The sequence below is a fragment of the Micromonospora sp. WMMC273 genome (assembly GCF_027460285.1).
GTDB classification, from domain to species: Bacteria; Actinomycetota; Actinomycetes; order Mycobacteriales; family Micromonosporaceae; genus Micromonospora; species Micromonospora aurantiaca.
Window position 1 is genome coordinate 1,532,418 of record NZ_JAPZBE010000001.1, and the last position, 226,418, is coordinate 1,758,835.

The 226,418-nt window shown below is 73.2% G+C and carries 207 protein-coding genes, 2 pseudogenes and 1 riboswitch (2 of these 210 cut by a window edge); of the genes and pseudogenes, 95 read left to right on the forward strand and 114 right to left on the reverse strand.

Translation table 11 applies throughout. The features are described 5' to 3' along the window. Positions 1-1,643: the 3' portion of a BTAD domain-containing putative transcriptional regulator gene (locus tag O7611_RS07330; RefSeq protein ID WP_194800804.1), read on the forward strand. 1,495 nt of this gene lie to the left of the window's left edge; only the last 1,643 of its 3,138 coding nucleotides appear in the window; its start codon lies off the left edge, out of view; the stop codon is at positions 1,641-1,643. Here O7611_RS07330 and O7611_RS07335 read toward each other — a convergent pair. Both O7611_RS07335 and O7611_RS07340 read right to left on the reverse strand, forming a co-directional pair. Continuing rightward, positions 1,627-2,373 carry an ABC transporter permease gene (locus tag O7611_RS07335; protein WP_194800805.1) on the reverse strand — a complete coding sequence of 249 codons (747 nt, stop codon included), beginning with the start codon at positions 2,371-2,373 and terminating at the stop codon, positions 1,627-1,629. The genes O7611_RS07330 and O7611_RS07335 overlap by 17 nt on opposite strands. Further along, entirely contained in the window at positions 2,370-3,311 is a 942-nt protein-coding gene (locus tag O7611_RS07340) for an ATP-binding cassette domain-containing protein (protein ID WP_194800806.1), read from the reverse strand. Before O7611_RS07340 ends, O7611_RS07335 begins: the two co-directional genes overlap by 4 nt. A 93-nt stretch (positions 3,312-3,404) precedes the next feature. On the opposite strand from O7611_RS07340, the gene O7611_RS07345 reads away from it, so the two are divergent. From O7611_RS07345 to O7611_RS07355, 3 genes are all read left to right on the forward strand, one after another. Continuing rightward, positions 3,405-3,977: a DUF4240 domain-containing protein gene (locus tag O7611_RS07345; protein WP_269696448.1), complete on the forward strand. Its 573-nt coding sequence runs from the start codon at positions 3,405-3,407 to the stop codon at positions 3,975-3,977. Positions 3,978-4,054: 77 nt separating this feature from the next. Continuing rightward, complete coding sequence (locus O7611_RS07350) at positions 4,055-5,140, forward strand: DUF3800 domain-containing protein (RefSeq protein ID WP_269696449.1); 1,086 nt, start codon at positions 4,055-4,057, stop codon at positions 5,138-5,140. Further along, positions 5,137-6,126, forward strand: a complete 990-nt coding sequence (locus tag O7611_RS07355; protein ID WP_269696450.1) for a BtrH N-terminal domain-containing protein — start codon at positions 5,137-5,139, stop codon at positions 6,124-6,126. The genes O7611_RS07350 and O7611_RS07355 overlap by 4 nt, the downstream gene beginning before the upstream one ends. A 3-nt stretch (positions 6,127-6,129) precedes the next feature. On the opposite strand, the gene O7611_RS07360 is transcribed toward O7611_RS07355, so the two are convergent. Next, positions 6,130-6,555: a VOC family protein gene (locus O7611_RS07360; RefSeq protein ID WP_194801038.1), complete on the reverse strand. Its 426-nt coding sequence runs from the start codon at positions 6,553-6,555 to the stop codon at positions 6,130-6,132. Between the two features lie 45 nt (positions 6,556-6,600). Continuing rightward, positions 6,601-9,873 carry a hypothetical protein gene (locus O7611_RS07365; protein WP_269696451.1) on the reverse strand — a complete coding sequence of 1,091 codons (3,273 nt, stop codon included), beginning with the start codon at positions 9,871-9,873 and terminating at the stop codon, positions 6,601-6,603. 243 nt (positions 9,874-10,116) lie between these two features. On the opposite strand from O7611_RS07365, the gene O7611_RS07370 reads away from it, so the two are divergent. Beyond that, positions 10,117-11,010, forward strand: a complete 894-nt coding sequence (locus O7611_RS07370) for a sulfotransferase domain-containing protein (RefSeq protein WP_121683114.1) — start codon at positions 10,117-10,119, stop codon at positions 11,008-11,010. Between the two features lie 46 nt (positions 11,011-11,056). Here O7611_RS07370 and O7611_RS07375 read toward each other — a convergent pair whose 3' ends face one another. Continuing rightward, positions 11,057-11,521: a VOC family protein gene (locus tag O7611_RS07375; protein WP_121683115.1), complete on the reverse strand. Its 465-nt coding sequence runs from the start codon at positions 11,519-11,521 to the stop codon at positions 11,057-11,059. A gap of 151 nt (positions 11,522-11,672) precedes the next feature. On the opposite strand from O7611_RS07375, the gene O7611_RS07380 reads away from it, so the two are divergent. Continuing rightward, positions 11,673-12,383: a helix-turn-helix domain-containing protein gene (locus O7611_RS07380; protein WP_269696452.1), complete on the forward strand. Its 711-nt coding sequence runs from the start codon at positions 11,673-11,675 to the stop codon at positions 12,381-12,383. Here the strand turns inward: O7611_RS07380 and O7611_RS07385 are convergent. Together O7611_RS07385 and O7611_RS07390 are read right to left on the reverse strand one after the other, a co-directional pair. Beyond that, positions 12,365-12,943 carry a dihydrofolate reductase family protein gene (locus O7611_RS07385; protein ID WP_269696453.1) on the reverse strand — a complete coding sequence of 193 codons (579 nt, stop codon included), beginning with the start codon at positions 12,941-12,943 and terminating at the stop codon, positions 12,365-12,367. The genes O7611_RS07380 and O7611_RS07385 overlap by 19 nt on opposite strands. Positions 12,944-12,997: 54 nt before the next feature. Then, a pseudogene (locus O7611_RS07390) lies at positions 12,998-13,461 on the reverse strand (rhodanese-like domain-containing protein). 62 nt (positions 13,462-13,523) lie between these two features. Between O7611_RS07390 and ftrA the strand changes: the two are divergent. Continuing rightward, positions 13,524-14,516 carry a transcriptional regulator FtrA gene (ftrA, locus tag O7611_RS07395; RefSeq protein ID WP_269696454.1) on the forward strand — a complete coding sequence of 331 codons (993 nt, stop codon included), beginning with the start codon at positions 13,524-13,526 and terminating at the stop codon, positions 14,514-14,516. On the opposite strand, the gene O7611_RS07400 is transcribed toward ftrA, so the two are convergent. The 5 genes from O7611_RS07400 to O7611_RS07420 form a co-directional block, all read right to left on the reverse strand. After that, on the reverse strand, positions 14,489-14,851 hold the full coding sequence (locus O7611_RS07400) for a nuclear transport factor 2 family protein (RefSeq protein ID WP_135239141.1): 363 nt from the start codon (positions 14,849-14,851) through the stop codon (positions 14,489-14,491). The two genes, ftrA and O7611_RS07400, sit on opposite strands and share 28 nt — an antisense overlap. Then, entirely contained in the window at positions 14,829-15,305 is a 477-nt protein-coding gene (locus O7611_RS07405; RefSeq protein ID WP_194800816.1) for an SRPBCC family protein, read from the reverse strand. Before O7611_RS07405 ends, O7611_RS07400 begins: the two co-directional genes overlap by 23 nt. Further along, a complete protein-coding gene (locus O7611_RS07410; protein WP_194800817.1) occupies positions 15,302-15,634 on the reverse strand; it encodes an ArsR/SmtB family transcription factor in 333 nt (110 codons plus the stop codon). The genes O7611_RS07405 and O7611_RS07410 overlap by 4 nt, the downstream gene beginning before the upstream one ends. A 62-nt stretch (positions 15,635-15,696) precedes the next feature. Beyond that, positions 15,697-16,512 (reverse strand): NAD-dependent epimerase/dehydratase family protein, encoded by an 816-nt coding sequence (locus O7611_RS07415; protein WP_269696455.1) that lies wholly within the window; start codon positions 16,510-16,512, stop codon positions 15,697-15,699. Further along, positions 16,509-16,889, reverse strand: coding sequence for a MarR family winged helix-turn-helix transcriptional regulator (locus tag O7611_RS07420; RefSeq protein ID WP_269696456.1), 381 nt, complete (start codon positions 16,887-16,889; stop codon positions 16,509-16,511). Before O7611_RS07420 ends, O7611_RS07415 begins: the two co-directional genes overlap by 4 nt. A 240-nt stretch (positions 16,890-17,129) precedes the next feature. Between O7611_RS07420 and O7611_RS07425 the strand changes: the two genes are divergently transcribed. Further along, complete coding sequence (locus tag O7611_RS07425; protein WP_269696457.1) at positions 17,130-17,882, forward strand: hypothetical protein; 753 nt, start codon at positions 17,130-17,132, stop codon at positions 17,880-17,882. Positions 17,883-17,922: 40 nt separating this feature from the next. On the opposite strand, the gene O7611_RS07430 is transcribed toward O7611_RS07425, so the two are convergent. Then, entirely contained in the window at positions 17,923-18,348 is a 426-nt protein-coding gene (locus O7611_RS07430; RefSeq protein WP_194800820.1) for an iron chaperone, read from the reverse strand. 144 nt (positions 18,349-18,492) lie between these two features. Here O7611_RS07430 and O7611_RS07435 point away from each other — a divergent pair, with 144 nt between their 5' ends. Continuing rightward, positions 18,493-19,230, forward strand: coding sequence for a VOC family protein (locus O7611_RS07435; RefSeq protein ID WP_269696458.1), 738 nt, complete (start codon positions 18,493-18,495; stop codon positions 19,228-19,230). A gap of 44 nt (positions 19,231-19,274) precedes the next feature. Here O7611_RS07435 and O7611_RS07440 read toward each other — a convergent pair whose 3' ends face one another. Further along, positions 19,275-19,637: an ADP-ribosylation/crystallin J1 gene (locus O7611_RS07440; RefSeq protein ID WP_194800822.1), complete on the reverse strand. Its 363-nt coding sequence runs from the start codon at positions 19,635-19,637 to the stop codon at positions 19,275-19,277. 158 nt (positions 19,638-19,795) lie between these two features. Here O7611_RS07440 and O7611_RS07445 point away from each other — a divergent pair, with 158 nt between their 5' ends. Both O7611_RS07445 and O7611_RS07450 read left to right on the forward strand, forming a co-directional pair. Beyond that, on the forward strand, positions 19,796-20,410 hold the full coding sequence (locus O7611_RS07445) for a dihydrofolate reductase family protein (RefSeq protein WP_269696459.1): 615 nt from the start codon (positions 19,796-19,798) through the stop codon (positions 20,408-20,410). 47 nt (positions 20,411-20,457) lie between these two features. Further along, the gene (locus O7611_RS07450; RefSeq protein ID WP_269696460.1) at positions 20,458-21,351 is read left to right on the forward strand and encodes a hypothetical protein; all 894 of its coding nucleotides are present in this window, start codon (positions 20,458-20,460) and stop codon (positions 21,349-21,351) included. A 2-nt stretch (positions 21,352-21,353) separates the two neighbouring features. Here O7611_RS07450 and O7611_RS07455 read toward each other — a convergent pair whose 3' ends face one another. From O7611_RS07455 to O7611_RS07480, 6 genes are read right to left on the reverse strand one after another with little or no spacing between them, the layout of a single operon-like run. Continuing rightward, positions 21,354-21,890 (reverse strand): SUKH-4 family immunity protein, encoded by a 537-nt coding sequence (locus O7611_RS07455; RefSeq protein ID WP_269696461.1) that lies wholly within the window; start codon positions 21,888-21,890, stop codon positions 21,354-21,356. Beyond that, the gene (locus O7611_RS07460) at positions 21,887-22,432 is read right to left on the reverse strand and encodes an SUKH-4 family immunity protein (RefSeq protein ID WP_269696462.1); all 546 of its coding nucleotides are present in this window, start codon (positions 22,430-22,432) and stop codon (positions 21,887-21,889) included. Before O7611_RS07460 ends, O7611_RS07455 begins: the two co-directional genes overlap by 4 nt. Continuing rightward, positions 22,429-22,956 (reverse strand): endonuclease, encoded by a 528-nt coding sequence (locus tag O7611_RS07465; RefSeq protein WP_194800828.1) that lies wholly within the window; start codon positions 22,954-22,956, stop codon positions 22,429-22,431. The genes O7611_RS07460 and O7611_RS07465 overlap by 4 nt, the downstream gene beginning before the upstream one ends. Next, positions 22,949-23,443, reverse strand: coding sequence for a WXG100-like domain-containing protein (locus O7611_RS07470; RefSeq protein ID WP_013285192.1), 495 nt, complete (start codon positions 23,441-23,443; stop codon positions 22,949-22,951). Before O7611_RS07470 ends, O7611_RS07465 begins: the two co-directional genes overlap by 8 nt. Positions 23,444-23,446: 3 nt before the next feature. Continuing rightward, entirely contained in the window at positions 23,447-23,776 is a 330-nt protein-coding gene (locus O7611_RS07475; protein ID WP_269696463.1) for a hypothetical protein, read from the reverse strand. After that, entirely contained in the window at positions 23,773-24,186 is a 414-nt protein-coding gene (locus O7611_RS07480; RefSeq protein WP_194800830.1) for a YbaB/EbfC family nucleoid-associated protein, read from the reverse strand. Before O7611_RS07480 ends, O7611_RS07475 begins: the two co-directional genes overlap by 4 nt. 178 nt (positions 24,187-24,364) lie before the next feature. On the opposite strand from O7611_RS07480, the gene O7611_RS07485 reads away from it, so the two are divergent. From O7611_RS07485 to O7611_RS07500, 4 genes are all read left to right on the forward strand, one after another. Then, on the forward strand, positions 24,365-24,979 hold the full coding sequence (locus O7611_RS07485) for an RNA polymerase sigma factor (protein WP_194800831.1): 615 nt from the start codon (positions 24,365-24,367) through the stop codon (positions 24,977-24,979). Then, positions 24,972-25,883 carry a CU044_5270 family protein gene (locus tag O7611_RS07490; protein ID WP_269696464.1) on the forward strand — a complete coding sequence of 304 codons (912 nt, stop codon included), beginning with the start codon at positions 24,972-24,974 and terminating at the stop codon, positions 25,881-25,883. Before O7611_RS07485 ends, O7611_RS07490 begins: the two co-directional genes overlap by 8 nt. A 71-nt stretch (positions 25,884-25,954) precedes the next feature. Further along, positions 25,955-26,908 (forward strand): FAD-dependent oxidoreductase, encoded by a 954-nt coding sequence (locus tag O7611_RS07495; RefSeq protein WP_332367418.1) that lies wholly within the window; start codon positions 25,955-25,957, stop codon positions 26,906-26,908. Between the two features lie 63 nt (positions 26,909-26,971). Next, a complete protein-coding gene (locus tag O7611_RS07500) occupies positions 26,972-27,454 on the forward strand; it encodes a hypothetical protein (protein WP_269696466.1) in 483 nt (160 codons plus the stop codon). Between the two features lie 9 nt (positions 27,455-27,463). On the opposite strand, the gene O7611_RS07505 is transcribed toward O7611_RS07500, so the two are convergent. Then, positions 27,464-28,168 carry a hypothetical protein gene (locus O7611_RS07505; RefSeq protein WP_269696467.1) on the reverse strand — a complete coding sequence of 235 codons (705 nt, stop codon included), beginning with the start codon at positions 28,166-28,168 and terminating at the stop codon, positions 27,464-27,466. Positions 28,169-28,333: 165 nt separating this feature from the next. On the opposite strand from O7611_RS07505, the gene O7611_RS07510 reads away from it, so the two are divergent. The 3 genes from O7611_RS07510 to surE are packed head-to-tail and all read left to right on the forward strand — an operon-like array spanning position 28,334 to position 30,351. Further along, on the forward strand, positions 28,334-28,546 hold the full coding sequence (locus O7611_RS07510; RefSeq protein WP_194800835.1) for a hypothetical protein: 213 nt from the start codon (positions 28,334-28,336) through the stop codon (positions 28,544-28,546). A 43-nt stretch (positions 28,547-28,589) separates the two neighbouring features. After that, the gene (locus O7611_RS07515; RefSeq protein ID WP_442929331.1) at positions 28,590-29,531 is read left to right on the forward strand and encodes a 1-phosphofructokinase family hexose kinase; all 942 of its coding nucleotides are present in this window, start codon (positions 28,590-28,592) and stop codon (positions 29,529-29,531) included. Beyond that, the gene (gene surE / locus O7611_RS07520) at positions 29,521-30,351 is read left to right on the forward strand and encodes a 5'/3'-nucleotidase SurE (RefSeq protein ID WP_194800836.1); all 831 of its coding nucleotides are present in this window, start codon (positions 29,521-29,523) and stop codon (positions 30,349-30,351) included. The genes O7611_RS07515 and surE overlap by 11 nt, the downstream gene beginning before the upstream one ends. Positions 30,352-30,399: 48 nt before the next feature. Here surE and O7611_RS07525 read toward each other — a convergent pair whose 3' ends face one another. Both O7611_RS07525 and O7611_RS07530 read right to left on the reverse strand, forming a co-directional pair. Continuing rightward, positions 30,400-30,627 carry a hypothetical protein gene (locus tag O7611_RS07525; protein WP_013474689.1) on the reverse strand — a complete coding sequence of 76 codons (228 nt, stop codon included), beginning with the start codon at positions 30,625-30,627 and terminating at the stop codon, positions 30,400-30,402. A 68-nt stretch (positions 30,628-30,695) separates the two neighbouring features. Further along, positions 30,696-31,523 carry an alpha/beta fold hydrolase gene (locus O7611_RS07530; protein WP_269696468.1) on the reverse strand — a complete coding sequence of 276 codons (828 nt, stop codon included), beginning with the start codon at positions 31,521-31,523 and terminating at the stop codon, positions 30,696-30,698. 96 nt (positions 31,524-31,619) lie between these two features. Between O7611_RS07530 and O7611_RS07535 the strand changes: the two genes are divergently transcribed. Next, entirely contained in the window at positions 31,620-32,654 is a 1,035-nt protein-coding gene (locus O7611_RS07535) for a sigma-70 family RNA polymerase sigma factor (protein WP_269696469.1), read from the forward strand. Between the two features lie 30 nt (positions 32,655-32,684). On the opposite strand, the pseudogene O7611_RS07540 reads toward O7611_RS07535, so the two are convergent. Further along, positions 32,685-32,918 (reverse strand): annotated as a pseudogene (locus O7611_RS07540) (hypothetical protein); the annotation flags it as partial. 252 nt (positions 32,919-33,170) lie between these two features. On the opposite strand from O7611_RS07540, the gene O7611_RS07545 reads away from it, so the two are divergent. Then, a complete protein-coding gene (locus O7611_RS07545; RefSeq protein ID WP_194800839.1) occupies positions 33,171-33,662 on the forward strand; it encodes a winged helix-turn-helix domain-containing protein in 492 nt (163 codons plus the stop codon). A gap of 257 nt (positions 33,663-33,919) precedes the next feature. On the opposite strand, the gene O7611_RS07550 is transcribed toward O7611_RS07545, so the two are convergent. Then, positions 33,920-38,317 (reverse strand): S8 family serine peptidase, encoded by a 4,398-nt coding sequence (locus O7611_RS07550; protein ID WP_269696470.1) that lies wholly within the window; start codon positions 38,315-38,317, stop codon positions 33,920-33,922. A 259-nt stretch (positions 38,318-38,576) separates the two neighbouring features. Here O7611_RS07550 and O7611_RS07555 point away from each other — a divergent pair, with 259 nt between their 5' ends. From O7611_RS07555 to O7611_RS07565, 3 genes are all read left to right on the forward strand, one after another. Beyond that, positions 38,577-39,146, forward strand: a complete 570-nt coding sequence (locus tag O7611_RS07555; RefSeq protein ID WP_269696471.1) for a winged helix-turn-helix domain-containing protein — start codon at positions 38,577-38,579, stop codon at positions 39,144-39,146. 21 nt (positions 39,147-39,167) lie between these two features. Beyond that, entirely contained in the window at positions 39,168-40,613 is a 1,446-nt protein-coding gene (locus O7611_RS07560; protein WP_228532070.1) for a cryptochrome/photolyase family protein, read from the forward strand. 239 nt (positions 40,614-40,852) lie between these two features. After that, a complete protein-coding gene (locus tag O7611_RS07565; protein ID WP_269696472.1) occupies positions 40,853-44,083 on the forward strand; it encodes an Ig-like domain-containing protein in 3,231 nt (1,076 codons plus the stop codon). Positions 44,084-44,146: 63 nt separating this feature from the next. Here the strand turns inward: O7611_RS07565 and O7611_RS07570 are convergent, their stop codons facing one another. From O7611_RS07570 to O7611_RS07580, 3 genes are all read right to left on the reverse strand, one after another. Further along, the gene (locus tag O7611_RS07570) at positions 44,147-45,193 is read right to left on the reverse strand and encodes a zinc-dependent alcohol dehydrogenase family protein (protein WP_194800843.1); all 1,047 of its coding nucleotides are present in this window, start codon (positions 45,191-45,193) and stop codon (positions 44,147-44,149) included. Positions 45,194-45,539: 346 nt separating this feature from the next. Continuing rightward, the gene (locus O7611_RS07575; RefSeq protein WP_228532108.1) at positions 45,540-46,259 is read right to left on the reverse strand and encodes a hypothetical protein; all 720 of its coding nucleotides are present in this window, start codon (positions 46,257-46,259) and stop codon (positions 45,540-45,542) included. A 5-nt stretch (positions 46,260-46,264) separates the two neighbouring features. Continuing rightward, on the reverse strand, positions 46,265-46,783 hold the full coding sequence (locus O7611_RS07580; RefSeq protein ID WP_269696473.1) for a SigE family RNA polymerase sigma factor: 519 nt from the start codon (positions 46,781-46,783) through the stop codon (positions 46,265-46,267). Between the two features lie 121 nt (positions 46,784-46,904). Here O7611_RS07580 and O7611_RS07585 point away from each other — a divergent pair, with 121 nt between their 5' ends. After that, entirely contained in the window at positions 46,905-47,699 is a 795-nt protein-coding gene (locus O7611_RS07585; protein ID WP_194800845.1) for a DUF3152 domain-containing protein, read from the forward strand. A gap of 71 nt (positions 47,700-47,770) precedes the next feature. Here O7611_RS07585 and O7611_RS07590 read toward each other — a convergent pair whose 3' ends face one another. From O7611_RS07590 to O7611_RS07610, 5 genes are all read right to left on the reverse strand, one after another. Continuing rightward, a complete protein-coding gene (locus O7611_RS07590; protein WP_228532109.1) occupies positions 47,771-48,598 on the reverse strand; it encodes a DUF72 domain-containing protein in 828 nt (275 codons plus the stop codon). Between the two features lie 29 nt (positions 48,599-48,627). Further along, the gene (locus O7611_RS07595) at positions 48,628-49,257 is read right to left on the reverse strand and encodes a hypothetical protein (RefSeq protein ID WP_194801056.1); all 630 of its coding nucleotides are present in this window, start codon (positions 49,255-49,257) and stop codon (positions 48,628-48,630) included. After that, complete coding sequence (locus O7611_RS07600) at positions 49,254-49,400, reverse strand: hypothetical protein (protein WP_194800846.1); 147 nt, start codon at positions 49,398-49,400, stop codon at positions 49,254-49,256. The genes O7611_RS07595 and O7611_RS07600 overlap by 4 nt, the downstream gene beginning before the upstream one ends. A gap of 95 nt (positions 49,401-49,495) precedes the next feature. Next, a complete protein-coding gene (prfH, locus tag O7611_RS07605) occupies positions 49,496-50,101 on the reverse strand; it encodes a peptide chain release factor H (protein ID WP_194800847.1) in 606 nt (201 codons plus the stop codon). Then, positions 50,098-51,252 carry an RNA ligase RtcB family protein gene (locus O7611_RS07610; RefSeq protein WP_194800848.1) on the reverse strand — a complete coding sequence of 385 codons (1,155 nt, stop codon included), beginning with the start codon at positions 51,250-51,252 and terminating at the stop codon, positions 50,098-50,100. Before O7611_RS07610 ends, prfH begins: the two co-directional genes overlap by 4 nt. 218 nt (positions 51,253-51,470) lie before the next feature. On the opposite strand from O7611_RS07610, the gene O7611_RS07615 reads away from it, so the two are divergent. Together O7611_RS07615 and O7611_RS07620 are read left to right on the forward strand one after the other, a co-directional pair. Continuing rightward, positions 51,471-52,229, forward strand: a complete 759-nt coding sequence (locus O7611_RS07615; protein WP_194800849.1) for a peptidylprolyl isomerase — start codon at positions 51,471-51,473, stop codon at positions 52,227-52,229. Between the two features lie 70 nt (positions 52,230-52,299). Further along, positions 52,300-53,277 carry a DUF2804 domain-containing protein gene (locus tag O7611_RS07620; protein ID WP_194800850.1) on the forward strand — a complete coding sequence of 326 codons (978 nt, stop codon included), beginning with the start codon at positions 52,300-52,302 and terminating at the stop codon, positions 53,275-53,277. Positions 53,278-53,356: 79 nt separating this feature from the next. On the opposite strand, the gene O7611_RS07625 is transcribed toward O7611_RS07620, so the two are convergent. The 9 genes from O7611_RS07625 to O7611_RS07665 form a co-directional block, all read right to left on the reverse strand. Next, complete coding sequence (locus O7611_RS07625) at positions 53,357-55,618, reverse strand: catalase (protein WP_269696474.1); 2,262 nt, start codon at positions 55,616-55,618, stop codon at positions 53,357-53,359. A gap of 92 nt (positions 55,619-55,710) precedes the next feature. Then, positions 55,711-56,373: a 4'-phosphopantetheinyl transferase family protein gene (locus O7611_RS07630; protein WP_194800852.1), complete on the reverse strand. Its 663-nt coding sequence runs from the start codon at positions 56,371-56,373 to the stop codon at positions 55,711-55,713. Next, positions 56,370-57,194, reverse strand: a complete 825-nt coding sequence (locus tag O7611_RS07635; RefSeq protein WP_194800853.1) for a metallophosphoesterase family protein — start codon at positions 57,192-57,194, stop codon at positions 56,370-56,372. Before O7611_RS07635 ends, O7611_RS07630 begins: the two co-directional genes overlap by 4 nt. A gap of 57 nt (positions 57,195-57,251) precedes the next feature. Continuing rightward, positions 57,252-58,202, reverse strand: coding sequence for a prolyl aminopeptidase (pip, locus tag O7611_RS07640; protein ID WP_269696475.1), 951 nt, complete (start codon positions 58,200-58,202; stop codon positions 57,252-57,254). 42 nt (positions 58,203-58,244) lie between these two features. Further along, entirely contained in the window at positions 58,245-58,619 is a 375-nt protein-coding gene (locus O7611_RS07645; protein WP_194800855.1) for a hypothetical protein, read from the reverse strand. 124 nt (positions 58,620-58,743) lie between these two features. Further along, complete coding sequence (locus tag O7611_RS07650; protein WP_269696476.1) at positions 58,744-60,213, reverse strand: hypothetical protein; 1,470 nt, start codon at positions 60,211-60,213, stop codon at positions 58,744-58,746. Positions 60,214-60,349: 136 nt separating this feature from the next. Continuing rightward, a complete protein-coding gene (locus tag O7611_RS07655; RefSeq protein WP_194800857.1) occupies positions 60,350-61,312 on the reverse strand; it encodes an anti-sigma factor RsbA family regulatory protein in 963 nt (320 codons plus the stop codon). Continuing rightward, a complete protein-coding gene (locus O7611_RS07660; protein WP_194800858.1) occupies positions 61,309-62,136 on the reverse strand; it encodes an MEDS domain-containing protein in 828 nt (275 codons plus the stop codon). Before O7611_RS07660 ends, O7611_RS07655 begins: the two co-directional genes overlap by 4 nt. Positions 62,137-62,159: 23 nt before the next feature. Further along, positions 62,160-63,269: a hypothetical protein gene (locus O7611_RS07665; RefSeq protein ID WP_269696477.1), complete on the reverse strand. Its 1,110-nt coding sequence runs from the start codon at positions 63,267-63,269 to the stop codon at positions 62,160-62,162. A 175-nt stretch (positions 63,270-63,444) separates the two neighbouring features. Between O7611_RS07665 and O7611_RS07670 the strand changes: the two genes are divergently transcribed. Further along, a complete protein-coding gene (locus tag O7611_RS07670) occupies positions 63,445-63,918 on the forward strand; it encodes a GNAT family N-acetyltransferase (RefSeq protein ID WP_269696478.1) in 474 nt (157 codons plus the stop codon). Positions 63,919-64,126: 208 nt separating this feature from the next. Here the strand turns inward: O7611_RS07670 and O7611_RS07675 are convergent, their stop codons facing one another. Then, positions 64,127-64,642: a 2'-5' RNA ligase family protein gene (locus O7611_RS07675; RefSeq protein ID WP_145752617.1), complete on the reverse strand. Its 516-nt coding sequence runs from the start codon at positions 64,640-64,642 to the stop codon at positions 64,127-64,129. 99 nt (positions 64,643-64,741) lie between these two features. On the opposite strand from O7611_RS07675, the gene O7611_RS07680 reads away from it, so the two are divergent. Next, entirely contained in the window at positions 64,742-65,248 is a 507-nt protein-coding gene (locus O7611_RS07680) for a mycothiol transferase (RefSeq protein ID WP_269696479.1), read from the forward strand. On the opposite strand, the gene O7611_RS07685 is transcribed toward O7611_RS07680, so the two are convergent. After that, on the reverse strand, positions 65,235-66,212 hold the full coding sequence (locus O7611_RS07685; RefSeq protein WP_269696480.1) for a glycoside hydrolase family 88 protein: 978 nt from the start codon (positions 66,210-66,212) through the stop codon (positions 65,235-65,237). The two genes, O7611_RS07680 and O7611_RS07685, sit on opposite strands and share 14 nt — an antisense overlap. Positions 66,213-66,335: 123 nt before the next feature. Here O7611_RS07685 and O7611_RS07690 point away from each other — a divergent pair, with 123 nt between their 5' ends. Next, positions 66,336-66,713: an SCP2 sterol-binding domain-containing protein gene (locus O7611_RS07690; protein WP_194800863.1), complete on the forward strand. Its 378-nt coding sequence runs from the start codon at positions 66,336-66,338 to the stop codon at positions 66,711-66,713. Next, complete coding sequence (locus O7611_RS07695; protein WP_194800864.1) at positions 66,710-68,788, forward strand: amylo-alpha-1,6-glucosidase; 2,079 nt, start codon at positions 66,710-66,712, stop codon at positions 68,786-68,788. The genes O7611_RS07690 and O7611_RS07695 overlap by 4 nt, the downstream gene beginning before the upstream one ends. Before the next feature lie 13 nt (positions 68,789-68,801). Here the strand turns inward: O7611_RS07695 and O7611_RS07700 are convergent, their stop codons facing one another. Then, positions 68,802-69,539, reverse strand: a complete 738-nt coding sequence (locus tag O7611_RS07700) for a Pr6Pr family membrane protein (RefSeq protein WP_269696481.1) — start codon at positions 69,537-69,539, stop codon at positions 68,802-68,804. 23 nt (positions 69,540-69,562) lie between these two features. Then, positions 69,563-70,255 carry a hypothetical protein gene (locus O7611_RS07705; protein ID WP_269696482.1) on the reverse strand — a complete coding sequence of 231 codons (693 nt, stop codon included), beginning with the start codon at positions 70,253-70,255 and terminating at the stop codon, positions 69,563-69,565. 144 nt (positions 70,256-70,399) lie between these two features. On the opposite strand from O7611_RS07705, the gene O7611_RS07710 reads away from it, so the two are divergent. Together O7611_RS07710 and O7611_RS07715 are read left to right on the forward strand one after the other, a co-directional pair. After that, on the forward strand, positions 70,400-71,290 hold the full coding sequence (locus tag O7611_RS07710; RefSeq protein WP_269696483.1) for a DUF72 domain-containing protein: 891 nt from the start codon (positions 70,400-70,402) through the stop codon (positions 71,288-71,290). Between the two features lie 36 nt (positions 71,291-71,326). Beyond that, positions 71,327-71,533 (forward strand): GTPase activator, encoded by a 207-nt coding sequence (locus O7611_RS07715; RefSeq protein ID WP_194800867.1) that lies wholly within the window; start codon positions 71,327-71,329, stop codon positions 71,531-71,533. A gap of 4 nt (positions 71,534-71,537) precedes the next feature. Here the strand turns inward: O7611_RS07715 and O7611_RS07720 are convergent, their stop codons facing one another. From O7611_RS07720 to O7611_RS07740, 5 genes are all read right to left on the reverse strand, one after another. Further along, positions 71,538-71,921 carry a hypothetical protein gene (locus O7611_RS07720; RefSeq protein ID WP_194800868.1) on the reverse strand — a complete coding sequence of 128 codons (384 nt, stop codon included), beginning with the start codon at positions 71,919-71,921 and terminating at the stop codon, positions 71,538-71,540. A 112-nt stretch (positions 71,922-72,033) separates the two neighbouring features. Then, the gene (locus O7611_RS07725) at positions 72,034-72,663 is read right to left on the reverse strand and encodes a hypothetical protein (RefSeq protein WP_194800869.1); all 630 of its coding nucleotides are present in this window, start codon (positions 72,661-72,663) and stop codon (positions 72,034-72,036) included. A gap of 117 nt (positions 72,664-72,780) precedes the next feature. Then, positions 72,781-73,638: an alpha/beta hydrolase family protein gene (locus O7611_RS07730; protein ID WP_269696484.1), complete on the reverse strand. Its 858-nt coding sequence runs from the start codon at positions 73,636-73,638 to the stop codon at positions 72,781-72,783. Positions 73,639-73,688: 50 nt separating this feature from the next. Beyond that, positions 73,689-74,906, reverse strand: coding sequence for a glycosyltransferase (locus O7611_RS07735; protein ID WP_269698063.1), 1,218 nt, complete (start codon positions 74,904-74,906; stop codon positions 73,689-73,691). A 295-nt stretch (positions 74,907-75,201) separates the two neighbouring features. Next, the gene (locus tag O7611_RS07740; RefSeq protein ID WP_269696485.1) at positions 75,202-76,413 is read right to left on the reverse strand and encodes a globin domain-containing protein; all 1,212 of its coding nucleotides are present in this window, start codon (positions 76,411-76,413) and stop codon (positions 75,202-75,204) included. Between the two features lie 155 nt (positions 76,414-76,568). On the opposite strand from O7611_RS07740, the gene O7611_RS07745 reads away from it, so the two are divergent. Together O7611_RS07745 and O7611_RS07750 are read left to right on the forward strand one after the other, a co-directional pair. After that, positions 76,569-77,006, forward strand: coding sequence for an RrF2 family transcriptional regulator (locus O7611_RS07745; RefSeq protein WP_194800872.1), 438 nt, complete (start codon positions 76,569-76,571; stop codon positions 77,004-77,006). Continuing rightward, on the forward strand, positions 77,006-77,638 hold the full coding sequence (locus O7611_RS07750; RefSeq protein ID WP_194800873.1) for a class I SAM-dependent methyltransferase: 633 nt from the start codon (positions 77,006-77,008) through the stop codon (positions 77,636-77,638). Before O7611_RS07745 ends, O7611_RS07750 begins: the two co-directional genes overlap by 1 nt. Positions 77,639-77,716: 78 nt before the next feature. Here O7611_RS07750 and O7611_RS07755 read toward each other — a convergent pair whose 3' ends face one another. Then, positions 77,717-78,973: a hypothetical protein gene (locus O7611_RS07755; RefSeq protein WP_269696486.1), complete on the reverse strand. Its 1,257-nt coding sequence runs from the start codon at positions 78,971-78,973 to the stop codon at positions 77,717-77,719. A 347-nt stretch (positions 78,974-79,320) separates the two neighbouring features. On the opposite strand from O7611_RS07755, the gene O7611_RS07760 reads away from it, so the two are divergent. Beyond that, positions 79,321-81,378: a DNA gyrase/topoisomerase IV subunit B gene (locus O7611_RS07760; RefSeq protein WP_194800875.1), complete on the forward strand. Its 2,058-nt coding sequence runs from the start codon at positions 79,321-79,323 to the stop codon at positions 81,376-81,378. A 32-nt stretch (positions 81,379-81,410) separates the two neighbouring features. After that, entirely contained in the window at positions 81,411-83,900 is a 2,490-nt protein-coding gene (locus O7611_RS07765) for a DNA gyrase/topoisomerase IV subunit A (RefSeq protein ID WP_194800876.1), read from the forward strand. A gap of 441 nt (positions 83,901-84,341) precedes the next feature. Here the strand turns inward: O7611_RS07765 and O7611_RS07770 are convergent, their stop codons facing one another. From O7611_RS07770 to O7611_RS07780, 3 genes are all read right to left on the reverse strand, one after another. Then, positions 84,342-85,679 (reverse strand): uracil-xanthine permease family protein, encoded by a 1,338-nt coding sequence (locus tag O7611_RS07770; protein ID WP_194800877.1) that lies wholly within the window; start codon positions 85,677-85,679, stop codon positions 84,342-84,344. A gap of 95 nt (positions 85,680-85,774) precedes the next feature. Further along, positions 85,775-86,410: an alpha-ketoglutarate-dependent dioxygenase AlkB gene (locus O7611_RS07775; RefSeq protein ID WP_194800878.1), complete on the reverse strand. Its 636-nt coding sequence runs from the start codon at positions 86,408-86,410 to the stop codon at positions 85,775-85,777. Positions 86,411-86,450: 40 nt separating this feature from the next. Continuing rightward, positions 86,451-87,776, reverse strand: a complete 1,326-nt coding sequence (locus O7611_RS07780) for a polysaccharide pyruvyl transferase family protein (RefSeq protein ID WP_194800879.1) — start codon at positions 87,774-87,776, stop codon at positions 86,451-86,453. A gap of 156 nt (positions 87,777-87,932) precedes the next feature. Between O7611_RS07780 and O7611_RS07785 the strand changes: the two genes are divergently transcribed. From O7611_RS07785 to O7611_RS07805, 5 genes are all read left to right on the forward strand, one after another. After that, the gene (locus tag O7611_RS07785; RefSeq protein ID WP_194800880.1) at positions 87,933-89,150 is read left to right on the forward strand and encodes an acyltransferase family protein; all 1,218 of its coding nucleotides are present in this window, start codon (positions 87,933-87,935) and stop codon (positions 89,148-89,150) included. An 80-nt stretch (positions 89,151-89,230) separates the two neighbouring features. After that, a complete protein-coding gene (locus tag O7611_RS07790) occupies positions 89,231-89,575 on the forward strand; it encodes a hypothetical protein (protein WP_269696487.1) in 345 nt (114 codons plus the stop codon). 132 nt (positions 89,576-89,707) lie between these two features. Further along, positions 89,708-90,472 (forward strand): hypothetical protein, encoded by a 765-nt coding sequence (locus tag O7611_RS07795; protein ID WP_269696488.1) that lies wholly within the window; start codon positions 89,708-89,710, stop codon positions 90,470-90,472. 308 nt (positions 90,473-90,780) lie between these two features. Next, a riboswitch (cyclic di-AMP (ydaO/yuaA leader) is annotated at positions 90,781-90,923 on the forward strand. A 205-nt stretch (positions 90,924-91,128) separates the two neighbouring features. Next, positions 91,129-91,962, forward strand: coding sequence for a C39 family peptidase (locus O7611_RS07800; RefSeq protein WP_269696489.1), 834 nt, complete (start codon positions 91,129-91,131; stop codon positions 91,960-91,962). 252 nt (positions 91,963-92,214) lie between these two features. Beyond that, positions 92,215-92,961, forward strand: coding sequence for an alpha/beta fold hydrolase (locus O7611_RS07805; protein WP_269696490.1), 747 nt, complete (start codon positions 92,215-92,217; stop codon positions 92,959-92,961). A 37-nt stretch (positions 92,962-92,998) separates the two neighbouring features. Here the strand turns inward: O7611_RS07805 and O7611_RS07810 are convergent, their stop codons facing one another. The 4 genes from O7611_RS07810 to O7611_RS07825 form a co-directional block, all read right to left on the reverse strand. Continuing rightward, positions 92,999-94,675, reverse strand: a complete 1,677-nt coding sequence (locus O7611_RS07810; RefSeq protein ID WP_269696491.1) for a CDP-glycerol glycerophosphotransferase family protein — start codon at positions 94,673-94,675, stop codon at positions 92,999-93,001. Between the two features lie 19 nt (positions 94,676-94,694). Beyond that, positions 94,695-96,197 carry a bifunctional cytidylyltransferase/SDR family oxidoreductase gene (locus O7611_RS07815; RefSeq protein ID WP_194800886.1) on the reverse strand — a complete coding sequence of 501 codons (1,503 nt, stop codon included), beginning with the start codon at positions 96,195-96,197 and terminating at the stop codon, positions 94,695-94,697. A gap of 104 nt (positions 96,198-96,301) precedes the next feature. After that, positions 96,302-97,102 (reverse strand): ABC transporter ATP-binding protein, encoded by an 801-nt coding sequence (locus O7611_RS07820; RefSeq protein ID WP_135239213.1) that lies wholly within the window; start codon positions 97,100-97,102, stop codon positions 96,302-96,304. Beyond that, positions 97,095-97,997, reverse strand: coding sequence for an ABC transporter permease (locus O7611_RS07825; protein WP_194800887.1), 903 nt, complete (start codon positions 97,995-97,997; stop codon positions 97,095-97,097). Before O7611_RS07825 ends, O7611_RS07820 begins: the two co-directional genes overlap by 8 nt. A 155-nt stretch (positions 97,998-98,152) precedes the next feature. On the opposite strand from O7611_RS07825, the gene O7611_RS07830 reads away from it, so the two are divergent. The 5 genes from O7611_RS07830 to O7611_RS07850 all read left to right on the forward strand — a co-directional run bounded on the left by O7611_RS07830 (position 98,153) and on the right by O7611_RS07850 (position 104,441). Then, complete coding sequence (locus tag O7611_RS07830) at positions 98,153-98,785, forward strand: TetR/AcrR family transcriptional regulator (RefSeq protein WP_135239215.1); 633 nt, start codon at positions 98,153-98,155, stop codon at positions 98,783-98,785. Positions 98,786-98,936: 151 nt separating this feature from the next. Then, a complete protein-coding gene (locus tag O7611_RS07835) occupies positions 98,937-100,043 on the forward strand; it encodes a DegT/DnrJ/EryC1/StrS family aminotransferase (protein ID WP_194800888.1) in 1,107 nt (368 codons plus the stop codon). Continuing rightward, positions 100,040-101,071: a Gfo/Idh/MocA family protein gene (locus tag O7611_RS07840; protein ID WP_194800889.1), complete on the forward strand. Its 1,032-nt coding sequence runs from the start codon at positions 100,040-100,042 to the stop codon at positions 101,069-101,071. Before O7611_RS07835 ends, O7611_RS07840 begins: the two co-directional genes overlap by 4 nt. Continuing rightward, the gene (locus tag O7611_RS07845; RefSeq protein WP_194800890.1) at positions 101,068-102,750 is read left to right on the forward strand and encodes a glycosyl transferase family 1; all 1,683 of its coding nucleotides are present in this window, start codon (positions 101,068-101,070) and stop codon (positions 102,748-102,750) included. The genes O7611_RS07840 and O7611_RS07845 overlap by 4 nt, the downstream gene beginning before the upstream one ends. Before the next feature lie 98 nt (positions 102,751-102,848). Continuing rightward, entirely contained in the window at positions 102,849-104,441 is a 1,593-nt protein-coding gene (locus tag O7611_RS07850; RefSeq protein WP_269696492.1) for a glycosyltransferase, read from the forward strand. A 61-nt stretch (positions 104,442-104,502) separates the two neighbouring features. Here O7611_RS07850 and O7611_RS07855 read toward each other — a convergent pair whose 3' ends face one another. The 3 genes from O7611_RS07855 to wecB are packed head-to-tail and all read right to left on the reverse strand — an operon-like array spanning position 104,503 to position 109,155. Beyond that, complete coding sequence (locus O7611_RS07855) at positions 104,503-106,626, reverse strand: hypothetical protein (RefSeq protein WP_194800892.1); 2,124 nt, start codon at positions 106,624-106,626, stop codon at positions 104,503-104,505. Further along, positions 106,623-108,035, reverse strand: a complete 1,413-nt coding sequence (locus tag O7611_RS07860; RefSeq protein WP_194800893.1) for a glycosyl transferase — start codon at positions 108,033-108,035, stop codon at positions 106,623-106,625. Before O7611_RS07860 ends, O7611_RS07855 begins: the two co-directional genes overlap by 4 nt. 34 nt (positions 108,036-108,069) lie before the next feature. Next, positions 108,070-109,155 (reverse strand): non-hydrolyzing UDP-N-acetylglucosamine 2-epimerase, encoded by a 1,086-nt coding sequence (wecB, locus tag O7611_RS07865; protein ID WP_194800894.1) that lies wholly within the window; start codon positions 109,153-109,155, stop codon positions 108,070-108,072. 439 nt (positions 109,156-109,594) lie between these two features. Here wecB and O7611_RS07870 point away from each other — a divergent pair, with 439 nt between their 5' ends. Then, a complete protein-coding gene (locus O7611_RS07870; RefSeq protein ID WP_194800895.1) occupies positions 109,595-111,505 on the forward strand; it encodes a hypothetical protein in 1,911 nt (636 codons plus the stop codon). A 3-nt stretch (positions 111,506-111,508) separates the two neighbouring features. Here O7611_RS07870 and O7611_RS07875 read toward each other — a convergent pair whose 3' ends face one another. After that, positions 111,509-112,318, reverse strand: a complete 810-nt coding sequence (locus O7611_RS07875; protein ID WP_269696493.1) for a hypothetical protein — start codon at positions 112,316-112,318, stop codon at positions 111,509-111,511. A 663-nt stretch (positions 112,319-112,981) separates the two neighbouring features. Between O7611_RS07875 and O7611_RS07880 the strand changes: the two genes are divergently transcribed. The 4 genes from O7611_RS07880 to O7611_RS07895 all read left to right on the forward strand — a co-directional run bounded on the left by O7611_RS07880 (position 112,982) and on the right by O7611_RS07895 (position 119,343). Beyond that, positions 112,982-114,550 carry a glycosyltransferase family 4 protein gene (locus tag O7611_RS07880; RefSeq protein WP_194801045.1) on the forward strand — a complete coding sequence of 523 codons (1,569 nt, stop codon included), beginning with the start codon at positions 112,982-112,984 and terminating at the stop codon, positions 114,548-114,550. After that, positions 114,547-116,115, forward strand: a complete 1,569-nt coding sequence (locus O7611_RS07885; protein WP_194800897.1) for a glycosyltransferase family 2 protein — start codon at positions 114,547-114,549, stop codon at positions 116,113-116,115. Before O7611_RS07880 ends, O7611_RS07885 begins: the two co-directional genes overlap by 4 nt. A 3-nt stretch (positions 116,116-116,118) precedes the next feature. Continuing rightward, complete coding sequence (locus O7611_RS07890) at positions 116,119-117,402, forward strand: nucleotide sugar dehydrogenase (RefSeq protein ID WP_135239225.1); 1,284 nt, start codon at positions 116,119-116,121, stop codon at positions 117,400-117,402. Between the two features lie 192 nt (positions 117,403-117,594). Further along, positions 117,595-119,343 (forward strand): CDP-glycerol glycerophosphotransferase family protein, encoded by a 1,749-nt coding sequence (locus O7611_RS07895; RefSeq protein WP_269696494.1) that lies wholly within the window; start codon positions 117,595-117,597, stop codon positions 119,341-119,343. A 55-nt stretch (positions 119,344-119,398) separates the two neighbouring features. Here the strand turns inward: O7611_RS07895 and O7611_RS07900 are convergent, their stop codons facing one another. Together O7611_RS07900 and O7611_RS07905 are read right to left on the reverse strand one after the other, a co-directional pair. Next, positions 119,399-119,941: an acyltransferase gene (locus O7611_RS07900; RefSeq protein ID WP_135239227.1), complete on the reverse strand. Its 543-nt coding sequence runs from the start codon at positions 119,939-119,941 to the stop codon at positions 119,399-119,401. Between the two features lie 67 nt (positions 119,942-120,008). Continuing rightward, positions 120,009-120,347 carry a DUF952 domain-containing protein gene (locus O7611_RS07905; protein WP_194800899.1) on the reverse strand — a complete coding sequence of 113 codons (339 nt, stop codon included), beginning with the start codon at positions 120,345-120,347 and terminating at the stop codon, positions 120,009-120,011. 84 nt (positions 120,348-120,431) lie between these two features. On the opposite strand from O7611_RS07905, the gene O7611_RS07910 reads away from it, so the two are divergent. Beyond that, a complete protein-coding gene (locus O7611_RS07910; RefSeq protein ID WP_013285276.1) occupies positions 120,432-121,088 on the forward strand; it encodes a response regulator transcription factor in 657 nt (218 codons plus the stop codon). Between the two features lie 10 nt (positions 121,089-121,098). Further along, the gene (locus O7611_RS07915) at positions 121,099-122,487 is read left to right on the forward strand and encodes a sensor histidine kinase (RefSeq protein WP_194800900.1); all 1,389 of its coding nucleotides are present in this window, start codon (positions 121,099-121,101) and stop codon (positions 122,485-122,487) included. Positions 122,488-122,493: 6 nt separating this feature from the next. Here the strand turns inward: O7611_RS07915 and O7611_RS07920 are convergent, their stop codons facing one another. The 4 genes from O7611_RS07920 to O7611_RS07935 all read right to left on the reverse strand — a co-directional run bounded on the left by O7611_RS07920 (position 122,494) and on the right by O7611_RS07935 (position 126,699). Then, the gene (locus tag O7611_RS07920) at positions 122,494-123,435 is read right to left on the reverse strand and encodes a TAXI family TRAP transporter solute-binding subunit (RefSeq protein WP_194800901.1); all 942 of its coding nucleotides are present in this window, start codon (positions 123,433-123,435) and stop codon (positions 122,494-122,496) included. A gap of 82 nt (positions 123,436-123,517) precedes the next feature. Next, on the reverse strand, positions 123,518-124,165 hold the full coding sequence (locus O7611_RS07925; RefSeq protein WP_194800902.1) for a hypothetical protein: 648 nt from the start codon (positions 124,163-124,165) through the stop codon (positions 123,518-123,520). 109 nt (positions 124,166-124,274) lie between these two features. Then, complete coding sequence (gene yaaA, locus O7611_RS07930) at positions 124,275-125,078, reverse strand: peroxide stress protein YaaA (RefSeq protein ID WP_269698064.1); 804 nt, start codon at positions 125,076-125,078, stop codon at positions 124,275-124,277. Between the two features lie 16 nt (positions 125,079-125,094). After that, positions 125,095-126,699 (reverse strand): hypothetical protein, encoded by a 1,605-nt coding sequence (locus O7611_RS07935; RefSeq protein WP_194800904.1) that lies wholly within the window; start codon positions 126,697-126,699, stop codon positions 125,095-125,097. Positions 126,700-126,781: 82 nt separating this feature from the next. Here O7611_RS07935 and O7611_RS07940 point away from each other — a divergent pair, with 82 nt between their 5' ends. Next, complete coding sequence (locus tag O7611_RS07940) at positions 126,782-127,858, forward strand: App1 family protein (RefSeq protein ID WP_194800905.1); 1,077 nt, start codon at positions 126,782-126,784, stop codon at positions 127,856-127,858. 104 nt (positions 127,859-127,962) lie between these two features. On the opposite strand, the gene glgB is transcribed toward O7611_RS07940, so the two are convergent. The 8 genes from glgB to glgA all read right to left on the reverse strand — a co-directional run bounded on the left by glgB (position 127,963) and on the right by glgA (position 138,825). After that, a complete protein-coding gene (gene glgB, locus O7611_RS07945; protein WP_269696496.1) occupies positions 127,963-130,065 on the reverse strand; it encodes a 1,4-alpha-glucan branching protein GlgB in 2,103 nt (700 codons plus the stop codon). Beyond that, positions 130,053-132,149, reverse strand: coding sequence for an alpha-1,4-glucan--maltose-1-phosphate maltosyltransferase (locus O7611_RS07950; RefSeq protein ID WP_269696497.1), 2,097 nt, complete (start codon positions 132,147-132,149; stop codon positions 130,053-130,055). The genes glgB and O7611_RS07950 overlap by 13 nt, the downstream gene beginning before the upstream one ends. A 4-nt stretch (positions 132,150-132,153) precedes the next feature. Further along, positions 132,154-133,038, reverse strand: coding sequence for an SDR family oxidoreductase (locus tag O7611_RS07955; protein ID WP_269696498.1), 885 nt, complete (start codon positions 133,036-133,038; stop codon positions 132,154-132,156). Positions 133,039-133,138: 100 nt separating this feature from the next. Further along, positions 133,139-134,854 carry a 3-ketosteroid-delta-1-dehydrogenase gene (locus tag O7611_RS07960; RefSeq protein ID WP_194800909.1) on the reverse strand — a complete coding sequence of 572 codons (1,716 nt, stop codon included), beginning with the start codon at positions 134,852-134,854 and terminating at the stop codon, positions 133,139-133,141. A 14-nt stretch (positions 134,855-134,868) separates the two neighbouring features. Then, complete coding sequence (locus tag O7611_RS07965) at positions 134,869-136,098, reverse strand: NADH:flavin oxidoreductase (protein WP_194800910.1); 1,230 nt, start codon at positions 136,096-136,098, stop codon at positions 134,869-134,871. Beyond that, positions 136,095-136,712, reverse strand: a complete 618-nt coding sequence (locus O7611_RS07970) for a TetR/AcrR family transcriptional regulator (RefSeq protein WP_269696499.1) — start codon at positions 136,710-136,712, stop codon at positions 136,095-136,097. The genes O7611_RS07965 and O7611_RS07970 overlap by 4 nt, the downstream gene beginning before the upstream one ends. Positions 136,713-136,787: 75 nt before the next feature. After that, a complete protein-coding gene (locus O7611_RS07975; RefSeq protein WP_194800912.1) occupies positions 136,788-137,516 on the reverse strand; it encodes a class I SAM-dependent methyltransferase in 729 nt (242 codons plus the stop codon). Between the two features lie 115 nt (positions 137,517-137,631). Then, positions 137,632-138,825: a glycogen synthase gene (glgA, locus tag O7611_RS07980; RefSeq protein ID WP_269696500.1), complete on the reverse strand. Its 1,194-nt coding sequence runs from the start codon at positions 138,823-138,825 to the stop codon at positions 137,632-137,634. 93 nt (positions 138,826-138,918) lie between these two features. Between glgA and glgC the strand changes: the two genes are divergently transcribed. The 4 genes from glgC to O7611_RS08000 all read left to right on the forward strand — a co-directional run bounded on the left by glgC (position 138,919) and on the right by O7611_RS08000 (position 143,916). After that, entirely contained in the window at positions 138,919-140,151 is a 1,233-nt protein-coding gene (glgC, locus tag O7611_RS07985) for a glucose-1-phosphate adenylyltransferase (RefSeq protein WP_194800913.1), read from the forward strand. A gap of 35 nt (positions 140,152-140,186) precedes the next feature. Next, on the forward strand, positions 140,187-141,830 hold the full coding sequence (gene pgm / locus O7611_RS07990) for a phosphoglucomutase (alpha-D-glucose-1,6-bisphosphate-dependent) (protein ID WP_194800914.1): 1,644 nt from the start codon (positions 140,187-140,189) through the stop codon (positions 141,828-141,830). 167 nt (positions 141,831-141,997) lie between these two features. Continuing rightward, positions 141,998-142,786, forward strand: coding sequence for a GNAT family N-acetyltransferase (locus O7611_RS07995; RefSeq protein ID WP_194800915.1), 789 nt, complete (start codon positions 141,998-142,000; stop codon positions 142,784-142,786). Continuing rightward, a complete protein-coding gene (locus tag O7611_RS08000) occupies positions 142,783-143,916 on the forward strand; it encodes a DegT/DnrJ/EryC1/StrS family aminotransferase (RefSeq protein WP_194800916.1) in 1,134 nt (377 codons plus the stop codon). The genes O7611_RS07995 and O7611_RS08000 overlap by 4 nt, the downstream gene beginning before the upstream one ends. Here the strand turns inward: O7611_RS08000 and O7611_RS08005 are convergent. Next, positions 143,807-144,736 (reverse strand): NAD(+)/NADH kinase, encoded by a 930-nt coding sequence (locus O7611_RS08005; protein ID WP_194800917.1) that lies wholly within the window; start codon positions 144,734-144,736, stop codon positions 143,807-143,809. The genes O7611_RS08000 and O7611_RS08005 overlap by 110 nt on opposite strands. 142 nt (positions 144,737-144,878) lie before the next feature. On the opposite strand from O7611_RS08005, the gene O7611_RS08010 reads away from it, so the two are divergent. The 5 genes from O7611_RS08010 to O7611_RS08030 all read left to right on the forward strand — a co-directional run bounded on the left by O7611_RS08010 (position 144,879) and on the right by O7611_RS08030 (position 150,846). Continuing rightward, the gene (locus O7611_RS08010) at positions 144,879-145,616 is read left to right on the forward strand and encodes a sugar phosphate nucleotidyltransferase (RefSeq protein ID WP_194800918.1); all 738 of its coding nucleotides are present in this window, start codon (positions 144,879-144,881) and stop codon (positions 145,614-145,616) included. A 38-nt stretch (positions 145,617-145,654) separates the two neighbouring features. Then, on the forward strand, positions 145,655-146,662 hold the full coding sequence (locus tag O7611_RS08015; RefSeq protein WP_194800919.1) for an SDR family NAD(P)-dependent oxidoreductase: 1,008 nt from the start codon (positions 145,655-145,657) through the stop codon (positions 146,660-146,662). 36 nt (positions 146,663-146,698) lie between these two features. Next, positions 146,699-148,042, forward strand: coding sequence for an O-antigen ligase family protein (locus O7611_RS08020; protein WP_194800920.1), 1,344 nt, complete (start codon positions 146,699-146,701; stop codon positions 148,040-148,042). A 50-nt stretch (positions 148,043-148,092) separates the two neighbouring features. Continuing rightward, positions 148,093-149,367, forward strand: coding sequence for an oligosaccharide flippase family protein (locus O7611_RS08025; RefSeq protein ID WP_194800921.1), 1,275 nt, complete (start codon positions 148,093-148,095; stop codon positions 149,365-149,367). 129 nt (positions 149,368-149,496) lie between these two features. Next, on the forward strand, positions 149,497-150,846 hold the full coding sequence (locus O7611_RS08030) for a glycosyltransferase (protein WP_194800922.1): 1,350 nt from the start codon (positions 149,497-149,499) through the stop codon (positions 150,844-150,846). Positions 150,847-150,892: 46 nt separating this feature from the next. Here O7611_RS08030 and O7611_RS08035 read toward each other — a convergent pair whose 3' ends face one another. Together O7611_RS08035 and O7611_RS08040 are read right to left on the reverse strand one after the other, a co-directional pair. Beyond that, entirely contained in the window at positions 150,893-151,534 is a 642-nt protein-coding gene (locus O7611_RS08035) for a sugar transferase (RefSeq protein WP_194800923.1), read from the reverse strand. After that, positions 151,531-152,751 (reverse strand): glycosyltransferase family 4 protein, encoded by a 1,221-nt coding sequence (locus tag O7611_RS08040; protein WP_228532076.1) that lies wholly within the window; start codon positions 152,749-152,751, stop codon positions 151,531-151,533. The genes O7611_RS08035 and O7611_RS08040 overlap by 4 nt, the downstream gene beginning before the upstream one ends. 356 nt (positions 152,752-153,107) lie before the next feature. On the opposite strand from O7611_RS08040, the gene O7611_RS08045 reads away from it, so the two are divergent. Next, positions 153,108-154,004 (forward strand): NAD-dependent epimerase/dehydratase family protein, encoded by an 897-nt coding sequence (locus O7611_RS08045; protein ID WP_269696501.1) that lies wholly within the window; start codon positions 153,108-153,110, stop codon positions 154,002-154,004. Positions 154,005-154,034: 30 nt separating this feature from the next. On the opposite strand, the gene O7611_RS08050 is transcribed toward O7611_RS08045, so the two are convergent. From O7611_RS08050 to O7611_RS08065, 4 genes are all read right to left on the reverse strand, one after another. Further along, positions 154,035-155,267 carry a glycosyltransferase family 4 protein gene (locus tag O7611_RS08050; RefSeq protein WP_269696502.1) on the reverse strand — a complete coding sequence of 411 codons (1,233 nt, stop codon included), beginning with the start codon at positions 155,265-155,267 and terminating at the stop codon, positions 154,035-154,037. 37 nt (positions 155,268-155,304) lie between these two features. After that, complete coding sequence (locus tag O7611_RS08055) at positions 155,305-156,435, reverse strand: DegT/DnrJ/EryC1/StrS family aminotransferase (RefSeq protein WP_194800925.1); 1,131 nt, start codon at positions 156,433-156,435, stop codon at positions 155,305-155,307. A gap of 166 nt (positions 156,436-156,601) precedes the next feature. After that, entirely contained in the window at positions 156,602-157,684 is a 1,083-nt protein-coding gene (locus tag O7611_RS08060; protein ID WP_194800926.1) for a GNAT family N-acetyltransferase, read from the reverse strand. Between the two features lie 111 nt (positions 157,685-157,795). Continuing rightward, a complete protein-coding gene (locus O7611_RS08065; RefSeq protein WP_194800927.1) occupies positions 157,796-158,227 on the reverse strand; it encodes a hypothetical protein in 432 nt (143 codons plus the stop codon). 147 nt (positions 158,228-158,374) lie between these two features. Here O7611_RS08065 and O7611_RS08070 point away from each other — a divergent pair, with 147 nt between their 5' ends. Then, positions 158,375-159,388 carry a DUF389 domain-containing protein gene (locus O7611_RS08070; RefSeq protein WP_194800928.1) on the forward strand — a complete coding sequence of 338 codons (1,014 nt, stop codon included), beginning with the start codon at positions 158,375-158,377 and terminating at the stop codon, positions 159,386-159,388. A 39-nt stretch (positions 159,389-159,427) separates the two neighbouring features. Here O7611_RS08070 and O7611_RS08075 read toward each other — a convergent pair whose 3' ends face one another. Further along, on the reverse strand, positions 159,428-161,872 hold the full coding sequence (locus tag O7611_RS08075; RefSeq protein ID WP_269696503.1) for a Tex family protein: 2,445 nt from the start codon (positions 161,870-161,872) through the stop codon (positions 159,428-159,430). A 101-nt stretch (positions 161,873-161,973) separates the two neighbouring features. On the opposite strand from O7611_RS08075, the gene O7611_RS08080 reads away from it, so the two are divergent. Continuing rightward, positions 161,974-163,485, forward strand: coding sequence for a deoxyguanosinetriphosphate triphosphohydrolase family protein (locus O7611_RS08080; protein ID WP_194800930.1), 1,512 nt, complete (start codon positions 161,974-161,976; stop codon positions 163,483-163,485). 49 nt (positions 163,486-163,534) lie between these two features. Here O7611_RS08080 and O7611_RS08085 read toward each other — a convergent pair whose 3' ends face one another. The 5 genes from O7611_RS08085 to O7611_RS08105 all read right to left on the reverse strand — a co-directional run bounded on the left by O7611_RS08085 (position 163,535) and on the right by O7611_RS08105 (position 168,796). Further along, complete coding sequence (locus O7611_RS08085) at positions 163,535-164,680, reverse strand: MBL fold metallo-hydrolase (protein ID WP_269696504.1); 1,146 nt, start codon at positions 164,678-164,680, stop codon at positions 163,535-163,537. Between the two features lie 98 nt (positions 164,681-164,778). Beyond that, positions 164,779-165,723, reverse strand: a complete 945-nt coding sequence (locus O7611_RS08090) for an SDR family NAD(P)-dependent oxidoreductase (RefSeq protein ID WP_269696505.1) — start codon at positions 165,721-165,723, stop codon at positions 164,779-164,781. After that, positions 165,720-166,904 carry a zinc-dependent alcohol dehydrogenase gene (locus tag O7611_RS08095; RefSeq protein WP_194800933.1) on the reverse strand — a complete coding sequence of 395 codons (1,185 nt, stop codon included), beginning with the start codon at positions 166,902-166,904 and terminating at the stop codon, positions 165,720-165,722. The genes O7611_RS08090 and O7611_RS08095 overlap by 4 nt, the downstream gene beginning before the upstream one ends. Before the next feature lie 73 nt (positions 166,905-166,977). After that, the gene (locus tag O7611_RS08100) at positions 166,978-167,550 is read right to left on the reverse strand and encodes an isoquinoline 1-oxidoreductase (RefSeq protein ID WP_269696506.1); all 573 of its coding nucleotides are present in this window, start codon (positions 167,548-167,550) and stop codon (positions 166,978-166,980) included. A 22-nt stretch (positions 167,551-167,572) separates the two neighbouring features. Further along, a complete protein-coding gene (locus O7611_RS08105) occupies positions 167,573-168,796 on the reverse strand; it encodes an oxygenase MpaB family protein (protein ID WP_194800935.1) in 1,224 nt (407 codons plus the stop codon). Between the two features lie 155 nt (positions 168,797-168,951). Between O7611_RS08105 and O7611_RS08110 the strand changes: the two genes are divergently transcribed. Continuing rightward, the gene (locus tag O7611_RS08110) at positions 168,952-169,701 is read left to right on the forward strand and encodes an SDR family NAD(P)-dependent oxidoreductase (RefSeq protein WP_228532141.1); all 750 of its coding nucleotides are present in this window, start codon (positions 168,952-168,954) and stop codon (positions 169,699-169,701) included. A gap of 204 nt (positions 169,702-169,905) precedes the next feature. Beyond that, positions 169,906-171,768, forward strand: coding sequence for an AMP-dependent synthetase/ligase (locus O7611_RS08115; RefSeq protein WP_194800937.1), 1,863 nt, complete (start codon positions 169,906-169,908; stop codon positions 171,766-171,768). On the opposite strand, the gene O7611_RS08120 is transcribed toward O7611_RS08115, so the two are convergent. Then, entirely contained in the window at positions 171,676-172,647 is a 972-nt protein-coding gene (locus tag O7611_RS08120; protein WP_194800938.1) for an oxygenase MpaB family protein, read from the reverse strand. The genes O7611_RS08115 and O7611_RS08120 overlap by 93 nt on opposite strands. Before the next feature lie 153 nt (positions 172,648-172,800). Here O7611_RS08120 and O7611_RS08125 point away from each other — a divergent pair, with 153 nt between their 5' ends. Continuing rightward, positions 172,801-174,018, forward strand: a complete 1,218-nt coding sequence (locus O7611_RS08125; protein WP_269696507.1) for an oxygenase MpaB family protein — start codon at positions 172,801-172,803, stop codon at positions 174,016-174,018. A gap of 12 nt (positions 174,019-174,030) precedes the next feature. Here O7611_RS08125 and O7611_RS08130 read toward each other — a convergent pair whose 3' ends face one another. Both O7611_RS08130 and O7611_RS08135 read right to left on the reverse strand, forming a co-directional pair. Further along, a complete protein-coding gene (locus O7611_RS08130; protein WP_269696508.1) occupies positions 174,031-175,224 on the reverse strand; it encodes a TetR/AcrR family transcriptional regulator in 1,194 nt (397 codons plus the stop codon). Between the two features lie 63 nt (positions 175,225-175,287). Then, complete coding sequence (locus tag O7611_RS08135) at positions 175,288-176,490, reverse strand: TetR/AcrR family transcriptional regulator (RefSeq protein WP_194800940.1); 1,203 nt, start codon at positions 176,488-176,490, stop codon at positions 175,288-175,290. 164 nt (positions 176,491-176,654) lie between these two features. Here O7611_RS08135 and O7611_RS08140 point away from each other — a divergent pair, with 164 nt between their 5' ends. Both O7611_RS08140 and O7611_RS08145 read left to right on the forward strand, forming a co-directional pair. Beyond that, complete coding sequence (locus O7611_RS08140) at positions 176,655-177,869, forward strand: acetyl-CoA C-acetyltransferase (protein WP_269696509.1); 1,215 nt, start codon at positions 176,655-176,657, stop codon at positions 177,867-177,869. A 9-nt stretch (positions 177,870-177,878) separates the two neighbouring features. Further along, on the forward strand, positions 177,879-180,026 hold the full coding sequence (locus O7611_RS08145) for a 3-hydroxyacyl-CoA dehydrogenase NAD-binding domain-containing protein (protein WP_269696510.1): 2,148 nt from the start codon (positions 177,879-177,881) through the stop codon (positions 180,024-180,026). A 55-nt stretch (positions 180,027-180,081) separates the two neighbouring features. Here O7611_RS08145 and O7611_RS08150 read toward each other — a convergent pair whose 3' ends face one another. Next, entirely contained in the window at positions 180,082-181,233 is a 1,152-nt protein-coding gene (locus O7611_RS08150) for an acyl-CoA dehydrogenase family protein (RefSeq protein ID WP_269696511.1), read from the reverse strand. A gap of 76 nt (positions 181,234-181,309) precedes the next feature. Between O7611_RS08150 and O7611_RS08155 the strand changes: the two genes are divergently transcribed. Beyond that, positions 181,310-182,800 carry an aldehyde dehydrogenase family protein gene (locus O7611_RS08155; protein WP_194800944.1) on the forward strand — a complete coding sequence of 497 codons (1,491 nt, stop codon included), beginning with the start codon at positions 181,310-181,312 and terminating at the stop codon, positions 182,798-182,800. Between the two features lies 1 nt (position 182,801). Here the strand turns inward: O7611_RS08155 and O7611_RS08160 are convergent, their stop codons facing one another. Continuing rightward, positions 182,802-183,482 carry a GntR family transcriptional regulator gene (locus O7611_RS08160; RefSeq protein WP_194800945.1) on the reverse strand — a complete coding sequence of 227 codons (681 nt, stop codon included), beginning with the start codon at positions 183,480-183,482 and terminating at the stop codon, positions 182,802-182,804. Positions 183,483-183,525: 43 nt separating this feature from the next. Here O7611_RS08160 and O7611_RS08165 point away from each other — a divergent pair, with 43 nt between their 5' ends. From O7611_RS08165 to O7611_RS08180, 4 genes are read left to right on the forward strand one after another with little or no spacing between them, the layout of a single operon-like run. Next, positions 183,526-184,347, forward strand: coding sequence for an enoyl-CoA hydratase-related protein (locus tag O7611_RS08165; RefSeq protein ID WP_269696512.1), 822 nt, complete (start codon positions 183,526-183,528; stop codon positions 184,345-184,347). Next, positions 184,344-185,504, forward strand: a complete 1,161-nt coding sequence (locus O7611_RS08170; protein ID WP_194800947.1) for a CaiB/BaiF CoA transferase family protein — start codon at positions 184,344-184,346, stop codon at positions 185,502-185,504. The genes O7611_RS08165 and O7611_RS08170 overlap by 4 nt, the downstream gene beginning before the upstream one ends. Continuing rightward, on the forward strand, positions 185,504-186,532 hold the full coding sequence (locus O7611_RS08175; protein ID WP_269696513.1) for an LLM class F420-dependent oxidoreductase: 1,029 nt from the start codon (positions 185,504-185,506) through the stop codon (positions 186,530-186,532). The genes O7611_RS08170 and O7611_RS08175 overlap by 1 nt, the downstream gene beginning before the upstream one ends. 22 nt (positions 186,533-186,554) lie before the next feature. Then, positions 186,555-187,688 (forward strand): acyl-CoA dehydrogenase family protein, encoded by a 1,134-nt coding sequence (locus tag O7611_RS08180; protein ID WP_269696514.1) that lies wholly within the window; start codon positions 186,555-186,557, stop codon positions 187,686-187,688. Here O7611_RS08180 and O7611_RS08185 read toward each other — a convergent pair. The 4 genes from O7611_RS08185 to O7611_RS08200 all read right to left on the reverse strand — a co-directional run bounded on the left by O7611_RS08185 (position 187,674) and on the right by O7611_RS08200 (position 191,885). Further along, positions 187,674-188,381, reverse strand: a complete 708-nt coding sequence (locus O7611_RS08185; protein ID WP_194800950.1) for a TetR/AcrR family transcriptional regulator — start codon at positions 188,379-188,381, stop codon at positions 187,674-187,676. The two genes, O7611_RS08180 and O7611_RS08185, sit on opposite strands and share 15 nt — an antisense overlap. A gap of 135 nt (positions 188,382-188,516) precedes the next feature. Continuing rightward, positions 188,517-189,269 (reverse strand): succinate dehydrogenase/fumarate reductase iron-sulfur subunit, encoded by a 753-nt coding sequence (locus O7611_RS08190; RefSeq protein ID WP_013285329.1) that lies wholly within the window; start codon positions 189,267-189,269, stop codon positions 188,517-188,519. Then, positions 189,266-191,200: a fumarate reductase/succinate dehydrogenase flavoprotein subunit gene (locus O7611_RS08195; protein ID WP_194800951.1), complete on the reverse strand. Its 1,935-nt coding sequence runs from the start codon at positions 191,198-191,200 to the stop codon at positions 189,266-189,268. The genes O7611_RS08190 and O7611_RS08195 overlap by 4 nt, the downstream gene beginning before the upstream one ends. 1 nt (position 191,201) lies before the next feature. Beyond that, positions 191,202-191,885, reverse strand: coding sequence for a succinate dehydrogenase cytochrome b subunit (locus O7611_RS08200; RefSeq protein ID WP_269698066.1), 684 nt, complete (start codon positions 191,883-191,885; stop codon positions 191,202-191,204). Positions 191,886-191,968: 83 nt separating this feature from the next. Here O7611_RS08200 and O7611_RS08205 point away from each other — a divergent pair, with 83 nt between their 5' ends. Continuing rightward, entirely contained in the window at positions 191,969-192,898 is a 930-nt protein-coding gene (locus tag O7611_RS08205; protein ID WP_194800953.1) for a LysR family transcriptional regulator, read from the forward strand. A gap of 107 nt (positions 192,899-193,005) precedes the next feature. On the opposite strand, the gene hrpA is transcribed toward O7611_RS08205, so the two are convergent. Both hrpA and O7611_RS08215 read right to left on the reverse strand, forming a co-directional pair. Continuing rightward, positions 193,006-197,001 carry an ATP-dependent RNA helicase HrpA gene (hrpA, locus tag O7611_RS08210; protein ID WP_269696515.1) on the reverse strand — a complete coding sequence of 1,332 codons (3,996 nt, stop codon included), beginning with the start codon at positions 196,999-197,001 and terminating at the stop codon, positions 193,006-193,008. Between the two features lie 44 nt (positions 197,002-197,045). Further along, the gene (locus O7611_RS08215; protein WP_194800955.1) at positions 197,046-198,335 is read right to left on the reverse strand and encodes an MFS transporter; all 1,290 of its coding nucleotides are present in this window, start codon (positions 198,333-198,335) and stop codon (positions 197,046-197,048) included. 60 nt (positions 198,336-198,395) lie between these two features. Between O7611_RS08215 and O7611_RS08220 the strand changes: the two genes are divergently transcribed. Beyond that, entirely contained in the window at positions 198,396-198,953 is a 558-nt protein-coding gene (locus O7611_RS08220) for a CGNR zinc finger domain-containing protein (RefSeq protein WP_194800956.1), read from the forward strand. Between the two features lie 66 nt (positions 198,954-199,019). Continuing rightward, a complete protein-coding gene (locus O7611_RS08225) occupies positions 199,020-199,487 on the forward strand; it encodes a cytidine deaminase family protein (RefSeq protein ID WP_228532080.1) in 468 nt (155 codons plus the stop codon). A 26-nt stretch (positions 199,488-199,513) separates the two neighbouring features. On the opposite strand, the gene O7611_RS08230 is transcribed toward O7611_RS08225, so the two are convergent. Then, positions 199,514-199,873 (reverse strand): YciI family protein, encoded by a 360-nt coding sequence (locus O7611_RS08230; protein ID WP_194800958.1) that lies wholly within the window; start codon positions 199,871-199,873, stop codon positions 199,514-199,516. A gap of 4 nt (positions 199,874-199,877) precedes the next feature. Beyond that, a complete protein-coding gene (locus tag O7611_RS08235) occupies positions 199,878-200,810 on the reverse strand; it encodes a MerR family transcriptional regulator (protein ID WP_194800959.1) in 933 nt (310 codons plus the stop codon). Positions 200,811-200,915: 105 nt separating this feature from the next. Between O7611_RS08235 and O7611_RS08240 the strand changes: the two genes are divergently transcribed. From O7611_RS08240 to O7611_RS08255, 4 genes are all read left to right on the forward strand, one after another. Beyond that, positions 200,916-201,962, forward strand: coding sequence for a FecCD family ABC transporter permease (locus O7611_RS08240; protein ID WP_194800960.1), 1,047 nt, complete (start codon positions 200,916-200,918; stop codon positions 201,960-201,962). A gap of 107 nt (positions 201,963-202,069) precedes the next feature. Further along, complete coding sequence (locus O7611_RS08245; RefSeq protein ID WP_269696516.1) at positions 202,070-203,104, forward strand: FecCD family ABC transporter permease; 1,035 nt, start codon at positions 202,070-202,072, stop codon at positions 203,102-203,104. Further along, a complete protein-coding gene (locus tag O7611_RS08250) occupies positions 203,101-203,973 on the forward strand; it encodes an ABC transporter ATP-binding protein (protein WP_194800961.1) in 873 nt (290 codons plus the stop codon). Before O7611_RS08245 ends, O7611_RS08250 begins: the two co-directional genes overlap by 4 nt. A gap of 32 nt (positions 203,974-204,005) precedes the next feature. Next, the gene (locus tag O7611_RS08255) at positions 204,006-204,950 is read left to right on the forward strand and encodes an ABC transporter substrate-binding protein (RefSeq protein ID WP_135239286.1); all 945 of its coding nucleotides are present in this window, start codon (positions 204,006-204,008) and stop codon (positions 204,948-204,950) included. A gap of 56 nt (positions 204,951-205,006) precedes the next feature. Here O7611_RS08255 and O7611_RS08260 read toward each other — a convergent pair whose 3' ends face one another. The 4 genes from O7611_RS08260 to trmB form a co-directional block, all read right to left on the reverse strand. Further along, on the reverse strand, positions 205,007-206,266 hold the full coding sequence (locus tag O7611_RS08260) for an Nramp family divalent metal transporter (protein ID WP_194800962.1): 1,260 nt from the start codon (positions 206,264-206,266) through the stop codon (positions 205,007-205,009). Positions 206,267-206,573: 307 nt separating this feature from the next. After that, on the reverse strand, positions 206,574-207,221 hold the full coding sequence (locus tag O7611_RS08265) for a hypothetical protein (RefSeq protein ID WP_194800963.1): 648 nt from the start codon (positions 207,219-207,221) through the stop codon (positions 206,574-206,576). A 119-nt stretch (positions 207,222-207,340) separates the two neighbouring features. After that, positions 207,341-209,845 carry a DEAD/DEAH box helicase gene (locus O7611_RS08270; RefSeq protein ID WP_269696517.1) on the reverse strand — a complete coding sequence of 835 codons (2,505 nt, stop codon included), beginning with the start codon at positions 209,843-209,845 and terminating at the stop codon, positions 207,341-207,343. A 61-nt stretch (positions 209,846-209,906) separates the two neighbouring features. Next, positions 209,907-210,533: a tRNA (guanosine(46)-N7)-methyltransferase TrmB gene (gene trmB / locus O7611_RS08275; RefSeq protein WP_228532151.1), complete on the reverse strand. Its 627-nt coding sequence runs from the start codon at positions 210,531-210,533 to the stop codon at positions 209,907-209,909. A 139-nt stretch (positions 210,534-210,672) separates the two neighbouring features. On the opposite strand from trmB, the gene O7611_RS08280 reads away from it, so the two are divergent. Together O7611_RS08280 and O7611_RS08285 are read left to right on the forward strand one after the other, a co-directional pair. After that, a complete protein-coding gene (locus tag O7611_RS08280) occupies positions 210,673-211,239 on the forward strand; it encodes a hypothetical protein (protein WP_194800966.1) in 567 nt (188 codons plus the stop codon). 212 nt (positions 211,240-211,451) lie between these two features. Next, positions 211,452-212,240, forward strand: a complete 789-nt coding sequence (locus O7611_RS08285; protein WP_269696518.1) for a class F sortase — start codon at positions 211,452-211,454, stop codon at positions 212,238-212,240. Positions 212,241-212,526: 286 nt separating this feature from the next. On the opposite strand, the gene O7611_RS08290 is transcribed toward O7611_RS08285, so the two are convergent. Genes O7611_RS08290 through O7611_RS08300 form a run of 3 tightly spaced genes read right to left on the reverse strand, consistent with a single transcriptional unit; the run spans position 212,527 to position 214,622 of the window. Next, complete coding sequence (locus O7611_RS08290) at positions 212,527-212,841, reverse strand: antibiotic biosynthesis monooxygenase family protein (protein WP_194800967.1); 315 nt, start codon at positions 212,839-212,841, stop codon at positions 212,527-212,529. A 25-nt stretch (positions 212,842-212,866) separates the two neighbouring features. Further along, positions 212,867-213,664, reverse strand: coding sequence for an exodeoxyribonuclease III (locus O7611_RS08295; protein ID WP_194800968.1), 798 nt, complete (start codon positions 213,662-213,664; stop codon positions 212,867-212,869). A 37-nt stretch (positions 213,665-213,701) separates the two neighbouring features. Beyond that, positions 213,702-214,622 (reverse strand): proteasome assembly chaperone family protein, encoded by a 921-nt coding sequence (locus O7611_RS08300; RefSeq protein WP_194800969.1) that lies wholly within the window; start codon positions 214,620-214,622, stop codon positions 213,702-213,704. A gap of 393 nt (positions 214,623-215,015) precedes the next feature. On the opposite strand from O7611_RS08300, the gene O7611_RS08305 reads away from it, so the two are divergent. The 3 genes from O7611_RS08305 to O7611_RS08315 all read left to right on the forward strand — a co-directional run bounded on the left by O7611_RS08305 (position 215,016) and on the right by O7611_RS08315 (position 216,885). Next, the gene (locus tag O7611_RS08305; protein ID WP_194800970.1) at positions 215,016-215,861 is read left to right on the forward strand and encodes a peptidase M23; all 846 of its coding nucleotides are present in this window, start codon (positions 215,016-215,018) and stop codon (positions 215,859-215,861) included. A gap of 95 nt (positions 215,862-215,956) precedes the next feature. Beyond that, positions 215,957-216,103, forward strand: coding sequence for a hypothetical protein (locus O7611_RS08310; protein ID WP_166456378.1), 147 nt, complete (start codon positions 215,957-215,959; stop codon positions 216,101-216,103). 38 nt (positions 216,104-216,141) lie between these two features. Then, on the forward strand, positions 216,142-216,885 hold the full coding sequence (locus tag O7611_RS08315; RefSeq protein ID WP_194800971.1) for an EcsC family protein: 744 nt from the start codon (positions 216,142-216,144) through the stop codon (positions 216,883-216,885). Here O7611_RS08315 and O7611_RS08320 read toward each other — a convergent pair. Both O7611_RS08320 and O7611_RS08325 read right to left on the reverse strand, forming a co-directional pair. Further along, entirely contained in the window at positions 216,862-217,716 is an 855-nt protein-coding gene (locus O7611_RS08320) for a GDSL-type esterase/lipase family protein (RefSeq protein ID WP_194800972.1), read from the reverse strand. The genes O7611_RS08315 and O7611_RS08320 overlap by 24 nt on opposite strands. 99 nt (positions 217,717-217,815) lie before the next feature. Then, positions 217,816-218,409, reverse strand: coding sequence for an antibiotic biosynthesis monooxygenase (locus O7611_RS08325; protein WP_269696519.1), 594 nt, complete (start codon positions 218,407-218,409; stop codon positions 217,816-217,818). Positions 218,410-218,571: 162 nt separating this feature from the next. Between O7611_RS08325 and O7611_RS08330 the strand changes: the two genes are divergently transcribed. The 5 genes from O7611_RS08330 to O7611_RS08350 are packed head-to-tail and all read left to right on the forward strand — an operon-like array spanning position 218,572 to position 223,139. Beyond that, on the forward strand, positions 218,572-218,835 hold the full coding sequence (locus O7611_RS08330; RefSeq protein ID WP_013285356.1) for a DUF6343 family protein: 264 nt from the start codon (positions 218,572-218,574) through the stop codon (positions 218,833-218,835). Positions 218,836-218,847: 12 nt separating this feature from the next. Next, the gene (locus tag O7611_RS08335) at positions 218,848-220,260 is read left to right on the forward strand and encodes an NADP-dependent succinic semialdehyde dehydrogenase (RefSeq protein WP_269696520.1); all 1,413 of its coding nucleotides are present in this window, start codon (positions 218,848-218,850) and stop codon (positions 220,258-220,260) included. A 41-nt stretch (positions 220,261-220,301) separates the two neighbouring features. Beyond that, positions 220,302-221,267 (forward strand): TIGR03885 family FMN-dependent LLM class oxidoreductase, encoded by a 966-nt coding sequence (locus tag O7611_RS08340; protein WP_194800975.1) that lies wholly within the window; start codon positions 220,302-220,304, stop codon positions 221,265-221,267. Between the two features lie 37 nt (positions 221,268-221,304). After that, the gene (locus O7611_RS08345; RefSeq protein WP_269696521.1) at positions 221,305-222,885 is read left to right on the forward strand and encodes a Na+/H+ antiporter; all 1,581 of its coding nucleotides are present in this window, start codon (positions 221,305-221,307) and stop codon (positions 222,883-222,885) included. Further along, entirely contained in the window at positions 222,882-223,139 is a 258-nt protein-coding gene (locus tag O7611_RS08350) for a UBP-type zinc finger domain-containing protein (protein WP_269696522.1), read from the forward strand. The genes O7611_RS08345 and O7611_RS08350 overlap by 4 nt, the downstream gene beginning before the upstream one ends. A 1-nt stretch (position 223,140) precedes the next feature. Here O7611_RS08350 and O7611_RS08355 read toward each other — a convergent pair whose 3' ends face one another. Both O7611_RS08355 and O7611_RS08360 read right to left on the reverse strand, forming a co-directional pair. Then, the gene (locus O7611_RS08355; RefSeq protein ID WP_269696523.1) at positions 223,141-223,674 is read right to left on the reverse strand and encodes a GNAT family N-acetyltransferase; all 534 of its coding nucleotides are present in this window, start codon (positions 223,672-223,674) and stop codon (positions 223,141-223,143) included. A gap of 23 nt (positions 223,675-223,697) precedes the next feature. Further along, a complete protein-coding gene (locus O7611_RS08360; RefSeq protein WP_194800979.1) occupies positions 223,698-224,960 on the reverse strand; it encodes an MFS transporter in 1,263 nt (420 codons plus the stop codon). Between the two features lie 196 nt (positions 224,961-225,156). Between O7611_RS08360 and O7611_RS08365 the strand changes: the two genes are divergently transcribed. Both O7611_RS08365 and O7611_RS08370 read left to right on the forward strand, forming a co-directional pair. After that, positions 225,157-225,684, forward strand: coding sequence for a GNAT family N-acetyltransferase (locus O7611_RS08365; protein ID WP_269696524.1), 528 nt, complete (start codon positions 225,157-225,159; stop codon positions 225,682-225,684). 367 nt (positions 225,685-226,051) lie between these two features. After that, on the forward strand, positions 226,052-226,418 hold the 5' portion of the coding sequence (locus O7611_RS08370) for a DinB family protein (protein WP_194800980.1). 176 nt of this gene lie beyond the right edge of the window; 367 of the gene's 543 nt are visible here — the first part of the coding sequence; the start codon lies at positions 226,052-226,054; its stop codon lies beyond the right edge, outside the window.

Genomic DNA, 226,418 nt, shown 5'->3' on the forward strand with positions numbered 1-226,418 from the left:
CCCTGCCCCGGCACCGGACGCTGCGCGCGATGGTCGACTGGAGCTGGGAACTGCTCACCGACGCCGAACGCGCGGTGCTGCGCCGGCTGTCGGTGTTCTCCGGCGGGGCGGGCCTGGACGCGGCCGAGCGGGTCTGCGGCGGCGGCGCCGTCGAGCCGGGCGACGTGCTCGACCTGCTCACCGCGCTGACCGAGAAGTCGCTGCTGGTCGCGGCGGGCGACGTCGCGCCGCGCTACCGCATGCTCGGCACGATCAAGGAGTACGCCGCGCAGCGGCTCGCCGAGGCGGAGGAGGAGGACACCACGCGCCGCGCGCACCTGGCGTACTTCACCGCGCTGGCCGAGGCGGCGCAGCCGCGGCTGCGGCGCGCCGACCAGCTCACCTGGCTCGCCCGGCTCGAAGCCGAGCACGACAACATCACCGCCGCGATGCGCGGGGCGCTCGCCGCCGGTGAGGGGGCCGAGGCGATGCGGCTCGCGGCCGGCGGCGGCTGGTACTGGTGGCTCGGCGGCCACCGCAGCGAGGGCATGGAGCTGATCATCGCGGCCACCGAGGCGCCGGGCGACGTGCCCGACGACATCCGCGCCGTGGTGTACGGACTCGTGGTGCTTTTCCTCACTTCCGGGCCGGGCGACGCGCAGCATGCGTCGGAGTGGATCCACAAGGCGTACCGGCTGGGCGCGGAGGGCCGCGGCACCTACCCGGAGATGGCCCTGGTCGTGCCGCTGGAGCGGATGCTGCGGGAGCCGGACGCGCTGCTGCCCGCCTGGGAGTCGCTGCTCGACCACGAGGACCCGTGGGTATGCGCGCTGGCCCGGCTGCATCTGGGCAAGCTGCGGGTCATCCTCGGCGTCGAGGCGCCGCAGGCGGAGGCGTGCCTGCGGCAGGCGCTCGCCGAGTTCCGGGCGATCGGGGAACGCTTCGGGATCTCGTTCGCGCTCAGCGAGCTGGCCGAGCTGACCGCCGTACGCGGTGACGTCGCCGCCGCCTGCGACTACTACGAGCAGGCCGTCGCGGCGGTGACCGAGGTCGGCGCCGTCGAGGACGTGATCCGGATACGGGCGCGGCTGGCGTGGCTGTACCGGCTGGACGGCGACGAGGCGGCGAGCGCCGCCGCAGTGGCCGAGGCGCAGCGGCTCGCCGCAGGGGTCGCCTGGCCGGGCGCGCTGGCCGAGCTGGCGCTGACGAAGGCGTACCTGGCCCGCCACGACGGCGACGCGGACGAGGCGTACGCACAACTGCGGTCGGTGTCGGCGCTGCTCGGCGACGAGGCGAACCTGGCGGGCGTCCGGGCCGGCATCGAGGATCTGCTGGGCTACCTGACCGACGACGTCGAGCAGTCCCGTACCCATCGGGCGGCGGCGTGCCGGGCGGCGCGCGAGGGTGGCTACGCGCCCCTGACCGCCCAGGTGCTCGTCGGCGTCGCGGACCTGGCGGTGCGGCTCGACCGGCCGGACCAGGCGGCGCGGCTGCTCGGCGCCGCCACCGCGGTACGCGGGCTGCCCGACCGCGCCCACCCCGACGTGCCCCGGATCGAGGCGGCAGCGCGCGACCGCCTCGGCGACGCGGGGTTCGCCGAGGCGGTCGCACAGGGCCGGGAGACCGGCTGGGAGCGGCTGGTCGAGGTCACGCTCGCTTCGTGAACGTGGACCGCGCCCACAGGTAGCCGACCACCGCGATGCCGGCGCACCAGGCGAGCGCGGGGATCAGGTCGCCGGCCGACGGCGCGCCCTCGAGGAGGCCGCGCAGGGTCTCGATGATCGGCGTGAACGGCTGGTACTCGGCGAACTGCCGCAGTCCCGGCCCCATCTTGTCGGCGGGCACGATCGCGCTGCTGAAGAACGGCAGCAGGACCAGCGGCACGGAGGCCATGCCCGCCGACTCCGGCGACTTGGCGAACAGGCCCAGCGCGACGGTGAACCAGCTGACCGCGACGCTGAGCAGCACCACCACGCCGGCCACGCCGAGCCAGTGCAGGGGCTCGGCGGCCGGGCGGAAGCCGAGCAGGAACGCCACGCCGACCAGGGCCGCTACCGCGAGGACGTTCGTCAGCACGGTGGCGACGACGTGGCCGGTCAGCACCGCGCCCCGGGAGACGTGCATGACCTTGAACCGGTTGATGATGCCCCTGGTCATGTCCGAGTTCACCGACGTCGCGGTGCCGCCGAGGCCGTAGCAGACCGCCAGCAGCATCAGGCCCGGCGTCGCGTAGTCGACGTAGTCGACGCCGACGGAGAACGCGTCGCCGAGCATGTACACGAACATCAGCATCACGATGATCGGCATCAGCACGGCGTTGAACACCGAGGTCGGGTTGCGGCGCAGGTGCGTCAGGTTGCGGCGCAGCATGACGACCGAGTGGTTGCGGCTCATTTGGCGGCCACCTCCGGGGTACGGCCCGTCAGGGCCAGGAAGACGTCGTCGAGGTCGGGGGTCTGCACGGACAGGTCGTCGGCGCTGATCGCGTGCGCGTCGAGCCGGTCGAGCAGGGCGCGCAACGAGGCGGTTCCGCCGTCGGTGGGCACGCGCAGCGCCAGCGCCTCCTCGTCGCGTTCCGCCTCGGGCAGCACCAGCGCCGCCGCGTCGAGTTCGGCGCCGGTGCCGAACCGCAACCGCACGTGCGTGCCGGGGATCCGGCGCTTCAGCTCCTCCGGCGTGCCCTGGGCGACCAGCCGGCCCTGGTCGAGCACCGCGATCCGGTCGGCCAGGCGGTCGGCCTCGTCGAGGTACTGGGTGGTGAGGAAGACCGTCACGCCGCCTGCGACCAGCTCCCTGATGATCGACCACATGGTGCGCCGGCTGCGCGGGTCCAGCCCGGTCGTCGGCTCGTCCAGGAAGATGATCCGCGGCTCGCCGACCAGCGTCATCGCCAGGTCCAGCTTGCGGCGCATGCCCCCGGAGTACGTCGACACGAGCTTGTCGGCGGCCTCGACCAGGTCGAACCGTTCCAGCAGCTCGGCGACGACCCGCTTGCCGGGCACCCGGTCGCGCGGGCCGAGGTCGACCATCAGTTGCAGGTTCTCCCGCCCGGTGAGCAGTTCGTCCACCGCCGCGAACTGCCCGGTCACGCCGATCGCCGCGCGGACCGCCTTGGCCTCGGTGGCCACGTCGTGCCCGGCGACCCGCACCGACCCGCCGTCGGCGCGGATCAGGGTGGTCAGGATGTTCACGGTCGTGGTCTTGCCGGCCCCGTTCGGGCCGAGCAGGGAGAAGATCGTCCCGGCGGGGACGTCCAGGTCGATGCCGTCGAGCACCACCCGGTCCTTGTACGCCTTGCGCAGCCCGGAGACCGCTATCGCTGAACTCGTCATGCGACCACCATCCGCGGCCGTACCGCCACCGCCCTGACACGGCGCTGACACGGGCGCTGACAGCTTGTCGGTGGGGCGGCGTACGGTCCCGCCGTGGATCGGGAGACGTTCTGGGACATCGTGGAGCGGGCGCGTCGCGCCGCGGGACGCGAGACGGTCACCGCCGAGGGGGCCGACGTCGTGGCCCGGCACCTGGTGGCGGAGCTGTCGGCGCTGAGTCCGGCGGCGATCGTGGGCTTCGAGCAGGCGTACGACGACGTGACGTCGGAGGGATGGCGCTGGGATCTGTGGGCGGCCGCCTACCTGATGCGCGGCGGCTGCTCGGACGACGGGTTCGACTACTTCCGGGGCTGGCTGGTGGCGCAGGGGCGGACGGTCTGGGAGCGGGCCGTCGCCGACCCCGACTCCCTCGCCGGGGCCGGTGTCGACCCGGACGACGACGCGGTCGAGTGCGAGGCGGTGCTGAGCGCGGCGGGCGACGCGTACGCCGAGGCGACCGGCGCCGGCACCGACGCGTTCTGGGAGGCGCTCGACGCCGCCGACCGCGCTGCTCCCCCCGGCCCGGCGCCGGCCGACCCGGCCGGTGAGGACTTCGACTTCGACGACGACGAGCAGATGCGCGCCCGGCTGCCGCGCCTGACCGCGATCTACCGGCCGGTGGAATGAGGTCCACGACCCGCCGCCCGACCCGATCCGGCTTAACCGCTGGTCCGTCGCGGCCCGGGTGGGCGAGCATGGTCGGCATGGCCGGATCGACGGGTGCGAGGCTGCCGCTGCAGGGCGGGCTGCCACCCGGCGCGGCGCTGACCGGCGCGGTGCGGGAGATCGCCTGCGACGAGTCCGGCTTCTCCGGCACCAACCTGCTCGATCCGGCAACCCCGGTGATCGTCCACGCCGGCGTCGACCTGAGCCGCGACGAGGCCGCCGATCTGATCCGTACGCTGCGGTCCGGGTTCCGGTTCTCGCCCGACGAGGTCAAGTCCCGGCAGTTCCTGCGCCGCCGGGAAGCCGCCGAGGCGGTGGGCTGGTTCCTGTCGGCGCTGCGCGGCCGGGCGCACGTGCACCTGGTCGACAAGGAGTTCTTCCTCGCGACCCGGGTCGTCGACCTGCTGCTGGCCGAGCCGTCGTACGCGGCGGGCACCCGCCTCGCCGGTGACCGGCGTCCGGCCGCGGCGGCGCTGCACCGGGCCGGGCGGGCGGCCGGACCCGGCTGGGCGGTCTTCCTCGCCGCCGTGGTCGAGATGCTGCGGACCAAGCGGCGGGACCGGGCCGACGACCGGAGCGTGGCACGGTTCTTCGCCGCGCGGGACGCGCTGCGGCGCCACGTCGACGACACGCGGGCCGGTGCGGTCCTCGACGCGCTCGACCCGGCCCGGGTGGCAGCCGTGCAGGCCCGATTGTACGGGGGCGACCGGACGATCCCGCCGCCGCTGGAGCCGCTGCTGCCGGCGCTGGCCGAGACCGTCCTGCACTGGAGCGGCGGCGGCCGGTGGCGGGTGCTGGTGATTCACGACGAGCAGAGCGCCCTCACCGAGGACCGGCTGCGCCGCCTCCAGGCGGCACTGGCCGCGGGCGATCCGGCCGGCCCGTCGCCGCTGGCCGGGCTGGTGATGGCCGACTCGCGCGACGACCCGCGCGTCCAGGCCGCCGACCTGCTCGCCGGGGTGGCCCGCCGGATGCCCGGCGTCCCCGGCGACGGGCCGCTGCGCCCGCTGCTGTCCCCGGCCCCCGGCCACGACCCGGGCGCCGTCGTCGCGACGCACGAAGCGGGCGCCGCAGCCGTGGCGCACGACCCGAACGCCGTGACGGCGGAACAGGAGCCGTCGTGATCCTCGACGACGTGACGCCGACCGGCGGGGTGCACTGCGAGACCACCACGCTCGGGGTGCTGACGCGGCACGCCGGCCTGGACCTCTCCGAGCCGATGCTGTTCGGCCTCGGCGAGGGGCTCGGCTTCGTCTACTGGGACGCCAAGGGCATGGACGTGCCGTTCCTCGGCGGGCGTACCAAGCCGCTGTGCGTGACCCGGGCCGCCGCCGGCCACCTCGGCCTGGATCTGCGGATACGGGAGACGACGTCGGCGGCCAGGGCGTGGCGGAACGTCACCGACGCACTGGACGCCGGGCAGCCGGTCGGCCTGCAACTCGACTCGTACCACCTGGACTACTTCACCACCAGGGTCCACTTCGGCGGGCACACGGTCGCGATGTACGGCTACGACGACACCCACGCCCACCTGGTCGACACCGCCCAGCAGGGCGGCGCGGTGACCACCACGCTGGACAGCCTGGCCCGGGCCCGCGCCGCGCGTGGGCCGATGACCGCGCGCCACCTGTCGTACACGCTCACCGCTCCCGGCGGCCCGCCGGACCTGGACGCCGCCGTCCGCGCGGCGGTACGCGCCAACGCCGAGGCGTTCCTCGACCCGCCGATCGCCAACCTCGGCCACCGGGGGATCGCCACCGCCGCCGCCCGGGTGACCCGCTGGCTGGAGCGCGCCGCCGATCCGGCCCGCGACCTGCCGCTCGCCGCGACGCTGATGGAACGCGGGGGCACCGGCGGCGCGCTGTTCCGCGCCCTGTACCGGGACTTCCTCGCCGAGGCCGCCGCCGTCACCGGCGACGCGCGGGTGCGCCGGGCACAGCTCATGTACGCCGACATCGCGCCGCTCTGGACCGCCGTCGCCGACCACATCGCCGCCGCCGGGCGGACCGGCGACGCCGTGCACCTGACCCGCGCGTCGGCGGTCCTGGCCGACCTGGCCGTCCGCGAACGCGAGGCGATGACGGTGCTGGCGGCGGTCGACGCGCGGTAGGCGTCAGCTCAGCTGCTCGGCCAGCGCAACGATGACGCCCGCCGGGCCGCGCAGGTAGCACAGCCGGTAGACGTCGCCGTAGTCCGCCACCTCGCCGATCAGCTCGCCGCCGTGGGCCCGCAGGCGGGCCACCGTGTCGTCGACGTCGTCCACGGCGAACATGACCGACCGCAGGCCGAGCGTGTTCGGCGGCGCGTCCGCCGGGTCGGCGGCGACGAGCGCCGGCGCCCGGAACCGCGTCAGTTCGAGCTTGCCGTGGCCGTCCGGGGTGCGCATCATCGCGATGTCGACCCGCACGCCGTCGATGCCGTTGACCCGGTCCACCCAGGCCCCCTCGACCGGCATCTCGCCCTCCACCTCCATCCCGAGTTCGGTGAAGAAGGCGATCGCGGCCGGCAGGTCGTCCACCACGACGCTGACGTGGTCCATCCGCTGAAGCGTCACGTTCCGAGCATAGGGCGACGCCCGGCCCGGTCAGCTCATGTCGAGCGTGTACGCGCCCTCCCGCACGTCGGCGTCCGGGTGACGGCGCAACCCGGTCAGCAGGTCCCGCCACGGGGTCTTCCAGCCGAACTCCGACCCGTGCGCCACGAGCGTCACCGCGAACAGCCCGCCGGCCAGGTCGCCGCGCCCGGCGAGGTGGGCCACGGTGCCGGCCAGCGCGGCCGGATCGGGCCGCCGCCGCATGGTGAGCAGGCGCGCGCCGACGCGTTGCGCGGTGCGTACCGCTACCACGGGCCGGTCGGCGCAGAGCGCGGCGACCTCGTCCAGGTCGTCGAGGCGGCCGAGGTCGACGAGCAGCCCGGTGGCCGTACCCAGGAAGGTGTCCCGGCCGGCGAGCCACCGCGCCGCCTCGACCAGCCCGGCCCGGTCGGCGCTCGCGGGGCGTTCCTCGGACCACAGGGCCGCGCCTTCCGCGAGCGACTCGACGCGCCGCCGGGCCGGCCGGTCGGTCACCGGGCCGCCCGGGTCGCCGTCGGCCGCGTCCCGCTCCACCAGCCGGGTCAGGGCGGCCCGGAACGCCGCGTCGCCACCGGCCCGCAGCAGGTTCGCCACCCCGATGCCCGGCGTCGTCTCGTCCGGGTCGGTGAGCCGGTCCACGACCAGGTCGGTGACGCCGGTCAGCCACGGCGACCACTCGCCGAGCGCGTCGAACGCGGCGCGGCGGACCTCCCGGTCGTCGGCCCGGCACGCCGTCGCGATCAGGCCCGCGTAGGCGCGGCGGTGGCGCTCCGAGATCCCCGACGGGTACGCGCCGAGCACCGCCCGGCGCTCCTCGCGGCCGGCGTGCACCGCCGCGCGCAGCACGGCCCAGGTCGCCTCGGTGCCCAGCCGCTGCCGGGCGGCGGAGACGATCGCCGCGCGGACGTCGCGGTGCGTGCCCGGATCGGCGTACGCCTCGCCGAGCGCCGCCATCACGTCCACCTGCGCGTAGCGGGCCAGGAGCCGGGCGGCCTCCTTGCGGCTGGTGACCTTCGCGGCACCGGTCAGCACCCCGCCCAGCAACTCGGCCAGCCGGGCCGGCGGGACGTACCGGGCGGCCCGTCCGGCGGCGTACAGCGCGACGCGTGCCCGGTCGCCGTCGGCGTACCGTAGCAGCAGCGGGAACGCCTCGTCCGGCCGGTCGGTCCAGACCAGCGCGCCGAGCGCCGCCTCGGCCACCGGCACCTCGGACGCGTCGACGTGGCGCAGCACCAGCTCGCGTCCGGCCGAACCGGCCCCGGCGGCGGCCCGGATCGCCGCCGCCCGCTGCCACACCCGGTGACCGGAGTCGGCGATGACGCGGGCCTGCAGCGCGACGAAACGGTCCTGGTGGCGGGGGAGCCACCACTGCGCCCGCGGCGCCGGGCCGGGCACCCACCGCTTCCCGTTCTCCACGAACCGGCCGTGCGGCGGCCGGTTCAGCACCCGGTCGAGCAGGTCGGTGCGCGACGTGCAGACGATCGCCCACACCTCGTGGATCGCGATCGCCGACGCGTCGACGTCGAGCACCTCGGCGACGCGCCGCGAGCGGGTACGCGGATCGTCGAGCCAGAGGCCGACCGCGGTACGGGCCACTGTGGGCAGGGAGTCCGGCCCGATCGCCCGGCGCAGCAGGTCCTGCAGCTCCGGCAGCCGCCACGCCCGCCGGCCGAGCGCGTGGGTGAACGCGAACAGCAGCCCGTACCGGCCGCGCGCCATGCCCGCCTCGATCCGGCCGCGCAGCCGGTCGAACACGACCCGCTCCTGGCCGTGCCGCAGCACCGTGTCGAGCCGGCGCAGCACCGGCACGTTCGCGTCACTGCTCGCCGCGTCGATCGTGCGCAGTGCCCACTCGACCAGCTCCGGCACGTCCACGTGAAGCGTGAGGACGTCGACGGCGAGCCGGCTCAACGCCGTGGTGGTGGTCGCCGAGGTGTCCCGCGCGTCGACCGCGTCGGTGGTGAGCCCGGTCAGCCCGCCCGCGCTCGTGGCGGTGAGCAGTGGCGCCACGGTGGCCAGCGCGGTGAGCGCGGCCGCGCGTACCGGGTCCTGCTCGTTACGCAGCCGGCCGAGCCGGACCACCACCTGGGCCACCGTCCGCGGGTCGCGGGAGCGGCGCGCGGCCGCCACCAGCAGCCGCCAGCCGTCCGCGCGTTCCTCCGCGTCGCCCGAGCGCAGCGCCGCGCTCGCCGACGCGGACGCCTCCGGCCACGGCAGGTACGCGCTCCAGAACCGCACCTGCTCCTCGCGCTCGCGCACGGCCGGGAGGGTCAGCACGCGGGTCGCCTCGCGCGCCCGCACCGGGGCCGGCAACACCTCCATCACCGCGGTGCCCGGCAGCAGCGCGGTGGTGTCGGTGTCGGCAAGCGCCCCGTCGTACAGCTCGGCGCGGCGGCTCGGCGCCACGGCGCGCAGCAACGCGGCGAGCGCCCGGTCGTGGTCCCGCAGCCGGGCGGCGAGCGGGATCAGCTCACCCGTGGGCAGCGCGGCGAGGCGGCCCAGCAGCGCCCGGGGCGGCACGATCCGGGCCAGCCAGGCCGCGCGGCCGGGCGACGTCAGCAGGCGTACGACCCGGCGCGCGTCGTGTGCGGCGAGCCGCCCGTACGCGACGAGCGGGCCGGGCAGCGACTCCTCGGGCGCGTATGCGTCGAGCAGGTCCAGCGCCCGCGCCGGATCGCCGCCCAGCACCGCGCCGGCGGCCTCCGCCCAGATCCGCCCGCGTGACTCCGGTGGGGCCACGGCCATCCGTTCACCGGTGCGCGCCAGCACGATGTCGGAGTGCGATCGCATCAGCCGTTCCGGGTGCAGCGCGTGCTCCAGGTCGGGCAGCCACGCCCGTACCGTCTCGGGGCCGCACGCCGGCAGCAACGCGGCGGCCTCGTGGTCACCGAACCGCTCGCGTACCCCGATGATCAGCGCGTCGGCGACGGCCGGCACCGGGTTGCGGCGCAGCGCCGGGTAGACGCGCCGCCGCGCGCCGGCCGGCCGGTCGGTCAGGTCGGCGGGCGTTACGCCGGCCCGCACGGCGGCGGTCAGCGCGGTGGCGGCGATCGAGGGTTCCGGGTCGAACGTCGCGGCCCGGACGGCCGCGGTGTCCCGGGTCGCCAGCGCGGCGAGCAGCGCGAGACGCCGCTCGTAGGGCCCGTGCCGGCGCAGGTCGGCGCAGACCTGCGCCCGGTCGGGCGCGGTGCGTGCCCACGCCACGAGGCGTCGCGTCCGGTCGCGGTGGGGCAGCGGGTCGAGGGCGGCGAGCAGGTCGCGGGTGGCGGTGGGCACGGGGCTCATTGTGCCGGTGCGCGGGTCGCCGCGGGTGCCCGTCGCGCCTATTCCGCAATTCCTATGGAAATTGTAGATTTTCAGCGTTCTCCCAGCCGCCCGGGATTGACATCAATCGGACCGTCGGGGATATTCCTAGCGGCGCGTCGGGGCGCGGGGCGGAGCAGGCGAGGTCTGCGGACTTCACCTGCGTGACGTGCGGAAAGGTGTTCGTGCTGCCCCTGCTCCGCGGGGTCCGGATGAGGTTGGGAAATGATTAATCGGGCCGTCGAATTCGCCAAGCACAATTCGCCGAATTCTCTGCGGGTCAAGGCCCGGCGGGCGCAGATGGAAGCGCGCAACGCCCGTATGCGACTCACCGTTCCGGTGGTGGCCCACAGCGAGTTCGACAACATCTTCCACTGCACCGTCCGCAAGACCGGCAGCCAGTGGATCAAGGCGTTGTTCAGCGACCCGGCCGTCTACCGCCACAGCGGGCTGCTGCCCTACGACCCGCGCTTCTACTCCGGCGGCGCGACCGCGCCGGTGCCGGCCGGCCGCATCGGCCTGGCGATCTTCCTCTCCCACAAGCGGTTCGAGGCGGTGCCCAAGGCCGGCGGCTACCGCGCGTTCTTCGTGATCCGCGACCCGCGCGACGTGGTCGTGTCCAGCTACTTCTCGCTGCGCAACTCGCACGCCCCGATGGGCGACATCCCGCAGGCACGCAAGGCCCTCCAGGAACTGCCGAAGAAGGAGGGCATGCTCTACGTCATCGACCGCCTGCGCGACAAGAAGCAGTTCGGGCAGATGCGGTCCTGGGCGGTCGCGCCGAGCGACGAGACGTTCCGGCTGTTCCGCTACGAGGACCTGACCGGCGAGCGGCAGGCCGACGAGGTCGACCAGCTCCTGCGGCACTGCGGCATCACGCTGCCCCCGGCCGAGCTGGAGGCCCTGCTGGCCCGCTACAGCTTCACCAGGATGAAGAAGTCGAAGGAGACGCCCGGTCGGATCTCCCACTACCGCAAGGGCGCGTCCGGCGACTGGCGCAACCACTTCGACGACGACATCTACGCCGCGTACACGAAGGCGGCCGGTGACCTCGCGGAAATCCTCGGCTACCCCGCCCGGGACGACGAGCGAAACGGGCAGGAATCCGCCGCACGGTAGAGCGGTGACGGCGGTACGGTGTTCGTCCCGCTCGGAATGGGACGCATCACGAGCCTGCCTGCCCGAACCACAGATCGTGGACAGACTGCAAGCCGTCGTGCGTCGAGTCGGTCACTCGGAAGAACTTCCACGCATAGCCGAAGGGGTCCTCGAACTCGACGTACCTCTCTCCCCACGGTGCGTTCGCCGGACCGGCACTGATGACGCAGCCGGCAGCTTCACACCGCAGGGCGGCTTCGTCGATGTCGTCTACCTCGAGCCCGATGACAACGCCGAGCCCGCGCGGGCCGGTCTTCGTCTGACGTTCCCGGGCGCTGTCCGGGAACGGGATGCCAACCAGCGCGTCGACCAGCAACTGCAACGGACCCCGCCGGAGGATTGCCATGGCGAGACCACCATCAGCGCCAGGCACCGTGCCCACCGGGACGAAACCAAAACTCTGATACAACGTCGAGGCCGCCGTTACGTCATTGACCCGCAGCGCGACCCGTACCGGTGGCTCGTCGGTCATCCCGCGACGGTAGCGATTCGGCACACTGCGCGCAACGCTCACCCAACCGGTCCATTCCACCTCCGTATCTCGACGGTCCTTTCCGGAACGCGAAGGATCGTGCGAGGCGGTGAGCGAATGATCCCCACCTGGGCCGCCGTATGCTCCTGCCGTGGAGCTGCGGTTCACCACACGGACGTCCGACTCGGCCTGGATCGACACCGTGTGGACCTGCGTCAGCGATCGGGTCGACGAGATGACCTCGGTGGCGACCCCGTGCTGGGGACTGGTGTTCTGGCAGCGCGACGGGCGCTCCTACGCGGCCGTCTCCGGCCCCGAGACCGCCACCGGCACCGCGCCGGTGCCCGAGGGCGCCACGTTCGTCGGCATCGAGTTCGCGGTGGGCACCTCGCTGCGGCTCGTACCCACGCCCGCGCTGGTGGACGGCGGCGCCGAGCTGCCCGACGTGGGCCGCCGGACGTTCCGCCTCGACGGCGGCCGGTGGCCCACGCCCGGCCCGGACGACGCCGAGGCCCTGGTGGAACGGCTGATCCGTGCCGGCGTGGTGGTCCGCGACCCGCTCGTCACCGAGACGCTGCGTGGCGGCCGTCCACCGGCGTCACCGCGAACCCTCGAACGCCGGTTCCGGGCGGCGACCGGGCTGACCCGGGGCGCGGTACGGCAGATCGACCGCGCGCGCCGCGCCGCCGTGCTGCTGGCCGCGGGCGGCCCGCCCGCCGACGCGGTCACCACCTTCGGGTACGTGGACGAACCGCACCTGGCCCGCGCGCTGCGCCGGTACGTCGGACGGACGGCCGGTGAGCTGCGCGCGGGCGCCGGTGGGGCGATAGCGCTGGACCCGGCTCAGCGGGTCACGTCGTAGATCAGCTTGACGACGCCGTTGGGGTAGGCGGCCGAGTCGCGCAGACGCAGCGTCTGCCGGTCCCGGTCCGCCTGGGTGAACAGGCCCTTGCCGGCGCCGAGCAGCACCGGGAAGACGAGCAGGTGGTACCGCTCGATCAGGTCCGCCTCGGCGAGACGGCGGGCGAGCTCCGCGCTGCCGTGGATGAAGACGTCGCCGCCGTCGCCCTGCTTGAGCGCGGCCACGTCGGCGGTGCTCCGGAGGACCGTCGTCGGCCCCCAGCCGTCGATCAGCGCGTCGTCGGGCAGGGTGGAGGACACCACGTACTTGGGCAGGTCCCGGTAGGCGGCGTGGTCGTCGGAGTCGCGCCAGGTCGGCGCGAACGCCTCGTAGCTGCGCCGGCCGAACATCAGCGCCGTGGTCTGTGCCAGCTCCTCGCCCTTGAGCGAGAACGCCTCGGGCAGGAACTCGATGTCCTTGACGACCCAGCCGCCGCTGCGGTGGTCCTCACCCGGGCCGCCGCCGGGGGAGTCCACGACGCCGTCGAGCGACATGAATCCGGTGTAGACGAGATCACGCATGCGGCAATGCTAGGAACGGCAGCCACCTGCCGTCTTGTACGGAACCGACACGACTCAGCAGCCGCACGACGCGCCGGCCGGGGCGGTGAGGTCGTCGGCGGGGCGCCGGACCAGCCCCGCCTCGGTGCGTACCGGGAAGCCTTCCCGCACCCAGTACTCGTACCCGCCGATCATCTCCTTGACCGGGCGGCCGAGCCGGGCGAACTCCCGCGCCGCGCGGGTGGCGCCGTTGCAGCCCGGCCCCAGCAGTACGTGACCACAGTGGCGTCCGGCGGGATCAGCTCGCCCGCCCGGGCGGCGATCTCCGCGGTGGGCAGGTGCACGGCGCCGGGGATGTGCCCCTGCCGCCACGCCGCGAGGGAGCGCGAGTCGACCACGACCAGGCCGGTCACGCCCGCCTCCAGGTCGGCGTGCACGTCGCTCACGTCGGCCTCGAAGGCGAGCCGGGCCGAGAAGTGGGCGAGGGCGTCGGCGGGGCGGGCGGGAGGAGTGCGCAGGACGTTCGACATGACACCCATCGTGGTGGCCGCCGTCCGGCCGCTCCAGTGGCGTGAGCGACGCCCTTCGCTAAGATCCCGCCATGAGCCCCGCCACCGTGTCGGTGCTGGCGTACGAGGGCATGTCGGTGTTCGAGACCGGCATCGTCACCGAGGTCTTCGGCCTGCCCCGCCCGGAGTTCGACGTCGGCTGGTACGAGCTGACCGTCTGCGCGGAGACCCCCGGCACGGTGCGGCTGGTCGGCGGCGCCACCCTGCACACCGACCACGGCCTCGACGCGTTCGCCGCCGCCGGCACGCTGATCGTGCCGGGCGTCGCCGACGTGCACGCCGACCCGTCACCCGCGCTCACCGACGCGCTCAGCGCGGCCCACCGGCGCGGCGCCCGGATCGTGTCGATCTGCTCGGGCGCGTTCGTCCTGGCCGGCGCGGGACTGCTCGACGGCCGCCGCGCCACCACCCACTGGCGGTACGCCGACCTGCTCGCCCGGCGCCACCCGGCGGTCCGCGTCGACCCGGACGTGCTCTACGTCGACGACGGGGACATCCTCACCAGCGCGGGCAGCGCGGCCGGCCTCGACCTCTGCGTCCACCTGGTACGCCGCGACCACGGCCCGACGATCGCCAACGCGGTCGCCCGCCGGCTGGTCGTACCGCCGCACCGCGAGGGCGGCCAGGCGCAGTTCATCGAGGCGCCGGTGCCGAGCGACCCGGAGGACGACCGGCTCGCGGCGAGCATGGCCTGGGCGCTGGCGAACCTGAACACCCCGATCACCGTCGACCGGCTGGCGCGGCGGGCGCACATGTCGGCGCGTACCTACCTGCGGCACTTCGCGCGGGCCACCGGCACCACCCCGATCCGCTGGCTGATCGACCGGCGCGTCCAGGCCAGCCTGCCGCTGCTGGAGACGACCACCGCGCCGATCGAGGAGGTCGCCGCGGCGGTGGGGTTCGAGACGGCGGTGACGTTCCGGCACCACTTCGCCGCCGCGATGCGGACCTCGCCGTCGGCGTACCGCCGGGCCTTCACCGGGGCGTCAGGCGGTGCTCACGCGCCAGGCAGCGGGACGACGTAGGAGTCGACGCGGGCGATCAGCCCGTCCCGGAACGTGAACAGGTCGTTGAAGGCGAACCGGAACGGCCCGTGCTCGACGCTGACGCCCCGGCCCTCGCCGGTCACCACGACGACCGGCCCGTCCTCGTGCACGCGTTCGACGTCGAGCCGCGGGCTGCCGGTGAACGCCGGGTTCTCGATCTCGCCGTCGAACTCCGCCCGGCCCCGGGTGGTGCGGTGGCCGTGGATGACCCACTCGACGTCGTCGGTGAGCGTGGCGAGGATGCGTTCGTGGTCGCTCGCCCGGAAGCCGTCGAAGTATTCGGCGACCAGGTCACGCTGGGTTGCTCGGGTCACTGGTGTCTCCATCGTCGTGGTGTCGGAGGTGGGCGGCGAGGGCGTCGAGGATCGAGGCGAGCCCGTCGGCCGCCTGGTCGCTGCGCAACTCGGGCGGAAGTCTGCGCTGGTGCACGGTGAGGTCGGTGCCGTACCCGGCGGGCCGCAGCGTGACGGTGGTGCGCAGGCCGGTGACCGGCTCGTCGAACACCAGCTCACGCGGCTCGTCGACGCTCACGTAGACGAACCGCAGGCGCCCGGTCCGGCCGTCCGGGGCGCGCGTGTCCAGCGCGAACCCGCCGCCCGGTCGCAGGTCGACAGTCACCGAGCCAGGCGGCACCGTGGCGTGCGAGCCGCCCCAGAACGCGGCGATGCCGGACGGTGAGGTGAAGGCCTCCCACACCCGGTCCGGCGCGGCGGGCAGGTGGCGCCGCGCGATCAGTTCGTCGCCGTGCCGTTCGGTACGGGCCGTCACCGGGTCGCCTCCGGATCGGAGAGGTGCGTCTCCAGCGCGTCGAGACGGTCGTCCCAGGCGCGCCGCTGCTCGTCGATCCACGTACTCAGCCGGGCGAGCCGGTCGACGCGCAGCCGGCACGGCCGCCGCGTGCCCTCCCGGCGCTGCTCGACCAGGCCGCACCGGCGCAGCACACCGACGTGGTGGGAGATGGCCTGCGGCGTCAGGTCGAACGGCTCACCCAGCTCGCCCACTGTGGCCTCACCCCGGGCGAGGCGGGTCACCAGGGCGCGGCGGACCGGGTCGCCGAGGGCGGCGAAGGCGAGATCGAGGTCCGGATCGGAGCGCATGCCCTCACGCTACCGCAAACACAAGTTTGCGCAAACGATCCTTTGTTGATGCTGGCGCCGGGTCAGAGCGCGCCGCTGCGGACAGCCTCGTAGATGGTGCTGATCGTCGGTGTGAAGCCGAGGCTGCGGGCGAGGCTGATGTCCATCTGCCCCCGCCACGGCTGACTGAGCGGTTCGGCGGAGGAGCCGTAGGAGTAGCCGACGAGCTGGGACATCTCGTAGATGCTCAGGGGTGACTCGTCGGCGATGTTGACGGTGCGGTTGTCGAAGGCGCCCGTGAGGGCCAGTGCGAACGCCGTGGCGATGTCGGCGTGGTGGCAGACGCTCAGTCTCTGTGCCGGGTGCCACCCCATGCCGGCCGCGAGTTCGGGCAACGATTCGAGGTGCCCGTCCCGGTCTCCGTAGATGAAGGGAAGCCGCAGGATGCCCCAGGTGAGCCCGCTGGCACGAAGCAGTTGCTCGGCTTCGATCTTGCTGGCGGGGTAGGCGAGCGTCGGCGCGACGGGGTCGTCCTCACGCCCGGGGTGCGTGCTCCCGGAACCGTAGACGTTGGAGGTGCTGGCCAGCAGGAACCGGGCCTTCGGCGCGTGCTTCTCAACGGCGTCGATGAGATTGCGGGTGCCGTCCCGGTTGACGGCCCAGATCTGATCGTCGTCGCGGGTGCGGAAGACAGCGGCCAGGTGGATGACCGCAGTGACGGCTTCCACGGCTGCCGGCAGGGATTCGGGGCTGAGGACGTCACCCTCGACGCGCCGTACGCCTTCGGGCACTGCTTTTCCGGGACGGGCGAGGGCGCGGCACTCGACACCCGCCGCGGTGAGCCGCCCGAGCAGGCGGGAGCCGACGAGGCCCGTTCCGCCGGTCACGAGAACGGTCATGATCCGTGCTCCTTCCGGTAGTCGATGAGTCGTCTGGTCGCGCCGCTGAGGACCCGGTTCATGGTCTCGATGTCCGCGGGGTCGACTCCGCCGAAGGCGACTTCCGCGATCAACGCCATCGGATCGGGGAGCGAGTGCCACAGGTTCACGCCGGCCGGCGTGATGTGCAGCTGCTTCTGACGCTGGTCGTCCGGGTCGGGCACCTGTTCGATCAGGCCTTTGCGGACGAGCGCTGCGATGACCGCGCTGAGGGTCGCCCGTTCGACCTCGAGTTCGCGGGTGAGGGTGCGCTGGCCGACCGGCCGGCCCTCACTCAGCCGGTACAACACGTACCACTGGGTGTTCCCGAGATCGTAGGGGCGCAGCACGGACTCCATGAGGGCCCGGCTGGCGAGGAAGTACTTCTTCGCCCAGACACCCGGAGCGTCCAGCTCGTAGGCGTTCATATCGTTAGGCACCTGACAACATTGTCAGGCGCCTAACGGTATGTCAAGAGGTGGCCGCGCGCCGGAACGCGGCGGGGTGTCCGGCAGTTGGGTGAGCAGGGGACGGGCGCGCCGTTTCGGGCGGCGTGACATCGGGAACGTCGTCGGGACGGGCACGGGACGGAGGCCGACATGAGGACACCGAGTCGCCGTAGGCGGATGCTTGGCGTACCCCTGCTCGTCACCGCGCTGCTGGCCGGCGCGTGCGGCGACGGCGGTGGGAACGACGGCGGTGGGAACGACGGCGGTGCCGCTGGCACGAGCGCGACCTCGGCGACCACCCCCGCGACGCCGGAGACGTCGCAGTCGTCCGGCGGGCCCGTGACGATCCCGACGTCCGCCTTCGTCGACCTGCCGCCGGAACTGCGCAAGGCCGCCGCCCAGCCGACCGACGCCGCCGACGCGCTGCCCGAGCTGTGCGACAAGGAGTTCCGCAGCGGCGGGCGGTCGGTCACCGCGAGCGCCGCGATGATGAGCACCTACAAACTGCCGAAGGACCCGCCGGAGAACGTCCCCTACGGCACGCTGCACCAGACCGTCTTCGCGTTCGAGGGCACCGGCGCCGCCGACTACCTGCGCCGGGTGCGCGGGGCGGTGGCGGACTGCCGGTCGTTCCAGGCCTCGGGCGGCACCGTCACCGTCGTGTCCCGGCCGATGGCCGGGACCGGGGACGAGGCCCTGCTGGTCACGGTGAGCCGGCCCGCTACCGGCCTGGACGGCAGCCCGGCCCAGGGCCGGAGCACCAGCCAGATCCTCGTGATCCGGGTCGCCGACGCGGTGACTGTCGTGCACGACCAGGGCTGGGAGGGCACCAGCACCGACCCCGGCCTGGCCGACGACATCGCCCGGGCCGCGGTCCGCGGCCTCGACTCCTGGCAGCGCTGACGTCGCCGGCCGCGCCCGCCTGGCCGCGCCGCCGGCACGGTCAGGACACGGCGGCACGCACCAGCTCGGCGAGCTTCTTCTCCACCTCCGGGCTCCACCGCACCAGCGCGAACGACGCCGGCCACATGTCGCCGTCGTCGAGGTTCGCCGCCTCCTGGAAGCCCACTGTCGAGTAGCGGTACTTGAACTTCCCCGCGTCCTGGAAGAACACGACGATCTTGCCGGCGGCGTTCGCGTACGCGGGCATGCCGTACCAGGTCTTCGCCGACAGGTCCGGGGCGGCGGCGGTGATCGTGGCGTGTACGCGCTCGGCCAGCTTCCGGTCCTCCGGCGCCATCTGCGCGATCCGGTCGAGCACCGCCTGGAGGTCGTCGGCCTTCTTCGCGCCCTTCTTGCCCTCGGCGCGCAGCTCGGCCGCGCGCTCCTTCATCGCGGCGCGTTCCTCGGCGCTGAACCCGTCGGACATCTCGATCCCCCCTCGTGACTCGCGGTCCGCGTGGTGCCGACCGCCTGATGACAACGCTATGGCGCGGCGGTGACGGCGCGCTTCTCGATTCCTGATCACCTGCCGGGACCACGGCGACCCGGCGCGGCACCTACCATCGCCGCCATGGCAACCCGGTTCGTACAGATCAACATGAAGGCCCACGACGAGGTGGCGCTCGGCGATTTCTGGGCGAAGGTGCTCGGCTGGGGGATCTCCAGCGAGGCCCCCGGCGTGACGAACCTCGAACCCGAGGACCTCACCTACCCGGACCCCCGCGCCCTCTACATCGATCTCGTCGTCTCCTCCGAACCGAAGACGGCGAAGAACCGCGTCCACGTCGACCTCGCGACCACCTCGGCTGCGCACCACGCGGAGCTGGTCGCGCGCCTGACCGCGCTCGGCGCCACCCCCGCCGACATCGGCCAGGGCGACGTGCCGTGGACGGTCCTGGCGGACCCGGAGGGCAACGAGTTCTGCGTACGGGAGCCGAACCCGCGGCACGCGGACACCGGGCCGATCGCCGAGGTGGTGGTCGACTGCGAGGACCCGCGGGGCATGGCCGGCTTCTGGAGCCGGGCCACCGACTGGACCGTGCACGAGGTGACCGACCGGCAGGCGATGCTGCGCTCCGCGAAGGGCGTCGGGCCGTACCTGCGGTTCGCCCGCACCGCCGACGCGAAGACCGGGTGGAACCGCGTGCACCTCGACGTCCGCCCGTACCCGTCGGACGACCTGGACGCCGAAACCGCCCGCCTGCGGTCCCTCGGCGCCACCGCCGCCGACGTGGGCGGGGCCGACATCCACTGGCGGGTGCTCGTCGACCCGGAGGGCAACGAGTTCTGCGTCCTCACCCCGGGCTGACCGGCCTCGGCGCCGGGCGCGCGGACGCGCCCGCCCGGCGCCGGTCAGGCCGGCCGATTCTCCGCCCGGAACTCGTGGACCACCTCGATCGGCCCGACGATGTGCCGGTTGAAATCGTCCAGTTCCTCGGCCGGCACCCACAGCTCCAGGATGTCCCGGCCACCCACCTGCCGGACCGGGTAGCGGGCGGCGAACGCCCGCTCGACGTGGAAGCGCGTCACGTAGCCGGCGCCCGACGCCGGCACGTTCCAGTCCCGGGCGATCATGACGGCGTACTGCTCGTTGAGCACCGGATAGAAGATCGGCTGGTCCGGCAGCCGCGGCGGCCAGGCCCGCCAGCCGGAGGCGCGGACGAGGTCGAGCTCCCGTGGACCGGTCGGGCGCCACAGCGTCGTCGTCTCCGTCATGACGTGTCCCTTCTGCGACGGTCGTGGCACCGTACCGGCGGCGCGCCGCGACCGGCCATCGGGTTTCGGCAGCAGAATCGACAGCGGGTGCGATGAGTTCGCGAAGCCTCGGCGGTCCACCCGTCGACATCCCAGACAGACAGGTAGGGAGCACCGCGATGGCCACTGTCATCTCCACGCTGTTCATCTCGGCCGACGGTGTCGCCGAGATCGACCCCGACTGGCACTTCCCGTACTTCGACGAGAACATGGGCCGGGCCGTCACCGAGGACTACGACACCTCCGACGTGCTGCTGATCGGCCGGGAGACGTACGACAGCTTCGCCGGCGCCTGGCCGGACCGGGAGGCAGCCGGCGGTGAGGACGCGCCGTTCGCCAAGCAGCTCGGCGACATGCGCAAGGTCGTCGTGTCCCGCCAGCCGCTGGAGTTCTCCTGGCGCAACTCCGAGCTGATCCAGGGTGACCTGGTGGACGCCGTGCGCGCGCTCAAGGCCGACGCCGGCATCAAGGGCATCCTCATCCCCGGGTCGATCTCGGTGGTGCAGCAACTGCTCGCCGCGGGCCTGGTGGACGAACTGCGCCTGCTGGTGCACCCGGTCGCCGCCCGCAAGGGCCGCCGGCTGTTCGACGAGGGCGACGCGCCGTACCACCTGCGGGTGGCCGCGACCGAGGTGTACCCGACCGGCGTGATCCGGGTGATCTACACCCCGGCGCCGGCGCCGGGCGCGGTCGGCTACGACGACGTCAAGGAGCAGGTGCCGGCCGGCAGCTGACGATCACGGGCCGCGGCGGCCTGGTATGTCGTGAAAGGATCTGCCGCGTGCGTCGCGCCCCGCTGCTGCTGATCCTCGCGGCCGTGTCCGCCGTCGCCCACGTCGTCGGCGTCCTGGTGGCCGCCCCGCTCTGGCGCGGCGCCGAGGTGCTGAGCCTGGCGCTGCTGCTCGGCTACGCCGTCGCCGCCGGACTGCCGGCCCCGCGCTGGGCGGTGCCGGTGGCGCTCGTACCGCTGGTCGTGGACGCGGTCCGCACCATGCCGGCCGAGCCGGGCGCCGGGGACGCCGCCTGGTTGGTGTACGGCGGCCCCGGCAGCGGCTTCGACGTCACGGCCGGCTTCGACGCGGCGCTCGCCGGCAGCTGGCCGGCGCTAGTCGCGGTGGCGGTGCTGCTGCTCGCGTACCGGGGCCGCAGCCGGCGCTGGCATCTGATCGCCGCGGCGGTCGCCGCCGCGCCCGTCGTCGGGTACGCGGCCGTCCGGGTCACCGACGTCGGCGCCGCAGTGGCCGCGAGCACCCGGGTCGTGGAGGTCCGCACCGGGACCGCGCTGACCCGGGTGACCGGATCGGGGCAGGACCAGGCCGATGTCGTGCCCGCGCTCGTCCTCGCGGTGCTGCCGCCGCTGGCGCTCGCACTCGCCGCGCTGGCGCTCGCCGCGCTGCTGGCCGGGCGGGGCCGGCGGCTCGCCGCGACCGGGGCGGCACTGCTGGCGGTGCTCGCGCTGCCGCTGCTCGACGCGGCGCTGGCCGCGGTGCCGCATCCGTTGGACGCCGACGGCACCGCGCTGTTCGCCTGGTACGCCATCACACCCACCGCGGCGATGCCGCAGCCGGTGGCGGCGCTGACGGCGGCGGTGGAGCTGGCCGCGTACCTGCTGCTCGTCGCCGGGCTGGCCCGCTCGCACCGTGCGGCGGTGCCCGCACCGGCGGCGGCCGGGTGACGTCAGGCGGTCGACTCCAGCTCGTCGAAGGCCATGTTCCACCACGACTCCGGCTCCGCGAACGCCACCGGGTCGACCGGGCGCAGGTCGTCGCGGATCGCCGCCGCGCGTGCGGCCCGCTCCCGCCCGCCCGGGTCGGTGGCGATGAGCTGTCCGAGCCGGTAGAGGAACTCCACGAACGCGGCGAACGTGCTGTTCACCGTCTCCAGGTTCGGTGTCTCCAGGTCCAGCAGGATCACCGCGCCGGTGCCCGCGTCCAGGCAGAACAGCAGCGCCGGGTCCTCCGGGGAGGCGCCCAGCACGACGTACGGGCGGGGGCCCTGGTCGCCCAGCTCGATCGACAGCGTGGAGAACAGCTCCACGTCGGGGACCGAGACGTCGACGGTGAACAGGATCGGCACCTCGACCGGCAGCGCCCCGTCGGGCGGGAACACCTCCGGCCCGAGCGGCCCGAGGACCGCGTCGAAGCGCTGATCGGGGAAGTAGATGACGCCCCGCTCACCCCAGAGGGCGGTGAGCTGCTCCCGGGTGACGGTCACGGCTGCGCCTCGTCCTCGTCGACCTCGTCCGCCTCGTCGAGCAGGCCCTGCCGGTCGAGGAACGCGTACCACCCGTCGTCGTCGGTGACCAGCTCGGCATAGCCGGGGCCGAGCACGTAGTAGTGCACGAACGAGTCGAGGTCGGGCGCCAGCTCCTCGAACGCGTCGCCCATGAACCACTCGGTGCCGGTCGGCGGGAAGTACCAGACCGCGCCGGTGGCGCGCTCCAGGAAGATCGGCTCGTCGCTGCGGGTGCCCACGACGAGCCAGCCGCCCTTGTCCTGCGGAATGGGGGAGAAGTCGGGCGCGTAGTCGAGGAAGTACTGAATCCCGGCCAGCCGGGCGGTCGAGGCCAGCTCGAGCGCGCCGGCCCGCAGCCCGTCGGCCACGAGCAGGAACTCGCGGACGCCGTCCGGCAGCTCCGGCGGCACGTCACCGGCGTCGGCCGGGTCGCCGATCTGCCCGTACGCGAGACTCGCCGGCTCGTCTGCGGCCAGGTCGGCGCGGAGTTCGTCGAGAAGCTGCGCGAGATCGGAAGTCAATCCACTACCTCTATTCGGATCGGGGTTCCGTCCGGCAGATTCTGGATCTGCCCCCAGATCTGGGAGCCGATGTCCGTGTTGGTTCTACCATGCAGCAGCTTGAGGTTGTCGACGGTGTCCGGCCCGCCGAGCTGCAGTTCCCACACGTGGTCGGGATGGTAGTCGCTGAGCCGTTGACTGAGCCGGTTGGCGAGGTCCTTGTCGTGCGGCCAGTACTTGTCCCAGATCTTCTGCCGGATCCGGTCCTTGTAGCCGTCGGTGATGCTCTTGTCGCGCTGCACCGGGTTGGTGGCCTTGTAGAGCTTGCCGTCGTCGCTGAGCTTCTTCAGCGCGGCCATCTTTCGCCGGAACTGGGCGGTGGCATGGAAGTCGCGGCGCTCCACCCGGACCACCTTGGTGGGCAGGCTCCGGTTCGGTCCGGTGACCCGGACGATCGGCTTCTCCAGCTTCTCGACCGCCTTGCGGACGATCTTGCCGGCGGCCGGTTTCGCGGCGGCGCCCCGGCCGCGCCTCGGGCTAGGCATCGAGCAGTCTCCCGATGACCTGGTCGATGAGCGCGCCGACGATCTCCCGGGTGATGATCTGGAAGATCGGGATCTCGGCCAGCGAGGCGCCGAACGTGACCACGGCGGTGGCGATCGCCTGGGCTACCTGGAACGCGAGGATGGCGAGCTGCACGATCACGGCGATCTTCAGCGCCAGCACGATCGCCGCGCAGATGATCAGCCCGGCGCCGAGCAGCATCGCCGCGGGCATGCTGTCGTGCAGCACGAGCGGCCCGTTCTGCTCGCCGCCCCACCACTTTTGGAACGCCGCGATCGCCGGGCCGACGTTCTGCGTCCACACCTGCGCGGCGGCCGCGTCCGCCTCGCCGGCTGCCGCCCCGATCCGGCCGCCGAACTCGAGCCACGCCTGGCCCATCTCGAAGAGCTTCTCCTCGTCGGCGGCCGGCCAGGTGTAGCCGATCCAGCCGAGCGCGGTGACCAGCTCACCGGGTAGTTGCAGTCCCACGGCTCACCCCAGCCCGCCGGCCAGCGAGCGCATGGTGCCCGCGCCGTCCTCGTCGACCCGCTCGTACGAGTCGGCCATCCCGGTGATGTCGGCGCCCGCGGAGGTGAACTCGTCGGCGGCCATGCCGAGGCAGTCGAAGATGTAGTTCGCCACCTCGGTGTACGCGACGCCGATCAGCGACCCGATGTCGTCGGCGCCCCACGGCTCGCCGTAGCCCTGCATCCGCGCCTCGAACGCCTCCAGCTCGCCGTTGAACCGCTTGGCCACGTCGGTGACGCCACGCCCGGCGGCCCGGATCAGCGGCGGGTGCACCTCGAAGCCGCCGCCGCTCATCGCTGCCCGCCGCGCGCCAGCCGCTCCTGCGCCTCGGTCAGCGCGTCGAGGAACGACCCGAGCCGGGGTACGGCCGTGTCCCGTACCTCCTGCAACTGTTCCCGCAGCTGCGACATGTCCGCGACCTGCGGGGCCGGGCCGGCGCGCAGCCCGTCGATCGCCGCGTTGACGGCGGTGACGACGTGCGCGGTCAGCTCCTCGGAACCGAGCCGCATCAGCCGCGGCTCGACGTGCAGCGACTGGAGCCTGCCGTCGCGCCCCATCTCGGCGCGTACCTGCCCGTCGGCGGCCTCGCCCACCGCCGGCGTCTCCGCCTCGTCCGCCGGCGGCGGACCGACCGTCCGAAGTGCCGCCATCGTCGCGTCGAGCATGCGGGTGAAGTCGCCGCTCATCGAAGGATCCGCACTCATGAGCCCTCCCCAAGGCCAAACGCCACGAGCGTAACCGAGAGGGACAAAGCGATTCCGTCCCGTACGACCGCACGGTCCACGACGGACCGCCCGACCGGCCTACCGTCACGGGCGTGAACCGTCCGGACGCGAGCAGCGGACAACAGGTGACACGTCCCCACTCGCCGAAAGGCCGCGCATGAGAAGACTGAGACGGGCGAAGGATGTCGACGTCGGCGCGCTCACCGACGCCGAGGTCGTCGCCCGGTCCGTGCGGGAGCCGGAGACCTTCGCCGCGATCTTCGACCGGCACGCGCCGCACATCCACCGCTACCTGGCGCGGCGCCTCGGCTCCGCGGCCGCTGACGACCTGGTGGCGGAGACGTTCCTCGCCGCGTTCCGGCGCCGGGAGCGGTTCGACACCGGCTGTCCGAACGCCCGCCCCTGGCTGTACGGGATCGCCACCAACCTGGTCGCCCAGCAGCGGCGGATCGAGGAACGGGAGTACCGGCTGCGGCAGGCGTACCACCCGGCGACGTCCGAGGCGTCCCCCGCCGACCGGGTCGCCGCCGAGGTGACTGCGCGGTCGCTGCGCCGGCACCTGCTGGACGCGCTGGCCGGGCTCGCCGACGGCGACCGCGACGTGCTGCTGCTCGTCGCCTGGGAGGACCTGACGTACGAGGAGGTCGCCGCCGCGCTGGCCATCCCGGTCGGCACCGTGCGGTCCCGGCTGAACCGGGCGCGCCGGCTGCTGCGGGAACGGCTCGGCGGCGAACCGGCCGACACCATCGAGGAGGTACTGAGCAATGGATGAGATGAGACTGCTCCAGCGGCTCGGCGACGAGACCGGGCTGCCGGCGGACGAACGACTCGGCGCCGCGCGTACCCGGTTGGTCGGCGCGCTGACCGCGACGGAGGCCGCGCCGGTTCGGCGGGCGCGACGGCCGGCCTGGCGGCTGGTCCTCGTCGGCGTCGCGACGGCGTCGGTGGCGGCGTCGCTCGCGGCGGTGCTGGTGCTGGCGCCGGACCGGATCGGCGGCAGCGCGCCGGCCGCCCGGGCCGACGCCCGGCAGGTGCTGCGCGACGCGGCGGCGGCGGCGTTGCGGCTGCCGGACGTCGAGCCCCGGCCCGACCAGTTCGTCTACACGCGCTCGCAGGGCGGCGCGGAGCTGCGGGAGAGCTGGGCGTCGGTGGACGGGACCAGGGACGGCCTGGTCGTCGAGTACCCGCCGGGCGGCCGACAGGAATACGTGCTCCCCGGCTGCCGGGACGGCCGTGCGAAGGGGTACAAGGGTCAGCAGCTCATGCCGGGCACCGAGCCGTGCGTGCCGGAGCCCGCCTACGATCCCGCCGTGCCCACCGACGCCACCGCGATGCGCGCCTACCTGGACAAGCACCGCAGCGGCGAGCCCGGTGACGTCAACGCCGCCGCCAAGGACGTGCTGTTTCTGCTCAACGACTCGTACCTGAGGCCACGGTCGCGGGCCGCGCTGTTCGAGGCCGCCGCCGCGACGCCGGGCCTGAAGGTGGTGGAGAAGGCCACCGACGGTGCGGGCCGCTCCGGTGTGGGCGTCAGCTGGTCCTCCCCGGGGAACCCGGCCCTGATGGTGATGGTGTTCGACCCGCGGACGTACGCGTTCCTCGGCGTGGGCGGGGAGGCAGGCACGTCCGCGGTGCTGTCCGTCGCGATCGTGGACCGGGTCGGCCAGAAGGGCTGACGCCCGCCGGGCGGGCCGCCTCCCCGGCGGCCCGTCCGACGCGTACCCGCTCCGATCGGGTCTGCGCCATCATGAGCGTCATGACGAAGGCGGACGTGGTGGTGGTCGGCGGCGGGGTGATCGGGATGACGACAGCGCTCACGCTCCAGCGGCGCGGCGCCCGGGTCACCGTGCTGACCGCCCACGACCCGGCCGACACGGTGTCGACGGTGGCCGCCGCGGTCTGGTACCCGAGCCACACCGAGGAGGATCCCCGGGTGCTGCGCTGGGCCCGGGACACCCACGCCGAGCTGCGCCGCCAGGCGGCCGACGGCGTGCCGGGGGTGGTCGACCGGCCCACCCGGATGTGGCTGCGCCACCGCTACACCGAGCCGCCCTGGTGGGCCGACGCCTGCGGCGACCTGACGGCCGAGCCGGCGGAGCCGCCGTACACCGCGCTGCTGCGGTTCACCGCCCCGTCGGTGGAGATGACCAGCTACCTCGCCTGGCTGCGGCAGCGCCTGGAGGCCGGCGGGGGCCGGGTCGTCAGCCGCGCGCTGGGCACGCTCGCCGAGGCGTACAAGGTCGCGCCGGTCGTGGTGAACGCGACCGGCCTGGCCGCCGGCCGCCTCGCCGCCGACCCGGCCGTGTACCCGGCGCGCGGGCACGTCCTGCTGGTGGCGAATCCCGGCCTGACCGTCTCGGTGCGCGACGAGGACGACCCGGCGGGCATCACGTACGTGCATCCGCGCCGGCACGACGTGGTGCTCGGCGGCACCTACGAGGCCGGGGTGGGACACACCCGCCCCGACCCGGAGGAGGCGGCGGCGATCCGGCGCCGCTGCGTGGCGCTGGTGCCGCAGCTCGCGGACGCGCCGGTGCTGGGGGAGCGGATCGGGCTGCGCCCGGCCCGGCACGGCGGTCCCCGGGTCGAGGTGGACCCGGCGGACGGGCGGCTGGTGCACGCGTACGGGCACGGCGGCGCGGGGGTGACGCTGTCCTGGGGCTGCGCCGCCGAGGTGGCCGATCTCGCGCTGAGCGTCTGACCCTTCCGGCGCGGGCGAGCTGGCGGCCCACCGCCGGAGCGCGCGGGCGGTAACCTCGGCCCGGTGTCCGCCCGCCGCGCCGCACTGTCCGCCCTCGTCGCCCTGATCGCCGTCCACATCGGCTGCACGCTTGTCGCGCTCGCCGCCTACAGCCACCGGATCGGCCTGGTGACCCACGACGGCTCCGGCTTCCTGGTGGAGCTGCTCGACGCCGTGGTGCCCCTGCGTGACCTGCTGCCCGCCGTGCTCTGGCTGCTGCCTGTCATGCTGCTCGTCACGTTCGCGGCCCTCGGCCGGTGGGCCGCCCGGCGGACCGTCCGCCCCGACGACGAGCGGCTACCGGCGACGGCGTGGACCGCCGGCATCGCCGCGGTGCTGCTCAACCCGCTCGCGGCCGTGCGCTACGCGTCGGCCACCGCGAACGGCGGCGAGTACATGCGTACGGTTCAGGTGGAGACCAACCTTCTGGTGCTCGCCGCCGCCGTGGCCACCACGATGAGCGCGCTCGCCGTCGCCGGGTTCGTCCGGCGCTCCGACGCCGCCTGAGCGCTCTGGTCACCGCTCCAGGACGGTGAGCCATTCGGCGGCGCGGGGACGGTATCCGTGCAGCTCGAAGAGCCCGCGCACGATCGCCGGCACATGCCCGGCGCCGTACACGACCGCCACGTCGATGCGTTCCGCCGACCGGGTACGGATCGGCTCGGACAACGCGGCGAGCAGCCGCTCGTCGCGTTCGCCGCCGAGCGCGCGCTCGGTGTGCTCGGTGAACTCGTGGTCGGCGTACCGCTCGTCGGTGGCCGACGGCAGGTCGTTCATCTCGATCTCCGGTGAGAGCAGACACCGGGTGCCGCCGAAGAACTGCATCACCGTCACGAACGGGATCACCAGCCACATCTGGAGGCGGTACCGCAGCGGCATCACCCGCCAGCCCCCGGTGAACTCCTCCGCCGACACGTCCGGGTTGAGCACCTCGACGCCGAGAGACGCGTACGGGATGGGGTCCGTCACCAGGCCGGAGCGCCGGTTTGCCGGCATGGCCCGGTAGGTGAGTGTCAACGCCGAGCCGACCGCCGATCGGCCGCTGACGCCCTCGACGACGAGCAGGTCGCATTCCCGGAGCCGCTTCGTGACCGCCGCGTAGAACGCCGGGCTCGCCACGTGGAGCATCGGGAACACCAGGAACTCCAACCGGCTGCCGGGACGGCGTAGCCGGAGCACGGCGGAGCGGGTGCCGATGACGCTGTGTTCGATGATCTGCATGCCTGCCCCCGTGGCATCGGCTGCTCTTGTCGGCAGGGTAGGGCGGCCGGGCAAGGCGTCCCACGGACCGGTCAGGAATCGAGAAGCCCCGAGCGGGCACCCCGACCTAGCGTTTCCGGCACGGGCCACCCCGCCGGGGAGGCCACCGCCCGGAGGTAGGCATCAATGGATACGCGCATCCGTCAGCTCCACCGCTGGTTCTCCGTCGCCTTCACCGTGACCGTCGTGATCACCTTCGTGGCGCTGGCGCAGAAGGACCCGATCGTGTGGGTCTCCTACGTGCCGCTGCTGCCGCTCGCCCTGCTCCTGATCAGCGGTCTCTACCTGTTCGCGCTGCCGTACCTGCGGCGCCGCCGTGCCGCCGCGCGCCCGCGCTGACCTGGGGGGATTACCGGGGCCGGTCAGCGGGCAACACTGGCGGATGGAGCAGAAGGTGATGGTGTTCGCCCCGGCCCCGCTGCTGACGGTGACGATCGAGCAGCAGGGCGACGTACCCGAGCTGCACCTGCACCCCGGCGGGCAGGGGGTGTGGCAGACCCGGATGATCGCGGCACTCGGCGTACCGGTGACGATGTGCGTGGGTCTCGGCGGCGAGGTGGGCGACGCGGTCCGCAAGTTGCTCGACGACGAGGACGTCACGGTCCGGATGGTGCGGCGGGAGTCCGGCACCGGCTGGTACGTGCACGACCGGCGCGACGGCGAGCGGACCGAGATCGCCGAGCACCCGGGCGCGCCGATGGTGCGGCACGACATCGACGAGCTGTACACGGTGACGCTCACCGAGGGGCTGCGCGCGCCGGTGAGCGTGCTCAGCGGCCCGGCCGACCCGCAGGTGGTGGACCCGGACATCTACCGCCGCCTCGCCGCCGATCTGAGCGCCAACGGCGGCACAGTGGTGGCCGACCTGTCCGGGCCGTACCTGGAGGCGGTGCTCGACGGCGGCGTGAGCGTGCTGAAGGTCAGCCACGAGGAACTGCTCGACGACGGCCTGGCCAAGGACGACAGCGTCGAGGCGCTGCGCGACGCCGGCCGCCGGTGCCAGGAGCGGGGCGCGCGGACGGTGCTGATCAGCCGCGCGGGGGAGCCCGCGCTGGCGCTGCCGGAGGACGGCGAGCCGCTGCTGGTGCACGCCCCGCCGCTGGAGCCGGCTGACCACCGGGGCGCCGGTGACTCGATGACCGCCGGGGTGGCGGCGGTGCTGGCCAGGGGCGGCGACCTGCGGGATGCGCTGCACGTCGGCGCCGCCGCCGGAGCGCTCAACGTGACCCGGCACGGGCTGGGCACCGGCCGGGCCGAGGCGGTACGCGAGCTGGCCGGCCGGGTGCGGCTGACCCCGCTGGACGGCGGCGACGATGACGACTGACCGGCCGCCACGGGTGCTCGTGACGAACGACGACGGTGTGCACGCCCCCGGCATCCGCGCGCTGGCCCGGGCCGCGTACGAACGGGGGATGGACGTGGTGGTCGCGGCGCCGGAGGCCGAGGCGAGCGGGATGAGCGCGGCGCTGTCGGCGGTGACCGACGACGGGCGTCTGGTGTTCCGCGAGACCGAGCTGGACGGCCTGCCGGGTGTGCCCGCGTACGCGGTGGCGGCCTCCCCGGCGTACATCGCGGTGCTGGCCGGCCTGGGTGTGTTCGGGCCGGTGCCGGACCTGCTGCTGTCCGGCATCAACAGGGGCGCCAACGCGGGCCACGCGGTCCTGCACTCCGGCACCGTCGGCGCGGCGCTGACCGCCGGCAACAACGGCATCCGGGCGCTCGCCGTGTCGCTCGACGTGCTCACCGCGGCGGCGGCGAGCGCCGGCAGCGGTGGCGCGGCGATCGCGGTGCTGGACAGCGTGGACGACGAGTCCCGCCACTGGTCGAGCGCCGCCGAGCTGGCCGCGACGCTGCTGCCGTGGCTGGCCGGCGCGGATCCGGGCACGGTGCTGAACCTCAACGTGCCGGACCGGCCGGCCGACCAGGTGGCCGGGCTGCGCCAGGCGACACTGGCCCCGTTCGGTCAGGTGCAGGTGTCCGTCGCCGAGCGCGGTGAGGGATTCGTGCGGACGGCGGTGGAGGCGAGCGCGGTCCGCGCGGTCCCCGGCACCGACATCGCCTGGCTGGCCGACGGGTACGCCGCGGTCACCGCGATCCGGGCGCTCGGGCACCTGCCCGACGTGGAACTGCCGGTCGACGGCTGAGGACGGCTCCGCCCCGCCACCGTCGTACGGATGGCGGGGCGGAGATCGTCACTCGCCGGCCGCGCGCCTGCGGTCGGCCTCGGCGTCGGCGGCGCCCACCGGGGTGCCGTCGCTGTCCCGGTCGGCCCGCGACAGGTCCACGTCGGCGCCGGCCCGGGCGGCGTCGGCAGCCGCGTCGTCGGCGCCGACGACCTCACCACCGTCGGTCTGTCCGTCGTCGGGGACCAGCCGCCCGGCGGCGGCCAGCCCGATCGGTGCGTACCTGGGGTCGGTCATCTCGTCCTCCTCACCGGTGCTCCTGCGCAAGCGGTACCCCGGTACGGGACGCGGCACACGCGCGCGGGTCAGCGGCCGCGGTCGAGGAAGTCCAGGGTGACCGCGGCGAACAGCGGCGACTGGTCGATGTCGTAGTGGGTCAGGCCGGGCAGGATCGCCAGCGCGTGTCCGCCCGCCGGGCGGCCCTCACCCGTCCAGCCGCCGTCGCGCCGGCCGCCGTCGAGCAGCCCGAACACCTCGACGAAGTGGCTCGGCGGGGCCATGTCGGCGTCGGCGGCCACCACGAGCGTCGGCACCCGCAGGGCACGGACCTGCTCGGTGAAGTCGAAGTCCGTCCGCATCGCCTCGCCGATCTTGTCGAGCAGCCGGGGGAAGTCCTCCGGACGCGGCGCGACCCGCTGGTACAGCTCGTACATCGGCGTGTCCTTCATGTACTCGGCCGCCGCGGCGCCGACCTGACCCTGCTGCGCCAGCAGTTCCGGGTAGACGGCGTCGCGGCGGATGTGCGCGGACGCGGCGACCAGCCGGCCGATCCTGTCGGGGTGCCGGAAACCGGTGTGCAGGGCGACGCCGCCGCCGAGAGAGAAGCCGACCACGTCCGGGCGGTCCAGCCCGAGGTGGTCGATCAGCGCGGCCACGTCGTCGGCCATCAGCGCCATGTCGAGCGGCCGGTCCACGTCGGCGGTGCGGCCGTGCCCCTGGAGGTCCATCACGATCACCTGGTGCCGGGCGGCCAGCGTGGGCAGGAGCGGCGCGAACATCTCACCCGAGGTGAGGCCGCCGTGCAGCAGGATCATCGGCCGGCCCTCGCCGTGCGTCTCGTAGTAGAGGTGGACGCCGTTGACGTCGGCGTACCGCCCCGGGGCCTGTGTCTCGTCGCGCTGCGCTGTGGTCATCGGTGCTCCTCGGACGTGGTGACCTGACGGCTGGTGGACCGGCCGGGCGGCACGGACTCATCGGTGCGGGCCCGAACGTGCTCGCATTGACGCAGCATGTGGGCTAGTTTCGGCGGGGTGAGCGAGGTGGCGAGCGTCCCCGTCGAGGCGCAACTCGAGGAGTACCGGTCGGAGCTGACCGGCTACTGCTACCGGATGCTGGGTTCGGCCTTCGAGGCCGAGGACGCGGTACAGGACACATTCGTCCGTGCCTGGCGTAATTTCGACAAGTTCGAGGGGCGGTCCGCGCTGCGGACCTGGCTCTACCGGATCGCGACGAACGTCTGCCTGTCCATGTCCACCAGCGCGCAGCGCCGGGTCCGGCCGATGGACCTCGGTCCGGCCGGCGTCGGCACCGCCACCCACCCCGGCGAGCCCCGCCCGGAGCAGATCTGGCTCGGCCCGGCGCCCGACGACCGGGTGCTGCCGGAGGTCGCCGACCCGGCCGAGGTGGTGGCCGGCCGGGAGTCGGTCCGGCTGGCGTTCGTCGCGGCGTTGCAGCACCTGCCGCCGAAACAGCGGGCCGTGCTGATCCTGCGCGAGGTGCTGGCGTGGTCGGCCCAGGAGGTCGCCGACCTGCTCGACACGTCGCTGGCGAGCGTCAACAGCGCGCTGCAACGGGCGCGCGCCACGCTCGCCTCGGCCGACACCGAGGCCGACGTGCGCCGGCCGCTCGACAGCGAGCAGCAGGCGCTGCTCGCCCGCTACGTGCGGGCCTTCGAGGCGTACGACCTGACGGCGCTCACCGCGCTGCTGCACGAGGACGCGACGCTGTCGATGCCGCCGCTGCCGCTGTGGCTGCGCGGCCCCGAGCACATCGCGGCGTGGATGGCCGGCACCGGCAGCGGCTGCCGCGGCTCCCGCCTGGTGCCGACCGCCGCCAACGGGATGCCGGCGTTCGGGCACTACCGGCGCGACCCCGACGGCTCAGGCCACGTGCCCTGGGCGCTGATCGTGATCGGCGTCTCCGGCGGCCGGATCACGTCGCTCAACAACTTCCTCGACGTCGAGCGCCTGTTCCCGTTGTTCGGACTGCCGGACCGGCTCGAGGAGGGTGCCGGCCAGCCCGAGCAGGCCGGCGAGCTCGCGTAGCTCGTCGCAGGCCCCGCGTACCTCCAGCCGCCAGCCGAACCGCCGCGCGGTCAGCCGCATCCGTGCCAGCACCTCGACCGTGACCAGGTCGGGCGCGCTCACCGCGGACACGTCGCACACCACCACGCCCCGGTCGCGGCCGCGCAGCGCCTCGGCCAGGTCGGCGCAGCGGGCCGCGATGTCCGCGCGGGTCGGCGTCCCGTCGGGCAGGCAGAGCAGGTGGGTGATCACACGCATTGGACCGCCGTACGCCCCGTCTCTCATCGGTACGCGCGTGCCGAACACGGCCCGGCGCACGTTGCCTCGAACACCTTGTTGCACGCAGTTACATCGACGTTAACTGCTATACCAATCATCGGTGCTCAGCTATATGATCCCGGTAGTTCACCCCGAAGCCTCACGAAACCGCAGCTCCCACACCCCTCGGGTCGAACTCCGCAAGCCAGGTGCCTCCGCAACGTCGTGCCTGGCGACCGCCCGGCGTTGTGGTTCGGCCTGCCGGAAAGGTGGGAACGGATGACAGGGCTCCCGTCCTTGGTCATCGGCATCGCGTCCTCGTCGGCCGAGCGCCGGCAGCTCGCCCAACTGCTCGGCGGCACCGAGTCCTTCCTGATCGTGTCCAGCGCCCATCAGGCCCGCCGTTTCCTCGACCTGGTGCGCAGGCCCGCGCTGGCCCCGGCGCCGCAGCCGCCCGCGGCTGACGAGGCGCCGGCCGAGCCACCCCGGCGGGATCTGGCCGTCGACTCCGACCGGCGGGTGCTGCGCTGGCGGGAGCGGGAGATCGGGCTGACGCCCCTGGAGCACGACCTGATCGTCTGCCTGGCCGGCACGCCCGGTCAGGTGTGGACGTACGCCCGGCTGCACCGCGCCGTCTGGGGCAACGACCACTTGGGACGGGGCTCCGACATGCACTCGGTGGTCCGCCGCCTCCGCCGCAAGTTGGGCCGCCTCGACGCTTCCGCCACGATCCACGCCGTCCGAGGCGTAGGTTTCCGCCTCACCCCCTGACAGTCCTGACCCACCCACCCACCCCACCCCTGGCTCGGCGATCTTGCACTTTTGGCCCCCGGCGTGTCCCTTTGGCGCACTTTGCCAGGGCTGCAAGTGCAAGATCGCCGGGGCTTGTGGGGTGGCGTGGGCGGATGCTCGTTCGGGCAGCTGCCGGCCGGGAGCCGGGAGCCGTGGTGGTCTCCACTCACGGACCAACAGGAGTGGGACGACCCGCCCGGTGTGTGCCGGGCGGGCCGTCCTCGTCGGTGCTGAGGTCAGCAGCGGGTGGGGGAGAGGGTGAAGTCCTCCACCGTGGGCGTGCTGCTGTTGATCTTCGTCTGGCGCGTCTGGGGCTTCCAGCCGTCCTTTGCGACGATCAGCGTCAGCGGGTTGTTGCGCCGGTCCATCCAGTAGGCGTACCGGCCCTGGGCGTCGGTGGTGAAGGTGTACGAGTTCGCCCAGGAGTCGACCTGCACTGTCACGCCTGCCAGCGGCGCGGTGGCGCCCTGGCAGCTCTTGCCGAAGACCGTGCCGGACAGCTTGCCCCAGGTGGTCGGCGGCTGCGCGATCATCGTCACCGTCACCGGCTCCACCGTGTACGGGGTGTTCTCCTTGATCACCACTGATGCCGAGTACGTGCCGGGCTGGTCGACGTTCGCGGTCATGCCGACCGTGACGGTCACCTTCTCACCCGGCGCCAGCGTGACCTTCGACTTGTCGACGGTCAGCCAGCTCACGTCGGCAGTGCCCTCGGCGCACTCGCCGAAGCCGGGCAGGACCTCGCTGTCCTTGGTGGCCGTGAAGCCGCCCGACGAACCACCGATCTTGTAGAACCCGCAGGCCGCGCCACCCCGGTAGCGGGGGGCGTTGGCGTTGGGCAGGTTGGCCCACGAGTTGGTCGCCGGGTCGAACGCGAAGCCGGCGTTGGTGATGGCGCCGCCCTGCGACCCGCCGACGACCAGCAGCTTGCCGCCTGCGACGGCGTACGAGGAGGCCCAGCTGTCGGCCGGCGCGTCCGGGATGGCGGTCCAGGCTCCTGCGGCCGGGTCGAAGGCGTAACCGACCTTCTGCGACGTGGTGCCGTCGTTGCCGCCGGTGCAGTAGACGGTGCCGTCGATCCCGCCGCAGGACAGGAACGCCACCGACTTCGGGTACGCCGGCAGCGTCTCCCAGGCGTCGGCGCCCGGGTCGTACCGGACCACCGAGTTGGCCATCGGCGTGCAGCTCGCGGTGGTGCAGCCGCCGATCGCGTACAGCTTGCCGTCCGCGACCGCCTGGCCGGCCGCCGCGCGCGGCGCCGGGTTGTCGGCCTTGCGGGTCCACGTGTTCGCCGCCGGGTCGTACGAGAAGGTGGCGGCGTCCGGACCGGCGGCACCCCAGCCGCCGGTGGCGATGATCTTGCCGTCGATCACGCCGACCGTCATGGCGTTGCGCGCGCCGGGCAGGTCGGCGATCCCCGTCCACGTCTGGGTGATCGGGTCGTACTTGTAGTTCTTGGCGCTCGACGCGGTGCCGTCGCCACCGGCGATGGAGTAGACGGTGCCGTCGACGTTGACGACCCGGTTGTCCATCACGTTCGCCGGGTAGCCCGGGATGGTGGTCCAGGGGTCCGCCTGCGGTGCGGCGGCGGCGATCGCGTTCGACGACTTGCCCGACGAGCGGGCCGCGAACGACGTGGCGGCAGTCAGCCGTTGCGCCGGCGCGCCGGTGGAGCCGAGCAGGGCCTGCTCGGACAGCTGGGAGCCGTCGGCCCGTTGCAGTACGAACCCGCCGTCGCGCTCACTGAACTCGGCGGTGACCGGGGCCCCGCCGGTGTTCGTGACGGTGAACGTCTTGCTGACCTTCCCGCTCGGCATCCGGACCGTGCCGGTGATCGAGGTCGGCTTCACCGACAGCCGGCCGGCGGCGAGCTGGAAGTTGGCCGCGGTGGCCCAGTCCTCCTCGACCGTGACCTGCTTGGTCTGGCTCACGTAGTTGCCCGCGCCGGCGGTGAACGGGTGCGTCCCGGTCAGCGAGGAGAACATCCAGTAGAAGCCGTCGGGCAGCTCGGTGTCGTCGGGCGTGGCGACCGTGGTGGCCTTCTCCGCCGGACGGTCCTTGCTGGTCACCGTGGCGCCGTTGAGGTAGCCGTTGTCGTTCTTGTCGCGGACGTGGCCGAGCACCAGGCCGCCCGTGACCGGCTTGCAGACGAGCTTGCTGCCGATGAGGACGTTGTCGACCTGCCACCACCATTCCCAGCTCGCCTCGTAGTAGTGGAAGCGCACCCGCACCTGCGACTGGCCGGCCGCCTGCGGGATCGGCACCTCGGTCACCCGCGGGCCGCGCACGTCGGCGGCCTGCCGGAGCACGTTGCTCCACGTGGTGCCGCCGTCCAGGCTCAGGTCGACGTCCGCGCGGTCGCTGTTGAGCCAGTTGTAGTCCTGGTTGAAGCGGATCACCGGCGTGGTCACGCCGGTCAGGTCGACCACCGGGCTGACCAGCGACGTGTCCTGCTGCCCGCCGCTGCCGTAGTTGTCGCTGTCGATGATGGCGAAGTTGCCGCTGCCGCCGGTCAGGTTGCCGCGCTCACCGGCGTCGGTGAACTCCCAGACCTGGCCGGTGCCGGCGTTGTCCACCACGCTCCAGCCGTCCGGGACACCGGTGCCGTCGAACGTCTCGTACTCGCCGTCGGAGCTGACTGTGTAGCCGGGGGCGGTGGTGCACGCCTCCGGGTTCGCCTGCACCGCGATGTTGGCGGTCACGTTGCCCGTGCCGACGGTGACCTCCTTCGTGGTGGTCAGGTAGCCGGCGTACTGCGGCTCGACAGTGAGCCGGTAGGTGGCCCCGGACGGCAGCGACAGGCTGTAGCGGCCGGTCGCCGGCGTCGTGTAGTCGGAGATCGGCGTGCCCTCGACGCTCACCTTCGCGTACAGCGGCCAGCCGTGCCCGGACCCGTCGGTGACCTGCCCGCTGACCGTGACGCTGGGTACCGCGGTGAGCGCGACGTCGAGCGTGGTGGTCGTGTTCGCGGTGATCGTCGCGGACAGCGTGCGGGTCGCGTACCCGAAGGCCGAGACGACCACCTGGTAGTCGCCGGCCGGCAGGAGCGAGGAGTACGTCCCGTCCGCGCCGGTGGTCAGCGTGCGGTCCGCCGGGCCGGTCAGGGTGACGGTCGCGCCGGCGATTTCGGCACCGGTGGCGGCGTCGGTGACCTTGCCGGCCAGCGTGCCGTTGTCGCCGATCGGGGCGGCGGCGAGCAGCGCGAGCGCGTCCAGGCGGCCCTCACCGTAGACGTTGTTGTCGTCGGTGGTGCCGCCGCACTGGGTGTCACCCTTGTCGATGGCCGCGTCGTCGAGCAGCGCGCGGGTCGCCGTGACGTCCCCGACCAGGGTGGGCGCCGCCGACCAGAGCAGCGCGATCGCGCCGGCCAGGTGCGGCGCCGCCATCGAGGTGCCGCTGATGCTGGCGTACGAGTCGGTCGGCACACTGGAGCGCACGTTCACACCCGGCGCCGAGATGTTCGGCTTGATCTCGCCGTTCTGCCCGGTGCCCCGGGACGAGAAGCTGGCGATGTTGTTGTTGATGTCGTACGCGCCGGCCGAGTAGTTGCTCGCCAGGCTGCCCGGCGAGCCGCTGGTCTGGCAGGACGGGCCGTTGTTGCCGTTGGACCAGACGCCGAAGATGCCGGAGGCGTTCCACGCGTCGGTGACGTCCTCCATGAACGGCTCGTTCGACGGCGTCCTGGTGCCCCACGAGTTGTTGATGATGTTGGGGCGCTTGCTGGCGTCCGGGTTCTGCCCGTCGAGGTCGGTGGGCTCCAGCATCCACTGCCCGGAGGAGATCAGCGCGGCGTCGGACGGGCAGCAGCCGTTCGCGGCGATCCACTTGACCTCGGGGGCGACACCGATCTGGTTGGCCCCGTCGGCGCCGGCCATGGTGCCCATGGTGTGCGTGCCGTGGCCGTCGGAGTCGCATGGTGCGGTGGCGCACTCGCCGGCAGCGTCGAACCAGTTGTAGTCGTGGTCGAAGGTGCCGTCACCGTTGTTGCCGCGGTAGGCGTTCACCAGCGCCGGGTGGTCGAACTGGACGCCACTGTCGATGCTCGCCACGGTGATCCCGGCGCCCTTGACGCCGTACTGGGACCAGACGTCGTCGGCGTTGATGTTGGCGATGCCCCACTCCAGGGCGTTCGCCGACTTCTCGTCGGTGCCCTTCGTGGTCTCCGGCAGCTTGTACTCCACCGGTGCGTACAGACCGTCCACCTCGGAGTGGGCGGCGAAGTTCTGCGCCATGGTCAGCGACCCGTCGGTGACCTTGATGGCGTTCGTCGCCCAGAAGGTCTGGTACTTCGTGCCCGAGCGGTCCAGCTCGGCCCGGATCTTCGACTGGCTGTCGGCGGCGGTCTTCTTCAACGCCGCCGCGACGGCGGCGCCGCGCTCGTTCCAGTCCTTGATCGCGGCGGCCTTGCTCAGGTCCGCCTTGGCGCCGAAGTGGATCCAGAAGTCGCCCTCGCTCTTGCCCTGGAGCTGCCGGGTGAGTTCGGGGCGGATCTTGTCGCCGGCCGACGCGCCCGCGCCCGTCTCCGCCTGTGCCGCGGTGCCGGTAGCGGCCAGCGCGGTGGCGGCGAGCACCAGGGCGGCGCCCGCGCTCACCAGCCGCCGGGCCGGGCCCCATCTGTGTGGACGTCTCAGCATCGGTGCTGCCTCCTGTTCCGATGACCCGCTGATGATCGAGCCATGGCAGAAGGGCCAGGAGACGTGCTCTCCCGACTACGACACCGGTGTGAAAAGAACCCCCCAGGCCCCCTAGGCGCCGTGCGGGTCTGCGCCGGACGCCTGAGTGGACACTATGATCGACAGTGAGGAACGATCAATGACCGTACGTGAGCAACATGTCACCAACAGGTCCCCGGTTAGAGCGGCCTGTTGACAGTTTTTGTCACGGTGGGGCGCGGTGACGACTGACGGCACGAACGCGGCGGACTCCGGCACCGACCCGTCGGAGCGCCCATTCTCGCTCGTCATCGGGGTGACGTCGTCCCCGGCCGAACGGCTGCGGCTGACCGAGTTGCTGGACGGCGTCGCGCCCCTTCTGATGGTCACCGATCTGGACGAGCTGCGCGAGTTGATCACCGATGCGCCGGCCTCGGCGCACGCGCCCGCACCGGCCGTCGCGCCGGCTGCGCCAGTACCCCGGGACAAGCCCGCGCCGGACGGCGCGCTGGTCATCGACGCGGCCCGGTCGACCGCCCGGTGGGGCAACCGGGAGACCGCCCTGACCCGGCTGGAGCGTGACCTGCTGACCTGCCTGACCGTCGAGCCGGTACGGGTGTGGAGCTACGCCGAACTGCATCACGCGGTCTGGCACGACGCGCCGACGCACGGCCGGGCCGACGTGCAGTCCCTGGTGAAGCGGCTGCGCCGTAAGCTCGACGAGCTGGGCACCGGCGTCACCATCGCGGCGGTACGCGGCGTCGGCCTGCGGCTGACCGACCACCGCCACCCCCGGGTACGGGGCGACTGACCACACGCCCACTGTGAAGGGATGGCATTGGCACCCTGGCGCTGGCTCCTGGCGGATCAGGCCGGACCGCACTTCCTCGACGACGACTCGCAGCGGGTCCTGCTGGTGGAGGCGCGGTCGCTGTTCGCCGCCCGGCCGATGCACAGGCAGAAGGCACACCTGATCCTGTCCACGCTGCGGCACCGCGCCGCCGGACTCGGCGACCGGGCACGGCTGGTACGGGCCGACACGTTCCGCGAGGCGCTCACCGGGCTGGGCGAGCCGGTCGAGCTGGTGCACCCGGCGTCCCGGGCGGCGTTGGCGTTCGCCAGTACCGTGGACGGGCTGACAGTGCTGCCGCCGCGCGGATTCGTCACCGATCGCGCCGACTTCGCCGCCTGGGCCGACCGGCGGCGCGGCCGGCTGCGCGTCGACGACTTCTACCGGTACGCCCGCGAGCGCCACGACGTGCTGCGCGACCTGCCCGCCCCGGCCCGCCGCCGCCGTGCCCGGCCACCGGTCGACGTGCCGCCGCCCCCGCCGGTCGTCGAGGACGACATCGACGCGCAGGTCCGCCGCGACCTGGACCGCTGGGCGGAGGAGGGGATCCGGTTCACCGGCCGGGACGCGCCGCGCCGTCACCCCGCCACGCACGCCGAGGCGCAGGACCGGCTCACACACTTCCTGACCCATCGGCTGCCCGCGTACGCCGACACCCACGACCTGCTCCGCGACGGTGACGGACTGCTCGCGTACAGCGCGCTGTCGTCCTCGTTCAACAGCGGCCTGCTCGACCCGGAACCGGCGATCCGGGCCGCCGAACGGGCCGGCCGGGACGGCGCCGCGCCGCCCGCCGCGGTGCACCGGTTCGTGCGCGGCCTGCTCGGCTGGCGCGAGTTCCTGTGGCAGCTCTACTGGTACTTCGGGCCGCGGTTCCGGGGCGCCGGCTGGCTCGGCGCCGCGCAGCCGCTGCCGGAGTGGTTCGACCGGCTCGACGCCGACGCGGTGGAGGCCCGCTGCCTCGCCGGCGTGCTCGCGGGCGTCCGGGACACCGCCTGGGCGCACCACACCGCGCGGCTGACGGTGCTCGCCAACTACGGCCTGCAACGCGGCTGGCGTCCCGCCGAACTGGCCGACTGGTTCCGCCGCAGCTTCGTCGACGGCGCGGACTGGGTCATGAACGCCACTGTCATCGGCATGAGCCAGTACGCCGACCTGTCCCGCATCGACACCCGGCCGTGGGCGTTCGACGGTACGCACCTGTTCCGGATCGGTGCCCCGTGCGCCGGCTGCCGGTACGAGCCCGACGTGGCGCTCGGCGACACGGCGTGCCCGTACACCGGGGGTTTCGAGGCGTTCTGGCACCGCAACCGGGAGCGGCTCGCGGCCGATCCCGGGCTGGCGACGGCGCTTGCCGGACGCGACGAACCGCGTCGCCGCGACGCGGTGCTGGCGCAGGAGGACAAGCGCGGCGACGAGGCGCCCTGAGCCCGCCGCGACGGTGATGTCGCGGACCCGACGGCGCACGGCCGGACGGTGACAGCCGGTGACCCGATCGGTGGAGGCGCCCTGCCGGTGTGGCCGGAATTGATGGCGACCGGTCGATTACCGGTGCGGCACGTATCGCGAGAAGTCTTTGCCTCCTACGGTGGCGTCCGGCACGCGGACGGAGGGGACTCGGGAATCACCCGAGAGGGCCGTCCCGGCGGACAGGGAGAGTTGTCTCGATGCGAGTCTGGCTTCGCGCAGTGGCGGTCGTCGCCGCCGGCGCGGTCGTGGTGGCGGGAGTGCCGGCGCTCGCCGCCACCGTCACCGTGCGGGACGCCGGCGTGGCCGGCCACACCGGCGCACAGGCGACGGGAAGCAGCGCCGCGCTCGGCGCCGCGCGTACCACAGCGACCCGTGCGCTGGTCACCCCCGGGGACACCCGGCTGATGCCGACCACGCCCCGCACCGACACGCCGCGGATCACCAACGGCGAGATCACCGACATCGAGGTGATCGGCAACCGCGTCTTCGTCGCCGGCACGTTCACCTCGATCGCGAACGTCGGCGGGTCCGCGATCGCGCAGAAGTCCCTGGCGTCGTACAACCTGGACACCGGCAAGGTGGACACCGGGTTCAAGCCGGTCATCGACGGCGCGGTCGCCGCGGTGGAGGCGTCGCCGGACGGCTCGTCGCTCTACATCGCCGGCGCGTTCAACACGATCAACGGCGTTACCAAGCGCAAGATCGCCCGGCTGAACCCGACCACCGGCGCGCCGATCGCCGCGTTCACCGCCACCGCCAACGCGCGGGCCACCGCGCTCGCGGTCAGCGGCAACGCGGTCTACGTCGGCGGCCAGTTCGCCACCGTCAACGGGGTCAGCCGGAGCGGCCTCGCAGCGCTCAACCCCACCACGGGCGCCGTCGACACCGGCTTCAACCTGCCGCTCACCGGCGGCATCGGCGTCGGCGGCATGCTCACCGTGCAGCAGCTCAAGCTCACCCACGACCGCAGCAAGCTGCTGGTCGTGCACACCGGCCGCCAGATCGCCGGCCAGGACCGTTACGGCGTGGCGCTCATCGGTACGGCGAGCAAGGCGCTGCTGCCCTGGCGTACCCGGCTGTGGGAGGACAACCTCTCCTTCGTCGGCGGCATCCAGCGCGTCTTCGCCGGGGACATCGCGCCGGACGACTCGTACTTCGTGGTCACCAGCGGATCCGGCGGCGACCGCCCGCCGATCAACGACACCGCCATCGCGTACTCGCTGACCGGAAACGACAACGTCGAGCCGCTCTGGATCTCCCGGCACTTCGACAGCATCTACTCGGTCGCGATCACCGACACCGCCGTCTACGTCGGCGGCCACTTCAGCTGGCAGGAGTCGCCCACGTCGAACGTGCCGTGGCCCGGCCTGGACAACGTCGGCTACGGCACCGGCCAGGGGCTCAGCGGCTACGGCCTCGGCGACCAGGTGGTCCGCCGCGACCACCTCGGCGCCCTCGACCCGCTCACCGGCACCGCGCTGGAATGGAACCCCGGCTCCAACTCGTACGAGGGCGAGAAGGCGATGCTCGCCACCTCGCGCGGCCTGCTCGTCGGCGGTGACGGCAACGTCAAGGGCGGCAAGACCACCGGCCGGGTGGCCTTCTTCGACCTCTCCAAGGAGCCCGCGCCCGCGGCGCTGGACACCACCATCACGACGCCGATCGAGGGTGCGGTGAAGCCGGCGGGCGAGTCGTTCACGATCAGCGGTCAGGCGCTCGCCCCGGCCGGCGTGGCCCGGGTCCAGCTGGAGATCCAGGACCGCAACAGCGGCAAGTACCTCCAGGCCGACCTGACCACCTGGGGCGCGTTCAAGGCGATCAACACGACGGTCGCCGCGCCGAACGCCACCTCCACCACGTGGAGCCTGCCGGTGACGCTGCCGGCCGGGGTCTACCAGTTGCAGGCCAAGACGTTCGACCGCAACGGCGCCGGCGACACCACCAAGGCGGTCAAGAAGATCGAGGCGTTCCGCTTCGACGACCTGCCGCCGACGACCCGGATCAGCTCGCCGGCGGCCGGCCTGGTCGCCACGCAGACGTTCGTGGCCTCCGGCACCGCCACCGACGACAAGGGCGTCAATTCGCTGATCTACTCGTTCCGCACCCCGGACAACAGGTACCTGCAGGACGACGGCACCGTCGCCGCCGTCTACAACACCTTCCGTGGCGAGCCGGACGTGATCGGCGCGACGTCCACGACCTGGCAGTACGAGGTCACGCTGCCCGCCGAGGGACAGTGGAAGATGACCGCCACCGCCGTCGACACGACCGGGCAGAGCGACCTGCGCGGCGACACCCGCGACTGGACCGTCTCCGCGAACGGCGTACCGCCGACGGTGGCGATCACCTCGCCGGTGGCGATGACGCCGCCGGGCAACGCCGTGCCGTTCACCGTCGCGCCCGGCGGGACCGTCACGTTCGCCGGTTCGGCGAGTGACGACGACGCGCTCAAGTCGGTCGAGATCTACCTGCGCAACAACACCACCCGCGAGGCGCTCGCCAGCGACGGCACGTGGGGCGCCGACTCGGTCGCCGGTTACCACCGGATCTCCCCGACCAACCTCGACGCCGCGACGTTCGACTGGTCGTTCACCACGGTGCCGCTCACCCCCGGCGTCTACGACTTCCGGGTACGGGCGACCGACAGGCTCGGCCTGACCACGTCCAGCACCAACATGGGCCGGCTCACCGTCACCGCCCAGGTGCCGGGCGACGCGTTCCCGAACGGGCTGCTCGGCTTCACCGGCACCAACCAGGACATCGACCAGCTGCACCTGGACCTGGCCGGCACGGCGACCGACGACAAGGGTGTGCGGGCGGTCCGGATCGCGCTGCGCGACCTCGACACCGGCCGGTACGTGCAACCGAACGGCACGATGGCCGCCGCGTTCGCCACGGTCGACGCGACGCTCGCCGCGCCGGGTGCGACCAGCACCGCGTTCACGCTCTCGATCGACCTGCCCACCCGGGGCACGTACAGCGTCGAGGCGTGGGCCGTGGACACCGCCGGTCAGCAGGACAACTCGACGAGCGGCGCGACCGCCCGCTACCTGGTCTACCCGGGTGACACCGACCCGACGCTGGAGCCGAGCATCACGCCGGTCGAGGGTCAGGCGTACACCGGTGGCCGGATCGTGGTCACCGGCCGGGCCGTGGACGACGGCGGGATGCAGAAGGTCGAGCTGCAGATCGGCAACAGCGCCGGGCAGGGCATGAACTCGGCCGGCACGTTCGGCCGGGCGGGCGCGCCGACCAGCTGGCCGTGGATCGCCACGTTCCTCACCAGCCCGGGCTCGCCGGGGTCGAACTTCGCGTACACGTCACCGGTGATCCCGGCCGGCACGTACACGGTGACGATCCGCGGCATGGACAACCGGGGGCAGTACCAGCAGCCGCCCCGTACCGTCACGGTGACCGTCACCGACTGACCGGACGGCCTCGCGGGCCGGTCCGCGCCGGGTCTCCCGGCGCCGGGCCGGCCCGTGCCCGTCTCAGGGCCGGATCAGGCACATCCCGGCGGTGGCCGGCCGGTCCATCGTGGCCAGCGCGTCAGGGGCGGCGTCCAGGTCGATGGTGCGGGTGACCAGCTCGGCCGGGCGCAGCACCCCGGCGGTGACCAGCCGCAGCATCTCCGGGTACGCGTGTGCCGGCATGCCGTGGCTGCCGCGCAGCTCCAGCTCGTACGCGATCACCAGGTCCATCGGCAGCGCGGGCCGGCCCTGCGCGGCGGGCAGCAGCCCGACCTGCACGTGCCGGCCGCGCCGGCGCAGGCCCTCGATCGACGCCACGCAGGTGGCGTGACTGCCGAGCGCGTCCAGCGACAGGTGGGCGCCCCCGCCGGTGGTCTCCCGGATCGCGGCGGCCACCTCGCCCGGACCGCCGAGCGCGCTCGCGTCCACGCAGACCGCGGCGCCGCTGCGGCGGGCCAGTTCCAGCGCGCCGGACGACACGTCCACCGCCACCACCCGCGCCCCGCTCGCCGCCGCGACCATCACCGCGGACAGGCCGACGCCGCCGCAGCCGTGCACCGCCACCCACTCGCCCGCCGCGACCCGGCCCTGCGCGACGACGGCCCGGAACGCGGTGGCGAACCGGCAGCCGAGCGCGGCGGCGGCCGCCTCGTCCAGCTCGTCCGGCAGCCGGACCAGGTTGACGTCGGCGTGCCGTACCGCGACCAGTTCGGCGAACGAGCCCCACCCGGTGAAGCCCGGCTGGGTCTGCCGCTCGCACACCTGCTGGTCGCCCGCGAGACACGAGGGGCACCGCCCGCACGCGCAGACGAACGGCGCGGTCACCCGGTCGCCGGGCCGCCACCCGCGCACGTCCGCGCCGGCCGCCACGACGACACCGGCGAACTCGTGCCCCGGTACGTGCGGCACGCGGATGTCCGGGTCGTGGCCCTGCCAGCCGTGCCAGTCGCTGCGGCACAGGCCGGTAGCGCCGACCCGGACGACCACCCCGTCCGGCGCCGGCGCCGGATCATCCACCCGGCAAACCTCCGGCCGCACCCCGAACCGCTCGAACACCACAGCACGCATGCCCCGATCCTCACACCCGCCCACCCCACCCTCGCCCCGCACCCTCACCCGCTCCCCGCGATCTTGCACTTGCGGCCCGGTTGATGTCGCGAATGTCCAATCTGACCGGGCACGAAGTGCAAGATCGCCGACGAGGGGCCGAGGGTCCAGCCGCCTTTCTCACCTGAAGGAGCGGCGGTCTGCATTCTGAGGGCAGTCGTGGATCTTGGTACGAGAGCGCCCTCATAGGGGCTGCGACTGCCCTCCTCCCGCCGGTGATCAAGGAGTTTGTGTCCTCAGCAGGGCGATGTCCGCCCGCAAACTCCTTGATTACCGGGCACAGGAGGGAGGGACAGGGAGGGAGAGGCTACAGGCGGCGGCCCTGGGAGGTGCGGGCGGTGATGCCGTCCAGGGGGGTTCCCGGGGTGAGGGTCTTCGGGTCGAACCAGAAGATCACCACCTGGGGGTCTTCGCTCCAGCGGACCAGCTTCGCCTCGACCTGCCGGCCGTCGACAGTCCCGACGATGCGGGCCGCCGGGCCGACGAAGTAGCCGAACGTGGGGATCGTCGTGTCGGTGGGCGCCCGCTGCTGGTCGTACCCGATCTCGTGGAAGCCCGGCCGGCGGTCGCTGCCGGTCACGTCGTTCACCAGGAAGTCGGAGGTCAGGCGGCCGTCCGGCGCGCGCCGCCCGGCGACCAGGCCGATCGTCACGCGCGGCAGCTCCGGCACGTCGACCGGGACCATGAAGAACACGCGCGCGTCGGCGCCGTACCGGATGCCGCTGTCCACGACCGTTCCGAGCGGTTGCGGCGGCGCCTTGGTCGGGGCCGGCGCGGCGGTCGGCGTGGGCGGCGGCGGGCCGGGCGACACGGTGGCGACCGGCTCCCCGGGCGGGAGGTCCGGCGGGCCGGACCGCGTCGCCACGGCGTCGACACCGACCGCCACCGCGACCGTCGCCACCGCCGCCGCGACCCCGGCGCCGATCCGCCGGCGGCGGCGCAGCCGGCGTCCCCGGCGCATGATGTCCGCGATGTCCAGGCCGTCGGCCCGTTCGGTCGCCCGCATCGCGCGGCGCAGCTCGTCCATCTCGGTCACCGGCACGTCTCCTGCGGTCGGGGCGCGGACAGACCGGCGGTACGCAGCTTCTCCAGCGCCCGGGACGAGGTGCTCTTGACGGTGCCGACGGACACGTCGAGTTCGCGGGCCACCTGGGCCTCCGGCAGGTCGAAGTAGTGACGCAGGACGACGACGGCGCGTTCGCGCGCGGTGAGCGTGCCGAGCGCGGTGACCAGCCACCGCCGCGTCGCCACCTCCTCGGCCAGGTCGCCTCCGCGTCGCTCCGGGAGGTCCTCGCTCGGGTACTCGCGGATCGGCCGCCGCCAGGTGTCGACGAGGTGGTTCACCAGCACCGACCGGGCGTAGCCGTACGGATCGCCGTTGCGGATCCGGGACCACGACGCGTACGTGCGCACGAGCGCGGTCTGGGCGGCGTCCTCGGCGTGGTGGTGGTTGCCGGTCATGAGGAAGGCGGCGTGCGTCAGCCGCGCGGAGGACGCCCGCGCGAACTCGACGAACTCCGCGTCACCCCGGGCCATGCCGGTCCTCTGCACCTCTCACCCCGGTAGGGACGTGCGGGACGCGGAAAAGGTTGAGTCCCCGCCGGACCAACTTTCGCGACTGGCCACCCGTCCTCATCCCCGCGCCCCCGACCGGGCGCCGAGGGGAGACGAGATGACCAGGACCGTGGACCGGACGCGCGGCGGCGCGGCGGTGATCGCGCTGACGGTGGCGCTGGCCGGGTGCACACCGGCCGTGGCGGACCAGCCCGCAGTCGCGCCGTCCGGGCCGGCCGGACCGTCGGCCGCCGGGCCGGCCGTGTCGGCGGCAGCGCCCGTCCGGCCCCGGCCGGCGCGGATCGGCTATCCCGCCGAGGGCGGCAACCGGTGGCGGTTCGCCGCCGCCGAGCCGGCCACCACAGGGGGTACGGGTCGGCTGCTGCGCTACCGGGTGGCGGTGGAGCGCGACATCACCGGCCTGCCAGCGGCCGAGTTCGGGGCGCAGGTCACCGGCATCCTCGTCGGACCGGGTGGCTGGACGACCGACGGACGGATCGCCCTGCGCCGCGTCGGCGCCCGTGAGCCCGCCGACTTCACCGTCTACCTCGCCACCCCCGGTACGCGCGACGACCTGTGCGGGGACGGTCTGGACCGGTACACGTCCTGCCGTAACGGGGACCGGGTGGTGGTGAACGTGGCCCGCTGGGTGCTCGGCGCGCCCGCGTACGGGAGCGACCTCGCCGCGTACCGCCGGTACGTGGTCAACCACGAGGTGGGCCACCGTCTCGGTCAGGGGCACGAGCGCTGCCCGGGGCGGGGCCGCCCGGCGCCGGTGATGCAGCAGCAGACGCTCGGCCTGCACGGCTGCACCCCGAACCCGCTGCCGTTCCTGCGTGGCGAGCGGTACGCGGGCCCGTCCGGCGCGTACGACGACCGCCTGCCCCCACCGGAGGGCGGCCGGCCGGGCTGAGTGGGACCGCCGGCGGGTCATGCGCCTCGCGCGGCGGCCGGGCCGGCGCCGGCGGCGATCCCATCCGGCGCTCAGAACAGCGTGGCCGGGCCGACCGGCTCCGGCTCGGGCAGCGGCGCGAGCCCGGGAACGCGCTCGCGGACCTGGTCGTGGAAGCGGCGGGCCAGCTCGGGCGCGTCCGCGTTGTCCGGCGTGTGCACGAACACGGTCGGCGAGCGGCCCTCCCGCAGCCAGCCGGTGACCACGTCCAGCCACGGCTGCCAGCCCTCGACGGTGCTTGCCGGGTCGTCGCGGCCCAGGTAGCGCACGATCGGCCGGTCGGTCAGTGCCCGGGTACGCAGCGGGAGGCGTGGCTTGCGCGTCCACGCCTCCCGCTCGGCGTCGCTGGTCGGCGGCGTGCGGAAGAACGCCGTGGTGTCGAACGGGATCCACTCGGCGCCGGCCCGGTGCAGCGTCGCCTCCAGCGCGCGTACCGCACCGGCCTCGGTGAAGAAGGCGGGGTGGCGGACCTCGACGGCGTACCGGTGACCGCTGGGCAGTGTGCGCAGGAACCGGTCGAGGTCGGGCACGTCACCGGGGCCGAACGAGCCGGGCAGCTGGATCCAGAGCGCGTCGGCCCGGGGCCCGAGCGGCTCCATCGCGTGCAGGAACGCCCGCAGTTCCGCCTCGCCGCCGGTGAGCCGGCGCTCGTGCGTGACCACCTTCGGCAGCTTCGGCAGGAAGCGGAAGCCCGGATCGGTCTGCTCGGCCCAGGACGCCACCGTCTGGCGGGCCGGGGTGGCGTAGAACGTGGTGTTGCCCTCCACGGCGTCGCACCACCCGGCGTACGCGCGCAGCCGCTCGTGCGCGGGCAGCGGATGCGGCAGGAAGCGGCCGGACCAGGACTTGTGCGTCCACATGGCACAGCCCACGTGCAGGCGCATCCCGGTCACCGGTAGGGCCAGCTCGTCGAGCCGCCGCGCAGCGCCGCCTCCCGGTTCCACTTCCGGGTGAGGTACAGCGCGAGGCAGCCGAGCCCGGCGAACACCGGCGCGAGCAGCATGAGCAGCAGGCCGGCGCCGAGCCGGAACCGGTCACTCTGGAGGCCCTTCGCCGACGCCAGCGTGAACGCCTCCACGCCGTCAGCGGTGCAGCTCACGAAGTCGGTGTCCATCCAGGTGATGCCCTCGGTGGCCACCACCGGCGTGAACAGCCGTGGGTCACCGCGGTCGGTCATCACAGACGCTGTCCCCTCGGGCCGGGCCCCGGTCAGCTCCCTGCTGCGCTGCTCGCCGGTGGAGTAGACGCGGCTCTTCGCGGTGCACCGGACGGTGGCGGGATCGACGTCGGCCGGCGTCGCGAGGATGAGGATGTTGCCGGGGCGTACGCCGGTGTCCCGCACCTTGATCTCGGCGCCGGGTGCGAACTCGGCGGCGGCGGAGAAGGTCGACGCGGCCGCGAACGGACCCGTCTGGGTCAGCAGCGCGAGGCCGAGGAACCCGGCCAGCAGGAACCCACCCCCGCCGACGAAGATCCACATCGCGACCACGGCGCGGAAGCGTTGCACGAGCGCGCTCACCGGACGCGGTCCATGTCGAAGGCGCCGTCGGTGACCTGTCCGCGCATGGCGTCGCGGAGGTAGGTCTCGGGATCGGTCCCGGCGTCCCCGCCGCAGGAGGCGAGTGAGAGCGCCGCCACCGGACCGGTCCTTCTCCGTCGCATCCGTCCTCCTCGCGCTCGCGTCGCGGCGGGCCGGGGCCGCCCGGTCGCCGCGACCACGGTAGCCGGGGGCGGCAGGCGCGGCGGATCGGGCCGGGTCAGGGCCGCTCCACCCGTACCGGGTCGCCGCGCACGAGCTCGTCGTGGATCCGCCAGCGGGCGTCGACGCCCGCGCGCCGGGCCGCCTCGTCGTCGGCGGCGATCCGCTGCCGCAGCAGCTCGACCGCGATCCGGCGGTTGAGGTGCAGGTGCCGTTCGGTGTCCACCACCACGGTCCGGCCGGACGGGCGGTGCGTGGCCCGGACGGCGGTGCTCGCCTTGTTGCGGTGCTGGCCGCCGGGCCCGCCGGTGCGGCACGGCACGAACTCCACGTCCGCCTCGTGGAACGGCGTGACCACCACGTCGGTCCGGCAGGTCCGCGCGGTGACGTACCAGTTCTTCCGGCCGTGGCCCGTCCGGTATGGGCTGGGCGCCTGCCAGCAGAGCGTGCCGGTCCACCCGGCCGCGAACGCCTCCGCCCCGGCGCCGCTGATCCGGACCAGCACCGACCGGTACGTGCCGGCCCGGTCGCCGGGTACCGTCTCGACCCGCTCGGTACGCAGGCCCCGCCGGGCCGCCTCGCCCTCCATTCGGGACAGCAGCCGGGTCAGTGCCCAGGCGCACTCGGCGGGTCCGCGCCCGGCGGACAGCAGCAGCTCGGTCACCGGCGGCCCTTCCGGCGCTCGTCGCGGCGGCCTGCGTCCGGCGTCTTGTAGGTGACGAGCGGAACCGTGGTGGTGACCGGCGTGGCGAGGTCGTGCGCCACCAGGTCGCCGATCACCTGCTCGATGCGCTTGTACGCGGTGGGCGCCTCCTCGAACAGCAGCTGCCGGTCGCCGCACACCACTATCGAGCCGACCGGCGTACGCCGCAGCTCCTCGACGGTGTGCTTGGCCCGGCCCCGGCGCAGCGCGTCGGCGCGGGACATCTTGCGCCCGGCGCCGTGCGCCACCGAGTAGCCGGCGTCCGGCCCGGCGTGCGCGGCCACCAGGTAGGAGGGTGTGCCACGGGTGCCGGCGATCAGCACGTCCCGCCCGTCGCCCGGCGCCGCGCCCTTGCGGTGCAGGTAGCGGCCGTCGCGGATCTCGACCAGGTTGTGGCACTGGTCGACGACCGGTTCGGTGGGTTCGGCGCCGAGCGCGTACGCGACCCGCGCGGCCAGCAGCCGCCGGTTGAGCGAGCCCCAGCGCACGGCCGCGTCGTGCCGGGCCAGGTAGGCGTCCGGGTCGGGCGCGGGACCGGCGCCGTGCGTCTCGGTGTGCTCGCGCAGGATCCGCTCGCCCAGCCCGCGCGACCCGGAGTGCACCACGAGCACCAGGTCACCGGCGTCCAGTCCGAGCCGCTCGGCGTGCTCCGCCGCGAGGATCGGCCCGACGCGGGCCAGTTCGACGAAGTGGTTGCCGCGTCCGACGGTGCCGAGGCCGTCGAGGTGCCCGGCCGGCACGTCGCCGTCGAGCACCGACCAGGCCGGGTCGTCGGCGTCCCGGTCCGGGTCGAGCGCCCGGTCCAGGTCGGGGAACCGGGCCGCGAGCCGTTCCGGTACGACCCGGCGCAGCGCGATCGGGAAGACCGCGATGCCGCACCCGATGTCGGAGCCGACGAGGAACGGGTAGAGCACGGTCGAGGACATCGCGGCGCCGATCGGCGCGCCCTTGCCGGGGTGCAGATCGGGCATCGCGGCGACGTGCGCCATGCCGTCCAGGGCGGCGACCTGGCGGCACTGGTCGAGCGCGGCGGACTCGATCCAGCTGCCGGGGGAGGAGAAGACGGAGACGGTGGCGGGCACGACGGCCCGCCCGGAGGGGTACGCGGACACAGACGCTCGATTCTGCGGAAAGAGAAGCGGGAACGGCAGGCGGCGAGGAGGGGCCTGCGGGCTGGGTGCGATCCGTCAGAACGTCATGCCGATCACCTTCTCGGACGCGGCGCTGGCCGGCAACCGACTTTCGACCCGCCGAGCGCCCGCGTCGACATCACCTCACCCGATCCATAGACTCCGGTCGTTCTGGTACCACGAGTCCAGGGAGGACCACCGTGTCGAGCGAAACCCGAACGCACGCCGCCTTACCCCTGCTGGCCCGCCTCGCCGGGGTGAGCGTGGCCGCCGCGACGATCGTCGCCGCCGCAGGTGTCGCCGCGACCGCGGCGCCTCCTGCCGACCCCGCGCCCACGAAGGGGCCGTGCGCGTACACGCCGACGCCGGACGAGCCGGCCGCCCGGCCGGTGCCGCTGCCGCCGGACCCGCGCCGCACGCCGGACCGGGGCACCGTGCGGGTCACGCTGCGCACCAACCAGGGGCCGATCGGGTTGACGCTGGACCGCGAGCAGGCGCCGTGTACGGTGCAGAGCTTCCTGCACCTGGTCCGCAAGCGCTTCTACGACCGGACGCCCTGCCACCGGCTCACCGCGTACCCGACGCTCACGGTCCTCCAGTGCGGCGACCCGTCCGGCACCGGCGAGGGCGGCCCGGGCTACCGCTACCGCGACGAGCTGCCCACCGACCTGCCGCCCGCGCCGACCGACCCGACCGGTGTACGCCGCCTGTACGCGCGCGGCACCCTGGCCATGGCCAACGCCGGCCCGGACACCAACGGCAGCCAGTTCTTCCTGGTCCAGGCCGACTCGGCGCTGCGCCCCAACTACACGGTGTTCGGTCAGGTCGACGCGGCCGGGCTGGCCACGCTGGACCGGATCTCGGCCGGCGGCATCGCGCCCACCCCGGAGGATCCGGCGCCGGTCGACGGCGCCCCGGCGGTGCCGGTGGAGATCTGCCGCGCCAAGCAGGGCCGCTGACGTAACGGCCCGGCGGGACGGCTGCCGAGGCCGCCCGCCGGGCCCGCGACGGCGTCGGTAGCCTGCGGCGATGACGCATGAGCGGGAGATCACCGAGCCGGTCGACCTGTGCCGGCCGGACGGGCGGCTGAACCCGGACGCGGTCGGCTGGAGCCGCCGGCCGCTGCACCGGGCGAACCTGCGCGGCTGGGGCCGGGCCAAGCGGTGGGAGCACTGGGGTGTGGTCACGCCGACGCACATCCTCGGCCTTGTCGCGTCGTCGCTCGACTACGCCGGGGTGCAGAGCCTCTACCTGCTCGACCGGCGCACCGGCCGGGAGACCACGGCGGAGGCGGTGGTGCCGTTCGCCCGGGGCACTGTGCTGCCGCCGGTCAGCGGCGCCGGCCCGGTCCGGGCCCGGGGCGGGAACCTGACCATCGCAGTCGAGCAGGGCCCGGACGGCAGTACGCTGCGCGCCAGCGCGCCCGGCGTCGAGGTGGACCTGACCGTGCCGCTGCCGCCGGGGCACGAGTCGCTCGGCGTGGTGGTGCCGTGGAGCACGCGACGGTTCCAGTACACGGTCAAGGACATCGGCCGGCCGGTGCACGGCACGATCACCGTGGACGGCACGGCGTACCCGGTGGGGGAGGGGTCGTACGCGGCGCTCGACCACGGCCGGGGCAAGTGGCGGTACGCGGTGCGGTGGAACTGGGCGGCCGGCAGCGGGCCGGGCCGGTCGATCCAGCTCGGCGGCAAGTGGACCGACGGCACCGGCTCGACCGAGAACGCGGTCTTCGTCGACGGGCGGCTACACAAGATCGGTGCGGATCTGATCTGGGAGTACGACCGCGCCGACTGGCTGCGGCCGTGGCGGATCACCGGTGACCGGGTGGACGTCACGTTCCACCCGTTCCACGAGCGGGTGGCGCGGACCAACCTGCTCGTGCTGGCCGGGGAGACGCACCAGTGCTTCGGGACCTTCACCGGCTGGGCGGCCACAGACGACGGCGGGCGCGTGGACCTGGACGGCCTGGTCGGCTGGGCCGAGGAGGCCCGCAACCGCTGGTGAGGCCGGTCCCCGCCGGGCCGGGCCGTACGCACGGCGTGGGGCGGCCCCGTCCGGGACCGCCCCACGCGCGACTTCGGGATCAGGCGACCGAGGCCGGGAACCTCTCCCAGACCCGGTGCGCCGCCATCAGCCGCTGCACCTCGGCGAGCACCTCGGCGCCGGAACCACCGGTGACCACGCCAGGCGTGCCGGTGACGCCGGCCTGGTTCAGCACCTCGGCACCGGCGCCCCAGGCGCCGATCACCTTGGCGTGCCGCCACGCCTCCTCGACCAGCAGGAGCACCCGCGGGTCGACGGTCGCCCCGCCCGGTGCGCCGGCCTTGGCGTCGCGGGCCGGCAGCGCGTCCGGCGCCGGAGCCGGAGCGCCGGCCAGCAGCACCGCGTCGAACTCGACCGAACGGCCGGTGGCGAACGTGCGCTGCACCGGCAGCCCGTCGACGGTGCCGCCGTGCGCGGCGATCAGCAACGGCACCATGCCGGCGGCGGCCACCGCCCGGCGTACCTCGTGCACGTCGTCCAGGCCGGCCTGGGCGTCGACCACGATGCCGACCATCCGGCCGTCGGCCGGCCACTGGCGGCCCACCTGGGACAGCGCCGGGCTGGGCTGCACCTCCGCCAGCGGCACTGTGGGCTGCGGCACGGGCAGGCCCAGACCGATCGCCACCTGCTCGCACAGCACCGGGTCCACGTTCGCCAGGCACTGGAGCTGCCGCTCCTTGATCGCCTGGTGGTAGCACTTGCCCAGCTCGAACGTGTACGCCCGGATGATGTGCTCCTTCTCCACCGGCGACATGCTCTGCCAGAACAGGCGTACCTGGCTGTAGTGGTCGTCGAAGGAGGCCGGCGCGGCCCGCACCTTCGGCGCCTCGGCCACCGTCACCGGGGTGTCCACGAACGCGTGCTCCCGGTCGCCGGCCGGGAACGGGTTGCCGCCGTCGAGCGAGTTCGGCCGGTACGGCGCCACCCCGGCGTGCACCGCGTGCTGGTGGAAGCCGTCACGCAGCATGTCGTTGACGTCGGCGTGCGGCCGGTTGATCGGGATCTGGGTGAAGTTCGGCCCGCCCAGGCGGGTGAGCTGCGTGTCCACGTACGAGAAGAGACGGCCCTGCAGCAGCGGGTCGTTCGTCACGTCGATGCCCGGCGGCAGGTGCCCGACGTGGAACGCCACCTGCTCGGTCTCGGCGAAGAAGTTCCGCGGCGTCTTGTTCAGCGTGAGCTTGCCGATCGGCTGCACCGGCGCCAGCTCCTCCGGCACGATCTTCGTCGGGTCGAGCAGGTCGATCCCGGCGAACGTCTCCTCCGGCGTGTCCGGGAAGACCTGGATGCCCAGCTCCCACTCCGGGTACGCGCCGGCCTCGATCGCGTCGTACAGGTCGCGGCGGTGGTAGTCGGGGTCGATCCCGCCGATCAGCTGTGCCTCCTCCCAGGTCAGGGAGTGCACGCCCAGCTTCGGCTTCCAGTGGAACTTGACCAGCACCGTCGCCCCGGCCTCGTCGACCATCCGGAACGTGTGCACGCCGAAGCCCTCCATGGTCCGGTACGACCGCGGGATGCCCCGGTCGGACATGTTCCAGATGGTGTGGTGCTGCGCCTCGGTGTGCAGCGAGACGAAGTCCCAGAACGTGTCGTGCGCGCTCTGCGCCTGCGGGATCTCCCGGTCCGGGTGCGGCTTGCCCGCGTGGATGACGTCCGGGAACTTGATCGCGTCCTGGATGAAGAACACCGGGATGTTGTTGGCGACCAGGTCGAACGTGCCCTCGTCGGTGTAGAACTTGGTGGCGAAGCCGCGGGTGTCGCGGACCGTGTCGGCCGAGCCGCGCGAGCCCAGCACGGTGGAGAAGCGGACGAAGACCGGCGTCTCGCGCCCCTTCTTCAGGAAGCCGGCCTGGGTCACCTCCTCGGCGGTGCCGTACGCGACGAACGTGCCGTGCGCACCAGCGCCGCGGGCGTGCACCACCCGCTCCGGGATCCGCTCGTGGTCGAAGTGGGTGATCTTCTCCCGCAGGTGGTGGTCCTGGAGCAGGACCGGGCCGCGCGGACCGGCCTTGAGCGAGTGGTCGGTGTCGCGCAGCCGGGCGCCGTTGGCGGTGGTGAGGTACGCACCCTGCTGCCCCTTGGCGATCTTCGGCACGCCGGTCTCGGCGCCGGTCGGGGTCCGGGTGTCCGGCGCGCCCTGCTCGGCCTTGGGCGGCAGCGGGCCGTGCGGCGTGGTCGGCTCCTCCAGCGGTGGCGGCGCGCTTCCGGGAGCGCCCGGCACGTCCGGAGTCAGCGCGTCGCCGACCTTCTCGACGGCGGCTTCGACGACACCCTTGACGATCTGGGCGGGCTTGCTGGATTCCATCAGGACCTGTCCTCCTACAGCTAAATGTCCAGGCCCTTTCGGCCCTACCCCAGCTCAGGGCGGGCAAACCGGAACAATCGCGGTATCGCCGGTCAGGACCGGCGCGGCACGGACACGGCGGTGAGCAGCAGCCCGCCGGCGACCAGCCAGCGGCCGTCCAGGACGTCGAGCGGCGGGCCGCCGTCGGCGCGGGCGCCGTCGACCAGGATCCGGGCGGTGAACCGGCCGTCCCGGTCGAAGGTCAGCTCCGCCTCCTCGAACCCGAGCCAGCGCCCGGTCAGCGGGTACCACGCCTTGTAGACCGACTCCTTGGCGCTGAACAGCAGCCGGTCCCAGTGCGTCCCCGGGTCGGCGTCGCGCAGCGCGGCCAGCCGCTCCGGCTCGCCCGCCACGGTGACCACCCCGGCCACCCCGTCGGGCAGCGGCTCGTGCGGCTCGGCGTCGATGCCCAGCCCGGCCAGCGCCCCGGCCGGGGCCACCGCCGCCGCCCGGTAGCCGGTGCAGTGCGTGATGCTGCCCACCACGCCGGCCGGCCAGACCGGTTCCCGCCGGGGACCGGGACGGATCGGCGCCGGGGCGTAGCCGAGGCGGGCCAGTGCCTCCCGCGCGCAGCGGCGGGCCGTCACGAACTCCTGGCGGCGCGCGGCCACCGCGCGGGCCACCAGGTCCTCCTCGCCCGGGTACGGCGCCTCGTCCGGCACGTCGGCGAACGCCTCGACGGCCAGCGCCCCGGCCGGCAGCAGTGCCGCGATCATCCGAGGATCCGCTTCATCGGCGCCGGCTCGCCGCCCCGGCGCCGCCACTCGCGCGGGTAGCCCAGCGACACCTCCTCGAACCGCACCCCGTCGTAGTGCGTGGTGCGCGGGATGTGCAGGTGGCCGTAGACCGCGACGGCGGCGCGGTGGCGCACGTGCCAGTCGGCCGTCCGGTCGGTGCCGCACCACTGGGCGAACTCCGGGAACCAGAGCACGTCGGTGGGCTGCCGCACCAGCGGCCAGTGGGTGACCAGCACTGTCGGCAGCGCCGGGTCGGTGGCCTCCAGCCGCCGCCGGGTCACCTCCAGCCGCGCCGCGCACCAGGACTCCCGGTCCGGGTACGGGTCGGGGTGCAACATCATCTCGTCGGTGCACACCACGCCGGCGTCGTACGCCGCGCGCAGCGACTCCTCCTTCGTGGTGGTGCCGGGGGCGCGGAACGAGTAGTCGTAGAGCAGGAACAGCGGCGCCACCGTGACCGGCCCGCCCGCGCCGCGCCACACCGGGTAGTCGTCCTCCGGGGTCAGCACGTCCAGCTCGCGGCACATCGCGACGAGGGCGTCGTAGCGGGCCACCCCACGCAGCGTCACCGGGTCGTTCGGGCTGGTCCACAGCTCGTGGTTGCCCGGCGCCCACACCACCCGCGCGAACCGGTCGCGCAGCAGTCGCAGCGTCCGCTCGATGTCGGCGAAGACCTCGCCGACGTCACCGGCCACGATCAGCCAGTCGTCCGCCGTCTCCGGCCGCAGGCCGTCCACCACCGCGCGGTTCTCCGCGTACGACACGTGGAGGTCACTGACCGCGTACAGCGCACCCGTCACCCGGCCGATCCTGCCAGCGGCGGTCGCGGATGGCCAGGCGCGAACCGGCGGGTCCGGTCAGCCGGCCCGCGCGGTCACCTCGTCGAGCGCACGCAGCACCTCCCGGGTGACGGCCGGCTCGGCGGCGGAGTGCCCGGCCTCCGGCACGATTCGCAGCGTCGCCTCCGGCCACCGGCGGGCCAGGTCGTACGCGGACACCGGCGGGCAGCACAGGTCGTACCGGCCGTTGACGATCACGGCGGGCAGGTGCCGGATCCGGTCCACGCCGTCGAGCAACTGACCCTCGGCCAGGAAACCGCCGTGCACCGCGTAGTGCGACAGGATCCGGGCCACCGGCAGCGCGTGGTCGTCGGTGGTGAAGTGGGCGAGCAGCTCCGGGTCGGGCCGCAGCGACGAGTTGACCGCCTCCCACCGCCCCCAGGCCCGCGCGTACTCCCGGGCCCGCGCCTGGTCCGGGCCGTGCAACCGCCTGTGGTACGCGGCCAGCACGTCGTCGCGCTCGTCCGGCGGGATCGGCGCCACGAACCGCTCCCACTCCTCGGGCTGGAGGTGGCGCAGCCCGCCCTGGTAGAACCAGTCCCGCTCGCTGCGCCGCAGCAGCAGCACACCGCGCAGGACCAGCCCGGTCACCCGCTCCGGGTGCGCCTGCGCGTACGCCAGGCCGAGCGTGGTGCCCCACGAGCCGCCGAACACCAGCCACGAGTCGATGCCCAGCCGCTGCCGGATCGTCTCCAGGTCGGCCACCAGATGCCAGGTGGTGTTGGCGCGCACCTCGCCGTGCGGGGTGCTGCGGCCGGCGCCGCGCTGGTCGAACAGCACGGCCCGGTGGCGCGCGGGGTCGAAGAACCGCCGTGCCGCCGGCACCAGGCCGCCGCCGGGCCCGCCGTGCAGGAACACCACTGGTACGCCGTCCGGCCGGCCGACCTCCTCCACGTACAGGACGTGGCCGTCACCGACCGGGAGCAGATGGGTGGCGTACGGCTCGACGGGCGGGTGCAGACCGGTCATGCCCGGTCATTGTGCCCGCCGCGGGCCCGCCGGGTGGCCCGGTCAGCAGGCGACGTTGCCGCCGAGGTTGTCCAGCAGCGCGTCGGCGACCCAGCCGGAGACACCGGTGGTGACGTCCCGCAGGTAGGTCCACGTGTAGGTGGTGTGGCCGTTCGCGCTGACCCGGTCGCCGCTGGCGAAGCAGTGGAAGTCGACAGTGTGGCTGAGCTGCCCGTAACCGAGGGAGGCGCACGTGGTGTGCGGGCCGGTGCGGATGTTGACGTTCGTGGCGTTGAACAGCTGGCCGAACTTGCTGTCCACGTTGGAGTGCGAGTGGCTGCACCCGGCGCTCGCCGGTGCGGCCGTGCCGGCCACCACGGCGCCCGCCGAAGCGACGGTCAGGACGACGGCGGCACCGATGGAGGAGATCTTCCGCATACCCGTCAACCCCCGAATAAAGATCGAGATGCACCAGCAGATCGATCCAAATATTTGCATAGAGCAAGGTCGATGAGCAAGATGCGGTGCCGCCGGCCCGGCCCGGACCGGCGGCGCCGACGTCTCAGGCGGTGGCCGGTACGCCGTTGTCCGTACCCGTCGTCTCCGCCTCGGGCACACCGCGCGGGGCCGGCGTGCGGACCGCGAACGCGTCGAAGCTCGGCCCGTCCAGCCGCTCGACGAACGGCTCCACGACCGGCGGCTCCGACCGGTCCGGCTCGATCGCGTCCGGCTCGGTCCGCCCGTCCACCGCCCGGGGCGTCACCTCGGCCGGCACGGTGATCGGCGGGCGCGCCGCCACCTGCGGGTACTCGGCGGTCTCCCCGCCGCCCGCGGCGGCCGCCATGACCGCCGCCGCGGCCAGGTCGGCGACCCGCTTGGCCTCCCGCTGCACCCGGGCCCGGGTCTCCTTGGCGTGCTGCTCGGCCAGGTCCGCCGAACGCCGCGCCTCGTCCAGCCGCTTCGTCTCCGCGGCCAGCTCCCGGCGTACGCCGACCAGCCGCTCCTCCACCTCCGCGCCGGTCCGCTCGATGGTGGCGATCTCCTGGCGGGTGTCCTCCAGCTGCCGGGAGACGCTCTCCAGCTCCGCCTTCAGCCCGGTCAGCGTCTCCTGCCGCTGCTGGATCTCCCGCTGCACGCCGGCGAGCTGCTCCTGGTGCGCCGCCGTCTCCTCGTCGGCCCGATCCCGGACCTCGGTGGCGTACTGCTGCGCCTCGGCGACCAGCGCGGCGATGTCCTTCTCCGCCGCGGCGGCCCGGTCGGCCAGCTCCTGCTCGGCGGCGGCCCGCCGCTCGTCCAGCTCCTTGGCCATCGTGGCCTGCCACTGGGCCAGCTCCTGCTGGGCCTTGCTGCGGTTGGCCTGGACCTCCTGCTGGATCTGCGTCCGCGCGGCCTTCACCAGCGCCTCGGACGCCGAGCGCGCCTGCTCGACCTGCTGCGCGCTCTGCTCGCTGATCCGCTTCGCCTCCTGCTGGGCCCGGTCGTGCACGGCCTGGCCCTCGACGCGCAGCTTCTCCGCCAGCTCCCGCACCGCGGTCAGCTCCGCCTGCGCGGCGACCCGCCGCTCCTCGTCCACCCGCTCCTGCTCGGCCCGGCGGGCGGACAGCTCCTCGTCCAGCTCACGCCGCTCCCGCGCGGCCTGCTCCTGCGCGGCGGCGAGCAGCTTCTCCGCCTGCCCCTGGACGTCCTCCGCGCGCCGGGTGGCCACGTCGGTGATCTGGCCGGCCTGCTTCTCGGCCAGGTCCAGGATCTGGTCCACCATCGGGCCGAGGTCGCGGAAGGACGCCCGGTCCACCGCCGACGGACGGTCCCGCAGCTCCACCGCCTCGGCCTGCGCCCGCTGCACCTGCGCGGTCAGGTCGCGCACCTGCGCGTACGCCCGGTCCCGCGCGGCGGTCAGCGCGCTCACCTCGGCGTCGACCTGCTCGACGTACCGGTCCACCTGACGTTTGTCGTAGCCGCGCAACGCGGGATCGAACCGGGGCCGCCCGGACAGGTCGTCGTGGGGTGCGAACGGCTCGGCACCGTTGGACATTCGCCATCCTCCGTCGGTTCGCCAGCGCCAGGCCGGCGGATGACCGCCCCGCAGGGCACGATGAGGCGCTACGGTACCGCGTCCGCGCGCGAGGCTCGCCCCGCCCCGCCCCCCTGCCCGCCGACCGGCGGCACGGTCAGACCGGGAAGTGCGGGTTCCCCGCCGTCAGGCGGATGGTGAAGCCGGCCGCGTCCCTGTGGTACGTCACGTGGTCGCAACTCTGGTGGCTGATCCAGAGGCCCAGACCGCCGTCGGAACCGTCGCCCGCCGGCAGCAGCCCGGCGAACGGATCCTTCGGGCCGGTACCCCGATCGTGGACGGTCACCACGATCCGGTCCGGCGCGCGCCACAACCGCAGGCACACCGGCGGCTCGCCGTGGCGCAGCGCGTTGCTCACCACCTCGCTGACCGCGATGACCAGGCCGTCCAGGCCGTCGGGCGGCAACAGGCCACCGTCGGCGGCGCGTACCTCGGCCCGCGCGCGGGCCGGCGTCGGGTCGACCAGCTCGACCAGCGGCGCGGTCCGCTGCACCGGGTCGGCCGGCGCCGGACGGAACTCGGTCAGGTAACTCGTCGGGTCGGTGTAGAGACCGGCCGTCTCGTGCCCGCCGTCCGGCCGCGCCACCAGCGGATGGGTACGCGCCACGTCGGCGAGCACGTGTGCGGGCGTGCCCCGGCGGTCGTAGGCGCAGATGCCCCAGAGCGGGAAGTCGTCGTAGGCGTGATTGATCGCCGACTCGTAGCGCGCCCACCAGTCCCAGGTCGCGCCGAGCAGCACCGGCGGCAGCTCGCCGACCATCCGGATCTGCGCCGCCCCCGCCGCCACGTACGACGCGAGCAGCTCCCGGTAGGAACGCAGCGCGACGCTCGGCCGGGCGTAGACGTCACCGACCGGCAGGAACGTGACCTCGGCGCCGGTGGGCAGCGCCCGGCGCACCAGCTCGGCGTTGCGCTCGTCCAGGTTCACCGCCGTCGGCTCGCCGGCCGCGATCCCGTCCAGCAGGAACGGCAGCGCCACCGCCAGCAGCTCCTCGTCGGAGTCGTAGACGAACGCCTCGTGGAAGTAGCCCACGTGGCCGGAGGCCGCGCCGCTCCTCATCGGACGACCTCCACCCGTACCTCGGACAGACCGAGCAGGTCGACCAGCCGGGCCGGGGCGCGGCTCGGCGTACGCAGCACCGCGACGGCGTCGTGCCGGCGGGCGTGGTCGCGCAGGTGCAGCAGGCTGCGGTGGTCGACGAAACGCAGCTCGGCGGCGTCGAACACGACCCGGCCCGCCACCGGCCGCGGGTCGGCCCGCTCCAGCGCGGCGGCGAAGTCCCGGTGGTTGGACGGGTCCAGCTCGCCGGCCAGCGCCACCACCGAGTCGCCGTCGCCGGCGTGCAGCCGGAACAGCACGTCCGCGTTCGTCACCGAGTGCAGGCAGGCCAGCTCGGCGATCGCCGCGTCGTCCAGCTGCCGGCGGTCGTAGGCACAGACCGCCGACATCGGCCGGTGCCGCATCCAGTGGTCGATCCGGTGCTCGTAGCGGGCGAACGCGTCCCGCTGGGCGGGGCTGCGGACCAGGCTCGTCGCCTCCGCCAGCACCCGCAGGCCGGTGTGCCCTGCGGTCAGCGCCTCGGTGGTGGCCCGCACGTACGCCTTGACCTGCCGGTCGGGGTCGACGATCTCGTCGTGCCGGTACGCCTCGCCGACGGGAACCAGCCGGAGCGCGTCCCGCCGGCGCGCGGCGTCGAGCCCGGGAACCGAGGCCAGCCAGCCGGTGACAGTGGCGCGATCCTCCGGACAGACCACCCAGACCTGCTCACCGGCGGCGAGACCGGCGGTGACCTGCTCGACCGCGAGTGCGCGCAGCACGGCCGGGTCGTCGTAGGCGAGGCAGCCGTGGGTGTAACCCGGGTACGTCACGCTCCCGCTGGTCACCGACTACGCCTCATGGGTCCAGTCTATGCCGGGCCCACCTGGAGATCGCGCCAGGCCGTGGCCTCGAGCGGCGGGTCACCCAGCTCGAACTCGGCCCAGTTGTTCCAGTACGCGATCGCGTCCACGTCGTTCTGCTGCCGCAGCCAGGTGACGTGCTCGCGGATCGTCCGCGCCCGGCCCGCGCCGGTGGTGTCCGTGGCGATGCGGCTCAGGCCGTACTCGGGCACCAGCAGCCGGATCCCCGGGTACGCGGCGCGCACCTTGCCGAAGGCCACGCCGAACATCCGGGAGGCGGGCCAGTACGCGGCGGTGTCCCGGGAGTAGCAGTCCACGCCGTAGTGGGTCATGCCCGGGTAGCCCCAGTCGGCCGGGTTGCCGCGCCCCTCGTCGAGCCAGTAGCGGGTCACGATCGGGCCGTGCCCGAGCACCCACTGCCGGTTGCGGTGCGCGGCCAGGATCTGGGTCACCCGGCTCGCCGTCGCCCGGTACGTGGCGGGGGTCACGTCGCCCATCGGTTCGTGGTACCAGGTCAGGTAGATCGGGCGGTTCACGCCGTCGAGCCAGCCGGCCAGCTGCTCGACGTCGTCCTTCCAGCTGACGTGCATGACGGCGGAGGGCGCGTCGGCGAACTTGCCCGTGTTCAGCGCGGGCAGTTCCGGCAGCGCGTCCGCGTCCGGGCCGTCCGTGCCGAAGTCGCGCATGTAGCGGATGCCCGGATAGTCGGCCACCGCCCGCTGGGTCCGGGCGCCCTTCTCGGTGCTCATCCCGACCAGCAGCGGCACGGTCAGCGTGGTGGTGCCCGTGCCGGTGCGGCCGGCGCCGTCACGCGCCGTCGCGGTCAGCGTCACCGTGCCCCGGCCGGCCAGCACGGAGACTGTGAAGCGGCCCGGTTCGGCGCCGCTCGGTGTGACTGTCACCCCCGGCGAGGCACCGGCGAGCTGGATGGTCAGCGGAACGCTCAGGTCCACCCGGACCGGGCTGTCCCAGGTGACGCCGGTGGGGTCGCTGACCCGGCCGGCGAGCGTCAGCAGGCGCGAGTCGGGGTGGTAGGCGTCGACCCGGACGGTGGTCGACTGCCCGGGCAGCAGGACGGTCTGGTCGGCGGTGACGGAACGGACGACGGGTGCGGCCATGAGGCTCTCCTTCGACGTGCTTCGCTGCCGCTCCGGCCGCACGTCTTCGGGTGGCCAGAAGGGCTCTGACCTGCGCTTTTGCCAGCTTGCGTCGGTTCGGCCCCGATCGTCAGGGCGGCCGCAGATGGCGCGAAACCCGGTCGCCGCCGCGCTGTCCCGCCCGCATCCTGGTCCGATGCCGATCATCGTGCGGGACCTGCGCGTGCCGGACTGGCCGCAGCTGTGGCCGATGCTGCGGGACATGGGCGTGGGCGACGAGCCGCCGGAGGTCCACCGGCTGCGGTTCGCCGCGCTGCTGGCCGACCCCCGCTGGGCGCTGCTCGGCGCCGTCGACGCTGGCGGGCCGGTCGGGTACGCCGCCGCCCAGGACCACGGCCCGCACCTGCGTTCCGGTGACGCGCACCGGACCGTACGCCTGCACGACCTGTACGTCCGGGCGGACCGCCGCCGCGACGGGGTGGGCAGGTCGTTGTTCGACGCGGTCCGCCGGTGGGCCGCCGGGCGGGCGCGGTACCTGGAGTGGCAGGCCCACCACGAGCGGGCGGCGCCGTTCTACGAGCGGCTCGGCCACCGAGGCGACAGGTGCCCGCAGCCGGACTACCCGACGTTCCTCCTCGATCTGACCGGAACCGACCCCACCTTCCCCTGACGCAACCGCCTCACCTGCGCTGCCCCCGCCCAAGATCAACACCAGTTCGGGGAGGTGGCTCCATCAATGGTGGTCTGATGCCGCCATTTCCCCGAGCTGGTGTCGATCTTGGATCGGGATGCCACCATTTCCCCGAGCTGGCGTTGATCATGGAGCGGGATGGCACCACGTCGGGGAACTGGTGTGGATCACGGGTGTAGAAGGGGAATCAGGGCAGGGGGTGGGAGATGTCGCGGGCGTGGTCGGCCACCGCCGCGCCGACCACCGTCGCGGTCAGCGGCAGCACCTCCAGGCAGCGGCGCACCGCTGCGCCCATCAGCGGGTTCGGCACCCGCATCGACAGCGTGCAGTGCGGCACCCAGCGGCCCGGGCGGTAGTGCTCCACCACCTCGACGCCGGCCCGCGCCAGCCGCTCGTGCACCGCCGCGTGGTGCGCCAGCAGCTCGGGCGTCGGCGCCGGCCCGAGCCAGAGCACCCGCCCGACGAACTGCCCGGCGTGCTGGAACTCCAGCCGCAGCGGCGCGGCCACCACCGTTCCGGCGAGCGCCTCGGCGACGCGGTGCGGGTCCAGGCGGGGCGCGACCGCCAGCGAGACGTGCGGGCGGTGCCGCTGCGCCAGCAGGGACCGCATGCTCGGCACCCCGTCGGACTCCAGCAGGTCCCACAGCACCCGGATCCGCCGGGTGGCGTCGGTGTCCAGATACAGCTCCAGCGCCGCGACCACGCGATCACCCTAGAGGCGGGGCCCGCGCCGAGGTTTGCCGGGCACGCTGGGCGGTACTGCCCGAAGGGACGGCAGGAGTCGGCAGGGAGTGAGGGACACGTGGACGCGACGGACGTGCTGACCGAGGCGTACGGGCGGTTGCCCGATCTGGTCGCCGGGGCGCTCGACGGGCTCGACGCGGCCCAGCTGCGGCGGGCGCCGGCCGACGGGGCGAACCCGGTCGGCTGGCTGGTCTGGCACCTGACCCGGATCCAGGACGACCACGTGGCCGACGTGATGGGGGAGCCGCAGATGTGGGCCACCGGCGACTGGGCGGCGCGCTGCGGCCTGCCGCCGGACCCAGCCGACACCGGCTTCGGGCACGGCCCGGAGCAGATCGCCGCGGTACGCCCCGAGAACGGCGGCGTGCTGCTCGACTACCACCGGGCGGTGGTGGACCGGAGCCTCGCGTACCTGCGCGGCCTGCGCCCGGCCGACCTCGACCGGGTGGTGGACGAGAACTGGGATCCGCCGGTGACGCTCGGGGTGCGGCTGGTGAGCGTGCTCGACGACGACCTCCAGCATGTCGGTCAGGCCGCGTACGTGCGGGGACTCATCCTGCGCTGAGCGTCGCGCCGGCCCGGCGCAGCGCGGCGAGCCCGAGCAGGTGGCACGCCTGCGCCTCGGGCGAGGTGCCGGGGCCTTCGAAGTCCGGCGCCCCGCTGACCCCTGTCACCCGGCCGTACGCGTCGACCCGCCGGGCGGCGGCCGCGAGCAGGCCCGCCCCCACCTCGAACCACGACCGGGACAGCCACCCGTCGGCCACCCCGGTGAGGGCCGCGTACCCGAGCAACTGGGCGGTGTTGGCCTCCCGGAACGCGCCCGGCTCGTCCAGCACGTCCGGGAACAGCCCGTCCGCGCCCCGGTACGCGAGGCAGGCGGTCAGCACCTCCTCGGCGTGCCCGGCCAGCTCGGCCCGGAGGCCGTCCGGCCGGTCCGGCGCGAGCCGCAGCGCGCGGGCGATCCCGGCGACCACCCAGCCGTTGCCGGTGCCCCACGGCCCGGGCCGGTCCAGCTCGCAGCGGTCCTCGTCCCAGCGGGCGGCGTACAGGCCGGTGCGTGTGTCGTACAGCCGTCGCCGGTGCCCCGCGACCTGCGCCGCGGCCGCCCCGGTCCGGCCGGTCAGCGCCAGCAGCGGCACCACCATGTAGATCGTGTCCGCCCACACCTGGCGGCCGTCGAGCAGGTGGAACAGCGTGCCGTCGGCGGCCCTCGGCGCCCGGCGGGCCAGCCAGTCGAGCTGGGCGTCCAGCGCCTCGGCGTACCGCCGGTCGCCGGTGCGGCGGGCGGCGTGCCGGACCACCTCGCCGCACGCGGCGCCGTTCACCGCGCCCACCGAACCGGCCGGTTCACCGAGCCGGCCGTCCGGCCGCTGCCGGGTCACCACGGCGTCGGCGACCAGTACCGCTGCCTCGTCCAGGCCCAGGTCGAGCAGCGCCTGGCCGAGGATGCCCTGTTCCCAGGACTCGCGCTGCATGGTCAGCAGCGCGAGCAGCACCCGGTCGGCGGTGGCGTCCCCGGTCGTCGGCATGGCCGCAGGGATACCCGCCGCGCCGCCGTGCCTCACCCGGTCCGGGTGAGTTCGCCTCACCCGCGATGCGGGGACGCTGCGGGACGAGCGGCGCCGGCCGCGACCACCGACGAGGAGGGCCCGATGAGCGTCTCGGCCGTGGAACACCTGACCCGGGGAACCGCCGGCCGGCACCCGGAGCTGCCCGAGACCACCTCCGGCACCATCCGCCTGGACCTGCGCGACGACGGCCGCACCGAGCACTGGTACCTGACCATCGACCGGCAGGACGTCCGGGTGGACCGCCTGGCCGAGGAGGCGGACCTGGTGGTCGGCGCGGACCGCGAGGTGTTCGACCGGATCGCGGCGGGACGCCTGCACCCGGCCGCCGCGCTGCTGCGCAACGACCTCGCCGCGCGGGGCGAACTCAAGCTGCTGATGACGCTGCGCCGGCTCTTCCCCGGCCCGCCGGACGCCCGAGACCCCCGGGACGTGGCCGGCGCCCGGGTGGCGGCCCGATGAGGCAGGAGCTGGTCCATGTCCTCGCCGGTAACGCGTTCGCCGTGAGCGACGCGCAGGGGGACATGGAACGCGACCCGTCCGCGCCGATCGGCCTGTTCTCGTTCGACACCCGGTTCCTGTCCCACTGGGTGCTCACGATCGACGGCGAGCGGTTGCACGCGCTGTCCCGCGACGACCTGACCTACTTCGAGACCCGATTCGTGCTGGTGCCGGGCGCGGCCAGCCACTACGTGGACGCCGACGTCTCGGTGATCCGGCACCGCTCGATCGACGAGGCGTACCACGAGAGCCTCACGGTGCTGAACCACTCGGCCGAGCCCGCCGAGTACACGGTGCGGATGGAGATGGCCGGCGACTTCGCCGACACCTCCGAGATCCTGCGTCCCGGCCCGCGCCGGCCGACCGTCATCCCCGAACCGGAGCAGCGGCGGCTGCGGATCCGGTACGAGCGTGGGCGGTTCACCCGGGAGACGTGCGTCTCCAGCACCGTCCCGGGGGAGGTGGACACGCGCGGGATGACCTTCCGGATTCGCGTCGAGCCGCAGGGCAAGTGGCAGGTCGACCTGCACGTCGGCATGGTCATCCAGGGCGCCGGCGGGCGGGACCTGCGGGCCGGCATCGAGTCGCACCGGCAGCACGTCCGTCAGGACATGCGCGACGACCTCGAACGGTGGTACGACCGGGCGCCGCACCTGGTCGCCGAACGGCCCGGGCTGGCCGCCGTGTACCGGCAGGCCCTGACCGACCTGGCCGCGCTGCGGTACATGCCGCTGGCCTACAGCGAGCGGGTGCCGGTCGGCGGGATGCCCTGGGCGATGGCGCTGTACGGGCGGGACGCGCTGATCACCTGCCTCCAGACGCTGCCGTTCACGCCCGAGCTGACCCCGGGAACGCTGCACATGCTGGCGATGGTGCAGGGCGGCCGGCTAGACGACCGGCACGAGGAGGAACCCGGCAAGATCGTCGCCGAGCTGCGGTACGGCGAGGCGGCCGCGTTCGACGAGCAGCCCACCGCGCTCTACTACGGCGCCGCCGACACCACCCCGCTGTTCGTGATCCTGCTCGACGAGTACGAGCGCTGGACCGGTGACGCCGACCTGGTCCACGAGCTGCGGCACCCGGCGCGGATGGCGCTGGACTGGCTGACCCGCTACGGCGACCAGTGCGGCGACGGTTACCTGCGCTACCAGCCGCGCAACACCGACACCGGGGTCGCCAACCAGACCTGGCGCAATTCGCCGGCGGCGATCGTCGACCGGCACGGCGTGGAGCCGCCGTACCCGCGCGCGACGTGCGAGCTTCAGGGGTACGCGTACGACGCGCGGATCCGGGGCGCCCGCCTGGCCCGGGAGTTCTGGGGCGACCCGGCCTACGCCGAACGCCTGGAGGCCGACGCGGCGCGGTTGCGGGAGCGGTTCGATCGCGACTTCTGGCTGCCGCAGCGCGGCTACTACGCGCTGGCGCTCACCCCGGACGGTGAGCCGGTCGACGCGCTCACCTCGCACCTGGGGCACCTGCTGTGGAGCGGCATCGTGGCGCCGGAACGGGCCGACGCGCTGGCCGGGCACCTGTGCGGACCGGACCTGTTCTCCGGCTGGGGCGTGCGCACCTACGCGCAGGGGCAGCGGCCGTACAACCCGGTCGGCGCGCACCTCGGCGCGGTGTGGCCGTGGGACAACGCGATCGTCGCGGCGGGGCTGCGGCGGTACGGCTACGACGAGGCGGCGGCCGACATCGTCGCCGGAGTGTTCGCGATGGCGGAGACGCTCGGCGGATCGGTCCCGGAGACGATCGCCGGCTACCCCCGTGCGGTGACCAAGTACCCGGTCCAGTTGCCGGAGGCCGGACGACCGCAGTCGTGGGCGTCGGGCGGGTTGCTGATGCTGTTGTCGACCATGCTGGGGCTGCGTCCGTGCGGAGAGAACCTGCTGGTGAACCCGGCCGTCCCGACCGGGTACGGGCGGATCGAGCTGCTCGACGTGCCGGGCCGGTGGGGGCGGGCCGACTCGTACGGCCGGGAACGCGGCGCGGGCCGCCGGGTCCGCGCGGGCGAGCCGGCCCGGCGCGCCGCCTGATCCGCCGGGCCGCTCAGGCCGAGCTGGTGGTCTCCCGCTGGACCACCGGCGGCTCGTCCGGCCCGGCCGTGGCCGGCGGCCCCACCGCGCCGGGCGTGGCCGGTGGGGTCGCCGGTTCGGCGCGCCCGGCCCGGGCGAGCAGCCGGTCCACGCCCACGAACAGCAGGCCCAGCAGCCAGAACACCGTGGCGAACCCGACCGCGCTGACCGCCAACCCGTCGTAGCCGAGCTCGCCCGCGTCGATGAACGGGTACGGGTACCTGTCCACGATCAGGCCGCGTACCAGCGCGAACCCGAGGTATCCGAGCGGGAACACCAGCCACCAGGCGGCGTACCGGGGGCGCAGCCGGCCGCGCCTGTCGAACAGCGCCCAGTCGGCGACCGCCAGCAGCGGCACCACGGTGTGCAGGAACTGGTTGCCCCACCACTCACCCGGTTGCCGGTCCGGCTGGGCCATCGCGAACGGGCTGGCCGGGTTGGCCAGCACCAGGTGGTAGACGGTGCCGGTGATGGTGATGTAGAGGGTCACCGCTCCCTTGAGGGCACTCGGCGGCTCGGGCCGGTCGCGCAGCGCGCACCAGGCGGCGTACCCGGCGAGGACGCCGACCGCCACGTTGCTCTGGATGGTGAAGTACGGCAGCAGGCCGGTCACCGTGGCCGGGCCGAGCGCGGTGAGGACGATGCCGGCCAGCACGGCGAGCACCACCGCCACACGGAGGAGGATCGCCGATCGGCGACGCCGGGGGGTCACGCGGGCAAGTTACCAGCCGGTCGTCAACCGGCCCGCCGCCCGGGCGGGGTGCCCGACGGCGGCCCGGCGTGCTCCGGCGCCGGGACGTCCACGCCCGGCGGTCCGCCGGACGGGTGGACCGGGTGCGCGGTCCGGCCGCCGCCTGGTCCGCCGTCGGCCCGGCCCGGCGGATCGTCGTCGCCCAGCAGCCCGGCGCAGTAGTCGGGCACCCGGTCGTGGCCCCCGGCGGCGGTGACGAGGTCGCTGAAGGCGGGTGTGGCGAGGGCGCGTCCCCGGTCCGGTTCGGCGAGCGCCCGGTACGCGACGCACAGTCCCGGCGGTGCGGACGGCTGCGGTGTCCCGGGGCCCGGCGAGCCGGTCGGCCGGGCGGGTCGGGTCTCCGGCGCGGGCGGCGCGGTGCCGATCGGCGGCGGCGCCGGTCGTGCGGCGCGCGGCAGGTTCCCGGTCGCGGCGAGCGCGACACCACCGGTGAGGGACGCGGCGAGCCCGGCCACCGCCATCCGGACACCGAAGCGGACACGGCGGCGACGGGGCATCCGCCGGGCCGACCGGTACCCGGCGACCGCTGCCGCCTCGCCGTCGAGTTCGCCCGCGCCCGGTGCGGCCCGGACCGCGGCCAGCACGGCGAGCAGTGCCGGCGGAGCGGGCGGCGCGTCGCCGGAGCGGCCGGCGAGCAGCCGCTCGACGGTTTCCTGGTCCAGGCCGGATGCGTCCATCTCGTGACCCTCAGCGCCGCAAACCGGCCGGGCGTCACACTCGGGCGGCGCGAAACCACGGTGAGGCCGGTCACCCGGTGCCGGTCCGGACCCGGAGGGCATCTCCGGTTGCCGATGTCCGGCGGTCGCGGTGAACTGAATTACATGGGTGTCATCAAGGTGGGCACGTCGTCCTGGGCCGACCAGATGCTGGTCCGCTCCGGCTGGTATCCGCGCGGGGTCAACACGCCCGCCGGCCGGCTCGGCTGGTACGCGGAGCGGTTCGGACTGGTCGAGGTGGACACGTCGTACTACGCCGTGCCGGCGCCGGAGACCACGGCGGGCTGGGCGGCCGCGACGCCGGACGGATTCACCTTCGACGTCAAGGCGTTCCGCCTGTTCACCGGCCACCACACACCGATCGACGCGTTGCCGAAGGACCTGCGTCCGGCCGGCGGCCCGAGCCGGATCCGCTGGCGCGACCTGCCCGCCGGGGCGTACGACGAGGTGTGGGACCGGTTCCACGCGGCGCTGGCGCCGCTCGCGGCGGCCGACCGGCTCGGCGCCGTGCTGTTGCAGTTCCCGCCGTGGCTGGCGCGTGGCGAGGCGGCTCGGCGGCGGATCCTCGACGCGGCCCGGCGCTGCCGTCCCTGGCCGGTCACCGTCGAGCTGCGGCACTCGTCCTGGTTCGACGGGGACGCGATGGCCGAGACCGTGACGTTCCTGCGCGAGCACGACCTCGGGTACGCCTGCGTGGACATGCCGCAGGGGCACGCCTCCTCGGTGCCGCCGGTCCTGGTCGCCACCACCGACCTGGCCGTGATCCGGTTCCACGGGCACAGCACGGCCTGGGAGAGCGGCGACAAGCAGGAACGGTTCCGCTACGCCTACGGCGAGCACGAGCTGCGGCACTGGTCGGTGCTGCTGCGCGAACTGGCCGACCAGTGCGCCGAACTGCACGTGCTGATGAACAACTGCTGTGGCGACCAGGCCCAGCGCGACGCCGCCCGCCTCGCCGACCTGCTCGACGTCGCCCCCGCTGCCGCGCGCGCCTGACGTTTCCGCCGCCACCGTCCGGGTACCGCCGGGGTCATGGACGACAGCGAAGGGGGATCGGTGGAGCAGCGGCGCAACGACGAGCGGGACCCGCGGGCGACCCGGGAGGCCGAGGAGGCACACGGCGGCAGCATGGCGCCGGGCCTGGTCGACGACACCGGGCATCCGGTGACCGAGTCGCCGGTGCCGGACAACGAGCCGTCCGCGCTCGGCGACCCGGGTGAGGACGGCACCGGGTCCTGACGGCTCAGGGACGCGTCTCCGGACGCATCCCGGTCGCCTCCTCCAGCGCGTTGTCGCCGAGGTCGCCGTCCGCCCTGTCGTCCGGGAACGTCCGCCCGGACGGGGCGGGATCCGGCGGTGCGCCCGGCCCGGCCTCGGCCGTCCGGGTCGGCTCGACGGATCCGAACCCGTGCCGGCCCGCCTTCGGCCCGCCCGGCCCGGCGCCGGCCGCCCGGCGCTCACCGCGCCGCCCCTGCGGTACGGCGGTCTCCTCGCTGCCCTCGTCCATCGGGTCGCTGTCACCGGCGCCCCACGGCGGGTCGGCGTCGAAGCCGTCGGTGGTCCCCCACGGCGCCGCCGACTCCGGCCCGCGCCCGTCACCGGTACCCGGCCGGTCCCTGCTGGTCATGGTCACCTCACCTCGCCTGCTGTGCCCGCGCCGCCCGACGGCGGCCGGTCCGGTCCCGGTGCACCGCGCGGCCGGCGACCCACCCCGATGTGGGTCGTCGGCCGCGCGGTGGTCAGCGGCTCGCCCCGACCAGGTGACGGCCGGCCGCGCCCACGGCGGCCACCTTGCCGATGTTCTTCGGCGCGGCCATCAGCCCGCCCGCGCGGTCGAGCATGCCCCGGAACACCTGGCCCGGCTTCTGCTGCTCGCCCATGTACGCCGACACCACGACGAGCGCGCCGGTCAGCGCCGGAACAGCCCACTGGAGCAGCTTCATCTGCCGTTGACTGGCGGCGACGTTCGCCGGGGTGTGGTGGTTCGGTTCGGTGGTCCCCTCGACCGGCGGCCCGCCGGCCTTCTCCAGCCGCATGCCGACCAGCCGGCTGTAGCCGGTCACGGCCAGCGCCCCGACCGTCAGCGCGGTCTTCACCGCGCTCATCTTCCCCACGCCCGCCTGGCGGGCCATCCGCGGGCTCTCGGTGACCAGTTCACCGACCGCGCCGGCCAGGTGCGCGCCGATCGCCGCCGCGTTCACCGGTGTCCACCGCGCCCACCCGGCCGAGGCCACCGGCAGCCGCTCGGTCGTGTCGTTGATCCGCGCCGCCGCGCCGTTCACGCCCAGCGCCCCCATCAGGGAACCGCCGAACCAGGCCGCCAGGCCCAGGTCGTGCATCGAGCGCAGCGTGGTGTGCCGTTCTGACATCAGATCCCCCTCCGCCGTGTTCGGGCGGTGCGGCATACCCACGATCGGGCGACTCACGCCCGGGCGTGGCTCACCGGCGGGGGAGCGTGCGCTCAGTGGCTCAGTGCCGGCGTGGGCTCAGCGCCGGGGGAGCGTGTCCGCGAACGCGGCGATCCGGGCGGCCAGCGGCGCCGACGCGCGTACCCAGGTGAAGTGGTCCAGCCGTGCGCCCGCCTCGGCGGCCGTGTAGCGGTGCCGCGTCACCGGCGCCGCGGTCAGCTTCCCGCAGAGGTGGTCGAGCGTCTCGTGCGGCGTGTACTGGTCGTCGTCGACGCTGACCGCGAGCACCGGCGTCCGGATCCGCCGCACGGCGGCCTCCGCGTCCACGCCGTCGAGTGCCGGGAACCGGCCGGTGCGGGCGGTGTGGGCCCAGTCGCGGATCACGCCGCGTGCCTGCCGGCCGCCGAAACCCCAGCCCGGCCAGACGCCGAGCAGCCGCGCCGTCGCCGCGATGGCCTGGGTGTACGGCAGCACGCCCCACCCGCGCAGGCCCGGGTACGTCCGCCACCACGGCAGCCCCACCGCCACCAGGGCCAGCCCGTCCACCCGGTCGTCGTCGTCCAGCGCCTGGTGCAGCACCGCGACCTGGCCACCGAGGGAGTGCCCGAGCAGCAGCCGGGTGCGGCCGTCCAGCCGGGGCTTGAGCGCGTCGAGCACGGCGCCGACGTCGGCGGCCATCTCCTGGTAGCCGTACCGGCAGGCGCGCGACGGCACCGGGGTGCTCTCGCCGGTGCCGCGCAGGTCGGCCACGATCACCGCGAGCCCGGCGTCGCGCAGCGCGGCGGCGAACGGCCGGTAGTAGCGGGCGCGTACGCCCATCGCGGGCCAGATCAGCACCACCGGCGCGCCGGGCGGACCGGCCGGCTCCGGGTAGACCTGCACGCCGATGCGCGCGCCGTCGACGTCCACGTACTCCTGGGTGTAGTCCCCGCTCACCCGGATCAGGGTACGGCCCGAACCTTACCGGTGGGTAGCAAGGGGTCGCCTCACGCCACCGCCGGTGCGGGCCGGGCCGCGTTCGTCAGCGCACCGTAGACCGCGACGAGCTGCTCCGCGCAGCGCCTCCAGGAGTACCGGCTGCGGACACGGTCGAGCGCGGCGGTGGCGTACGCGAACCGGCGCACGTTGTCGCCGAGCAGCCGGCGCAGCGCGGTGCCGAGCGCGCGGGGGTCACGCGGCGGCACCAGGTCGCCGGTGAGCCCGTCCACCACGCTGTCGGCGATGCCGCCCACGTTCGTGCCGATCACCGGCACGCCGCAGGCCATGCCCTCCAGCGGGGTGAGCCCGAACGGCTCGTACCAGGGGGCGGCCACGACCACGTCCGCCGACCGGTACCAGGCGGCCATCTCCTCGCGCGGCACGCCGCCGAGCAGCCGTACCCGATCGGCCACGCCGCACGAGTCGGCGAGCGCGGACAGCCGGCGGGCGAACGTGTCGGCGGGCAGCAGGTGGCCCGGCGGGCCGCCGACCACCACGCACTCCGCGTCCGGCACCGCCGGCAGCGCCCGGACCACGTCCAGGAAGCCCTTGCGTTCGACCATCCGCCCGACGGTGAGGATGCGCGGGCGGGCCGGGTCGCGGGGCGCGACCGGGCCGTCCGGGCGGAACACCGCCTCGTTGACGCCGGCCGGCACGAGCGCCATCCGGGACCGGGGTACGCCCATCCGGACCAGCTCGGCGACCTCGTCGGAGCACTGCACGACGACCCGGTCCACGGCCCGGCCGAGCGCCCGCTCGTAACCGGCGCGCCCCGGTGCACTGGTGTCCCGTACGCCCTGGTGGCGACGCTTGACAGTGCCGAGCGAGTGGTACGTCAACACGGTCGGCACGCCGGTGCGACGGCTCGCGTGCACGGTGGCCAGCCCGCTCATCCAGAAGTGCGCGTGCGCCACGTCCGGGGTCCAGCCGCCGCGCCGCCAGGTGTCGGCCAGCCGGCTTCCGAACTCGCCCGTGTACGGCAGCAGGTCGTCCTTCGGCACCCGCCGCGCGGGACCGGCCGGCACGTGGCACACCTGGTAGCCGTCCGGCGCGTCGACCGCCTCGGGCAGCGCGGGGGAGTCACGGCGGGTGTAGACGCGGACGTCGTGGCCGGCAACGGTGAGCGCGGACGCGAGTTCCGCCACGTGCGTGTTCTGGCCGCCCGCGTCCTCCTCGCCGGGGGCGGCGAGCGGGCTGGCGTGCTGGGAAATCATCGCGATGCGCATGTTCTCGTCCTCCAGGATCCGGTCCCAGTCGGCGAGGAAGCGGTCCGGACCGCTTCCTCGCCACTCGCGTGCCCGTGCGCCGAGCCGGTACGCGGCGTCGGCGTCCCCGGTCAGCCGGCGCGCGACCGCCACGAGCGTGTCGACGCGGGTGGCCGGCGCCCCGGCGTCCGGTGGGGCGGCGTCCACCGCTTCCGTGGTGGCCGGAAGGTCGCGTTGATGCCGGGGATGCGCATGGAGGACCCCTACCCTCGGCTTGCGCCCCTAACCAGGAGATCGTCGACTTCACCGCGGGGCGTCAGCCCGGCAGCATCCCGGGGCCGAACACCTCGTAGGCGATCCGCTCGGCCGGCACACCCCGGCGCAGCAGGTTGCCCCGGACCAGGTTCATGAACGGGACCGGGCCGCACAGGTGCACGTCCACCCCGGCGGGCAGCGGGAGCCGGTCCGGGTCGATCAGCCCGGCGGACACCTCCGCCTTCAGGCCGGGCAGGTCGGCCCCGGCGGCGTCGAGGTACCAGAGGTGGACGGCCAGGTTCGGCAGCCGCTGCTGGAGCGCGGGGAGTTCCGCGCGCAGCGCGTGCGCCTCGGCGTCCCGGTCGGCGTGCGCCAGCGTCACCCGCCGTCCGGGGTTCCGGTCGGCCAGGTGGGCCAGCGCCGCCATCGCCGGGGTGAGCCCGATGCCGGCGCTGACCAGCAGCAGCGGCCCGTCGCCGCCGGTGGCGTCGACCTCGCCGAACGCCGGGCTGAGCCGCAGCGTGTCGCCGGCGGCCACCCGGTCGTGCAGGTGACCGGAGACCATGCCGTCGGGGGCGCCGCCCTCGCCGCGTACCCGCTTCACGGTGATCCGCCACTGGTCGGCGCCGGGGCGGCCGGAGAGGCTGTACTGGCGGATCTGCTGCCCTCGGCCGCCGTCCAGGTCGACGGCGACCGAGACGTACCGGCCGGGGGTGAAGCCGGGTGCGGCGCCGCCGCCGGCCGGCGCGAGGGTGAGCGAGACGACGTCGGCGCTCTCCCGGGTCCGGCCGGTCACCCGCCAGTCCTGCCACACCGGACCGCCCTCGGGTACGCCGGCGCCGGCGTAGAGCCGCGCCTCGCGGGCGATCAGCTCGCAGGCCAGCAGCCAGTAGACCTCGTCCCAGGCGGCGGCCACCGCCGGGGTGACCGCCCCGCCGAGCACCTCGCCGACCGCGGCGAGCAGGTGGCGGCCGACGATCGGGTACTGGGTGGCGGTGATGCCGAGGGAGGCGTGCTTGTGCGCGATCCGGTCCAGGACCGGCCCCCACGGCATGCCGCCGTCGCCGGTCAGGTGCGCCGCGTACGCGACCACCGCCGAGGCGAGCGCGGCCTTCTGCGCCCCGGTGGCCTGGTTGCCCCGGTTGAACAGGTCCAGCAGGTCCGGGTGGGCGTCGAACATGCGCTGGTAGAAGCGGCCGGTGATGGCCTCGCCGTGCGCCCGCACGACGGGCAGGGTGGCGGTCACGACCGCCGCTGAGGATTCCGAGAGCACTACCGAATCTCCTTTCGGGGCTCGAACAGGTCGATCCCCACAAAACAGGATTCAGAGATTCCTCTTTTAGGGTCGAAGGTCCCGGTGCCGGGGTGGCATGGGTCACCGTGAATCTGCTGGTGTCCTGGGCGGCGCCGAGTGGCTAGGGTCGGTGCGTGAGGCTCAACCGGTCGACCGACATGGCGTTGCGGATCGCCATGCTGACCGCCGCGTCCCCGGTCCGGGCCACCGTCGACGAACTCGCCACCCGGCTCGAACTGCCCCGCAGCCACGTCGCCAAGGTGGTGCAGCGGCTGCAACGCATCGGGGTCCTGGTGACCATTCGGGGCCGCTCCGGCGGCGTGGCCTTCGCCGAGCACGCCGCGGACCTCACCGTCGGCCAGGTGGTCCGCGCCTTCGAGGGCGACGGCGAGGTGGTCGACTGCGCGCAGCCGGTCTGCCCGCTGGTCGCGGAGTGCCGGCTGCGCGGTGAGCTGCGCCGCGCGCAGGCCGCGTTCCTCGCCGTGCTCGACGGGGTACGCCTCGGCGACCTGGTGGACGGATCCGCCGGCCCGCTCCTGCTCAGCCTCGGCGCGCCACCGGCAGGTCGCTGATGGCCGTCTCCCATCCGATCTACGCCCGGCTGTTCGCCCGCGCCAGCGTCGGGATGGACCAGGCGGGCGTGGCCCGGCACCGCGTCCGCCTCGTCGCCGGGCTGCGCGGCCTGGTGGTCGAGGTCGGCGCCGGCAACGGGCGCAACCTCGCGCACTATCCGCCGCAGGTCAGCCGGGTGCTCGCGGTCGAGCCGGAACCCCACCTGCGCGCGCTGGCCCGCGCCGCCGCGCCGGGCGCCCCGGTCCCGGTCACCGTCGCCGCCGGGCTGGCCGAGGAGCTGCCGGTCGCCGACGGCGCCGCCGACGCGGTGGTGCTGTCGCTCGTCCTCTGCTCGGTGCCGGACCAGGCGGTCGCGCTGCGCGAGGCGCGGCGGGTGCTGCGGCCCGGCGGCGAACTGCGCTTCTACGAACACGTGGTGGCGCAGACCTCCGGCCTGCGCCGGGCCCAGCGCCTGGCCGACGCCACGCTCTGGCCGCTGTTCTGCGCCGGATGCCACACCGCCCGGGACACGGTGGCCGCGATCCGGGCCGCCGGGTTCACGGTGACCGAACTGGACCGGTTCCGCTTCCCGCCGAGCGGGCTGCCGGCGCCGGCCTCGCCGCACGTGCTCGGCACCGCGATCCGGGCCTGACGCCGGACCGGGCCGGACGCGCGTTCCGGCCGGCCCCGGCCCGGCGCCCCCGGGGTGCGGGGGCGCCGGCCGTCGCTGTCAGCTCACGCTCACCGTGCCGTCCGGGGCGCGGACGCAGGAGACGGTACGGGCGCCGGTCGCCGCCGCCCCGGCCAGGCACCGGCCGAGCACCTTGTGCCCGGCGGCGTTCGGGTGCCACGACTCCTGGCAGGTCTGGAAGTACGTGCCGCAGGCGTTGGCGATGCGCTGGATGTCGAGCTTGTCGTATCCGGAGAGGCTGGTGACGAACGTGCCGCTCGGGCCGTCCATCAGCCGGATCGGGGTGGCCAGGGCGTTGCCCGGGCTGCCCGTCGACTCGCAGAGCCGGGCGCCGTCGAACGCGCGCTGCACGTTCAGGTAGACCAGGTCGTCCTGCGGGAACTCACCGGCGAGCGTGCCGCGCACCGAGCTGACGAGCGTGCCGAGGCCCTGCGAGAAGCGGTGCCCGGGCGCCAGGCTGGCCCGGTGGATCGGGCAGCCGGCCGCGTACCGCTCGGCGCCGAGCGCGCGGAACTTGTCCCGGGTGTCGTCGCGGCTGTCCTCGGTCCAGTAGGTCTGGTCCAGCTCGAACGGCAGCGGGTTCGTGTAGTCCTGGAACACCACCCGGTGCTGGCCGTCGGCGTCGATCTGGTCCAGCGTGGTGAGCAGCTGCCGCAGCGCCGTGGTGGTCTCCGCGGTGGCGGCGGCGAACTGCGCGGCCGTGCCCAGGTCGGCGTCCGTGCACGGCTTCTGCTCGACCGGCCCGCCCAGGTACGCCCAGAACTCCCACCAGCCGGTCCACGCGTCGGCGATGAACCGGTTGGCGCACTTCTCCGCCACGCTGCCGAAGGTGAACGAGCTGTTGTTCGAGCCGAGGCCGACGAGCACCAGGTCGATGTCGTGGGTCCGCGCCACCGACCGGAGCTGGTCGAGCTGGGCGGCCACCTGCCGTCCCTTGGCCCGGGTGGCGGACGCGTTGGCGATGTCGTACGGCTGGCCGCCCGAGCAGGCCAGGTTGAACCGCGCGGAGATGCCGGGCAGGTCGGCCTGGAACAGCGAGGCGTTCGGTGAGCGGTGGCAGAAGTAGGCGTTGGCGTTGGCGGCGGACCAGCCGGGGAAGCCCTGGGCCACCCCGTTGACGTCCGCCACCGGCGCGTACGCCCCGGCGCCCTCACCGCTGATGAAGCTGTCTCCCAGCGCCACCGCGGCGGTGGGCAGTGCGGCGGCTGCGGGCCGGGCGGGCGCCGCGGCGGCGGGCAACGCCACCGTGGCGAGCGCCAGCGCCGCCGCGAGCACGGAACGACGGAACACGGACATGCCCGACCTCCCAAGACATCGAAATGTGAAAGATTCTTCAGGAGGGCGATCAGATCACGCGCGTGTGACGGACGTCAATGGCCCGACATCGGTGGCCGTTCACCGGGGAAGACATCCGGCGCCCGGGTCGTTGTGTCGGCTGGACACCCCGCCCGTCCCGCCGGGCCGCCGTGCTCGACCGCCGGACGGAACCGGACGGCAGGCCGATCGCGCAACGCACCGCCCCGGTGCCGCCGACCTGTCGGGGCACCCGGCTAGGCTCGCTCCGGCGCGCCGCGCCCGGCGATCATCGTGGGGGATCACACGGTGAACGGCACCACACCGCCGAGACCTGGGAGTACGACCAGTTGACCGCACAGCCTGAGACCCTCTACGGGGCCGACGACCTGACGCATCTGGAGGGCCTCGACGCCGTCCGCAAGCGCCCGGGCATGTACATCGGCTCGACCGACAGCCGTGGCGTGGGTCACCTCGTCAACGAGATCCTCGACAACTCGACCGACGAGGGTGTCGCCGGTCACGCCACCACTGTCGACGTGATCCTGCACGCCGACGGCTCGGTCCAGGTCGACGACGACGGCCGGGGCATCCCCACCGACGTGCACGCCAAGTCCGGCATCTCCGGCGTCGAGCTGGTGCTGACCCGCCTGCACGCGGGCGGCAAGTTCGGCGGCTCCGGCTACAAGACCTCCGGCGGCCTGCACGGCGTCGGCGCCTCGGCCGTCAACGCGTTGTCCCGCCGCTTCGACGTCACCGTCCGGCGCGGCGGCAAGGTCCACGCCATGTCGTTCCGCCACGGCGTACCGGGCGTCTTCGACGGCGACGGGCCGGACGCGCCCTTCACCCCCGGCCCCGGCCTGCAGATCGTCGGCGCGATGAAGCGCGGCCAGCGCACCGGCACCTCGATCCGCTGGTGGCACGACCCCCGCTACTTCGAGACCGGCGCCGCGCTCGACACCCAGACGGTCCGGCTCAAGCTGCGCAACACCGCGTTCCTCGTGCCCGGCGTCGCCTACCGGCTGCGCGACGAGACCGGCGAGCAGAGCGTCGAGGAGAGCTTCCACTTCCCCAACGGCCTCACCGACATGGTGGAGTTCCTCGCCCCGGCCGGCGACCGGCCGGTCTCCGGCACGCTGCTGGTCACCGGCGAGGGCACCTACCGGGAGAACGCCGCCGACGCCAACGGCGTCATGCAGTCCAACGTGCAGCGGCGCGCCGAGGTCGAGGTGGCCTTCCGCTGGGGCACCGGCTACGAGCGCACCGTCGAGTGCTTCACCAACACCATCCGCAACGCCCACGGCGGCACCCACCGCAAGGGCTTCGAGCGCGCGCTGGCCCGTACCCTCGCCGAGGCCGCCCGCAACGCCCGCGGCCTGCTCAAGCCCAAGGAGGACGCGCCCACCCTGGACGACGTCCTGGAGGGCATGACCGCAGTGGTGCACGTGCGCATCCCGGAGCCGCAGTTCACCTCGCAGACAAAGGACGAGCTGTCCACCGCCGGCATCACCAAGGTGCTCCAGGGCCTGGTCGAGGCGCACCTCAAGAGCTGGCTGGACGACCGCCGCACCAAGGCCGAGGCCCGCACGGTGCTCCAGAAGATCGTCGACGCGGCCCGGGTCCGGCTCACCCAGAAGCAGCAGAAGGACGCCGCCCGCCGCAAGACCGCGCTGGAGGGCGCGGCCATGCCGGCCAAGCTCGTCGACTGCCGGGCCGCGGGCATCGAGCGAAGTGAACTGTTCATCGTGGAGGGGGACAGCGCCCTCGGGACGGGGCGGCTCGCGCGGTCCTCCGAATACCAGGCGCTGCTGCCGATCCGCGGCAAGATCCTCAACGTGCAGAAGGCGAACCTCCAGCAGGTGCTGGACAACGCCGAGTGCGCCGCGATCGTCCAGGTGCTCGGCGCCGGCTCCGGCCGGACGTTCGACCTGTCGGCCCTGCGCTACGGCCGGGTCCTCATCATGGCCGACGCGGACGTCGACGGCGCGCACATCCGTACCCTGCTGATCACGCTGTTCGCCCGCTACATGCGGCCGCTGATCGAGGCCGGGCGGCTCTACGCGGCGATGCCGCCCCTGCACAAGATCACGACCAAGGGGCGCAACCCGCAGACCGTCTACACCTACACACAGGCGGAGATGGAGGCGACGGTGCGCAAGCTGGAGAAGGCCGGCAAGCAGATCGTCACGCCGATCCCGCGCTTCAAGGGCCTCGGTGAGATGGACGCCGACGAGCTGTGGGAGACGACCATGAACCCGGCCACCCGGGCGGTCCGCCGGATCACGCTCGACGACGTCGACGCCGCCGAACGGATCCTCGAACTGCTCATGGGGGAGAAGGTCGAACCCCGCCGCAACTGGCTGATCGACTCCGCCGACCGCGTCGACCGCGACGCCATCGACGCCTGACCAACGGGTTCTTCTCGGAAGGGAACCGCACCATGGCACGCCGCAAGGACGACCGCGCGAAGGCGGACCTCGCCGCCTTCGACCAGGCCGGCGCCCGCGTCTTCGACAACCCGCTGGTCACCGAGGTCTCGGACTCCTACCTGGAGTACGCGTTCTCGGTCATCCACTCCCGCGCCCTGCCCGACGCGCGCGACGGGCTCAAGCCGGTGCACCGGCGCATCCTGTGGTCGATGTACGAGCAGGGCTACCGGCCGGACCGCGGCCACGTCAAGAGCGCCCGCATCGTCGGCGACGCAATGGGCAAGTACCACCCGCACGGCGACACCGCGATCTACGACGCGATGGTTCGGTTGGCCCAGGACTTCTCGCTCAACGTCCCGCTCATCGACGGGCACGGCAACTTCGGCAGCCCGGACGACGGCCCGGCCGCGGCGCGATACACCGAGGCCCGGATGTCCCGGGAGGCGATGCTGCTCACCGGCGAGCTGGGCGAGGACACAGTCGATTTCGAGCCGAACTACGACGGCTCGCTGACCCAGCCCACGGTGCTGCCGGCGGCGTTCCCGAACCTGCTCGTCAACGGCGCGTCCGGCATCGCGGTCGGCATGGCGACGAACATGATCCCGCACAACCTCGGCGAGGTGGTCCAGGCCGCCCGCTGGCTGATCAACCACCCGGACGCCACACTCGACAAGCTCATGGAGTTCGTGCCCGGCCCCGACCTGCCCACCGGCGGGCTGCTGCTCGGCCTGGACGAGGTGCGCCGCGCGTACGAGACCGGGCGCGGCGTGGTGCGCATGCGCGGGCGGGTGGAGATCGGCCCGCTGGAGGGCAGCCGCGGCCGGCAGGCCATCACCGTCACGGAGCTGCCGTACGGCGTCGGCGCCGAGAAGGTCATCGCGGCCATCACCAACGAGGTCAACAAGACCAAGCGGCTGACCGGCATCGCCGACGTCAAGGACCTCACCGACCGCGAGAACGGCACCCGCCTGGTGGTGGAGTGCAAGGTCGGCGTGAACCCGCAGGCGCTGCTGGCCGACCTCTACCGGCTCACCCCGCTGGAGCAGTCCTTCGGCGTGAACAACCTGGTGCTCGTCGACGGCCAGCCCCGCACGCTCGGGCTCAAGGAACTGCTCGACGTGTTCCTGGCCCACCGCTACGAGGTGGTGACCCGGCGCAGCGCGTACCGCAAGCGCAAGCGGGAGGAGCGCCTGCACCTGGTCGACGGTCTGCTGATCGCTCTGCTCGACATCGATCGGGTGGTCAAGCTGATCCGCGCCAGCGAGGACGCGCAGGCCGCCAAGGACGGCCTGATGCAGAAGTTCAAGCTCTCCGAGATCCAGGCGAGCTACATCCTGGACACTCCGCTGCGCCGGCTGACCAAGTACGACCGGCTGGAGCTGGAGGCCGAGCAGGAGAAGCTGCGCGGCGAGATCGCCGAGCTGTCGAAGATCCTGGACGACCCGAAGGTGCTGCGGAAGGTCGTCTCCGACGAGCTGGCCGCCGTGGTCAAGCAGTTCGGCGCGCCGCGGCGCACCACGCTCGTCGACGGTGACCTCAAGGAGGTGCTCGCCGCCTCGGTGCCCGCCGGTCCGCTGGAGGTCGCCGACGACCCGTGCCAGGTGATCCTCTCCGCCACCGGGTTGGTGGCACGGACCGCGGCCGAGTCGGAGGAGGCCGCCGAGGCGCGCCGGCGCAGCGGCCGGGTCAAGCACGACGCGGTACGCGCGATCGTGCACTCCACCGCCCGCGGCCGCGTGCTGCTGGTGACCAGCGCCGGGCGCGCGTTCAAGATCGACGTGCTGCCGTTGCCGGTGCTGCCGGAGCAGTCCGGCACGGTGTCGCTGCGCGGCGGCATGTCGGCGGCGGAACTGGTGCCGCTGGAGCCGGGTGAGACGGTGGTCGGGCTGGCCCCGCTGGGTCCGTCCGCGCAGGGCTCGCCCGGTCTGGCGCTCGGCACCCGGGCAGGCGTGGTGAAGGTGTGCGCCCCGGACTGGCCGGTCCGCTCCGACGAGTTCGAGGTGATCTCGCTGCGTGACGGCGACGAGGTGGTCGGCGCGACCTGGCTGACCGACGGCGCCGAGACGCTGGCGTTCGTGTCCTCGGAGGCGTCGCTGCTGCGCTTCGCCGCATCGGTGGTACGCCCGCAGGGGCTCAAGGGCGGCGGCATGGCCGGCATCAACCTGCCGGGCGACGCCCGGGTGGTCTTCTTCGGCGCGATCCGCACCGACGACGCGAAGCACGGTGAGCCGATGGTGGTCACCTCGACCGGAGCCACGGTGAAGGTGACGCCGTTCAAGGCGTACCCGGCGAAGGGAAGGGCGACCGGCGGCGTACGCGCGCAGCGGTTCCTCAAGGGTGAGCTGGAGCTGTCGGTGGCCTGGATCGGCCCGCGGCCGGTGGGCGCGACGGCCACCGGAGACCCGGTGGAGCTGCCCCCAGCGGACCCGCGCCGAGACGGTTCCGGTTTCGCCGTGATGCTGGGCCCGACGGTCGTAGGCCACCACATCGACCGCGACTGACGAGGTAGGGCGGGCGCCTGGCGCACCCGCCCTACCGCTCAGCCGCGCCCGCCCGCGCACCCGGCGACCCTGCCCATCTCGGCCCTGTCCGACCCGGGTGATCAAGGAGTTTGCGGCCCTTTCACGCTCCCGCCGACCACAAACTCCTTGATCACCGCAGGGGGCGCCGTCGGCGCCTGGCGAGTTGCGGGTGTGTGGGCACTCGCCCCCACCCTGCCCGGTCGATCATGAGGTTGGCGGCGACAAAACGGACACCGATCGCCGTCAACTTCATGATCGACGCGGTCCGGCCCTCCGGGTGCCCCGATCGCACCCCCACCGTCTGTTGACCATGAAGTTGGCGGGCGTGAATCGGGCAATTTGTGCCGCTCACTTCATGATCAACGGGGCGACGGCGGGGCGACGGCGGGGCAGCGGGACGGGTGGGGGAGAGGACCCGGGTCAGAGTTCGGGTTCGGGGGACTGGCGGGACTCGGGGGTGGTGCCCCGCAGGCGGGCGATCAGGCGCATGCCGTGGTAGATGACCAGGGCGGCGGCAGTACCCAGCGCGATGCCGTTGAACGACAGGTCGCCCGCGGTCAGGGTGTAGTTGGCGGCGCCGATGATCACCGCCACCGCGGCGGTGAACAGGTTGATCGGATCGTGGAAGTCGACCCGGTTCTCGATCCAGATCCGGGCGCCCAGGATGGCGATCAGGCCGTACAGCGCGGTGGTGGCGCCACCGAGCACCCCGGCCGGGACCGTCAGGATCAGCGCGCCGAACTTCGGGCACAGCCCGAGCAGGATCGCCGTGCCGCCGGCCACCCAGTACGCGGCGGTGGAGTAGACGCGGGTCGCCGCCATCACGCCGATGTTCTCCGCGTACGTGGTGGTGCCGGAACCACCGCCGGAACCGGCCAGCACCGTGGCGACGCCGTCGCCGAGCAGCGCCCGGCCCATGTCGCGGTCCAGGTTGCGGCCGGTCATCGCGGCCACCGCCTTGACGTGCCCGGCGTTCTCCGCGATCAGCACCAGGATCACCGGGATGACCAGCACGACGGCGCGCGCGTCGAAGCTCGGCGTGTGGAACTCGGGGAAACCGATCCAGGCCGCCTGGCGCAGGCCCCGGACCGCCTGCTGGTCGAGGTTGCCGGTCAGCGCGGCGAGCACCCAGCCGACCACCACGCCGACGAGGATCGACAGCCGCGCCACGAAGCCGCGGAACAGCACAGTGGTGAGCAGGATCGCGACGAGCGTGACCACGGCGATCAGCGGCTGCGCCTTCACGCCGGTGCCGGAGCCGCCACCGTCCCACGCGACCGGCGCGAGGTTGAGGCCGATCAGCATGACGATCGCGCCGGTGACCACCGGCGGCATCAGCGCGTCGATCCAGCGGGAGCCGGCCACCTGCACCACCACGCCGACGATCGCCAGCGCGACGCCCGCGACGACGATGCCGCCGAGGGCCGCGCCGATGCCGCCGTCGGTCTTCGCCGCCAGGACCGGCGCGATGAACGCGAACGACGAGCCGAGGTACGAGGGCAGCCGGTTACCGGTGATCAGCAGGAACAGCAGCGTGCCGAGCCCGGAGAAGAGCAGCGTGGTGGCAGGCGGGAAGCCGGTGATCAGCGGGACGGTGAAGGTGGCGCCGAACATGGCGACCACGTGCTGCACGCCCACGCCGATGGTGCGCGGCCAGGAGAGCCGTTCGTCGGGCGCGACCACGTCGCCGGGGCGTACCTGGCGGCCGTCGCCGTGCAGGGTCCACGGGGACCAGCGGGAGGTGGGGGACTGGGTCATCGGTCGCCCTTCGCGTCAGCGGGTGACGGGGGCGTGATCGACCCTGGGAGTTGTTTCTAGCACGTGCCCTGGCCGGATGTGGGCCCGGCCCGGGCTCAGGCGACGCCGGTGGGACGGAACTGGACGCTGACGCGGGGGCCGACCGGCCGGGTGGTCTTCGGCACCGCGTGCTCCCAGGTGCGCTGGCAGGAGCCGCCCATGACCACGAGGTCGCCGTGGCCGAGCGGGAACCGCAGGCTGCCGCCGCCACCGCCGCGGGGGCGCAGCAGCAGCGCGCGCGGGGAACCGAACGACACGATCGCCACCAGGGTGTCGGTGTGCGCGGAGCGGCCGAGGGTGTCGCCGTGCCAGGCGACGCTGTCGCGGCCGTCGCGGTAGAGGCACATGCCGGCGGTGACGAACGGCTCGCCCAGTTCGGGCGCGTAGTGCCGGGTGAGCGCGTCCCGGGCCGCGGTGAGCACCGGGTGCGGCAGGGGCCGGCCGGCCGCGTACCAGCAGAGCAGCCGGGGCACGTCGACAGCGGTGTCGTACATGGTGCGGCGTTCGGCCCGCCACGGCACGTCGTGCCGCAGCGTGTCGAGCACCTCGTCGGAGCCGCGCACCCAGCCGGGCAGGTGGTCGACCCAGGCGCCCCGGCTCAGCTCGTGCCGGCGCAGCGCCCCGGCGAGCGGGCCCAGGGTCGGGCCCTGCTCGGCCAGGTCGAGCATCGAGGGCTGGTACGCGTCGGACACGCAGCCGATCGTACCGTGCTCTCGAACAGGCGTACGACGGTCAGCGCCGCAGCATCCGGCGGACGGTGCCCGGGACGGCCTGCTTGATCCGCTCCCGGAGCTGCTGCGAGCGCAGCGCGTCGATGGTGGCGGTGAGCTTGGCGTTCTCGTCGCGCAGCCGCTCGATGCGGGTCAGCAGTTCGGCCGGCGGGGTGGCGGCGGCGGGCCGGACGGCCGGCGGGAACACCGTCTCGGCGACCTGTCTGTCGAAGCGCGCGGCGCTGTCGCCGTCGGCGAACGAGGTGCCGAGGTCGTGCTTGCGCAGGAACCCGGTGATGGTCTCGAAGCGGGCCTTGTGGCCGTCGTTGAGCGACGTGTAGTCGGCCTCCGCGTAGAGGTCGGCGGCGTCGACGTCGGCCGGCACGTCCCGCATGATCCGGTGCGGGATGCCGAAGTAGCGGGCCAGTTCCAGGGTGCGTGAGTCGTGCGCGAACAGGTAGCCGGGCGTGCCGGCGACGAGCGCGGTGATGGTGCCGTGGATGCGGGTGCCGAACGCGAAGTCGTACCCGGAGAGGTGGTCCATCCACGTCCACGGGTCGACGAACATGCGCACCTTGTCCTCGGCGAACAGCGGGTGCGAGGTGTGCAGCGGGATGTCGCTGCTCTGGCCCCGGTACTCGGGCGCGTCGCCGTAGAGCAGGGTGCCGAGTGTGCGCAGGTCCTGCGGCACGTAGCAGAGGTTCGGGTAGCGCTCCTGGTGGTGGCGGACCACAGCGGCCATCGAGCGGACGTACGGGGAGATGGTGAGCGCGACCTTCGAGTCGGCGGTCAGCTCCGGGCGGTTCTTCTCCAGGTGGAACGTGTCGCCGTGCAGGAACATCGACGGGCAGCCGATCTGCTCCACGTCGGAGAAGCCCAGCGCGTTGAGGTAGCTCTCGGTCACCTCGCCGCGGACGCCGATGCTGTGCGACCGGTCCAGCACGGCCTTGCAGAAGGCGCGCACCGGCTCGTCGATCTGGCGCAGGTACTCGCGGTCGCCGTCGACGTTCGTCTGCACGCCGACGCCGAGCACCACCACCGGGATCTTCAGCCGTTCGATCAGCCGGGTCAGCGGCGTCAGGCGGTGCACGAAGCTGCGGCGGAACGCGTTGGCGAGGGGTACGACGAACACGTCGTGCCGCTCGTTGATCTCGTCGGCGAGACGCGGGTCGGCCGGGGTGCGGGTCGGTGTGATCTCGGCTGTGGAGGTGGCGAGCAGCTTGTACGCGGCGTGGCTGAAGACCAGGTTGCCGCTGTTGTCCCCGATCCAGTTGCCGGCGAACGTCTCCTCGGGTGTGAGGACGTCGAACGGGCCCTTGCGGGCGCGGAGCAGGATCCGCTGGTGCATCCGGTTTCGCTCACCTTCCGTACGGCACGGCGTGCGGGCGGGAGCCGGGTGGGTGCCCGCGCGTGCAGAACGGAAATCCTATCCGCCGCCGCTGTGGAGCCGAGCGGACGTCGGCTCGCCGGGAACGTCCCGGTTGCCCGGGGTAGGGTGCCCGGAATGACCAGCGCGCCGACCGTCACCCGTGCCCCGCGACTGCCGTCGCTGACCGGATTGCGGTGGGTGGCCGCGCTGCTGGTCTTCGGCTTCCACGCCGGGACGATGGGGATCGTCGCCGAGCCGCACCTGAAGCCCCTGGTCGACAAGGCGTTCAGTCTGGGCCTGTCCGGCGTCGAGTTCTTCTTCATCCTCAGCGGGTTCGTGCTGGTCTGGTCGTACCGGGACGGGGAGCGCGCGTGGACGTTCCTGCGCCGCCGGTTCGCCAAGATCTACCCGAACCACGTGGTGACGTTCGTCGCCGCGCTGGCGGTCGCGGCCTGGTTCGCCGACCCGATCGTGCCGTGGGCCGCGATCGCCAACTTCTTCCTGGTCCAGGCGTGGATCCCGCTGGGCGGCTACTTCTACAGCATCAACAACGTGAGCTGGTCGCTCTCCTGCGAGCTGGCCTTCTACCTGTGCCTGCCACTCGTGGTGCCGTGGCTGCGCCGGGCCCGTACCGGGGTGCTGCGGACCGTACTGGTCGCGGCGCCGCTGCTCATCCTGGCGCTGTGGCCCGGCCAGCAGCTCGTCCCGGAGGAGCAGCGGTGGTGGTTCACCCAGATCTTCCCGGTGACCCGGTCGCTGGAGTTCTGGATGGGCGTGGCCGCCGCCGAGCTGATGCGCCGGCACCGCTGGCGTGGCCCGAACCTCGCCGTCGCCACCGGCATCTTCGTCACCACCTGGGTGGTCGCCGCGCTGTGGATCCCGGCCGAGTTCTGGGCGGCGCTGCTCGCTGTCGCGTACCTCCTGGTCATCGCCGCCGCGGCGGACGCCGACGTGCGCGGCCGGCCCACCCCCTGGCGGTCCCGGGCGATGGTCTGGCTCGGCGAGGTGTCGTTCGCCTTCTACCTGGTCCACGTGCTGGTCATGGTCACCGTGCTGCGGCTGACCGGGCACTGGGGGACCGGCCTGCCCGGCTGGCGCGGCCCGCTCGCGGTGCTGGGCTTCCTGGTGATCACGCTCGCGCTGGCCGCCGCGCTGCACCGCTGGGTGGAGACACCGATGATGCGCCTGCTCGGCCCGTCCCGCCGGGCCCGCGCGGCGTCGCCCGCACCGGCCGTGCCGGCTCCGCGCACGCCCGCCGAGGCCGCCACCGGGCCCGCCTCCGACGGGGGCGCGGCGTCCGTCACCGGTCCGGCCGAGGACATCGAGTACGCCGGGCGGCGTCGCCCGCACTGACACGCGCACACGTCGGCCGGTCGATCCGCGACACGCCGTGCGGCGGTGCGTTCGTGGGGGATCGGCGGTAATTTGTACCCGTGCTTCCGATCGCGCTCACCTGCCCCGTGTGGTGGGTGGCGCGCTGGACCGCCCGGATGCTCGCCAGTCTCGCCGTGGTCGTCGCCTTCTCGTTCGGCGCCGCCACGCTGCCGTCCGGTGTCGCTGCTGCCGCCCCGGCCCCGGCTGCCGCCGTCCCGGCGTACCCGGTCGCGGGCGCCTCGACCACCGCGCGGCCGGAAGCCGACCGCGTGGCCGAGCGGCAGACCATCCCCGCCGGGGTGCCGGCGCCCGCGCCCCGGGCAGCCGCCCCGGCCGCACCGCAGCCGGTCCCGGCCGGACGGGCCGCCGCACCGGCCGGCCCGCGGGCCCCGCCCGCCCGCTGACCCGCTCACGGGCCGCGCCCGTCCTCCGCACCCACTCGCACGTCATCCCCGCACCCGCCCCGGCGGCCACCGGCCCGCCCCGGCGAGGTCGTGCGGGTCCTCCCGCCAGGTCCTTCCCGTGAGGTGCCGACCATGTCCCAGACCGCTCTGTACCACTTCCTCACCTCCGTGCCCGAGGCCGCCGCCATCTGGTCCTTCCTCCTGCTGCTCGCCCTCGGCCTGCTCGCCGCCCTCGTCGCCCGGCCCGAACGCGACCCCGTGCCGGAGGCCGCCCCCGAACCGGCCGACGCCGACGCCGCCCGCCGCGACGACCTGATCCGGTACGCCGAGGAGGTCGCGGTGGCCGCCGCCGGAGCCGCCCAGACGGCCCGTCGCCGCCGGGAGCGGTGGCTGGCCGCGCAGGACGAGGCGGACCGGGCCTGGACCGCGTACGACGAGGCGGACGCCGCCGCCCGCCGCCTCGCCGGTGCCGCCGCGCTGCCCGCCCCGCGCACGCCGCGCACCCCCGCCGAGTACGCGGCCCGGGAGCGCTGGCTGCACCACGCCGCCATGACGGCGCACTGGCGGGGCGACCTGACCGCCCGTCAGCTCGCCAACGTGCTGGCCCGCCGCAACGGATGGGATCCCCGCCGGCACCCGGCCGAGCAGGAGATCCTGCTGGCCCGCACCGTCCGGGACGGGCGCCGGGCCGGATGGGAGAGCGCCGCCGCGCGGGAGCGGACGGCCTGGCGGGACGCGGAACTGGCCGCCGAGGCCGCCCGGACGCTCGCCGCCGAGGCGTACGCGGCCACCGCCGCGCTGCGGCCCGCCCCGGCGTACCGGAGCGCGACGGCGAGCGCCGTGCCGGTGGCCGCGACGGTCCGCAACGCCCGCTGGCGCCCGGCCCGGGTCGGCTGAGACGACCGTCTCGACCGAATCGTTACCCGGAATATGGTGAGCCCGGTCACCCGGGCCGCCGAAACGGGCGCCGGGCGCAGAACGGGTCATCGAGTCCCGCGATTGCCGGTCGGGTGCTCGCCGTCTGTCCGCTTTCCGCCGCCGGGCGCCGTCGAAACTGCTTGTCCCATTGAGCGAAGTCAGTAACCGGGTGTTCCGAAATCCGTTACCGCGGATCACGTTTACGCAGGTGGGAGCGCTTGGCATGGGACATACCCACCGGTAGTGTCGGCGCGTCCGATGCGGTAATCGATCGCCGACGGCGACGCCGCACCGACCCGCCTAATCGTGTTCCACGAACCGGGGACCCATGAGCACCATCGGGGTGAATCCGCGGGCCCACGGCCCGCGGTAGGGCGTACTTCCCGCCCGAATCCGTCAGCTAACCCGGTCGGCGGCCACGGAAGGAGCAACCCCTCTTGCCCACCCCTCGATCGTCCCCCCGCCTCCACGGCGAAGCGGTGCCCGCGCGCGCCTGACGCGCGACCGGCAACCGCCCCCTGGGCGCCCGGCATCACGGGCGTTCCCGATCCCCCGGCCATCCGGCCCCGCCAGCACGTGTGAGTTCCTCCGCGTGCCGGGCCGGCGTGCGCCGCTCACGCCCCGTGGAGGATTTCGTGAAGCACCACCTGAAGCGTCAGCTGCGACGGATCGTCACCGAACGCCCGTACCAGATCATCGCCGGATCGGCCGCCGCGCTCGTGCTGGCCGCCGGTGCCGGAACCGTCGCCACCGCCGGTGACGACGCCCCGGTCCAGGAGAACACCGCCGCGGTCGCCGACCTCGGCTCCGCCCGTCTCGGCGAGCAGCCCGCCAGCCGCGGCGAGGCCCGCATCGCCGTACCGCCCAGCGCCTCCGCCGCGCCCAGCGCGTCGCCGAGCGCCTCCCCGTCCGCGAAGGCCACGGCGGACCCGGACACCACGCCCAAGGCCAAGCCGAAGCCGCCGTCGAGCAAGTCGCTCGACTACGACTACCAGGCGCAGATCAACTACTTCTACTGCGGCCCGGCCGCCGTGCGCAACGCGCTCAGCGCCGCCGGCATCGAGCGCAGCCAGGACGCGCTCGCCGGTCCTCTCGGCACCACCGAGATGGGCACCAACTCCGCCGAGGACACCACCCGGGTGCTCAACCAGCAGGTCAAGGGCAACCCGTACCGGACCCGCATGATTCCCGGCTCGGCCACCCCGGCCCAGATGGACCGCCTCCAGGCCGACGTGGTCGAGGCGATCAGCAACGGCCGCGGGGTCGTCGCGAACGTCGCCGGTACGGCCACCGACACCAACGGCGGCTGGCACTCGTTCCCGGGCGGCCACTACGTCGCCGTGGTCGGCTACAAGGACGACGGCCGGACCGTGCGGATCGCCGACTCGGCCGACCCGTCGCTGCCGTCGTACTGGGTCACCACGATCGACCTGGCGCACTGGATCGCCAGCCGCGGCTACTCCGCCTGACCGTCCCGCACACCCGAAGGCCGGCACCCCACCCGGGGCGCCGGCCTTCCTCGTCCCGCCCCCGCCCTCACGCCGTCTTGGCGCGCCGGTCTTGGACTTGTGGCACCCAGTATGCCCGGCTCGCCCGCTATGGAAGGTGCCACAACTCCAAGATCGAGGGTGAGGGCGGCGTGTGGGCGGCCGGAGCCGCAGCGAGGGGGTCGGCGGGGTTCGGTCTCGCGTGTCCGGGGCGGGCGGTGGCAGACTGCGCCAATGAGCGATGCGACGGGGAAGCGGCACCTGATTCTCCTGCACGGCATGGGTGCCACCGGCGAGGTGTGGCTACCCTGGGCGCCGCTGCTGGAACGCCGCTGGCCCGGCCGCTGGCTCGCCCCCGACCTGGCCGGTCACGGCTGGTCACCGCCGCTGCCCGGCTACTCGTTCGAGGCGCTGGCCCAGCGCGTGGTGGACGGGCTCGGGCCAGTGCGGCTCGGCCCCGACGACCGGCTGGTGCTGCTCGGGCACTCGCTCGGCGGGGTGGTGGCGCTGGCGCTCGCGGCCCGGCAGCGCGGGCTCCCGGTCGACGCGGTGGTCGGGCTCGGCATCAAGGCGGTCTGGTCGCCGGCCGAGCTGGCGAAGTCGGCGGAACTGGCCGCCCGGCCGGTCACCTGGTTCGCCACCCGGGACGAGGCGGCCCGGCGCTACCTGCGGGTATCAGGGCTCGCCGGGCTGTTCGCCCCGGACCACCCGGTGGTGGACGCGGGATTGCGGCGGGAGGACGGCCGCTGGCGGCTCGCGATGGACCCGGCCGCGTTCGCGGTCGGGGAGCCCCGGCTGCCGGTGCTGCTGGCGGCCACCGGTGTACCGGTGCTGCTGGCCCGCGGCGAGGCGGATCCGATGGTGACCGACGCGCAGCTCAAGGAGCTGGGCGTGCCGGTGGCGACGCTGCCGGGACTGGGCCACAACGCGCACGTCGAGGACCCGGAGGCGGTGCTCGCCCTGCTCGACCCGTACCTCTGAACGGGCGAGCCGGCCCGCGACGGGCCGGCTCGCGCTTCTAGCGGGCCGCGCGCGGCCCCGGGACCGCCCAGTCGGGTTCCAGTTGCCGGCGGGCGGCGGAGAGGAACGCCTCGGCGTAGGCGTCGGCGGGGAAGTCGCCCAGGTAGCGGGTACGCGCCGCCCAGCGCTGTGCCGCCTTCGGGTCGGCGTCCAGCAGGTCGGTGAGCACCTCGTCCACGTTTGACATGTCGCGCCGCAGCACGTAGCCGGACGCCGCGAGCGGGAACCGCTCGACGAAGTGCTCGCCGTCGGCGCCGGTGTCGGTGACCGCGTACGGCTTGCCGGAGTAGAGCCAGTCGGAGATGACCCCGGAGACGTCGGAGACCAGCGCGTCGGCGCGGTTGACGCACTCGGTGAGCGTCAGCTCGCGGCTCGCGGCGGCGCCGAACAGGTGCGGCCGGCCGGTCTTCGCACGGTCGGCGGCGAGCAGTTCGGTGAGCCGGGCGAGCTGGCGGGCCGAGGCCGGGTTCTTGCCGGTGTACGGGTGGGCGCGCAGGATCACCACGGCACCCCTGTCGATCAGCCGGCGGATCAGCGTCTCGGCCACCGGCAGCGAGCAGTAGTTGGCGTCGGCGTGGTGCCCGGTCCAGGTGGGCGTGTAGAGGACCGTCGGGTGCGTCGGCGGGGTGACCGGCTCGCGGCGTACCTCGATGGCCTCGACCTGGGGACGGCCGACCACGACGAACTTGTCGGCGGGGATCTCCACGCCGGCGCGGGCGTACCTGTCGATCGCGGCCTGACCGGCCACGAAGATCTTGTCGAAGATGGCCGAGACCGGGTTGGCGCTGGGGGCCTTGTCGCTGTCGCCGTGGTGCAGCTGCACGTGGGTGAGCCGGCTGAACCGGATCAGGTGGGCGTTCTTCGCGCCGTGGTTGACGTAGAAGGCGACCCGCAGGCTGGGCACCAGCGCCTCGTCCAGCGCCTTCAGCGTGGGGCAGAGGACGACCGGGGCGCGGGTGGCGGCGGCCACCGCGGGCAGGAGCTCCGGTTCGCGCAGCACCACCATGAACGGGCGGCCGATCCGTTCCAGGTACGGCAGCCACATGGTGACCTGGTACTCCGAGCCGGGCGGAGCGGAGAAGTGCAGCACGAACTCGGGCTGGTGGCGGCGCAGCGCCCGGCCGACCGGTCCACCTCCGGCGGGCGGCCGGAACCGGCGCCGGGCGAGGTCCAGCGCGACCGCCCCGCATCCGGCGCCGACCAGCAGTGCGGCGACCAGCGCGGTCCACGCGGGCAGCGTCAGGGCGGCGGCGAGCGCCACCACGGCGAGCAGCACCAGCAGCGCGTCGCCCAGCCGGGCGGCGACCATCGGTGTCCACGTGCGGACCGGGAGGTTCGCCGCGCGGATCTCCAGCGCGCCGGCCTGCCGCAGCGGCCCGACCAGCAGCACCAGCCCGAGCAGCACCAGCGCGGTGGCCGTGAGCGCCGGGTCGAAGCCGTCGTCGAGGCGACGGGCGTAGCCGACCAGGATGCCGGCGGCCACGAGCACCGTCTCGGCGAGCCCGTCGGCGGACGGCCGGACCCGGCGCTCCCAGGCGGTGGCGGCCAGCGCCGCGACCGCCAGGGCCAGGCCCCAGCCGGTGGCGCCGGTGAGCGCCACGACGAGGAAGGCCAGCACCGCCAGCCCGGTGGTCAGCACCCGGGCGAGCAGCTTGCGGACCAGGTCACCACGCATCTGGTACGTCCCGTCGGGTTCAGGCGTCGGCGGACAGCTCGGACCGGTGCGGGCCCGGCTGGGCCGGTACGGCGGCCACCTGCTCGCCGGGGGACCGGCGCACGTCGACCACCTGGCCGGTCAGGTCGGAGATCAGCACGTCCAGGGACGCCTGCGCGACCGCCTCGGAGGAGAGCAGCGTGTGCTCCGGCTCCTCGCCGAACGCCCGCGTCCGCATCGGAGTGGCGGTGCGCTCCGGGTTGACGCAGTTGACGCGTACCCCGAACTCGGCCCACTCGTCGGCGAGCGCCTGGGTCAGGTTGACCAGCGCGGCCTTGGTGGCCGAGTAGAGCGCGTAGCGGGCCCGGCCCCTGGTGTACGAGCTGGACGTGTAGAGCAGCAGCTGGCCCTTGGTCTGCTGCAGGTACGGCAGGGACTGGCGCGCGATGGTGACCGGGCCGACGAAGTTGACGTGCAGGAGACGGTCCATCGTCTCGGTGTCCATCTCGGCCAGAGCGCCCTTCTCGAGGATGCCGGCGGTGACCACCACGTGGTCGATCCGGCCGGTGGCCTCGAAGGCGGTCTTCAGCGCGGCGGCCACGTCCTCGGCGCGCTCGACGTGCGTGCCGGTGGTGGAGCGGCTGAACGGGAAGACCTGTGCACCGTAGGAGCGGGCCAGTTCGGCCAGGTCGTGGCCGATGCCGTAGCTGCCGCCGAAGACCACGATGGTCCGGCCGGTCAGCTCCTCGGCGTAGCTGCGGTGGTCGGTCAGCCGGGGCGCCTGCGCGGCGGCGAGCTGGAACAGCTTGTCGGCCAGGTGCACGTCGACCGGGTGGGTGACCTTGATGTTCTCGTCCGAGCCGTCGATCACCTTGATCGGCGTGCCGGGCAGGTAGCGCAGCACCACGCCGCAGTCGTCGGTGGCGGCGAAGTCGGGGTCGCCCTCGGCGTGCCGGTACGCCTCACGGATGGTGCCGGAGCGGAACGCCTGCGGGGTCTGGCCGCGGCGCAGCCGGGAGCGCACCGGGATGTCGGTGATGCAGTCGTCCGCGTCGACCTGGATGATCGTGTCGGCGGACGGGATGGCCACGTCGACGGCCGAGTAGGTCCAGAGCGCGTTCACGCACTCACGCACGATCCGGGCGCTGACCAGCGGGCGGACCGCGTCGTGGAAGAGGATGTTGACGTCGCCCTCGCCGACCGCGTCGAGCGCGATCCGGGTGGTGTCGTTGCGGGTCTCACCGCCCTCGATCACCTTGGTGACCTTGCGGAAGCCGGCGTCGGCGACGATGCGCCGCGCGTCGTCGACGTGACCGGTGGCCATCAGCACGATGATCTCGTCGATCTCCGGCGCGGCCTCGAAGACGGCCAGCGTGTGCTCGATGATCGGCTTACCGGCGATCTTGAGCAGCTGCTTGGGGATGCCCAGCCCGAGGCGCGTACCGGTCCCCCCGGCGAGGATCACGGCCACCGTACGCGCGGGGCGCCAGGGTGCCGGGCTCGCCGGCGCGGCGTCCGGTGCGGTGGTGTGGTCCTGCGTCATTGCCGTACCTCACTCTGGGTGAAAGGGGATGGGTCCGAAAACCTTAACGCGTACGCGGGAGCGCACCGCTCCGGGCGGAACCCGGTGCGGTGCGCTCCGAGGCGCTACTTCTGGTTCTCGTACGCGTCGCAGACCTCCTTGGTGGGGCCGTCCATCTTCAGGACGCCGCTCTCCAGCCAGATGGTCCGCTCACAGGTGTCCCGGATCGAGCCGATCGAGTGGCTGACCAGGAAGACGGTGCCGGCGCTGTCGCGCAGTTCGCGGACCCGCTGCTCGCTGCGGACCCGGAACTTGCGGTCGCCGGTGGCCAGCGCCTCGTCGATGAGCAGCACGTCGTGCTTCTTCGCCGAGGAGATCGCGAAGCGCAGCCGCGCGCCCATGCCGGAGGAGTAGGTGCGCATCGGCAGCGAGGCGAAGTCGCCGCGCTCGTTGATCCCGGAGAACTCGATGATCTCCGGGGCGATCTTCTTGACCTCGTCCGGGTGCATGCCCATGGCGAGGCAGCCGAGCACCACGTTGCGCTCACCGGACAGGTCGTTGAGCAGCGCGGCGTTGACGCCGAGCAGCGACGGCTGGCCCTGGGTGTAGACGGCGCCGCGGGCCGGCGGGAGCAGCCCGGCGATGGCCCGCAGCAGCGTGGACTTGCCGGAGCCGTTGCTGCCGATCAGGCCGATCGCCTCACCCTCGTACGCGGTGAAGCTCACGCCCTTGACCGCGTGCACCTCGCGGATGTTCGGCGCCTTGGTACGGGAGACGATCCGCTTGAGCGCGGAGACCGGTGTGGTGCCGCCGGTCGCGCCCTTGTGGATCCGGTAGATGACGTGCACGTCGTCCACCACCACTGTGGGGACGCGGCCCGAGTCGGTCACCGGGCCGGCGTTCAACGGCAGGGTCTGCTCAGCCACGGCCGTACTCCTTCTCTCCGCGCCAGAAGTAGACGAACCCGCCGACGCCCATCACGATCGCCCAGAACACCCCGAGCGCCCAGAGCTTCGCCGGGGAGCTCACCAGGTGCGCCTGGTGCGAGTCGAGCAGCGCGTAGCGGGCCAGCTCGATGAAGACCAGCGGCGGGTTCCACTCCAGGATGTTCGCCGCCCACGGCGGCAGGTGCTCGCGGATGAGCGTCACCGGGTAGAGCACGCCGGAGGCGTACAGCCAGGTGCGCATCACGAACGGCATGACCTGCTTGAGGTCGGTGGCCTTGGAACCGAGGCGGGCCATGACCATGCTCAGCCCGACGTTGAAGATCGTCTGGAGCAGCAGCATCGGGACGATCAGGATCCAGCGGAAGGTGAGCGGCTCGCCGGTGACGAGCACGATGCCGGCCAGCACCACCATCGACATGAGCAGCTGCTGGAGCTGCACCAGCGTGACGGTGATCGGCAGCGCCGCCCGGGGGAACTGGAGCGCCCGGATCAGGCCCAGGTTGCCGGTGATCGCGCTGACGCCGTTCGAGGCCGCGGTCTGCGTGAAGATGAAGATGAAGACGCCGGTGCACAGGTACGCGATGAAGTTCGGCACGTTCCGGTGCTGGCCCAGGATGACGCCGAAGATCAGGAAGTAGACGGCCGCGTTGGTGAGCGGTGTCAGCACCTGCCAGAGCTGGCCGAGCTGGGTGTTGCTCAGCGAGGAGGCGACCTTCGCCCGGGAGTACGCGGTCATGAAGTGCCGGTACGCCCACAACCGGCGGGCGTACTCACCCAGGGCGGGTCGTTCCCCGGCCACCCGTAGCCCGTACCGCTGGGCCAGTTGGGCCCGGGTCAGTCCGGATTCGGGGTCGGCCACCGCGGTGTTGGCCATGTTCAGGCGCTCCGATCTTTCGTGCTGATGGGGAGCAGTGCGGTGAATGAGATCCAGCGTGGCCGGGCGGGGAGGAGCCGCCTCGCTGCTGCATGGAAGGTAGTCCACCGAACGTCGGGACGCAACCGTACCGTCGTTGCGCTACATTGTTCCACGTGACGACCGAGAAGAGGCGTGCTCCGGCCGGCGCGGCGGTGCTGCGCGGGGAGATCACCAGTGCCATCCGCGCCGCCGTGATGCAGGAGTTGGCCGAGGTCGGCTACGGTCGCCTCTCCATCGAGGCGGTGGCCCGCCGGGCCGGTGTGAGCAAGACCGCCATCTACCGCCGCTGGCGTTCCAAGCTCGATCTGGTGCTGGACATGGTCTCGGCGGTGGCGGGCCGGAACATCCCGCTGCTGGACACCGGCAGCCTCCTCGGTGACCTGGAGATCCTGCTGCACGTGATGGCGCGTGCACTACGTCACCGGCTGGCCGCGCAGATCATCCCGGACCTGCTGGCCGAGGCGGCCCGCAACCCGCAGATCGCGGAGAAGTTGCAGGCCGCCCTGGACGACTACCAGCAGGCGGTGGGCCGGATCCTGATCGGCCGCGCGGTCGAGCGCGGCGAGCTGTCCCCGGCCACCGACAGGCGGGCCGCCGTCGATCTGATCGTCGGTCCGGTCTACTGGCGGATGGCGATCTCCCGGGCCCCGCTGGAGCCCGCCGAGGTGCCCCGGATGGCGGCCGCGATCGTCGCCGCCCTGCGGGTAGCATGCGTGGAGCCTGTGCGCGACGAGGTGGAAGTGTGAGCCCCGGGCCGCCCCCGGAGGTCCGTCGCCGATCATGAACAGAAGGTCACAACCGGTCGGACAATCAGTGCGAACGGCTGGTTTTCCCGACAGAGCGGTACCATCCCCCGAAATGTCTCCCATGAACCACGCGTCGACAGGAGGAAGCCCCATGGCCGGGCCGCATCCAGAGTTCATTCCCCCCGCACGGCCGATCATCGGCGAAGCCGAGATCGAGGCGGCCGTCCGGGTGCTTCGGAGCGGCCGGGTCGTGCAGGGCCCCGAGGTCGCGGCATTCGAGGAGGAGTTCGGCGATCTGGTCGCCGGCCGGCACTGCGTCGCCGTCAACTCCGGCACCTCCGCGCTCCAGCTGACGCTGATGGCGCTCGGCTTCGGCCCGGGCGACGAGATCGTCGTCCCCTCGTTCTCCTTCGCCGCCAGCGGCAACGCGGTCCGGCTGGTCGGCGCCGAGCCGGTCTTCGTGGACATCGAGCCGGGCAGCTTCTGCGTCGACCCGGAGGCGGTCGCCGCGGCGATCACGCCGAAGACCGTCGCGATCATGCCGGTGCACCTCTACGGCCACCCGGCCGCGATGGACCGGATCATGGAGATCGCGCAGCAGCACGGCCTCGCCGTGGTCGAGGACGCCGCGCAGGCGCACGGCGCCGAGCTGAACGGCACCCCGGTCGGCGCCTTCGGCACCGCCGGCTGCTTCAGCTTCTACCCGACGAAGAACATGCACTCCCTCGAGGGCGGCATGATCACCACCGCCGACGCGGACCTCGCCCGCACCCTGCGGCTGCTGCGCAACCAGGGCATGGAGCAGCGGTACGCCAACGAGATCGTCGGTGCCAACATGCGGATGACCGACGTGGCTGCCGCCATCGGCCGGGTGCAGCTCACCCAGCTCGCCGAGTGGACCGAGCAGCGCCGCGCCAACGCCAAGTTCCTCGACTCGGCGATCACCGGCATGGTCACCCCGCCGGTCGCCGACGGCGCCAAGCACGTCTACCACCAGTACACGGTGCGGGTGCGGGGCGACCGGGACGCCGCCCAGGCCCGCCTCACCGAGCTGGGCATCGGCAACGCGGTCTACTACCCGACCCCGATCCACCGGCTCAAGCCGTACCTCGTGGACGGCAAGCCGGGCGCGTGGGACCTGCCGGAGACCGAGCGGGCCGCCGCCGAGGTGGTCTCGCTGCCGGTGCACCCGTCGCTGAGCCAGGCCGAGCTGGAGCGGATCGCCGAGGGCGCGAACCTGGCCGGCGGTGCCCGATGAGCGACGGCGGACGGAAGCTGCGGGCCGGCCTGATCGGCCTCGGCGCGATGGGGCGCAACCACGCCCGCGTGCTGTCCAACCTGGACGGCGTCGAGCTGGTCGGCGTGGTCGACCCGGCCGGCGACGTGACCGGCACGCTGCGCGCCCCGGTCGTACCCGAGCTGAGCGACCTGCTCGCCCTCGGCGTCGACTACGCGGTGGTGGCCTGCCCGACGGCGCTGCACGAGCCGATCGGCATGGAGCTGGCCGCCAACGGCGTCTGCGCGCTCATCGAGAAGCCGCTGGCCCAGTCCGTCGACGCGGCCACCCGGCTGGTCGAGGCGTTCGAGAACGCCGGCCTGGTCGCGGGCGTCGGCCACATCGAGCGCTACAACCCGGCGCTGCAGAGCCTGCGGACCCGTCTGGAGGCGGGCGAGCTGGGCGAGGTGTTCCAGGTCGTGACCCGGCGCCAGGGCCCGTTCCCGCACCGGATCGCCGACGTCGGCGTGGTGATGGACCTGGCCACCCACGACATCGACCTGACCGCCTGGGTGACCGGCCGGCAGTACGCCTCGGTCGCGGCCCGCACCGTCTCGCGCAGCGGCCGGCTGCACGAGGACATGGTCGCCGTGGTCGGCCAGCTCTCCGACGGCACGATGGTCAACCACCTGGTGAACTGGCTCAGCCCGCTCAAGGAGCGGTCCACAGTGGTCACCGGTGACAAGGGCTGCTTCGTGGCCGACACGCTCACCGCCGACCTGACGTTCTACGCCAACGCCGCCATCGACACCGAGTGGGAGGCGCTGCGCGCGTTCCGCGGCGTGGCCGAGGGCGACATGGTCCGCTACGCGATCCCGAAGCGCGAGCCGCTGCTGGTCGAGCACGAGCGCTTCCGGGACGCGGTGGAGGGCAAGCAGAGCGACATCGTCACGCTGCGGCAGGGTCTGCGTACCGTACAGGTCGCGGCCGCCCTGCTGGAGTCGTCCGCCGACGGCAAGGTCGTGTCCGTGGCGGCCAGCGGCAGCGACGCGGAGCCGGCACTGCGATGAGCCCGGCGCCGGTGCGGCGGACGGTCTCCGCGGTGCGGCGGCGGATTCCCCGGCGGTGGCGCATCGCGCTCCGCCGGGCCGCCGCCGGCACGCGCCCCTGGGAGACTCCTTCGGTACGCGAACTGTGTGAACTTCCCGCCGGCACGCCGCTGCTGGTGCATGCCGGCGGGATCACCGGCGACCGGGCACTGGACGGCGTGCTGCGCGCCCTGGCCCGGTTGCCCGAGTTCCACCTGGCGCTGGTCTGCGACCCGGCGGAGCAGGCGGCCGTCCAGGATTTGGTCCGCCGGGCCGGCAAGGCCCGACGCCGGGTCCACCCGGTGCCGCGCCCGCGCACGATGACGGCCGCGTTCCTCGCCTCGGGGGACGTGGCCGTGTTCGGGTTCGCGCCGGACGCCGGTCTCGGGCTGCTCGACACCTGCCTCGCCGCCGGCCTGCGGATCGTCGCCGCCGACAACCGGGTGGTCCGTGAGCACCTGGCCCGCCACCGGACCGGCGACTTCTACGCGCCCGGCTCGGTGCCCTCCTTCGCCAAGGCGGTGGAACGGGCCTGGCAGCGGGGCGACGACGACACGCCGGAGCCGCCGGAGCCGGCGGTCGCGCCGGTCGAGGCCGGCACTCCGGGCCGGTGGCGGGCGCTCGGCGCCGGGCCGGTCCGGCTGGGTCTGGGCACGGCGAACTACGCCGGGCAGCTCTCCGCCCTCGCGGTGGCGATCAGCGCCGCGCGGGCGGACGTCGGCATCGAGCTGGTCGTCGCCAAGCCACCGGCCACCTACCGCTACCCGGCCGACCGGTATCTGCACTTCCCCGGCGAGCACCGGCTCGACGTGCAGGTGCAGCAGGCCGCGCGGGTGCTCGGCTTCTACACGCACCTGATCGTGGACGCGTTCCGTCCGGTGCTCGGCCGGCTCAACGGCGACGACATCGCCGCGGACCTGCCCGCGCTGCGCCGGGCCCGGCTCAAGGTCGCGCTGCTGGCGCACGGCAGTGAGATCCGCCACCCCGGCGCGCACCTGGAGCGGCACGCCGAGTCCGCGTTCCGGGACGCGCCGGAGGAGCTGCGCGAGCGGCTCACCGTGGTGGCCGAGCAGAACCGGCGTACGGCCGAGGAGAGCGGCCTGCCGTTCTTCGTGACCACGCCGGACCTGCTGGACGACGTGCCGTTCGCCACCTGGGCGCCGCTGATCGTGGACGTGGACGCCTGGGCCTGCGACCGCCCGGTGCTGGAACGCACCCGGCCGGTGGTGCTGCACGCCCCGTCCAACCGCTGGACCAAGGGCACCGACCGGCTGCTGCCCCGGTTGCAGGAGCTGCACGATCGACGGATCATCGAACTGCGCCTGGTGGAGGGTCTGCCGCACAGCGAGATGCGCCGCCTGGTGCAGGACTGCGACATCGTGGTCGACCAGTTGGTGATGGGCAGCTACGGCACCTTCTCCTGTGAGGGGATGGCAGCCGGCAAGGTCGTGGTGGCGTACGTGAGTGAAGGACCGCACCGGGCCGCCGGGGTCCAGCCGCCGATCGCCAACGCCACACCCGGCACGCTCGTCAAGACGATCGAGTCGCTGCTCGACGACAGGCCCGCCGCGGTCGCCCTGGCCGCGGAGGGCGCGCGTTACGTCCGTGACCACCACGACGGCCGGCGGACCGCCGAGGCATTCGACGCCTTCCTCCGGTGACCCGCCGACCGCCCGTGCACCGCCCCGCCAACGAGGAGAAGCACCCGATGCAAGCTGTCCCGAGTAGCGATGCCCGACCGACCCGGGGACGGGTGGTGATGCTGGTCGACAACGGAGTCCACGGCGACTCCCGGGTGCAGAAGGCCGCCCGCTCCGCCGCCGAGGCCGGCTGGGAGGTGATCCTGGTCGGCATCCTCAAGGGCGCGGCGACCGAGGACACCTGGCGCATCGGCGACGCCGAGGTCCGCCTGATCCGGATGCCCCGGCGGCTGACCCACCCGGTCGCGTACCGCCGCGCGCTGCTGCGCCGCCCGCTGGCGTACAAGCCGGGGCCGGACGCCAAGCGGCGGCTGAACACGCTGCGGGCCCGCCGGGACGACCTGACGTTCCGTCTCTCCGAGATCAAGGTGAACCGGGCGGCGGGCGGGCCCCGCCTCGCCGAGCTGGCCGGCAAGGCCCGGCTGGCCGCGCCGTACTTCCTCAACAAGACGATGTTCCGTTGGGTCAAGTTCCGCTCGGCGCAGCTGCGGCGGCTCCAGGAGAGCCAGCAGAACCCGGACTCGCGGCTCGACCGCGCCGCGCTGCGGTTCTGGCAGCGGGTGCACGGTGACCGGGCCTGGCGCCGGCTGGACCCGGAACTGTGGGACTTCGAGCTGGCCTTCGCCTCGGTCGTGGACGAGCTGCGGCCGGATCTGATCCACGCGCACGACTTCCGGATGCTCGGCGTCGGCGCGCGGGCGGTCATGCGGGCCCGGGCCGGCGGACGCGACGTCAAGCTGCTCTGGGACGCGCACGAGTTCGTCCCCGGCATCATCGGCCGGCCGGCCAACCTGCGCTGGCTGCCCGCCCAGATCGCCTACGTGCGGGAGCACGCGCCGTACGCCGACGCGGTCATCACCGTCTCGTCCACCCTGGCCGACCTGCTGCGGGAGAGCCACGACCTGCCCGAGCAGCCGGCCGTGGTGCTGAACGCGCCGCCGCGGTCGCTCACGCCGGAACAGCGGGCCACGCCGGTACCGGACATCCGGGCGATGTGCGGCATCGACGCCGGCACGCCGCTGCTCGTCTACTGCGGCGGCATCAACCCCTCGCGCGGCGTGGACATCATGATCCGTGGGCTCACCGAGATGCCCGAGGCGCACGTCGCGCTGGTCTCGGTGCACCCCAACGGCAAGGCCCCGATCATGTACGAGCTGGAGGAGCTGGCCGCCGAACTGGGCGTGGCCGACCGGGTGCACCTGCTGCCGTACGTGCCGCACTGGCAGGTGTCCGCGTTCGTCGCCCCGGCCGACCTGGGCGTCATCCCGATCCACCACAAGCCGAACCACGAGATCGCGCTGATCACCAAGTTCTTCGAGTACGCCCACGGCGGCCTGCCGATGGTGGTCAGCGACGTGCGGACGATGGCCGAGGCGACCCGGGCCACCGGGCACGGCGAGGTCTTCCGGGCCGAGGACCTGGACGACTACGTCCGGGCGGTGCGTACCGTGCTGGCCGATCCGCAGCGCTACCGGGCCGCGTACGACCGGCCGGGTGTGCTGGAGCAGTGGACCTGGGAGGCGCAGGCCCGGGTGATGGACGAGGTCTACACCCGGCTGCTGCCGAACCACCCCGGCCCGATGCGGCCGGCGGCGGCGGACACCGCCGTCACGGCGGTGCCGAACCAGCGGACGGCGGTGCCGGTGCGCTGACCGGCGGAGAACGACAGCGGGGCCCGGCCGACCGGCCGGGCCCCGCACTCGTTGCGCCTGCTCAGTCGCCCAGCAGCAGCCGGTCGTAGTCGGCCTGGGTGACGGCCCAGTCCCAGGTCTTCAGCACGTGCTCCGAGGCGGCCCGGCCGGCGTCCGCCCACGCCTGCTCGGTCGCGGTGACGGCCAGGATCCGCTCCGCCGCCTCCGCCGGGGTGTCCGCCATCCAGTCGGCGGGGAAGAGGGTACGGGCACCGTGCGGCTTGCCGGCGAAGAACGGCCAGTCCCGCACCACCGGCACAGCGCCGCTCGCCACGCCCTCCACCAGACCGCAGTGGAAGCTCTCCCGCACCGAGGTGCTGAGGATGACGCCGACCTCCTGGAGCGCACCCGGCACGTCGTCGGTCTGCCCGTAGCGCCGGACCGCGCCCAGCGGCTCCAGCTCGGCCAGGTCCTTGGCGAGCAGCCGGCCGTAGTCCTTCGCCGGCTTGCTGGTCCGGTTGTTGAAGTTGCTGCCGATGAGCGTCAGGTTGTACCGCTCGTCGTGCTCCCGCAGCTTCCGCAGCACGTCGATCGCCCACCGCGGGTCCTTCGCCACCGAGCTGAACCCGACCAGCCCCAGCGTGAACCGGGCGTCGGCCGGCTTGGCCCGGGGGTAGCGCTGCAGGTCCATCGCGTTGTCGACCACCCACAGCCGGGGGGCGTGTTCGCCGGTGAGCTGCGGCAGCACCGCGGTGGACAGGTCCCGCAGGTGCTCGGAGACGAAGACGACGTCGTCGACCCGGGAGAAGTCCACCAGGTGCGGCCAGAAGTTGAACGCCTCGAAGCTGTGCAGCCGGACGATGATCCTGGCCGTCCCCGGGTCGTGCAGCGTGAAGAGCGCGGCGGTGGCCTGGCACCAGTCGACGAACACGGTGTCGGCCCAGTCCAGGTGCGGCCGAAGCCACTCCTCGATCTTGGCCCCGTACGTCGACTCGGCGCCGAGCAGGTGCTCCATCACGGTGCTGCCGCTGAGCGCCAGCGGACGGGTCACCGGGTCCTCGTACAGGTCCAGGAAACGGACCTCCACGTTCGGCATGCCCCGGTAGCGCTCCAGGATCTCCTGGAGGAAGTTGTCGTTGATCAGCGTGGTGACCAGCAGCCGCAGCGGCCGGTCGGTGGGCGCCGGGGCGGCCGGGGCGAGCCGGCCCCGCGGCTCGGACAGCTTCCGCGCCGCCGCGCTCTCCCGGAACGGCGCCAGGAAGGCGCCCGGGTCGTCGCTCATCGGCGAGGAAAGCCGGTCGAAGTGCAGCACCCGGTTGGACGCCAGGCTCCACGCCCGCGACACCGCAGCGGCGGCCTTCTTCGGGTCCTTCGCCAGCCGGGCGTCGGCAAGCGCGAGCTGGGCGCGGATCGCGTCGTGCAGCCCGGACGGGACGTGCCCGAGGGCCAGCTCGCCCTGCGCGGCCTTGGTGAGCACGTCCGCCCGGGTGGCGGCGCTGTTGATCCGGCTGACCGCGGCCGCGGCGGTCCGGGCCGCGACCGCCGGGCGGCCCGCCTTGACCGCGCTGTCGTGCAGCCGTACCGCGAGCTTGCTGCGCAGCCGGTCCGGTACGCGGGGCGCGGCCACCGCGCGGGACCAGAACCAGGCGCCGGCCGGGTTGCTCATGATCCGCTGGCCGGTCGCCTTCTGGACGGTGGTGCGCACGGTCTCCACCGCCGCCCGCTTGGCGCCCCGGGTGCCGATGCCGGCGGCCGCCGCGACCTGCCGCTCCAGCCGCTTGCCGACCGGCTCGGTACGCGGCGCGTCGAGCGCCCGCTGCGCCGGCACGAGCCCGAAGTGTGCGCCGGCCCGGGTGTTGCGCTGGGCCATCTCCCACACCGTGTAGACCGACCGAGGGTCCAGCGCCACCAGCAGGTCGGCGGAGCGGAAACGCTGCCGCAGCCAGGCATGGCGCTGCGCGTGCAGCCAGATCTTGCGGTTGGCCTGCGCCCGGCCGAGCGCCCGCCGCAGCCGGGCGTCGCGCTTCTCGGCGGGTACGACGAACGACCGCACCTCGGCCAGCGCCGGGTCGACCGGGAGTTCCGCGCTGTCGAAGAAGCACGCCACCGTGACGCGGGCGCCACGGCTGCGGAAACGTTCCAGCGCCTCGATCAGCACGGCCGGCTGCTTCGGTGCGGCGGCGGCCACGATGAGCACTGTGGTCACAGTCGGGCATCTCCCGTCGAGGAGGTAGTGGCCGGGGTGGCCGCGCCGGCGCCGGTGGGCCGGACGAGTTCGGTGAGGCGGCGGACCGCCGGGGCGAGCACAGCGGGCCGCGCGAAACGGCGGGCCAGGTCCCGGGCGGCGGCCCGGTCCGCGTCGGTCGCCTTCAGGGCCAGCCGGCCGGCCTCCACGAAGGAGCCGGCGAGGCGGTGCGGGTCGAGCCCGACCGCCCCGGTCCACAGCGGATGGCCGGCGAGCACGTTGCTGGCGTCGTGGTCGACGTCGTGGGCGGAGAGCACGGGCAGGCCGCTGGCCATGAACTCGTACACCTTGCCGGAGGTGACGAACCGTCCACCGACGAGCATCAGCACCAGCGCGTCCCAGGAGCCGTACGTGGCCGCCAGCTCCGCCTTCGGCACCGGGCCGCCGAAGCTGACCCCGTCGACGGCGGCCTCCTTGAGCAGGTCCATGTGCCGGTTGGCCTCACGCGACGCGCCCGCGCCGATGTGCCCGCGCACCTCGAACCGGGAGCGGGCCAGCAGCGGGTCGTCGCGCCGGGCGATGCGCCAGGCGTCCAGTACCGACTCCAGGAACGCCGGGCTGAAGTTGACCGAGCCCAGGTAGCCGAAGGTCAGCCCGGCTGCCGGGTCCGGCGAGCGGCCGGAGATGTCCGGCAGGCTGTCCTCGTCGTAGCCGTTGCGCACCACGTGCACCCGGTCGGCCAGGTGCGGGTAGCGCTCCCGGTAGAAGCCGGCGATCGGGTCGTTGACGCACCACACCGCGAGCGCGTTCTCCAGCACCGTGGACTCCCACCGGCCGGAGACCGAGTCGCGGGTGAACGCCTCGCCGCCGCCGATCACGTCGAGCGACCAGCCGTCGCGGAAGTCGACCGCGTACGGGACCTTGTGCTCCTCCCACAGCTTCCGGGTGGCCGCCAGGTTCACGTACGGAGCGCAGGAGGCGAGCAGCAGGTCGGCCGGGTGCTCGCGGTGCAGCCGCAGCACCGCCTTCTCCAGCTCGTACCGCCAGCCGCCGAACACCGGCTCCGGGAACGCCTGCTGCTCGCGCTTGCGAAGCCGCTTGATCCAGCCCGCCGGGTCCAGCGACCGCTCCTCGGAGAACGCCCTGATGTCGGTCTCCAGGTCCTCCCGGATCAGCGGCAGCTCGACCACCCGCACCCGCGGGTCGACCTTCTCCGACAGCGTGTGGTCCAGGCCGTACTCCCGCTCCCACGCCTGCTGGCAGATCGTGATGACGGTGATGTCCCAGCCCTGGGCGACGAACTGGTTCGCCGTCTCGCGCAGCCGGTACGCGCTGCTCTTCGCCGCGGGCGGGAAGCCGATCGCGAGGTAGATGGCGTGCGGCCGCTTCCCGCCCCGCGAGCGGGGGAGCGGGACGGTGTGGTTGGTCATCGCTGATAACCGATCGTGAGGAGGGAGCGCGTCGTCATGCCAGGTGCCGCCGCAGCGTCTCGGCGACCCGCCGGGCCGCCCGGCCGTCACCGTACGGGGTGCCGCGCGGCGCCTCCGGGGCGGGACGCGTCGCGGTGGCCGCCCAGCCGGCGCCCAGCTCGCGCGGATCCGGTACCAGCACGTTCCAGCCGTCGGCGAGCGTCTCGACCCACTCCGTCTCGGTGCGCAGCGTGGTGCACGGCCGGTCCAGCAGGTACGCCTCCTTCTGGAGGCCGCCCGAGTCGGTGACCACGCCGGCGGAGCCGACCACGGCGGCCACCATCGCGGCGTACGGCAGCGGCCGGCCGGCGTGCAGCGCGCCCCGGGTCAGCTTCAGCCCGTGCTCGTCGGCGCGGGCGACCAGCCGCGGGTGGGCCAGCAGCGCGACCGGCACGGGCAGGTCGGCGAGCGCGTCGAGCAGCGCGGCGAGCCGCTTCGGGTCGTCGGTGTTCTCCGCGCGGTGCAGGGTGGCGAGCAGGTACGGCGCGTCCGGGTCGATGCCGTCGGGCAGCGCCGGGCGGGGCTGCCCGCCCCGCGCCACGTCGTCGCGGACCCGCAGGCAGACGTCCACCATCACGTCGCCGACCAGTTCGGTACGGGCGGCCAGGCCCTCCGTGGCGAGGTGCCGGACGGCCTCCTCGGTGGGGGCGAGCAGCAGATCGGCGGCGTGGTCGGTGAGCACCCGGTTGTGCTCCTCCGGCATCCGCCGGTTGAACGACCGCAGCCCGGCCTCCAGGTGCGCCACCCGCAGGTGCTGCTTGACCGCCGACAGCGTGCCGGCCAGCGTCGAGTTGGTGTCGCCGTACACCAGCACCCAGTCCGGCGCCTCGGCGGCGAGCACCGGATCCAGGGCGGCCAGGGTGTTGCCGGTCTGCACGCCGTGGCTGCCGGAGCCGATCCCCAGGTGCACGTCCGGGTCGGGGATGCCGAGGCCGGAGAAGAAGACGTCGGACAGGTCGGCGTCGTAGTGCTGGCCGGTGTGCACGATCACGTGCTCGCACCCGTCCTCGGCGAACGCCGCCGCGATGGGCGCCAGCTTCACCAACTGCGGTCGGGCGCCGACGATGCTGACGACCTTCACACGTGACTCCTCGTGATCTGCGACGGATTCTCGGGGCGGACCGGCCGCCGCCCGAGACGGGAGGCCGTGGACCCCGGCCGGGTGGCCGGGCCGGTGCCCGCAGGCCCTAGAAATAGTAGTGCCCCACCCGCCGCCGGACGACGTACGCGGACGTGGCCGGTACGCGATGGTGGGCCGGGCCACCCGCCGTCACCGGACGCCGTCGCCCCGACGGGGAGCACGGTGACCGGTGGCGTGGAACGGGACACGAGGGACCAGCCTAACCGAACCGGCCGGATCACCCCGGTCCGGCGGGCGCCCGCCCGGCTGCTCGCCGCCGCCGCGGCACGGTCCGGTCACCGCCGGTACGTCCCGCCGCCGGGGGATCGTCGCCGAGTCTTCACCGGGCCGGGCGAGCCTGGCCCGGCGGCGCGGCCCGGCTTGCGTACACTACGGCGCCATGACCGCCCCCGGGCCCGAGACCCGTACCCGCACCGCAGACGCCGGTGGATCGGTGGCCGACGCCACCGGCGAGACCGCGAAGCCGCCGACCGCCGACGGCGCGGACCGGCCCGCCGACGCCGCGCAGCAGCAGGCGCAGCCGGAGACCGCCGCGGCGGAGCGTGCCGACCGCCCCGGGCGGTGGCACCGGATGCGGCCGGATCTGCTGGTCGCGGCGATCTACCTGGCCGGCGCGTTCTGGGTGACCGCGCGGGGCTGGGTGAACCCCGACGGGCGGTTGCTCGGCAGTCGCCCCAACGACCAGGGCTTCAACGAGTGGATGCTGGCGTACGCCGCGCACGCGGTCAGCAACCTGGAGAACCCGTTCTTCACCTCGTTGCAGAACGCCCCGGACGGCGTGAACCTGATGACGAACGTCGGCATGCAGCTACCAGGGCTGGTGCTGTCTCCGGTCACCCTGCTGTTCGGCGCGCCGTTCGCGTACCTGCTGTTCATCACGCTCAACCTGGCCGGCACCGCGTACGCCTGGTACCACGTGCTGTCCCGCAACCTGGTCTCGTCCCGGGTGGCGGCCTTCGCCGGCGGCCTGTTCTGCGCGTTCGCGCCGGCGCTGGTGTCGCACAGCAACGGCCACCCGCACATCACCGCCCAGTGGCTGGTGCCGTTCATCCTCTGGCAGGTGATCCGGCTGGCCCGGGACGGCCGCCCGGTGCGCAACGGCCTGGTGCTGGGCGCGCTCGTGGTGGCGCAGTTCTTCGTGAGCCTGGAGATCCTGTTCCTGACCGCGCTCGGCTGCCTGATGATGGTCGTCGGCTACGTGATCTTCCGGCCGCGGGAGGCGCTGCGCCGGGCCGGGCCGATGCTCGGCGGGCTCGCCATCACCGGCGTGCTCGTCGGTGCGGCCTCCGCGTACCCGCTGTGGATGCAGTTCGCCGGCCCGCAGCACCGGGTCGGTCACCCGGGCGACCCGGACGTCTACGCGCTGACCCTCGGCTCGTTCGTGCGGTACGCCACCGAGTCCGTGGCCGGCAGCCCCACCAGCGCCCTGCGCTGGGGCCCGAACACCACCGAGCAGGCCAGCTTCTACGGCTGGTCGGTGGTGATCCTGGCGATCGGCGCCGCCCTGTGGCTGCGCCGCGAGATCGTGGTCCGGGTGCTCGCCGTGGTCGCGCTGATCTCGGCGGTCTTCTCGATCGGCACCACCTGGACCGTGGGCACCCGCCGCACCGACGTGCCGGCGCCGTTCGCGCTGGTGTCCGAGCTGCCGGTGTTCGACTCGGTGGTGGTGTCCCGGTTCGCGCTGATCACCACGGTGGCGCTCGGCGTGCTGTTCGCGGTGGCCGGGGACCGGGTGGCCCGGGTACGGGCGGACGAGCCCGGCCAGTCCCGGCTGGTGCCCCGTCTGGCCGCTGTGGCGCTGTTCGCCGCGCTGCTGCCGATCCTGCCCACCCCGCTGGAGGCGCGCGGGCGCAACCCGGTGCCGGACTTCGTCACCGCCGGCGTCTGGAAGGAGCACGTCGCCCCCGGCCGCACCCTGGTGCCGGTCCCGGTCGACGGCATGACGTCGCTGTACTGGAGTTCCGCCGCGCTGGCCGGCTTCGCCGTACCGGAGGGGTACTTCCTCGGGCCGGTCTCCAAGACCGACAACACCGGCCGGTGGGGCGTCGAGCCGCAGCCGACCGCGAAGCTGCTCACCGCCGTGTCGCGGGGCCAGCGGGACACCGCTGTCGGCCCGGCCGACGTCGAGCAGGCCCGCGCCGACGTGCGGCACTGGAAGGCCGACGCGGTGGCGCTGCCGGACCGGGCCCGCCGCCACGACGACCTCAAGGTGGTGCTCGACGCGCTCTACGGGCCGGGGCAGCGGGTGGCGGACGTCTGGCTGTGGGACGTCCGCCCGCTCACCCGGTGAGGGTCACGGCGACCGGGTCCAGATGAGCAGCAGGTAGCCACCGAAGTAGGTCGAGAACGCGGTGAGCGCGACCAGCACGGTGACGGCCCGGGCCCGCCCGGCCCGGGCCAGGCCGACGGCGGCCGGCAGCAGCAGCGCGAACGCCGGCACCAGGAACCGCGCCTTGGAGTGGTAGTAGCCCGCCGCGCCGAGCGTGGTGACCAGCATCAGCCCGCTGAACAGCAGCAACTCCCAGGGCTGGCGGTCGATCACGCTGAGCACGAAGAACATCAGCGCCAGCAGCAGCACCAGGCTCACCACGAGCATCTGCGGTGTCGCGGACACCGCCAGCACCTCGCGTCCCCGCCGGAACGTGTCCACGCCGAAGTCGAAGTGGCTGCGCCAGCCGGCGGACTGGATGTGGAACCAGCCGTCCGGCCGCCCGGTCTGGACGCCCACCCAGGCCAGGTAGGCGAGCCAGCCGGCCGGGGCGAGCATCATGGCCACCCACGGGCGCCAGCCGTCCCGGCGCCGGACCACGGCGAGCAGCGCGGCCAGGCCGACCACCGGGATCAGCGACGAGGCGGTGGGCCGGGTCAGACCGGCGAACAGGCAGAGCACGCCCGCGGTCAGCCAATGGCGGCGCAGCAGCGCGTAGAGCGTCCACGCGGCCAGGGCGGTGAACAGCGTCTCGCTGTAGGCCATCGACTGCACGACGGCGTGCGGCAGCGCCGCCCAGAGCGCGGCGAGCAGCACGCCGGTGCGACGGTCGTGCAGGTACGAGCCGATCGCGTACAGCGCCCAGGCCGCCGCCAGGCCGGCCAGCGCGGCCACCGCGAGCCCGGCGGTACGCGGCCCGAGCGGGGGGTGACCCGTTCGACCACGCCGATCAGGGCCGGGTAGAGCGGGAAGAACGCCATGTCGCTCTGCACCCGTTCGTACCCGTCGTAGCCCCGCTGGGCGATGGCGAGGTAGTACGTCGCGTCGGACAGCGTCAGCTCGCGCACCGGGGAGAGGTTGAGCGAGCGGGCCCAGACGTAGACGGCCAGGACGCCGACGAGCCGGATCACCGCGTAGACCGCCAGCGCGGGCGCCGCGTCCCGGGCGGCGTCGCGCAGCCGCCGGACGGGACCGGGCCGGGCGCGATCGGCTGTGGCCGGCTCGGTCGCCGGGGCTGGTGCGGGCCGGCGGGGTTCCTCGGTGGTCACCACGTCCATTGTGCGGTCCCGTTCGCGCTGAGCTGGGGTTGGCCGAGGGCCCGCGTGGCGCGGCCGGCGACCCGGCGAACGACCCGGAGCGGGCGCCGGTCGTTGGACAGGGTGGAGGGTAGCAACAGTCACAGCAGGTCGGGGGGCACCGGCGGCGGCGGACGTCCGGGCCCGATCCGCTGTCGTAGACTCGCTCGGGTCCGCGGGCGCGGTGCTGGCGACGACGAAACGGGCAGGAATGGGATCTGACGGCACGACCGCAGCGGCGGGCACCCGGGGACGGGTCGTGATGCTGGTGGACAACGGGGTCATCGGTGACTCCCGGGTGCAGAAGGCGGCCCGCTCCGCCGCCGACGCCGGCTGGGACGTGGTGCTGCTCGGGCGGGCGCCGGTCGGCAGCCCGCAGAGCTGGCGCCTCGGCGCCGCCGAGGTACGCCTCGTGCCGATGCCCGAGCCGCTGGCCCGCCGCCGGCACGAGTTCCGCCGGGCCTGGCTGCGGCACCCGCTCGCCTATCCGCCCAGCGGCATCGCGGCGCACCGTACCCAGGCGGTCAAGGCCTGGCGCGCGGACCTGGCGGTCCGCCGGGCGGCGCTCACCGTCGCGGCCCGCGAGTCCGGCGCGGGCCGGCCGGGCGGGCTGCCCTGGGCCGCGCTGCGTGCCGAGGAGAAGCTGTCCGGCCTGACCCGCAAGTGGGTCGGGTTCCGCAACCGTCAGCTCACCCGGGCCCGCAAGGGCCGCAAGCTGGACGGCCCCTGGGACCGCGCGTACACCATGTTCTGGCGCGGGCTGCGCGGCGACGGCGCGTGGCGGCGCCTGGAACCGGGCCTGTGGGACTACGAACTGGCCTACGGCCCGGTGGTCGACGAGCTGGCGCCGGACCTGATCCACGCCAACGACTTCCGGATGCTCGGCGTCGGCGCCCGCGCGAAGGTCCGGGCCGCCGCGAAGGGCCGCCGGATCGCCCTGCTCTGGGACGCCCACGAATATCTTCCCGGTGTGCAGCCGTGGCGCGACAACGCCCGCTGGCTACCAGGCAACGTGGCGCACGAGCGGGAGTACGTGCCGTATGCCGACGCCACCATGACCGTCTCCGGTGGCCTGGCCGACCTGCTGCGCACCGAGCACGGGCTGGCCGAACGGCCGGCGGTCGTGCTGAACGCCCCGGCGGTGGCGGAGCTGCCGGCCGACCCGGCCGAGCCGGTGCCGGACATCCGCGCCCGCTGCGGGCTCGGACCGGACGAGCCGCTGCTCGTCTACAGCGGGGTGGCCGCCGCCAAGCGCGGCCTCGGCGTGATGGTCGAGGCACTGCCGCGGCTGCCCGGCGCGCACGTCGCGTTCGTGGTCAACAAGCCCGACTCGGCGTACGTCAGGGGCCTCGTCACCCGGGCCGGTGAGCTGGGCGTGGCGGACCGGCTGCACGTGCTGCCGTACGTGCCGCACCACCAGGTCGTCCGGTTCCTCAGCGGCGCACAGGTCGGCGTCATCCCGATCCAGCACTGGCCGAACCACGAGATCGCGCTGATCACCAAGTTCTTCGAGTATTCACACGCCGGTCTGCCGCTGGTCGTGTCCGACGTGCGCACCATGGCCGAGACTGTCCGGGAGACCGGTCAGGGCGAGGTGTTCCGCGCCGAGGACGTGGCCGACTTCGTCCGCGCGGTCACCGCGGTGCTCGCGGACCCGCAGCGGTACCGCGCCGCGTACGACCGGCCGGGCCTGCTGGCCGGCTGGACCTGGGAGGCGCAGGCGCGGGTGCTCGACGAGGTCTACTCCCGGCTGCTGCCGGACGCACCGCCCCGGCCGGCGCCGGCGGCGCACGCACCGGTGCAGCCGGCGCAGGTGGAGGTGGGGGCGTGAGCGGGCCGGACGTGACAGTGGTGGTCGCCGTCTACAACACCATGCCGTACCTGACCGCCTGCCTGGACTCGCTGGTCGGGCAGACCATCGGGCTGGACCGGCTGGAGGTCGTCGCCGTGGACGACGGCTCCACCGACGGCAGCGGCGCCGAACTGGACCGCTACGCCAAGCGGTACCCGGGCACGGTCCGGGTGCTGCACCAGGCCAACTCCGGCGGCCCGGCGGCGCCGAGCAACGTGGCGCTCGACCACGCCCGCGGCCGGTACGTCTTCTTCATCGGCTCGGACGACCACCTCGGTCCGGAGGCGCTGGAGCGCCTGGTCGACGCCGCCGACCGGTGGGACTCCGACGTGGTGCTCGGCCGGATGGTCGGCACCAACAAGCGCTACGTGCACCAGGCCGTGTACGCCACCACCCAGGAGCGGCTCGACCTGTTCGGCAGCGACCTGCCCTGGTCGTTGTCGAACACCAAGCTGTTCCGCCGGGACCTGATCGAGCGGCACGGCCTGCGGTACCGCACCGACATGCCGATGGGCAGCGACCAGCCGTTCACGCTGGAGGCGTGCTTCCGGGCCAAGAAGGTGTCGGTCCTCGGCGACTACGAGTACTACTACGCGGTCAAGCGGGACAACGCCCAGAACATCACGTACGCCAGCCGGTTCGAGGAGCGGCTGCGCTGCGCCGAGGAACTCGTCGGTTTCGTCGCCGGGCTGATCGAGCCCGGCCCGCGGCGGGACGCGGTGCTGGTGCGTCACTTCACCTGGGAGGTGGCGAAGCTGCTCCGCGCGGAGTTCCTCGCCCTCTCCCCGGACGTGCAGCGGCAGGTCCACGACCGGATCCGCAAGCTCGCCGAGGCGTACCTGACCGACGGGGTGACCGCCCGGATGGCACCCGAGGAGCGGCTGCGGGTCGCGGTGGCGCGGGACGGCGACCTCGACGCGCTGCGCACGATCGTCGGCCAGCACGCCGACCGGTCGCTGCCCGAGGTGATCATCGAGGGTGACCGCTGGTACGCCGCCCAGGTCGGCTTCCGCGACCCGGCGTTCGGCTACCCGGACGACTGGTACGACGTCACCGACCGGGCCGCCGCGATACTGGCCAAGCTGACCGCGACCGGGCTGGCCTGGGGACGCGACGCCGCCGGGGCCCGGGCCCTGGTGGTCACCGCGCGCAGCCGCTGGGCCGAGCTGGCCGAGCTGAACGCGGAGGCGCTGCGGGTCAGCGTGGGCGATCTGACGGGTGTCACGTCGGTCGAGGCGTCCGGCCCCGGTACCGTCGTACGGACGGACTTCGCGGTGGACCGGTTGCTGGCGGTCGTCGCGGGGACAGGTGAGCGTCGTATCGTACGCGCCGAGGTCTCCGCCCTGGGCGGGACGGGCTCGGCGCCGTTGCGCACCGAACGCCCTGTCGCCGCACCCCGGCTGGTGGCCCGGCGCGGTGTCCGCTGGCACCTCGTCACGCCCACCACGAACCACAAGGGCCAGGTGATCGTCGCGATCACGCCGGTGACCCCCGGTCGGTTCCTTGCCCGCCTGCGCCGAATCTGGCCCTCTGGAGGAAAGTAGTTCATGAACATCTGCGTCGTCGCGCTCGGCAAGATCGGTCTGCCGCTGGCCGTGCAGTTCGCGTCCAAGGGGCACCGGGTGATCGGCGCCGACGTCTCCGAGCGGGTCGTCCAGCTGGTCAACGACGGTGCCGTGCCCTTCCCGGGTGAGGCCGACCTGGACGTCAAGCTCAAGGAGGCGGTGGCCGCCGGCCTGCTGTCGGCCACCACCGACACCGCCACCGCGGTCGCCGAGTCGGAGGCGGTCGTCGTGGTCGTGCCGCTGTTCGTGGACGCCGAGGGCGTGCCGGACTTCGGCTGGATGGACGACGCCACCCGGGCCATCGCCCGTGGGCTGAAGCCGGGCACGCTGGTCAGCTACGAGACCACGCTGCCGGTCGGCACCACCCGTAACCGGTGGGCGTCGATGCTCGCCGAGGGTTCCGGCCTGACCGCCGGCACCGACTTCCACCTGGTGTTCAGCCCGGAGCGGGTGCTCACCGGCCGGGTCTTCGCCGACCTGCGCCGCTACCCGAAGCTGGTCGGCGGCATCGACGAGGCGTCGGCCGCGCACGGCGTGCGGTTCTACGAGGCGGTGCTCGACTTCGACGAGCGCCCCGATCTGGACCGGCCCAACGGCGTGTGGGACCTCGGCTCGGCCGAGGCGTCCGAGCTGGCCAAGCTCGCCGAGACGACCTACCGGGACGTGAACATCGGCCTGGCGAACCAGTTCGCCCGCTTCGCCGACACCGTCGGCGTGGACGTCACCAAGGTCATCGAGGCGTGCAACACGCAGCCGTACAGCCACATCCACTCGCCGGGTATCGCGGTCGGCGGCCACTGCATCCCGATCTACCCGCGGATGTACCTGTGGAACGACCCGGCCGCCACAGTGGTCCGCTCGGCGCGTGAGGCCAACGCGGCCATGCCGGAGTACGCGGTCGACCTGCTCGCCGCCGCGTACGGCGACCTGACCGGGGTGGGCGTGCTGGTGCTGGGCGCCGCCTACCGGGGTGGCGTGAAGGAGACCGCGTTCTCCGGCGTCTTCCCGACCGTGGAGGCGCTGCGCCGCCGGGGCGCGGTGCCGTACGTCTCGGACCCGATGTACACGAACGAGGAACTGGTCGCGCACGGCCTGCCCGGGTACGACGGCGAGCCGGTCGGCGCCGCCGTCATCCAGGCCGACCACGCGGAGTACCGCACCCTCGCCCCGGCCGACCTGCCGGGCGTGACGGTGCTTGTCGACGGCCGCCGGGTCACCGACCCGGCGCGCTGGACCGGCGTGCGCCGGGTGGTCATCGGGGGCTGACCCCAGCGCTTTCGTCGGGCCCCGGCCGTTCTCGGACGGCCGGGGCCCGTCGCATGCCGTCATCGTCATGACGCCGTCCGCAGTTCACCTGCCGGACACCCCGGCAATACTTGTGTCATGTGATCCGTTTAGGGTCGCAGCCGTCGGAGATCGACTCGGACCGACATCGGCGGGGCAGACAGGGAGCGTTCGTTGTTGAGCAGAGTACGCAGCCAGCAGGGTCTCGCCGCGGTCGGCGCGACGCTTCTCGGCTACGCGGTCATGGTCCTCGCCGGAGTCCTCGGCCTGGTGGTCCCGTACGCGGTGGCCGCCGTGGTCGCCGTCGCCGGTGAGCTGGCCCTGGCCGGGCGGCACACCGGGACCGCCACGCTGCTGGACAAGGCCGGTCTCGGCACGACCTTCCGGCGGCTGGTGCGGGACCTGTCGGTGGCCCTGCTGGTGGTCGCCGCGGTGCGTCCCGGCGTGGCGGGCACCGTCGCCGTCCTACTGCTGCCCGCCGCGCTGTGGACGGTAGCCGTCGCCACCGGCGCGGTGACCAAGGTGATCGACGGCCGGGTCGACCCGCCGGCGTACACCCGCAACATCGACCTCGGCGCGCTGCGGCGGGTGCCGGTGCCGCCGGCCTGGGCGCGGCGGCTGGCCGGGCTGCAGATGCCGCTGCTGAACGTGCTGCTGGTGCCTGCCGCGGTGGTGGCCGCCGCGCTCGACCGGGTCGCCCCGGTGGTGGTCACCGGCCTGGTCACGCTCGCCGCCGGCCTGGTCACCGCCGCGGTGCTGGCGCTCACCGCGCTGCGCGGCCGGGGCAGGGCCCCGGGTGTGCTGCCCGCCGTGCACGACTGGATGGCCCGGGAGCGGCCCGAGGTGGCGCTCTACTTCGCCGGCCCGGCCAAGGACGTCTACCAGGCCAACATGTGGCTCGCGCCGGTGGAGGCGACCGGCCGCCGCGCCGTCGTGCTGCTGCGCGCCGCGGACGCGTTCGGGCAGCTCGCCGACACCCGGCTGCCGGTGATCTGCGTGCCGGCCGGCGTGGACTTCATGAACCTGGACCTGAGTTCGCTGCGCGTGGCGATGTACGCCGCCAACGTCGGCGCCAACATCCACCTGCTGCGGGAGCCGGGCGTCAAGCACGTCTTCGTGGGTCACGGCGACAGCGACAAGCAGGCGAGCGTGAACCCGTACAGCAAGGTGTACGACGAGGTCTGGGTGGCCGGGCCGGCCGGGCGGGAACGGTACGCCCGCGCCGACGTCGGCGTGCTGGACCGCGACATCGTGGAGATCGGCCGGCCGCAGCTCGCCGGGGTGCACACGTTCGGTTCCGGGGCCGCCGACCACCGCTTCACCGTGCTGTACGCGCCGACCTGGGAGGGCTGGCTCGACGACGACCCGTACCACACCTCGCTCGTGCTGATGGGGGAGCGGATCGTGTCCGGCCTGCTCGCCGCCGGGGACGTCCGGGTGATCTACAAGCCGCACCCGCTGACCGGCACGCGCTCGCCCAAGGCCCGTGCTGTGCACGAGCGGATCGTGGCCCGGATCAAGGCGGCCGGCGGCGAGACCGACGCGTCCTCGCTGGACAGCGCCGCGCACCTCGTGGTCACCGGCCGCACCCCGGGGCTGTTCGACTGCTTCAACGTCACCGACCTGCTGGTCAGCGACGTGTCCAGCGTGGTCTCCGACTTCGTGCAGAGCGAGCGCCCGTACGTGGTGGCCAATCCGGCCGGCCTGCCCGAGGACGAGTTCCGGCGGCAGTTCCCGACCGCGCGGGCGGCGTACCTGCTCTCGGCGGATTGCGGCGAGCTGGCGAAGATCCTCGACGTGACCCGGACCGGCGACGACCCGATGACCGGGGCGCGGCGGGAGCTGAAGGAGTACCTGCTCGGACCGGCCGGGTCGAACCCGATGGACCGGTTCCGGGACGAGATCGGCCGGCTCTGCGGCTGAGGCGTACCGGTGACAGGGGCGACGACCGCGCCGGTCGTCGCCCCTGTTCGTCCGGTCAGCCCTGCTGCGGCGGGTTGTCGACGTCGCGGGAGATGACCTCGCCCTTGGCGTCCACCCAGCCCTTCGGGCGGGCCGGGTTGCCGGCCACCAGCTGGTACGGCTTGACGTCGCGGGTCACCACCGAACCGGCGGCGATCATCGCGTACTCGCCGACCTCGATGCCGCACACGAGCGTGGCGTTCGCGCCGATCGACGCGCCCCGGCGGACCAGCGTCGGGGTGATCGTCCAGTCCGGATTCTGGGCGCGCGGGCGGAAGTCGTTCGTGAACACCGCGCACGGGCCCACGAACACCTCGTCCTCGATGGTCACGCCCTGGTAGACCGAGACGTTGTTCTGGATCTTCACCAGGTCGCCGACGGTGACGCCCGCGTCGACGTAGACGTTGCGGCCGATCACGCAGCCGGCGCCGACCTGGGCGCTGGACCGGATGTGCGCCAGGTGCCAGACCTTGGTGCCGTCGCCGACCTGGGCGCCGGACTCCACGTCGGCCGTCGGGTGGACGAAGACGGAGGCGGACCGGTCGTTGCTGTCAGTCATCTCAACTCGCATCACATGCCAGGGCGCGTCGCGCCGTCGGGCGGGCTCGACGCAGCATAACGAGCGCTCACCCGAGCAGTTCGGCCACCGCGTCGGCGGCCGGACGGTCGGCCGGCAGCGGGTGCGTGGCCACCACGGCGTCCACCGGCAACGCCGCGTACAGGTGCGGGAACAGCGCGCCGCCACGGGACTCCTCCCAGCGCAGCGCGTCACCGAGCCGGGCCTCGTCGACCGCGAGCAGGGTCAGGCCGGTGACCCCGGCGAAGAACCTGCGCGCGGTCTCCACCACCTGGTCGGCGGCGGAGAGGTGGACGTAGCCGTCCTGGCGGTCCATCGCGGTGCCGGCGAACCGCCCGTCCGCCCGCGCCTGCGCCCACTCGTCGTCGGAGAGAATCTTGTAGATCACGGCAGTAGCCTAGAGCGGCCTCGCGTCCCGGCGGCGCGTCTGCCACCATTCCCAGGGCAACACGTCGAGTCGAGGGAGGAACGGGTGCGGATCCTCCTGGTCGAGGACGACCGCCGGGTCGCCGCCGCGCTGTCGTCCGCGCTGACCCGGCGCGGCTACCAGGTGGAACACGCCGCGACGGTGGCGGCCGCGCTCTCCGCCGCCCCCTGCGACCTGGTGCTGCTCGACCTGGGGCTGCCCGACGGCGACGGCACCGACCTGTGCCGCGAGCTGCGGCGGCGCAGCAGCCGGCTCGGCATCATCGCGGTGACCGCGCGCGGCGAGGAACGCGACCGGGTGCTGGGGCTGCGGCTGGGCGCCGACGACTACGTGGTGAAGCCGTTCTCGATGGTGGAGTTGCAGGCGCGGATCGAGGCGGTGCTGCGCCGGGCCGCGCACACCGCGCCGCAGCGCAACCTGATCGAGGCCGGTACGGTCCGCATCGACGTGGGCGGCCGGACCGTGACGGTGGCCGGCCGGGACGTCTCGCTCACCCGCAAGGAGTTCGACATCCTGCTGTCCCTGGCCCGCCAGCCCGGGGTGGCGGTGCCGCGCGAGCGGATCCTGCTCGACGTGTGGGGCACCACCTGGGCCGACCGGCACACCGTGGAGGTGCACGTCGGGTCGCTGCGCGGCAAGCTCGGCGACCCGACGCTGGTAGAGACCGTACGCGGGGTCGGCTACCGGCTCCGCGAGGCGTGAGGGCCGGGTCGTGCGCCGCCGGCTGGTGATCAGCTACCTGCTGCTGATGGTGCTGGTCCTGATCGCCCTGGAGACACCGCTGGCGGCCACGCTCGCGACCCGGGAGACCGACCGGGTCCGCGCCGACCGTCTCGCCGACGCCACCCGCTTCGCCTCGCTGGCCGGGCCCGCGTTGCGGGGCGGCAGCCCCGGCCCGCTGGACGGGGAACTGGCCGCCTACGACGCGCTCTACGGCATCGGCGCGGCAGTGGTGGACCGGGACCGCCGTACCGTGGTGGCCTCGTCCGGGTGGGAGCCGGGCGCGGGCACCGGCCCGGCGCTCGACACCGCGCTGTCCGGGCAGCAGTTCAGCGGCCCGGAGTCGGTCTGGCCCTGGGTCGGCGGCCCGGTGGTGACGGCGGTGCCGATCAACGACGGCGGCGAGGTGCTCGGCGCCGTGGTCACGACCAGCCCGGCGGACGGTGTGCGCCGCACGGTCACCGTGTGGTGGCTGCTGCTGGCGGGCATCGGGCTGCTGGCGGTGCTGGCCTGCGTCTCGACCGCGTTCGGGCTGGCCGGCTGGGTGCTGCGCCCGGTCACCGAGCTGGACGCGGTGACCCACGAGATCGCCGAGGGCCGCCGCGCCGCGCGGGTCCGCGCCGGACTCGGGCCGCCCGAGCTGCGCCGGCTGGCGACCAGCTTCAACGACATGGCCGACGCGGTGTCCGACGTGATGGACCGGCAACGCGCCTTCGTCGCGCACGCCAGCCACCAGCTGCGCAACCCGCTCACCGCGCTGCGGCTGCGGGTGGAGGAACTGGGCCCCAGCCTCACCGACCCGGACGGGCGCGCCGAGCACCGGCTCGCGCTGGAGGAGACCGACCGGCTCGCCACGGTGCTCGACGCGCTGCTCACGCTGGCCCGCGCCGAGCGGGAGGAGAACCAGCGGGTCACTGTGGACGCCACCGCCACCGCCGCCTCCCGGGTGACGGCCTGGCTGCCGCTGGCCCGGCACCGGGAGGTCACGCTCCGCCTCGACGCCGAGGACGCGCCGGCGTACGCCCGGACCGTGCCGACCGCCATCGACCAGGCGCTGGACGCCCTGATCGACAACGCGGTGAAGTTCAGCGGCACCGGGGGAGAGGTGACGGTGACCGTACGCGCCGTCGGCGGCGGGACGGTGCTGACCGTCAGCGACACCGGTCCGGGCATGACCGCCAGTCAGCTCGACCAGGCCACCGAGCGGTTCTGGCGGGCGCCGGACGCGCAGAACGTGGACGGCGTGGGCCTCGGGCTGACCATCGCGGCGGTGCTCGTCGACGCCTCCGACGGCCGGCTCACCATGCGCCAGGGCGAGCCCCGGGGCCTGGTCGCCGAGCTGTGGTTCCCGGCGCCCGCCGACGCGCCGGTCCGGTGCTGACCCACGTCAGGGCTTCGCGGCGCGATACCACTGCGCCGCGCCCGGATGCAGCGGCAGCGGAGTGGTGACGATCGCCGACCGGGGACTCATCCGTCCCGCCGCCGGGTGCGCTGCGGCCAGTTCCTGCCGGCGGTCCATCAGCAGGCGGGTCACCTCCCGCACCAGCGCGGCGGGCAGGTCGGCGCGGACGATCAGGTAGTTCGGGTTCGCCACGGTGCTGACCGGGTCGGCCCGGTACACCGAGCGCGGCACGTCCCGGGTCACGTAGACCTGCCCGTACGCCCGGCGCAGCGGCTCGGTCCAGTCGCCGAGGTCCACGATCCGCAGCGAGGTTCGCTGGGCCAGCTCGGCGACGCCGCGTACGGGTAGCCCGCCGGAGAAGAAGAACGCGTCGATCCGCCCGTCCCGCAGGGCCGCCACCGAGTCGTCCAGCCCCAGGTGCTCCTGGCGGACCCGGTTGCCGCCGAGCTGGGCCACCTCCAGCAGGCGGCTGGCGGTGATCTCGGTGCCGGAGCCGTCGGCGCCCACCGACACCCGCCGGCCGCGCAGGTCGCCGAGGGTGCGGATCGGCCCGCCGGCGCGGGTGACCAGGTGCAGCAGGTCGTCGTAGACCCGGGCCACGGCGAGCACCGACGGATGTTCGGGCTCGCGCGGCGGCAACACGTCGGCCTGGGTGAAGCCCAGCTCCGCCTCCCCGGCGCCGACCAGCCGGACGTTCTGCGCCGACGCGGCGGTGACCACCACCTCGGCCCGTACGCCGGGTACCTCCCGGTTGAGCAGGGACGCCAGCGACTGGCCGAAGGCGTGGTAGACGGCGGTCGGGCTGCCGGTGGCGATGCGGATCCGGGTCGGCTCGGACGGCTCGTCCCGGCATCCGGCCAGCCCGGCGACGAGCAGCAGCACCAGCACGAGCGGGGCGGCGGCGCGCACAGGCCAGTGTCGGCTCACGGGCTGCACTCTGCGCCGTGCACCCGTCACGGCGCAAGCCCGCACGGTGGGGGCACCGCCGCGCGAGCCCGCACGGGGCCGGTCAGCTCGCCGGGGCCAGCTCCGCGCTCTCGGTGATCCGCTGCCGGTGCTCGCCGTTCGGTACCACCACCAGGAAGCAGCCCGAGCCCGGCCGCAGTGCCGCCGGCACGTCCAGCAGCGCCGCGCCGCGTACCAGCACCGCCGCCAGGTCCCGGTCGGCGAGCCGGATGCCGAGGCAGTGCCGGCGGACGTGCCGGCCACCGGCGAGCAGCGCGGCCCGCCAGGCCGCCGCGGCCAGCCGGGGCCGCCACAGCCGCCGCGGCGCCGATGCGCCGGGGAACGGCCCGCCGAGCAGCTCCCGGCGTCCCTGCCGCCAGCCCGCGGCCAGCAGATTCGCGTACGCCGCCCGGTGCGGCGGCGGCACCGACAACCGGTGCAGCTCGTAGCGGCGGCGCAGGCCACCGGTGGTCAGCTCGTGCTCCACCGGCACGTCCAGGCGTCCCAGCAGCTGCCGCATCCGCTGCGCCGCGTCCTCGCGGTTGAACTCGGCGATCCCGCCCCGGTGCGGTCCGGAGTCGAGACGGCGGACGTCGGCGGCCGGCGGCGGAGTGCAGCGCACCATGCAGGCGACCTCGAAGGCGTCGGTCAGGGTCAGCCAGTCCAGTGGCGGCGGCGACGGGCGCGGGCGGTCGAGCAGCGTGGTGAGCATCGGCGCGGCTCCTCGGTCAGAGTCGGGGTACCTCTACCGTCGCTGCCGAGCGCCGGACCGGGAACCGATGCGCCCCAGCCTTGAGCAAAATTTGCGGGAAGCCCGCGGCTCAGAGTTCGGTGACCACCAGGTCGACCTGCCGGGGCCGCCCGGCCGCCCGGGGCGCCTCCTCGACCGTGTACTTCAGCTCCCGCAGCGCCCCCACCAGGGCGTCGGCGGTACGCGGCCGGGCGTCGGCGAGCAGCAGATCCCGCACCAGCCGGCCCTTCGTGGCCTTGTTGAAGTGGCTCACCACCGACCGGGTCGGCGTGCCGTCCACGATCCGTTCGTGCAGCACCCGCACCGTCACCGTGCGTTCGGCGAGCGCGCCGCGCGGCGTCCAGGTGGCCGCGTACGCGCCGGACCGCAGGTCCAGCACCGGGCCGCGTCCGGCGGCCGGCTCCAGCACCGGGCCGAGCGCCTCCCGCCAGTACGCCGACAGCGCGCCGAGCCCCGGCAGCCGCGCTCCGATCGGGCAGCGGTACGGCGGGATCCGGTCGGCGAGGCGTACCGCGCCCCACAGGCCGGAGCTGATCAGCACCTGGCGGCGGGCCGCCCGCTGCGCGTCGGGCGGCAGCGTGTCCAGACCGAGCGCCTCGTAGAGCACGCCGGTGTAGAGCCGCCCGGCCGGCGCGGTGGCCGCCTCCCGCAGCCGGGCGTTGCGCCGCAGTTCGCCGCGCTGCCCCTCGGTGAGGCCCAGCGCGGTCCGGGCCGCCGTCTCGCCCGGCCCGGCGCACAGGTTGACGAGCGCGGTCAGGACCGCCTCCCGGGCCGGGTTCAGCTCGGTCAGGGACAGCCGGGACAGGTCCAGCCGGCGGCCGGTGCCGGCCTCGGCCTTCCCCTCCGACGGGGGCAGCAGGATGAGCACCGGCACAGCGTACGGGCCGGGGTCAGCGCCACGGCCGGACGGCACGCTCGGGGTGGTACACGCGACTACCGCCCACCTCGGCTACCACCGCCGCGTCGGCGCGGTCTCCCAGCAGCCGCCGCAGCGTGCGCTCGGCCGGGGAGCCGGCCGCCACCACGTACCCGGGCCGGTCCGCGCGCGCCACCCGCTGCCAGTACGCCGGATAGCGGTTCTGCCCGGGAGTGAGGGCGCCGTCGAGCACACCGCAGGCGACGGTCTCCCCGGTGTTGAAGATCAGCCGGTTGCAGGTCCAGTAGTCCCCGTACACCTCGTGCAGACCGGCCTGCCGCACCGTGTCGGCCAGGCGGCGGGCGGTACGCTCCTCGTCCCGTACGCCCGGCACACCGGTCAGGAATGCCACGGTCCCGGCGACGGTGGCGGCGGTCAGCCCGGCCAGCACCGCCGCCGCCGTGGCGCCGCCCAGCCGGGCCGCCCGTCCGGCGGTGCCCCGCACCGCGTGCGCGGCGGCCAGCCAGAGCGGCCACAGTACGGCCGGCAGCGAGATCTGGAGCACCGACAGGTAGCGGGCGTTGCCGAGCGGGTCGGTCGCGGCGAGCGGACTGCGCACGTACGCCAGAAGTGTCAGCGCCGCGCCCACGACCAGGGCGAGGATCGCCACGGCCCGGACCCGCGCGGCGTGGTCGGCGGCCCGGCGGTACGCGAGCAGCCCGAGCCCGGCGGCGGCCACCAGCAGCACCGGGTAGAGCACGCCGAACCACTGCGCCCAGCGCGCGCAGCCGTCCATCGGGCACATGCCCGACGCCAGCGGCACCCCCTCCAGCAGCCCGCCGCGCAGCCGCTCGGCGAGCGACGGCGCGACCCCCTCCTTGGTGCTGATCTCGCGGAACACCGACAGCGAGTCCTGCCCGGGCGGCGCGACGAGGTTGTCCTTGACCACCGGGGCGATCCCGGCCAGGAAGCCCACCACCAGCAGCACACCCGGCCAGCCGATCAGATCCCGGGGCACCGCCACGGCGAGCACCACCGCCGCCACCAGCAGGTACGGCGCGATCAGCCAGTCCGACCACAGCGCCAGCCCGGCGAGCAGCCCGAACGCGCCGGTGGCCAGCCAGTGGTGCCGGATCCGCCGGTCGCCGAGGGCCACCGCGATCAGCAGCATCGCCAGCACCGCCGGCTTGACCTCCGGACGGCCGCCGACCACCGTGAGCTGGTCGCGGACCACCCGCTCCGAGCCGAGCGCGAGCAGGCCCACCACGACCACTGCGAGCCAGGGGGAGAACAGGCGGCGGGTCAGCCGGTACGCCAGCCACAGGAAGACCGCGAAGAGCGCCAGCAGGGGCAGCCGCAGCAGCGGCCAGCTCGGCCCGGCCCAGCCGACAAGCGGCGCGGCCAGGTACGACTCCAGCACGCCCATGTAGCGCTGGCCGTAGAGGAAGACCGGCCGCTCACCGCGCTCGGCGATGTGCAGCGCGGCCAGGCCGAACGTGGCCTCGTCGCTGTTCGACGCGGGCACCGTGAGCAGCGTCAGCACCAGCCGGTAGCCGACGGCCGCGACGCCGAGCAGCAGCGCCACCAGCGCCGGCGCGTCCGGACGCGGCAGTACCCGGTCCCGCTTCGTCGTCGACACGACAAACGCCCCCGTCGTCGTCCCGACCGCAGTCTGTCACGGCGGCGCCCGCCGCCGGGTCGGATCGGCGTGGATCACTCGCGTGGCCCGGCCGGTCCGGTTGTGGCACTGTTGCCGTGTGCCGCCCACACCACCGGACCAGCTTGCCGTTCCGCAACTGCACCGCGCCGCGCGCTTCGAGGACGCCGTGCACGGCCTGGTGGAGCGCCGGTTGCGGCGCACCGGGTGGCAGCCCAACATCATCGCGTACGCGGGCTACGGCGCCCCCGGCTGGGCGCGCGTGCTCTGCCGCGTGCTGCTCGGGCGTCCGGACACCCGGCGGCGGGGCCGGCTGGACAAGGTGCGGGGCTGGCGCAGCTTCGCCACGCTGCCCGCCAAGCACGTGAAGGTGACCATCGAGGCCGACGGCGTGCGCCAGGAGGTGACCGCCGACCGCAGCGGCTTCGTCGACACCGTGATCGAGGCCGACTTCGCCCCCGGCTGGGGCTGCGTACGCCTCAGCGTCGCCGACGCCGAGCCGGTGGAGGCGCTGGTCCGCGTGCTCGACCCGGCCGTCCGGTTCGGCATCCTCTCCGACATCGACGACACCGTCATGGTGACCGCGCTGCCCCGGCCGCTGCTCGCCGCGTGGAACACGTTCGTGCTGGACGAGCACGCCCGCACGGCGGTGCCCGGCATGGCGGTGCTGTACGAGCGGCTGGCCACCGCCCACCCGGGCGCGCCGGTCTTCTACCTGTCCACCGGCGCCTGGAACGTCGCGCCGACGCTCACCCGGTTCCTGTCCCGGCACCTCTACCCGGCCGGGCCGCTGCTGCTCACCGACTGGGGGCCGACCGCGGACAGGTGGTTCCGCAGCGGCCGGGAGCACAAGCGGGCCACGCTGGCCCGGCTGTCCCGGGAGTTCCCCGAGGTGCGATGGCTGCTGATCGGCGACGACGGACAGCACGACCCGGAGATCTACCGGGAGTTCGCCGCAGCGCACCCGGACCACGTGGCCGGGGTGGCGATCCGGCAACTGTCCCCGACCCAGTCGGTGCTCGCAGGCAGCCTCCCGGCACCGGCGGGCCGTTCGTCGTCGGGCCCGATCGGCCAGAAGTGGCTGAGCGCCCCCGACGGCGCCGGCCTCTGGAAGCTGCTGCGCGAAGCCGACCTGGTCTGACCGTCTTTTGCTTCTCCGCGTCGATCATGAAGTTGACGGCGTTGTGGATCTCTTAGAGTGCCGCCAACTTCATGATCAACGGGGGTCGCGAGGCCGGCACGGGGTCAGCGGGGGGAGAGCCAGAGGACGCCCAGCGGGGGGACGCGCAGCGCCACCGACGCGGGCAGGCCGTGCCACGGCACGTTCTCGGCGTGCACCTCGCCCAGGTTGCCCACGCCCGACCCGCCGTAGTGGTGGGCGTCGGTGTTCAGCGCCTCCGCCCACGTACCTGCGGCCGGGAGGCCGATCCGGTAGTCCTCCAGCGGAGTCGCGGAGAAGTTCGCCACGCACACCAGCGTCTGCCCGTCCGGGGCGATCCGGATGAACGACACCGCGTTGTTGGCGACGTCGTCCCCGGCGATCCAGCGGAAGCCGGCCGGGTCGGTGTCCTGCGCCCAGAGCGCCGGGCTGGCCCGGTAGACGCGGTTCAGGTCGGCCACCAGCCGCTGCACGCCGGCGCGCGCCGGGTCGTGGGTCAGGTACCAGTCGAGGCCCCGCTCCTCGCTCCACTCCCTGTCGTCGGCCAGCTCGCAGCCCATGAACAGCAGTTGCTTGCCCGGGTGCGCCCACATGTACGCCAGCAGCCCTCGCACGGTGGCCAGCCGCTGCCAGGTGTCGCCGGGCATCTTGCCCGCCAGTGACCCCTTGCCGTGCACCACCTCGTCGTGGCTGATCGGCAGCACGTAGTTCTCGCTCCACGCGTACGCCAGCGAGAACGTGAGCTGATGGTGGTGGTGCTGCCGGTAGATCGGGTCCTTCGAGGTGTAGAGCAGGGTGTCGTGCATCCAGCCCATGTTCCACTTGAAGCCGAACCCGAGCCCGCCCTCCGAGGTCGGCTTCGTGACGCCGGGCCAGGCGGTGGACTCCTCGGCGATCATCAGGACGCCCGGGTGGTGCCGGTAGACGGTGGCGTTGACCTCCTGGAGGAACGCGATCGCCTCCAGGTTCTCCCGGCCGCCGTGCACGTTCGGCGCCCACTGCCCGTCCTGCCGCGAGTAGTCCAGGTAGAGCATCGACGCGACCGCGTCCACGCGCAGCCCGTCGATGTGGAACTCGTCAAGCCAGTACAGCGCGTTGGCGACGAGGAAGTTGCGCACCTCGTTGCGGCCGAAGTCGAAGACGTACGTGCCCCAGTCGGGGTGCTCGCCGCGACGCGGGTCGGGGTGCTCGTACAGCGGGGTGCCGTCGAAACGCGCGAGCGCCCACTCGTCCTTCGGGAAGTGCGCCGGCACCCAGTCCAGGAGCACGCCGATGCCGGCGGCGTGCAGCCGGTCCACCAGGTACCGGAAGTCGTCCGGGTCGCCGAACCGGGCGGTCGGCGCGTAGTAGCCGGTGACCTGGTAACCCCACGAGCCGCCGAACGGGTGCTCCATCACCGGCAGGAACTCCACGTGGGTGAAGCCCATCTCCAGCACGTACGCGGTGAGCTGCTCGGCCAGCTCCCGGTAGCCGAGGCCGGGTCGCCACGAGCCCAGGTGCACCTCGTACACGCTCATCGGCTCCTGGTGCGGCGCCTGCCGGGACCGGCGCGCGAGCCAGTCCGCGTCACCCCACTCGTACCGTGACTCGTGCACCACCGACGCGGTGGCCGGCGGCACCTCGGTGCGCGCGGCCATCGGGTCGGCCTTGTCCCGCCACCGGCCGTCGGCGCCGAGGATGCGGTACTTGTAGCGGCTGCCCACCGGCATGCCGGGCACGAAGATCTCCCACACGCCGCTGGAGCCGAGCGAGCGCATCGGCCACCCGTCGTCCGGCGCCCAGCCGGTGACGTCGCCGATCAGCCGCACCGCGCGCGCGTTGGGAGCCCAGACGGTGAACGCGACGCCCTCGTCGAAGACACGGGCGCCGAGCGCCGCCCAGAGCCGCTCGTGCCGGCCCTCGCCGATCAGGTGCAGGTCGAGGTCGCCGAGCGTGGGCGGATAACGGTACGGGTCGTCGTGCGGCGTGCCGTCCACCTCGACCCGGTAGTCGAGCACCTCGCCGGGGAGCACCGCCTCGAAGACACCGGCGTCGTGCACCCGCTTCATCGGGTGCCGTTCGCCGTCGGCGAGCACCGTCACCTCACCCGCGCCCCGGCGCAGCGTCCGGATCGTGGTGCTCCCGTCGGCCGGATGCGCGCCGAGCACGGCGTGCGGGTCGTGTACCTCGCCGGCGATCAGCTGGTCCATCGGGCGTCGTCCTTGTCGGCCGGTGCGGTCGGGGCGGTGCCGCCGGAGAGGTCGGCGGGTACGTCTTCCACTGTCAGGTCGGGCGCGGCCGGGTGCTCCGGCTCGGCGGGGGCCGGTGCGGCCGGGCGGCGCACGGTGAGCACGTGCGCCGGTTGCAGGTACGGGTCCAGGCGTACCGCGTTGCGCTGTCCCCAGTCGTACTCGGCGCCGGTCAGCTCGTCGCGCACGGTGAACCGCTCGTGCCAGTCCAGGCCGAGCGCCGGCATGTCGAGCGTGGTGTTGCCCCACTGCACCTCGCGGGAGTCGAACGAGCAGACCACGATCACCGTGTTGCCGGTCTCCGGGTCGTGCTTCGACCAGCACAGCAGTGCCGGGTTGTCGATGTCGTGGAACCGCAGGTTGCGCAGCCGGTGCAGGGCGGGGTTGTCCCGGCGTACCCGGTTCAGCGTGGTGATGAACGGCGCCAGCGACCGGCCCTGCGTCAGCGCGGCGTCCCAGTCCCGGGGCCGCAGCTCGTACTTCTCGTTGTCCAGGTACTCCTCGGCGCCCGGCCGCGCCACGTGCTCGAACAGCTCGAACCCGGCGTACATGCCCCACGAGGGGGACAGCAGCGCCGCCAGCACCGCCCGGATCTTGAACATCGGCGGCCCGCCGTGCTGCAACGACGAGTGCAGGATGTCCGGCGTGTTCGGCCAGAAGTTCGGCCGCATCCAGTCGACCGAGGCGACCAGCTCCTCGCAGTACTCCCGCATCTCGGCCGCCGTCGTGCGCCAGGTGAAATAGGTGTACGACTGGGTGAAGCCGATCTTGCCGAGGCCGTGCATGATCGCCGGCCGGGTGAACGCCTCGGCCAGGAACAGCACATCCGGGTCGACCTTCTTGACCTCGGCGATCAGCCAGTGCCAGAAGTCGAACGGCTTGGTGTGCGGGTTGTCCACCCGGAAGATCCGGATTCCCTCGCCGACCCAGTGCAGCACCACCCGCAGCACCTCGGCCCGGATGCCCTCGGGGTCGTTGTCGAAGTTCAGCGGGTAGATGTCCTGGTACTTCTTCGGCGGGTTCTCCGCGTACGCGATGCTGCCGTCGGCCCGGGTGGTGAACCACTCCGGGTGCTCGGTGACCCACGGATGATCCGGCGCGCACTGCAACGCCAGGTCCATCGCCACCTCCAGCCCCTGCTCGGCGGCGGCCGCGACGAAGTCGCGGAAGTCCTCCGGCGTACCCAGGTCGGGGTGGATGGCGTCGTGGCCGCCCTCGGCCGCGCCGATCGCCCACGGCGAGCCCACGTCGTCCGGCCCGGCGGTGAGCGCGTTGTTGCGGCCCTTGCGGTTGACCCGGCCGATCGGGTGGATCGGCGGCAGGTAGAGCACGTCGAAACCCATCGCCGCGACACCCGGCAGCCGCTCGATCGCGGTGGCGAACGTGCCGGAACGGGCGGGCGCGTCGACGGTGGCCGGGACCGCGCCCTCGGAGCGGGGGAAGAACTCGTACCAGGCGGAGAAGAGCGCCCGCGGCCGGTCCACCCAGAGCGTGCGCTCCTCGCCGGTGGTGACCAGCTCGCGGACCGGGTGCTCCCAGAGCAGGCCGGCCAGATCCAGCGCCGCGCTCACCCGCCGCGGCAGGTCCAGGCCGTCGTCGGCCAGGGCCCGCACGGCTTCGCGTACGCGATCACGGTCGACCTTCGGCACCAGGTCGAGCGCGGCGGTCAGCACGCGTACGCCCTCGGCCAGGTCGTTCGCCAGCTCGGCCGCGCCCTGGCCGACGGCGAGCTTCTTGGTGACCGCGTTCTGCCAGGTGAGGTACGGGTCTTGAAACGCCTCCACGGCGAAGCGCCACAGGCCCACCGCGTCCGGGCGGATGGTGGCGTGCCAGCGGTCCTGGCCGGGCTCGCCGGGGCGCATCCGGGTGAACGGGCGGGCCGCGCCGTCCGGGCCGAGCCAGACCACGTTGCACCCGAGCGCGTCGTGGCCCTCGCGATAGGCCCGTGCCGACACCGGCACGACCTCGCCGACCACCGCCTTGGCCGGGTAGCGACCGCAGGAGACGACGGGGGAGACGTCTTCGATCGGGAACCGTCCAGTCACCCGCTCAACCTACTGCGCGAGATCCTCTCGCGCTCGGTTGCGCGCTGCTTCCACGGCGCCACGCCTTGGCGCGCCGCATGTAACGCAGCACCCCGGCCGGCCCGGTGGAGACGGGCCAGTCGTCGGTGCGGAAGTAGGCGTCCGAGCCGCCGTCCAGGAAGATCACCGAACCGCAGAGGAAGTCGGCGGCCGGCGACAGCATGAACGCCACCCACTCGCCGACGTCCGCCGGCCTGCCGCGCCCGCCGATCGGCACCGGCAGCCCCTCGACCGCCTCCTTCTCGCCCCGGGCGATCTGCTCCTCCAGCAGCGGGGTGGCGATGATGCCGGGGGCCAGGACGTTCACCCGGATGCCGGCGCCGGCCCACTCCGGCGAAATCGCGGCGCGGCGTGCCCACCGCGTCACCGCCAGCTTCGAACTCGCGTACGCGAACGGCGCCGAGCGCTTGCCGAAGCGCCCCACCACGCGCAGCGCCCGGTCGGCGTCGCGGTCGAGCAGGGCCCGCACGGCGCGCTCCGGCACCATCGGGGTGAGCGTGACGGAGTTCGAGCCGAACACCACCACCTTGCTGTTGCCGGCGGCGGCCAGCGCCGGTCGCCACGCCTCGAGCAGCTCCACCACGCCGAAGAAGTTGACCTGCTGCACGAGCCGGTCCCGGCCGGGGATGCCGCCGAGCCCGGCAGCGCAGACCGCCCCGTCGAGCCGCCCTCCGGCGCGCTCCAGCACCTCGGTCGCCGCCGCCGCGCGCCCGGCCGGTGTGGAGAGGTCGGCGACGACCTCCACGTCCCGCAGGTCCACGCCGACGACTGTGTGCCCGTCGCGCCGCAGCCGCTCGGCGGAGGCCCGGCCCATGCCGGAGGCCGCGCCGGTCACCGCGTACGTACCCATGTCGGTTCCTCTCCGCTTCGCCGGCGGTCGGTCCGGGCCGGCCCCGTGCGTCTGCCGGATGCTGGCACGCGGGGCGGGCCCGGGTGCGACAAAACCGTGCCTATTCCGCCGTCCGGCGGCCCTCGGCCCGGTCGGCGGCGGGGAGCTTGCCCGCCGCGTGCCGCCCGACGATGTAGCCGTAGACCAAGCCCTGGCCGATGGTCGCCCCGGCCCCCGGGTAGGTGCGGCCGAAGGCGTTGGCGGCGGCGTTGCCGATCGCGTACAGCCCGGGGATCGGTGTCCCCGCGTCGGACAGCGCCCGGCCGAGGCCGTCGGCCCGGACCCCGCCGCAGGTCCCGAGGTCGGACAGGACGACCCGGACGGCGTACAGGTTGCCGGCCAGGGGCCGCAGGTTCGGGTTGGGCGTCACCGTCGGGTCGCCGTAGTAGCGGTCGTACGCGCTGGCGCCACGCGCGAAGTCGTCGTCGACGCCCGCGGCGGCGAGCTGGTTGAACCGCGCCAGCGTGGCGCTCAGCGCGTCGGCGTCCACGCCCATCGACCGGGCGAGGTCACCCGGGGTGCCCGCGCGGTGCGCGATGCCCGCCGCGTACCAGGACTTCGGCAGCGGGGCGCGGGGGAAGTGCGTGCCGGCGAAGACGTAGCTGTTGCGGTACCGCTGGTCGAAGACCAGCCACATGGCCGGCAGTGCTCCGACCTCGTGGGCGAGGCCGAGCACCCGCTGCCCGAACGTCATGTAGTCGCAGGACTCGTTGACGAACCGGCGGCCCGTGCCGTCCACCATGAGCGACCCGGGCAGGGAACGCTCGGCGAGGAGCACCGACGGCGCGGCGTCGCCGACCGGCGCGACGGCGGGGAACCACCACGCTTGCTCCATCAGGTCGGTGCCGGCGCCCGCCGCCTGGGCGGCGCGGATCCCGTCGCCGGTGTTGCTGTCCGCGCCGAGGCTCCAGTCGCCCAGGTCGCGGTGGTGGTGGACGTGCCGCAGCGGCAGGTCGTGGTCGAAGCCGCCGGTGGCGAGCACGACACCTCGCTCGGCCCGTACGGTGAACGTCGTCTCCCCGTGGCGCAGCTCGGCCCCGACGACCCGGTCCCCGTCGACCAGGAGCCGCTCCAGCGCCGTCCCGGTCCACACCGGGATGCCGGCGCGGCGGACGCCGGCGAACAGGCCGGCGGCGATGGCCTGGCCGCCGGCGGCGTACTCGCGCCCGAGCGCGAGGCCGCCGAGACCCTGGGCGAGGCGGGTCACGATGCGGGGCAGCGCGCGGACCGGGGTCCTCGCCATCAGGTTGAGCCACTTGTAGTCCGCGCCGGTGACCGGCATGGGCACTGGCGCGGAGAGGACGGCGGGACGCAGCCGCGCGCGGTCGGCGCCGAGGACCTTCAGGTCGAGCGGGCGGCACTCGCAGCTCCGGCCCTCAGCGGTGCCGCCGGGCAGCTCCGGGTGGTAGTCGGAGTAGCCGCGAGCCCAGAGGAACCGCATCGGGGTGGTCCGCGTGAGCATCTCGATCGTGGCGGTGCCGTGCTCGAGGAAGCTGCGCCAGCGCTGGTCGGGCGCGGAGCCGTCCACGACTGCCTCCAGGTACGCCGCGCCGCGCTCGGGCGTGTCCCCGGAGCCCTCGGCGGCCAGGACGGGGTTGGCGGGGATCCAGAAGGCGCCGCCGGAGCGGGCTGTGGAGCCGCCGACCCAGCGCGACTTCTCCACGACCACGACGGAGAGGCCTGCCTCGTGGGCGCTGAGCGCGGCGGCGAGGCCGGTGCCGGAGCCGATCACGACGAGGTCGACCGAGGCCGGCTGGGGCTGCCGGGGTACGGACATCGGGGGACTCCTTGCTACGGGGCGACGACGGGCCGGGTGCCGGCGGCGACGAGCGCCGCCGTCCCCTCGGCGTCCAGGGGACAGTGGGTGCCGGTGAAGATGCTGGCGGCGCAGAGGTTGCAGTGGGTGCAGCGCGACCGGGTGGTGGCGTCGCGGCTGATCTTGCTGATCAGATCCGGCTCCCGGAGCAGGGCGCGGGCCATCGCGACGTACTCGAAGCCGTCGCTCATGGCCGTGCGCATCCCGTCGAGGTCGGTGATGCCGCCGAGCAGGATCAGCGGCATGGACAGCTCACGGCGGAACTGGAGCGCGAGGTCGCGGAAGTAGAGCGGCTGGTAGGGGTAGTCGTGGAACAGGAACCGGCCGAACATCTTCATGCCGAGCCGCAGCAGCGGCGGCTGGGGCGCGGCCATCGCCGCGAGCGGGATGTCGCCCCGGAACAGGAACATCGGGTTGAGCAGCGAGGACCCGCCGGTGAGTTCCAGGGCGTCCAGGTGCCCGTCGGCCTCCAGCGTCCGGGCGAACGGGATCGACTCGTCGAGGTCGAAACCGCCGCGTACGCCGTCGCTCATGTTCATCTTGGCGATGACGGCCACGTCGTCGCCGACTGCTTCCTTGACGGCGGCCAGGATCCGGCGCGGGAACTCGGCGCGGTTGGCCAGCGCACCGCCGAACTCGTCCCGGCGCCGGTTGAGCTTCGGCGACAGGAACGATCCGGCGAGGTAGGTGTGGCCCAGGTGCACCTCGACGGCGTCGAAGCCCACCTCGCGGGCCGCCGCGGCGGCGCTGCCGTGCGCGGCCACGACGCGGCGGATGTCGTCGTGCGTCGCGGCGCGGTCGAAGCCCATCGCCAGGGGGTTGAACCGCGCCGACGCGGCGAGCGAGGGCAGCCCGTTCGAGCGGGAGTTCGCCACCGGCCCGGCGTGCCCGATCTGGGCGCTGACCTTGGCGCCGGTGGCGTGCACCGCCTCGGTCAGTCGCCGCAGCCCGGGCAGCGCCTCGGGCCGCCAGTAGACCTGGCCCCGTTCGGTGCGTCCCTCGGGCGCGACGGCGAGGTAGGCGACAGTCGTCATGCCGACGCCGCCGCGGCCCACAGCGGTGTGGTAGTCGATCAGGCGGTCGGTGACCAGGGCGTCCGGGGTCGCCCCCTCGAAGGTGGCGGACTTGATGACCCGGTTGCGCAGGCGAACCGGACCGAGGGTGGCGGGGGCGAGCGGGTCGGGGATCGGGCGCGTGGTGGTCACGGGGCTTCCTCGGGTGTGGTGATGCGGATGTCCAGCAGACGCAGCAGGGCGTCGACGGCGTGGGCGGGCGAGCCGTCGGGGCCGCCGCGGGCCCAGTCGTACAGCGCGGCCTGGGCCGCCTCGCGGTACGCGGCGGCGACGGCGTGGCAGATCGCCCTTGGCGCTCCCGGTCGACGCCGGGCGATCTCCCGGGCGAGGGCCTCGGTCCAGGGCGCGTAGGCGCGGGCGGAGGCTTCCGCCAGTTCGGGTTCCTCGGCGACGACCCGCATCCAGTACCCGCCCGCGCTGAGCACGAGCGCGTCGTCGGAGACGGAGGCGACCACTGCGGCGCGCAGCGCGTCGGACAGCGGGACGTCGAGGGGCAGCGCGCGGAACGTCTCGGTCAGCCGCCGCGTGGCGGCGGGCACCCCCACCCAGGCGAGGGCGGCCTTGGACGGGAAGTGCCGCATCAGGGTGCGGGCGCTGATCCCGGTGGCCGCGGAGAGGTCGTCCCAGCCGGTGGCGCCGTAGCCGCGCTCCGACCAGAGCCGCAGGGCCGCGGTGCCGACCGCTTCGGGATCGAGCACCGTGGGCCGGCCGCGTCGGCGCCGCGCGGGCGGGTTGTCCGAGGCCATGCGGCAAGTGAAGCATTTTTGGCGGGAAGCGTCAATAATCGGTGACCGCCCTGCGACGTGACCCGCGCTCCGCCTCTAGCTCGTCCGCTGCGCGACGAACACGAACTCCCGATCGGGGCGATCAGGCGCCTGCCGCACGTCGAGCACCCGGTATCCGGCGGCGGTCAGGCTCGACTCGACCTCGTCGCGGTCGCGGAACCGCAGCGTCGAGTCCGACGTGACCACCGCCCCGTCGGACAGGAAGCGGTAGGTGAAGCGGAAGGACACGAACGGCAGGTCGATCGCGGTTACCCGAAAACGCCGTTCCACCCGCCCGACGCCCGGGGCGGATCGGATGACCGGGCCGGTGTCCGTCGCCCACTCCTCCCAGGCGCGATGGTCGGGACGCCGGGTCTCGAAGACGAGATGCCCCTCCGGCCGGAGCGCGGCATGGATGCTCCGGAGCGTCCGTCCCCAGTCGGCGTCGGTCAGGAAGACCTGCGCCACGTTCCCGGTCATCGTGGCCAGGTCGGCGTCGAGCGCGGGCAGCGCCGCGGCGTCGCCGTGGATCCAGTGGACCGCGCCGGCCCCGTCCTTGGCCCGCGCGACGTCGAGGGACGCCTCGGCCGGGTCGACGCCGACGACCGCGTGTCCGTGCCGGGCCAGCAGGACCGCCAGCGACCCCGTCCCGCAGCCCACGTCGAGCACCGTGCGCGCGCCCAGCTCCCCGGCGAGCGCGAGGTAGGCGGCCAGGTCGTCCCGGTCGGGGTCGAAGGCGTCGTAGACCGGCGCGAGACGCGGATGGGCGAAGATCGCATCGGGCATCGGGCGACCCTAACCCGGCTTGTGGCGCCCGCACGTCGTAGCGCCCGGCGAGGTGGGCCGCGCCCGTTGATAAGGGGCCCTTCCTCTACCGGAGGCGTTAACAGGGTGCCCCTCCTTACACCCCCACCGAGCGGTAGACGTCGAGCGTCTGGCGGGCGATCGCGTCCCAGGAGAAGTGCTCCACCGCCCGCCGCCGCCCCGCCGCCCCGAACGCGGCGATCCGCTCCGGGTCGGCCAGCAGCTCGTTCATGCGCGCGGCCAGGTCGGCCACGAACCGCTCCGGGTCCAGCGGGGTGCCGGAGCCGTCGCCGGCCTGCTCGATCGGCACCAGCAGCCCGGTCTCGCCGTCGGCGACCACCTCGGGGATGCCGCCGGTGGCGGTCGCCACCACGGCGGTCTCGCAGGCCATCGCCTCCAGGTTGACGATGCCCATCGGCTCGTAGACGGACGGGCAGGCGAAGACCGTGGCGTGGGTGAGGACCTGGATCACCTCGTGCTTGGGCAGCATCGCCGCCACCCAGATCACCCCGGACCGGGTGGCCCGCAGCTCCGCCACGAGGCCCTCCACCTCGGCCGCGATCTCCGGGGTGTCCGGCGCGCCGGCGAGCAGCACCAGCTGGGTGTCGGCGGGCAGTTCCCGGGCCGCCCGCAGCAGGTACGGCAGGCCCTTCTGCCGGGTGATCCGCCCGACGTAGACGACGCTCGGCCTCCCCGGGTCGATGCCGAGCCGGTCGAGCACGTCGGTGCCCGGGTCCGGGGCGTACTGCGCGGTGTCGATGCCGTTGTAGACCACGCGTACCCGGTCGGGGTTCACCGCCGGGTACGCGGTGAGCACGTCGCGCCGCATGCCCGCGCTCACCGCGATGATCGCGTCGGCCGCCTCGAACGCGGTCCGCTCGCACCAGGAGGAGAGCGCGTACCCGCCGCCGAGCTGCTCGGCCTTCCACGGCCGCAGCGGTTCCAGGCTGTGCGCGGTCACCACGTGCGGCACCCCGTGCAGCAGCTTTGCGGTGTGCCCGGCCAGGTTGGCGTACCAGGTGTGGCTGTGCACCACGTCGGTGCCGGCCGTCCCGGCGGCCATCTCCAGGTCGACGCCCATGACGCGCAGCGCGGCGTTGGCGCCGGCGAGCGCGGCCGGCTCGGCGTACGCGGTGACGCCCTTCTCGTCGCGCGGCGCGCCGAAGCAGTGCACCCGCACGTCGGCGAGCCGGCGCAGCTCACGGGCGAGGTATTCCACGTGCACCCCGGCACCGCCGTACACCTCCGGCGGGTACTCGCGGGTGAGCAGGTCGACGCGCATCGGTGCCATGCCCGCACCCTAGTGCAGAGCGCCACGTCGCACGCGGTGGCAAGTGTGGGCGTCCGAGTGGTGAAGTCGGTTCCGGGTCGTTAGCGTCTGAGCATGGCTGCCAAGGTGCTCGCGATCGTCCTGGCCGGCGGGGAGGGCAAGCGCCTGATGCCCCTGACGACCGACCGGGCGAAGCCCGCCGTCCCCTTCGGCGGGATGTACCGCATGGTCGACTTCGTCCTGTCCAACCTGGCGAACGCCGGCTTCCTCAAGATCGTCGTCCTGACCCAGTACAAGTCGCACTCCCTGGACCGCCACATCACCAAGACGTGGCGGATGTCGACGCTGCTCGGCAACTACGTCACGCCGGTGCCCGCGCAGCAGCGCCGCGGCCCGTGGTGGTTCGCCGGCTCGGCCGACGCGATCTACCAGAGCTTCAACCTGATCAACGACGAGCAACCCGACTACGTGATCGTCTTCGGCGCGGACCACATCTACCGGATGGATCCCCGGCAGATGGTCGAGGACCACATCGCCTCCGGCGCCGGGGTGACGGTGGCGGGCATCCGGCAGCCGCTGTCGACGGCCGACCAGTTCGGCGTGATCGAGGTCGGCGAGGACGGCAAGCGCATCCGCGCGTTCCGGGAGAAGCCCACCGACGCGGTCGGGCTGCCCGACGCGCCGGACGAGATCTACGCCTCGATGGGCAACTACGTGTTCACCACCCGGGCGCTGTGCGAGGCGGTCGAGCGCGACGCGGCGGACAAGACGAGCAAGCACGACATGGGCGGCAGCATCATCCCGATGCTCGTCGAGCGCGGCGAGGCCAACGTCTACGACTTCAAGGACAACGAGGTGCCCGGCAGCACCGACCGCGACCGCGGCTACTGGCGGGACGTGGGAACGCTCGACTCGTTCTACGACGCGCACATGGACCTGATCAACGTGCACCCGGTGTTCAACCTCTACAACTTCGAGTGGCCCATCTACACCGAGCAGCCGCCGTACCCGCCGGCCAAGTTCGTGCACGCCTGGGGCGAGCGTGTCGGCCGCGCGGTCAGCTCGATGGTCTCGCCCGGCTCGGTGATTTCCGGCTCGCTGGTGGAGAACTCGATCGTGGCGCCGAAGGTGAAGGTCCACTCGTGGGCGCACGTCGACGGGGCAGTGCTGATGGAGGGTGTCCAGATCGGCCGCCACGCGGTCGTCCGGCGCGCGATCCTGGACAAGAACGTCCACGTCCCGGAGGGCGCCGAGATCGGCGTCGACCTGGAGAAGGACCGCCAGCGCTACACCGTCTCCGACAACGGCATCGTCGTCATCGGCAAGGGCCAGCGCGTCGAGCCCTGAGCAGTCCCCACCGCATCAACGAGGAGGATCCCGCAGTGGCCCACCCCCGTGCCGGTCAGCCCGCACAGCCCGCCGACCTGGTCGACGTGCCCCGGCTGGTCACCGCCTACTACGCCGAGCACCCGGACCCGGACGACCCGGCGCAGCAGGTCTCCTTCGGCACCTCCGGGCACCGCGGATCCAGCCTCCGCCACGCGTTCAACTCCGACCACATCCTCGCCGTCACCCAGGCGCTCTGCGACTACCGCCGCGAACAGGGCCTTTCCGGGCCGCTGTTCCTCGGCCGGGACACCCACGCGCTCTCCGCGCCCGCCGAGGCCGACGCGCTGGAGGTGCTCGCCGCCAACGACGTCACAGTGCTGCGCGACAGCCGCGACGGCTACACCCCGACGCCCGCCGTCTCGCACGCCATCCTCACCCACAACCGGGGGCGCACCAGCGGCCTCGCCGACGGCATCGTCATCACCCCGTCGCACAACCCGCCGTCCGACGGCGGGTTCAAGTACAACCCCACCCACGGCGGGCCCGCCGACACCGACGCCACCAAGTGGATCCAGGACCGCGCGAACGCCATCCTCGCCGCCGGGCTCAAGGAGGTGAAACGTATCCCGTACGCGCGGGCGCGCGCCGCCGCCACCACCGGGGAGTACGACTTCCTCGCCCGGTACGTCGACGACCTGCCCGCCGCGCTGGACATCGACGCGATCCGCGACGCCGGGGTGCGCATCGGCGCGGACCCGATGGGCGGGGCGAGCGTGGCGTACTGGGGCGAGATCGCCGAACGGCACCGCCTCGACCTCACCGTGATCAACCCGCTGGTGGACCCGACGTGGCGGTTCATGACGCTCGACGGCGACGGCAAGATCCGGATGGACTGCTCCTCGCCGAACGCGATGGCCTCGCTGATCGCCGCCCGGGACGACTACGCGGTCTCCACCGGCAACGACGCCGACGCCGACCGGCACGGCATCGTCACGCCCGACGGCGGCCTGATGAACCCCAACCACTACCTGGCCGTGGCGATCGGCCACCTGTTCCGTACCCGGGAGCAGTGGGGCCCGGCCGCGGCGGTGGGCAAGACGCTCGTCTCCTCCTCGATGATCGACCGGGTCGCGGCCGATCTCGGCCGCCCGCTGCTGGAGGTGCCGGTCGGGTTCAAGTGGTTCGTGCCCGGTCTGCTCGACGGCACCGTCGGCTTCGGCGGCGAGGAGAGCGCCGGCGCGTCGTTCCTGCGCCGCGACGGCGGCACCTGGACCACCGACAAGGACGGCATCCTGCTCTGCCTGCTCGCCGCCGAGATCATCGCCACCACCGGCCGTACGCCCAGCGAGCACTGGGCCGAGCTGGCCGACCGCTTCGGCGCGCCCGCGTACGCCCGGATCGACGCCCCGGCCGACCGGGCCCAGAAGGCCGTCCTGGGCAAGCTGTCGCCGGAGCAGGTCACCGCGACCGAGCTGGCCGGTGAGCCGATCACCGCGATCCTCACCACCGCGCCCGGCAACGGCGCCGCGATCGGCGGGCTCAAGGTGACCACCGAATCGGGCTGGTTCGCCGCCCGCCCGTCCGGCACCGAGGACGTCTACAAGATCTACGCCGAGTCGTTCCAGGGCCCGGAGCACCTGGCCCGGATCCAGGAGGAGGCCAAGGCGCTGGTCGACGGGGTGCTCGCCACCGCCTGACCGCTCGGGCGGCCGGCGTTCACCGGGCGGGTTTCTGCCTGAAATCCACCCTTGCGAGTGGTCTGCGTCCTATGGTGTGGGCCATGTCGGTCGTCCCGCGTCCTGCGCCTCTGTCGGATTCGATGTCGCCCGTATCCGGCACACATGCCACGGCTGCTCCACCCGACGTGCACGTCCGTCCGGCGGTGGTCGCCGACGCCGCCTGGCTGGCCTCGGTCAGCCAGGCGTCGTTCGTCCGTCACCTCCATGACTATCTGACTTCGGCCCAGCCCGGCGTCGGACGGTTCTGGGAGGTCGTGCTGGCGCATCCGGCATCTTTCCCCGGCCGTTGTTTCCTGGTGGCCGAGACCGACGGCGGCGAGCGGCTGGGCTTCGCGGACCTGACGCTCGTCGAGCCGGGACTCGCGCACCTCTCCTACATCTGCGTGGTCCGAGCCGCGCGTGGCCGGGGCGTCGCTCGCGCGCTGCTGCGGGCGTACCTCGTTCGCCATCCCGGCGTCCGGAGAATGCAGCTCGACGTCTTCGCGGACAATCCCCCCGCCCGGGCGTTGTATGACCGGCTCGGCTTCACCACCGAGTCCACGAGCACATGGTGGGTCACGGACGTCGCACCCGACCGATCCGCTCCGTTCGCCGGCGTACGGCTCGACGGTCTGCACGCCGCCCGTGCCTGGTTCGACACCTACGGATTCGGCGAACTCACGGCCGTCGTCGGTGACTCCGACGTACGGTTCGGTCGCCCGAGCGCCCGCGTGCTGCGCTGCTTCGACGTCGCGACCCTACGGCAGCCGGCGGTCGTCGCCGCCGTGCTGCGCGAGTTCCCCGAGATCGATCGTGTGCTGGTCATCGCGCCGGGTGACATCCCGCCACCCAGCGCCACCGGTGCCCTGCGCGCCGCCAACCGCTCGCTGAGGATGTCCACAACCGAGATCCGCACCCGACTGGAGCTGCCGTGACGAGGACGATCGCCAAGACCGCCGTCGACCCCGACGGCTTCCGCACTCCGAGCCTGTACTACGGCGCGGCCCGGGAGGGGATGCGGGACCTTCTCGCGCAGCCCGAGGTGTGGCGAGGCGAGCAACGCGACATCCTGTTGCCGTCATTCATCGGCTGGTCGGCGCACGAGGGCAGTGGCGTCTTCGACCCGGTGACCGATCTGGGTCTCGACCCCGGCTTCTACGATCTGACCCCGGACCTCGCGGTGGACCTGTCGTCGCTGGAGGCCCGGCTCGCCGAGCGCCGGTACGACGTGGTCGTGGTCATCCACTACTTCGGCCGTACCGAGCGTGCGGTCGGGCGAATCCGTACCCTGACCGATCGGCACGGGGCACTGCTGCTGGAGGACCTCGCGCACGCCTGGTTCACCCACGCGCTCGGTGGTCCGGCCGGGCGCACCGGGGAGGTGTCGCTCTACTCCCTGCACAAGATGCTGCCGATGCCGGGCGCGCGCGGCGGGATGGTGACCTACCGAAACCCCGATCGACTCACCGGCCAGCGCGAAACCGCGCCCGAGCTGGCGCGACACCTGCTCAACTACGACACGCTGGGCGTCGCCCGGCGACGTCGGCAGAATTTCCGCGCCCTCACCGGCTTGCTCGGCGCGTTGCCGGAACTCGGTGATGCCTTCGAGCTGATCTGGCCCGAGCTGGACGAGGACGACGTGCCGCAGACGTTGCCGGTGCGGATCCTCGGGGACGGACGCGAGAACCGTGACCACGTCTACGCCGAGATGAACCGCGAGGGCTACGGCATGGTCAGTCTCTACCACACGCTCATCGAGCACCTCCGCGACCACCCGACGACGGCGCGCCTCGCGCGGCACATCATCAACTTCCCGGTGCACCAGGACGTCGAGCCGGACGACTACCCCGAGCTGGTCGAGTGCTTCCGCCGGGCGTTGAACTCGGCTCCTGGCCAGGACCGCGCCGCTGCCGTGCCGTGGGCGGAGAGCGACGCCGGGGGACGCGGCGCCACCGTCACCGCGGCGGGGGCAGCTTCCGGCGGTCGAGTTGCTCCCGTAAGCCCTCCGGCAACAGCTCGCGCAACTGGTCGGGCAGCAACGGCAGGTCGAGCAGGCTCAGCTTGAGCTGGTTGCGCTCCTGGTAGCGGCGCGGATCGAGGCGGACGACGCGGCCGGCGTCGCGGACGTATCGGACGTGCACCGAGCCCTCCGTCGCCGCCTGACGGATCAGCAACCCGTCCATCTCCACCGCCACCGGCGCGGAATCCGGGCGTAGCTCCAGGTGCACGCTCTCGTGCGCGGAGAGCAGCACCGATCGGGAGATCCCGGCCATCGGTGCGGAGGGCGTCACCACCATCGCCTCGGTCGCGGGCGAGATCAACGGCCCACCGGCTGCGTAGCTGTACGCGGTGGAGCCGGTGGGCGTGCTCACCACCAGTGCGTCGCACCGGTAGTAGCCGTAGCGCTGACCGTCGACCGCTAAGGTCGCGGTGACGAAGCCCGCCCCGGGCTGCCGGACCAGGGCGATGTCGTTGAACGCCACCACGTCGTCGCCGCAGACGTCGCAGGCCAGGCAGGCGTGCGACTCGACGGTGAAATCGCGTGCCACCAGCCGCTCCAGTGCTCGCGGCAGGTCGGGCGGTTCCACCTCCACCAGGAAGCCCAGCCGTCCCAGGTGCACCCCGAGCACCGGCTTCGGATCGCGGACAGCCATCCGCAGCGCGCCCAGCATGGTGCCGTCGCCGCCGATGCTGATGAGCGCGTCGCAGTGAGCGGCGAGGTCACCGACGGGGACCGCTTCCACCGAGGCCGGCACCCGGTGCCGGTCCTCGCATCTCACGGCAAGGGTCTTGCTGTGCCGGGCCGCCCACCGCGCGATCGTCTCCACCACCTCGGAGACGTTCCGGGTCGGGTGCAGCACCAGCCCGAACACATAGCCCGCCACCCGTACAGCTCATCACACCGGAATGCGGACCGTCGGGGGTACGCGATGCGGAAGCAGATGATTCGGGTGTATGGGATTTTCCCGTACCCTGTCGGCCCTTTCGTCGTTGGACGCAGGTGGAGTGGGGACGAACGGAGGGTCGATGCATGCCGTGATCATGGCGGGTGGCGCTGGAGTGCGACTCCGTCCCTACACGTCGACCCTACCGAAGCCGCTCGTGCCGATCGGGGACAGCTACGCGATCCTTGAGATCGTGTTGCGTCAGCTCGCGGCCCGCGGGTTCACCCACGTGACGCTGGCGATCAACCACCTCGGGGCGCTGATACGGGCGTTCGTCGGCGACGGCTCGCGATTCGGGCTGACGGTCGACTACGTCGAGGAAGACCGGCCGCTGTCCACGATCGGCCCGCTCTTCGGCATCCGGGACCGGCTGCCCGAACACTTCCTCGTGATGAACGGCGACGTGCTCACCGATCTCGACTACGTCGACCTGCTGACCACGCATCAGCGGTCGGGGGCGCCACTGACGATTGCCACCTACCGGCGGACGGTCAAGATCGACTTTGGCGTCCTCGAGTTGGCCGGCGACAAGATCACCTCGTTCGCCGAGAAGCCGGTCCTCCACTACCGGGTGAGCATGGGCGTCTACGGCCTCTCCCGGAGCACCATCGCCCGCTATCAGGTCGGCCGGCCCTTCGGGTTCGACCAACTGGTCCTTGACCTCCTGGACCGGGGCGAGCCGCCGGCGAGCTACGAGTGCGACGGCTACTGGCTCGACATCGGTCGCCCGGAGGATTACGACGAAGCAAACCGTTGCTTCGCTGACGTTCGGGACATGCTGCTGCCCGCCGGTGCGCCGGTGACGGCCGGCACGAGTTGAGCCGACCGGGTGGCCGGCCGGCAACGAGGAGGAATGCCATGACCACGCACTCGTACGGCGACCCGGTGGTGGTGACCGGAGCCGGTGGCTTCATCGGATCCCACCTGGTTGAAGCACTCGTCGGCGCGGGTCACCGGGTGCGTGCCTTCGTGCACTACAACGGTGCCGGCACTCACGGCTGGCTGGACGCCCTTGGGGAGGACCAGAGAGCGGGCGTCGACGTGGTCGCCGGCGACATCCGCGACCGGGGGATGGTGCAGCGGCTCGTCGACGGCGCCTCCGTCGTCTACCACCTGGCCGCCCTGGGCGGTATCCCGTACTCCTACCTGGCACCGCAGTCTTATGTCGAGACGAACATCACCGGCACACTCAACGTGCTGGAGAGCGCCCGGACGGCCTCGGTCGGCCGTGTGGTGGTGACCTCCACGAGCGAGGTGTACGGGACGGCCACCACCGTGCCGATGACCGAGGAGCATCGGTTGCGCGGGCAGTCGCCGTACTCGGCGTCGAAGATCGGCGCTGACAAGCTCGCGGAGAGCTACCACCTCAGCTTCGGCCTCCCGGTCGTGACGCTTCGACCGTTCAACACGTACGGTCCACGGCAGTCGACCCGAGCCGTCATTCCCACCATCATCAGCCAGTTGGCGAAGGACGAGGGAAAGGTCCGGCTGGGCGCGCTCGGTACCACCCGCGACCTGCTCTACGTGACCGACACCGTCGCAGCCTTTCAAGCGGTCGGTACCGCTGCCGATGACGCCGTGGTGGGTGGGGTGTTCCAGGCAGCGACTGGTCGGGAGACGTCGATTGGTGATCTTGTCAGGAAAATTTCCGCCATCTTCGGCGTCCAGCCGGAGCTGATCGTCAGCGACTCCCGGTTGCGTCCGCCGGAATCCGAGGTGGAACGCCTGGTCGGCGATCCTGGTCTCCTGCGGGCGCGGACTGGTTGGCAACCGACCAAGGACATCGACGACGGGCTGAAGGCGACGGTCGAGTGGTTCCTCGATCCCGCCAATCTCGCCCGCTACCGCTCGGACCGGGCGGTGTGACCGGTCAGCAGGCGCTGCCCGAGAGGATCCGGTGTGATGGTGGCGTATGACCACGCCCGTTTGCCTGGTGCGTTCGGCCGATCTACCCGTGGATCGTTCGGCGCACCAGTGCGGAGCAAGGCACGGGAGGGCGGGCGGCTCTCGGCAGTGTTGCGGGCCGCAGCGGTGGTGATGCTGCTCAACTTCGACGTGTTCCCGCGCCTGATGGGCCGAAGCTTTCTGGTCGTAGCGGTGCTCCTGGCGGTGCCGCTGGCTCTGCACGAGATCCTTCGGGTGTCCTCTCGCGCCCGGGTGGTGGTCTTCTGGAGCTTATTGATCTTCGGCATCCTGGCGTCGCCGGGAATCCTCTCACCCCCGCAGACGGAGTACGGCCAACAGAAGCTCCTGCTTCTCGTGACCTTGACGATGGCAGCGGCGCTGGCAGTCGCGTTGCTGCGCGGCAGGCGCGACGTCGAGATGTTCGCCGCCCTGTTCGCGCTGTGCGGTCTGGTGCTCGCTGTCGCCGCAATGACCGGCGAATCGGAGGCCGGTCGGGCGAGCGGCTTCGGATCCAATCCGATCTGGCTGGGGCGGGCGATCGGTGGCGGAATTCTTGCCCTGACCTGGCTGTGCCTGCGCAAGCGCATCACGGCCACCTGGGCCGCCGGCCCGATGGTGCTGCTCTTCCTCGGCCTGTTCGCTACCGGCTCCCGAGGGCCCTTGCTGGCGACCGTCCTCGCTCTGTTCGTCCTCGTCCTCGCCGGGCTCCGGATGCGCAAGAGCCGTCGTGCGTGGGGCGCCCTCGCGCTGATGGGAACCCTGGCGATGGCCGTGGCCGCCATGCCCTCCTTGATTCCGACCCGGATGTATGAACTGGTGGTGGATCCGAGCGACGAACTGTTCGACAGCACCCGGGCGACGATGCGGGAGGTCACGCTGCCGATCATCGCCGAGCACCCCGGCGGAGTCGGGTACGGCAACTGGGGAATCCATGCCGGGATGGAAATCCACAAGTACCCGCACAACCTGTGGTTGGAGTTGCCGGCCGAGGCCGGCTGGCTGGTGGCCGGTGCGTTCGGCCTGGCAGTCCTGACCGTGGTCACCGGACTGTGGCGCGCTGCCCGGCGTGATCCCGCCGCCGGGTTCGTTCTCGCCCTGGTGGCGTTCTACGCGGTGGCGGTGTCGACATCCGGCGACATAAACGGGGACCGTCCACTCTTCGCCGCACTGGCTCTCGGCGTGCTCGTCCTGTCCGGGGCCACGATGCCCAGGGTGTGGCGCCGGCCGCGGACAGGCCGGGCGGGAGTTGGCGGGCGTGGTATGCCACCACCTCCGTCGGTCCATCCGTGGCGCGGTGCCGGGCTCCCCGTACCGATCGGTCCGGCCAGGGGCGTCGAGTGAGATGGCGACCTTTACTGCGTCCTACGTTGTCGGACGGCCGACGGGGAGTGTTGAGCATCGCGGCCGGCTCTGCGGGAGGCCAACTACTCGCCTTGGCGGCCGTTCCGCTGCTGGCCCGGATCTACCGCCCGGCTGACTTCGGTCATCTCGCTGTCGTCACCGCGTTGGCGGTCACCCTCGGCACGGTGGCGGCGCTGCGGTTCGAGATGGCGATTCCGCTGCCGAAGCGGGAGAGTGACGCACAGGCGCTGGTGACCCTCGGCCTCGTCGCTGCCTGTGGGACCGGCTTTGTCGGGGCTGTTGCGGTCCTCGTGGCGGGTGGCGAGGTGGCATGGTGGTTCGGTCAGCCCGAGCTGGCGCCCTGGCTATGGGTGGTGCCGCCCTCCGCAGCGGCGTTGGGTGCGGTTCTCGTGCTCAACCAACTCGCCGTTCGGCACTTTCGGTACGCGACGATCGGCCGGCGCAACCTGTTCCAGTCCCTTGGCGTGGTGTTCACACAGATCACTGCCGGTGTCGCGGGCCTTCGGTCCGGCGGTCTGATACTCGGCTTCGGATTCGGCCAGGTGGTGGCCGCCGCAGTTCTGCTGCGGGACGCGCGTCGACGCGGCCAGGACGGGAAGGCCGACCACGAACCCCGGCGACTGCTGGCGGTGGCCCGGCGGTATCGCCGTTTCCCGCTGCTGATGGCACCGTCAGGCCTGCTCAACGTGCTCGGCACGCAGCTACCGGTCCTACTCGTCGCCTACTGGTACGGCAGCACGGTGGCGGGCTGGTTGGGTCTCACCCAGCGAGTGGTCGCGATGCCTGTCGCTCTGGTGGCATCCGCGGTCGCGCAGGTCTACCTGGCCGAGATCGCCCGGATCGCGCGGGAGCAGCCGGCGGCCGGCCGGCGCGTGTTCGTGAGGGCGAGCCGGAAGCTGGCCCTGGTGGCGGGCCCGAGCGCCCTTGCCGTCGTGGTCGCCGCGCCGATGCTGTTCTCGCTGGTCTTCGGTCCGCAATGGCGCAGCAGCGGCGGCTACGCCCAGGCCATGGCCGTCTTCATGGCAGCGCAACTCGTGGCGTCGCCGCTGTCGCAGACACTCATCGTGTTCGAACGCCAAGGGCTGCAACTTGCCTGGGACGCCGGGCGTCTCCTTCTCGTGGCGGGCACCGTCGCCGTCGTGGCGTCGGTTGGCGGATCACCGCTGACCGCCGTCTGGTCTTTCGGTATCGCCGGCGCGCTTTCGTACGGCGTCGGCTGGCTGATGTCGTTGCGAGTGGTCACCGCGGCAAGCCGGGTCGGTGGCGGGGCAGGCGCGGAGCGGCATCTGGTATCCCCGGGCTGAACACCAGTCTGCCTCTTCTTGAAGGTTCCGCGTTTCTTCGACCATTTCTACACGTTGATCCCTGTATCAACCGGGGAAGGAGTGTGCCCAGATGCAGGGTTCGTGCCGCCGATGGTGGGGGTGCCGGCAATGACGGACCACCAGCGGGATCCCGCGTCCACACCACGACTGCTTGTCGTCTCGTACCACCTTCCGTCGGCCGAGACGGTTGCCGCCAGTCGACCGGCTGCCCTTGCGGCCTTCGCTGACGAGCACGGATGGGACGTCCGGATCCTGACCGCCACAGGCGCGGACCGGGTCGGCGAATCGGCGCGGTTTCCGCGGGTTCGGGTGATCCACGCGCCACCATCGCCGCGGCTTCCGCGACTCGGCAGCGACCCGGACATGTCCTCCTCCGCCGGCGGGCCGGCGCGGCGAGTGTCGCGACTGACTTGGCTGAAAGCGGGCGTCAAAGGCTCAGTCCGGAGGGCCGGCCTGGAACTCCTCGTGCCCGATCCGCAGGTCAACTGGATTCGCCCGGCACTGCGGGCCTTCGGCCGAGCGGCTGGCGACTGGCGTCCCGATGTCGTCCTGGCGTCGGCGCCGCCATTCTCCGGGTTCTTGGTGGCGGCGGCGATCGCCCGCCGGCTGGGCGTACCGTGGGTGGCCGACTACCGGGATCTCTGGTCCGTCGGCAACGACTACTGGGTGCGTTCCTCGCTGCGCCGCGCGATCGATGAAAAGCTGGAACGCCGGGTGCTCCGATCGGTGACGAGGTGCGTCACCGTCTCGCAACCACTTGCGGAGACGCTCCGGAGTACGTTCGGTGTGGATGCCCGCGTCGTCATGAACGGGATCGACCGTCGGCCCGTGCTCTCCCGTTCCGTGGACGTTCGTCCGGTCTCCGGAGTGCGGGGTGAGGCGACACTGACCCTTGCGTACACCGGGCATCTATATGGGGGTAGGCGGGATCCGGGGCCTCTACTCGCCGCGATCGCCCTGCTCGGTGATGACGCCGCTCGGGTGCATGTCGTCTTCGCCGGTGAGGACGACGGCATCGTTCGTGCTGCGGCCGAGCGTGCAGGCGTTGCTGACTGCGTCACCGTCCTCGGCTATGTCACCCCGGAGAAGTCATGGCAGATCCAGGCAGACGCGGACGTTCTGGTTCAGCTCATGTGGAATGACCCCCGGGATGCCGGAACGGTCACCGGCAAGATGTTCGACTATTTCCAGGCGCGGCGTCCGATCCTCCTGCTGGGCTATGAGCACGGGGTGGCGGCGAATCTGGTGCGGGAGCGAGGCGTGGGAGTCGTCCACAACGAGCCAGCTGCGATTGCCGCTCAGCTGCGGGAGTGGCTCGGGGTGAAGCAGCAGGCCGGTGCGGTACCACCCGTTCCGCCCGGTGCGCTGGACGGCCTCTTTCGCGAGGATCAGTTCGGGCCATACCTTCAGCTCCTCCGCGAGGCTGCTGACGGACCAGCCCGCACCGGCCGCGGATAGATCTCATGGCACGCTCCCCGCGCCGTCGTGTGCGGGGAGCGTCCGATCATCGAACGCAGGTGAGGCGCCGCTCCTCGTCGAGATCGAGCATCTCCGACGAAGGATCGACGGACACCCCGGAAGCCCGCAGAACCTTGCCGACCGTTCGGGCGAGGATCCGTAGGTCGAGCCAGAGCGACCAACCGAGGACGTATCGGACGTCGAGTTCCAGGCGATCGGTCCAGCCAAGACCGTTGCGCCCGTTGACCTGGGCGAGACCGGTGATACCCGGTTGGACGGCGAACCGCAGCCGCTCCCGCTCCGTGTACCAGGGGTCGTAGCGCAGGAGGAGGGGGCGTGGCCCGACCAGGCTGAGGTCACCGCGGAGCACGTTGACCAGTTGGGGCAGCTCGTCGATGCTCAACCGACGCAGCGTACGACCAACGCCCCGGCAGCGGACCCCGTCCGGCAGCAGCCGACCGTGCGCGTCGCGTTCGTCAGACATCGTCCGCAGCTTGAGGACACGAATCCGGCGTTCGTGGCGGCCGGTACGCTCCTGCCGAAAGAACACCGGAGCTCCGAACTGGGCCAGCACCAACAGCGCGGCGACCGCCAGGACCGGTGCGGTCAGCACGAGGACGACCAGGGCCACGGTGACGTCGATGACCCGCTTGATCCGCCGCTCGACCGTGCGACGAGGACCGGTCACCGGGCCAGCACCTTTCCGGTTGCCGGCGGTGCGTACTCCTGTGGTGACCCGCCGATCCCCGCGGCATACTCGACGATCTCGGCCATCCGCACCGCTGAGATCCGGTTGTCGAAGTGCTGCCACGACCGTTCGCGAGCCCGCACCCCGCGCTCGGCGAGCCCACCCGACCGGAACTCCGTGTGCGCGTGCGCGAGGGCCCGGGCCAGCATCATCACGTCGTCCCGGGGCACCACCCACCCGCACGTCTCGTCCACCGTCTCCGGCAGCCCGCCGGCGTCGCTGACGATGCTCGGCACGTCCAGCAGCGCCGCCTCGGGTGGTGCGCCGTGTCCCTCGCTGAGCGACGGGCTGACGCTGAGATCCGCCGCCCGGTAGTAGGACCGCACGTCGTCGGCGGTGTCAATCCAGCGCACGGACGGGTCGTCGGCAAGGCCGAAGCGGCGGATGAGATCCTGCCGATGCTCCTCGCCGGCCTCGTCCGAGCCGCCGCCGACCAGCATCAGCACCGCGTCGGGATGCCCGGACCGAAACTTCTGCCAAGCCGCGAGCAGCACGTCGTGTCCCTTGAACGCGCGGTTGCGGTGGGCAGCGAGCTTCCGGGGCGGGTACACGTACGCCACCATGATCACCACGAACTGGTCGGGCGTGAGCCCGAGGTCCGCTCGGGCCTTCGCTCGGGCCTCCGCGCGTGTCGCCGCCGTGTCGTCGGGCAGGTCGGCGGTCGCCCAAGCCAGATTGAGCCCGCTTGTCACGGCTGGTCGACGCGACGCCGGCACGCCCAACTCGCCGTAGCGGTGGGAGGTGTACCGGGTGCCACAGATGATCACGCGGTCCAGCCGCCAGAGCACGCGTTCGACGACGCGGACCGCCCGCGACTCCAGGAAGGCGGGGCCGGCGACGAACTGCACCCGCGCCAGCGGCAGGCCGACAGTGGCCAATCGCGCGGCCAGGGTCGCCGCGTACAGGTGGTGGTAGAGCACCTGCACACGGAGACGGCGGACCAGGCGGCGGAGCTGCCAGAGCTGCACCACTGTGGCCGGTGTGGGCCGGAAGCGGAACGAGAAGGGCGACGCGACCGTGCGGATGCCCGCCTCGGCCAAGCGGGCGTTCAGACGACCACCTGGCGGACAGATCACCACGACGACGTGACCGCGGTCGCGTAGAGCGCACGCCTGCGGGATGGTCCACAGTCCGCCGTAGTTGGTCTTGACGATCAAGGCGACACGCAGCGTCCGGCCCCCCGGTGCGTCGTCCTCGGGAGAGTGCGGAGGGACCGGCTTCACCGAGCCGCCTCCGGCCGCTCGGAACCAGAACGAACCTGTTCTATCAGCATCTGGGGTCTTCTCTTACATGGTTCGGTTTGCATGGTTTGCACCCGATCAGTGGGTTGCTGGGGAGCTATGACAGATAAAACGAGACACGAAGGCTTTAGTAACTAATGCCGGAGCCTTCCGTTGGCCCTGCCGAGGGTGGACGTGACCGGTGTGCGTCGTCTCCGGGCAGCGCAGGTCCCATCAGCTCCGACCCGGTCAGAAGCGGGCCGGCTGGCGAACGGGGAGATTCTGTGAGAACCGTGCTGCTCTTCGGCGCGACCGGCTTCGTGGGTCGCCACGTGAGTGCGACACTCGCCCCGGCGTACGCCGTTGTCCGTCCGAGCCGCGCCGGGTGCGACCTGGTCCGTGCCACGACGGATGAGCTGGTGGAACTGATCCGGATTCATCAGCCTGTCGCTGTGGTGAACTGCGCGGGCCGGCTGACCGGGACCGACGCCGACATGGTCGCAGCTCATACACTCGTGACCGCCAGGCTCATCGAGGCCGTGGCGACCGCCGCACCCCGGGCCAGGCTGGTGCGACTCGGATCGGCCGGGGAGTACGGTGCTGTTCCTGCCGGTACCGCCGTACCGGAGACCTGGCCCGCCGAACCCGTGAGCGGATACGGACTGAGCCATCTGGCCGCCACCCGGCTGATGGATCTCGCTGTCGCAGCGGGTCGGCTGGACGGCGTCGTGCTCCGAGTGTTCAACCCCATCGGCCCAGGGCTGTCGGTGGAGAGCGTGCTGGGCCGGGCGGTACGCCTGCTCCGGCGGTCCGGACTGGTACACGGCGATTCGGAGATCACGCTAGGGCCGCTAGACGCGTACCGGGACTTCGTGGACGTGCGGGATGTCGCGCACGCGGTGGCCGCCGTCGTTGCGGCGCCGACCGTGCCGCACCGCTTGCTCAATGTCGGCACCGGCCGGGCGGTGCAGGTGCGCGCAGTGGTCAGAGCCCTGGCCGGTGTCGCCGGATTCACCGGCGCGGTCCGGGAGGCTGCGCCGACCGGAGGCGGTCGTCGATCGGTCGGGGTGCCGTGGATGTGTGCCGACATCTCCGCCATCCGTCAGCTCGGCTGGAATCCACACCACGAGCTGAACGACACGGTGAAGGCTGTCTGGGCAGCCGTTTCCGACTCGACCGTTGACGACTGACGCCGCCTCGGATCGTCTGGGTACAGGCCCTCAGGCCGTCCGGTCCGAGGGCCGGACGGCATCCGGGACGGCGGCGGGCCGAGGCAGTGATCGGCGGTCGGTCATCAGGTTACGGGCCGCCCGGTAGAACTCCGTGCGGTGAACCGCCAGTCGGTCCGCGGCGAACGCGCGGGCGACGTCGAGGTTGCGCCGTGAGGCGGCGGCCAAGCCCTCCGGGTCCGCCAGGACCCGGCCCAGCACTGCAGCCAAATCGTCCGGATCGCCGGGGCGGAACAGCATCTGCGGGGGCAGAAGCTCCGGGATACCGCCGACGTCGGAGGCCACGGCCGGTAGTCCACGGGCCATCGCCTCGATCAGTGCGCGGGGAAGACCTTCCGTCCGGGACGGCATGACCAGCAGGTCAGCGGCGTCGAGTTGATTCCGGAGCCCTTCGACCGTGGGGATCCAGCCGGCGAAGGTGATCCGGTCGCGCACTCCCAACCGGTCGGCGAGCTCCTCCAGCGTGGGCTGGTAACGGCCGGGGCCGATGTGTACGTGGCGGACCGACGGATCCAACTGCGGGATGGCCTTGATCAGAATGTCGATCCCCTTGTAGAGCTGCTCCAGCGAGCCCACTGACACGAGCGTCATCGGCCCGTCCGCTGATCGCCGGCCACGGGGCTGTGGCACGTACGCCTCCGGCGGGAGGTTCACCGAGCTGATGCCGGTGCAGAGCGTGCCGGGCCGGGTCGGGTAACGGGCCTGGAGGGAACGGCTCGTCTCGTAGGACACCGCTACCGCCGAGCGGCACTGCCGCTCAAGGTTGCGTGTGCTCCACACACGTAGAAAGGGCCGCAGCGGATGCTCGATCACCCCCGGGGCGAAGACGGCGTGGGGGTCGCCGATGACCTCCATGGCGTAGCGGAGCCCACGTCGAGTGATGTGCCGATGCATCAGCGTGGCGATGGTCGACGGCGCTCTCAGCAGCACCGCCTCCGCGTCGGCTGCGATCGCCCGTACTGTCCTGTCGATCCGTGGCAGCTGCCGCAAGTACTGCTGAGGGCCCTCGTAGTAGGGGAGCGGGGCCACGGTTACTCTCTCGCCGTCCACGCGCAGGGCGTTCGGCGGAATCTCCCCGACGTCCCGCGCGCGGGCCACGACCTGTACTTCGTCGAAGGCGACCAGGTAGCGCGACCAGAGTGCGTAGTCGGTGCCGAATGTGACCCAGAACTGGTTGTCGGGAGTGCGGACGAATCGGCACTCCTCCGTGATGGTTAGCCGCACAGCAGTCCTTCCGATGGAGAGTCGCAAGCTCTGCCGATCACACGTTGAGCAGGAAATCACTGATCGTGTCGTCGATCAGTCGGGCCTCGCCTGCAGTGAGGTTGGAGCCGCTGGGCAACGCGAGCCCGCGGTCGAAAAGCCGCTCCGCGGCTCCGGTGGTGATGCTCCGGGCGTGCCGGAAAACCGGTTGCAGGTGCATCGGCTTCCATACTGGACGGGTCTCGATTCCGCGCTGTGCCAGATGCGCGGCAAGATCGGACGCCTGCCAACCGGCCTGATCGGGATCGACCACGATGACCGTCAGCCAGCAATTGGCCGCCGGATCGGCATCGTTGAGCAGGCGCACTCCCGGGCTGGCGGCGAAGAGTTTGGCATACCGCTCCCGGGTCTCACGGCGTCGCGTGATCATCTGGTCCAGCCGACGCAGTTGGGCGCGGCCCAGAGCGGCCAGGAGATTGCTGAGCCGGTAGTTGTAACCGACCTCGGTGTGCTCATAGTGCACCGTCTCCTGCCGTGCCTGGGTCGCGAGGTACCGGCAGCGCGCGATGAGTGCCTGGTCGTCGGAGACGAGCATTCCTCCGCCGGATGTGGTGAGGATCTTGTTTCCGTTGAACGAGAAGGCGGCGATTCGGCCGAACGACCCAGCTGGCCGGCCCTCGTGGGTGGCGCCCAGCGATTCGGCGGCGTCGGCCACCACCGGCACACCCGCCGCCGCGCACGCCGGAAGCAGCGACGAGTAGTCCGCGCAGGCGCCGAAGAGGTCGACCGGCACCACTGCTGCGACCTGGGCGTCCTCGGCGCGCAGCCGGTCCAGGGCATCGCGGAGCAGGGGCACGTCGATGTTGCCGGTGGTTGGATCGCAATCCACAAATACCGGTTCCGCGCCGGTGTAGACCACGGCGTTCGCCGTTGCGGCGAAGGTCAGGGTCGGGACCACGACCACCGTGCCCGGCCGGGCGCCGACGCCGAGCAGCGCGAGATGCAGGGCCGCCGTACCGGAACTGACCGCGACTGCGTGTCTGCGTCCCGCCCGCTGCGCAATCTCCTGCTCGAAGGCGTCGAGGTCGGGCCCGACCGGCGCGACCCAGCCGGAGCGCAGAGCCGACGACAGGTACGACTCCTCGAGCGGGCCGACATCCGGTGGAGATAGGAATACGTGAACGCCCATGACGCTCCAATGCGATTTTGGGACCGCCACCATTGTTCACCACAATCGGCCCCGCCGGTTGCTGTTCGGGTTGTTGAGATAATCGTTTCAACGCCGTCACCCAATAAGCTGTCCGTTCGTTGAGCGAATGCTTGGCGGCGCCATTCGGAAAACTTCTCGTACGGCGTCAGTTCGCGTCGGGCAACGCGCTCCGGTACTCGGGAAAGAAGTCTGGCGACGCCGGCCAAGCCGGATCCCGCCGGACGGCCTCCTCCCGGTGAGCGGCACACAGGCGCCGGTAGACGGGTTCGTCGAGCACCCGGGTGCCGAGGTGGAACGGGACGAGCCCGTGGGGAGCGAAGGAGCGCTTGTAGCGAAAGATCCCGTCGTCCGGTGCGTATCCGCCGCCCAGGACGAACCGGGTCCGGCGCTGGGACCGACCCCAACGGCAGATCTCGAACTTGAGCAGGTCGTTCGGTCGCAGGTCGAACGCGTCCTGGTCGGTGCCGCCGAGGTAGGAGTAAAGGCTCCGTGCGGACAACAGCACCAACTCGGTGGAGACGACCCGTCCTTCGTGCAGCGCGTGGAAGAACGCAAACTGTCCCGGCAGTTCGCGGACGATCGTGGTGAAGAAGCCACGCGGGAAGTAATAGCCGCTTGTCGCCGCCCGCCGATCCATGGTGCTCTGGTAGATCCGTAGGAAGTCGTCGAGCCGCGCGCCGGCGAGGTCGACCTCGACGGTCACTCCGTTCCGGCGGGCCTTGTTGACGTTCTTCCGCACCTTGTGGTCGAACTCCCGCCACATGTCCTCGTCGCTGGTCCGCAGGTCACGCACCACGTTCAACTGCTTCTCCTGGACCGGGCCCGGCGGGGAGAGCCGCTCGTCCTCGAATAGCGACAGTCGGGTGACCTCGGACACCACGTGGCGGCGGGCGCAGAAGGCGTCGAACGACTCCCAGAACTCCTTGGCCTCCCGCTCGTCCGTGTCCTCCTGGAAGGCGCCGCCATAGCCGTACGGACTGGTGATGTCGTGATACCGGCCAGGTGGCAGGTCCAGGTGTGGCGCGTCAACGGGACGGAGCAGGAACGGATACAGCACGAAACCGTGCTCGGTCCGGGCGTACGCGGCCAGCGGCTCGTCCTGCGGCCCGGCGAAGAGCCGGAGGTAGGCCGGGTGGGCGAAGACCTCACGCCGGTCCCAGTCGCGGTGCAGAGCGCGCCAGCGCTCGTCGTCCGCCGGCTTGCGGGCGTCCAGGATCTCCAGTCGCATCTGCGCTCCCCGTCGCCTGGCCACGGCCGCCCCGCTGGCGGCCGGCCACGTGTCGTCCGTTCTGGGTAACGAGGATCGGCCGGGACGGTGTCGACAGGTGACCGGGCCGGGTCAGGGCCAGTCGTCGCCCGCTTCGAGGCGCGCGCCGAGCAACGCCGTCAGCGGAAGGGACTCCCCGTCGCGCCCGCCGCGGCCGATGACTAGTGACGGCGTGGACGGCTCCGGCCGGGCGCCGAGCAGCCGGGCGCGCAGCCCGGCCGGCACGGTCAGCAGGTAGTAGCGGCCCTCGGTGTCCACCGCCCGGCTCCGGGCCCGGTCCACGTACCAGCCGACCAGCGGGGTGCGGTAACGGCCGCGTCCGCTGTAGGGCGTGGCCACGAGCCGCTCGGTGCGCAGGCCGCGCCGGGCGGCCTCGGCCGCGAACCGGGCGACCAACTCCGCGGCTTCGGCCTGCTCCGCGGCGCGCTGCCGGGCGTCGGCCTCGGCGTGCGCCCGCACCGCGTGGCGTCGCCGCTCCCGCCACCGCTCGTCGTCGGCACCCACGACCGCGAGGGTACGCCCACAGCCGCGCCCGCCCCGCGGCCGCTCCGGGCGGGGGAGGCGTGCCGGGCCGTCGCGCGACCTCCTGCCGCCCTCGCGCGGATCGTCTAGAGTGCTGACGTCCGTCGCGCCCATCGAGGAGCCTGGTCCGTGCTGCACATCCGGGTGATCGCACCAGCGGACCGCTCGTCCGACATCGCCGACATGCTTACCGCGGAGCCCGGCGTGACCCACCTGGTGGTGTTGCCGGGCGCGGCCCGTCAGCCGGCCGGCGACTACATCACCTGCGACGTGGTCCGGGAGAGCGCCGACGGTGTCCTGCGCCGGCTGCGGGAGATGGGGGTCGAGGCGCGCGGGGCGATCGCCGCCGACGACGTGGAGCTGACCCTCTCGGCCGCAGCGGACCGGGCCGCCGAGGCGGCCCCGGGCCACGGTGACGACGCCCTGATCTGGGACGAGGTCGCCGCGAAGACGGGTGAGCAGACGGTGCTCACCGGTATCTTCCTGGCGCTGATCGTCGTCGCCACCATGATCGCCGGCATCGGCGTGCTGCTCGACCAGCCCATCCTCATCGTCGGCGCGATGGTCGTCGGCCCGGAGTTCGGCCCGCTCGCGGCGCTATGCGTGGCGCTGCTGCGCGGCAAGGGGGGCGTCGTCGTCCGGTCGGTGCAGGCGCTCGTTGTCGGCTTCGTGGCGGCGATGCTCGCCACCGTGGTCAGCACCTGGGCGCTGGACGCGGCCGGTCTGGTGAGCCGGGAGATGCTGCTGGCCGAGCGGCCGTTGACGGACTTCATCTGGCGCCCGGACGCCCTGTCGTGGGTGGTCGGCCTGCTCGCCGGCATCGCCGGGATGCTGTCGCTGACCTCGAAGAAGTCCGGCTCCCTGGTCGGCGTCCTGATCTCGGTGACCACCGTGCCGGCGGCCGCGAACGTGGCGGTCGCCGCCGCGTACGGCGTCTGGCACGAGGCGGCCGGTTCCGCGCTCCAGTTGGTCGTCAACCTGGCCGCCATCGTGCTGGCGGGTCTGCTCACGCTGCTGGTCCAGCGCTCCTGGTGGCGGCGTGTGGCGCGGCGGTCCCGGCAGCCGGTGCCCCGGCAGCGGGCCGACCGTGACCCGGCGTCCGCCCGGACCGATCCGTCGTCGGGCGGGCACCGGTCGAGCTGACTCGTTCGTGACGTCAGCCCGACCGGCGGCCGCGGACCGTCAGGCCAGGCCGGCGCGGCGCAGCGCCTCGGCCATGGCGTCGTTCACCGGTGCCGCCGATCCGCCGCCTCGTCCCTGCCGCTGCGACGGACCACCGCGTGAGCCGCCCCGTTCGCCCTGGCCGCCACGCCGGGCGCCGGCGTCGCCGCGCTGTCCGCCGCGGTCACCCCGCTGCCCACCGCCGTCGCCGCGCTGCCCGCCACCGCGCCGGCCGCCGCGCTCCTCGCCGCCCGGACCCTTGGCGGCGGGACGGCCACCGGCCGGCGCCTCGTCGTCCAGCCGCAGCGTCAGCGAGATCCGCTTGCGCGGCACGTCCACGTCGAGTACCCGGACCTTCACCACGTCGCCGGACTTCACCACGTCGCGCGGGTCCTTCACGAAGGTGTGCGACATGGCCGAGACGTGCACCAGTCCGTCCTGGTGCACGCCCACGTCGACGAACGCGCCGAACGCGGCCACGTTCGTCACCACGCCCTCCAGCACCATGCCGGGCGTCAGGTCGCTGATCTTCTCCACGCCCTCGACGAACGTCGCGGTACGGAACTCCGGACGCGGGTCGCGGCCCGGCTTCTCCAGCTCGGCCAGGATGTCGGTGACGGTGGGCAGGCCGAACGTCTCGTCGACGAAGTCGGTCGCGCGCAGGCCGCGCAGGATGGCCGACCTGCCGATCAGCGCGCGCAGGTCCTGCCCGGTGGAGGAGAGGATGCGGCGCACCACCGGGTACGACTCCGGGTGCACGCTGGAGGAGTCCAGCGGGTCGTCGCCGCCGGGGATGCGCAGGAAGCCGGCGCACTGCTCGAACGCCTTCGGCCCGAGCCGCGGCACCTTCTTCAGCTCCGCCCGGGTGCGGAACGGCCCGTTGGCGTCGCGGTGCAGCACGATGTTCTCGGCCAGCCCGGCGCCGATGCCGGACACCCGGGTGAGCAGCGGCGCGGAGGCGGTGTTGACATCCACGCCGACCGCGTTGACGCAGTCCTCGACCACCGCGTCGAGCGAGCGGGACAGCTTCACCTCGGACAGGTCGTGCTGGTACTGCCCGACACCGATCGACCGCGGGTCGATCTTCACCAGCTCGGCCAGCGGGTCCTGGAGGCGACGGGCGATCGACACCGCACCGCGCAGCGAGACGTCCAGGCCGGGCAGCTCCTGCGAGGCGTACGCGGAGGCGGAGTAGACCGACGCACCGGCCTCGGAGACCACCACCTTCGTCAGCTTCAGTTCCGGGTGCCGCTTGATCAGGTCACCGGCGAGCTTGTCGGTCTCCCGGCTGGCGGTGCCGTTGCCGATCGCGACCAGCTCGACGCCGTGCGCGGCGGCGAGCGTGGCGAGCGTGTGCAGCGAGGCGTCCCACTGCCGGCGCGGCTCGTGCGGATAGATCGTGTCGGTGGCGACCACCTTGCCGGTGGCGTCGACCACCGCCACCTTCACACCGGTCCGCAGGCCCGGGTCGAGGCCCATCGTCGCCCGCGCCCCGGCCGGCGCGGCCAGCAGCAGGTCGCGCAGGTTGGTGGCGAAGACCCGGACGGCCTCCTCCTCGGCCGCCTGCCACAGCCGCATCCGCAGGTCGGCGCCGAGGTGGATGAGGATCCGGGTACGCCAGGCCCAGCGCACCGTGTCGGCCAGCCACTTGTCGGCGGGCCGCCCCTGGTCGCTGATGCCGAAGCGTCCGGCCACGGCGGCCTCGTAGCGGCTCGGTCCGGTGGCGTCGGCGTCGCCGTCGGCCTCCGGGTCCATGGTCAGCTCCAGCACGCCCTCCTTCTCGCCCCGGAACACGGCGAGGATGCGGTGCGAGGGCAGCTTCGGGTACGGCTCGGCGAAGTCGAAGTAGTCGGCGAACTTCGCGCCCGCGGTCTCCTGGCCGTCGCGTACCCGGGAGACCAGCCGGCCCCGCGACCACATCTGCTCGCGCAGCGTGCCGATCAGGTCGGCGTCCTCGGCGAAGCGCTCGATCAGGATGGCCCGCGCCCCGTCCAGGGCGGCAGCGGCGTCCGCGACGCCCTTGTCCGGGTCGGCGAACCCGGCGGCGACCGTCTTCGGGTCCTGCGCCGGGTCGGCCAGAAGCGTGTCCGCGAGCGGCTCCAGCCCGGCCTCGCGGGCGATCTGCGCGCGGGTGCGCCGTTTCGGCTTGTAGGGCAGGTAGATGTCCTCCAGGCGGGACTTGGAGTCGGCGGCGAGGATCTGCGCCTCCAGCGCCTCGTCGAGCTTGCCCTGACTGCGGATCGACTCCAGCACCGCCGCGCGACGCTCGTCCAGCTCGCGCAGGTAGCGCAGCCGCTCCTCCAGCGTGCGCAGCTGCGCGTCGTCGAGCAGGCCGGTGGCCTCCTTGCGGTAGCGGGCGATGAACGGCACTGTGGCGCCGCCGTCGAGCAGCTCGACTGCCGCCCGTACCTGCCGTTCGGCGACGCCGAGTTCCTCGGCGATCCGCTGGTGCACAGACTGGGTCACGATTGTCATCCGCCTTCTCGGGTGGTTTCCGCCCTGCATTGTGCCGTTCGCCTCCGACCGGCTGTGCCCGGCCCGCCGCCGGCTGCGCTAGCGTGGCGATCATGGAGGCACCTGCGGATCCGCGGGCCCGGCGGCTGTTCGGCGGCAGCGCCCGGGCGCTCGGCGACCTGGCCGCCGGCCCGTTCCGGGCCGACCGGGACCGGATCGTCGGCTCGCCGTTCTTCACCCGGCTGGGCGGGGTGACCCAGGTGATCAGCCCGGGCGGGTCCGGGCTGCTCGTGCACAACCGGCTCACCCACAGCCTGAAGGTGGCCCAGGTGGCCCGGGCGATCGCCGAGCGGCTCATCGCCGACCCGGCCGATCGGGACCTGCTGGACAAGCTCGGCGGCTGCGACCCGGAGGTGGTGGAGGCCGCCGCGCTCGCGCACGACCTCGGGCACCCGCCGTTCGGGCACCTGGGGGAGCGGGTGCTCGACCGGCTGGCCCGCCAGCGGCTCGGGCTGGCCGACGGCTTCGAGGGCAACGCCCAGTCGTACCGGATCGTCACCAGCACCGAGATCCGCGGCGCGGCGACCACCGGCTTGGACCTGACCGCGGCGGTCCGGGCGGCCATGCTGAAGTATCCGTGGACCCGGCTGGACCACCCCGATCCGCATCCGCGTCACCTCGACCCCGCGCCCCGGGGCGCGGCGGCTCCGCCGGAGGATCCGGAGAGCGGTTCGGTGAAGTTCGGCGCGTACCGCACCGAGCTGGACGACCTGCGTCAGGCGCGGGAGCCGTTCGCCGGGCGCATCCCGGACTGGCAGCAGACGCCCGAGGCGTCGGTGATGGACACGGCCGACGACATCGCCTACGCGATCCACGACGTCGAGGACTTCTACCGCGTCGGAGTGCTCCAGCAGGGCGCTGTGGCGGCCGAGCTGATGGCCTGGCAGCGCGAGTGCGGGCACCTGCGGTCGATCACCGCGCCCGCGTTGGAGGCGGCGGGCCGGCGGCCGGGAGCGGCGATCGAGCGGCTGCGCCGGCAACTGCACCGCAAGGACGCCTGGATCGCCGACGACGAGGCGTTCGCCGCCGCTGTCGAGCACGTACGCGAGGAACTGGTGGAAGGGCTGCTCGCGCTGCCGTTCGACGGCTCGATCGAGGCGGAGCAGTACGTGGCCCGGTTCTCCGCCCGCTGGACCACCCGCTTCGTGGACGCCATCACCGTCACCCCGGAGCCGCACGTCCGCTCCGGATACGTGCTGCTGGCCAAGGCGCAGTGGCACGAGGTGCAGGTGCTCAAGTTCGTGCACCACCGGTTCGTGCTGGCCCGCCCGGACCTGGCCCTGCACCAGCGCGGCCAGGCCCGGCTGCTGGGCACGCTGGTGGAGGCGCTCTGGGAGTGGCTGCTGGACCCGGACGAGGAGTCCCGGCTGCCGCGCCGCCTGCACGACCTGGTGGAGCTGGCCGAGGCGGAGCTGCACCCGCGTACCCCGGACCGGATCGGCCGGGCCCGTGGCCGGGCGATCATCGACTTCGTCGCGCAGCTCACCGACGGTCAGGCGGTGGCGATGCTCGACGCGTTGTCGGGCCGCTCCGGCGCGCTGTGGACGGACGCCTTCGTGCTCTGAGCCGGCTCAGAGCACGAAGGCGGCAGCGCCACCCAGGGACAGCTCCGGGTCAGGCGACCGACTGCCACCACCCGTCCACCGCCGGCGGCTCGTCGACCACCACCCGCTCACCGGGACGCGGCACCGCGAGCCGCACGTCGCGCGCCTTCGCCTCGGCCCAGAGCCGGTCCACCGGCTCGGACCAGTCGTGCAGGGCCAGGTTGAACGTGCCCCAGTGCACCGGCACCAGCAGCCCGCCGCGTACGTCGAGGTGGGCGGCGACCGCCTCCTCCGGGAACATGTGGATGTGCGGCCACGCCCTGTCGTACGCGCCGATCTGCATGAGCGTCAGGTCGAACGGGCCGTGCTCGGCGCCGATCGCGGCGTACCCGTCGAAGTAGCCGGAGTCGCCGGTGTAGAAGACCTTCCGGTGCGTGCCGGTGATCGTCCAGGAGCTCCAGAGCGTGCCGTCGCGGCGCAGCCCGCGCCCGGAGAAGTGCTGCGCGGCGGTCGCGGTGAGCGTCAGGCTGCCGGCCCGGTGGCTCTCCGACCAGTCCAGCTCGACGATGCGGTGCTCGGGTACGCCCCAGCGGGCCAGGTGGGCGCCGACGCCCAGCGGCACCACGAACGGCGCGGACTGGAGGTCGGCCAGCGTGCGGACGGTCTCCATGTCGAGGTGGTCGTAGTGGTCGTGCGAGATCAGCACCGCGTCCAGCGGGGGCAGGTCGGTCAGCCGGACCGGCGGCTCGTGGATGCGCCGGGGGCCGACCAGCCCGGACGGGGAGCACCTGTCGCTCCACACCGGGTCGAGCAGCACCCGGTGTCCCTCGATCTCGACGAGCGTGGAGGCGTGGCCGTACCAGACGACGTTCAGTTCGCGGGCCGGGTCGGCGGCCGGTGCGGCGCCGGGGCGCAGCAGCGGCACCGGGCTGCCCGGCCGCCGCTTCTGCTTGCCGAAGATCAGCTCCCGGAGCAGGTTGCGGCCCGGGTCGGCGACCATCGTGGCGCTGGCGCCGGCCGGGTTGTGGAAGGTGCCGTCGCGGAAGCGCGGTGACCGGGCCGCCCGTTCCGCCCGATTGCCGGTGAGCCGGCCGCCGAGCTGCGCCGGTACGTCCCGCGCCGCCCAGGCCAGCCCGGCGACGGCGGCCAGCCCGGCGAGCTTCCACACCCGCCCGCCGCGCGTCCGGTCCGGTTCCTGCCCCGTTGCCTGCCCCATGCTTATCCCTCCGCCGTGTCCCGCCGTACACGGTAACCACAGTCGTCCCGGCCCGCCCACGCGACGGCCCGCCCGCGCGACAGCCACCCCCGCGACGGTCAGGGCACCCGGCGGCGCACCGCGGACGCCACTGTCGCCGCGCGTCCGCCCACGGCCCGGACCACCTGGGACACGTCGGGCAGCCAACCGCCCCGGACCGCCTCGCCGGCCGGGTTGGGCGTGAACACGATGCCCTGGTGCGCGGCGACGGGCGTCCGGGTCAGCCCGGCCCGGCGCATCAGCGGCCCGACCAGGACGTCGTACACGCCGGGCAGGACGGTGAACCCGAAGCGCATGACCACGTTGAGCCGGCCCACCGACACCTCCCGACGCGGCCGGTCGAGGCATCCGACGATGGCCCGCGCCACCCGTTCGGGCGAGGCGATCGGGGGCGGCGGCCGGCCGATCCGGCCCAGGTAGTTGGCCGCCTGCCGGTAGACGGGCGTGTCGACGCTGCCCGGGTTGACCAGGCAGATCGCGACGCCCGGCGTCTCCCGCGCCTCCTGCTGGAGCGTGCGGGCCAGTCCCTGCAGGCCCCACTTGGCGGCCACGTAGCCGCTCATGTAGGGCGCGGTGATGTGCCCGAGCACCGAGCCGGTGAGCACGAGCGTGCCGCCGCCGGCGTCCCGGAACCGGCGCAGCGCCTCCCGGGCCACCGCCGCGGCGGCCAGCAGGTCGGTGCGGACCACCTGCTCGAACACGTCGGCCGGCGTCTCGTCGAAGCGGCCGTAGGACATCACCGCGGCGGTGTGCACCCAGGCGTCGACGCGGCCGAACTCGGCCTGCGCCGCGTCGGCGAGCGCGGCCAACGCGCCGGGCTCGGTCACGTCCATCGGTACGGCGATCGCCCGCGCGCCCGCCGCCCGGCACTCGTCGCGCACCTCGTCGAGCGTGGCGGGGGAGCGGGCCGCGAGGACCAGCCGGTCCCCGCGGCCCGCCAGCTCCCTGGCGGTCGCCCGGCCGATCCCGCTGGTCGCGCCGGTGACGACCACCGTCCGGGTCACGGCGCGAGCACGACCTTGACGCAGCCGTCCTCCTTCTTCTGGAACATCTCGTACGCCTGCGGCGCGTCGGTCAGCGGCAGCCGGTGGGTCCGCAGGTCCTCCACGCCCAGCGGGTCGTCGTCGCGCTCCAGCAGCGGGATGATCTCGTCGACCCAGCGCCGCACGTGGCACTGGCCCATGCGTAGCTGGATGCCCCTGTCGAACATCTCCATCAGCGGCATCGGGTCCTGCTCGCCGCCGTACACGCCGGAGATCGACACGGTGCCGCCGCGCCGTACCGCCTTGAGCGCGGCGTGCAGCACCACGAGCCGGTCCACGCCGGCCTTGTCGGTCATGGCCTGGGCCAGCTTGTCCGGCAGCAGCCCGGCGGCGGTCTGGGCCATCTTGCCCAGCGGCGCGCCGTGCGCCTCCATGCCGACCGCGTCGATCACCGCGTCCGGGCCGCGCCCGTCGACCAGGTCGATGAGCGTTCCGGGTACGTCGTCGAGCTGGCTGACGTCGAGCACCTCGATGCCGTGGCGGCGGGCCATCTCCAGCCGCTCCGGCACCAGGTCGAGCCCGATCACCCGGCCGGCGCCGAGGTGGCGGCCGATCCGGGCGCTGAACTGCCCGACCGGGCCGAGCCCGAACACGGCGAGCGTGCCGCCGGGCGGGACGTCGGCGTACTTCACCGCCTGCCAGGCGGTGGGCAGGATGTCGGAGAGGTATAGCCAGCGCTCGTCCGGGCCGCTGTCCGGGATCTTGATCGGGCCGAACTGGGCCTGCGGGACGCGCAGGTACTCGGCCTGGCCGCCGGGGACCGAGCCGTACAGCGAGGTGTAGCCGAACAGGGACGCGCCCTTGCCCTGGCTGGTCACCTGCGTGGTCTCGCACTGCGCGTAGAGCTGCCGTTCGCACATCCAGCACGAGCCGCAGGAGATGTTGAACGGGACGACCACCCGGTCGCCCTTCTTGAGCCGGGTCACGCCGGGCCCGACCTCCTCGACGACGCCCATCGGCTCGTGCCCGAGGATGTCGCCGGGCTTCAGGTACGGCCCGAGCACCTCGTACAGGTGCAGGTCGGAACCGCAGATGGCGGTCGAGGTGAGCCGGACGATCGCGTCGGTCGGCTCCTCGATCCGGGGGTCCGGGACGTCCTCGACGCGGACGTCCCGCTTGCCGTGCCAGGTCAGTGCCTTCATGCCTGTCTGTCCCCTCTCCGGTGCCGTCCATCGGACTGCTACCCGGCACGGGGCCGTTGAATCGGCGGCGCGGTCACCGTGACGTGAGGTCGACAGTCACGGCGATGGTGCTGGTGCTGGCCGCGGTGGCGGCGAGGGCGCCGATGTCGAGGCGGCGGCCGGCGCGGTCGGTGACGGCGCCGGCCGTGAGCCGCAGGCCGGCGACGGGCGTACCGAGCGCCGCCGACGCGGCCTCCAGCAGCCGCCGCCGGGCCACCGCCACGGCGACCCGGACCGGGGTACGGGTTCCGACGGCCGGATGGGGTGCGCCACGCGCCCGGCCCGCTGCCGGCCGTGGCGGTGGCACACGAACGCGGCGGCGCGGCACCGACAGCCCGTCGGCGATCAGTTCGGCGGCCGAGGTGTCGCCGTCGTACCGGTCCGGCGGCAGCGTGAACGACACGGTCCCGTCCGGGCCGACCTCGACGGAGATCAGTGCCGCCCCGGGCAGGGCCGCCGCCGTCATGATCTCGCCGAGGCCGAGCAGTCCGGCCACGTCCGGCGACGGCGTCCGGGCGGCCGGGTACGCGGCGCTGAGTTCGGCCGCGGCCACGAGGACCGGCGCGGCCAGCACGTACCCCAGGAACGGGGGGAGGGGCGCGGTCATGGTGCCCACCGCGACGCGGTGGTCAGAACTCGCGGTTGCCGAGCGGGATCTCGATGTTTATGGACTGCCCCTCGGAGAGGAACAGCAGGGCGAGCTTGCGCAGGAACTCGTCGAACAACCAGTAGCACTCCGGTGCGAGCGGGAACGGCAGCAGCGCCTCGCGGACCGCGATGAACGGACCCCAGCTCGTCCGCAGCAGCGTGTCCCAGAGCAGGTCGCGCGGGATCTCCAGCCAGTTGGCGATCTGGTTGCCGAGCATGAACCGGGTGAACGAGCCGAGGATGGGCTTGCTGAGCAGCCCGGCGTCGATCTCCTTGCCGAGGCCGAGCAGGATGTCGGCGAGCGCGTTGCCCTCGCGGGTGGGCGCGAGGATCGGGTCGAGGACCTCGCCGGCCTGGGAGTTCGCCTCGCTCCACGTGGCGGGGATGTACTCGTCCCTGATGCCGAGCATGTGCGCGGCCACCTGCCACAGGTGCAGGAAGGCGGTCGACTCGGCGGCGGGGATCGGCACCCGCCAGTCGGTCAGCTTCCGCATCACAGTGGTCGGCAGGCTGTGCCAGGTGACCATCATGTCGCGCTGGCTGATCGGGATGTCCTCGGGCGCGACGTCGGCCCACTCGGGCGACTGCGGCAGGAGGTGACGCACACCGGCGTGCGCGAGCCGGGTCTTCACGGCGGTCACGATCATCGAGCCGTCGGGCTGGTAGGCGTTTGCGGTGCCGATGTCGTACCCGAGCTTGGCGGTCTTGGAGATGCGGTCCTTCATGTCCGCGCCGCCCTTGGAGTAGTAGACGGCGCGCGCCTCCTTCGGGATGACGGTGCTCATCATGCCGCTGGCCAGGCCGTAGAGCACGCCGAGGTAGAGGCCGCGCTTCTCGTTGAAGCGCACGGCGGTGGCCAGCTTGCCCTGGTCCACCCAGGACGGCAGCACGCGTGCGCGTTCGATGAACGCGCGGACGTCCGCCGGGAGGCCGGAGGGCAGCGGCTGGCCGTTCTTCGTCCACGTCCGCAGCAGCTGGTTGACCAGTGGTGCCTCGCCCCGGTCCAGGAGGGAGGCGACGAGTGGGTCGGCCTCCTCGTCCCACACCCAGCGGGGGTCCACGCCCGCGCCGGCGCCGGCCACTGATCCCGTCGGAGACCAGGTCCACGCCGACCGGGCCTGTGCCGGAGCGGCGACGCTGAACGCGCCGAGCGCTCCCAGTGCCCCGCCGGCCTTCAACATCTTGCGCCTGCTTACCGGTTCCACGCTCACTCCTCGGGGTCGAGGCCACTGATACGGTGAAACAAATGTTGCGCCCGTGTATCACATGAGAGCACGTGGTAACGGTGTCCACAAGGCTCATGACGACATCTGTCGATGGTTTGCGATGAGGGGAGTCCACGGTGGCGGTGGTCGAGGGGATGCTGTCGGGCAGGGTCGCGTGGGTGACCGGAGCCAGCCAGGGCGTCGGCGCGGCGATCGCCGAAGGGCTGGCGCGGGCCGGCGCGTCGGTGATCCTCCAGTCCCGGCGGCCGGACGCGCTGGACGAGGTGCGGGACCGGATCGCGGCCGGCGGCGGCACGGCGGCTGTGGTCGCCGGGGACGTCGCGGACGAGTCCGCCGCCGACGCCGTCGTCGGCCTCGCGCGGCAGCGCTGGGGCCGGTTGGACGTCCTCGTCAACAACGCCGGCATCAGCCCGGCGCTGCACCGCAGCGAGCGGCTGAGTCTCGGTGACTGGCGGCAGGTGATCGACACCAACCTGTCCGGCGTGTTCGTCTGCGCCCGCGCGGCCGGTGCGCTCATGGTCGAACAGGGCGCGGGCAGCATCGTCAACATGTCCTCCGTGCACGGTCAGGTCGGCTTCCCGCGCCTGGCCGCGTACAGCGCCAGCAAGGGCGGCGTCGAGCAGCTCACCCGCACGCTGGCGCTGGAGTGGGCGGCGGCCGGCGTGCGCGTCAACGCGGTCGCGCCCGGCTACCTGGAGACCCCGATGACGGAGGGGCTACGCGGCCACGAGCAGTGGTCGAAGCGGTTGCGCGACCGCATCCCGATGGGCCGCTTCGGCCGTCCCGAGGAGGTGGTCGGCGCGGTGCTGTTCCTGGCCTCGGACGCCGCGAGCTACGTCACCGGCAGCGTGCTGCACGTGGACGGTGGCTGGACCGCGCAGTGACCGGCGACCCGCTTGGTTAGTCCCGGTTCGTCGCCGGATCATTGATGCGGCTCGTTTCAGGCGCGATTCACCGGCACTTCTTCCCAGAAAGTTAACCCTCGTTTACAGTGCTGCCATCGGCTGCGGAACCCGAGCGGGCACCACGGCGAGGGGTGCGGCCAGCCCTGCCACCACCAGGCCCGGTTGCGTGTGAAGGAGTAGCCCATGGACCCCGCCGACGTCCTCGCCGAGGACTGCGCCAAGAAAGCCGCCGACCTGACCGTCCCGGCGCTGCTGCACCGCAACGCCACCGAGTACGCCGACCTGCCTGCCCTGACCACGCTCGGCCGGGACGACACCCGCACCTGGGCGCAGCTGCGCGACGAGGTCGCCGAGCTGTCCGCCGGCCTGGCCGAGATCGGCCTGGAGGCCGGGCGGCACATGCTGATCATGATGTCCGGCCGCACCGAGCACTGGCTGGTCGACCTCGCCGCGGTCCACCTGGGCGCGGTGCCGTCCACGATCTACCCGACGCTCAGCGCCGAGCAGATGCGCTACCTGGCCCGGCACAGCGCCGCCCAGGTGCTCGTGCTGGAAGGTCCGGCGGAGCTGGAGCGCTGGCGGCCGATCCTGGCCGAGCTGCCGGACCTGCTCCGGGTGGTGCTGGTGGACGAGCCCGCCGAAGCGGCCACCGACACGGTGCCGCTGTCGCGCGTGCGTACCCTCGGCCGGGCCGCCCGCGAGGCGGACCCGGACGCCTTCGAACGGTGCTGGCGCACGATCCGGCCCGAGCAGCCGGTGACGCTGCTCTACACGTCCGGGACGACTGGTGACCCGAAGGGCGTCGTGCTCAGCCACCACAACGTGATCTACCAGGCGGTGGCGCTGGACGCGATGGTGTCCGTCCCCGACCACGCGCCGACTGTGGCCTACCTGCCGCTCGCGCACATCGCCGAACGGTTCCTCGGCATCTACAACCCGATCTACCGCGCCGGGCACGTGACCATCTGCCCCGACGCCACACAGCTCGTCGCGGCGCTGCGCACCGTCGGTCCCGCCTCGTTCTTCGGGGTGCCGCGGGTCTGGGAGAAGATGGCCGCCGGCGTCCAGGCCCACCTGGCCGCCGCCGAGCCCGCGGTTCGCGCCGCCGTCGCCGCCGCGACCGCGGTGACCCTGGAGGCGTACGAGCTGCGCGCGGCCGGGAAGCCGGTGCCGGACGAGCTGGCCGCCCGGGTGGCGCAGGCCCGGGACACCGTGCTGCGACCGCTGCAGGCGAGCCTCGGTCTGCAGAACATGACCTGGCCCGGCAGCGGCGCCGCCCCGATCCCGGTGGACGTGCTGCGGTTCCTCGCCGGGCTCGGCATCGACGTGCTGGAGGTGTGGGGTCTGACCGAGACCACCGGCACCGCCACCCTCAACACCCCCTACTGCTTCCGCACCGGGACGGTCGGCCGCCCGAACGTGGGCATGGAGGTACGCCTCGCCGACGACGGCGAGATCCTCGTCCGGGGTCCGCTGGTCTGCTCCGGCTACCTGCGCGAGGACGGCGGCGTCGAGCCGGTGGTCGACGCGGACGGCTGGCTGGCGACAGGTGACGTCGGGACGCTCGACGAGGACGGGTTCCTCACCATCACCGACCGCAAGAAGGAACTCATCATCACGTCCAGCGGGAAGAACATCTCACCGGCGCAGATCGAGAACCTGCTGCGGGCGCACCCGCTCATCGGCCAGGCGGTCGCGATCGGCGACCGGCGGCCGTACGTCACGGCGCTGATAGTGCTGGACGAGGAGGTGGCGCCCCAGTGGGCGCGTACGCACGGCATCAGCGACCCGCGGCTGCCCGCGCTGGCCTCGGATCCGGTGCTGCGGGCCGAGATCCAGGCCGCTGTGGACGCGGCGAACGCGCGGCTGGCCCGGCCCGAGCAGGTAAAGACGTTCCAGGTGCTGCCGTCGGCGTGGACGCCGGAGTCGGGCGAGCTGACCCCGACGCTGAAGCTACGGCGCCGGGTCGTCGTCGACCGGTACGGCGACCGGATCGACGCCCTCTACCGGCCGGGTGACGCGGTGGCGGAGCCCGTCACGGAGTAGCGCCGGGTCGATGCCGGGCGGGGGTGGCGGCGCGCCGAGATCGGCGGGCCGGTACCCCCGCGGGTAGCCGGGATAGGTGCGGTTGCGCGGCGCGCGGGTCAGCCGGCTCACCGTTCGCGCGGGCAGCAGCCGCACCACGGCGGCCCGGGCGCGCAGCGCGCCGCCGACCAGCGCGGTCAGCGGTCGCGGCGCGGCCGGCAGCCCGAAGGCGGCCCGCATCTCGGGCGGCAGCAGTGCGCGCACCGCGAGCCGCGCGGCCGGGCGCAGCGGCGCCGGGTACCAGGACGCGAACAGGTCCAGCGTGTACGCCGCGACCCGCTCGTTGCTCGGCGTGCGGCGGAACGTCTCCCGCTCGTACGCGTCCTTGACGGCGCGGAACGCGTCGAAGTCCGCCGGGACGTCCCGGATGCCCATGCGCGCGCCGAGCGCGCGGTAGTAGTGGAACGCGGCCAGCCGCTCGTGCTCGTGCAGCGGGCGCCAGCCGTACCGGTCCAGCCAGTCGATCGGCTCGTAGACGAACGTGGACAGCACGTAGCGCATGTCGTCGTTCGAGATCGCGTACCGGCCGTGCGCCCGGTTGACCACCCGCAGCGCCTCCCGGCCGCGCGGCGAGTCGTAGCCGTGCTCCAGCAGCTCGGCCATCAGCAGCGCGGTGTCGTCGTAGCGCTGCTGCGCCCGCAACCGGAACTCGCCTGTCGCGTCGAGCAGCGCGGAGATGCTCGGCACGCAATACGTGCGCAGCAGCGCCAGCTCCAGCGCCCGCTGGTAGTCGAAGGGGAACTCGTACCCGGCGGAGAGCCGGTAGATCTCGTGGTGGTCGTGGACCGGATCGAGCGTCTCGATCCGGCGCAACCAGCGGTACCGCCCCTCACGAGCCATCGCCACCACCCCCACCGTCCACCCTTGCCGATGCAGTCAAGCTCCTCTATGTTAATAGAAAATCACATCCCCGGATAACTCGAAACCTGCTTGTGCGCACCTCACGGGCCGGTGTTCAGGGCGATGTCCGGTCGAAACCGGGAAGTGGTGCTAATGGAGAATCTCAGTAGACGAAGCGTCCTGACGCTCGGTGCCGCGCTGGGACTGGTAGCCGTGGCGGACGCCCCGAAGGCGTGGGCGTGGTCGTCGTCCGGCTCGATCGCCGGAACCGACACGGTGACCGACCCGTGGGACGTCTGGGACGACGACACCGACCCGCTCGTCGCCTCGCTGCTGGACGCCGGTCAGATCCCGGCGGTGAACACCGCGTTCGCGTCCTGGATCCGCAACGGCGACGCGCTGCCCGCCGGCCTGCCCCCGGCGCTCACCACCTATCTGCGGCGCGTCAACACGCTGCCGTCCTGGGCCGATCAGGCCAAGCTGGACCGCGCCGCCCAGTTCAACAAGCGCATGAGCATGTACCTGTTCCTGCTCTACGGCCTGGGCAGCGGGATCATGAGCACGGTGATCCCGCGCGAGGCCCGCAACGTCTACTGGTCCGAGGGCGGCGCGGACATGAAGTCGCGCGCCGCGAAGACCTTCACCTACGGCTACGACCTGAGCGCCCCCGACGCGTTCAAGGCCACCGGCAGCTTCGTGGTCACCTCGCACAAGACGCGGCTCACCCACGCGGCCGTACGGCACCTGCTGCCGCAGTCCGCGCCGTGGCGCGGCGTCACCGACCACCCGATCCCGATCAGCAACGGCGACATCCTCATCACCTTCCACAGCCTCGGCACGTACGTGCACCGCAAGCTGCTCGACTGGCGTCGCTGGGGACTGCGGATGTCGGCCGCGGAGGAGGAGGCCTACCTGCACATGTGGCAGGTCGCGCTGCACCTGCTCGGGGTCCGCGACGAGTTCATCCCGAACAGCTGGGCCGCCGCCGAGGAGCAGTCCCGGTACGCGCTGTCCCCGCTCCTCGCGCCGACACCCGAGGGCATCGACCTGGCCGACATCCTGCTGAACCTGACGTCCTCGGTGGACCTGGGCGTCACCCGGGGATTCCAGCGGGAGTTCGCCCGCTACGTGCTCACCGACCGCATCGGCGACTGGCTGCGGCTGCCGCGCGACTACATCTCCCGGGGCGTGATCGAGGCCGGATGGCCCACGTACGTGATGTTCCGCGAAGGGCTCTCGCCGCTCATGCCGGAGACGTTCGGCCTGTTCGACAGGTTCATCCGCGGGCTGGCGATGCTGTTCCTCAACAACGGCTCGTCCGCGTCGCACACCCCGATCACGATCCCGGTCATGAACCGGCCGGGCACCTGAGTCCGTGCCGGTTCAGAGCGTCAGGGCACCGGTGACCAGCGCGGTGACCGCGTCCCGGTGGCCGGGCGAGTCCTGCCAGCGCAGGGCGCGCCCGGCCTCCACCGCCACGCCGAACCCGGCGTGCACGAGCAGCCGGGCCTGCCGCCGGTCCAGGTCCGGCCGGACCGCCCGCAACTGCTGCTCCCAGACCGCGATGTGCTCCCGCTGGGCGAGGATGAGCGGGCGCCGTACGTCGTCCGGCAGGCCGGCCACCTCCGCCTCGGCGACGCTGTTGAGGGTGTTGTGCTCGAAGCAGTAGGCCACGTACGCCGCCGCCAGCGCGACCACCGCCTGCCGGGGGTCGGCCGCCCGCTGGAGGCTGCGGTCCACCGCCTGCGCGAGCAGTTCCGCCGCCTGGAGGCAGGCGGCCACGAGGATGTCCACCTTGCCGGGGTAGTGGCGGTAGATCGCGGACGGTGCGAGCCCCACCGCCTGGGCGATCTGCGCGTTGGTGACGGTGGCGAAGCCGTCCCGGGCGAACAGCGGTACGGCCGCGGCCAGGATCTCCGCGCGCCGGGTCCGGGGCACCGGCTGGGCGGGCAGCTCGACCAGCCGCGCCGTCCCGGCGGCGGTGGTCGGATCGGTGGCGACGACCCGCATCGCGGACCGCAGCACCAGATCCTCGATCCGGCGCTGGGCGATCGAGGTGCGGTGCATGGTCACCGAGCCGATCACCCCGAGCGCGGCCACCGCCCGCAGCCGCTCGTCGGGCAGCGGGTACTCCCGCCGTACCATCTCGGTCACCCGGCCCACGACGTGGCCGAACTTCGCGCGGAGCAGGTGGCGGTCCGGACGGCCGAGGTAGCGGGCCTCCCACCGGTAGAGGCCGCCGGAGGCGCGGTGCGCGACGGTGACCCGGGTGAGGGCCAGCAGCACGTCGGCCAGCGCCGCGTCCGGCGGCCACGCGTCGACGGCCCCGACCAGGTTGTCCACCATCACGTTGGCGCACTCGGCGAACAACGCGTACTTGTTCGGGAAGTGCCGGTACAGCGCCGGCGCGCTGATCCCGACCGCCGCGGCGATCTCCTCCATCGACGCGCCGTGGTAGCCGCGCTCGCTGAACACCTGCCCGGCCGACTCGACGATGACCTGCCTGCGGTTGCGGGGCCGGGTGGCCGCGGCCGGCCCGGTGGTCACCGGATCGCCCGGGCGGACGCGGACGGGCACGGGACCATGAGTGTCAGTCAACCACAGCGCCTCACGCCGCCCGCGCGCTCGCGGTGACGCCGGTCAGGCGTGCAGGACGGCGAGCGCGAGCCGGGCGGTCTGGTCGTCGTAGCCCTCGCTGCGGTCGAAGCGGCCGAGCCGCCCGACGTCGGTGACCACGTTCAGCGCGGCGTGCACGAGCACACGGGCGTCGGCGGCCGGCAGGTCCGGTCGTACCGCCCGGACCAGGCCCACCCACTCCTCGACGTGCAGCCGCTGCGCGCCGCGCAACTGGTGGCGGTCCCGGTCCGGCAGGTTGTTGTTCTCCGCCAGGTACACCGCGATCAGATCGCTCTGACCGAAGGCGAAGTCGACGTACGCGCGCACCACCCGGTGCAGCGCGTCGGCCGGGTCGCTCGCCTCGGCGATCGCCGCGGTGGTGGCCCCGGTCAGCCGGTCGGTGGCCCGGTAGTAGGCGGCCGCGAGCAGGTCGGCCTTGCCCGGGAAGTAGCGGTACACACTGGAGGCCTGCATGCCCGCGGCGCGGCCGATGTCCTCCACCGCGACGGCGTGGTAGCCGTGCCTGTGGAACAGCCGCATCGCCTCGACGAGCAGCAGTTCGCGCCGCGAGACCGGGCGCACCGGCCCGGTGGCGGGCGTGTCCCGCGGCGCGGGATCGCGCCGGGGCGGCACCGTGGGCGCGTCGGTCCGCAGCAGCGTCCAGGCGACACGGGTGAGCAGATGCTCGGTGTCGGCGCCGGCGGTCCGGTACGTGGTCACGCTGCCGAACGCGCTCAGCGCCGCGTTCACCAGCAGGTCGGCCTGCGCTGCGGTCAGCTCGGGACGCAGCTCGCGCAGCGGCGCGGCGACGCGGCCGACCAGCGTGGCCATCGAGACGGCGAACTCCTGCCGGTGCTCGGGCGTCAGGTAGCGGCCCTCCCACTGGTACAGCCCGGCCACCCGCCGCCTGCTCACCGCGACCTCGGCGAGCGCGCGCAGCAGTTCGTCGAGCAGCCCGTCCGCGCTGCTCGCCGCCGGCTGCTCGGTCGCGGCGAGCAGGGCGCCGACGACCTCCCGGGTGGCGTGCACGAGGATCGCGTACTTGTTCGGGAAGTGCCGGTAGACGGCCGGCCCGCTGATGCCGACGGCGGCGGCGATCTCGTCCACCGAGACGCCGTGGTAGCCCCGCTCGCAGAACAACTCGGCGCCGGCGAGCGCGATCCGGGCCTTGCGGTCCTTCGGTCGTCTGACCGGGGCCGGGGCGGTGTCGCCTGCTGCTCGTCGCACCCGTACACGTTAGCGCTCCCTCGCGTGCCCCAGGTGAGACCCCTCGGCGGTTCTCGTCGCCCAGGTTCGGAGCCGGACAGCGCCTGACGCTTCTTGACAAGCGGCGGCAGGCTCAAGAAAAGTTAGGCGAAATTCGCATGCGGGTGAGCGATGAGGAGCTTGGCATGACGACCGATGCGTTCATCTACGACGCGTTGCGCACGCCGCGCGGGCGGGGCAAGCCGACCGGATCGCTGTACGGGGTGAAGCCGGTTTCGCTGATCACCGGCCTGATCGAGGAGACCCTGCGGCGGATGCCCGGCCTCGATCCGGCGCTGATCGACGACATCGTGCTCGGGGTGGTGTCCCCGCTCGGCGACCAGGGCGCCGACATCGCCCGGACCGCCGCCGTCGCCGCCGGCCTGCCCGACACGGTGGCCGGCGTCCAGCTCAACCGCTTCTGCGCCTCCGGCCTGGAGGCGGTGAACATCGCCGCGCAGAAGGTGCGCTCCGGCTGGGAGGATCTCGTCCTCGCCGGTGGTGTCGAGTCGATGTCCCGGGTGCCGATGGGCTCCGACGGCGGGGCGTGGGCGCTGGACCCGGAGACCAACTACACCACCGGCTTCGTGCCGCAGGGCATCAGCGCCGACCTCATCGCCACCATCGCCGGCTTCGACCGGGAGACGGTCGACGCGTATGCGCTCCAGTCGCAGGCGCGGGCCGCGAAGGCATGGGCCAACGGCTACTTCACCCGGTCCGTGGTCCCGGTCCGCGACCGCAACGGGCTGACCGTGCTGGACCGGGACGAGCACATCCGGGCCGACTCGACGGCGGAGAGCCTCGGCGCGCTGCGCCCCTCGTTCGCCGAGATCGGCGAGAAGGCCGGCTTCGACGCGGTCGCGTTGCAGAAGTACCACTGGGTCGAGCGCATCGAGCACGTCCACACGGCGGGCAACTCCTCCGGCATCGTCGACGGCGCCGCACTCGTCGCGATCGGCAGCGCGGCCGCCGGCGCGGCCGCCGGTCTGACCCCGCGCGCCCGCGTCGTGGCCACCGCGCTCAGCGGCGCCGACCCCACCATCATGCTCACCGGCCCGGCGCCGGCCGCCCGCAAGGCGCTGGCGAAGGCCGGTCTCGGCGTCGACGACCTCGACCTGGTCGAGATCAACGAGGCGTTCGCCGCGGTGGTCCTGCGGTTCGTCGCCGACCTCGGCCTGAACCCGGACATCGTCAACGCCAACGGCGGGGCGATCGCGATGGGCCACCCACTCGGCGCGACCGGCGCCATGATCCTCGGCACGCTCGTCGATGAACTGGAACGACGCGGCGGCCGCTACGGCCTGGCCACGCTCTGCGCGGGTGGCGGCATGGGCATCGCGACCGTGATCGAACGAATCTGAGGAGCACGAATGGCAAACACCATCCGGTGGGAGCACGGCGACGACGGCATCGTGCTGCTCACCCTGGACCACCCCGGCCGCTCGGCGAACGTGATGAACGCGGAGTTCGGCGAGAGCCTGACCGCCACGGTGGACCGGCTCGAGGCCGAGCGCGACCGGATCACCGGCGTGATCGTCACCTCGGCCAAGAAGACGTTCTTCGCCGGCGGTGACCTGGAGACCCTGGTGCGGCTCACGCCCGCCGACGCCGAGGCGTCGGCGGCCGACGCGGCCGCGCTCAAGCAGGCCGTACGCCGGCTGGAGACGCTCGGCCGCCCGGTCGTCGCCGCCGTCAACGGATCCGCGCTCGGCGGGGGACTGGAGCTCGCCCTGGGCTGCCACCACCGCATCGTGCTCGACGACCCGGCCATCGAGATCGGCTTTCCCGAGGTCACGCTCGGCCTGCTGCCCGGCTGCGGCGGCGTGGTGCGTACCGTCCGGCTGCTCGGCGTCACCGCCGCGCTGACCGACTGGCTGCTGGGCGGCCAGCGCCGCCGGCCGCAGGACGCGCTCGCGCACGGGCTGGTCGACGAACTCGCCGCCGACCGGGACGCCCTGATGGCCGCCGCCCGGGAGTGGATCGCCGCGAACCCGGCCGCGACCCAGCCGTACGACCGCAAGGGCTACCGGATGCCCGGCGGCACCCCGTCCGGCCCGGGACTCGCGATGCAGTTGCCGGCCATGCCCGCGCTGCTGCGCAAGCAGCTCAAGGGCGCGCCGTACCCGGCGCCGCGCAACATCCTCGCCGCCGCCGTCGAGGGCGCCCAGGTGGACCTGGACACCGCGTTCACCATCGAGGGGCGGTACTTCACCGAACTGGCCACCGGCCAGGTCGCCAAGAACATGATCAAGGCGCTCTTCTTCGACCTCCAGACCGCCCGGTCCCGTACCGCCGGCGGCGACCACGAGCCGGTGCGCAGCGTCGCCGTCGTCGGCGCGGGCATGATGGGCGCCGCCATCGCGTACGTCTGCGCCCGCGCCGGCATGCGGGTGGTGCTCAAGGACGTCACCGCCGAGGGTGCGGCGCGCGGCAAGGCGTACTCGGCGGGCCTGCTCGACAAGGCGGTCGCCCGAGGCCGGTCCACGCCGGAGAAGCGGGACGAGATCCTGGGCCGCATCCACGCCACCGGCGACCTCGCCGACCTGGCCGGCGTCGACCTCGCCATCGAGGCGGTCTTCGAGGACCCGGCGCTCAAGCACAAGGTGTACGCCGAGATCGAGCAGGTCGCGCCGGACGCGCTCATCGCCTCCAACACCTCCACACTGCCCATCACCCTGCTCGCCGAGGGCGTCAGCCGGCCGGAGGAGTTCGTCGGGCTGCACTTCTTCTCCCCGGTGGACAAGATGCCGCTGGTCGAGGTGATCCGCGGGGAGCGGACCGACGAGGCCACGCTGGGCCGGGCGCTGGGCGTCGTCCGTCAGCTGCGCAAGACGCCGATCGTCGTCAACGACAGCCGGGGCTTCTTCACCAGCCGGGTCATCGGCACGTTCACCAACGAGGGCGTGGCGATGCTGGCCGAGGGCATCCCGGCGGCGACCATCGAGCAGGCCAGCAGCCAGGCCGGGTATCCCGCGCCGGTCCTCGCGCTGATGGACGAGCTGACCCTGACCCTGCCCCGGAAGATCCGCCTGGAGACAGCCGCGGCGACTGTGGCCGCCGGGGGCACCTGGCAGCCGCACGCCGCCGACGCGGTGATCGACCGGATGATCGACGAGTGCGGCCGTACCGGACGCTCCGGCGGCGCCGGCTTCTACGACTACCGCGACGGGAAGCGGGCCGGGCTCTGGCCAGGGCTGCGGGAGCAGTTCGGCGGCACGAACCTGGACACGCCGTTCGAGGACCTCAAGGAGCGGATGCTCTTCATCGAGGCGATCGAGTCGGTGCGGTGTCTGGACGAGGGCGTGCTGACCTCGGTGGCCGACGCCAACGTCGGCTCGATCCTGGGCATCGGATATCCGAGCTGGACCGGCGGCGTGCTGCAGTACGTCAACCAGTACGCCGGCGGGTTGCCGGGCTTCGTGGCCCGCGCCCGGGTGCTGGCCGAGCGCTACGGCGAGCGGTTCGACCCGCCCCCACTGCTGGTGGCCGTGGCCGAGCGGGGCGAGCGGTTCGAGTAGGCGACGACGCGGCCCGGCCGGTGGGTATGCCCCTCACCGGCCGGGCCAATTCGTGTCAGGACATCTGTTCGGACAGCCCGTACGTCTTGGCGATGATCTCGCGCTGGATCTCGCTGGCGCCGCCGTAGACGGTGGACACGATCGCCGAGCGGACCAGGCGCTCCATGTCGAACTCGGTGGTGTAGCCGTAGCCGCCCATCATCTGCATCGCGTCCAGCGCGACGCGCCGGGCCGTCTCGGTGGCCTTGAGCTTCGCCATCGAACTCTCCCGGGGCAGCACCGTGTCCGGCGCCTTGTCCACTTGCGCGGCGGTGTCGTAGACGAGCAGCCGGGCGCACTCGATCTCGGTGGCCAGGTCGGCCAGGCGGTGCCGAATCACCTGGAACGACCCGATCGGCCGGCGGAACTGGCGGCGGTCCTTCACGTACGCCACCACGTCGTCGAACGCGCGCCGGGCGATGCCGAGCACCACGCTGGCGAGGATCAGCCGCTCCATGTTGAGCCCGGCCATCAGCTGCCGCCAGCCGTGGTCGACCCGGCCGACCACCGCGTCGGCGGGCAGCACGCAGTCGGTGAAGTAGAGGTCGTTCACCTCGCGGCCGCCCATGGTGTCGATGCCGGAGACGGTCAGGCCGGGCGCGCCGGCCGGGACCAGGAACATGGTCAGGCCCTGGTGGTCGCCGGCCCGGCCCGAGGTGCGCGCGACGAGCAGGATGTGCTCGGCCAGGTGGGCGTTGGAGCACCAGGTCTTCTGCCCGTTGACCACCCACCCGTCGCCGCGCCGCTCGGCCCGGCAGCTCAGGTTCGCCACGTCGGAGCCGGCCTCCGGCTCGGACATCGCGACCGCCTCGACCACGCCGCGGGCCACGCCGCTGAGGATCAGCTTCTTCTGCTCCGGCGTGCCGAACCGCTGGTAGGTGGCGGCGACGATGATCGAGGTGGTGAAACCGCCGATGGGCGCCATCGCCCGGCTGGTCTCCTCCAGGAACAGGCACAGCTCGGTCATGCCGGCGCCGCCGCCGTCGAACTCCTCCGGCAGCGACAGGCCCAGCCAGCCGAGGTCGGCCATCTTCCGGTACAGCTCCGGGCTGTGCGGTTCCCGCCCGCCGTCGGTGAGACGGTGCCGTTGCTCGCGGGTGCCGACCTCGCGGCGGCAGAAGTCCCGCACCGCCTCGACAAGTGACAGTTGCTCGTCGCTCCACTCCACCGCGGTACCTCCAGCGCATCGTGAGGGATTGACAGCAAGGCTAGACTATCGAATATCAAATGTCAGGAGGCTGCCGATGACGTCCCTCGTGGAGCACCCCCGCCGGCTGCGCGTCGTCGACCCGGTGACAGGTGAGCACCGCGCCGACTACGACATCGCCGACGACACCGCCGTACGCGCCGCCGTGACGCGGGCCCGCGAGGCGGCCGGCTGGTGGGCCGGTCTGGACGCCAGGCAGCGTCGCCGGCACCTGCTGGCGTACAAGGCGGCGGTCGCGGGCGGCATCGAGGAGCTGGCCGGGATCGTCCGGAGCGAGACCGGCAAGAGTCTCGCCGGGGCCCAGCTCGAGGTGATGCTCGCCGTTGAGCACCTGGACTGGGCGGCCCGGCACGCCGCACGGGTGCTCAGGCGGCGGTCGGTCTCCTCCGGCATGCTCGCGTTCAACCAGGCCGCCTCTGTGGAGTACGTGCCGTACGGCGTGGTCGGCGTGATCGGGCCGTGGAACTACCCCGTCTACACGCCGATGGGTGCGGTGTCGCACGCGCTCGCCGCCGGCAACGCGGTGGTGTTCAAGCCCAGCGAGTTCACCCCGGGCGTCGGGGTGTGGCTGGCCGAGCGCTGGCACGAGATGCTTCCCGCCCACCCGGTCCTCCAGGTGGTCACCGGTGACGGCACGACCGGCGCCGCGCTGTGCCGCGCCTCGGTCGACAAGATCGCGTTCACCGGCTCGGCAGCGACCGGGCGCGCCGTCATGGCCGCCTGCGCCGAGAGCCTGACACCGGTGGTGATCGAGGGCGGCGGCAAGGACGCACTGATCGTCACCGCCGACGCCGACCTCGACGCGGCCGCGCACGCGGCGGTCTTCGGCGGCCTGGGCAACGCCGGGCAGACCTGTGCCGGCGTCGAGCGCGTCTACGTCGAACGGTCCGTCTACGAGCCGTTCCTGGCCACACTCACCGAGCTGGCGCGGCAGGTGCGGCCGGGTGCCGAGCCGGACGCGCCATACGGGCCGATGACCACGCCCACCCAGCCCGAGGTCGTGCGGCGCCACGTCACCGACGCGCTCGACCGGGGCGGCCGGGCGGTGGTCGGTGACGCGGCTTCGGTGCGGCCCCCGTTCGTGGAGCCGGTCGTGCTGACCGACGTGCCCGAGGACAGCACCGCCGTCACCGAGGAGACGTTCGGCCCGGTGCTCGTGGTCAACCCGGTGGCCGACGCGGACGAGGCGGTCCGCCGCACGAACGCGACCAGCTACGGGCTCTCCGGCTCGATCTTCACCCGTGACCGCCGTCGTGGCCTGGCGCTCGCCGGGCGGCTGCGGGCCGGCGCGGTGTCGGTCAACTCGGTGCTGGGGTACGCGGGCGTGCCGTCACTGCCCTTCGGTGGCGTGGGCGACTCGGGGTTCGGGCGGGTCCACGGCGCGGACGGCCTGCGCGAGTTCGCCCGGGCGCGATCGGTGACGTGGCAGCGGTTCCGGCCGCTGATCGAGGTGATGACGCTTCAGCCGTCCGCCGCCGCGATGAAGCGCTCGCTGGCGATGTTCGCGTGGCGTCATGGCCGCCGGTGACTCACTCGTTCCACACGCCCAGGCCGTCCAGGTGCTTGACCAGCCGCTCCGCGCCGTCGGTGAAGTGCCGGGCCATGACCGGCCGGACCGCCTCCGGGTCGCCCGCCGCGAGCGCGTCGAGCAGCGCCTCGTGATCGGCGACCATGCCGGCCCGCCACTCCGCGTCGGCGGCGTAGAACCGCGACGGCGTGTAGCGGGTGACGGTGCGCAGCAGCCAGGACAGCTTGCGCGCGTCGGCGAGCCGGTTGATCCGCCGGTGGAACTCGTATTCGAGCTGCTCGACCCGGCTGATCTGCCGGGCCTGGGCGGCGCGGCGCAGCCGCTCGTGCTGCTGCCGCAGGTCGTCGAGCTGCTCCGGGGTGATACTGACGGCGACCCGGGCGGCCAGCTCACCGGCGATGTGGCCCTGGAGGCTGAACACGTCGATGATGTCCTGCCTCGACAGCGGCGCCACCACGTGCCCGCGACGCGGTTGCAGCTCGACCATGTCCTCCGCGCGCAGCATCAGCAGCGCCTCGCGTACCGGCGTGATGCTCAGCCCGGTCTCCTGGGCGACCTCTTCGAGCCGGATGCGTTCGCCGGGGCGCAGCTGGCCGGACATGATCCGGTCGCGCAGCAGGCTCGCCACGGTCTCGGAGAGCTGGGGCTGAGAGACGTTCTGGATCCTGCCGCGGTCCGCCACCAGTTCAGGGTATCAAATGTCAAATGTCAGAACAGGAGCGCCGATGAGCTCGACCCTGCCGGAGTCCGAACCGGCCGGCGCCGGACTGCGGGCCGCCACCAGCGACGGCGTGCGGACCATCTGGTTCGACCGGCCCGACCGGCGCAACGCGATGTCGCTGGAGATGTTCCGCGACTACTACGCGGCCCTGGTGGCGGCGGACGCCGACCCGGAGGTCCGGGCGGTGGTGGTCACCGGCTCCGGTGACTGGTTCTGCGCCGGCGCGGACCCGGAGGCGCTCGCCGCGCTGCTCGACGAACGCAACCGCGACCTGCTCGCCGGCGAGTTCGGCTTCCCGCCGCACCTGCCGCTGACGCTCGGCACACCGATCGTCGCCGCGATGAACGGCGGCACGGCCGGCCTCGGCCTGGTCCACGCGCTCTACGCCGACGTGCGCTTCATGGCGGCGGAGGCGCGCCTGTCCACCTCGTTCAGCCGGCTCGGCCTCGTCGCCGAGTACGGCAGCGCCTGGCTGCTGCCCCGGCTGATCGGCGTCGGCGCCGCGCTGGACCTGCTGCTGTCCGGCCGCAAGGTCGACGCGGTCGAGGCGTTCCGGATCGGACTTGTGCAACGCGTGCTCCCGCGCGACGAGGTGCTGGCCGAGGCACAAGCCTATGCCGCGGCCCTGGCGCAGCACTGCTCACCGGCGTCCATGTCGGTGATCCGGCGGCAGGTGTGGTCGGGCTCGGAGACCGGCGCCGCCGAGGCCGCCGCCGACGCGATCCGGCTCATGGTCGAGTCCCTGGCCGGCCCCGACTTCGGCGAGGCCCTGCTCAGCCGGGCCCAGGGCCGCGCACCCCGCTTCGCCCCCCGGGCCGGCGCGTGAGCGGGCCCCTGGACGGCGTCCGGGTCGTGGAACTGGCCGGGATCGGACCCGGCCCGTTCGCCGCCATGCTGCTGGCCGACCTCGGCGCCGACGTGGTCCGGGTCGACCGGCCGGAACCCGGCGCGCTCCCGGCCGGTGACCCCGCGCGGAACCTGCTCAACCGGGGCAAGCGCTCGATCGTGGTGGACCTGAAGCACCCCGACGGCGCCGAGGTGGTCCTCGCGCTGGCCGGCCGGGCCGCGATCCTGATCGAGGGCTGGCGCCCCGGCGTGGCCGAACGGCTCGGCGTCGGACCGCAGGCCGCGCTGGCCCGCAACCCCGGCCTGGTGTACGGGCGGATGACCGGCTGGGGACAGGACGGGCCGCTGGCCCGCGCCGCCGGCCACGACATCGGCTACATCGCCGTAGCGGGGGCGCTGCACCCGATCGGCCGCGCCGGCGGGCCGCCGCAGATCCCGCTCAACCTGGTCGGCGACTTCGGCGGCGGCTCGCTCTACCTGGTCGTCGGCATCCTGGCCGCGCTGCACGTCGCCGCCGCCACCGGCCGGGGCCAGGTCGTCGACGCCGCCATCGTGGACGGCGCGGCGCACCTCACCACCCCGTTCGCCGGGATGCTCGCGCAGGGCACCTGGCTACCCGAGCGGGGCCGCAACCTGCTCGACGGCGGCGCGCCGTTCTACGACGTGTACGCCACCGCCGACGGCGGGCACATGGCGGTGGGCGCGCTGGAACCGCAGTTCTACGCCGAACTGCTGCGGCTGCTCGGGCTGGGCGACGCGGACCTGCCGGCACAGCACGACGTGGCCGGATGGCCGGTGCTGCGCGCCCGCTTCGCCGAGGTGTTCGCCGGCCGCACCCGCGCCGAGTGGACGGCGGTGTTCGACGGCACCGACGCCTGCGTCGCGCCGGTGCTGTCGCTCGCCGAGGCGCCGGGCCACCCGCACCTGGCCGCGCGCGGCACGTACGAGGAGCACTTCGGCGTCCGGCAACCGGCCGTGGCGCCCCGCCTGTCCGCGACACCCGGCCGGGTCGGCGGCCCGCCGCCCGCGCCCGGCGCGGACACCGAGCCCGTCCTCACCGACTGGGGACTGGGCGCACACCTACCGCGGTGGCTGGACGACGGCGTCGTCGGCCGGAAGCAGGGAGCAGCGCACTGATGCGTATCGGGACGACACTGGCGTACGCCGCCGACCCCCGCGGCGGCGCCGACGACGTGGCCGCCTGGGAACAGGACGGCCTGGACGTGGTCTGGGTGTCCGAGGCGTACGGCTTCGACGCGCCCACCGTGATGGGTTACCTCGCCGCCCGGACGAGCCGCGTGCACATCGGCTCCGCGATCCTGCCGATCTTCTCGCGTACCCCGGCTCTGCTGGCGCAGACCGCGGCGGGCCTGGACGCGATGTCCGGTGGCCGGGCCATCCTCGGCCTCGGCGCGTCCGGACCGCAGGTGATCGAGGGCTGGCACGGCGTCGCGTACGACAGGCCGCTGGCCCGCACCCGCGAGGTGATCGACATCTGCCGCCGGGTGTGGCGACGCGAGACGCTGACGAACGACGGCCTCTACCGGCTGCCGCTGCCGCCCGGCGAGGGCACCGGGCTGGGCAAGCCGCTGAAGATCCTCACCCACCCGGTCCGCGACCGCATCCCGATCCACGTGGCGAGCCTCGGTGACCGGAACGTCCGGATGACCGCCGAGATCGCCGACGGGTGGCTGCCGTTCCTCTACGACCCGCGGCGCGCCGGCGACGTCTGGGGTGCCGCGCTGGCAGCCGGCCGGGCGAAGCGGTCCCCTGACCTCGGGCCGCTGGAGGTGGTGGCCGGCGGGCCGCTGGCGATCGGCCCGGACGTGACCGGGCTGCGCGACCTCGCCCGGCCGCTGATCGCCCTGTACGTGGGCGGGATGGGCGCCAAGGGCCGCAACTTCTACCACGACCTGCTGTGCCGCTACGGCTACGAAGCCGAGGCCGACCGCATCCAGGACCTCTACCTGGCCGGGCGCAAGGCCGAGGCCGCCGCCGCAGTGCCGGCGGAACTGCTGGAACGCACCAGCCTGATCGGACCGGAGAGCTACGTGCGCGACCGGGTCCAGGAGTACCGCGACGCCGGCGTGACGATCCTCAACGTCGCGCCGCTGGGCGAGGACCCCCGGCGCCTCGTCGCCGCCGTCGCGGACATGGCCCGGTAGCGCAGGGGAGGAGCCGACACACATGGACCGCGCGATCTTCACCGCCGACCACCTGGCGTTCGCCGAGCTGGTGCGCGCCTTCATCGACAAGGAGATCACCCCGCACCACGAGCGCTGGGAGGCCGACGGCATCGTCGATCGCGGCGTGTGGCGGGCCGCCGGCGCCGCCGGGCTGCTCGGCTTCTTCGTCGACGAACGGTACGGCGGCGCCGGGGTCACCGACCGGCGCTTCCACGCCGTCCTGACCGAGGAACTCGCCCGGGCCGGTGCGAGCGGACCCGCGTTCGGCCTGCACAACGACATCATCGGCCCGTACCTGACCGACCTGACCACCGAGGAGCAGAAGCAGCGCTGGCTGCCGGGCTTCTGCTCCGGTGAGATCGTCACAGCCATCGCCATGTCCGAGCCCGGCGCGGGCAGCGACCTTCAGGGCATCACCACCACAGCGGTACGCGACGGCGACGACTGGGTCCTCAACGGGCAGAAGACGTTCATCAGCAACGGCATCCTGGCCGACCTGGTCGTCGTGGTCGCCCGTACCGATCCCGGCGCCGGGCGGCGGGGGATCAGCCTGCTCGTGGTCGAGCGCGGCATGCCGGGGTTCGAGCGCGGCCGCAACCTCGACAAGCTCGGGCAGAAGGCGCAGGACACCGCCGAGCTGTTCTTCTCCGACGTCCGTGTACCGGCGGCCAACCTGCTCGGCACGGAGGGCGAGGGCTTCGCCTACCTGATGCGCAACCTGCCGCTGGAGCGGCTGTCGATAGCCGTCGCGGCGCTCGCCGGCGCCGAGACGGTGTTCGCGCAGACGCTCGACTACTGCAAGCAGCGCCAGGCGTTCGGCCGTCCCATCGGCAGTTTCCAGCACAACCGGTTCGTGCTCGCCGAACTCGCCACCGAGCTGCGTCTGGGCCGGGTCTTCGTCGACAACTGCCTGGTCGCGCCGGACCTCACCGCGGAGACGGCGGCGATGGCGAAGTGGTGGTGCACCGAGTTGCAGCAGCGCGTCGTGGACCGGTGCCTCCAGCTGCACGGCGGCTACGGCTACATGCGCGAGTACCCGGTGGCCCGCGCCTACCTGGACGCCCGCGTCCAGACCATCTACGGCGGCACCACCGAGATCATGAAGGAGGTGATCGGCCGGTCACTCGGTCTGTGAGCCGGGCTCCAGCATGGGTACGAGGAACCGCCGGGCCATCTCCCGCAGCGCGTCGGCGTCGTCGAGGTCGACGACGTGGCTCGGGGTGAGCAGGAAGGAACAGGACAGGCGGGTCATCAGCTCGGCGGCCACCTCCACGTCCACTGTGGCGGCGATGGTGCCGGCGCGCTGCTCGCGGCGCAACTGCCCGGCGACGAACCGCTGCACGGTCGCCAGCGTCCGCCCGCCGTCGCTGATCATCGAGGGGATGAGCACGTCCGGTTCGACGCTCATGAGCCCGCCGATCAGCGGGTTGCGGCGGATCGCGTCCAGCGCGCTGACGAAGCCCAGCACCACCCGGTCGCCGACCGTGGCCGCCTGCTGGATGTCGACCAGGAACCGGTCGAAGTAGCGCCGGAACTCGCGGCGGACCACCTGCTCGACCAGCCGGTCCTTGGTGGCGAACCGGCGGTACGCGGTGATCCGGGAGACTCCCGCCCGCTTGGCCACGTCCTCCATCGTGGAGCGGCGGATGCCCATCCGGCAGAACTGGTCGTAGGCAGCGTCGAGGATCCGGGTGGCCACCTCGTCGCTGTCGTCGGCACTGTGCAACGCCTCGGTGAAGGCGCGTTCCAGCAGCGACTCGGGCCGGTCGGCCGGTTCGTCGTGAACCGCCTCGGGGGAGGACGCCTGCACGGGAGCGGTCCGGGCCATGAATGCCCTCCCGGGAGAGACGGTGACGCGGTTGGCGCTTCACCGTACCAATCGCCGGGGCGTACCCCTGGACAAGCGCGACCGCCGCGTCCCGGATGCAGGACGCGGCGGTCGCGTCTGTGGTGCGGTGTCCGGTCAGGAACCGGAGCGCTTGGCGGTCGCCTTGAGGTAGTCCCGGTTGAGGCGGCCGATGGTGTTCAGCGGGATGCCCTTCGGGCAGGCCGCCGCGCACTCGCCGATGTTGGTGCAGCCGCCGAAGCCGGCCTCGTCGTGCGCGTCCACCATGCCGATCACCCGGGTGTAGCGCTCCGGCTGGCCCTGCGGCAGCAGCGAGAGCTGGGTGATCTTCGCGGCGGTGAACAGCATGCCGGAGCCGTTCGGGCAGGCCGCCACGCAGGCGCCGCAGCCGATGCAGGCGGCCGACTCGAACGCGGCGTCCGCGTCGGCCTTCGGTACCGGCACCGAGTGCGCCTCCGGGGCGCTGCCGGTCGGCGCGGTGACGTAGCCGCCGGCGGCGATGATCTGGTCGAACGCGTTGCGGTTGACCACCAGGTCCTTGACGACCGGGAAGGCCCGGGCCCGCCACGGCTCGATGTCGATCGTGTCGCCGTCGGAGAACTGCCGCATGTGCAGCTGGCATGCGGTGGTGCCGCGCTGCGGGCCGTGCGCCTCACCGTTGATCATGAGGCTGCACATGCCGCAGATGCCCTCGCGGCAGTCGTGGTCGAACGCCACCGGCTCCTCGCCGTCGAGGATGAGCCGCTCGTTGAGTACGTCGAGCATCTCCAGGAAGGACATGTCCGGGGACACGTCCTGCACCGGGTAGGTCACCATCCGACCCTTGTCCTCGGGGCCGGTCTGGCGCCAGATGCGCAGGGTCAGGTTCACTTGTAGCTCCGCTGCGTGGGGTGGACGTATTCGAAGGTCAGGTCTTCCTTGTGCAGCACGGGTTCACCGGTGCCGGTGAACTCCCAGGCCGCCACGTAGGCGAACCGGTCGTCGTCGCGCTGCGCCTCGCCGTCGGGCGTCTGGTGCTCGGCCCGGAAGTGGCCGCCGCAGGACTCCTCGCGGTGCAGGGCGTCGATGCACATCAGCTCGGCCAGCTCGAAGAAGTCGGCCACCCGGCCGGCCTTCTCCAGCGACTGGTTGAGGCCCTCGCCGTCACCCGGCACGCGCACCCGCTGCCAGAACTGTTCGCGCAGCGCGCGGATCTCGTCGATCGCCTTGCGCAGCCCGGCCTCGGAGCGCTCCATGCCGCAGTGCTCCCACATGATCTGGCCCAGCTCGCGGTGGAACGAGTCCACCGTGCGGTCGCCGTTGATCGCCAGCAGCCGCTTGATCCGGTCCTCGACCTCGGTCCGCGCCGCGACCGCCTCGGGGTGACTGGCGTCGACCTTGTCCAGCGAGCTGGAGGCCAGGTAGTTGGCGAGCGTGTTCGGCAGCACGAAGTAGCCGTCGGCCAGGCCCTGCATCAGCGCCGAGGCGCCGAGCCGGTTCGCGCCGTGGTCGGAGAAGTTGGCCTCACCGATCACGAACAGGCCGGGGATGCTCGACTGCAGGTCGTAGTCGACCCAGAGGCCGCCCATCGTGTAGTGCACGGCGGGGTAGATCCGCATCGGCACCTCGTACGGGTCCTCGCCGGTGATCCGCTCGTACATCTCGAAGAGGTTGCCGTACTTGGCCTCGATGGCCTTGCGGCCCAGCCGGTTGATCGCGTCGGCGAAGTCCAGGTAGACGCCGAGGCCGGTCGGACCGACGCCGCGTCCCTCGTCGCACACGTTCTTCGCGGCGCGGGACGCGATGTCGCGGGGGACCAGGTTGCCGAAGGACGGGTAGATCCGCTCCAGGTAGTAGTCCCGCTCGTCCTCGGGGATGTCCCGCGGGCTGCGCTGGTCGCCCTTGGCCTTCGGCACCCACACCCGGCCGTCGTTACGCAGCGACTCGCTCATCAGGGTCAGCTTCGACTGGTGGTCGCCGGAGACCGGGATGCAGGTCGGGTGGATCTGCGTGTAGCAGGGGTTCGCGAAGTACGCGCCCTTGCGGTGCGCCCGCCAGGAGGCGGTGACGTTGCAGCCCTTGGCGTTCGTGGAGAGGTAGAAGACGTTGCCGTAGCCGCCGGAGGCGAGCACGACCGCGTCGGCCATCTCGGTGCTGATCTCACCGGTGACCATGTCGCGGACCACGATGCCGCGCGCCCGACCGTCGACGATCACCAGTTCGAGCATCTCGTGGCGGGCGTTCATCTCCACGTTGCCCAGGCCGATCTGCCGCTCCAGCGCCTGGTACGCGCCGAGCAGCAGTTGCTGGCCCGTCTGGCCCCGGGCGTAGAAGGTGCGCTGCACCTGGGCGCCGCCGAAGGAGCGGGTGTCGAGCAGGCCGCCGTACTCGCGGGCGAACGGCACGCCCTGCGCCACGCACTGGTCGATGATGTTCACCGACACTTCGGCCAGCCGGTGCACGTTCGACTCGCGGGAGCGGAAGTCGCCGCCCTTGACCGTGTCGTAGAAGAGGCGGTGCACCGAGTCGCCGTCGTTGCGGTAGTTCTTGGCGGCGTTGATGCCGCCCTGCGCGGCGATCGAGTGGGCCCGACGCGGGCTGTCCTGGTAGCAGTAGGACCGCACCTGGTAGCCCTGCTCGGCGAGCGTGGCGGCGGCGGAGCCGCCGGCCAGGCCGGTGCCGACCACGATCACCGTCATCTTGCGGCGGTTGGCCGGGTTGACCAGCTTCATCTCGAAGCGGTGGCGCTCCCACCGCGTCTCGATCGGGCCGTCCGGGGCCCGGGTGTCGGCGATCGGGTCGCCCTCGGTGTAGAGATCCATGTCAGGACACCAATCCGGTGATCACGGCGAACGGAACCAGCAGGTAGCCGCCGACGAGCGCGACGGCGAAGACGAGCGCGGCGATCCGGGCCCGCCGCTCGCCCTTCGGCGTTTGCTGGCCGAGACTGCGGAACGCGCTGAAGGCGCCGTGGCGCAGGTGGAAGCCGAGGGTCACCAGCGCGAGGGTGTAGAAGAGCGTGACGTACCAGCGCTCCGGCGCGAAGTCCGCGACGACGTTGCCGTACGGGTTCGACGGGTCGCCCTGCGGGTTCAGGTGACCCGTGGTCAGGTCGAGGATGTGGTAGATCACGAAGAGCAGGATGATCACACCACCCCAGCGCATCGTGCGGGCCGCGTAGTTCACGTGGATCTTGCGACGGTGCGCGTACCGGACCGGGCGGGCGGCCCGGGAGCGCATCGCGAGCACGGTGGCCGCGCCGATGTGCCCGAGGACGGCGACGGTGAGCACGGTGCGCTGGATCCACAGGAACCACGTCGTCGGCAGCAGCGGCGTGCCGATGTCCCGCAGCCAGTGCGCGTAGTGGTCGAACGACGTCTCGCCCGTGAAGATCTTCAGGTTGCCGAGCATGTGCGCGATCAGGAACAGCACGAGGATGATGCCCGTCACCGCCATGACGGCCTTGAGGCCGACGTTCGAGCGGATGGGCGACCGAGTTTTCGTGATTACCACGCGGTCGACGCTAGGAGCACTTCGATCAGGCGTCCAATGCATCGAAATCGCAGCGTTGATAGCCGTAGGCTATGTAGATGCAGCTCCATCAGCTTCGGTACTTCGTGGCGGTCGCCGAAGTACGACATTTCACCCAGGCGGCTGATCTTGTCGGCATAACCCAGCCCTCGTTGAGTAAGCAAATTCACGCGCTGGAGACCGACCTGGGGGCCCCGCTGTTCGAACGGGTAAGGGGCAACATCACACTGACCGCGGCAGGTGAGGTGCTGCTGCCGCTGGCCAAGCGGATCCTCGCCGACGTGGAGACCGCCACCCGCGAGGTGCAGGAGCTGGTGGGACTGCGCCGGGGCCGGGTCCGGCTCGGCGCCACACCCAGCCTCGCCACCTCGCTCGCCCCGCCGGTGCTGCGCCGGTTCCGCGACGCGCACCCCACGATCGACCTGCGCGTGGAGGAGGGCGGCTCGCAGGACCTCGTCCGCGACCTGCTCCGCGGCGACCTCGACCTCGCCCTGATCATCATGCCGTCGGCCGGCACCGACCCGGGCCTGCGCGCCGACCCGATCCTGCGGGAGAGCCTGGTGGTCGCCTCGGTGGACCCGCTACCCGGTGCCTCGGAAGCCGGGGAGCTGCGCATCACCGACCTGCGCGACCAGCCGCTCGTCATGTTCCGCGAGGGCTACGACCTGCGCGACGCCACGCTCCAGGCGTGCCGGACGGCCGGGTTCGAGCCGACCCTGTCCGTCGACGGCGGGGAGATGGACGCCGTGCTCAGCTTCGTCGAGGCCGGGCTCGGCGTCGCGCTGGTGCCCGGCATCGTGGTGGCCCGCCGACCCGGCATCCGGGTCACCCGGCTCGTGCCGCCCGGCGTCCGCCGGACCATCGCGGTGGCCCGCCGCCGCGACGTGGTGCCCACCCACGCCGGGCGCGAGCTGCGCCGCATCCTCCTGGAGTACGTCCACGACGCCACCGCCACCGCCGAACTCCCCCCAGGCGTAGAGCCCTTGTAGCCCCTGTGCCCCCGCCCCGTTGATCTTGCACTTTCCGCCCCGGCGAAAGGTGCGAAAGCCCCGGCGCGGGGGCACGAAGTGCAAGATCAACGAGCAGTGGGCCAGGGTCAGCGGGACTCGGCGTCGTCCATGGCTCGGTAGATGCGTTGCTCCGAGACGGGGTAGGGGGTGCCGAGGGCCTGGGCGAAGACGTTCACCCGCAGCTCCTCGATCATCCAGCGGATCTGGCGGGCCGCCGGGGTCGCGCGCCTCGGCGGGGGCAGCGCGGCCAGCATGTCCTGGTACTCCTTCTGCACCACGGCGACGCGGTCCTGCTGCTGTTTGTCGCGCTGCGGGTTGCCCGGCAACCGGTCCAGCCGCCGCTCGATCGCGGTCAGGTAGCGCAGCACGTCGGGCAGCCGCGCGTACCCCGTCTCGGTGACGAAGCCCCTGTGCACCAGGCCGGTGAGCTGGTTGCGGATGTCGGCCAGCGCGGCCACCACGGCCAGGTTGCGGGTGGCGCCGAGCCGCTGCTCCACCGCGTACGCGGACGCGAGCACCCGGCGTACCCGCTCCATCACCTCGACGACCGTGTCCACCAGGTCGGCGCGGACCCGGTCGCGCAGCGCGGCGAAGCCCTCGGCGTCCCAGGCGGGGCCGCCCGCGTCGCCGATCAGCTTGTCGATCGCCGCCCCGGCCGCGTCCTCGATCAGCTCCGGCACGCTGCCGTGCGGATTGCGGGACAGCGCCAGCTTCGCCTCGTTGCTCAGCCGCCCCTGGAGGAACTTCGCCGGGGACGGCATCGTCAGCCGCAGCAGCCGCCGGGTGCCCGCCCAGTGCGCCGCCTCCTGCTCGGCGGCGGAGTCGAACACCTTCACCCCGACCGTCGCGCCCTCGTCCACCAGTGCCGGGTACGCGGTCACCGCGAAGCCGGCGCGTACCTGCTCGATGGTGCGCGGCAGGGTGCCGATCGACCACTCCGTCAGCCCGGTACGGGCCACGTCGGGCGCGGCGGCGGCCACGACCTGGCGTACCTCCTGGCGCAGCTCGCGTTGCAGCGCCGGCAGGTCCTTGCCCTCGGCGACCGGTTTGTCGTCGTCGCCGAGCACCCGGAACGTGACCCGCAGGTGCGGCGGCAGCCGGCCCAGGTCCCACGCGTCCGCCGGGACGGTCACCCCGGTCATCCGGCGCAACTGCCGGGTCAGCGCGGCGAGCAGCGGCTCCTCGCCCGGCGTGATCGCGGCGAGCGCGGCGCGGGCGTAGTCGGGCACCGGCACGAAGTTCCGCCGTACCGGCTTGGGCAGCGACCGGATCAGCGCGATCACCAGCTCCTCGCGCAGCCCCGGCACCTGCCAGTCGAAGCTCTCCGCCGGCACCTGGTTGAGCAGCGGCAGCGGGATGTCCACAGTCACGCCGTCGGTGGGCGCGGTCGGGTCGAACGTGTACGTCAGCGGCAGCGTCACGCCGTCGGCCCGCCACTCGTCCGGGTAGTCCTCCTCGTCCACCCCGCCCCGGCCGTTGTTGACGAGCAGTTCGCGGGTGAACGTGAGCAGGTCGGGCCGCTCCCGGCGGGTCTTCTTCCACCACGAGTCGAAGTGCCGGCCGGAGACCACGTCGGCGGGGATCCGCTGGTCGTAGAAGGCGAAGATGGTCTCGTCGTCGACCAGGATGTCGCGGCGCCGGGCCCGGTTCTCCAGCTCCTCGATCTCGGTCAGCAGCTTCTGGTTGTCCCGCCAGAACTGGTGGTGGGTCTGCCAGTCGCCCTCCACCAGGGCGTGCCTGATGAACAGCTCCCGGCTCAGCACTGGGTCGATCCGCCCGAAGTTCACCTTCCGCGAGGTGACGAGCGGGATGCCGTACAGCGTGACCTTCTCGTAGGCCATCACCGCGGCCTGCTTCTTCTCCCAGTGCGGCTCGCTGTAGCTGCGCTTGACCAGGTGCTGGGCCAGCGGCTCGACCCACTCCGGCTCGACCCGCCCGGCCACCCGGCCCCACAGCCGGGACGTCTCCACCAACTCGGCGGCCATCACCCAGCGCGGCGGCTTCTTGAACAGCGCCGACCCGGGGAAGATCCCGAACTTCGCGCCCCGCGCGCCCAGATATTCGTGCTTCTGCGCGTCCTTGAGGCCGAGGTGCGACAGCAGGCCGGGCAGCAGCGACTGGTGCACCTTCGGGGTGTCGATCTCCTCGGGCAGGTCGGCGCCGGCGCCGCGCCGGCCCTCACCCTTGTCCGAGGTACGCAGGACCTGCCGCAACTGGCTGACGATGTCCTGCCATTCGCGTACCCGAAGGTAGTTGAGGTATTCGGCCTTGCACATCCGGCGGAACGCGCTGGAGGACAGTTCCCGCTGCTTCTCCCGCAGGTAGCGCCACAGGTTCAGGTACGCGACGAAGTCGGACTCCTTGTCGGCGAACCGGGCGTGCGCCTGGTCGGCCTGGGCCTGCTTGTCGGCCGGGCGTTCACGCGGATCCTGGATGGACAGCGCGGCGGCGATCACCACGACCTCGGTGGCGCAGCCGTTGCGCTCGCCCTCGAGGACCATCCGGGCCAGCCGGGGGTCGACCGGGAGCTGGGCCAGCCGCCGGCCCAGCGCGGTGAGCCGCTTCGCCGGGTCGGTCTCGGCCGGGTCGAGCGCGCCCAGCTCGTGCAGCAGGTTCACGCCGTCGGTGACGTTGCGCCGGTCCGGCGGATCGATGAACGGGAACGCCGCGACGTCGCCGAGCCCGATCGCTGTCATCTGGAGGATGACCGAGGCCAGGTTGGTCCGCAGGATCTCCGGGTCGGTGAACTCGGGCCGGGAGTCGAAGTCCTGCTCGTCGTAGAGGCGGATGCAGATGCCGTCGGAGGTACGCCCGCAGCGGCCCTTGCGCTGGTTGGCGCTGGCCTGCGAGACCGGCTCGATCGGCAGCCGCTGCACCTTCAGCCGGCTGGAGTAGCGGGAGATCCGGGCCGTGCCCGGGTCCACCACGTACTTGATGCCGGGCACCGTCAGCGAGGTCTCCGCGACGTTCGTGGCCAGCACCACCCGGCGGTTGGAGTGCGCGGCGAAGACCCGGTGCTGCTCGGCGGTGGAGAGCCGGGCGTACAGCGGCAGGATCTCGGTGCCGAGCAGCGATCGCTTGGACTGCACCAGCTTGCCCAGCGCGTCGGCGGTGTCCCGGATCTCCCGTTCCCCGCTGAGGAACACCAGGATGTCGCCGGGCCCCTCGGCGGCCAGTTCCTCGACCGCGTCGCCGATGGCCTGGATCTGGTCCCGGACGTTCTCCTCGTCGGCCTCGTCCTCCTCCTCGGCCTCGGCGACCTCGACCAGCGGCCGGTAGCGGACCTCCACCGGGTACGTGCGCCCGGACACCTCGACCACCGGCGCCGGGTTGCCCTCGGCGTCGGCGAAGTGCTTCGCGAACCGGTCGGTCTCGATGGTGGCCGAGGTGATGACCACCTTGAGGTCGGGCCGGCGGGGCAGGAGCTGCCTGAGGTACCCGAGGATGAAGTCGATGTTGAGGCTGCGCTCGTGCGCCTCGTCGATGATCAGCGTGTCGTACTGCCGCAGCATCCGGTCGGTCTGCAACTCGGCCAGCAGGATGCCGTCGGTCATCAGCTTGACCAGGCTGTTGTCGCCCACCTGGTCGGTGAAGCGCACCTTGTAGCCGACCACGTCGCCCAGTTCGGTGCCGAGTTCGTCGGCGATCCGGTCGGCGACGGTGCGGGCCGCCAGCCGGCGGGGCTGGGTGTGCCCGATCAGGCCGGTGACGCCGCGCCCCAGTTCCAGGCAGATCTTGGGGAGCTGGGTGGTCTTCCCGGAGCCGGTCTCGCCGGCCACGATCACCACCTGGTGGTCGCGGATCGCGGCGGCGATGTCGTCCTTGCGCTCACTGACCGGCAACTGCGGCGGATAGGTGATCGCCGGGACGGCCGCGCGGCGCGACTCCAGGCGCGCCTCGGCCCGGGTCACCTCGGCCGCGATCTCGGCCAGCGCCGTCTCCCGCCGCTGCGGGTCGCGCAGCTTGCGCACGCCGTCGAGCCGCCGCTGAAGCCGGCGCTGGTCGCGGAACATCAGGGGGGCGAGGCGGCGGTGCAGGTCGCGGGCGGTCTCAGGGGCGGCGGGTACGGCTGGATTCTGCATGACGTCGCCAAGGATAGGCAGCCGCGCGGCGGACCGCCCCCGGGTTACCGGGCGCCGCCGGCATCGGCCGCCACGGGCGCGGGTGGGGCGCCGGGGACCGGACGCGCATCCTCGGGGCGGCGCAGCGTACGGATCCGGCGGGTGAGCATCGGCACCGTGGACAGCGCGAGGCCGGCGGCGCCGGCTGCTACCGCCGCCCGGCTGCCGAGCGCTTGCCCCAGGAAGCCGCCTCCCGCTGCGCCCAGCGGGAGGACGCCGTAGATCAGGAAGCGGTAGCCACCGTTGCTGCGGGCCAGTTCGTCGCGCGGGATGACGGTCTGCCGAAGCGTCACCGAGAGGACGTTGGCCACGCCGAGGCCGACGCCGCTGACGAACTGCACCGCCGCGAGACCGAACGCCAGGGTCGCGGTGGACCCGGAGAGCGTGGCGATCAGCAGTGGGGTGCCGGTGGACAGCGCCAGGGCGCTGACGAACGTCCGGCCGTAGCCGAGGCGGCGGGCCGCCGCCAGCGAGCCGAGGGTCCCCAGGAACGCGCCGACGCCGGCCGCGCTCAGGGCGAGCCCGAACCACCCGGCGCTCAGACCTCGATCGGTGACCACCCAGATCACCAGGTTCACGGTGAGGATCTGCGCCGCGCCGTTGTAGAGGGTGGCGTGTGCGGTCAGGGCCCGGAGCCAGGGGTTGACGGCGACCACTCGCAGGCCGTCGAGGATTCCGGCGCGTCGCGTACCGCGGGGCGGAACCGGTTCCGGTCGGCGGGCCCGGCCCACACCCACCGCGCTGGCCAGATAGCTCGCCGCGTCGAGTGCGAGGGCCGGCGCCGGGCCGGCGATCTGGGCCAGCCCTCCGGCCAGGCCGGGACCGGCGACCTGCGCCGCCGTGCTGGAGCCCTGGACGGCCCGGTTGGCTGAGGGCAGGTCCGTCTCGTCGACCAGGGTCGGCAGGTAGGCGAACCCGCCGATGTCGAACACCACCCCGGCCGCCCCGACGACCAACGCCACCGTCACGAGCATCGGCAGCGAGAGTGCCCCGGCGATGAACGCGGCAGGCACGACGGCCAGCGCCGACGCCCGGACCAGGTCGGCCGCGACCATGAGCCGCCGTCGGCGGCGCCGGTCCAGCCAATGCCCGACCAGCAGGGGAAGCAGCAGGTTGGGCAGGTGGCCGGCGGTGGCCACGGCGGCGACGCCGGCCGCTCCGGCGTCCAGCGTCACCGAGGCGACGAGCGGCAGGGCGACGACGGTGACCTGGGCGCCCAGCACGGAGATGGTGTGGCCGGACCAGTACCAGCGGAAGTCGCGGTTGCGGGCGAGAAGAGAGGACCTGGTTACCATCACTAGCCTCCATCCAGTAACGGTTACCGGATGAGGATGCCATGCCGGTAAGCTCGCCGCATGCGACAGCCCGGTGACCGCGCTCCGGCCCCCGCGCCGCTCACCCTGATCCAGGACCTGGCCAACACCTGGGACATCGAGGCCGGGCGGGACACCCTGCGCACCGCCGAGGACCTGGCCGCGTTCTGCGCCGCCCGGGGCATCGCGATCACCTGTGCGGACGACGACGTGGTGACCGCACGCGCCCTGCGTGAAGGGCTGCGCGACGCCTGCCAGGCGCACACCGGCGCCGACCTGTCGCCGCCGACCCGGCAGACGCTGGCCCGGTTGTTCGACCGGGCCCCGCTGACCGTGGCGTTCGACGAGGCAGGGGGCGCGCGGCCGGCGCCCGCCCCGGGACTGGCCGGCGCGGACGCGCTCGTGGCCGAGATCGGGCGGGCCGTACTCGACGCGGTCGCCGCCGGCACCTGGCAGCGCCTGAAGGCGTGCGCGGCGCACGGCTGCCGGTGGGTCTACTACGACCACAGCCCCGGCGGGCGGAGCCGCTGGTGCACGATGGACATCTGCGGCGCCCGGGCCAAGATGCGCGCCTACCGGGAACGCAAACGGCCTGGCTGACAGGGATCGCCGGCCGCCGCGACTAGAGTTGCCGCCGACGGGGTCCGACGAGAGGCGGGGATGATCATGCGGGACACCGACCGGGCGCTCGTGCAGGCCGCCACCGCCGTCGCGAAGCTGCGCTGCCGCAGCGACAACCACACCGTCGCCGCCGCCGTACGCAGCACCGACGGCCGGGTGTTCAGCGGGGTGAACGTCTACCACTTCACCGGCGGCCCGTGCGCCGAGGTGGTGGCCCTCGGCGCCGCCGCGACCCAGGGCGCCGGTGAGCTGGAGGCCATCGTGGCGGTGGGGGACCGGGGCCGGGGCGTCCTGCCGCCGTGCGGGCGCTGCCGTCAGGTGCTGCTCGACTACTTCCCGTCGATCAAGGTGATCGTCGGCCCGCCCGACGGGCTGCGCGCGGTCCCGATCGCCGACCTGCTGCCCGAGACGTACGTCTGGTCGGACCAGCAGGTCGAGGTGCCGGCCGGACCGCGGGCCCCGCTGTGGCCGACCCCGGTGGTGCCGGGAGTCCGGCAGGCCGCCGAGGACTGACCCGCGCCCCGGCCGAGCCCCGACACTCAGTCGCCGGCCGCGGCCTCCAGCATCGAGCGGGGGACCGGCACCTGCTCGAAGCGGACCTGCCCCTCCGGCACCATCCAGCTGCTGATCTGCGCGACGAGCCGGCCCGCGCGGACGGCCGGGTCGTTGGCGTACAGCTCACGGGCCATCTGCGGGTCCACCGACAGCACCACGAAACCGCGGACGCGCCCGTCGTCGCCGTCCAGGAACGGTCCCGCCGCGAGCACCGCGCCCTGCTCCACCAACCCGGCCTGGTGCGCCAGGTGGGCGTCCTGGATCCGGTCGAGGGCGTCCTGCGGCAGGTCCGGCGCGTCGTCCGGCCGGACCAGGAGCACCACCGTGTGCCTGTCGAATCGCATGACCTCAGGCTAGGTGCTGCCGGGCCTGTAGTGCCCGGATCGACCAGTCCAGCACCGGCGCCAGGCTCTCGGCCGGTGGCCAGCCGTTGACCAGCGAGAGCAGCTCCAGGTACCGCTCGCGGCGAGGGTCGCGCGCGGTCCGCAACCGGTCCAGCATCCGCCGGCGCAGGCCGGCGTCGTCCGGCCGGCCGCAGAGCCGCGCGTACCGGGCCGCCGCCCGGGCCAGGATCGGATCCGCGTCGGGCGAGGCGGGCTCGACGCCGTCGGCGAGCGCCGGAGCCACCTCCTCCCGGACCACGGCGACCACGTCCCGGCGCACGCCTTCGACGCCGGCCCGGTCCGCCGCGTGCTGCTCGGCCAGCCGGCGCAGCCCGGCCCGGAATCCCGGGTCCAGAGCCAGCTCGGCCAGCTCCACCCACGCCTCGATCTGGGCGTCGTCCGGATCGTCCGGCAGCTCCGGCGTCAGCGACCGGCGGATGCCCGCGAACCCCGGATCGGTCAGGCCGCCGAACGCCGCGTCGAGGAACTCGTCGGCCAGCCGCCGTCGCTCCCGCGCGACCAGGCCGGCCAGCCGGTGCAGCAGGTCGGCCTCGGACGGGGTGGCCCCGCGCCGGGCGATCACCGTGAGCACCGCGCGGCGCGTCCGCAGCAGCCGGATCTGCGCGGTCAGCGCGTCCGCGTGCGCCGAGGCGACCTCGGCCAGGGTGACCTCCCGGGTCACCACCCGGCGCACAGTGGGCAGGTCCACACCCAACTCGCGCAATGTCCGTACCAGGTCGAGCCGGGCCACCGCGGCCGCGTTGTAGCGGCGCTGACCGGCCGGTCCCCGGTCGGTGGGCGGCACGATGCCGCGGTCGGACCAGAACCGGATGGTCTTCACCGGCAGCCCGGTCCGCCGAGCAAGGTCACCGATCGAGTAGCGCTCCGCACCGTCCATGGCATCCACCTTTGCGCCTCCCCCTGGTGGAGGCGCAACCCGTTCAGGTACGCCTTAGCAGGTCAGCTAAGGTAAGGCGTACCTAACCGGAAGGCAAGATCCCTCGTGACCACCGTCGCCGTCCGGCCCGCGCGGGCCGGGGCTCCCGTCCGCCGCGGCACCGTCCGCCGCGTCGCGGTCACCGTGGCGGCGGCGCTCCTGCTCCTGCTCGCGCTGCTGGCCAGCCTGGCGCTCGGCAGCCGGCACCTCCCCGTCGACCAGGTGTGGCACGCGCTGGTGTCGCCGGACGGCGGCGACGCCACCACTGTGGTCCGGGAACTGCGGATGCCGCGTACCGCCCTCGGGCTCGTCGTCGGCCTGGCGCTGGCGCTGGCCGGGGTGCTGTTCCAGGCGGTCACCCGCAACCCGCTGGCCGAGCCGCGCATCCTCGGCATCAGCGCCGGGGCGTCGTTCGGCGTGGTGCTGGCCATCGCGGTGTTCGGGGTGGGCACGCTCGCCGGGTACGTCTGGTTCGGCATCGCCGGCGCGCTGCTCGCCGGACTGCTCGTGTTCGCCATCGCCAACCGCACCCGCGAGGGCGCCAGCCCGGTCACCCTCGCGCTCGTCGGCGCGGCCCTCGACGCGGGTCTCGGCGCCATCGTGTACGCGCTGCTCAGCATCGACGCCCGCACGTTCGAGGAGTACCGCTTCTGGGTGGTCGGCGGACTGACCGGCCGGGGCGTCGGCGTGGCCGGGCAGGTGCTGCCGTTCGTGGTGGCCGGGGTGGTGCTGGCCGCGCTCGCCGCCCGCGGACTGGACGCGCTCGCCCTCGGCGACGACGTGGCCCGGGGACTCGGGCACCGGGTCGCGCTGGTGCGGCTCGCCGCCGGGGCGGGTGGCGTGCTGCTCACCGGTGCGGCGGTGGCCGCCGCCGGGCCGATCGCCTTCGTCGGGCTGGCGGTGCCGCACCTGGCCCGGGCGCTCGTCGGCGCGGACCAGCGGTGGACGCTGCTGGTCGCCGCGCTGCTCGGCCCCGCCCTGCTGCTCACCGCCGACGTGGCCGGCCGCCTCGTCGCCCCACCCGGCGAGATCCCCGCCGGTATCATCACGGCCCTGCTCGGCGCGCCCCTCCTGGCCTTCCTGGTCCACCGAGCCAAGACGGTGACGACATGACCACCCCCACCCCCACCCCCGGCTCCCGCGATCTTGCACTTGCTGCCCGGGCGGAAGGGGCATTCCGGGCACCCGAGGGGCCCGAAGTACAAGATCAACGGCGAGGGGTGCGACGGCCGCGGGGGCGTGGAGTGCTGCGGGCCGGGGCGGTGGTGGTGCCGTTCCGGTGGCGGCCGGTCGTCGTGGCGGTGGTGCTGTTCGTGCTGCTGTGCGTCGCGGTGGTGGTCAGCCTGTCGCTGGGTACGCCGTACGTCGCCCCCGTCGACGTGGTGCGGTCGCTCTCCGGCGCGGGCACCCCGTACGACCTCGTGGTGCGCGACCTGCGACTGCCTCGCGCGGTCCTCGCGGCGGTGGCCGGGGCGGCCTTCGGCGTGGCCGGCACGCTGATCCAGAGCGTGGCCCGCAACCCGCTGGCCAGCCCCGACGTCATCGGCGTCACCCAGGGCGCCGGGCTGGCCGCGACGATCGCGCTGACCAGCGGCGCGGCGGCGGTGCTGGTGGCGCCGGCGGCGCTGCTCGGCGGCCTGGCCGCGGCGGTGGCGGTGTTCGCGCTCGGCGCCCGGCACGGCCTGGCCGCCCAGCGGTTCGTGCTCGCCGGTGTGGCGGTGGCGTTCGCGTTCCGGGCGCTGATCGAGGTGGTGATGCTCACCGCCGACCCGATCGACGGGCTGCGCGCGCAGATCTGGCTGATCGGCACGCTCGCCGGCAAGGGATGGAGCGAGGCGGCGTGGATCGCCGGCACGCTCGCCGTGCTGCTGCCGGTGCTGCTCTGGGCCGGGTGGGCGCTGCGCAGCAGCGCGCTCGACGACGACACCGCGCGGGGGATCGGCCTGCGGCCGGTGGCCCGGCGCATGGGGCTGGCCGGCACCGGTGTGCTGGCCGCCGCGATGGTCACCGCCCAGGTCGGCGCCGTCGACTTCGTGGCGCTGGTGGCCCCGCAGGTGGCCCGGCGGCTGGTCCGCGCCGAGCGTCCGCCGCTGCTGTGCGCCGCGCTGCTGGGCGCGTTGCTGCTGGTCCTCGCCGACCTCGGCGCCCGCCGGCTGCTGGCGCCGACCCAACTGCCGGCCGGCGTGCTCACCGCGGCGATCGGCGGGCCGTACCTGATCTTCGTGCTGCTGCGCACCCGAGGGAGGCGGTCGTGACCGCGCTGCTGTCCACCCGCGACCTGGTCGTCGGCTACGAGGGCCGGACCGTGCTGGACGGACTCGACCTCGACCTGCCGGCCGACACGTTCACCGTGATCGTCGGCCCGAACGCCTGTGGCAAGTCGACGCTGCTGCGCACGATGGCCCGGTTGCTCACGCCCCGGCGCGGCGCGGTGCTGCTGGACGGCGCGGCGATCCGGGACCTGCCGACCCGGGACGTGGCCCGGCGGCTCGGCGTCCTGCCGCAGAGCCCGCTGGTGCCCGAGGGGATCACCGTGGCCGACCTGGTCGGGCGCGGCCGGCAGCCCTACCAGCGCTGGTGGCGGCAGTGGTCGGCCGAGGACGGACGGGCGGTCGAGGAGGCCATGCGGCTTGCCGACGTCAGCGCGCTCGCCGACCGCCCGGTGGACACGCTCTCCGGCGGGCAGCGCCAGCGGGTGTGGATCGCCATGACGCTGGCCCAGGACACCGACGCGCTGCTGCTGGACGAACCGACCACGTTCCTCGACCTGGCCCACCAGGTGGAGGTGCTGGACCTGCTGCACCGGCTGCGCGCCGAGCGGGGCCGCACAGTGGTGGCCGTGCTGCACGACCTCAACCAGGCCGCCCGGTACGCCGGCCACCTGATCGCCATGCGCGACGGCGCGGTGGTGGCCGCCGGCGAGCCGCGCGAGATCCTCACCGCGGACCTGGTCCGCGACGTGTTCGGGCTGGACTGCGTGGTCGTGCCCTGCCCGGTCAGCGGCGCCCCGCTCGTGGTGCCGGCCCTCAGCCAGGGCGCCCCCACCCGGGCCCTCCACACCCAGACCTCGGCCGTTCCGGCCGTCACGCCGGCTCCGTCCGGCGCCCCCGTCGGCGACGCCTGAGCGCGCCGACCCGCACCACCGAAAGGAACCTGATGCGTCGTCTCGCCGTCGCACTCACCGCCGCCCTCGCTCTCGGCGTCGGTCTCACCGCATGCGGGGAGAGCGACCCCGTCGCCGGCACCGGCACCGGGGAGACCCGGGAGATCACCCACGCCATGGGCACCACGAAGGTGCCCGCCGAGCCCAAGCGCGTGGTCGTGCTCGACACCGACAAGATCGACACCGCGCTGTCGCTGGGCGTCACCCCGGTCGGCGCGGCGACCGCCGGTGAGGCGAAGAGCTGGCCCACCTACTTCGGCGCGGACAAGCTCGCCGGCATCACCGAGGTCGGCGTGCTCACCGAGCCGGACCTGGAGGCGATCAACGCGCTCAACCCGGACCTGATCCTGGGCAGCAAGTTCCGCCAGGAGAAGTTCTACGACGAGCTGTCCAAGATCGCCCCGACCGTGTTCACCGAGAAGGTGGGCATCACCTGGAAGGAGAACTTCCTCCTCGACGGCGCGGCACTGGGCAAGGAGCAGCAGGCGAAGGACCTGCTGGCCGAGTACGAGAAGCGGGCGAAGGACTTCGGCGCGAAGCTCGGCGACGCCTCGTCCCGCAAGGTCTCCATCGTGCGCTTCATGCCGACCGAGATCCGCCTGTACGGGCCGGACTCGTTCTCCGGCATCGTCGTCGGCGACACCGGCCTGGGCCGCCCCGAGCGGCAGATGCTCGCCGGCAAGGAGGACAAGCGGATGGACCGGGTCAGCCCGGAGCGCATCGCCGAGGCCGACGGCGACGTGGTGTTCGTGACCGCGTACGGCGAGAAGGCCGCCGCCGAGCAGGCGAAGGTCACCGGCGGCACGTTGTGGAAGGGCCTGTCCGCGGTCAAGGCCGGCAAGGCGCACGTGGTCTCCGACGAGATCTGGATGACCGGCATCGGCGTGGGCGCCGCCAACAAGATCCTGGACGACCTGGAGAAGTACCTGGCCGCCTGAGCCCCGATCACCCGCGCCCGTCCAGCCGCACCAGGCCGGACGGGCGCGGGTGTGTCTCAGGCCGTCAACTGCCAGAGCAGGAACGCGTTGAGCGCCACCACGAACGCGGTGATCGCCACCGCCGCGGCGGTGGTGGCCCGGCGGTTGACCAGGCTGCCCATCAGGTCCCGGCGGCGCGTGAACATCACCACCGGGATCAGCGCGAACGGGATGCCGAAGCTCAGCACCACCTGGGACAGCACCAGCGCGCGGGTCGGGTCGACGCCGATCGCGAGCACCGCCAGCGCGGGCAGCAGCGTGATCATCCGGCGTACCAGCAGCGGGATCCGGCGGCGCAGGAAGCCCTGCATGATGATCTCGCCGGCGTACGTGCCGACGCTCGTGGAGGCGAGGCCGGACAGGAGCAGGGCGACCGCGAACCCGACCGCGGCGGCCGTGCCGAGCGTGGTGGCGAGCCCGGCGTGCACGCCTTCCAGGGTGTCGGTGCCGGGGATCGAGGTGCCGTGGAAGCTGCTCGCGGCCACGAGCAGCATGGCCAGGTTGACCGCGCCGGCGATGCCCAGCGCGATCAGCACGTCGATCCGCAGGCCCTTGGCGATCACCCGCCGCTGCGTCTCGCCCTCGGCGGGCAGGCGGTTCGGGGTCAGCGCCGAGTGCACGTAGATGACGTGCGGCATCACCGTCGCGCCCAGGATGCCGGCGGCGAGCAGCATGCTGTCGGTGCCCTGCATCCGGGGCAGCAGCCCGGCCGCGGCGTCGGACACGTCCGGTTGTGCACTGACCAGGTTGACCGCGAACGCCAGCACGATCACGCCGAGCAGCACCGCGATGGCGATCTCGAACGACCGGAAACCCCTGGCGCGCAGCGCCAGGATGGCGAACGAGGCGGCACCGATGATCAGGCCGCCGGGCAGCAGCGGGACGCCGAACAGCAGGTACAGCGCGACCGCCCCGCCGATCACCTCGGCCAGGTCGGTGGCCATGGCGACCAGCTCGGCCTGCGCCCACATGACCCGGTTGAGCGGCCGGGGCAGGTGCTCCCGGCACAGTTCGGGCAGGCTGCGCCCGGTGGCCAGGCCGAGCTTCGCGGTCAGCGTCTGCACCAGCATGGCTGCGAGGTTCGCCGCCACCACCACCCAGACCAGCAGGTACCCGTACCGGGCGCCGGCGGTGGAGTTGGTGGCGAAGTTGCCGGGGTCGACGTAGGCGACCGCCGCCACGAACGCGGGCCCGAGCAGGATGAGCCGGCCGCGTACCGGGCGCGGGGCGCGGGCGGTCCGTAGCGGGGGTACGACAGGCGAGTCGTTCGTTACCACTGGTGCTCCTCGACGACGACTGACGACGAACGGCGGGGGTGCCGGGAGGGCGGCCACGCGGGGGTGTTCCCGACGGATGCCCGCATATGCCACCAACCTGAACCCGTAGGGAGAAAGCAGGCACGGACGATGCCGCCCGCTGTTCGTCCACCGGGCGGAGTCCCCCTGCGGCGCACCGCCCGGGACGACGAACGGCCGCCCCCGGGTAGCGGGGCGGCCGTTCGGTAGGTGGGCGGTGCGGCGGTCGCCGCCGGATACGTTGGTCGGGCGGTGCTCCGGTTCGCCGGACGGGGATCGCGGCGGTCGGTCAGGCGGCGGTGGACCAGATGGCCCGGAACGCGGCTGCCTCACCGGCCAGCCACTGCTCGATCTGCTCGGGCTTGACGTCGGCGGGCATCCGGTGCGCCTCGCCGCGCCGCACGTCGACCAGGACCGGCTCGGCGTGCGGCAGCACCGCGTCCATGTGCCGGGCCATCAGGTGCAGCGTCGCGAGCGTGGCCTCCTCGCTCGGCGGCGCCTCGTCGAAGTGCAGCCGGATCGCCTCGGCCCGGCCGTCGGCGTACCGGACGCCGAACTGTGGGTTGATCTTCACGGGCAGGTCACCCAGCATGGCCAGGGCGTCGCGGGTCTGGGCCAGGTCGACGCCGGCCGGCTCGCCCAGCGAGTGCAGCCAGCGGGTCGCGCCCGGCACGAGCGCCTCGTAGAGCGGGCGCCAGCGCGGCTTGACCAGGTCGGCGACCTGCGCCAGGTGCGTGCCGCCGGTGTGGAAGGCGACGTCGGCCTTGAGCGCCTTGACGAACTGGCCGTGCGGGTTGAAGCCGTGCCGGCTGGCCCGCTGCCGGCGCAGACCGCCGACGAAGGTGGCCTTCGTGGGGCCGGTGCGGTCGACGTACCGGGTGAATCCGAGGAGGGTGGCGTAGGGGGTGACAGGGGTCGCGGAGGTGGGCGCAGTCACGAGCATCCTCCCAGGTCAGCAGCTCGATTAGTACATACATTCTAATCGACGGGTCTGACATCGCCCAGGGCACGAAAAGGGCCGCCCGGACATCCCGGGCGGCCCTTTTTCGCGTAGTCCTACAGCTGGCCGACGTCGGTGATCCGGACCGCAGCCGCGCCGATCTCGTCCGAGGCGGCCAGGTCGATCTCGGCGCTGATGCCCCAGTCGTGGTCGCCGTCCGGGTCGTCCAGGATCTGCCGGACGGTCCACCTGTCGCGGCCCTGCTCGATCATCAGCAGCGCCGGCCCGCGCGCATCAGGCCCCACCCCGATGGAGTCGTACGTCTCGAAGTACGGCTCCAGCGCGTCGGCCCAGGCGTCGGCGTTCCAGCCGTCGCCCGCGTCCAGCTCGCCGAGCAGGTCCCAGCGGCGCAGCGCGGCCAGCTCGACGCGGCGGAACATCGCGTTGCGCACCAGCACCCGGAACGCCCGCGCGTTGCGGGTCACCGCGGGCGGCCGGTCGTCCAGCGAGGTGGCCACCTCGGCCACGTCCGACGGGTTGCGCAGCCGCTCCCACTCGTCGATCAGGCTGGAGTCGACCTGGCGGACCAGCTCGCCCAGCCACTCGATGAGGTCGACCAGCTCCTCGGTCTTGGCGTCCTCGGGGACGGTCTGCCGCAGCGTCTTGTACGCGTCGGCGAGGTAGCGCAGCACCAGCCCCTCGGACCGGGACAGCCCGTAGAACTGGACGTACTCGGGGAACGTCATGGCCCGCTCGTACATGTCCCGCACCACGGACTTGGGGGAGAGCTGGTGGTCGGCGACCCACGGGTGGCCCTGCCGGTACATCTCGTACGCGGACTCCAGCAGCTCGGCGAGCGGCTTGGGCCAGGTCACCTCGTCGAGCAGTTCGAGGCGTGCCTCGTACTCGATGCCCTCGGCCTTCATCGCGGCGACCGCCTCGCCGCGGGCCTTGAACTGCTGCGCGGACAGCACCTGGCGCGGGTCGTCGAGGATCGACTCGATCACGCTGAGCACGTCGAGCGCGTACGACGGGGACTCCCGGTCGAGCAGCTCGACGGTGGCCAGCGCGAGCGGCGACAGCGGCTGGTTGAGCGCGAAGTCGAGCTGGAGGTCGACGGTGAGGCGTACCCGGCGGCCGGTCTCGTCCGGCTCGGGCAGCTCCTCGACCACGCCGCCGGCGCGCAGCGCCCGGTAGATGGCGATGGCCCGGCGGATGTGCCGTCGCTGCGCGGCCGGGTCCTCGTGGTTGTCGGTGAGCAGGTGCCGCATCGAGGCGAACGCGTCGCCGGGGCGGCCGATCACGTTGAGCAGCATCGAGTGGCTGACCTGGAAGCTGGAGGTGAGCGGCTCCGGCTCGGCCTCGACCAGGCGCTGGAACGTCGGCTCACCCCAGCCTATCGAGCCCTCCGGCGGCTTCTTCTTCACCACCTTGCGGCGCTTGCGCGGGTCGTCGCCGGCCTTCGCGAGCGCCTTCTCGTTCTCGATCACGTGCTCGGGGGCCTGCACCACGACCCGGCCCAGCGTGTCGAACCCGGCCCGCCCGGCCCGGCCGGCGATCTGGTGGAACTCGCGGGCCTTCAGCAGGCGCGTCCGCACCCCGTCGTACTTCGAGAGGCCGGTGAACAGCACGGTACGGATCGGCACGTTGATGCCGACACCGAGCGTGTCGGTACCGCAGATGACCTTGAGCAGGCCGGCCTGGGCGAGCGTCTCGACCAGGCGGCGGTACTTCGGGAGCATGCCGGCGTGGTGCACGCCGATGCCGTGCCGGACCAGCCGGGACAGCGTCGTGCCGAAGCCGGAGGTGAACCGGAAGTTGCCGATCGCACTCGCGATCATGTCCTTCTCGGCGCGGGTGCAGACGTTCACGCTCATCAGCGCCTGGGCGCGTTCCAGCGCGGCGGCCTGGGTGAAGTGCACGACGTACACCGGGGCCTGCTTGGTCTCCAGCAGTTCCTCGAGCGTCTCGTGCAGCGGCGTGGTCGCGTACGAGAAGAGGAGCGGGACCGGCCGCTCGGCCGAGCGGACGACGGCGGTCGGCCGCCCGGTGCGCCGGGTCAGGTCGTCGACGAAGCGGGTGGTGTCGCCGAGCGTGGCCGACATCAGCACGAACTGGGCCTGCGGCAGCTCGATCAGCGGCACCTGCCACGCCCAGCCGCGGTCCGGCTCGGCGTAGAAGTGGAACTCGTCCATGATCACCTGGCCGACGTCGGCGCGGCGGCCCTCGCGCAGCGCCAGGTTGGCCAGGATCTCCGCGGTGCAGCAGATGATCGGCGCGTCCGCGTTGACGCTGGCGTCGCCGGTGAGCATGCCGACGTTCTCCGCGCCGAAGACCTCGCAGAGCGCGAAGAACTTCTCCGAGACCAGCGCCTTGATCGGCGCGGTGTAGAAGGTCGTCCGGTCGTCGGCCAGCGCGGCGAAGTGCGCCGCGATCGCGACCAGGCTCTTGCCCGAGCCGGTCGGCGTATTCATGATCACGTTCGCGCCGGAGACGATCTCGATGACCGCCTCCTCCTGATGGGGATAGAGGTCCAGGCCGCGCTCGGACGCCCAGGAGGCGAACGCGTCGTAGAGGGTGTCGGGGTCGGCGGTCTTCGGCAGCGCGGCGGTGAGAGTCATGGCGGCTCCCATCGTGCCTGGATCACACCCGGCCGCGCCAACCGGGTTCAGCGCAACGGGTTCAGCGCCGCCGGTGGATCAGGTCGAAGACCTCCCGGCCGGCGGTCAGCGCGCGGCGTTCGAACTTCGTCACCGGCCGGTGCGCCGGGCGGGGCGCGAAGCCGCCGTACACGTCGACCAGCTCCGGGTCGGCGGTGAGCGTCTCGCGCATCGACTCGGCGTACTCGGCCCAGTCCGTCGCGCAGTGCAGCGTGCCGCCCGGCGCCAGCCGGGAGCGCAGCAGCGCCACGTGCGCCGGCGCGATGATCCGCCGCTTGTGGTGGCGCGTCTTCGGCCACGGGTCGGGGAAGAAGACGTGCACCGCGTCCAGGCAGCCCTCCGGCATGGCCCGGACCAGGTCCAGCGCGTCCCCCTCGGCCACCCGGACGTTGTCCAGACCGTGGCGTTCCACCAGGTCGAGCAGGTTGGCGATTCCCGGCGTATGGACCTCGACCGCCAGATAGTGTCGGTCCCGGTCGGCCGCCGCCATCACGGCGGTGGCGTCGCCCATGCCGGAGCCGATCTCCAGCACCAGCGGCGCCCGTCGTCCGAACAGAGCCGTCGGATCGCACGGCCCGTCGAGGGCGGCGATCTCCAGGCCGTACGCGGGCCAGAGCCGGGTGAGCGCGTCGCGCTGCCGCTCGCTCATCCGTCCGCGACGCGGATGGAAGGTGCGGATGCGGCCGGCGGCGATGTCGGGGAGGGTCACAGCGACCCGAGCCTAGCCCGGATCGGATGTGATGTGCGCCCAGGGGTGAGAGGATTCATCCCGTACGCCGGGAGGGGTCATGGGGTCGTTCAGGGTACGTGAGGCGCTGCTGGTCGCGGCCGCCGCGTGCGCCGCCCCGCTGGCCGGCGCGCTGCCCGCCCAGGCCGAGCCGGTGCCGGAACAGCCCCCGGCCGACGTGATCTTCGTGGAGGTCACCCCGGGCACCGTCTCGCCCGGCTACCTCGTCGGCATCCGGGCGAGCTGCCGGAACAACACAGTGCCGGCGATCGTCACCTCGGACGCGTTCGGCAGGATCCAGGTCCAGCCGCAGCGCGGCCTGCTCACCGCCTCGCCGATGGTCCACGAGCGCACCCGGCCCGGCAACTACCGGGTCAAGCTGGAATGCCCGGGCGGGGAGACCGCCTCCACCATGCTCCAGGTGGTCAAGCAGGGGCAGCCCACCCGGCAGCCGACCCACCCGCCCAGTCACCTGCCCAGCCGCGGCCCGGCGACCGGTTTCGGCGGCACCGCCGGGCCCGGGCTCGGTGGCCTGCTGGTGCCGGTCGGGCTGGCGGTGACAGTGGTCGGCGCCGGGCTCGGCGTGGCCGCGTCCCGCCGGCAGGCCCGCGGCGCCGCCGGACGCTGAGGCCGGTCATGGCCGAGCACTTCGTTCCGCCGCCCGCCGGATCCCGGCGCTTCGGCCGGCCGTTCCTCGCCCTGCCTCCGCCCGCCGCGCCACCGACCGGCACCGCCCGGTTCTCCGGGGCTGATCCGGCCGCCGCGCCCCGGACCGGACCGCGCTCGGGGAGTGGGTCTGCCGCCGGGACGGGTCCGACCGCCGGGACCGGACCGTCTGCCGTGCCGGTCTCCGGGTCGCGGCCGTGGATGCCGCCGCCCGCCGCGTCGCGACCGTGGTATCCGCCCTCGGCCGACCCGCCGGCCCTGCGCCCGGGGCCCGCCGGGCCGCCGCCGGTCGAGCCGCCACCGGCGCCGCCGGGCAGGGGGGACCGGGGCCGGGGTTCCTGGTCGAAGCCGCTGGCGGTGGTGCTGGTGCTGGTCGGCGTGTTCGCCACCGGGGCCGGCCTCGGGCGCACGGCCGGGCCGTTCGACTTCGCCGATGCGTCCACCGGGTCGAGCCGGTCGAACGGGCCGGGTGCGGCGGCCCCGGCGAGTGCTGCCGCACCGGTCCGGAAGCCGGCGAGCCGGCCGGTACGCCTGGCCGTTCCGGCCATCAAGGTCAACGCGCCGGTGACCCCGGTCGGGCAGGCGAAGGACGGCTCGGTGGACGTACCGCCGCTGACCGAGCACGACCAGACCGGCTGGTACGACAGGGCAGCGGTGCCCGGCGACCCGGGCCGGGCGATCATCGTGGGCCACGTCGACACCAAGAGCGGGCCGGCCGTCTTCTACCGGCTGCGCTCGCTCAAGCCGGGCGCCCGGATCCAGGTGACCCGCGCCGACCGCAGCGTGGTGACCTTCAAGGTGGACAGCGTCGAGTACTTCGACAAGTCGAACCTGCCCGCCGCCCGGGTCTACGGCGATTCGGGCCCGGCCGAGCTGCGCCTGATCACCTGCGGCGGCGAGTGGGTCGGCGGCCGTACCGGCTACCAGGACAACGTGATCGTCTTCGCGTCCCTCGCTCGCTGACCGCTCCCGCCCGGCCCACCCGACCCGCCCTGACCACGTCGATCATGAGGTTAGCGGCGCAGGTTGCCCGCTTCGTCCCCGCCAACTTCATGATCGCCGAGCGGAGACACGGAGCGCCGGGACCGTGGAAGATCTTGGTAGGAAACGGCCCCTATGGGGGCGCAAATCTTCCAAGATCTGCGCGCGCCCCGGCCCTGACCACGTTGATCATGAGGTTGGCGGTGACGAAACGGGCAACCTGTACCGCCAACTTCATGATCGACCGAGAAGACAAGGGAAGGCGGGGTCAGGGGGTGGCGGGGACCTGCTGGACCACCTCGAACTCCAGCAGGGTGGCGCCGGTGGCGACGGGCTTGCGGGGTTCGCCGCCCTCGGCGTGCGCGGCCCGGGACGGGCCCTGCGCCCACGCCTGATAGGCCTCCTCGCTCTCCCAGCGCGTGTACACGAAGTAGCGGGTGTCCCCGGCGACCGGGCGCAGCAGCTCGAAACCGAGGAAGCCGGGGGAGTTCTCCACCGCGCCGGCCCGGGCCGCGAACCGCTTCTCCAGCTCCTCGCCGGCGCCGGACGGGACGTCGATCGCGTTGATCTTCACGACAGCCATGTGTCCACCCTAACCAGCGTCGCGCTCAGAACGTCTCGACGGCCGGTGCCAGGTCCGCGTCGACCACGATCGGGGCGTGGTCGGACGGGCCCTTGCCCTTGCGGGCCTCCCGGTCCACGTACGCGGAGCGGACCGTGCGGGCGAACGACGCGCTCGCGTACACCAGGTCGATCCGCATGCCCTTGTTCTGGTGGAACATCCCGGCCCGGTAGTCCCAGTACGTGAACGGGTGCGGCCCCTTCATCGGCGTCGGCACCACGTCCTCCAGTCCCAGGTCACGCAGCGCGGCGAGGGCGGCCCGCTCGGCTGGGGTGACGTGGGTGGAGGTGACGAACAGCGCCGGGTCCCAGACGTCGGCGTCGGTGGGCGCCACGTTGAAGTCGCCGCAGACGGCCACCGGCAGGGGGCCGGCGACCTCGGCTTCCAGCGCGTCGCGCAGCGCCGCGAACCAGGCCAGCTTGTACGCGTAGTGCGGGTCGTCCGGCGCACGGCCGTTCGGCACGTACACCGACCAGACCCGCAGCCCGTCGCAGGTGGCCGAGATGGCGCGGGCCTCGGGCTCGGGGAACCCGGGCTCGCCCGGGAAGCCGACCGCCACGTCGGCCAGCCCGACCCGGGACAGCACGGCGACGCCGTTCCACCGCCCGTCGCTGTGGCTGGCCACCTCGTAGCCCAGCTCGCCCACCTCGGCGACCGGGAACGCCCCGTCGGGGCACTTGGTCTCCTGCAGGCACACGACGTCGGGTTTCGTGGTGGCCAGCCAGTCGAGCAGCCGGGGCAGGCGGGCCTTCACCGAGTTGACGTTCCAGGTCGCCAGGCGCATGTCCCCAGCCTGCCGCATCGCCGCCCGCCCCGCCGCCTCAGCGCTCCGGGGTGTCGCCGGGGCGGGTCTGCTCGGCGAGGAAGCGTTCCAGCTCGGCCCCGAGTTCGTCGGCGGTGGGCAGCGGCCCGGTCTCGCCGGCGAGCAGGTTCTTCTCGCCCCGGCCGCGGGCGAACGCGTCGTACTGCTCCTCCAGCGCCTGGACCAGCGTCGCCGCCTCCTCGGTCTGGGTGACCTGGCGGTCGATCTCCACCCGGACCGCCTCGGCGGCGGTCCGCAGCGCCTCGACGGGCAGCAGCAGGCCGGTGCTGCGGGACACGGCGGACAGCAGCGCCTCGGCGGCGGCCGGGTACTCGGCCTGGGCCACGTAGTGCGGCACGTGCGCGGCGAAGCCGAGGGCGTCGCGCCCCTGCTCGCCGAGGCGGTACTCCAGCAGGTGACCGACGCCGGCCGGCACCTGCACCTTCTGCAGCCACGGCTCGTGCCCGGCGATCAGGTCCTTGCGGGTGGCGTGCGCGGTGACGCCGCTGGGCCGGGTGTGCGGCACGGCCATCGGGATCGAGTTGAGCCCGACGGTGAGGCGGACGTCGAGGCGGGCGCTGAGCCCGGCGACGGCGGCCACGAAACGCTCCCACTGCAGGTCCGGCTCCGGGCCGGTGAGCAGCAGGAACGGGGTCTCGTCGTCGTCGCGCAGCAGGTGCAGCTCCAGCGCCGGGGCGTCGTATGACTCCCAGTGGTCCTCGACGAACGTCATCACCGGGCGGCGGGAGCGGTAGTCGAAGACCTGGTCCACGTCGAAGCGGGCGATGACCTGGGCGTCGAGCGAGGTGAGCAGCTGTTCCCGGGCCAGCCGGGTGGCGTTGCCGGCGTCGACGAAGCCGGTGAGCGCCTGGATCAGCACCGGCTGGCCGAGCTCGGGCAGCTCGTCGGTGAGTTCGTAGAGCTCGTGTGGATCGAGCACCGGTGGGGTCCTCCCTGTCGACGCGTGCGGGGGAGCGCCGAGTGTGCGGACTCCCCGGTTCGGCAAACGTACCGGGGTGGGTGGTCCATTCCGTTACGGCCACGTCCGATGCCCGGATGATGATCACGATTCGGCTACGCCCCGGTCCGGCGACCCATATCCGGATCGTCCGAACGGACGAGTTAGTCGATCATCGGGCGGGACCTGGAGGTCTGCGGCGTTTCTGCCCGCGCCGCCGCGCGCGCCGTCGCCCGGGTGATTGGTCCGGTTCCCGAGGTCCGTGGTTCGCCGGCCCGCACCGGGGTGGACCGTCCGCTTCGGAGCGGCCAAAGTGTGGCGAGGGCCACCCTTTCGGCCTGGGTGATCCCGGTTTGCCCTGCCTAGCCTCGTCGGATGCGTAACGACGGCAACCTCGACGACCCGTTCGGCTCCGGCCGCCCGGCTGACCGTTCGGACGGTACCCCCTCCACCAACCGTTCGGCGAAGCTCCAGGGACTCTTCCGGCGTACCCGCTTCTGGGCACCCATGAACCCCCGGCCCGGCCGGACGAAGCTGGCGGTCGCCACCGGCGCGGCCTGCTGCCTCGGCCTGGTCGGTGTCAGCCAGGCCGGCTTCGGCGCCCCGGACCGCGCCGCCGCCCCGGCGCCCTCGGCGGAGGTCGCCGAGCGCGCGGAGGTCGACCCGGCCTCCCGGGCCATGACCCGGCCGAGCACCGCCCCCGCCACCCCCAGCGCCACCCCGTCCGCGACGGCGAGCCCCAAGGCGACCACCAAGCCCAAGCCGAAGAAGACCGTCCGGCAGATCGTCCCGGTCGCCGGTCTGGACCGCACCCAGATGAACAACGCCAAGAAGATCGTGCAGGCCGGCAGGGAGATGGGCATGCCGCGCCGCGCCCTGGTCATCGCGGTGGCCACCGCCATGCAGGAGAGCACCCTGCTCAACTACGCCAGCGGCGTGCTGCCCGAGTCGCAGAACTACCCGCACCAGGCCATCGGCTGGGACCACGACTCGGTCGGGCTGTTCCAGCAGCGCCCCAGCAGCGGCTGGGGCACCGTCGAGCAGCTCATGGACCCCGAGTACGCGACGAAGGCGTTCCTGTCCGCGCTGGCCGAGATCCCCGGCTGGCAGAGCCTGCCGCTCTCGGTGGCCGCCCAGGCCGTGCAGATCTCCGCGTTCCCGGACGCGTACGCCCAGCACGAGTGGCGCGCCGGCGAGGTGGTGGCCGAGATCCTGGGCTGACCCGGACGGGTGGTTGCGGAAGGGCCGATTCGGGTATCAGGGGGCTTGCCGGTCCCAGGTACACATGAAGGGGACCGCGGGACGGGAGGACTCTCATGTCGCTGATGCAACGGATCACCGCCTTCCTGCGGTCGCCGCGGGGCCAGCAACTGGTCGATCGCGGCCGGCGTGAGATGTCGAAGCCGGAGAACCAGGCCCGGCTGCGGCAGATCGCGACCCGGCTGCAGTCGCGCCGGCGCTGACCCGCGTCACCCCGCCGCACGAGCCTCCGGAGCCCTTCGTGACCGACCCCGCCCCCGTCGACGGGGAGCCCAACGCCGTCCCCGCCGCCCCCGTCCCGCCGGTGGAGGTGCCCGAGGCGCCACCGGCCAAGCTGTGGGACCGGATGCGGGAGGATCCGCAGTACGCGCCGGAGCACCTGGCCCTGGAGGCGGTGCGCCGGCTCGGCCCGGAGGCCGCCCAGTGGGCCGCCCGGGAGCGGGCGCTGCGGCCGGACGCCCCGCCGGAGCACCTGGCCGACCAGGCGGTCCGCAAGTTCGTCAACCACGCCCGGCTCTCCGGTGCGGTGTCCGGCGCGGCCGGGCTGCCCGGCGCGGTGATCGACGTGGGCGTGCTGGCCTGGACCCAGGCCCGGCTGGTGCTGCACGTCGCGGCCGCCTACGGCGTCGACCCGGCGCACCCGGACCGGGCCACCGACCTGCTGGTGCTCCAGCGGGTGCACAAGGTCGCCGAGACGGCCCGCCTCGCGCTGGGCGTGGCCGCCGGCCGGGAGCGCGCCGGAGCCCTGTTCGGCTCCGCCGGTGACCGGGCGCTGGGCCGGGTGATGCTCCAGCTCGGGGTCCGGCTGGCCCGGATGGCCGGGGTGCGGGCCGCCAAGCGGATGTTCGCCAAGGTCGTGCCGGGCGCCGCGATCGTGCTCGGCACCTGGGCCAACTCGTCGGCCACCAAGGAACTGGCCGACCGTACGCGTGCCCTCTACCGCGCCGCCGGTCCCCCGCAGCTACCCGGCCCGCGCCAGCCCTGACCAGCCGGAGGCGTCCCAGGCCACCTCGGCCAGCCGGCCCTGCCCGGTCGCGTTCGGGTGGAACCAGTCGAGCGCGTTGACCTGGTCCAGGTCGAAGCGGTGGCGGTGCACCGCGCCGCCGTCCCACCGGCAGCGTGACCCGTACGCCCGGCAGGCGGCGCGCAGTTGCCCGTCGTACGCCTCGATCCGGTCCTTGACGCGGGCCCGGCGGGCCACCGCGGCGGGTGCGGTCGACGTGGCGCCTGCGAGCAGCGACGGGCAGACGCCCCGCGACCAGGCCCGCACGGCGCGGGGCTCGGTGTGCCCGATCTGCCAGAGCCGGTACAGGTCCGGGATGCTGACCACCAGCACCCGGGCCTTCGGCCGGCCCTCGCGCAGCACGCCCAGCCCCGCGTCGACCTGGTCGCGGAAGGTGGCGACCGGCGTCATGTCGTCGACGTCGCCCCGGCAGGCGTCGTTCGCCCCGATCAGCACGGTGACCAGGTCGGCCTTGTCGCGTACCGCCGACCGGGCCTGGCCGGCCAGCGCGGCCGCGCGCGCCCCGGGCACCGCCCGGTTGTACGCCCGCAGCCCCGGCGCGTCGGCGCGCAGCCGCCGGTAGAGGCTATCCACCCGCAGGCCGTCCCCGGTCGACCAGGAGTTGCGTTCGCAGCTCACCAGCACCAGGCAGGAGCCGTAGCCGGTGCTGACCGAGTCGCCGAGCGCGACCAGCACCCGGGGCTCGCCGGGGGCGGGTGTGCCGGACGGCCGGGGTGACGCCTCGCCGGAGCCGTCACAGGCCAGCGCGACGAGCGCCGCCAGGCAGGCCAGCGCGGCGATCCAGCGTCTCATCGGTCCCCCGTCCGGCGGCGGCAACGGGCGCGTCGACCCTATGCCCCGGCGAGGCCCCGGTGGCGGTTCTGTCGGCTATCGGGCATCGATCACCGTCGTTCACATCTGTCGTGTCGGCGCAGGCCGGCCGTGCAGCCACCGGTGCAGCGCCCGGGTGATCCGGGGCAGCACCAGGTAGGTCATCAGCGGGGTGAGCACGAGCGTCATCAGCAGCGTCCGGCCGGCCAGCGGTACGCCGGCGAGGAACCGGGTGGTCAGCAGCGTGGCGGCCAGGCTGAGCGGGAAGAACGCCAGCCAGATCGTGACCGCCTGCTTCCAGCGCGGCGGCGCGGCCGGTTCCGGCTCGCCGAACGTCTCGACCACGTGGTCCACCGGCGGGCCGAACCAGCCCTCGATGCCGGTGCGGCGCTCCACCCGGGTGTGCTCGACGATGCCCTGCGCCGAGCTGAGCCACCAACGCCGTTGCGGCGAGTCCTCCCAGTCGCGCAGCGTGTCCGCGTCGGCGAAGCGGTACATCACGTGCCACTCGCCCGAGCCGGGGGCGCTGCGGACGAAACCGGCGCCGAGGAAGCCCGGGAAGCTCTCCGCGAGCGCCGTCCCGGCCCGCATCCACGCCACCACCTCGTCGGTACGCGCCGGATCGGCGCGCCGGGACACGGCGACGGTAACGGGTACGGCCTGCGTCGTGGTCATGCCATCCTCTCCACCGTCCGCGGGATCTCCGCCGGTACCGGCGCACCGATGTAACGCACCCGCTGTCCGGGCGCATCCGGCGCCTGCCCGCCGGGTGTCCCGGATCACCGGCGTTCCCGCCCTGGCCGGTTATCCCCGCCCGTGCCGGGGTAGGCCCCAGGAATGACCCGATCACAGCCCCGCCGTGCCCGCGGCACGGTCGGCCACGCGAACAGCGCCCTGAACCTGCGGCTCGCGCTCGCCACGTTCGGTCTGGTCGTGATGACCGTCTTCGCGGTGCTCGCGTTCGCCGCAGACATCGCCTGGCTGGGTGTCGTCTGCGCGCTGCTCGCCGTGGTGGCGGTGGTCGACCTGGTCGTGATCCAGCGCCGCCGCGCCGCGCGCCGCCGGGAGGAGCCGGGCGTGCGGCACTCGCTGTTCGAGTGACAGGAGTACGAGATGCCCATCGCCACCACCAATCCCGCCACCGGACAGGTGCTCAAGACGTACGAGGCGATGTCGGACGAGCAGATCGACGCCGCGATCGAGCGGGCCGACCTCGCCTTCCGGCAGTTGCGCGACACCACGATCGCGCAGCGGGCCCGGTGGCTCGTCGCCGCCGCCGACCTGCTCGACGCCGAGCGCGACGAGACGGCCCGGCTGATGACCACCGAGATGGGCAAGACGTACGCCGCCGCGAAGGCGGAGGTCACCAAGTGCGCCACCGCCTGCCGCTTCTATGCGCAGAACGCGCCGCGGATGCTCGCGGACGAGCCGGCCGACGCCGCCGCGGTCAAGGCGAAGCGGGCGTACGTGCGCTACCAGCCGATCGGCCCGGTGCTCGCGGTGATGCCGTGGAACTTCCCGCTGTGGCAGGTGATGCGGTTCGCCGCCCCGGCCCTGATGGCGGGCAACACCGGCCTGCTCAAGCACGCCTCGAACGTGCCGCAGACCGCGCTCTACCTGGAGGACCTGTTCCGCCGGGCCGGATTCCCCGAGGGCGCGTTCACCACCCTGCTGGTCGGCTCCGACGCGGTCGACCGGATCCTCAGCGACCCCCGCGTCCGCGCCGCCACGCTCACCGGCAGCGAGCCGGCCGGCCGGTCCATCGCCCAGATCGCCGGCCGGGAGATCAAGAAGACGGTGCTGGAGCTGGGCGGCAGCGACCCGTTCGTGGTGATGCCCTCGGCCGACCTGGACACCGCCGCCGAGGTCGCGACCACGGCCCGCTGCCAGAACAACGGGCAGTCCTGCATCGCCGCGAAGCGGTTCATCGTGCACACCGACGTCTTCGACGCGTTCGCCGAGAAGTTCGCCGCCCGGATGGCGGCGCTGCGGGTCGGCGACCCGATGGACGACGGCACCGACGTCGGTCCGCTCGCCAGCGAGCGCGGCCGCGACGAGGTGCACGCGCAGGTCACCGACGCGGTGGACCAGGGCGCGACGGTGCTCTGCGGCGGCGAGAAGCCGGCCGGGGACGGCTGGTACTACCCGCCGACGGTGGTCACCGACCTGCGCCCGGAGATGCGGATGTGGAGCGAGGAGGTGTTCGGGCCGGTCGCCGGGCTCTACCGGGTCGGCTCGTACGACGAGGCGATCGCTGTCGCCAACGGCACCAGCTTCGGCCTCGGCTCCAACGCCTGGACCAACGACCCCGCCGAGCAGGAGCGCTTCGCGGTCGACCTGGACGCCGGCAACGTGTTCATCAACGGCATGACCACGTCCTATCCGGAGCTGCCGTTCGGCGGCGTGAAGAACTCCGGGTACGGCCGCGAACTGTCCGCCGCCGGGATGCGCGAGTTCTGCAACACCAAGACCGTGTGGATCGGCGAGGGCGAGGCCGGCGCGGGCGCCGGCGCGCACTCCGAGTAAAGGCGATTGGCCGGACGCCGTCACGGGTAGGAAAGCCCACCATGACGGCGTTCGGCTTCCACGCATCCCACGAGCAGATCCACCCGGCCCGGCTGCTGGAGGCGGTGATCCACGCCGAGCGCGCCGGCTTCGACGCGGCCATGTGCTCCGACCACTTCTCACCGTGGAGCGAGCGGCAGGGCCAGTCCGGGTTCGCCTGGTCCTGGCTCGGCGCCGCGCTCCAGGCCACGAACCTGTCCTTCGGCGTGGTGAACGCGCCCGGCCAGCGCTACCACCCGGCGATCATCGCGCAGGCCATCGGGACGCTCGGCGCCATGTACCCGGGCCGGTTCTGGGCCGCGCTGGGCACCGGCGAGGCGTCGAACGAGCACATCACCGGCGAGGTCTGGCCGCGCAAGGACATCCGTACGGCCCGGCTGCGTGAGTGCGTCGACGTGATCCGGGCGCTCCTCGCAGGCGAGGAGGTCAGTCACGACGGCCTCGTCACCGTCGACCGGGCGAAGCTGTGGACCCGGCCGGAGGAGCCGCCCGCGCTGGTCGGCGCCGCCGTCAGCATCGCCACCGCGCGCTGGTGTGCCGAGTGGGCCGACGGGCTGATCACCGTCAACGCGCCGGTCGAGCACCTGCGGCGGATGATCGACGCCTACCGGGACGCGGGCGGACGCGGTCCGCTGCACCTCCAGGTGCACGTGAGCTGGGCGCCCGAGCAGGAGCAGGCCGAGGCGATCGCGTACGAGCAGTGGCGCAGCAACGTGTTCGCGCCGCCGGTCTGCTGGGACCTGGAGACACCCGAGCACTTCGACGTGGCGAGCGCCGACGTGCCGATGTCCAAGGTCGCCGAGACCGTGAACGTCTCCGCCGACCTGGGCCGGCACATCGGCTGGCTGGAGGAGTACGTGGCGCTGGGCTTCGACCGGATCGCGCTGCACCACGTCGGGCAGGAGCAGCGCGCGTTCATCGACACGTTCGGCGCCGAGGTGCTGCCGAAGTTGCGCTCCGCCGCCTGATCACACATCTGCCCGTCGCCGCCTAGGCTCGTCGTTCGTGGATGCTCTGTTCGAGGTCGTGGTCTTCCTGGCCATCGCGACCTTCGGTGCGGCGCTGGCCCGCCGGCTCGGCCTGCTCGCGCCGATCCTGCTGGTGGTGCTCGGCCTCGCGTTGTCCTACCTGCCGTTCTTCCCGCACGTGCGGCTGGACCCGGACCTGGTGCTGGTGGGCATCCTGCCGCCGCTGCTCTACGTGGCGGCGCTGGAGACGTCGGTGCCGGCGTTCCGGCTCAACCTGCGGCCGATCCTGCTGCTCGCCGTCGGGCTGGTCGTCTTCACCGCGTTCGCGGTGGGCACCGTCGTGCACTGGTTCCTGCCCGAACTGCCGTACGCGATCTGCCTGGCGCTCGGCGCGGTGGTGGCGCCGCCGGACGCGGTCGCCGCCACCGCGGTGGCCCGGCGGGTCGGCCTGCCCCGGCGGGTCGTCACCATCCTGGAGGGCGAGAGCCTGGTCAACGACGCCACCGCACTGGTGCTGCTGCGGGTGGCGATCGTCGCCGCGACCGCCACCACCGGCGGCGTCGGCGTCGGCGACGTGGCCCGCGAGGTGGTCGTCGCGGCCGGCGGCGGCATCCTGGTCGGCCTGCTCGGCGTGGTGGTCTTCGGCTACCTGCACAAGCGCATCACCGACCCGGTGCTGGACAACGCGCTGTCGCTGATCGTGCCGTTCGCCGTGGTCTTCGCCGCCGAGGAGATCCACGCCTCCGGCGTGGTCGCGGTGGTGGTGACCGGCCTCGGCATCGGGCACAAGCTGCCCACGCTGCTGTCGGCCGCCTCCCGGCTCCAGGTGACCGCGTTCTGGCGGCTGATCCGGTTCCTCCTCGAAGGACTGGTGTTCCTGCTGGTCGGCCTGCAACTGCCGGAGGTGGTCCGCGACCTCGACGAGCCGTTCGGCTCGCTGGCCGCGATCACCGCCGCGGTGCTGGCCGCCGTATTCCTGTCCCGGTTCGTCTGGGTGTTCCCGGCCACCTACCTGGCCCGCCTCGTGCCCCGGATCCGGCAGCGCGACCCGGCGCCGCCGGTGCAGTTCCCCGTCGTCATCGGCTGGGCCGGCATGCGCGGCGTGGTGACGCTCGCCGCCGCGCTGGGCCTGCCGCTCACGCTCGCAGACGACGCGCCGTACCCGCGTGCGCTGCTCATCTGGCTCGCCTTCGCGGTGATCGTCGCGACGCTCGTCGGGCAGGGCGCCACGCTGCCCTGGGTGGCCCGGCGGCTGCGGCTGCCCCCGGACGACCCGGTGCAGGACGCGCTGTCCGCCGCCGGGGTGCAGCAGCGGGCCAGCCGGGCCGCCCGGGAACGCCTCGACGAACTGGCCGAGGGCGCGCCGGAGGCGGTGGTGGAACGCCTGCGCGGGCTCACCACCTCCCGGGCCAACCTGGCCTGGGAGCGGCTCGGCGGCACCGGACGGGAAACCCCCTCCCAGGCGTACGCGCGCCTGCGGCAGGAGATGATCGACGCGGAGCGGGAGGTGTTCCGGGCCGCCCGCGACTCCGGCCAGATCCCGGAGGAGGTGCTCACCCGCGCCTATCGTGATCTGGATCTGGAGGAGTCCATGCTGCGACAGGAGGTCGTCGAGTGAGCTGCCAGCACCTGGCCGAGGCGGGCACGGCCGAACCCGCCACCACGACCGAGTGCCCGGACTGCGTGGCCATCGGCAACCCCGACTGGGTGCACCTGCGCGCCTGCCTGACCTGCGGGCACGTGGGCTGCTGCGACTCCTCGCCGTACCAGCACGCCACGAAGCACTTCGAGTCCACCGGGCACCCGGTGATGCGGTCGGTCCAGCCGGGGGAGTCGTGGCGCTGGTGCTTCGTGGACGAGGAGATCGGCTGACTCAGCCGACCCGGCGCTCCAGCACCTGCCCGGTCCACGTCGGGCGGCCCGGCCGCTCCACCGTGAACGGCTCGGTGGCGGTGAAGCCGCAGCTCTCGTAGAACCGTACGAGCGCCCGGTCGGGGCTGCGGAAGCAGTCCACCCGCAGCAGGCCGACGCCGCGTTCGCGGGCCAGCTCCGCCGCGTACGCGAGCAACCGCGCCCCCACGCCACGCCCCGCGTACGCGCGGTCGGTGACCAGCAGGTTCACGTACAGCTCCGGCTCGGTGGCGGGCGGCACGTAGTCGGTCGCCGCGCCCACCACCAGCGCGCCGGCCACCGTCGCGTCGATCTCGGCGAGGTACAGGCCGTCCCCGGCCGCCCACGCGTCGGCCTGGGCGATGCGGCGCGGATCGATCGACGCCGGCTCGGTGCCCCACTGGTCGGTACGCCCCAGTTCGGCCAGCCAGGCGGTAGCGCTGTCGAGCAGCCGCAGCAGCGTGGGCGCGTCGCCGGGCCCACCCGGACGGATCGTGATGCTCTGCCGGTCGGTCATCCCGCCATGCTGCTACACGCGGCTCACCCCGGCACACCGGCGGGCCGTGGTTCCGGCGCCCGCCGGTTCGCGATCGCCCGGCCGGCCAGCGCCGGGGCGGCCAGCCCGGCGGTGGCGAAGATCCCGCCGAGCACCAGCCAGCCGACCGGACCGCCACCGAGCACCAGCAGCGTGAGCAGGCCCCGGCCGAGCGCCTGGGCCAGCCCGGTGAGCAGGCCGTCCGCGCCCTGGTAGGCCCCGATCGCGCCGGGCGGGGCCAGGTCGTAGGCGAGGCCCGCCCCGGCCGCGCCGTGCCACAGGTCGCCCACCGTCCACACCGCGGTCGCGACGAGCAGCAGGACGACCGCCGGGAGCACCGGCAGGCCGGCCGTCGCCGCGTACAGCGGTGTCGCCGCCGCGAGCACCAGCCCGGCCCGGCGCAGCTTCCGCGCGGCCGGCGCGGCACGCTCCGCGCCCCGGCTCAGCCGGACCGCGAGCAGCACGGTGAGGACCGTGTTGGCGAGCAGCACCGCCGACACCACGGGTGGCGGCGCGCCGGCTCGGTCCACCGTCCACAGCGGCACGACGAGCACGAGCACCGTCACGTGCGTGCTCAGCACCGCCGAGACGCCGCTCACCGCGAGGAACCGTCCGTCGCGCAGCGGTCCGCCGCGCCTTCGTCCTCCGCCGCGCCGCGTGCCCGGCGTGCGTCGCGTGCCGGCGCCGGCCGGCTGCGGCGGCAGGCGCATCAGCAGCGCCGCCGAGAGCAGGTAGGTGGCCGCGTTGCCGACCACGAGCACCTGGTACGCCCGGTGCGTGTCCACCGCGAGCGCGATCCCGGCCAGCGCGGTACCGACGGTGATGCCCAGGTTCGCCACCGCGCGCAGCGTGGCGAAGGCGTGCACCCGGCCGTCCGGGCCGCCCACCGCGGCCACGAGCGCCGCCCGTACCGCCAGGTTGCCGGCCGCGAGCAGCGCCTCCGGCACCGCCACCGCCAGGAACGCCGGGAACGAGCCGACCAGCAGGTACGCGAGCGCGGCGACCGCCTGGCCCACCTGGAGGACGGCCCGGAGCGTACGCGGATCCCATCTGTCGGCCAGCGCGCCCAGCGGCACGCTCGCGCTGAGCCCGACCAGCCCGGCGACGGTGAGCCCGGCGCCCACCGAGGTGGCGGAGAGGCCCACGTCCCGGGTCAGGTAGAGCGCCCCGCCCGCCAGCCACAGCCCCGCGCCGACCGTGTTGACCAGCGTGGCGTACGCGAGGGTGCGCAGCGGCCCAGGCGGCGGGAGCGGCGAGACGCGTCCCATCAGCGGGGTCGGGCGAGGGGCATGGGGTCGACGCTAGGACTGTTCCGGCTGGCCCGGAGCCCCGCTCGGGGCGACGCCCGTCACACCGCGAGCCCGCCGGGCGTCGCCGCCGCTGGTCACCGCCGAAACATCCGGAGCGAGCGCGGTGCGGGAAATCCGCTCGCCTGCCGGTCCCCGCTCTGCCAGGGTCGGCGCCGTGGAGCGCAGCAGGATCGCCAGGGCCGAGGAACTGACCGAGGTGCAGCGGATCGAGGTGGCTTCCGGCACCCCGTTCCGGGAGATCGGCATGACCCTGGTGGCCGACATGCCGCCGTTGCCGCTGGAGGCGCTGGGCGCCGGGCAGCGCGCCGGCCGGCTGTGGGTGGCGACCGACCCGGCCGACCGGCCGATCGCGTTCGCGCTCGCCGATCTGGTCGACGGCGCGGCGCACGTGCAGCAGCTCAGCGTCGATCCGGCGTACGCCCGCCGTGGCATCGGGCGGCGTCTGCTCGACCGGGTGGCGGGGTGGGCGTCGTCGCAGGGGTTGCCGGCGCTGACGCTGACCACGTTCCGCTCGGTGCCGTGGAACGGCCCCTACTACGTGCGATGCGGATTCCGCGAGCTGAGCGGGACGGAGCTGACGGCGGGCCTGATCGAGCTGCTGGCCGCCGAGGCGGCGCTGGGCCTCGACCCGGCCGAGCGGATCGCTATGCGCCGCCCCGTCCCCGCACGCCTACCCGACTGAGCGGTTGACCCGTCGACCGGGCATCGCGGCCGTGCCACGTTCCGGTTGATCGCCGCCCACACCCGATGTTCCGCGTCGCCGCCCACGTGGCCCACGGTCGCGCACCTGCCTGTCCGAGTCCACCGGATTCTTGGCGGAACGGTGACGCGGCGCCGCAACGGCGCTCGGCGGGGGGCGGGCCGCGCTCAAGCGCGGGCGGCGGCTCCCGCGGAAGGATGAGCTTTTCGAGCCTTATGCCTCTCGGTCATATTTATGACGGAGAGGCATGACGCCGGCGGGGCAACTCTTCTCTTCCGGGGCGACACGCCGAGCCCGGGCGGCGCGTTAACCGGTCGACCGCGGGCGTGGGCCGTGCCACGATCGCGCGATGCCTGCCTCCGTGACCGGCCTGCTGCGCCGCCAGTTCGACCTGACCTGGGCGCTCGCCGAGTACCACCTCGACCGGCTGGAGCCGGCGGACTTCCTCTGGGAAGTGGGCGGCGTCTGCTGGACCATGCGCCCCGAGCCGGACGGCGGGTGGCGTCCCGACTGGGCCGACAGCGAGCCGGACCCGGTGCCGGTGCCCACGATCGCGTGGCTGACCTGGCACGTCGGCTGGTGGTGGTCGGTCGCGACCGACCACGTGCGGCAGCGTCCGGTGCGGGAACGCGACGACATCCGCTGGCCCGGGCCGGGCCCGGAGACCATCGCCTGGCTGCGGGAGCTGCGGACGGAGTGGACGGACGCGCTGGACG

Excerpts from the sequence above, each read along its gene's own strand:
- O7611_RS07370 (WP_121683114.1), top strand. The coding sequence starts at position 10,117 with ATGATTAATCGGGCCGTCGAATTCGCCAAGCACAATTCGCCGAATTCT.
- O7611_RS07860 (WP_194800893.1), bottom strand. The coding sequence starts at position 108,035 with ATGACCAACCACACCGTCCCGCTCCCCCGCTCGCGGGGCGGGAAGCGG.
- O7611_RS08325 (WP_269696519.1), bottom strand. The coding sequence starts at position 218,409 with ATGACCACGACGCAGGCCGTACCCGTTACCGTCGCCGTGTCCCGGCGC.
- O7611_RS07625 (WP_269696474.1), bottom strand. The coding sequence starts at position 55,618 with ATGGAATCCAGCAAGCCCGCCCAGATCGTCAAGGGTGTCGTCGAAGCC.
- O7611_RS07480 (WP_194800830.1), bottom strand. The coding sequence starts at position 24,186 with ATGAGTGCGGATCCTTCGATGAGCGGCGACTTCACCCGCATGCTCGAC.
- O7611_RS08010 (WP_194800918.1), top strand. The coding sequence starts at position 144,879 with ATGCATGCCGTGATCATGGCGGGTGGCGCTGGAGTGCGACTCCGTCCC.
- O7611_RS08310 (WP_166456378.1), top strand. The coding sequence starts at position 215,957 with ATGTCGCTGATGCAACGGATCACCGCCTTCCTGCGGTCGCCGCGGGGC.
- O7611_RS08330 (WP_013285356.1), top strand. The coding sequence starts at position 218,572 with ATGACCCGATCACAGCCCCGCCGTGCCCGCGGCACGGTCGGCCACGCG.
- O7611_RS07530 (WP_269696468.1), bottom strand. The coding sequence starts at position 31,523 with ATGACCACAGCGCAGCGCGACGAGACACAGGCCCCGGGGCGGTACGCC.
- O7611_RS07600 (WP_194800846.1), bottom strand. The coding sequence starts at position 49,400 with ATGCGACGGAGAAGGACCGGTCCGGTGGCGGCGCTCTCACTCGCCTCC.
- O7611_RS07755 (WP_269696486.1), bottom strand. The coding sequence starts at position 78,973 with ATGTCCGTGTTCCGTCGTTCCGTGCTCGCGGCGGCGCTGGCGCTCGCC.
- O7611_RS07880 (WP_194801045.1), top strand. The coding sequence starts at position 112,982 with ATGCTGGTGGACAACGGGGTCATCGGTGACTCCCGGGTGCAGAAGGCG.
- O7611_RS07955 (WP_269696498.1), bottom strand. The coding sequence starts at position 133,038 with ATGGGTACGTACGCGGTGACCGGCGCGGCCTCCGGCATGGGCCGGGCC.
- O7611_RS08140 (WP_269696509.1), top strand. The coding sequence starts at position 176,655 with ATGACGACCGATGCGTTCATCTACGACGCGTTGCGCACGCCGCGCGGG.
- O7611_RS08290 (WP_194800967.1), bottom strand. The coding sequence starts at position 212,841 with ATGGCTGTCGTGAAGATCAACGCGATCGACGTCCCGTCCGGCGCCGGC.
- surE (WP_194800836.1), top strand. The coding sequence starts at position 29,521 with ATGACGACTGACCGGCCGCCACGGGTGCTCGTGACGAACGACGACGGT.
- O7611_RS07650 (WP_269696476.1), bottom strand. The coding sequence starts at position 60,213 with ATGTCCAACGGTGCCGAGCCGTTCGCACCCCACGACGACCTGTCCGGG.
- O7611_RS07490 (WP_269696464.1), top strand. The coding sequence starts at position 24,972 with ATGGATGAGATGAGACTGCTCCAGCGGCTCGGCGACGAGACCGGGCTG.
- O7611_RS07960 (WP_194800909.1), bottom strand. The coding sequence starts at position 134,854 with ATGTCCGTACCCCGGCAGCCCCAGCCGGCCTCGGTCGACCTCGTCGTG.
- O7611_RS07785 (WP_194800880.1), top strand. The coding sequence starts at position 87,933 with ATGACCAGCGCGCCGACCGTCACCCGTGCCCCGCGACTGCCGTCGCTG.
- O7611_RS08280 (WP_194800966.1), top strand. The coding sequence starts at position 210,673 with ATGGGGTCGTTCAGGGTACGTGAGGCGCTGCTGGTCGCGGCCGCCGCG.
- O7611_RS07805 (WP_269696490.1), top strand. The coding sequence starts at position 92,215 with ATGAGCGATGCGACGGGGAAGCGGCACCTGATTCTCCTGCACGGCATG.
- O7611_RS07340 (WP_194800806.1), bottom strand. The coding sequence starts at position 3,311 with ATGACGAGTTCAGCGATAGCGGTCTCCGGGCTGCGCAAGGCGTACAAG.
- O7611_RS08145 (WP_269696510.1), top strand. The coding sequence starts at position 177,879 with ATGGCAAACACCATCCGGTGGGAGCACGGCGACGACGGCATCGTGCTG.
- O7611_RS07415 (WP_269696455.1), bottom strand. The coding sequence starts at position 16,512 with ATGACCGTTCTCGTGACCGGCGGAACGGGCCTCGTCGGCTCCCGCCTG.
- O7611_RS08295 (WP_194800968.1), bottom strand. The coding sequence starts at position 213,664 with ATGCGCCTGGCGACCTGGAACGTCAACTCGGTGAAGGCCCGCCTGCCC.
- O7611_RS07525 (WP_013474689.1), bottom strand. The coding sequence starts at position 30,627 with ATGACCGACCCCAGGTACGCACCGATCGGGCTGGCCGCCGCCGGGCGG.
- O7611_RS08100 (WP_269696506.1), bottom strand. The coding sequence starts at position 167,550 with ATGACCGCGCCCCTCCCCCCGTTCCTGGGGTACGTGCTGGCCGCGCCG.
- O7611_RS08080 (WP_194800930.1), top strand. The coding sequence starts at position 161,974 with ATGGAGGCACCTGCGGATCCGCGGGCCCGGCGGCTGTTCGGCGGCAGC.
- O7611_RS07570 (WP_194800843.1), bottom strand. The coding sequence starts at position 45,193 with ATGCGTGCTGTGGTGTTCGAGCGGTTCGGGGTGCGGCCGGAGGTTTGC.
- O7611_RS07975 (WP_194800912.1), bottom strand. The coding sequence starts at position 137,516 with ATGCCCGATGCGATCTTCGCCCATCCGCGTCTCGCGCCGGTCTACGAC.
- O7611_RS07385 (WP_269696453.1), bottom strand. The coding sequence starts at position 12,943 with ATGCGTGATCTCGTCTACACCGGATTCATGTCGCTCGACGGCGTCGTG.
- O7611_RS08235 (WP_194800959.1), bottom strand. The coding sequence starts at position 200,810 with ATGGACGGTGCGGAGCGCTACTCGATCGGTGACCTTGCTCGGCGGACC.
- O7611_RS08175 (WP_269696513.1), top strand. The coding sequence starts at position 185,504 with ATGCGTATCGGGACGACACTGGCGTACGCCGCCGACCCCCGCGGCGGC.
- O7611_RS08125 (WP_269696507.1), top strand. The coding sequence starts at position 172,801 with ATGGAGAATCTCAGTAGACGAAGCGTCCTGACGCTCGGTGCCGCGCTG.
- O7611_RS08180 (WP_269696514.1), top strand. The coding sequence starts at position 186,555 with ATGGACCGCGCGATCTTCACCGCCGACCACCTGGCGTTCGCCGAGCTG.
- O7611_RS08020 (WP_194800920.1), top strand. The coding sequence starts at position 146,699 with ATGGTGGCGTATGACCACGCCCGTTTGCCTGGTGCGTTCGGCCGATCT.
- O7611_RS08030 (WP_194800922.1), top strand. The coding sequence starts at position 149,497 with ATGACGGACCACCAGCGGGATCCCGCGTCCACACCACGACTGCTTGTC.
- O7611_RS08360 (WP_194800979.1), bottom strand. The coding sequence starts at position 224,960 with ATGGGACGCGTCTCGCCGCTCCCGCCGCCTGGGCCGCTGCGCACCCTC.
- pip (WP_269696475.1), bottom strand. The coding sequence starts at position 58,202 with ATGACCGGTCTGCACCCGCCCGTCGAGCCGTACGCCACCCATCTGCTC.
- O7611_RS07795 (WP_269696488.1), top strand. The coding sequence starts at position 89,708 with ATGTCCCAGACCGCTCTGTACCACTTCCTCACCTCCGTGCCCGAGGCC.
- O7611_RS07810 (WP_269696491.1), bottom strand. The coding sequence starts at position 94,675 with ATGCGTGGTGACCTGGTCCGCAAGCTGCTCGCCCGGGTGCTGACCACC.
- trmB (WP_228532151.1), bottom strand. The coding sequence starts at position 210,533 with ATGAGCGAGCGGCAGCGCGACGCGCTCACCCGGCTCTGGCCCGCGTAC.
- O7611_RS07440 (WP_194800822.1), bottom strand. The coding sequence starts at position 19,637 with ATGACGGAGACGACGACGCTGTGGCGCCCGACCGGTCCACGGGAGCTC.
- O7611_RS08225 (WP_228532080.1), top strand. The coding sequence starts at position 199,020 with ATGCGGGACACCGACCGGGCGCTCGTGCAGGCCGCCACCGCCGTCGCG.
- O7611_RS07825 (WP_194800887.1), bottom strand. The coding sequence starts at position 97,997 with ATGGCCAACACCGCGGTGGCCGACCCCGAATCCGGACTGACCCGGGCC.
- O7611_RS07710 (WP_269696483.1), top strand. The coding sequence starts at position 70,400 with ATGGGTGTCATCAAGGTGGGCACGTCGTCCTGGGCCGACCAGATGCTG.
- O7611_RS07585 (WP_194800845.1), top strand. The coding sequence starts at position 46,905 with ATGACCAGGACCGTGGACCGGACGCGCGGCGGCGCGGCGGTGATCGCG.
- O7611_RS08095 (WP_194800933.1), bottom strand. The coding sequence starts at position 166,904 with ATGAAGGCACTGACCTGGCACGGCAAGCGGGACGTCCGCGTCGAGGAC.
- O7611_RS07780 (WP_194800879.1), bottom strand. The coding sequence starts at position 87,776 with ATGCACCAGCGGATCCTGCTCCGCGCCCGCAAGGGCCCGTTCGACGTC.
- O7611_RS07505 (WP_269696467.1), bottom strand. The coding sequence starts at position 28,168 with ATGCAGATCATCGAACACAGCGTCATCGGCACCCGCTCCGCCGTGCTC.
- O7611_RS07420 (WP_269696456.1), bottom strand. The coding sequence starts at position 16,889 with ATGGAGTCCGTGCTGCGCCCCTACGATCTCGGGAACACCCAGTGGTAC.
- O7611_RS07375 (WP_121683115.1), bottom strand. The coding sequence starts at position 11,521 with ATGACCGACGAGCCACCGGTACGGGTCGCGCTGCGGGTCAATGACGTA.
- O7611_RS08165 (WP_269696512.1), top strand. The coding sequence starts at position 183,526 with ATGAGCTCGACCCTGCCGGAGTCCGAACCGGCCGGCGCCGGACTGCGG.
- O7611_RS07485 (WP_194800831.1), top strand. The coding sequence starts at position 24,365 with ATGAGAAGACTGAGACGGGCGAAGGATGTCGACGTCGGCGCGCTCACC.
- O7611_RS07335 (WP_194800805.1), bottom strand. The coding sequence starts at position 2,373 with ATGAGCCGCAACCACTCGGTCGTCATGCTGCGCCGCAACCTGACGCAC.
- O7611_RS08270 (WP_269696517.1), bottom strand. The coding sequence starts at position 209,845 with ATGACTCTCACCGCCGCGCTGCCGAAGACCGCCGACCCCGACACCCTC.
- O7611_RS08355 (WP_269696523.1), bottom strand. The coding sequence starts at position 223,674 with ATGACCGACCGGCAGAGCATCACGATCCGTCCGGGTGGGCCCGGCGAC.
- O7611_RS07720 (WP_194800868.1), bottom strand. The coding sequence starts at position 71,921 with ATGACCAGCAGGGACCGGCCGGGTACCGGTGACGGGCGCGGGCCGGAG.
- O7611_RS07510 (WP_194800835.1), top strand. The coding sequence starts at position 28,334 with ATGGATACGCGCATCCGTCAGCTCCACCGCTGGTTCTCCGTCGCCTTC.
- O7611_RS07435 (WP_269696458.1), top strand. The coding sequence starts at position 18,493 with ATGGCAACCCGGTTCGTACAGATCAACATGAAGGCCCACGACGAGGTG.
- O7611_RS08215 (WP_194800955.1), bottom strand. The coding sequence starts at position 198,335 with ATGGTAACCAGGTCCTCTCTTCTCGCCCGCAACCGCGACTTCCGCTGG.
- O7611_RS07475 (WP_269696463.1), bottom strand. The coding sequence starts at position 23,776 with ATGAGCGGCGGCGGCTTCGAGGTGCACCCGCCGCTGATCCGGGCCGCC.
- O7611_RS08230 (WP_194800958.1), bottom strand. The coding sequence starts at position 199,873 with ATGCGATTCGACAGGCACACGGTGGTGCTCCTGGTCCGGCCGGACGAC.
- O7611_RS07515 (WP_442929331.1), top strand. The coding sequence starts at position 28,590 with ATGGAGCAGAAGGTGATGGTGTTCGCCCCGGCCCCGCTGCTGACGGTG.
- glgB (WP_269696496.1), bottom strand. The coding sequence starts at position 130,065 with ATGGACCAGCTGATCGCCGGCGAGGTACACGACCCGCACGCCGTGCTC.
- O7611_RS08195 (WP_194800951.1), bottom strand. The coding sequence starts at position 191,200 with ATGGATCTCTACACCGAGGGCGACCCGATCGCCGACACCCGGGCCCCG.
- O7611_RS08155 (WP_194800944.1), top strand. The coding sequence starts at position 181,310 with ATGACGTCCCTCGTGGAGCACCCCCGCCGGCTGCGCGTCGTCGACCCG.
- O7611_RS07870 (WP_194800895.1), top strand. The coding sequence starts at position 109,595 with ATGACCGCCCCCGGGCCCGAGACCCGTACCCGCACCGCAGACGCCGGT.
- O7611_RS07590 (WP_228532109.1), bottom strand. The coding sequence starts at position 48,598 with ATGTGGACGCACAAGTCCTGGTCCGGCCGCTTCCTGCCGCATCCGCTG.
- O7611_RS07445 (WP_269696459.1), top strand. The coding sequence starts at position 19,796 with ATGGCCACTGTCATCTCCACGCTGTTCATCTCGGCCGACGGTGTCGCC.
- O7611_RS07765 (WP_194800876.1), top strand. The coding sequence starts at position 81,411 with ATGGCACGCCGCAAGGACGACCGCGCGAAGGCGGACCTCGCCGCCTTC.
- O7611_RS07890 (WP_135239225.1), top strand. The coding sequence starts at position 116,119 with ATGAACATCTGCGTCGTCGCGCTCGGCAAGATCGGTCTGCCGCTGGCC.
- O7611_RS08205 (WP_194800953.1), top strand. The coding sequence starts at position 191,969 with ATGCAGCTCCATCAGCTTCGGTACTTCGTGGCGGTCGCCGAAGTACGA.
- O7611_RS07850 (WP_269696492.1), top strand. The coding sequence starts at position 102,849 with ATGCTGGTCGACAACGGAGTCCACGGCGACTCCCGGGTGCAGAAGGCC.
- O7611_RS07815 (WP_194800886.1), bottom strand. The coding sequence starts at position 96,197 with ATGACGCAGGACCACACCACCGCACCGGACGCCGCGCCGGCGAGCCCG.
- O7611_RS08110 (WP_228532141.1), top strand. The coding sequence starts at position 168,952 with ATGCTGTCGGGCAGGGTCGCGTGGGTGACCGGAGCCAGCCAGGGCGTC.
- O7611_RS08060 (WP_194800926.1), bottom strand. The coding sequence starts at position 157,684 with ATGCGACTGGAGATCCTGGACGCCCGCAAGCCGGCGGACGACGAGCGC.
- O7611_RS08255 (WP_135239286.1), top strand. The coding sequence starts at position 204,006 with ATGCGTCGTCTCGCCGTCGCACTCACCGCCGCCCTCGCTCTCGGCGTC.
- O7611_RS08185 (WP_194800950.1), bottom strand. The coding sequence starts at position 188,381 with ATGGCCCGGACCGCTCCCGTGCAGGCGTCCTCCCCCGAGGCGGTTCAC.
- O7611_RS08120 (WP_194800938.1), bottom strand. The coding sequence starts at position 172,647 with ATGGCTCGTGAGGGGCGGTACCGCTGGTTGCGCCGGATCGAGACGCTC.
- O7611_RS07670 (WP_269696478.1), top strand. The coding sequence starts at position 63,445 with ATGCCGATCATCGTGCGGGACCTGCGCGTGCCGGACTGGCCGCAGCTG.
- O7611_RS07545 (WP_194800839.1), top strand. The coding sequence starts at position 33,171 with ATGACAGGGCTCCCGTCCTTGGTCATCGGCATCGCGTCCTCGTCGGCC.
- O7611_RS07620 (WP_194800850.1), top strand. The coding sequence starts at position 52,300 with ATGACGCATGAGCGGGAGATCACCGAGCCGGTCGACCTGTGCCGGCCG.
- O7611_RS07685 (WP_269696480.1), bottom strand. The coding sequence starts at position 66,212 with ATGCCGACGACCGGGGACGCCACCGCCGACCGGGTGCTGCTCGCGCTG.
- O7611_RS07550 (WP_269696470.1), bottom strand. The coding sequence starts at position 38,317 with ATGCTGAGACGTCCACACAGATGGGGCCCGGCCCGGCGGCTGGTGAGC.
- O7611_RS07495 (WP_332367418.1), top strand. The coding sequence starts at position 25,955 with ATGAGCGTCATGACGAAGGCGGACGTGGTGGTGGTCGGCGGCGGGGTG.
- O7611_RS07410 (WP_194800817.1), bottom strand. The coding sequence starts at position 15,634 with ATGCGCTCCGATCCGGACCTCGATCTCGCCTTCGCCGCCCTCGGCGAC.
- O7611_RS08320 (WP_194800972.1), bottom strand. The coding sequence starts at position 217,716 with ATGAGACGCTGGATCGCCGCGCTGGCCTGCCTGGCGGCGCTCGTCGCG.
- O7611_RS08055 (WP_194800925.1), bottom strand. The coding sequence starts at position 156,435 with ATGGGCGTTCACGTATTCCTATCTCCACCGGATGTCGGCCCGCTCGAG.
- O7611_RS07770 (WP_194800877.1), bottom strand. The coding sequence starts at position 85,679 with ATGACCCAGTCCCCCACCTCCCGCTGGTCCCCGTGGACCCTGCACGGC.
- O7611_RS07565 (WP_269696472.1), top strand. The coding sequence starts at position 40,853 with ATGCGAGTCTGGCTTCGCGCAGTGGCGGTCGTCGCCGCCGGCGCGGTC.
- O7611_RS08085 (WP_269696504.1), bottom strand. The coding sequence starts at position 164,680 with ATGGGGCAGGCAACGGGGCAGGAACCGGACCGGACGCGCGGCGGGCGG.
- ftrA (WP_269696454.1), top strand. The coding sequence starts at position 13,524 with ATGAGCCCCGCCACCGTGTCGGTGCTGGCGTACGAGGGCATGTCGGTG.
- O7611_RS07645 (WP_194800855.1), bottom strand. The coding sequence starts at position 58,619 with ATGCGGAAGATCTCCTCCATCGGTGCCGCCGTCGTCCTGACCGTCGCT.
- O7611_RS08115 (WP_194800937.1), top strand. The coding sequence starts at position 169,906 with ATGGACCCCGCCGACGTCCTCGCCGAGGACTGCGCCAAGAAAGCCGCC.
- O7611_RS07695 (WP_194800864.1), top strand. The coding sequence starts at position 66,710 with ATGAGGCAGGAGCTGGTCCATGTCCTCGCCGGTAACGCGTTCGCCGTG.
- O7611_RS07365 (WP_269696451.1), bottom strand. The coding sequence starts at position 9,873 with ATGAGCCCCGTGCCCACCGCCACCCGCGACCTGCTCGCCGCCCTCGAC.
- O7611_RS08340 (WP_194800975.1), top strand. The coding sequence starts at position 220,302 with ATGACGGCGTTCGGCTTCCACGCATCCCACGAGCAGATCCACCCGGCC.
- O7611_RS08015 (WP_194800919.1), top strand. The coding sequence starts at position 145,655 with ATGACCACGCACTCGTACGGCGACCCGGTGGTGGTGACCGGAGCCGGT.
- O7611_RS07840 (WP_194800889.1), top strand. The coding sequence starts at position 100,040 with ATGAGCGACGGCGGACGGAAGCTGCGGGCCGGCCTGATCGGCCTCGGC.
- O7611_RS07845 (WP_194800890.1), top strand. The coding sequence starts at position 101,068 with ATGAGCCCGGCGCCGGTGCGGCGGACGGTCTCCGCGGTGCGGCGGCGG.
- O7611_RS07560 (WP_228532070.1), top strand. The coding sequence starts at position 39,168 with ATGGCATTGGCACCCTGGCGCTGGCTCCTGGCGGATCAGGCCGGACCG.
- O7611_RS07535 (WP_269696469.1), top strand. The coding sequence starts at position 31,620 with ATGTGGGCTAGTTTCGGCGGGGTGAGCGAGGTGGCGAGCGTCCCCGTC.
- O7611_RS07715 (WP_194800867.1), top strand. The coding sequence starts at position 71,327 with ATGGACGACAGCGAAGGGGGATCGGTGGAGCAGCGGCGCAACGACGAG.
- O7611_RS07750 (WP_194800873.1), top strand. The coding sequence starts at position 77,006 with ATGGCCGTCTCCCATCCGATCTACGCCCGGCTGTTCGCCCGCGCCAGC.
- O7611_RS07970 (WP_269696499.1), bottom strand. The coding sequence starts at position 136,712 with ATGGCCTCGGACAACCCGCCCGCGCGGCGCCGACGCGGCCGGCCCACG.
- O7611_RS07835 (WP_194800888.1), top strand. The coding sequence starts at position 98,937 with ATGGCCGGGCCGCATCCAGAGTTCATTCCCCCCGCACGGCCGATCATC.
- O7611_RS07925 (WP_194800902.1), bottom strand. The coding sequence starts at position 124,165 with ATGCTCACCACGCTGCTCGACCGCCCGCGCCCGTCGCCGCCGCCACTG.
- O7611_RS07655 (WP_194800857.1), bottom strand. The coding sequence starts at position 61,312 with ATGAGGAGCGGCGCGGCCTCCGGCCACGTGGGCTACTTCCACGAGGCG.
- O7611_RS07575 (WP_228532108.1), bottom strand. The coding sequence starts at position 46,259 with ATGGACGAGCTGCGCCGCGCGATGCGGGCGACCGAACGGGCCGACGGC.
- glgA (WP_269696500.1), bottom strand. The coding sequence starts at position 138,825 with ATGGCACCGATGCGCGTCGACCTGCTCACCCGCGAGTACCCGCCGGAG.
- O7611_RS07360 (WP_194801038.1), bottom strand. The coding sequence starts at position 6,555 with ATGGACCACGTCAGCGTCGTGGTGGACGACCTGCCGGCCGCGATCGCC.
- O7611_RS07690 (WP_194800863.1), top strand. The coding sequence starts at position 66,336 with ATGAGCGTCTCGGCCGTGGAACACCTGACCCGGGGAACCGCCGGCCGG.
- glgC (WP_194800913.1), top strand. The coding sequence starts at position 138,919 with ATGGCTGCCAAGGTGCTCGCGATCGTCCTGGCCGGCGGGGAGGGCAAG.
- O7611_RS07735 (WP_269698063.1), bottom strand. The coding sequence starts at position 74,906 with ATGCGCATCGCGATGATTTCCCAGCACGCCAGCCCGCTCGCCGCCCCC.
- O7611_RS07705 (WP_269696482.1), bottom strand. The coding sequence starts at position 70,255 with ATGGACGCATCCGGCCTGGACCAGGAAACCGTCGAGCGGCTGCTCGCC.
- O7611_RS07665 (WP_269696477.1), bottom strand. The coding sequence starts at position 63,269 with ATGGCCGCACCCGTCGTCCGTTCCGTCACCGCCGACCAGACCGTCCTG.
- O7611_RS08220 (WP_194800956.1), top strand. The coding sequence starts at position 198,396 with ATGCGACAGCCCGGTGACCGCGCTCCGGCCCCCGCGCCGCTCACCCTG.
- O7611_RS08335 (WP_269696520.1), top strand. The coding sequence starts at position 218,848 with ATGCCCATCGCCACCACCAATCCCGCCACCGGACAGGTGCTCAAGACG.
- O7611_RS07725 (WP_194800869.1), bottom strand. The coding sequence starts at position 72,663 with ATGTCAGAACGGCACACCACGCTGCGCTCGATGCACGACCTGGGCCTG.
- O7611_RS07900 (WP_135239227.1), bottom strand. The coding sequence starts at position 119,941 with ATGACTGACAGCAACGACCGGTCCGCCTCCGTCTTCGTCCACCCGACG.
- O7611_RS07465 (WP_194800828.1), bottom strand. The coding sequence starts at position 22,956 with ATGCCTAGCCCGAGGCGCGGCCGGGGCGCCGCCGCGAAACCGGCCGCC.
- O7611_RS07350 (WP_269696449.1), top strand. The coding sequence starts at position 4,055 with ATGGCCGGATCGACGGGTGCGAGGCTGCCGCTGCAGGGCGGGCTGCCA.
- O7611_RS08305 (WP_194800970.1), top strand. The coding sequence starts at position 215,016 with ATGCGTAACGACGGCAACCTCGACGACCCGTTCGGCTCCGGCCGCCCG.
- hrpA (WP_269696515.1), bottom strand. The coding sequence starts at position 197,001 with ATGCAGAATCCAGCCGTACCCGCCGCCCCTGAGACCGCCCGCGACCTG.
- O7611_RS07425 (WP_269696457.1), top strand. The coding sequence starts at position 17,130 with ATGAGGACACCGAGTCGCCGTAGGCGGATGCTTGGCGTACCCCTGCTC.
- O7611_RS07630 (WP_194800852.1), bottom strand. The coding sequence starts at position 56,373 with ATGATCGCGGCACTGCTGCCGGCCGGGGCGCTGGCCGTCGAGGCGTTC.
- O7611_RS07430 (WP_194800820.1), bottom strand. The coding sequence starts at position 18,348 with ATGTCCGACGGGTTCAGCGCCGAGGAACGCGCCGCGATGAAGGAGCGC.